General features: G+C 57.6%; 223 protein-coding genes, 5 tRNA genes, 1 pseudogene and 1 other annotated feature (1 of these 230 cut by a window edge). Of the genes and pseudogenes, 110 read left to right on the forward strand and 119 right to left on the reverse strand.

What is annotated here, in order from left to right:
- From ACN0TA_RS09275 to ACN0TA_RS09285, 3 genes are all read right to left on the reverse strand, one after another.
- A partial coding sequence (locus ACN0TA_RS09275; protein ID WP_417583046.1) for a GTP-binding protein occupies positions 1–132 on the reverse strand: 132 nt, incomplete at its 3' end.
- A 167-nt stretch (positions 133–299) separates the two neighbouring features.
- Positions 300–1,565, reverse strand: coding sequence for a pilus assembly protein TadG-related protein (locus ACN0TA_RS09280; RefSeq protein WP_417582125.1), 1,266 nt, complete (start codon positions 1,563–1,565; stop codon positions 300–302).
- 169 nt (positions 1,566–1,734) lie between these two features.
- Positions 1,735–2,709, reverse strand: coding sequence for a class 1 fructose-bisphosphatase (locus ACN0TA_RS09285; RefSeq protein WP_417582127.1), 975 nt, complete (start codon positions 2,707–2,709; stop codon positions 1,735–1,737).
- A 279-nt stretch (positions 2,710–2,988) separates the two neighbouring features.
- Between ACN0TA_RS09285 and ACN0TA_RS09290 the strand changes: the two genes are divergently transcribed.
- The 5 genes from ACN0TA_RS09290 (at position 2,989) to ACN0TA_RS09310 (ending at position 9,918) form a co-directional block, all read left to right on the forward strand.
- Positions 2,989–4,821, forward strand: a complete 1,833-nt coding sequence (locus ACN0TA_RS09290; RefSeq protein ID WP_417582129.1) for an ATP-binding protein — start codon at positions 2,989–2,991, stop codon at positions 4,819–4,821.
- On the forward strand, positions 4,814–6,175 hold the full coding sequence (locus tag ACN0TA_RS09295; protein ID WP_417582131.1) for a sigma-54-dependent transcriptional regulator: 1,362 nt from the start codon (positions 4,814–4,816) through the stop codon (positions 6,173–6,175). The genes ACN0TA_RS09290 and ACN0TA_RS09295 overlap by 8 nt, the downstream gene beginning before the upstream one ends.
- 248 nt (positions 6,176–6,423) lie before the next feature.
- On the forward strand, positions 6,424–7,386 hold the full coding sequence (locus tag ACN0TA_RS09300) for a TAXI family TRAP transporter solute-binding subunit (protein WP_417582133.1): 963 nt from the start codon (positions 6,424–6,426) through the stop codon (positions 7,384–7,386).
- Positions 7,373–7,885 (forward strand): DUF1850 domain-containing protein, encoded by a 513-nt coding sequence (locus tag ACN0TA_RS09305; RefSeq protein ID WP_417582135.1) that lies wholly within the window; start codon positions 7,373–7,375, stop codon positions 7,883–7,885. The genes ACN0TA_RS09300 and ACN0TA_RS09305 overlap by 14 nt, the downstream gene beginning before the upstream one ends.
- The gene (locus tag ACN0TA_RS09310; RefSeq protein ID WP_417582137.1) at positions 7,879–9,918 is read left to right on the forward strand and encodes a TRAP transporter permease; all 2,040 of its coding nucleotides are present in this window, start codon (positions 7,879–7,881) and stop codon (positions 9,916–9,918) included. The genes ACN0TA_RS09305 and ACN0TA_RS09310 overlap by 7 nt, the downstream gene beginning before the upstream one ends.
- A gap of 59 nt (positions 9,919–9,977) precedes the next feature.
- Here the strand turns inward: ACN0TA_RS09310 and acs (ACN0TA_RS09315) are convergent, their stop codons facing one another.
- The 6 genes from acs (ACN0TA_RS09315) to ACN0TA_RS09340 form a co-directional block, all read right to left on the reverse strand.
- A complete protein-coding gene (gene acs, locus ACN0TA_RS09315) occupies positions 9,978–11,906 on the reverse strand; it encodes an acetate--CoA ligase (protein WP_417582139.1) in 1,929 nt (642 codons plus the stop codon).
- Between the two features lie 10 nt (positions 11,907–11,916).
- Positions 11,917–12,651, reverse strand: a complete 735-nt coding sequence (locus ACN0TA_RS09320; protein WP_417583048.1) for an ABC transporter ATP-binding protein — start codon at positions 12,649–12,651, stop codon at positions 11,917–11,919.
- 20 nt (positions 12,652–12,671) lie between these two features.
- The gene (locus ACN0TA_RS09325) at positions 12,672–13,439 is read right to left on the reverse strand and encodes an ABC transporter ATP-binding protein (protein WP_417582141.1); all 768 of its coding nucleotides are present in this window, start codon (positions 13,437–13,439) and stop codon (positions 12,672–12,674) included.
- 10 nt (positions 13,440–13,449) lie between these two features.
- Positions 13,450–14,601, reverse strand: coding sequence for a branched-chain amino acid ABC transporter permease (locus tag ACN0TA_RS09330; RefSeq protein ID WP_417582143.1), 1,152 nt, complete (start codon positions 14,599–14,601; stop codon positions 13,450–13,452).
- A 1-nt stretch (position 14,602) separates the two neighbouring features.
- Positions 14,603–15,631 (reverse strand): branched-chain amino acid ABC transporter permease, encoded by a 1,029-nt coding sequence (locus tag ACN0TA_RS09335; RefSeq protein ID WP_417582145.1) that lies wholly within the window; start codon positions 15,629–15,631, stop codon positions 14,603–14,605.
- 72 nt (positions 15,632–15,703) lie between these two features.
- Positions 15,704–17,056: a substrate-binding protein gene (locus ACN0TA_RS09340; RefSeq protein ID WP_417582147.1), complete on the reverse strand. Its 1,353-nt coding sequence runs from the start codon at positions 17,054–17,056 to the stop codon at positions 15,704–15,706.
- A 174-nt stretch (positions 17,057–17,230) separates the two neighbouring features.
- On the opposite strand from ACN0TA_RS09340, the gene ACN0TA_RS09345 reads away from it, so the two are divergent.
- The 4 genes from ACN0TA_RS09345 (at position 17,231) to ACN0TA_RS09360 (ending at position 22,264) form a co-directional block, all read left to right on the forward strand.
- A complete protein-coding gene (locus ACN0TA_RS09345; protein WP_417582149.1) occupies positions 17,231–18,811 on the forward strand; it encodes a helix-turn-helix domain-containing protein in 1,581 nt (526 codons plus the stop codon).
- Between the two features lie 88 nt (positions 18,812–18,899).
- Positions 18,900–19,283, forward strand: a complete 384-nt coding sequence (locus ACN0TA_RS09350; RefSeq protein WP_417582151.1) for a response regulator transcription factor — start codon at positions 18,900–18,902, stop codon at positions 19,281–19,283.
- 21 nt (positions 19,284–19,304) lie between these two features.
- The gene (locus ACN0TA_RS09355; RefSeq protein ID WP_417582153.1) at positions 19,305–19,538 is read left to right on the forward strand and encodes a hypothetical protein; all 234 of its coding nucleotides are present in this window, start codon (positions 19,305–19,307) and stop codon (positions 19,536–19,538) included.
- Positions 19,535–22,264 (forward strand): ATP-binding protein, encoded by a 2,730-nt coding sequence (locus ACN0TA_RS09360; protein WP_417582155.1) that lies wholly within the window; start codon positions 19,535–19,537, stop codon positions 22,262–22,264. The genes ACN0TA_RS09355 and ACN0TA_RS09360 overlap by 4 nt, the downstream gene beginning before the upstream one ends.
- A 1-nt stretch (position 22,265) precedes the next feature.
- Here the strand turns inward: ACN0TA_RS09360 and panC are convergent, their stop codons facing one another.
- The 7 genes from panC to pcaD form a co-directional block, all read right to left on the reverse strand.
- Complete coding sequence (gene panC, locus ACN0TA_RS09365; protein ID WP_417582157.1) at positions 22,266–23,138, reverse strand: pantoate--beta-alanine ligase; 873 nt, start codon at positions 23,136–23,138, stop codon at positions 22,266–22,268.
- Entirely contained in the window at positions 23,135–23,980 is an 846-nt protein-coding gene (gene panB / locus ACN0TA_RS09370; RefSeq protein WP_417582159.1) for a 3-methyl-2-oxobutanoate hydroxymethyltransferase, read from the reverse strand. The genes panC and panB overlap by 4 nt, the downstream gene beginning before the upstream one ends.
- A 161-nt stretch (positions 23,981–24,141) precedes the next feature.
- Positions 24,142–25,203, reverse strand: coding sequence for a 3-carboxy-cis,cis-muconate cycloisomerase (locus ACN0TA_RS09375; protein ID WP_417582161.1), 1,062 nt, complete (start codon positions 25,201–25,203; stop codon positions 24,142–24,144).
- A complete protein-coding gene (gene pcaG, locus ACN0TA_RS09380; protein WP_417582163.1) occupies positions 25,203–25,811 on the reverse strand; it encodes a protocatechuate 3,4-dioxygenase subunit alpha in 609 nt (202 codons plus the stop codon). The genes ACN0TA_RS09375 and pcaG overlap by 1 nt, the downstream gene beginning before the upstream one ends.
- Positions 25,811–26,563: a protocatechuate 3,4-dioxygenase subunit beta gene (gene pcaH, locus ACN0TA_RS09385; protein WP_417582165.1), complete on the reverse strand. Its 753-nt coding sequence runs from the start codon at positions 26,561–26,563 to the stop codon at positions 25,811–25,813. Before pcaH ends, pcaG begins: the two co-directional genes overlap by 1 nt.
- Positions 26,556–26,960 carry a 4-carboxymuconolactone decarboxylase gene (gene pcaC, locus ACN0TA_RS09390; protein ID WP_417582167.1) on the reverse strand — a complete coding sequence of 135 codons (405 nt, stop codon included), beginning with the start codon at positions 26,958–26,960 and terminating at the stop codon, positions 26,556–26,558. Before pcaC ends, pcaH begins: the two co-directional genes overlap by 8 nt.
- A complete protein-coding gene (gene pcaD / locus ACN0TA_RS09395) occupies positions 26,957–27,766 on the reverse strand; it encodes a 3-oxoadipate enol-lactonase (RefSeq protein WP_417582169.1) in 810 nt (269 codons plus the stop codon). The genes pcaC and pcaD overlap by 4 nt, the downstream gene beginning before the upstream one ends.
- A gap of 96 nt (positions 27,767–27,862) precedes the next feature.
- Between pcaD and pcaQ the strand changes: the two genes are divergently transcribed.
- Positions 27,863–28,777: a pca operon transcription factor PcaQ gene (pcaQ, locus tag ACN0TA_RS09400; RefSeq protein ID WP_417582171.1), complete on the forward strand. Its 915-nt coding sequence runs from the start codon at positions 27,863–27,865 to the stop codon at positions 28,775–28,777.
- Here pcaQ and ACN0TA_RS09405 read toward each other — a convergent pair.
- Positions 28,755–29,675 (reverse strand): helix-turn-helix domain-containing protein, encoded by a 921-nt coding sequence (locus ACN0TA_RS09405; protein WP_417582173.1) that lies wholly within the window; start codon positions 29,673–29,675, stop codon positions 28,755–28,757. The two genes, pcaQ and ACN0TA_RS09405, sit on opposite strands and share 23 nt — an antisense overlap.
- A 73-nt stretch (positions 29,676–29,748) precedes the next feature.
- On the opposite strand from ACN0TA_RS09405, the gene pobA reads away from it, so the two are divergent.
- The 6 genes from pobA (at position 29,749) to ACN0TA_RS09435 (ending at position 35,818) form a co-directional block, all read left to right on the forward strand.
- Entirely contained in the window at positions 29,749–30,918 is a 1,170-nt protein-coding gene (pobA, locus tag ACN0TA_RS09410; RefSeq protein WP_417582175.1) for a 4-hydroxybenzoate 3-monooxygenase, read from the forward strand.
- A 111-nt stretch (positions 30,919–31,029) separates the two neighbouring features.
- The gene (locus ACN0TA_RS09415) at positions 31,030–31,779 is read left to right on the forward strand and encodes a cytochrome c oxidase assembly protein (RefSeq protein ID WP_417582177.1); all 750 of its coding nucleotides are present in this window, start codon (positions 31,030–31,032) and stop codon (positions 31,777–31,779) included.
- Positions 31,776–32,279, forward strand: a complete 504-nt coding sequence (locus tag ACN0TA_RS09420; protein ID WP_417582179.1) for a CopD family protein — start codon at positions 31,776–31,778, stop codon at positions 32,277–32,279. Before ACN0TA_RS09415 ends, ACN0TA_RS09420 begins: the two co-directional genes overlap by 4 nt.
- A complete protein-coding gene (coxB, locus tag ACN0TA_RS09425; RefSeq protein ID WP_417582181.1) occupies positions 32,276–32,959 on the forward strand; it encodes a cytochrome c oxidase subunit II in 684 nt (227 codons plus the stop codon). Before ACN0TA_RS09420 ends, coxB begins: the two co-directional genes overlap by 4 nt.
- Positions 32,952–35,477, forward strand: coding sequence for a cytochrome c oxidase subunit I (gene ctaD, locus ACN0TA_RS09430; RefSeq protein WP_417582183.1), 2,526 nt, complete (start codon positions 32,952–32,954; stop codon positions 35,475–35,477). The genes coxB and ctaD overlap by 8 nt, the downstream gene beginning before the upstream one ends.
- Positions 35,477–35,818 (forward strand): hypothetical protein, encoded by a 342-nt coding sequence (locus tag ACN0TA_RS09435; protein ID WP_417582185.1) that lies wholly within the window; start codon positions 35,477–35,479, stop codon positions 35,816–35,818. The genes ctaD and ACN0TA_RS09435 overlap by 1 nt, the downstream gene beginning before the upstream one ends.
- Here the strand turns inward: ACN0TA_RS09435 and ACN0TA_RS09440 are convergent, their stop codons facing one another.
- From ACN0TA_RS09440 to ACN0TA_RS09455, 4 genes are read right to left on the reverse strand one after another with little or no spacing between them, the layout of a single operon-like run.
- The gene (locus ACN0TA_RS09440; protein ID WP_417582187.1) at positions 35,819–36,337 is read right to left on the reverse strand and encodes a DUF2231 domain-containing protein; all 519 of its coding nucleotides are present in this window, start codon (positions 36,335–36,337) and stop codon (positions 35,819–35,821) included.
- A gap of 47 nt (positions 36,338–36,384) precedes the next feature.
- The gene (locus tag ACN0TA_RS09445; protein WP_417582189.1) at positions 36,385–37,800 is read right to left on the reverse strand and encodes a PAS domain S-box protein; all 1,416 of its coding nucleotides are present in this window, start codon (positions 37,798–37,800) and stop codon (positions 36,385–36,387) included.
- A gap of 18 nt (positions 37,801–37,818) precedes the next feature.
- Positions 37,819–38,325 carry a response regulator gene (locus tag ACN0TA_RS09450; protein WP_417582191.1) on the reverse strand — a complete coding sequence of 169 codons (507 nt, stop codon included), beginning with the start codon at positions 38,323–38,325 and terminating at the stop codon, positions 37,819–37,821.
- Complete coding sequence (locus ACN0TA_RS09455; protein ID WP_417582193.1) at positions 38,322–38,723, reverse strand: response regulator; 402 nt, start codon at positions 38,721–38,723, stop codon at positions 38,322–38,324. Before ACN0TA_RS09455 ends, ACN0TA_RS09450 begins: the two co-directional genes overlap by 4 nt.
- 228 nt (positions 38,724–38,951) lie before the next feature.
- Between ACN0TA_RS09455 and ACN0TA_RS09460 the strand changes: the two genes are divergently transcribed.
- On the forward strand, positions 38,952–39,572 hold the full coding sequence (locus tag ACN0TA_RS09460; RefSeq protein ID WP_417582195.1) for a flavodoxin family protein: 621 nt from the start codon (positions 38,952–38,954) through the stop codon (positions 39,570–39,572).
- 19 nt (positions 39,573–39,591) lie between these two features.
- Positions 39,592–40,329, forward strand: coding sequence for a Crp/Fnr family transcriptional regulator (locus ACN0TA_RS09465; protein WP_417582197.1), 738 nt, complete (start codon positions 39,592–39,594; stop codon positions 40,327–40,329).
- Position 40,330: 1 nt separating this feature from the next.
- On the opposite strand, the gene ligD is transcribed toward ACN0TA_RS09465, so the two are convergent.
- Both ligD and ACN0TA_RS09475 read right to left on the reverse strand, forming a co-directional pair.
- A complete protein-coding gene (gene ligD / locus ACN0TA_RS09470; protein ID WP_417582199.1) occupies positions 40,331–42,793 on the reverse strand; it encodes a DNA ligase D in 2,463 nt (820 codons plus the stop codon).
- Between the two features lie 2 nt (positions 42,794–42,795).
- Positions 42,796–43,653: a Ku protein gene (locus ACN0TA_RS09475; RefSeq protein ID WP_417582201.1), complete on the reverse strand. Its 858-nt coding sequence runs from the start codon at positions 43,651–43,653 to the stop codon at positions 42,796–42,798.
- A 142-nt stretch (positions 43,654–43,795) separates the two neighbouring features.
- Here ACN0TA_RS09475 and ACN0TA_RS09480 point away from each other — a divergent pair, with 142 nt between their 5' ends.
- A complete protein-coding gene (locus tag ACN0TA_RS09480; RefSeq protein WP_417582203.1) occupies positions 43,796–43,984 on the forward strand; it encodes a hypothetical protein in 189 nt (62 codons plus the stop codon).
- On the opposite strand, the gene ACN0TA_RS09485 is transcribed toward ACN0TA_RS09480, so the two are convergent.
- The 3 genes from ACN0TA_RS09485 to ACN0TA_RS09495 form a co-directional block, all read right to left on the reverse strand.
- Positions 43,981–45,021, reverse strand: coding sequence for a DNA topoisomerase IB (locus ACN0TA_RS09485; protein ID WP_417582205.1), 1,041 nt, complete (start codon positions 45,019–45,021; stop codon positions 43,981–43,983). The genes ACN0TA_RS09480 and ACN0TA_RS09485 overlap by 4 nt on opposite strands.
- A 6-nt stretch (positions 45,022–45,027) precedes the next feature.
- Positions 45,028–45,873, reverse strand: a complete 846-nt coding sequence (locus ACN0TA_RS09490) for an SDR family oxidoreductase (protein WP_417582207.1) — start codon at positions 45,871–45,873, stop codon at positions 45,028–45,030.
- Between the two features lie 130 nt (positions 45,874–46,003).
- Positions 46,004–46,681: a GntR family transcriptional regulator gene (locus ACN0TA_RS09495; protein ID WP_417582209.1), complete on the reverse strand. Its 678-nt coding sequence runs from the start codon at positions 46,679–46,681 to the stop codon at positions 46,004–46,006.
- 240 nt (positions 46,682–46,921) lie between these two features.
- Between ACN0TA_RS09495 and ACN0TA_RS09500 the strand changes: the two genes are divergently transcribed.
- The 15 genes from ACN0TA_RS09500 to ACN0TA_RS09570 all read left to right on the forward strand — a co-directional run bounded on the left by ACN0TA_RS09500 (position 46,922) and on the right by ACN0TA_RS09570 (position 60,658).
- Positions 46,922–47,743, forward strand: coding sequence for a transporter substrate-binding domain-containing protein (locus ACN0TA_RS09500; protein ID WP_417582211.1), 822 nt, complete (start codon positions 46,922–46,924; stop codon positions 47,741–47,743).
- A gap of 95 nt (positions 47,744–47,838) precedes the next feature.
- The gene (locus ACN0TA_RS09505; RefSeq protein ID WP_417582213.1) at positions 47,839–48,564 is read left to right on the forward strand and encodes an amino acid ABC transporter permease; all 726 of its coding nucleotides are present in this window, start codon (positions 47,839–47,841) and stop codon (positions 48,562–48,564) included.
- A 14-nt stretch (positions 48,565–48,578) separates the two neighbouring features.
- On the forward strand, positions 48,579–49,235 hold the full coding sequence (locus tag ACN0TA_RS09510; protein WP_417582215.1) for an amino acid ABC transporter permease: 657 nt from the start codon (positions 48,579–48,581) through the stop codon (positions 49,233–49,235).
- Positions 49,228–49,950, forward strand: a complete 723-nt coding sequence (locus tag ACN0TA_RS09515; RefSeq protein ID WP_417582217.1) for an amino acid ABC transporter ATP-binding protein — start codon at positions 49,228–49,230, stop codon at positions 49,948–49,950. The genes ACN0TA_RS09510 and ACN0TA_RS09515 overlap by 8 nt, the downstream gene beginning before the upstream one ends.
- A 102-nt stretch (positions 49,951–50,052) precedes the next feature.
- Positions 50,053–51,744 (forward strand): aconitase X, encoded by a 1,692-nt coding sequence (locus ACN0TA_RS09520; RefSeq protein ID WP_417582219.1) that lies wholly within the window; start codon positions 50,053–50,055, stop codon positions 51,742–51,744.
- A 1-nt stretch (position 51,745) separates the two neighbouring features.
- A complete protein-coding gene (locus ACN0TA_RS09525; RefSeq protein WP_417582221.1) occupies positions 51,746–52,780 on the forward strand; it encodes a trans-3-hydroxy-L-proline dehydratase in 1,035 nt (344 codons plus the stop codon).
- On the forward strand, positions 52,780–53,790 hold the full coding sequence (locus tag ACN0TA_RS09530) for an Ldh family oxidoreductase (protein WP_417582223.1): 1,011 nt from the start codon (positions 52,780–52,782) through the stop codon (positions 53,788–53,790). The genes ACN0TA_RS09525 and ACN0TA_RS09530 overlap by 1 nt, the downstream gene beginning before the upstream one ends.
- Before the next feature lie 185 nt (positions 53,791–53,975).
- Positions 53,976–55,001, forward strand: coding sequence for a LysR family transcriptional regulator (locus ACN0TA_RS09535; RefSeq protein WP_417582225.1), 1,026 nt, complete (start codon positions 53,976–53,978; stop codon positions 54,999–55,001).
- Positions 55,002–55,121: 120 nt separating this feature from the next.
- Positions 55,122–55,202, forward strand: a complete 81-nt coding sequence (gene pqqA / locus ACN0TA_RS09540; protein ID WP_041528725.1) for a pyrroloquinoline quinone precursor peptide PqqA — start codon at positions 55,122–55,124, stop codon at positions 55,200–55,202.
- 28 nt (positions 55,203–55,230) lie between these two features.
- Positions 55,231–56,139, forward strand: a complete 909-nt coding sequence (pqqB, locus tag ACN0TA_RS09545; protein ID WP_417582227.1) for a pyrroloquinoline quinone biosynthesis protein PqqB — start codon at positions 55,231–55,233, stop codon at positions 56,137–56,139.
- A complete protein-coding gene (gene pqqC, locus ACN0TA_RS09550; protein ID WP_417582229.1) occupies positions 56,136–56,900 on the forward strand; it encodes a pyrroloquinoline-quinone synthase PqqC in 765 nt (254 codons plus the stop codon). The genes pqqB and pqqC overlap by 4 nt, the downstream gene beginning before the upstream one ends.
- Positions 56,897–57,220 (forward strand): pyrroloquinoline quinone biosynthesis peptide chaperone PqqD, encoded by a 324-nt coding sequence (gene pqqD / locus ACN0TA_RS09555; RefSeq protein WP_417582231.1) that lies wholly within the window; start codon positions 56,897–56,899, stop codon positions 57,218–57,220. Before pqqC ends, pqqD begins: the two co-directional genes overlap by 4 nt.
- Positions 57,217–58,431, forward strand: a complete 1,215-nt coding sequence (pqqE, locus tag ACN0TA_RS09560) for a pyrroloquinoline quinone biosynthesis protein PqqE (protein WP_417582233.1) — start codon at positions 57,217–57,219, stop codon at positions 58,429–58,431. Before pqqD ends, pqqE begins: the two co-directional genes overlap by 4 nt.
- The gene (gene pip, locus ACN0TA_RS09565; RefSeq protein ID WP_417582235.1) at positions 58,421–59,392 is read left to right on the forward strand and encodes a prolyl aminopeptidase; all 972 of its coding nucleotides are present in this window, start codon (positions 58,421–58,423) and stop codon (positions 59,390–59,392) included. Before pqqE ends, pip begins: the two co-directional genes overlap by 11 nt.
- A 582-nt stretch (positions 59,393–59,974) precedes the next feature.
- Complete coding sequence (locus ACN0TA_RS09570) at positions 59,975–60,658, forward strand: hypothetical protein (protein ID WP_417582237.1); 684 nt, start codon at positions 59,975–59,977, stop codon at positions 60,656–60,658.
- 142 nt (positions 60,659–60,800) lie between these two features.
- On the opposite strand, the gene ACN0TA_RS09575 is transcribed toward ACN0TA_RS09570, so the two are convergent.
- Both ACN0TA_RS09575 and ACN0TA_RS09580 read right to left on the reverse strand, forming a co-directional pair.
- Positions 60,801–60,874, reverse strand: a tRNA-Gly gene (locus tag ACN0TA_RS09575).
- Positions 60,875–60,927: 53 nt separating this feature from the next.
- Positions 60,928–61,012 (reverse strand) — tRNA-Tyr (locus ACN0TA_RS09580).
- Positions 61,013–61,131: 119 nt separating this feature from the next.
- Between ACN0TA_RS09580 and rlmB the strand changes: the two genes are divergently transcribed.
- Positions 61,132–61,944, forward strand: coding sequence for a 23S rRNA (guanosine(2251)-2'-O)-methyltransferase RlmB (gene rlmB, locus ACN0TA_RS09585; protein WP_417582239.1), 813 nt, complete (start codon positions 61,132–61,134; stop codon positions 61,942–61,944).
- Here the strand turns inward: rlmB and ACN0TA_RS09590 are convergent.
- From ACN0TA_RS09590 to xylF, 6 genes are all read right to left on the reverse strand, one after another.
- On the reverse strand, positions 61,941–62,660 hold the full coding sequence (locus ACN0TA_RS09590) for a polysaccharide deacetylase family protein (RefSeq protein ID WP_417582241.1): 720 nt from the start codon (positions 62,658–62,660) through the stop codon (positions 61,941–61,943). The two genes, rlmB and ACN0TA_RS09590, sit on opposite strands and share 4 nt — an antisense overlap.
- A gap of 262 nt (positions 62,661–62,922) precedes the next feature.
- The gene (locus ACN0TA_RS09595; protein WP_417582243.1) at positions 62,923–63,384 is read right to left on the reverse strand and encodes a YaiI/YqxD family protein; all 462 of its coding nucleotides are present in this window, start codon (positions 63,382–63,384) and stop codon (positions 62,923–62,925) included.
- Between the two features lie 2 nt (positions 63,385–63,386).
- Positions 63,387–64,514 carry an S-(hydroxymethyl)glutathione dehydrogenase/class III alcohol dehydrogenase gene (locus ACN0TA_RS09600; protein ID WP_417582245.1) on the reverse strand — a complete coding sequence of 376 codons (1,128 nt, stop codon included), beginning with the start codon at positions 64,512–64,514 and terminating at the stop codon, positions 63,387–63,389.
- Positions 64,515–64,615: 101 nt separating this feature from the next.
- A complete protein-coding gene (locus ACN0TA_RS09605; protein ID WP_417582247.1) occupies positions 64,616–65,401 on the reverse strand; it encodes an ATP-binding cassette domain-containing protein in 786 nt (261 codons plus the stop codon).
- A gap of 12 nt (positions 65,402–65,413) precedes the next feature.
- A complete protein-coding gene (locus ACN0TA_RS09610) occupies positions 65,414–66,736 on the reverse strand; it encodes a sugar ABC transporter permease (protein ID WP_417582249.1) in 1,323 nt (440 codons plus the stop codon).
- 88 nt (positions 66,737–66,824) lie between these two features.
- Entirely contained in the window at positions 66,825–67,865 is a 1,041-nt protein-coding gene (gene xylF / locus ACN0TA_RS09615; protein WP_417582251.1) for a D-xylose ABC transporter substrate-binding protein, read from the reverse strand.
- Between the two features lie 252 nt (positions 67,866–68,117).
- On the opposite strand from xylF, the gene ACN0TA_RS09620 reads away from it, so the two are divergent.
- Positions 68,118–69,329 (forward strand): ROK family transcriptional regulator, encoded by a 1,212-nt coding sequence (locus ACN0TA_RS09620; protein WP_417582253.1) that lies wholly within the window; start codon positions 68,118–68,120, stop codon positions 69,327–69,329.
- A gap of 2 nt (positions 69,330–69,331) precedes the next feature.
- Here ACN0TA_RS09620 and ACN0TA_RS09625 read toward each other — a convergent pair whose 3' ends face one another.
- Positions 69,332–70,438: an NADH:flavin oxidoreductase/NADH oxidase gene (locus tag ACN0TA_RS09625; protein WP_417582255.1), complete on the reverse strand. Its 1,107-nt coding sequence runs from the start codon at positions 70,436–70,438 to the stop codon at positions 69,332–69,334.
- 134 nt (positions 70,439–70,572) lie between these two features.
- On the opposite strand from ACN0TA_RS09625, the gene ACN0TA_RS09630 reads away from it, so the two are divergent.
- The 3 genes from ACN0TA_RS09630 (at position 70,573) to ACN0TA_RS09640 (ending at position 72,410) form a co-directional block, all read left to right on the forward strand.
- Positions 70,573–70,648: transfer RNA gene (locus tag ACN0TA_RS09630), tRNA-Thr, on the forward strand.
- A 328-nt stretch (positions 70,649–70,976) separates the two neighbouring features.
- The gene (locus ACN0TA_RS09635; protein ID WP_417582257.1) at positions 70,977–71,573 is read left to right on the forward strand and encodes an HdeD family acid-resistance protein; all 597 of its coding nucleotides are present in this window, start codon (positions 70,977–70,979) and stop codon (positions 71,571–71,573) included.
- Positions 71,574–71,633: 60 nt separating this feature from the next.
- Positions 71,634–72,410, forward strand: a complete 777-nt coding sequence (locus ACN0TA_RS09640; protein WP_417582259.1) for an NAD kinase — start codon at positions 71,634–71,636, stop codon at positions 72,408–72,410.
- Positions 72,411–72,415: 5 nt separating this feature from the next.
- On the opposite strand, the gene ACN0TA_RS09645 is transcribed toward ACN0TA_RS09640, so the two are convergent.
- The 3 genes from ACN0TA_RS09645 to ACN0TA_RS09655 all read right to left on the reverse strand — a co-directional run bounded on the left by ACN0TA_RS09645 (position 72,416) and on the right by ACN0TA_RS09655 (position 75,156).
- A complete protein-coding gene (locus ACN0TA_RS09645) occupies positions 72,416–73,618 on the reverse strand; it encodes a DUF2336 domain-containing protein (protein WP_417582261.1) in 1,203 nt (400 codons plus the stop codon).
- Positions 73,619–73,704: 86 nt separating this feature from the next.
- Positions 73,705–74,520 carry a transglycosylase SLT domain-containing protein gene (locus tag ACN0TA_RS09650; protein WP_417582263.1) on the reverse strand — a complete coding sequence of 272 codons (816 nt, stop codon included), beginning with the start codon at positions 74,518–74,520 and terminating at the stop codon, positions 73,705–73,707.
- Between the two features lie 57 nt (positions 74,521–74,577).
- The gene (locus ACN0TA_RS09655) at positions 74,578–75,156 is read right to left on the reverse strand and encodes a nitroreductase (protein WP_417582265.1); all 579 of its coding nucleotides are present in this window, start codon (positions 75,154–75,156) and stop codon (positions 74,578–74,580) included.
- A gap of 114 nt (positions 75,157–75,270) precedes the next feature.
- Between ACN0TA_RS09655 and ACN0TA_RS09660 the strand changes: the two genes are divergently transcribed.
- Positions 75,271–76,254 carry a hypothetical protein gene (locus tag ACN0TA_RS09660; RefSeq protein ID WP_417582267.1) on the forward strand — a complete coding sequence of 328 codons (984 nt, stop codon included), beginning with the start codon at positions 75,271–75,273 and terminating at the stop codon, positions 76,252–76,254.
- A gap of 185 nt (positions 76,255–76,439) precedes the next feature.
- Here the strand turns inward: ACN0TA_RS09660 and thrS are convergent, their stop codons facing one another.
- The 4 genes from thrS to ACN0TA_RS09680 all read right to left on the reverse strand — a co-directional run bounded on the left by thrS (position 76,440) and on the right by ACN0TA_RS09680 (position 79,648).
- Positions 76,440–78,410 carry a threonine--tRNA ligase gene (gene thrS, locus ACN0TA_RS09665; protein ID WP_417582269.1) on the reverse strand — a complete coding sequence of 657 codons (1,971 nt, stop codon included), beginning with the start codon at positions 78,408–78,410 and terminating at the stop codon, positions 76,440–76,442.
- Between the two features lie 98 nt (positions 78,411–78,508).
- A complete protein-coding gene (locus ACN0TA_RS09670) occupies positions 78,509–78,937 on the reverse strand; it encodes a GFA family protein (RefSeq protein ID WP_417582271.1) in 429 nt (142 codons plus the stop codon).
- Positions 78,897–79,220, reverse strand: a complete 324-nt coding sequence (gene yidD, locus ACN0TA_RS09675; protein ID WP_417582273.1) for a membrane protein insertion efficiency factor YidD — start codon at positions 79,218–79,220, stop codon at positions 78,897–78,899. Before yidD ends, ACN0TA_RS09670 begins: the two co-directional genes overlap by 41 nt.
- Positions 79,220–79,648: an iron-sulfur cluster assembly scaffold protein gene (locus ACN0TA_RS09680; protein WP_417582275.1), complete on the reverse strand. Its 429-nt coding sequence runs from the start codon at positions 79,646–79,648 to the stop codon at positions 79,220–79,222. Before ACN0TA_RS09680 ends, yidD begins: the two co-directional genes overlap by 1 nt.
- 189 nt (positions 79,649–79,837) lie before the next feature.
- On the opposite strand from ACN0TA_RS09680, the gene folE reads away from it, so the two are divergent.
- Entirely contained in the window at positions 79,838–80,464 is a 627-nt protein-coding gene (folE, locus tag ACN0TA_RS09685; protein ID WP_417582277.1) for a GTP cyclohydrolase I FolE, read from the forward strand.
- A gap of 39 nt (positions 80,465–80,503) precedes the next feature.
- Positions 80,504–80,953 (forward strand): phosphoribosyl-AMP cyclohydrolase, encoded by a 450-nt coding sequence (gene hisI / locus ACN0TA_RS09690; RefSeq protein WP_417582279.1) that lies wholly within the window; start codon positions 80,504–80,506, stop codon positions 80,951–80,953.
- Here the strand turns inward: hisI and ACN0TA_RS09695 are convergent.
- Positions 80,941–81,684 (reverse strand): rhomboid family intramembrane serine protease, encoded by a 744-nt coding sequence (locus ACN0TA_RS09695; protein WP_417582281.1) that lies wholly within the window; start codon positions 81,682–81,684, stop codon positions 80,941–80,943. The two genes, hisI and ACN0TA_RS09695, sit on opposite strands and share 13 nt — an antisense overlap.
- Positions 81,685–81,842: 158 nt before the next feature.
- Between ACN0TA_RS09695 and ACN0TA_RS09700 the strand changes: the two genes are divergently transcribed.
- The 4 genes and pseudogenes from ACN0TA_RS09700 to ACN0TA_RS09715 all read left to right on the forward strand — a co-directional run bounded on the left by ACN0TA_RS09700 (position 81,843) and on the right by ACN0TA_RS09715 (position 84,706).
- On the forward strand, positions 81,843–82,520 hold the full coding sequence (locus ACN0TA_RS09700; protein ID WP_417582283.1) for a PAS domain-containing protein: 678 nt from the start codon (positions 81,843–81,845) through the stop codon (positions 82,518–82,520).
- 97 nt (positions 82,521–82,617) lie between these two features.
- A complete protein-coding gene (locus ACN0TA_RS09705) occupies positions 82,618–83,253 on the forward strand; it encodes a PilZ domain-containing protein (protein ID WP_417582285.1) in 636 nt (211 codons plus the stop codon).
- Positions 83,254–83,559: 306 nt separating this feature from the next.
- Positions 83,560–83,940, forward strand: a pseudogene (locus tag ACN0TA_RS09710) (cell wall hydrolase); the annotation flags it as partial.
- 136 nt (positions 83,941–84,076) lie between these two features.
- Positions 84,077–84,706: a transglutaminase-like cysteine peptidase gene (locus ACN0TA_RS09715; RefSeq protein ID WP_417582287.1), complete on the forward strand. Its 630-nt coding sequence runs from the start codon at positions 84,077–84,079 to the stop codon at positions 84,704–84,706.
- A 107-nt stretch (positions 84,707–84,813) separates the two neighbouring features.
- Here the strand turns inward: ACN0TA_RS09715 and ACN0TA_RS09720 are convergent, their stop codons facing one another.
- The 3 genes from ACN0TA_RS09720 to ACN0TA_RS09730 all read right to left on the reverse strand — a co-directional run bounded on the left by ACN0TA_RS09720 (position 84,814) and on the right by ACN0TA_RS09730 (position 87,691).
- Positions 84,814–85,665, reverse strand: coding sequence for a universal stress protein (locus tag ACN0TA_RS09720; protein WP_417582289.1), 852 nt, complete (start codon positions 85,663–85,665; stop codon positions 84,814–84,816).
- Positions 85,666–85,675: 10 nt separating this feature from the next.
- Positions 85,676–87,160 carry a SulP family inorganic anion transporter gene (locus ACN0TA_RS09725; protein WP_417582292.1) on the reverse strand — a complete coding sequence of 495 codons (1,485 nt, stop codon included), beginning with the start codon at positions 87,158–87,160 and terminating at the stop codon, positions 85,676–85,678.
- A 75-nt stretch (positions 87,161–87,235) separates the two neighbouring features.
- Positions 87,236–87,291: a sequence feature (sul1 is cis-regulatory element that is thought to sense ions involved in sulfur or methionine metabolism; They are found in Alphaproteobacteria), on the reverse strand.
- A 73-nt stretch (positions 87,292–87,364) separates the two neighbouring features.
- Complete coding sequence (locus ACN0TA_RS09730; RefSeq protein ID WP_417582294.1) at positions 87,365–87,691, reverse strand: DUF6949 family protein; 327 nt, start codon at positions 87,689–87,691, stop codon at positions 87,365–87,367.
- 102 nt (positions 87,692–87,793) lie between these two features.
- Between ACN0TA_RS09730 and ACN0TA_RS09735 the strand changes: the two genes are divergently transcribed.
- A complete protein-coding gene (locus ACN0TA_RS09735) occupies positions 87,794–88,480 on the forward strand; it encodes a hypothetical protein (protein WP_417582296.1) in 687 nt (228 codons plus the stop codon).
- 91 nt (positions 88,481–88,571) lie between these two features.
- On the opposite strand, the gene ACN0TA_RS09740 is transcribed toward ACN0TA_RS09735, so the two are convergent.
- The 3 genes from ACN0TA_RS09740 to ACN0TA_RS09750 form a co-directional block, all read right to left on the reverse strand.
- Positions 88,572–88,790, reverse strand: a complete 219-nt coding sequence (locus tag ACN0TA_RS09740; RefSeq protein ID WP_014130940.1) for a DUF3126 family protein — start codon at positions 88,788–88,790, stop codon at positions 88,572–88,574.
- A 151-nt stretch (positions 88,791–88,941) separates the two neighbouring features.
- A complete protein-coding gene (gene cysE, locus ACN0TA_RS09745) occupies positions 88,942–89,763 on the reverse strand; it encodes a serine O-acetyltransferase (protein ID WP_417582298.1) in 822 nt (273 codons plus the stop codon).
- A gap of 95 nt (positions 89,764–89,858) precedes the next feature.
- On the reverse strand, positions 89,859–90,617 hold the full coding sequence (locus ACN0TA_RS09750; protein WP_417582300.1) for an alpha/beta fold hydrolase: 759 nt from the start codon (positions 90,615–90,617) through the stop codon (positions 89,859–89,861).
- Positions 90,618–90,762: 145 nt separating this feature from the next.
- On the opposite strand from ACN0TA_RS09750, the gene ACN0TA_RS09755 reads away from it, so the two are divergent.
- From ACN0TA_RS09755 to ACN0TA_RS09765, 3 genes are all read left to right on the forward strand, one after another.
- Positions 90,763–91,008: a zinc-finger domain-containing protein gene (locus ACN0TA_RS09755; RefSeq protein ID WP_417582302.1), complete on the forward strand. Its 246-nt coding sequence runs from the start codon at positions 90,763–90,765 to the stop codon at positions 91,006–91,008.
- A gap of 15 nt (positions 91,009–91,023) precedes the next feature.
- A complete protein-coding gene (locus tag ACN0TA_RS09760) occupies positions 91,024–92,214 on the forward strand; it encodes an FAD-dependent monooxygenase (RefSeq protein WP_417582304.1) in 1,191 nt (396 codons plus the stop codon).
- A gap of 91 nt (positions 92,215–92,305) precedes the next feature.
- Positions 92,306–93,682, forward strand: a complete 1,377-nt coding sequence (locus tag ACN0TA_RS09765) for a TCR/Tet family MFS transporter (RefSeq protein WP_417582306.1) — start codon at positions 92,306–92,308, stop codon at positions 93,680–93,682.
- Positions 93,683–93,706: 24 nt separating this feature from the next.
- On the opposite strand, the gene gndA is transcribed toward ACN0TA_RS09765, so the two are convergent.
- Entirely contained in the window at positions 93,707–95,119 is a 1,413-nt protein-coding gene (gene gndA, locus ACN0TA_RS09770; protein WP_417582308.1) for an NADP-dependent phosphogluconate dehydrogenase, read from the reverse strand.
- Between the two features lie 196 nt (positions 95,120–95,315).
- On the opposite strand from gndA, the gene ACN0TA_RS09775 reads away from it, so the two are divergent.
- On the forward strand, positions 95,316–95,831 hold the full coding sequence (locus tag ACN0TA_RS09775; RefSeq protein WP_417582310.1) for a gluconokinase: 516 nt from the start codon (positions 95,316–95,318) through the stop codon (positions 95,829–95,831).
- Here the strand turns inward: ACN0TA_RS09775 and ACN0TA_RS09780 are convergent.
- Positions 95,824–96,717, reverse strand: a complete 894-nt coding sequence (locus ACN0TA_RS09780; protein ID WP_417582312.1) for a TraB/GumN family protein — start codon at positions 96,715–96,717, stop codon at positions 95,824–95,826. The genes ACN0TA_RS09775 and ACN0TA_RS09780 overlap by 8 nt on opposite strands.
- Before the next feature lie 133 nt (positions 96,718–96,850).
- Here ACN0TA_RS09780 and ACN0TA_RS09785 point away from each other — a divergent pair, with 133 nt between their 5' ends.
- The 4 genes from ACN0TA_RS09785 (at position 96,851) to ACN0TA_RS09800 (ending at position 103,557) form a co-directional block, all read left to right on the forward strand.
- Complete coding sequence (locus tag ACN0TA_RS09785; RefSeq protein WP_417583051.1) at positions 96,851–98,680, forward strand: sensor histidine kinase; 1,830 nt, start codon at positions 96,851–96,853, stop codon at positions 98,678–98,680.
- The gene (locus ACN0TA_RS09790; RefSeq protein ID WP_417582314.1) at positions 98,677–100,044 is read left to right on the forward strand and encodes a sigma-54-dependent transcriptional regulator; all 1,368 of its coding nucleotides are present in this window, start codon (positions 98,677–98,679) and stop codon (positions 100,042–100,044) included. The genes ACN0TA_RS09785 and ACN0TA_RS09790 overlap by 4 nt, the downstream gene beginning before the upstream one ends.
- A gap of 225 nt (positions 100,045–100,269) precedes the next feature.
- Complete coding sequence (locus tag ACN0TA_RS09795) at positions 100,270–101,247, forward strand: TAXI family TRAP transporter solute-binding subunit (protein ID WP_417582316.1); 978 nt, start codon at positions 100,270–100,272, stop codon at positions 101,245–101,247.
- Between the two features lie 129 nt (positions 101,248–101,376).
- The gene (locus ACN0TA_RS09800; protein ID WP_417582318.1) at positions 101,377–103,557 is read left to right on the forward strand and encodes a TRAP transporter permease; all 2,181 of its coding nucleotides are present in this window, start codon (positions 101,377–101,379) and stop codon (positions 103,555–103,557) included.
- A gap of 72 nt (positions 103,558–103,629) precedes the next feature.
- Here the strand turns inward: ACN0TA_RS09800 and ACN0TA_RS09805 are convergent, their stop codons facing one another.
- Complete coding sequence (locus ACN0TA_RS09805) at positions 103,630–103,803, reverse strand: CsbD family protein (protein WP_417582320.1); 174 nt, start codon at positions 103,801–103,803, stop codon at positions 103,630–103,632.
- Between the two features lie 230 nt (positions 103,804–104,033).
- Between ACN0TA_RS09805 and ACN0TA_RS09810 the strand changes: the two genes are divergently transcribed.
- The 4 genes from ACN0TA_RS09810 to ACN0TA_RS09825 all read left to right on the forward strand — a co-directional run bounded on the left by ACN0TA_RS09810 (position 104,034) and on the right by ACN0TA_RS09825 (position 105,889).
- The gene (locus ACN0TA_RS09810) at positions 104,034–104,345 is read left to right on the forward strand and encodes a hypothetical protein (RefSeq protein ID WP_417582322.1); all 312 of its coding nucleotides are present in this window, start codon (positions 104,034–104,036) and stop codon (positions 104,343–104,345) included.
- Between the two features lie 301 nt (positions 104,346–104,646).
- The gene (locus ACN0TA_RS09815; RefSeq protein WP_417582324.1) at positions 104,647–104,949 is read left to right on the forward strand and encodes a hypothetical protein; all 303 of its coding nucleotides are present in this window, start codon (positions 104,647–104,649) and stop codon (positions 104,947–104,949) included.
- Between the two features lie 158 nt (positions 104,950–105,107).
- Positions 105,108–105,530, forward strand: coding sequence for a hypothetical protein (locus ACN0TA_RS09820; RefSeq protein ID WP_417582326.1), 423 nt, complete (start codon positions 105,108–105,110; stop codon positions 105,528–105,530).
- Between the two features lie 221 nt (positions 105,531–105,751).
- Entirely contained in the window at positions 105,752–105,889 is a 138-nt protein-coding gene (locus ACN0TA_RS09825; RefSeq protein ID WP_417582328.1) for a hypothetical protein, read from the forward strand.
- 70 nt (positions 105,890–105,959) lie between these two features.
- Here the strand turns inward: ACN0TA_RS09825 and ACN0TA_RS09830 are convergent.
- The 4 genes from ACN0TA_RS09830 to ACN0TA_RS09845 all read right to left on the reverse strand — a co-directional run bounded on the left by ACN0TA_RS09830 (position 105,960) and on the right by ACN0TA_RS09845 (position 107,603).
- A tRNA-Leu gene (locus ACN0TA_RS09830) sits at positions 105,960–106,045 on the reverse strand.
- A 15-nt stretch (positions 106,046–106,060) separates the two neighbouring features.
- A complete protein-coding gene (locus ACN0TA_RS09835) occupies positions 106,061–106,339 on the reverse strand; it encodes a hypothetical protein (protein WP_417582330.1) in 279 nt (92 codons plus the stop codon).
- Positions 106,339–106,833: a xanthine phosphoribosyltransferase gene (gene gpt, locus ACN0TA_RS09840; RefSeq protein WP_417582332.1), complete on the reverse strand. Its 495-nt coding sequence runs from the start codon at positions 106,831–106,833 to the stop codon at positions 106,339–106,341. Before gpt ends, ACN0TA_RS09835 begins: the two co-directional genes overlap by 1 nt.
- The gene (locus tag ACN0TA_RS09845) at positions 106,830–107,603 is read right to left on the reverse strand and encodes a competence/damage-inducible protein A (RefSeq protein WP_417582334.1); all 774 of its coding nucleotides are present in this window, start codon (positions 107,601–107,603) and stop codon (positions 106,830–106,832) included. The genes gpt and ACN0TA_RS09845 overlap by 4 nt, the downstream gene beginning before the upstream one ends.
- A 170-nt stretch (positions 107,604–107,773) precedes the next feature.
- Here ACN0TA_RS09845 and ACN0TA_RS09850 point away from each other — a divergent pair, with 170 nt between their 5' ends.
- The 4 genes from ACN0TA_RS09850 to radC are packed head-to-tail and all read left to right on the forward strand — an operon-like array spanning position 107,774 to position 110,419.
- Positions 107,774–108,118, forward strand: a complete 345-nt coding sequence (locus ACN0TA_RS09850; RefSeq protein WP_417582336.1) for a DUF3088 domain-containing protein — start codon at positions 107,774–107,776, stop codon at positions 108,116–108,118.
- Between the two features lie 13 nt (positions 108,119–108,131).
- Complete coding sequence (sfsA, locus tag ACN0TA_RS09855) at positions 108,132–108,833, forward strand: DNA/RNA nuclease SfsA (protein WP_417582338.1); 702 nt, start codon at positions 108,132–108,134, stop codon at positions 108,831–108,833.
- A gap of 33 nt (positions 108,834–108,866) precedes the next feature.
- Positions 108,867–109,703: a type I methionyl aminopeptidase gene (gene map / locus ACN0TA_RS09860; RefSeq protein ID WP_417582342.1), complete on the forward strand. Its 837-nt coding sequence runs from the start codon at positions 108,867–108,869 to the stop codon at positions 109,701–109,703.
- Complete coding sequence (radC, locus tag ACN0TA_RS09865; protein WP_417582344.1) at positions 109,700–110,419, forward strand: RadC family protein; 720 nt, start codon at positions 109,700–109,702, stop codon at positions 110,417–110,419. The genes map and radC overlap by 4 nt, the downstream gene beginning before the upstream one ends.
- Positions 110,420–110,473: 54 nt before the next feature.
- Here the strand turns inward: radC and ACN0TA_RS09870 are convergent, their stop codons facing one another.
- The 3 genes from ACN0TA_RS09870 to ACN0TA_RS09880 form a co-directional block, all read right to left on the reverse strand.
- The gene (locus tag ACN0TA_RS09870; RefSeq protein ID WP_417582345.1) at positions 110,474–111,655 is read right to left on the reverse strand and encodes a GNAT family N-acetyltransferase; all 1,182 of its coding nucleotides are present in this window, start codon (positions 111,653–111,655) and stop codon (positions 110,474–110,476) included.
- 171 nt (positions 111,656–111,826) lie between these two features.
- Positions 111,827–112,564, reverse strand: coding sequence for a cytochrome c biogenesis CcdA family protein (locus ACN0TA_RS09875; RefSeq protein ID WP_417582347.1), 738 nt, complete (start codon positions 112,562–112,564; stop codon positions 111,827–111,829).
- A gap of 96 nt (positions 112,565–112,660) precedes the next feature.
- Positions 112,661–113,362, reverse strand: a complete 702-nt coding sequence (locus ACN0TA_RS09880; RefSeq protein ID WP_417582349.1) for a GAP family protein — start codon at positions 113,360–113,362, stop codon at positions 112,661–112,663.
- A 133-nt stretch (positions 113,363–113,495) separates the two neighbouring features.
- Here ACN0TA_RS09880 and rpe point away from each other — a divergent pair, with 133 nt between their 5' ends.
- The 4 genes from rpe to ACN0TA_RS09900 all read left to right on the forward strand — a co-directional run bounded on the left by rpe (position 113,496) and on the right by ACN0TA_RS09900 (position 117,782).
- Positions 113,496–114,170, forward strand: a complete 675-nt coding sequence (gene rpe / locus ACN0TA_RS09885; protein ID WP_417582351.1) for a ribulose-phosphate 3-epimerase — start codon at positions 113,496–113,498, stop codon at positions 114,168–114,170.
- Between the two features lie 34 nt (positions 114,171–114,204).
- On the forward strand, positions 114,205–115,509 hold the full coding sequence (gene purB, locus ACN0TA_RS09890; RefSeq protein ID WP_417582353.1) for an adenylosuccinate lyase: 1,305 nt from the start codon (positions 114,205–114,207) through the stop codon (positions 115,507–115,509).
- 349 nt (positions 115,510–115,858) lie between these two features.
- On the forward strand, positions 115,859–116,410 hold the full coding sequence (locus ACN0TA_RS09895; protein WP_417582355.1) for an RBBP9/YdeN family alpha/beta hydrolase: 552 nt from the start codon (positions 115,859–115,861) through the stop codon (positions 116,408–116,410).
- 70 nt (positions 116,411–116,480) lie between these two features.
- Positions 116,481–117,782 (forward strand): mechanosensitive ion channel family protein, encoded by a 1,302-nt coding sequence (locus tag ACN0TA_RS09900; protein ID WP_417583053.1) that lies wholly within the window; start codon positions 116,481–116,483, stop codon positions 117,780–117,782.
- An 87-nt stretch (positions 117,783–117,869) separates the two neighbouring features.
- On the opposite strand, the gene ACN0TA_RS09905 is transcribed toward ACN0TA_RS09900, so the two are convergent.
- Entirely contained in the window at positions 117,870–118,196 is a 327-nt protein-coding gene (locus ACN0TA_RS09905) for a DUF1476 domain-containing protein (RefSeq protein ID WP_417582357.1), read from the reverse strand.
- Positions 118,197–118,457: 261 nt separating this feature from the next.
- Here ACN0TA_RS09905 and purC point away from each other — a divergent pair, with 261 nt between their 5' ends.
- From purC to ACN0TA_RS09955, 10 genes are all read left to right on the forward strand, one after another.
- Positions 118,458–119,222, forward strand: coding sequence for a phosphoribosylaminoimidazolesuccinocarboxamide synthase (gene purC, locus ACN0TA_RS09910; protein ID WP_417582359.1), 765 nt, complete (start codon positions 118,458–118,460; stop codon positions 119,220–119,222).
- A 34-nt stretch (positions 119,223–119,256) separates the two neighbouring features.
- Positions 119,257–119,499, forward strand: a complete 243-nt coding sequence (gene purS, locus ACN0TA_RS09915; RefSeq protein WP_417582361.1) for a phosphoribosylformylglycinamidine synthase subunit PurS — start codon at positions 119,257–119,259, stop codon at positions 119,497–119,499.
- 323 nt (positions 119,500–119,822) lie between these two features.
- Complete coding sequence (locus ACN0TA_RS09920; RefSeq protein WP_417582363.1) at positions 119,823–120,911, forward strand: acyltransferase family protein; 1,089 nt, start codon at positions 119,823–119,825, stop codon at positions 120,909–120,911.
- A gap of 130 nt (positions 120,912–121,041) precedes the next feature.
- Positions 121,042–121,701: a phosphoribosylformylglycinamidine synthase subunit PurQ gene (gene purQ, locus ACN0TA_RS09925; protein ID WP_417582365.1), complete on the forward strand. Its 660-nt coding sequence runs from the start codon at positions 121,042–121,044 to the stop codon at positions 121,699–121,701.
- A 59-nt stretch (positions 121,702–121,760) separates the two neighbouring features.
- Positions 121,761–123,971: a phosphoribosylformylglycinamidine synthase subunit PurL gene (gene purL / locus ACN0TA_RS09930; protein ID WP_417582367.1), complete on the forward strand. Its 2,211-nt coding sequence runs from the start codon at positions 121,761–121,763 to the stop codon at positions 123,969–123,971.
- Positions 123,972–124,015: 44 nt separating this feature from the next.
- Positions 124,016–124,249 carry a BolA family protein gene (locus ACN0TA_RS09935; RefSeq protein ID WP_417582369.1) on the forward strand — a complete coding sequence of 78 codons (234 nt, stop codon included), beginning with the start codon at positions 124,016–124,018 and terminating at the stop codon, positions 124,247–124,249.
- A gap of 7 nt (positions 124,250–124,256) precedes the next feature.
- Positions 124,257–124,571: a DUF6665 family protein gene (locus ACN0TA_RS09940; protein WP_417582371.1), complete on the forward strand. Its 315-nt coding sequence runs from the start codon at positions 124,257–124,259 to the stop codon at positions 124,569–124,571.
- A gap of 102 nt (positions 124,572–124,673) precedes the next feature.
- The gene (gene grxD / locus ACN0TA_RS09945) at positions 124,674–125,009 is read left to right on the forward strand and encodes a Grx4 family monothiol glutaredoxin (RefSeq protein ID WP_417582373.1); all 336 of its coding nucleotides are present in this window, start codon (positions 124,674–124,676) and stop codon (positions 125,007–125,009) included.
- A gap of 166 nt (positions 125,010–125,175) precedes the next feature.
- Complete coding sequence (locus ACN0TA_RS09950; protein WP_417582375.1) at positions 125,176–126,405, forward strand: MFS transporter; 1,230 nt, start codon at positions 125,176–125,178, stop codon at positions 126,403–126,405.
- Positions 126,406–126,491: 86 nt separating this feature from the next.
- Complete coding sequence (locus ACN0TA_RS09955) at positions 126,492–127,748, forward strand: multidrug effflux MFS transporter (protein WP_417582377.1); 1,257 nt, start codon at positions 126,492–126,494, stop codon at positions 127,746–127,748.
- Between the two features lie 65 nt (positions 127,749–127,813).
- Here the strand turns inward: ACN0TA_RS09955 and ACN0TA_RS09960 are convergent, their stop codons facing one another.
- Together ACN0TA_RS09960 and ttcA are read right to left on the reverse strand one after the other, a co-directional pair.
- A complete protein-coding gene (locus ACN0TA_RS09960; RefSeq protein WP_417582379.1) occupies positions 127,814–128,626 on the reverse strand; it encodes an inositol monophosphatase family protein in 813 nt (270 codons plus the stop codon).
- Positions 128,623–129,474, reverse strand: coding sequence for a tRNA 2-thiocytidine(32) synthetase TtcA (ttcA, locus tag ACN0TA_RS09965; RefSeq protein WP_417582381.1), 852 nt, complete (start codon positions 129,472–129,474; stop codon positions 128,623–128,625). Before ttcA ends, ACN0TA_RS09960 begins: the two co-directional genes overlap by 4 nt.
- Positions 129,475–129,879: 405 nt before the next feature.
- Between ttcA and ACN0TA_RS09970 the strand changes: the two genes are divergently transcribed.
- Entirely contained in the window at positions 129,880–131,256 is a 1,377-nt protein-coding gene (locus tag ACN0TA_RS09970) for a peptide transporter (protein ID WP_417582384.1), read from the forward strand.
- Between the two features lie 109 nt (positions 131,257–131,365).
- On the opposite strand, the gene rpsD is transcribed toward ACN0TA_RS09970, so the two are convergent.
- The 4 genes from rpsD to ACN0TA_RS09990 form a co-directional block, all read right to left on the reverse strand.
- A complete protein-coding gene (rpsD, locus tag ACN0TA_RS09975; RefSeq protein ID WP_417582386.1) occupies positions 131,366–131,983 on the reverse strand; it encodes a 30S ribosomal protein S4 in 618 nt (205 codons plus the stop codon).
- Positions 131,984–132,186: 203 nt separating this feature from the next.
- A complete protein-coding gene (locus tag ACN0TA_RS09980; protein WP_417582388.1) occupies positions 132,187–133,128 on the reverse strand; it encodes a DMT family transporter in 942 nt (313 codons plus the stop codon).
- A 66-nt stretch (positions 133,129–133,194) separates the two neighbouring features.
- On the reverse strand, positions 133,195–133,992 hold the full coding sequence (locus ACN0TA_RS09985; protein ID WP_417582390.1) for an RNA methyltransferase: 798 nt from the start codon (positions 133,990–133,992) through the stop codon (positions 133,195–133,197).
- On the reverse strand, positions 133,992–134,555 hold the full coding sequence (locus tag ACN0TA_RS09990) for a GNAT family N-acetyltransferase (protein WP_417582392.1): 564 nt from the start codon (positions 134,553–134,555) through the stop codon (positions 133,992–133,994). Before ACN0TA_RS09990 ends, ACN0TA_RS09985 begins: the two co-directional genes overlap by 1 nt.
- 101 nt (positions 134,556–134,656) lie before the next feature.
- Here ACN0TA_RS09990 and ACN0TA_RS09995 point away from each other — a divergent pair, with 101 nt between their 5' ends.
- The 3 genes from ACN0TA_RS09995 to ACN0TA_RS10005 are packed head-to-tail and all read left to right on the forward strand — an operon-like array spanning position 134,657 to position 135,822.
- A complete protein-coding gene (locus ACN0TA_RS09995; RefSeq protein ID WP_417582394.1) occupies positions 134,657–135,088 on the forward strand; it encodes a GFA family protein in 432 nt (143 codons plus the stop codon).
- The gene (locus tag ACN0TA_RS10000) at positions 135,088–135,486 is read left to right on the forward strand and encodes a GFA family protein (RefSeq protein ID WP_417582396.1); all 399 of its coding nucleotides are present in this window, start codon (positions 135,088–135,090) and stop codon (positions 135,484–135,486) included. The genes ACN0TA_RS09995 and ACN0TA_RS10000 overlap by 1 nt, the downstream gene beginning before the upstream one ends.
- Positions 135,487–135,822, forward strand: coding sequence for a TfoX/Sxy family protein (locus ACN0TA_RS10005; protein ID WP_417582398.1), 336 nt, complete (start codon positions 135,487–135,489; stop codon positions 135,820–135,822).
- Position 135,823: 1 nt separating this feature from the next.
- Here ACN0TA_RS10005 and fabF read toward each other — a convergent pair whose 3' ends face one another.
- Positions 135,824–137,104, reverse strand: coding sequence for a beta-ketoacyl-ACP synthase II (gene fabF, locus ACN0TA_RS10010; protein ID WP_417582400.1), 1,281 nt, complete (start codon positions 137,102–137,104; stop codon positions 135,824–135,826).
- A gap of 69 nt (positions 137,105–137,173) precedes the next feature.
- Positions 137,174–137,593 carry a MarR family winged helix-turn-helix transcriptional regulator gene (locus ACN0TA_RS10015; protein WP_417582402.1) on the reverse strand — a complete coding sequence of 140 codons (420 nt, stop codon included), beginning with the start codon at positions 137,591–137,593 and terminating at the stop codon, positions 137,174–137,176.
- Positions 137,594–137,728: 135 nt separating this feature from the next.
- On the opposite strand from ACN0TA_RS10015, the gene ACN0TA_RS10020 reads away from it, so the two are divergent.
- A complete protein-coding gene (locus tag ACN0TA_RS10020; RefSeq protein WP_417582404.1) occupies positions 137,729–138,940 on the forward strand; it encodes an NADP-dependent isocitrate dehydrogenase in 1,212 nt (403 codons plus the stop codon).
- A gap of 242 nt (positions 138,941–139,182) precedes the next feature.
- The gene (locus ACN0TA_RS10025; RefSeq protein ID WP_417582406.1) at positions 139,183–140,292 is read left to right on the forward strand and encodes an OmpP1/FadL family transporter; all 1,110 of its coding nucleotides are present in this window, start codon (positions 139,183–139,185) and stop codon (positions 140,290–140,292) included.
- Positions 140,293–140,388: 96 nt separating this feature from the next.
- Here the strand turns inward: ACN0TA_RS10025 and alaS are convergent, their stop codons facing one another.
- Together alaS and recA are read right to left on the reverse strand one after the other, a co-directional pair.
- Positions 140,389–143,049 carry an alanine--tRNA ligase gene (gene alaS / locus ACN0TA_RS10030; protein ID WP_417582408.1) on the reverse strand — a complete coding sequence of 887 codons (2,661 nt, stop codon included), beginning with the start codon at positions 143,047–143,049 and terminating at the stop codon, positions 140,389–140,391.
- A 279-nt stretch (positions 143,050–143,328) separates the two neighbouring features.
- On the reverse strand, positions 143,329–144,402 hold the full coding sequence (recA, locus tag ACN0TA_RS10035) for a recombinase RecA (RefSeq protein ID WP_417582410.1): 1,074 nt from the start codon (positions 144,400–144,402) through the stop codon (positions 143,329–143,331).
- Between the two features lie 194 nt (positions 144,403–144,596).
- On the opposite strand from recA, the gene ACN0TA_RS10040 reads away from it, so the two are divergent.
- The gene (locus tag ACN0TA_RS10040; protein WP_417582412.1) at positions 144,597–144,755 is read left to right on the forward strand and encodes a hypothetical protein; all 159 of its coding nucleotides are present in this window, start codon (positions 144,597–144,599) and stop codon (positions 144,753–144,755) included.
- Here the strand turns inward: ACN0TA_RS10040 and cckA are convergent.
- The 7 genes from cckA to flgB form a co-directional block, all read right to left on the reverse strand.
- Entirely contained in the window at positions 144,752–147,298 is a 2,547-nt protein-coding gene (cckA, locus tag ACN0TA_RS10045; RefSeq protein WP_417582414.1) for a cell cycle histidine kinase CckA, read from the reverse strand. The two genes, ACN0TA_RS10040 and cckA, sit on opposite strands and share 4 nt — an antisense overlap.
- 116 nt (positions 147,299–147,414) lie before the next feature.
- On the reverse strand, positions 147,415–148,500 hold the full coding sequence (gene flhB, locus ACN0TA_RS10050) for a flagellar biosynthesis protein FlhB (protein ID WP_417582416.1): 1,086 nt from the start codon (positions 148,498–148,500) through the stop codon (positions 147,415–147,417).
- Positions 148,501–148,503: 3 nt separating this feature from the next.
- Complete coding sequence (gene fliR / locus ACN0TA_RS10055) at positions 148,504–149,265, reverse strand: flagellar biosynthetic protein FliR (RefSeq protein WP_417582418.1); 762 nt, start codon at positions 149,263–149,265, stop codon at positions 148,504–148,506.
- A gap of 6 nt (positions 149,266–149,271) precedes the next feature.
- A complete protein-coding gene (gene fliQ / locus ACN0TA_RS10060) occupies positions 149,272–149,538 on the reverse strand; it encodes a flagellar biosynthesis protein FliQ (protein WP_417582420.1) in 267 nt (88 codons plus the stop codon).
- A gap of 228 nt (positions 149,539–149,766) precedes the next feature.
- Positions 149,767–150,090 carry a flagellar hook-basal body complex protein FliE gene (fliE, locus tag ACN0TA_RS10065; RefSeq protein ID WP_417582422.1) on the reverse strand — a complete coding sequence of 108 codons (324 nt, stop codon included), beginning with the start codon at positions 150,088–150,090 and terminating at the stop codon, positions 149,767–149,769.
- A 69-nt stretch (positions 150,091–150,159) separates the two neighbouring features.
- Positions 150,160–150,573 (reverse strand): flagellar basal body rod protein FlgC, encoded by a 414-nt coding sequence (flgC, locus tag ACN0TA_RS10070; protein ID WP_417582424.1) that lies wholly within the window; start codon positions 150,571–150,573, stop codon positions 150,160–150,162.
- Positions 150,574–150,696: 123 nt separating this feature from the next.
- Positions 150,697–151,101, reverse strand: a complete 405-nt coding sequence (flgB, locus tag ACN0TA_RS10075) for a flagellar basal body rod protein FlgB (protein WP_417582426.1) — start codon at positions 151,099–151,101, stop codon at positions 150,697–150,699.
- 206 nt (positions 151,102–151,307) lie between these two features.
- Between flgB and ACN0TA_RS10080 the strand changes: the two genes are divergently transcribed.
- Positions 151,308–151,889: a hypothetical protein gene (locus ACN0TA_RS10080; RefSeq protein ID WP_417582428.1), complete on the forward strand. Its 582-nt coding sequence runs from the start codon at positions 151,308–151,310 to the stop codon at positions 151,887–151,889.
- Positions 151,846–152,649 carry a flagellar type III secretion system pore protein FliP gene (fliP, locus tag ACN0TA_RS10085; protein WP_417582430.1) on the forward strand — a complete coding sequence of 268 codons (804 nt, stop codon included), beginning with the start codon at positions 151,846–151,848 and terminating at the stop codon, positions 152,647–152,649. Before ACN0TA_RS10080 ends, fliP begins: the two co-directional genes overlap by 44 nt.
- Positions 152,650–152,737: 88 nt before the next feature.
- Here the strand turns inward: fliP and ACN0TA_RS10090 are convergent, their stop codons facing one another.
- The 5 genes from ACN0TA_RS10090 to ACN0TA_RS10110 all read right to left on the reverse strand — a co-directional run bounded on the left by ACN0TA_RS10090 (position 152,738) and on the right by ACN0TA_RS10110 (position 158,957).
- The gene (locus ACN0TA_RS10090) at positions 152,738–156,091 is read right to left on the reverse strand and encodes a hypothetical protein (protein ID WP_417582432.1); all 3,354 of its coding nucleotides are present in this window, start codon (positions 156,089–156,091) and stop codon (positions 152,738–152,740) included.
- 84 nt (positions 156,092–156,175) lie between these two features.
- Positions 156,176–156,937: a MotE family protein gene (locus ACN0TA_RS10095; protein WP_417582434.1), complete on the reverse strand. Its 762-nt coding sequence runs from the start codon at positions 156,935–156,937 to the stop codon at positions 156,176–156,178.
- Positions 156,934–157,356: a DUF6468 domain-containing protein gene (locus ACN0TA_RS10100; RefSeq protein ID WP_417582436.1), complete on the reverse strand. Its 423-nt coding sequence runs from the start codon at positions 157,354–157,356 to the stop codon at positions 156,934–156,936. The genes ACN0TA_RS10095 and ACN0TA_RS10100 overlap by 4 nt, the downstream gene beginning before the upstream one ends.
- Positions 157,356–158,450, reverse strand: coding sequence for a flagellar motor switch protein FliM (fliM, locus tag ACN0TA_RS10105; protein WP_417582438.1), 1,095 nt, complete (start codon positions 158,448–158,450; stop codon positions 157,356–157,358). Before fliM ends, ACN0TA_RS10100 begins: the two co-directional genes overlap by 1 nt.
- A gap of 9 nt (positions 158,451–158,459) precedes the next feature.
- Positions 158,460–158,957 carry a flagellar basal body-associated FliL family protein gene (locus ACN0TA_RS10110; RefSeq protein WP_417582440.1) on the reverse strand — a complete coding sequence of 166 codons (498 nt, stop codon included), beginning with the start codon at positions 158,955–158,957 and terminating at the stop codon, positions 158,460–158,462.
- A gap of 281 nt (positions 158,958–159,238) precedes the next feature.
- Here ACN0TA_RS10110 and flgF point away from each other — a divergent pair, with 281 nt between their 5' ends.
- The 5 genes from flgF to ACN0TA_RS10135 all read left to right on the forward strand — a co-directional run bounded on the left by flgF (position 159,239) and on the right by ACN0TA_RS10135 (position 164,348).
- Entirely contained in the window at positions 159,239–159,982 is a 744-nt protein-coding gene (gene flgF, locus ACN0TA_RS10115) for a flagellar basal-body rod protein FlgF (RefSeq protein WP_417582442.1), read from the forward strand.
- A 23-nt stretch (positions 159,983–160,005) separates the two neighbouring features.
- Complete coding sequence (gene flgG, locus ACN0TA_RS10120) at positions 160,006–160,791, forward strand: flagellar basal-body rod protein FlgG (RefSeq protein ID WP_417582444.1); 786 nt, start codon at positions 160,006–160,008, stop codon at positions 160,789–160,791.
- A gap of 25 nt (positions 160,792–160,816) precedes the next feature.
- Positions 160,817–161,770 carry a flagellar basal body P-ring formation chaperone FlgA gene (gene flgA / locus ACN0TA_RS10125; protein WP_417582446.1) on the forward strand — a complete coding sequence of 318 codons (954 nt, stop codon included), beginning with the start codon at positions 160,817–160,819 and terminating at the stop codon, positions 161,768–161,770.
- Between the two features lie 60 nt (positions 161,771–161,830).
- A complete protein-coding gene (gene flgH / locus ACN0TA_RS10130; RefSeq protein WP_417582448.1) occupies positions 161,831–162,571 on the forward strand; it encodes a flagellar basal body L-ring protein FlgH in 741 nt (246 codons plus the stop codon).
- A gap of 283 nt (positions 162,572–162,854) precedes the next feature.
- Positions 162,855–164,348 carry a carboxypeptidase M32 gene (locus tag ACN0TA_RS10135; protein ID WP_417582450.1) on the forward strand — a complete coding sequence of 498 codons (1,494 nt, stop codon included), beginning with the start codon at positions 162,855–162,857 and terminating at the stop codon, positions 164,346–164,348.
- Positions 164,349–164,387: 39 nt separating this feature from the next.
- Here ACN0TA_RS10135 and ACN0TA_RS10140 read toward each other — a convergent pair whose 3' ends face one another.
- Positions 164,388–165,320 (reverse strand): hypothetical protein, encoded by a 933-nt coding sequence (locus ACN0TA_RS10140; protein ID WP_417582452.1) that lies wholly within the window; start codon positions 165,318–165,320, stop codon positions 164,388–164,390.
- Between the two features lie 171 nt (positions 165,321–165,491).
- Here ACN0TA_RS10140 and ACN0TA_RS10145 point away from each other — a divergent pair, with 171 nt between their 5' ends.
- Complete coding sequence (locus ACN0TA_RS10145; RefSeq protein ID WP_417582454.1) at positions 165,492–167,075, forward strand: ABC-F family ATP-binding cassette domain-containing protein; 1,584 nt, start codon at positions 165,492–165,494, stop codon at positions 167,073–167,075.
- Positions 167,076–167,111: 36 nt separating this feature from the next.
- On the opposite strand, the gene ACN0TA_RS10150 is transcribed toward ACN0TA_RS10145, so the two are convergent.
- The 3 genes from ACN0TA_RS10150 to ACN0TA_RS10160 form a co-directional block, all read right to left on the reverse strand.
- Positions 167,112–167,897: a hypothetical protein gene (locus ACN0TA_RS10150; protein WP_417582456.1), complete on the reverse strand. Its 786-nt coding sequence runs from the start codon at positions 167,895–167,897 to the stop codon at positions 167,112–167,114.
- Positions 167,898–168,040: 143 nt separating this feature from the next.
- The gene (dksA, locus tag ACN0TA_RS10155; RefSeq protein WP_417582458.1) at positions 168,041–168,460 is read right to left on the reverse strand and encodes an RNA polymerase-binding protein DksA; all 420 of its coding nucleotides are present in this window, start codon (positions 168,458–168,460) and stop codon (positions 168,041–168,043) included.
- Positions 168,461–168,652: 192 nt separating this feature from the next.
- Positions 168,653–169,069 (reverse strand): flagellar assembly protein FliX, encoded by a 417-nt coding sequence (locus tag ACN0TA_RS10160; protein ID WP_417582460.1) that lies wholly within the window; start codon positions 169,067–169,069, stop codon positions 168,653–168,655.
- Positions 169,070–169,331: 262 nt separating this feature from the next.
- On the opposite strand from ACN0TA_RS10160, the gene ACN0TA_RS10165 reads away from it, so the two are divergent.
- The 8 genes from ACN0TA_RS10165 to flaF all read left to right on the forward strand — a co-directional run bounded on the left by ACN0TA_RS10165 (position 169,332) and on the right by flaF (position 175,916).
- Positions 169,332–170,456, forward strand: a complete 1,125-nt coding sequence (locus tag ACN0TA_RS10165) for a flagellar basal body P-ring protein FlgI (protein ID WP_417582462.1) — start codon at positions 169,332–169,334, stop codon at positions 170,454–170,456.
- Positions 170,456–170,779, forward strand: a complete 324-nt coding sequence (locus tag ACN0TA_RS10170; protein ID WP_417582464.1) for a rod-binding protein — start codon at positions 170,456–170,458, stop codon at positions 170,777–170,779. The genes ACN0TA_RS10165 and ACN0TA_RS10170 overlap by 1 nt, the downstream gene beginning before the upstream one ends.
- Positions 170,776–171,243, forward strand: coding sequence for a hypothetical protein (locus ACN0TA_RS10175; protein WP_417582466.1), 468 nt, complete (start codon positions 170,776–170,778; stop codon positions 171,241–171,243). Before ACN0TA_RS10170 ends, ACN0TA_RS10175 begins: the two co-directional genes overlap by 4 nt.
- Positions 171,244–171,377: 134 nt before the next feature.
- On the forward strand, positions 171,378–171,728 hold the full coding sequence (locus ACN0TA_RS10180; protein WP_417582468.1) for a hypothetical protein: 351 nt from the start codon (positions 171,378–171,380) through the stop codon (positions 171,726–171,728).
- A gap of 138 nt (positions 171,729–171,866) precedes the next feature.
- On the forward strand, positions 171,867–173,387 hold the full coding sequence (locus ACN0TA_RS10185; RefSeq protein ID WP_417582470.1) for a flagellin: 1,521 nt from the start codon (positions 171,867–171,869) through the stop codon (positions 173,385–173,387).
- A 175-nt stretch (positions 173,388–173,562) separates the two neighbouring features.
- Positions 173,563–175,056 carry a flagellin gene (locus ACN0TA_RS10190; protein ID WP_417582472.1) on the forward strand — a complete coding sequence of 498 codons (1,494 nt, stop codon included), beginning with the start codon at positions 173,563–173,565 and terminating at the stop codon, positions 175,054–175,056.
- A gap of 115 nt (positions 175,057–175,171) precedes the next feature.
- The gene (gene flbT / locus ACN0TA_RS10195; protein WP_417582474.1) at positions 175,172–175,615 is read left to right on the forward strand and encodes a flagellar biosynthesis repressor FlbT; all 444 of its coding nucleotides are present in this window, start codon (positions 175,172–175,174) and stop codon (positions 175,613–175,615) included.
- Positions 175,548–175,916, forward strand: a complete 369-nt coding sequence (gene flaF / locus ACN0TA_RS10200; protein WP_417582476.1) for a flagellar biosynthesis regulator FlaF — start codon at positions 175,548–175,550, stop codon at positions 175,914–175,916. Before flbT ends, flaF begins: the two co-directional genes overlap by 68 nt.
- Before the next feature lie 75 nt (positions 175,917–175,991).
- Here flaF and ACN0TA_RS10205 read toward each other — a convergent pair whose 3' ends face one another.
- From ACN0TA_RS10205 to ACN0TA_RS10215, 3 genes are all read right to left on the reverse strand, one after another.
- Positions 175,992–177,458 (reverse strand): hypothetical protein, encoded by a 1,467-nt coding sequence (locus ACN0TA_RS10205; RefSeq protein ID WP_417582478.1) that lies wholly within the window; start codon positions 177,456–177,458, stop codon positions 175,992–175,994.
- A gap of 6 nt (positions 177,459–177,464) precedes the next feature.
- Positions 177,465–179,294 carry a flagellar hook-associated protein FlgK gene (gene flgK / locus ACN0TA_RS10210; RefSeq protein ID WP_417582481.1) on the reverse strand — a complete coding sequence of 610 codons (1,830 nt, stop codon included), beginning with the start codon at positions 179,292–179,294 and terminating at the stop codon, positions 177,465–177,467.
- Positions 179,295–179,452: 158 nt separating this feature from the next.
- Positions 179,453–181,072, reverse strand: coding sequence for a flagellar hook-basal body complex protein (locus ACN0TA_RS10215; protein ID WP_417582483.1), 1,620 nt, complete (start codon positions 181,070–181,072; stop codon positions 179,453–179,455).
- Between the two features lie 390 nt (positions 181,073–181,462).
- On the opposite strand from ACN0TA_RS10215, the gene ACN0TA_RS10220 reads away from it, so the two are divergent.
- The 3 genes from ACN0TA_RS10220 to ACN0TA_RS10230 all read left to right on the forward strand — a co-directional run bounded on the left by ACN0TA_RS10220 (position 181,463) and on the right by ACN0TA_RS10230 (position 183,998).
- Positions 181,463–182,341, forward strand: coding sequence for an ATPase (locus tag ACN0TA_RS10220; protein WP_417582485.1), 879 nt, complete (start codon positions 181,463–181,465; stop codon positions 182,339–182,341).
- 102 nt (positions 182,342–182,443) lie between these two features.
- On the forward strand, positions 182,444–183,364 hold the full coding sequence (locus ACN0TA_RS10225) for a homoserine O-succinyltransferase (protein WP_417582487.1): 921 nt from the start codon (positions 182,444–182,446) through the stop codon (positions 183,362–183,364).
- Positions 183,365–183,371: 7 nt separating this feature from the next.
- Positions 183,372–183,998: an HAD-IA family hydrolase gene (locus ACN0TA_RS10230; RefSeq protein WP_417582489.1), complete on the forward strand. Its 627-nt coding sequence runs from the start codon at positions 183,372–183,374 to the stop codon at positions 183,996–183,998.
- Between the two features lie 80 nt (positions 183,999–184,078).
- Here the strand turns inward: ACN0TA_RS10230 and ACN0TA_RS10235 are convergent, their stop codons facing one another.
- Complete coding sequence (locus ACN0TA_RS10235) at positions 184,079–184,312, reverse strand: BrnA antitoxin family protein (RefSeq protein WP_417582491.1); 234 nt, start codon at positions 184,310–184,312, stop codon at positions 184,079–184,081.
- A gap of 241 nt (positions 184,313–184,553) precedes the next feature.
- On the opposite strand from ACN0TA_RS10235, the gene ACN0TA_RS10240 reads away from it, so the two are divergent.
- Both ACN0TA_RS10240 and ACN0TA_RS10245 read left to right on the forward strand, forming a co-directional pair.
- Positions 184,554–186,011 carry a YcjX family protein gene (locus ACN0TA_RS10240; RefSeq protein WP_417582493.1) on the forward strand — a complete coding sequence of 486 codons (1,458 nt, stop codon included), beginning with the start codon at positions 184,554–184,556 and terminating at the stop codon, positions 186,009–186,011.
- Positions 186,008–187,030 (forward strand): YcjF family protein, encoded by a 1,023-nt coding sequence (locus ACN0TA_RS10245; RefSeq protein WP_417582495.1) that lies wholly within the window; start codon positions 186,008–186,010, stop codon positions 187,028–187,030. The genes ACN0TA_RS10240 and ACN0TA_RS10245 overlap by 4 nt, the downstream gene beginning before the upstream one ends.
- 50 nt (positions 187,031–187,080) lie before the next feature.
- On the opposite strand, the gene ACN0TA_RS10250 is transcribed toward ACN0TA_RS10245, so the two are convergent.
- From ACN0TA_RS10250 to cysG, 9 genes are all read right to left on the reverse strand, one after another.
- Positions 187,081–187,440 (reverse strand): hypothetical protein, encoded by a 360-nt coding sequence (locus tag ACN0TA_RS10250; protein ID WP_417582497.1) that lies wholly within the window; start codon positions 187,438–187,440, stop codon positions 187,081–187,083.
- 256 nt (positions 187,441–187,696) lie between these two features.
- Positions 187,697–187,954 (reverse strand): hypothetical protein, encoded by a 258-nt coding sequence (locus ACN0TA_RS10255; RefSeq protein WP_417582499.1) that lies wholly within the window; start codon positions 187,952–187,954, stop codon positions 187,697–187,699.
- A gap of 214 nt (positions 187,955–188,168) precedes the next feature.
- A complete protein-coding gene (locus ACN0TA_RS10260; RefSeq protein WP_417582501.1) occupies positions 188,169–188,783 on the reverse strand; it encodes a LysE family translocator in 615 nt (204 codons plus the stop codon).
- Positions 188,784–188,870: 87 nt separating this feature from the next.
- Positions 188,871–189,200 (reverse strand): 2Fe-2S iron-sulfur cluster-binding protein, encoded by a 330-nt coding sequence (locus ACN0TA_RS10265; RefSeq protein ID WP_417582503.1) that lies wholly within the window; start codon positions 189,198–189,200, stop codon positions 188,871–188,873.
- 139 nt (positions 189,201–189,339) lie between these two features.
- The gene (locus tag ACN0TA_RS10270; RefSeq protein WP_417582505.1) at positions 189,340–190,371 is read right to left on the reverse strand and encodes an NAD(P)/FAD-dependent oxidoreductase; all 1,032 of its coding nucleotides are present in this window, start codon (positions 190,369–190,371) and stop codon (positions 189,340–189,342) included.
- Positions 190,372–190,448: 77 nt separating this feature from the next.
- Positions 190,449–191,729, reverse strand: coding sequence for a phosphoadenylyl-sulfate reductase (locus tag ACN0TA_RS10275; RefSeq protein WP_417582506.1), 1,281 nt, complete (start codon positions 191,727–191,729; stop codon positions 190,449–190,451).
- Positions 191,716–193,374 (reverse strand): nitrite/sulfite reductase, encoded by a 1,659-nt coding sequence (locus tag ACN0TA_RS10280; RefSeq protein WP_417582508.1) that lies wholly within the window; start codon positions 193,372–193,374, stop codon positions 191,716–191,718. Before ACN0TA_RS10280 ends, ACN0TA_RS10275 begins: the two co-directional genes overlap by 14 nt.
- Positions 193,361–193,666 carry a DUF2849 domain-containing protein gene (locus ACN0TA_RS10285; protein WP_417582510.1) on the reverse strand — a complete coding sequence of 102 codons (306 nt, stop codon included), beginning with the start codon at positions 193,664–193,666 and terminating at the stop codon, positions 193,361–193,363. The genes ACN0TA_RS10280 and ACN0TA_RS10285 overlap by 14 nt, the downstream gene beginning before the upstream one ends.
- A gap of 7 nt (positions 193,667–193,673) precedes the next feature.
- Positions 193,674–195,068, reverse strand: coding sequence for a siroheme synthase CysG (gene cysG, locus ACN0TA_RS10290; RefSeq protein ID WP_417582512.1), 1,395 nt, complete (start codon positions 195,066–195,068; stop codon positions 193,674–193,676).
- 449 nt (positions 195,069–195,517) lie between these two features.
- On the opposite strand from cysG, the gene ACN0TA_RS10295 reads away from it, so the two are divergent.
- Entirely contained in the window at positions 195,518–197,335 is a 1,818-nt protein-coding gene (locus tag ACN0TA_RS10295; protein WP_417582514.1) for a metallophosphoesterase, read from the forward strand.
- 64 nt (positions 197,336–197,399) lie between these two features.
- Here the strand turns inward: ACN0TA_RS10295 and ACN0TA_RS10300 are convergent, their stop codons facing one another.
- Both ACN0TA_RS10300 and ACN0TA_RS10305 read right to left on the reverse strand, forming a co-directional pair.
- Complete coding sequence (locus ACN0TA_RS10300) at positions 197,400–197,720, reverse strand: 2Fe-2S iron-sulfur cluster-binding protein (RefSeq protein ID WP_417582516.1); 321 nt, start codon at positions 197,718–197,720, stop codon at positions 197,400–197,402.
- Between the two features lie 144 nt (positions 197,721–197,864).
- Positions 197,865–198,245, reverse strand: coding sequence for an Hpt domain-containing protein (locus tag ACN0TA_RS10305; RefSeq protein ID WP_417582518.1), 381 nt, complete (start codon positions 198,243–198,245; stop codon positions 197,865–197,867).
- Positions 198,246–198,578: 333 nt separating this feature from the next.
- Here ACN0TA_RS10305 and ACN0TA_RS10310 point away from each other — a divergent pair, with 333 nt between their 5' ends.
- A complete protein-coding gene (locus ACN0TA_RS10310; RefSeq protein ID WP_417582520.1) occupies positions 198,579–204,035 on the forward strand; it encodes a hypothetical protein in 5,457 nt (1,818 codons plus the stop codon).
- A gap of 68 nt (positions 204,036–204,103) precedes the next feature.
- Here the strand turns inward: ACN0TA_RS10310 and ACN0TA_RS10315 are convergent, their stop codons facing one another.
- From ACN0TA_RS10315 to acs (ACN0TA_RS10350), 8 genes are all read right to left on the reverse strand, one after another.
- Positions 204,104–205,129 (reverse strand): glycosyltransferase family 4 protein, encoded by a 1,026-nt coding sequence (locus ACN0TA_RS10315; protein ID WP_417582522.1) that lies wholly within the window; start codon positions 205,127–205,129, stop codon positions 204,104–204,106.
- Entirely contained in the window at positions 205,126–205,929 is an 804-nt protein-coding gene (locus ACN0TA_RS10320) for a UDP-2,3-diacylglucosamine diphosphatase (protein WP_417582524.1), read from the reverse strand. The genes ACN0TA_RS10315 and ACN0TA_RS10320 overlap by 4 nt, the downstream gene beginning before the upstream one ends.
- Before the next feature lie 58 nt (positions 205,930–205,987).
- The gene (locus ACN0TA_RS10325; protein ID WP_417582526.1) at positions 205,988–207,208 is read right to left on the reverse strand and encodes an MFS transporter; all 1,221 of its coding nucleotides are present in this window, start codon (positions 207,206–207,208) and stop codon (positions 205,988–205,990) included.
- A 94-nt stretch (positions 207,209–207,302) separates the two neighbouring features.
- On the reverse strand, positions 207,303–208,127 hold the full coding sequence (locus tag ACN0TA_RS10330) for a UDP-2,3-diacylglucosamine diphosphatase (RefSeq protein ID WP_417582528.1): 825 nt from the start codon (positions 208,125–208,127) through the stop codon (positions 207,303–207,305).
- A 236-nt stretch (positions 208,128–208,363) separates the two neighbouring features.
- Complete coding sequence (locus ACN0TA_RS10335) at positions 208,364–208,897, reverse strand: DUF1697 domain-containing protein (RefSeq protein ID WP_417582530.1); 534 nt, start codon at positions 208,895–208,897, stop codon at positions 208,364–208,366.
- Positions 208,894–209,994 (reverse strand): glycoside hydrolase family 3 N-terminal domain-containing protein, encoded by a 1,101-nt coding sequence (locus tag ACN0TA_RS10340; RefSeq protein ID WP_417582533.1) that lies wholly within the window; start codon positions 209,992–209,994, stop codon positions 208,894–208,896. The genes ACN0TA_RS10335 and ACN0TA_RS10340 overlap by 4 nt, the downstream gene beginning before the upstream one ends.
- An 86-nt stretch (positions 209,995–210,080) precedes the next feature.
- Positions 210,081–212,840 (reverse strand): EAL domain-containing protein, encoded by a 2,760-nt coding sequence (locus ACN0TA_RS10345; protein ID WP_417582535.1) that lies wholly within the window; start codon positions 212,838–212,840, stop codon positions 210,081–210,083.
- A 137-nt stretch (positions 212,841–212,977) separates the two neighbouring features.
- Positions 212,978–214,927 carry an acetate--CoA ligase gene (gene acs / locus ACN0TA_RS10350; RefSeq protein ID WP_417582537.1) on the reverse strand — a complete coding sequence of 650 codons (1,950 nt, stop codon included), beginning with the start codon at positions 214,925–214,927 and terminating at the stop codon, positions 212,978–212,980.
- Positions 214,928–215,205: 278 nt separating this feature from the next.
- On the opposite strand from acs (ACN0TA_RS10350), the gene ACN0TA_RS10355 reads away from it, so the two are divergent.
- A complete protein-coding gene (locus tag ACN0TA_RS10355; protein WP_417582539.1) occupies positions 215,206–215,778 on the forward strand; it encodes a GNAT family N-acetyltransferase in 573 nt (190 codons plus the stop codon).
- Here ACN0TA_RS10355 and ACN0TA_RS10360 read toward each other — a convergent pair.
- The 9 genes from ACN0TA_RS10360 to ACN0TA_RS10400 all read right to left on the reverse strand — a co-directional run bounded on the left by ACN0TA_RS10360 (position 215,775) and on the right by ACN0TA_RS10400 (position 224,731).
- Positions 215,775–217,079, reverse strand: coding sequence for a lipopolysaccharide biosynthesis protein (locus ACN0TA_RS10360; protein WP_417582541.1), 1,305 nt, complete (start codon positions 217,077–217,079; stop codon positions 215,775–215,777). The genes ACN0TA_RS10355 and ACN0TA_RS10360 overlap by 4 nt on opposite strands.
- Positions 217,080–217,186: 107 nt before the next feature.
- Positions 217,187–218,365, reverse strand: coding sequence for a lipid II:glycine glycyltransferase FemX (locus tag ACN0TA_RS10365; protein ID WP_417582543.1), 1,179 nt, complete (start codon positions 218,363–218,365; stop codon positions 217,187–217,189).
- A gap of 165 nt (positions 218,366–218,530) precedes the next feature.
- Positions 218,531–218,878, reverse strand: coding sequence for a hypothetical protein (locus ACN0TA_RS10370; RefSeq protein WP_417582545.1), 348 nt, complete (start codon positions 218,876–218,878; stop codon positions 218,531–218,533).
- Positions 218,879–219,077: 199 nt separating this feature from the next.
- Positions 219,078–219,836, reverse strand: coding sequence for a beta-1,6-N-acetylglucosaminyltransferase (locus ACN0TA_RS10375; protein ID WP_417582547.1), 759 nt, complete (start codon positions 219,834–219,836; stop codon positions 219,078–219,080).
- Positions 219,837–219,965: 129 nt separating this feature from the next.
- Positions 219,966–220,041 (reverse strand) — tRNA-Lys (locus ACN0TA_RS10380).
- A 96-nt stretch (positions 220,042–220,137) separates the two neighbouring features.
- Positions 220,138–220,752 carry a peptide-methionine (S)-S-oxide reductase MsrA gene (gene msrA / locus ACN0TA_RS10385; protein WP_417582549.1) on the reverse strand — a complete coding sequence of 205 codons (615 nt, stop codon included), beginning with the start codon at positions 220,750–220,752 and terminating at the stop codon, positions 220,138–220,140.
- Between the two features lie 197 nt (positions 220,753–220,949).
- Entirely contained in the window at positions 220,950–221,954 is a 1,005-nt protein-coding gene (locus tag ACN0TA_RS10390; RefSeq protein WP_417582551.1) for an endonuclease/exonuclease/phosphatase family protein, read from the reverse strand.
- Positions 221,955–222,042: 88 nt separating this feature from the next.
- Positions 222,043–223,596: a 2-isopropylmalate synthase gene (locus ACN0TA_RS10395; RefSeq protein WP_417582553.1), complete on the reverse strand. Its 1,554-nt coding sequence runs from the start codon at positions 223,594–223,596 to the stop codon at positions 222,043–222,045.
- A 367-nt stretch (positions 223,597–223,963) separates the two neighbouring features.
- Entirely contained in the window at positions 223,964–224,731 is a 768-nt protein-coding gene (locus ACN0TA_RS10400; protein ID WP_417582555.1) for a DUF418 domain-containing protein, read from the reverse strand.
- Between ACN0TA_RS10400 and ACN0TA_RS10405 the strand changes: the two genes are divergently transcribed.
- Positions 224,696–225,097, forward strand: a complete 402-nt coding sequence (locus ACN0TA_RS10405) for a TetR family transcriptional regulator C-terminal domain-containing protein (protein ID WP_417582557.1) — start codon at positions 224,696–224,698, stop codon at positions 225,095–225,097. The two genes, ACN0TA_RS10400 and ACN0TA_RS10405, sit on opposite strands and share 36 nt — an antisense overlap.
- On the opposite strand, the gene ACN0TA_RS10410 is transcribed toward ACN0TA_RS10405, so the two are convergent.
- Positions 225,070–226,017, reverse strand: a complete 948-nt coding sequence (locus ACN0TA_RS10410) for a PhzF family phenazine biosynthesis protein (RefSeq protein ID WP_417582559.1) — start codon at positions 226,015–226,017, stop codon at positions 225,070–225,072. The two genes, ACN0TA_RS10405 and ACN0TA_RS10410, sit on opposite strands and share 28 nt — an antisense overlap.
- 126 nt (positions 226,018–226,143) lie before the next feature.
- On the opposite strand from ACN0TA_RS10410, the gene ACN0TA_RS10415 reads away from it, so the two are divergent.
- Positions 226,144–226,936: the 5' portion of an FAD-dependent oxidoreductase gene (locus ACN0TA_RS10415; protein ID WP_417582561.1), read on the forward strand. It continues 437 nt past the right edge of the window; 793 of the gene's 1,230 nt are visible here — the first part of the coding sequence; the start codon lies at positions 226,144–226,146; its stop codon lies beyond the right edge, outside the window.

Consider the following 226,936-nt stretch of genomic DNA (forward strand, 5'->3'; position numbering starts at 1 on the left):
GAACGTAGCACCGCCCGTCTCAGCCAGAACCTTCGTGATCGCTGCTGTCAACGACGTCTTCCCATGGTCAACGTGACCAATCGTGCCGATGTTGCAGTGCGGCTTGTTGCGCGAAAATTTTTCCTTGCCCATTGCTCACAACCGTTAATCAAGAGTTAGAACTGCGTGGGCGTTTATCCGTTTGCACGCGCAGAGACAAGTGATTTTTGTCGATCAGAGCCGGTTACATCCAGCTGCAGCCGTCAGTCAAAAAGAGAGGGCTGCTCACCGTCCTTTTTAAGTCGTCCATGACCATAATCTCACTCGACCAGCCGTGCGTTTCTTTCTCCGACGGTCTCGAAAGTCGGGCATTGGATGATTATCCGAATATCGTCATAGTCCCTGTCCGTCCAACCAATATGCTGCCAGTTGTTGGACGTGCCCGACAGTCCAGGCGGTCGATCTTCCCAGCCGTAATACATATATTTTCCAGGCTCACATTTCCCGGTCGCTCGCTGCGGCGACCGATTCACGCCCTCGGGAATTACTCCACCTTCACTTTGTGGTCGGCATTCATCAATGCTGTCACACAGTACAGTTTCCAGAATGTCCACTTTTTCGCCCGGCCGGACGAAGGGCTCCGGCCCTTGAAGCCCCGCATACTGCTCAGTATTATTGCCGGGCGTAAAGAACGTGTCGGTATAGTAGCTAAACCGCCCCGTTTTCCTGTCGCCACCGTTGTTGGCAACAGTGCCGCTATCCCAATACCGCTGTTGTGTTCTCGCAAACCGAACGTTTTCCAGTCTAAAACTCAGGAACGAGCCCTGGGCGCAGTCTGGCCACATATACTGGTATTCACGTCTATTGGTGTTCGCGCCCTTAGATATCAACCATGGTCCCTGTTCCACACCATCTAAGCCAAGAGGATGTGAAGTCAGAATACTGGTGTAGCGCGAGACAAGCCCTGGCATGGTTGGAGGCTCGCTGAAGTCAGGAAGAAAGACTGAGCCGCCGTTGTCAGCAACCGGAACCATTCGTGTCCTGCGCGGCAAGTCAGGATCGTTTTCCGGGCGATTGGGCCAAAAACAGTACATCCATATTCTGTTAAAATCACCGGCAACAGGATCGAGCAGCGAAGTGTCGGGCGGCCTCCGAACTTCCTTCACTTGGGAGAATTGTACCGTCGCAGAAACAGTTATGAGTTGCGTATCGGGAACGCCAGGCAGGATGTTCATGAAAGCCAGCGGCACTTGTGCCGATGCCGTAACCTTGAGGTCATTGTCATTGAACCGGTCAGGCGTGATGCTCACCCCTTGCGCCCAGGCCCCCTGATATTGGCGTGATATTTCCGCCAACGCTACCGATTCAACCAGCTCCCACTTTGTTGACCAGTTTTCACCTTCTTCAACAAACGCGCTTAAAGCGGCGGCATCAACCTGAGCTTGCAAAAACTCTTTTACGTGCTGGAGGCGCACATAGTCGACGGCCCAGCCGGCCATCGCAATAAACGGTATCGCCATCACCGCAAATATCACGGCCACGGCGCCGTCTTCGCGCCGGACCAAATCCCACAAGCTGCGTCCCATGCCTGTCTACCCATCTGCAGCGCTCACAGCGCCCATAACCGTACGATTGCGACCAGCGTCGCCGGTCTAAGTAAATCACACAGTACCTGAATGGATTTTCAGTAAACTTACGCTGGTTCGACAAAAATGCTCGAAATGCTTTACCAGCCGTTAAGGAGTGTAACCCGTTTTAATAGAAAGATTTTGCCCGCTCGACTTCTTCGCGCGAGCCGATGATGATCCCGATCCTTTGGTGCAGACTTTCCGGCTCAATATCGAGCAGGCGCTGGGTTCCTGTGCTTGAAGCGCCGCCGGCAGCTTCCACTATCATACTCATGGGATTGGCTTCGTAGAGCAAGCGCAGGCGACCACCCTTGGCCTTTGTGCCCTCATCTTCTGGATAAAGAAACACGCCGCCCCTGCACAATATCCTGTGCAGATCGGCGACCATGGCTGCGCACCAGCGCATATTATAGCTTTTGCCAAACGGTCCCGATTTACCCGCGACACAGGCGTCGATGAAAGACCGGGTCGGCGCGTACCAGCGCGTTTGCCTGGAGGCATTGATGGCAAATTCGGCTGCCTCGCTGGGTATCTCCACATTGTCTCTGACCACAACGAACTCGGCATTCGCCTCATCAAGACTGAACACTGCAACGCCCTGCCCTGTCGTCAAGACCAGAAGCGTAGCCGGTCCATAGAGCGCGTAGCCCGCAGCAACTTGTTTTTTGCCGGCCTGTAGCACATCCTGAGTTGTAATCCCTGAGCTCTTGCCCAGATCGAGCACAGAAAAAATAGATCCAACTGCGCCATTGATCTCCAGATTGGACGAACCGTCGAGCGGATCGAATATCAGGGCATGGCGTGCTTTGCCGGCATCGCGGACAATTTCGATGTCGTCAAGCTCTTCCGAAACCATCGCAGCGAGCACGCCACTGGCCCCTCCTCGGCGGAGAAAGATATCATTGGAAACGACGTCTAGCTTTTTCTGGACTTCCCCCTGGACGTTGACGGCCTGGGCAGCGCCGGTATCTCCTGCCGCCGATGCGACACGCAGAGCGACAGAGATTTCAAGCGCGCAATCGGCAACCATGCTGAAAATCGCCCCAATGGTTTCATCGAGGCCGCTGTCCGCGATCCAGGTTTCGAGTGTTTTACGCGCCACGTGCCGCCTCCAGTATGGATAATCCTCCTTGCTTATGTGGTCGCAGTCCAGGCGTCCAGACCAACCAAAGACCTAGCCCGAGCGAGGGCAATTCCATCTTGCCCGGCAACCGCAACTGCAGACAATTGGATCAAGCGACGTCTTTTGAGGCGCTGCCGCCCTTCCCAGGCTGCTTGCCTTCCCCGCTTATCTCCCTTCTCGCTAGTGAGTCCGTACCGCCCGCTGTCTGCGGTTTAGGGGCTATGCAGAACATCTGCCCACCGCTAACATTTAGGCGGGATGAGGAAACACAAGCTGCGCCAATATCTGCAGATCGCGCTGGCAGCGCTGGTGATCATTGCCAGCGCAATGACGACGCGCGTTATCTGGGAACAGTCGGCCCTGAATTCTGCCCGCACCACCGGCGAGACCCGCGCTGAACTTGTTGCTCAGACGTTAAGCGACACTATCGCGCAAAATGCTCACTTTCCCCTGGTACTCGCGCTGGATCCCGACGTGCAATCGATCCTTGGAGCACCAGCGGCTCCAGCGGCCATCGACGCCCTTAATCGCAAGCTCGCGTTAATCGAAGCCTCAGGAAATCCAGCCGCCCTCTATGTCATGAAGCCTGATGGCTACACACTGGCCGCAAGTAACTGGAATTCCGAGGGTAGTTTCGTCGGACAATACTATGGCTTCCGATCCTATTTCACCCAAGCCATTGCCGGTGGCGTCGGCACCTATTTCGGAATCGGCGTAACCACCGGTCGTGCGGGTTATTTCCTTGCGCAAGCCGTGGGCGACGATAGTCCCATCGGCGTCACTGTAGCCAAAATTGAATTTGGAGATCTCGAGGCAATCTGGGCCAGGTCCGCCGAGCACATCATGGTGACTGATGAAAATGATATCATCTTTCTGGCGAGCCTGCCCGAGTGGAAATACCGCTCTCTTGCCCCGGTAGACGCAAATGCAATCTCCCGCATTCAGAGCACTCAGCAATATGCGGGAACCGACATTAATCAGCTCGAAACCACTGAACTCTCCCCTAACGGCGAGCGGGTCTGGGTAGAAGGCTTACCGGAAAATCGGGACTTCCTGCGACAAACAGTTCATATCTCGGAGTTGGGCTGGACTGTGAACCAGTTCACTGACCTTTCCGGTGTGGCAGACGCAAGACGTGACGGCACAGTTATCGGCGCCATGAGCTCGGCACTTGTGATCGCCATTCTGTTTTACCTGGCCCAGCGGCAGCGGAGCTTTGCCTTGGAACGCGCCGCCCGGGCCGAACTGGAATTGCGCGTTGCCGAGCGAACAGCCGACTTGCGGCAGGTCAACCAAACATTGCATGTCGAAGTCGAGGAACGACGTCGAACCGAGCGCGAACTGCGCAACACCCAGCACGATCTGATACAAGCAGGAAAGATGGCTGCGCTGGGCCAGATGTCAGCGGCCATCGCACATGAAATCAACCAACCCCTCACCGCGATACGCACCTATATTGCAACCACACGAGTATTTGTGCCGCTTGGCGATCCGCGCGCAGTCCTCGACAATCTCGAAAAGGTCGACAATCTGGCCGTGCGCATGGGGCGAATTACCTCGCACCTCAAATCTTTTGCTCGCAAGGAGGGCATGGGACCCGCCGAGATAATCTCGGTTGACCGTGCAGTTCAGCGCGCTATCGATCTCGTAGACGTTCAATTGCAGGTAGAGGCAATTGCGGTCCGAACGTCGATAGTCCCAGCCTTTACAATGGGCAATGACGTGCGGCTCGAGCAGGTCGTCATCAATCTGGTTCGCAATGCCATCGATGCCGTTCAAAACACGCATGAGCCTTATGTAGAACTTTCCATGCACACGGCAGCGGGTCGCGTCTTCGTTGAGGTGCGCGACAATGGGCCAGGCTTCGATGCTCCACTTCTCGAGACATTGTTCGACCCATTTGTAACCACCAAACCTTCTGGTGCAGGTCTGGGACTGGGTTTAACCATCTCTTTCGAGATCATTCGCGAGTTTGGCGGCTCACTCAGGGCTGCCAACCACCCTGATGGCGGTGCCGTCCTAACGATTGAACTTGTTGCCGTGGATGACCCACTATCATCTCTAAAGAGCGAGGTGGCCAGCAATGGCTGAGCGCCAGTCAGTGATATTTGTTGATGATGAAGACGCCATGCGACACGCCGTGGAGCAATGGCTTAGTGTGGCTGGCCACGAAGCCCATAGCTTCGACTCCGGCCCATCGGCTCTCGAACACATTTCTGTCGGGCTTAATGGTATCGTACTCACCGACCTTCGCATGCCTGGCATGGATGGAATGGAGTTATTGCGGCGCATCCTCGCAATCGACCCCGACGTTCCGGTAATCCTCATGACCGGTCAGGGCGATATTGAAAGCGCAGTTGAGGCAATGCGCATCGGAGCCTACGATTTTATTGAGAAGCCGTTTGACCCTGAACGCTTAGCTCAAACCGTCAGACGCGCGACTGAAAAGCGTCGACTTGTTCTGGAAAATCGGCTCCTGGCAGCAGCAACGCCGCCCAACGCTTTGCGCACCAAGATTTTGGGGACATCGCGGGAAATCGAACGGCTGCGCGCAGCCGTTTCCGAGATCGCCGCAACCGATGTGAGTGTCGTGCTTTATGGCGAAACCGGATCCGGCAAAGACCTTGTCGCGAGGAGCCTTCACGAAACAAGCCGCCGCTCAAGCGGAAACTACGTTGCTGTAAATTGCGCCGCCATCCCCGAAACAATGGTGGAAACTGAAATGTTCGGTCACGAGGCCGGAGCATTCACAGGCGCCGCGGGTCGCCGGATTGGAAAAATCGAACATGCCAACGGGGGCACATTGCTGCTTGACGAAGTTGAATCGATGCCTTCGCCAATGCAGGCCAAGTTATTGAGAGCATTGCAGGAACGCAGCATCGAGCGCCTCGGATCCAACGCATCTCAACCTGTCGACTTTCGCACGATCGCGGCAACCAAGCGCGACCTGAAAGCCGACAGCAAAAACGGCGCCTTCCGCTCCGATCTTTATTTCCGCCTCTCAGTCGTTGAATTGACCATTCCCCCGCTCCGCGAACGTCGCGATGATATCCCGCTTCTGTTCGAGTATTTCGCAGCCGAAGCGGCGCGCAGTCACAACCGGGAGCCGCGCCCGCTGAAAGGTGCTACACTCGACGCACTGATGCAGCACGACTGGCCCGGAAACGTTCGGGAACTTAGAAACGTCGCTGAACGTCATGCATTGGGCTTAAGCAGTTTCGCCGTGTCGGATGACACGCGCATGGAAAGCTACACAAAATTCATGCCCCTCGCCCACCAACTCGAAACTTTCGAGCGCCGTGTGATCGAGCGCGCGCTGTCCGATAGCGGGGGACGCATGAGCGAAGTCATCGAAAAGCTTGGCCTGCCGCGCAGAACGCTCAACGAAAAAATGGCACGGCTAGGCATCAAGCGCAGAGCTACCAACCCTCGATATCAGCAATAAATTGCTCATAGAACATCGAAGATCGGCATGTTTTTGCCGCCCCCTTTGAATCGACACGACGACCGTTTAACCTAAACAATTGAAACGAAAGGAATTTGCTGCCAATCATATAACAAGCAGCTGTTGGCACAGCGATTGCTACAAGTGAGACACCGGCTATGCGGAGGAGCATGGCTCGTGCGGCGACCGGAAGCCCGGCGCCAGGGAAGAACCAAGCAGTCCCGCGCGACTGCTAATGGGAGGACAAAATGAAACTTTTGACAGCCTGCGCCTTGGTTGGCGCGCTGGCGGTGAGCGCACCAGCGTTCGCCCAGCAGCAACTTTCAATTGCTACCGGCGGCACCGGCGGCGCCTATTATCCCATCGGCGGTGGCCTTGCCGAACTGATTACCGACAATCTCGACGGCTACGGCGCCGTTGCCGAGGTGACTGGTGCATCGGTCGAAAATATGGCTCTTGTCCATCAAGGTGCAGCCGACTTCGCCATTGCCCTGGGCGACACTGTGGCCCAGGCTTACACCGGCACCGGCGCATTCGATGGACGCCAGGTCGACATTCTCTCTCTCGGCGCGCTTTACCCTAACGCCGTGCAGATTGTCGTTCCCGCCGATTCCGACATTCAGGGACTTTCCGACCTTGTCGGCAAACGCGTTTCGGTGGGCGCCCCTGGCTCGGGTACTGAACTCAATGCCCAGGCCATCCTCAATGCAAACGGCATCACTTATGAGGACCTGGCAGCTGCCCAGCGCCTCAATTTCAACGAAACTGCTGACGCCCTGCGCGATGGCGATATCGATGCCGGCATCTGGAGCGTGGGTCCACCGACTTCATCGATCATGTCGCTGGCCGTGGCCCGTGCAATTCGCATGATCCCGCTCAGTGCGGATGAAATTGCAGCGGCCAAGGGCGCAGAGCCCATCTTTGCCGACTATGTGCTTCCTGCCAACAGCTATGAGGGTGTCGATACCGAAACACCTACTGTGGGCATCCCCAACGCCTTGGTGGTCAGCGCCGGCATGGACGAAGAACTTGCTTATCAAGTGACAAAGCTTCTCCATGAGCAGATCGACTACCTGCGCGCGATCCACCCTGCAACCAACGACACAACTGTTGAGTTTGCAATTGGCGCCACTCCGATACCGCTGCATCCCGGCGCCATTCGTTACTACGAAGAGTCTGGAGCGGAAATTCCAGACAATGCCCGTCCGTAAGGGTAAATCCAAAATTTCTGGGGGGGCGAGCTTGTTGCTCGCCCTGTCCCTCTCGGGGGCGCCTCTCGCTAGTGAGAATTTGCGGCTGGACGTCGTTGATGAGGACGGCGCCACCGTCTTTCACGAACCTGTGACCGAAGGCGCACAATGGTGCGTTTTCTGGAATCACTCGGTTCAACATTTCCTTGTTCGCGACTGCTTTGCCGCACTTGACGGAAACATGGTGCTCGAAAGATCCCATCAGCCGGACTTTGCTGCAGGGCTCGGCCACATTCCCGGACGTGGAACGATGACTTCTGCGCCGGACGGTGGATACTGGATCGAAGGTATCAACGAGGCCGTGCCGAAAAATTGCCTTCGGTTAAGGGTCGGAGCACCTGGGGTGGATCACAGGATAGTGGTCAACGGACGCGACTTCAATTTGTCTGCCATAGCGCCACGCAAGGCCGTGCGCATCGTCTTGCGACCTGCAGGGCAGGAGGGAGAACAGTCATGCTGAGATCGATTTTCCGGCAGAAAGGTGTGCTGGCTGCAGACATTCCGCCACCAGCCAATACCGCTGTCGAGCGCCCTTGGCCCATTCGCCTTGCAGTAATCATTCTCTCGGTCGCACTCGTGCTGTTTCAGCTCTATACAGCCGGTATAAACCCGCTGGGCCTTTTCTATCAGCGCTCGATTCATCTCGGCTTTATCCTGATGATCGCATTTCTGGTATTTCCAGTCACAGGCTCCAATCGCAAGCAAGGCCCAATCGGCGCACTTATAGACACCGTTTTCTTTGCCCTTGCCGTCATCTCGGGCTTTTACATCGCCTTTTTCCTCAACGACATTATCGACCGCGCAGGCTTTTGGAGCTCAACGGACGTTACGGTTGGGGTGATTGCAGTCATTACCTTGCTTGAAGCAAGCCGCCGTGTGGTCGGCAAAGGCATCACAATCATCGGCATCGTCTTCATAATCTACGCGATGGCCGGATCAAATGGGCCGCTGCCCTGGCTTGGCGATTTAATGCCGGGAATCCTCAATCACAGAGGCTATCCAATCGATAGGCTCGCGGCCCAGCTCTATCTCGGTCAGGAAGGGATATTCGGCTTGCCGCTTGGCGTAGCCGCAACTTACGTTTTTATTTTCGTCCTGTTCGGCGCTGTGCTCGAAGTGACCGGCGCCGGTCACTTTTTCATCGAGCTCGCCTATGCGGCAACCGGTCGTCGTCGGGGCGGCCCAGCCAAGGCAGCGGTAGTGGCGTCGACGGCGATGGGCTCAATCTCTGGTTCGACAATTGCCAACGTCGTAACAACGGGCCCATTTACCATCCCGCTCATGAAACGGCTCGGTTACAAGCCTGCACAGGCTGGCGGCATCGAGGCAGCCGCGTCTACAGGGGGGCAGATCACCCCTCCTCTCATGGGCGCCGGCGCGTTTCTGATCGCCGAATACACCGGCGTTCCCTACCTGCACATCGTTCTGGTTTCGATCTTTCCAGCTTTTCTCTATTTTCTCACTGTCTATCTCTTCGTGCATATCATTGCCATCAAACAGAATATGAAAGGCATGTCAGCAAGCGAACTGCCTTCGGTGCGAGAGGTAATGAAGAACGGTTGGCACTTCATGGTGCCGCTGGCAGTACTTATGTACCTGCTTGTCCTAGGCATTTCACCAATGAGAGTTGGCTTCTGGGCAGTCGTCTCGGTTCTGATCGTTGCTGTCCTCAAAGGCAGCTACGACTGGCTGCGTTTCGCACCGCGCGCTGACGGCACAGCACGCCCCCCAATAGTGGAAGCTCTGAAGCTTGGTGGGCTAAAACTTGTGGAAGCCTGTGAAGTGGGCGCGCGCAACGCGCTCACAGTAACGATCGCCTGTGCCATTGGTGGCATCATCGTCGGTATCATTGGCCTGACCGGCCTGGGCCTGAAATTCACCTCGATGATGCTGGCTTTCTCGGGAGGGCACGTGCTGCTGGCGTTGCTGCTTGTGCTTGTCGCAAGCCTGATCCTAGGCTTCGGCCTGCCTGTAACCGCCGCCTATATAGTTCTTATCATTTTGGTTGGTCCCGCGCTCAATCAGGAGTTCGGCATCCCGCTGCTTATCGTGCATTTAGTCGTTTTCTGGTATTCGCAGGATTCCAACGTGACCCCGCCCGTCGCCCTCGCCGGCTTCGCGGCCGCGGCGATAGCGCGAAGCGGTCCCATGGAGACGAGCGTCCAAGCCTGGAAATTCGCCAAGGGTCTCTACATCATCCCAATGTTCATGGTGTTCAATCCCGAGATCATACTTGGCGGGCCGCTGCTTGTTGTACTCTGGAACGGTGCTCTGGCATTGGTTGGCACTGTCGCCTTTGTCGCCGTGCTCGAAGGTTTCTTCCAGACACGTATGCACATCATCCTGCGCATTTTGCTCTGCCTTGGGGGCATCGGTTGCCTATCTCCCTACCCTGTTGCAGAGATCGTCGGCTTTCTCGGTAGTATAGCCATCCTCGGTCACAATGCATGGATGGCACGGCGAGACGACCGAGCGGGGTTGCTCACAGCATAACAAAGCCCAGGCGAAAACCGCCTAGGCTTTTTGTTGCAGCTTTTCGCGAAACTAAGCGGTTATCGGTTCAAGCGGTTGTCTATAAGACTATCGACAACCGCAGGATCAGCGAGCGTTGATGTATCGCCCAACGCACCGAAGTCATTCTCAGCAATCTTGCGCAAAATACGTCGCATGATCTTTCCCGATCGCGTCTTGGGCAATCCCGGCGCGAACTGAATACAATCGGGCGAGGCGATTGGCCCAATACCTTTGCGGACCCAATTTCGGAGCTCGGCTTTGAGATCTTCGCTCTCGTTCTCGCCAGACATCAGCGTTACATAGCAATAGATGCCCTGACCTTTGATCTCATGAGGATAACCGACAACGGCTGCCTCCGAGACATGTGGATGTGCAACCAGTGCACTCTCGATCTCGGCTGTTCCCAAACGGTGCCCGGAAACGTTGAGTACATCGTCCACGCGCCCGGTGATCCAATAATATCCGTCCTCGTCGCGTCGCACCCCGTCACCCGTAAAATAAAGTCCCTTGTAAGTGGAAAAATAAGTTTCCACGAAACGGCAGTGATCGCCCCATATCGTTCGGGCTTGGCCGGGCCAGCTATCGGCAATGGCCAGAACGCCTTCCGCCTTGGTCCCTGCGATCACCTGCCCCTCGGGCGTGAGAACGAGTGGATCGACCCCAAAAAACGGTTTGGTGGCAGAACCCGGCTTTGTCGGGATGACGCCAGGAAGCGGCATGATCATCGAAGCGCCAGTTTCCGTCTGCCACCATGTATCGACAATTTCACATCGGCCTCGCCCGACGTTCTTGTGATACCACTGCCACGCTTCGGGATTGATCGGCTCCCCCACTGTGCCGATAAGACGAAGTGAAGACAGATCAGCTTTCTCGACATGCTCGAGACCAGCGCCCATAAGCGCACGGATTGCTGTAGGCGCTGTATAAAAAACATTGACCTTGTGCCGATCGACAGCCTGCCAGAACCGCGAGGGATCCGGCCAGTTGGGAACACCCTCAAACATCAGCGAAGTGACGCCATTGGCCAGCGGCCCATAAACGATATAGCTATGGCCAGTGACCCAGCCCACATCGGCCGAACACCAGTAGACATCGTCGGGTCTCGGGTCGAAGATCATTTCATGGGTAAGAGAAGCCCACACCAAATACCCTCCGGTTGTATGCAACACGCCCTTGGGCTTGCCCGTCGAACCTGAGGTATAGAGGATGAACAGTGGATCCTCGGCGTTCATGGGTTCTGGTGCGCAAAACGGCTCCACTCCATCGGCGGCTTCATGCCACCAGACATCCCTGTCGCCCACCATTGAAACGGTAGCGCCGGTGTTTTTAACCACAAGAACTCTTGCCACGCCGGGGCAATCTTCAAGCGCCTTATCGACATTGGCCTTGAGCGGCACCGCCTTGCCGCCGCGTCGCCCTTCATCGGCTGTAATGACCACGCTCGAATCCGCGTCATTGATGCGTCCGGCCAGCGCATCGGGTGAAAAGCCCGCAAATACAACGGAATGCGGCGCGCCAATGCGCGCACATGCCAACATCGCATAGCTGGCAGCGGGAATCATAGGCAAATAGATGGTGACGCGATCGCCTTTTTTTATGCCGAGCCCCTTCAGCACATTGGCAAATCGACAGACTTCGTCATGGAGCTGGCGGAAGGTTATGTGCTGGGCGCGATCTTTCGGGTTGTCCGGCTCCCAGATCAAGGCAGTCTTGTCACCGTGCGTGGCAAGATGCCTGTCGATGCAATTCGCTGAGACATTAAGCACCCCATCTTCGAACCATTTGATCGAGATATCGGGATAGGCAAAGCTGGTGTTTTTGACCTTGGTATAAGGCTCGATCCAGTCGAGCCTCTTGCCCTGCTCTGCCCAGAAGCCTTCAGGGTCGGACAGAGATGCCGAATATTGCTCTTTGAAACTTTCAGCGGTCAACCGCGTATGACGAGCCATTGGAGCCTGGCTGTTCATGTCCATCCTCCTAAATGGCGAGGTATTCGTGGCGCAACTCGGCATTGTCGAGCACTTCGCGCGCAGATCCCTGGAAGGCGACTTCGCCGGTATCGAGGATCACCGCCCGATCGGCCAGCTTAAGTGCCGCCACTGCGTTCTGCTCGACGATGATTGTGGTGATGCCCAATTCCTTGATTTCGTGCAGGATCGTTTCGATCTCTTGAACGATCACCGGGGCAAGGCCTTCATAAGGCTCATCGAGCAGCAGCAGTTTGAGATCACGAGCGAGCGCACGGGCAATAGCGAGCATCTGTTGTTCGCCTCCCGAAAGCGTTGTGCCGTCCTGGCGGCGGCGTTCGGCAAGACGAGGGAAGTGTCCATAGATCCGCTCAATGTCCCACCCTGAACCCGGCGCCACCTGAGCCAGCGCAAGGTTTTCTTCAACCGACAGACCTTGAATGATCCGTCGATCTTCCGGCACGAGCTGGATACCTGACCTGGCTGCTTCAAATGCCTTCATGCCGTGCACCGGATGGCCATCGAGCCAAATCTCACCCTTTTGCAGACTCGGATTATCGAGTCGTGCGATCGTGCGCAGAGTTGAAGTCTTACCAGCGCCGTTCCGCCCCAGAAGCGCTAAAATCTTGCCATGAGGCACATCGAAACCTACGCCCTGAACGATATAGCTCTCGCCGTAATAGGCGTGGACGTCCTTTACCGAGAGAAAAGGTGCGTCGGCGGCAGCAGCTTTTTCCGGCTGCATATTTGTCGAAACCGCATTCATCAATGTGCTCCTCCCAGATAGGCTTCCTGGACGCGCGGATCCCCACGCACCTCTTCGGGCAATCCCTCGGCGATGATCCTTCCGCCAGCTAGTACCGAGATCTTGTCGGCAAGGGAGAACACCACATGCATATCGTGTTCGATGATGACCTTGGTCATCCCGCGGCTCTTGATCTTTTTCAGCAGCTCTATCGTAGTGTTGGTATCATGACGGCTCATGCCAGCCGTCGGTTCATCGAGAAGCAACAGGCGCGGCTTCTGGATCAGGCACATCGCCAGCTCCAGCCGGCGCTTGTCGCCACGCGACAGTGACCCCGCGTGCACCCCACGCCGTTCCAACAGTCCAACATCCTCAAGCATCGCTTCAGCCTCCTCCCGTAGTGCAGTCTCCCGCTCAAGAGGTCTGGACAGGTTAATCTTGAAGGCTCCGTCGCGCTTGGCAAATCCAGGCGTCATCACGTTTTGCAGCACCGACAGGTCGGAAAATATCTCCGGCGTCTGAAAAACGCGGCTAACGCCGAGCTGATTGATTTCGTGAGGCTGTTTGCCCGTTAGTACGGTGCCATCGAACACAACAGCGCCGCTGGTGGGCGGGATACGTCCAATAATGACATTGAGCAGAGTGGATTTGCCCGCCCCATTTGGTCCGATGATTGCGTGCGTCTTGCCTTCTTCAACCTGGAGGTCGATATCGGCCAAGGCATGCAGCCCCCCAAAATTCTTATGTACATCGGCAACATGCAGGACGACGTTTTTATCGTTTTCCATATCCGATCCCCTATTCCGCAGCCGAAGTACTGAGTTTGGCCGGTTTTTCGTTGTGCTTGGAGCGATTGGTAACCATCGATCGGATGCGGCGAACGCCTTCCATAATCCCACCCGGCAAGAAGACAACGACGAGGACAAAGACGAGCCCTTCCGTCAGTTTCCAACCTTCGCCGACGAACTTGGACGCTACCGTTACAGCAAAGTCCTGAATTCCATCGGGCATCCAGTCGAAATAGAACTGGAGGATGCGATCATTGTAGGCAGAGAAAATGTTCTCCATGAACTTGATCAGCCAAGCCCCGATGACCGGACCGATAAGTGTGCCGACACCGCCGAGAATGGTCATCAACACAACTTCGCCGGAAGCAGTCCATTGCATACGCTCAGCGCCAGCCAATGGGTCGGTTACCGCCAGCAATCCACCAGCCAGGCCGGCATACATCCCTGAGATAACGAATGCAGCCAATGTGTAGGGGCGCGTATTCACACCGGTATATGACAATCGCGTCTGATTGGATTTGACGGCTCGCAGCATCATCCCGAACGGGGATGTGAAGATCTTCTGAGCGATAAAGAAAACAACCAGCAAGATCACAGCACAAAGATAAAAGCCGCCCATACCACCAAGTGTATTGCCAAGCAGACTCGGCGACGGGATCACCGATGAAGTTCCAACATTGAACAAGCCGTCAAGCACGCGAGGGTCCGAACCAGCCAGTTGCAACGCTGTTTCGCCATTGGTGATTGGCGTCAGCACGGAGTAGGCAAGGTTGTAGCTCATCTGAGCGAATGCCAGCGTAAGGATCGAGAAGTAGATGCCCGACCGACGTAGCGATACAAAGCCGATGATCAGTGCAAAGACACCAGCCATTATGATCGCAAAGATCAGCGCTGGAATTGCGTCCATAGAGAGCAGCTTGAAAGACCACACTGCCGTGTAGGAACCGACGCCGAGAAAGGCTGCGTGTCCAAAACTTAGATAACCGGTGAGGCCGAAGAGAATATTGAAGCCCACCGCAAAGATCGCAAAGATCGTGAACTGCTGCATGAGCCCAGGATAAGCAGCACCAAGTGGCTGTAGCCAGATTGGCATGGCGAGTACGACCAGCGCGAAGACCGCAAGCGTTATGTATTCGTTTTTGGGAAGTCGGAAGAAATTCATCTCAGGCCTCCATCACGCCGCGCCGCCCGAGCAGGCCACGGGGACGAACCAGTAGAATGATTACGGCGACCGCGTAGATGATGATCTGGTCGATACCGGGTACGATGGCCTTAATGGCCGTCATGGACGCAAACGACTGCAAAATGCCCAGCAGAAACCCTGCGGCAACCGCGCCGGGCAAGGATCCCATACCACCAACAACAACGACGACGAACGAGAGCACCAGGAAATCCATGCCGAGACTGTAGTTCGGCGGAAGCAAGGGCGTGTACATCGCACCCGCCAATCCAGCAACGACAGCGGCAAGGCCGAACATGATCGTGAAGCGTCGGTCGATATTGATCCCAAGCAATCCGACCGTTTCCCGATCGGCCATACCAGCCCGAACCACCATCCCAAAGGTAGTAAAGCGCAGAAAGGCAAATACCGCGCCCAGGACGGCAAGCGAAAAGCCCAGATAAACCAGCCGCCAAAGGGGATAAGTCACAGCGCCGGCCTGCATGCCGAACAGCGCACCAACATCAGTCGCGCCACGCAAATCCGATGGGATTGGCTGCGGCCATGGATTTGGGCCGAAAAACGCCTTAACCACTTCCTGAAGCACAATCGCCAGGCCAAACGTCACCAGGATCTGCTCGGCGTGCGGGCGCTTGTAAAAATGTTTGATAAGCCCCCGCTCCATGGCCACACCGACAATGAGCATGACCGGGATGGTAAGCAGGATCGAAAACGGCACTGAATAGTCGACGAGTATCGCGCCGAAATCGCCGAACCATGTTTCGGCCATCGGCGTCCGGATTTCCAGAGGCGAGCCCCATGGCGAAAGCTGTGTTTCGTCCACAGTAACACTCTCCATGGTGATCAGGGCACGGAACGTGACCGCGCAGAATGCGCCAAGCATGAAGAGTGCGCCGTGGGCGAAATTTACGACGCCCAGCGTGCCGAAAACCAGTGTGAGACCCAAGGCGATCAGGGCGTATGCGCCGCCCTTGTCCAGCCCATTGAGCAATTGCGCGAGAATCGCATCCATCGATTTGGCTCCAGATGTAGGTTTGTCCGGCCACCGCAGCGGCCGGACATGCAGTCAACCGTAAGAACGGAATCAGCACATTTGCGGGTCGGCAGAGCCCAGGTCACCGCCGAAGATCGACGGGTCGTAAGTCACGCTATCGCGCGATGCCGTGTTGACCACTTCGAGAAGATCGAACTCATTGGAGGGCTGTTCCTTGCCCTGAACGACGAGAACGTCCTTGAAACACTGGTGGTCGGCCCCCCGATAGAGCGTGGGGCCATTGCCCATGCCGTCGAACTCGAAATCTTCAAGTGCAGCAATAACTTCGGGCGGATAGAACGTTCCGGCCCGCTCCACGGCATCCGCATAGAGCAGCGTCTGCACATAGGCCGTGTGCGCAGCCTGGCTCGGGGGAGACCCATACTTCGCCCCGAACGATGCTGTGAAGCCCTTGGACGCGTCATCGCCCATGCTCCAATACCAGTTCGATGTGCCGTAAACGCCCTGCATTGCCGAACCGGCACCTGCAGCCATGAGATCGGAAACCAGCGGCAGAACAAGCTGGAAGTCGTTACCGTTGGCTTGACGGTCACGCAGACCAAATTGGGTCGCCTGTGTCAGCGAATTGACCCCGTCAAAACCATAGTGATTGAGGATCAGAACGTCAGCGCCGGAATTAAGAACCGGCGTAATGTACTGACTGAAATCGCCAGCGCCCACCGGGGTGCGGACCGTTTCGACTGTTTCCCAGCCAAGGGCTTCAGTCGCAGCAATCATCGACTCTTCTTGCGTCCAACCCCATGTGTAGTCAGCGGTCAGATGGTAGGCACGACGCTGATCGCCATAAGCTGCACCGAGCTGCGGGCCAAGCCCAACACCGGATTGATAGGCGTTGAAGAAGTGGCGGAAGCCGTATTTCCGCTTGTCCTTGCCGGTCGTGTCATTGGAGTGCGTCAGGGCTGCCATAAAAATAACGCCCATGTCCTGACAAAGGCTCTGGACAGCGATGGCAACACCCGATGATGAACCACCGGTAATCATCACTGCGCCATCGCGCTCAATCATGCGGCGCGCCGACTCACGAGCCGGATCAGACTGGGTTTGGGTGTCACCGGTCACGTACTCGACCTTCTTGCCCAAAATGCCGTTTCCGGTCAGCGTCTTGGACGAAAAGTGCGGGATGAGTCCGCCATCGCCTTCGCCATTGAGATGCTCTACTGCCAGCTGATACGCCCGAAGTTCATCAGCACCTTCGTCGGCGTAGGCACCGGTCTGCGGCACGTTGAACCCAAGGGTTACGGTGTCACCAGTTGGCGCGTTACAAAATTCCTGCGCCCAAGCCCCCTTGGACAATATAAGGGGAGAGACCCCGGTCGCTAGGATGCCTGCCATGCCGGTCTTTACGACGCGACGGCGGCTGATTCCGCGTTTAAAATCGCTCATTAATCTCCTCCTTTGATGCGGTGGGCCATACCTCCATATGGCTGAAATCCGCTGCGGGAGTATTGAGCGGCGTTAACACAAGAGCAATATGCTATTGTATTTAAACGGAAATCCTGTAAAGCTTTGACCAAATTTGGAAACTAGAGTGTCAATGCATTGACAAACGGGAATTCAATGCGCGCACCCATCGGGCTGAGAATAAGCACACGCCGCAAGGGTTTAGGGGTCTCTCAGGCCGCCCTTGCCCGAAGTGTGGAGATTTCACCCAGCTACCTCAATCTGATCGAAGCCAATAAGCGACAAGTGGGAGGCGCGCTCCTTCAGCGCATTGCATCCGAGCTTGATATCTCGATCGATGATCTGACGGGCGAAGCCGAGCACCGACTCATTCATGAGTTGGTGGAGGCATTTGCCGACCCTGCTCTGGCCGATGTCGGCCTCGGCATGGAGACCGCCCGCAGCCTTGTTGCAACGCAACCCGACATCGCCCGCGTTATTGCCACGCTCTACCGAGCCTATGCCGCTGCATCGGCCAGTGCCGACGCCTATGCAAACCGTCTGAGAGCCGACCCACTCCTCAGCCAGCTTCTGCATCAGGTGCTTTCCGGTATAACCGCGGTACGCTCCTCGGCCGAGATTCTTGAGGATTTTGATGATTTGAGCACCATCGACCGGGCACGCTTCGTCAACTCGATCTCACGCGAGACCCGTGGCCTCTCGGCGGTTGCGCAGAACCTGATTGGTCAGTTCGATCACGCCAGTACGGTGAGCAAATCGGCCTCCGTCCGCCGCGAGCTTGATGACATGATCTTTGCAGCGCGCAACTATTTCCCGGCGCTTGAGCAACGCGGAGTTGAAATTGTTCGGGACATGCAATCGTCAGGAGCCTTAAGCGAAGCAGCAATAGCCAATCTTCTGGAGACCGTCCACGGCGTTCGCATTGAACGGAATGCGCGCCCAAACTCCGGGCGCGCCTTTGGCCACGACAGGGAACGTGGAGTCCTGTGGTTTCGCAATACAGTGCCTCAGTCGACCCGACAATTTCAGATGGTTCGGCTGATCTCCGAACTGACCAGCGACGCTGTCCTTTCCGAAGCCGTCAAGGTGCCGCACCTCTCCTCCCCGACCGCTCGACATCTGGCGCGCAATTATCTCGCATCTTACATCGCGGGCGCCGCCCTGTTTCCCTATGAGCGCTTTCTCGAGGATGCAGAAACACTACGCTATGACGTCGAGGCGCTAAGCGAACGGTACAACGCAAGTTTCGAGCAGATCGCGCATCGACTCGTTACCCTGCGTGCAGAAGGCGCCGAAGGCGTGCCCTTCGGATTTCTTCGTTCCGACCCTGCAGGACGGCTCACCAAGCACTTTCCGTTGCCTGGCTTGCTCTTGCCGCACACTGGCCACGCCTGCCCGCTGTGGGCACTTTACGCCGCATTTCGTTCGTCAGGACAGCTCGTTCGGCAAGTGGTTCGTTTTTCGGATGATTCGCGTTTTCTGTTTGTGGCCAAAGCCGTGTCCCGCCGTGCATCTGGATTTGCCGATCAGGCCCTGCCCCATTCCATTTTGCTGGTCGCTGACATCTTGCACGCAGATCGGACTGTCTATGCCGACGGTCTGGACCTCGGCGATTCCGACGCCGACGTACCGGTTGGTCCGACCTGCCGGCTGTGCACACGCACGAACTGTGTCAGTCGTGAAGAAGCACCCTTTGCGCCTGGAGATGAGCCGACCCTGACCACTGCTCGCACCTGACCACCCATCACAGGGGACTTGGCGAATGGCAACAATTGCGGTTATGTGACTGCGAGTCTTGAGGAGGAAGAGGCTCTGAGGGGGAGTTTTGGCGATCGATATTCTCATTGCAGAAGACGAGCCGAGTATCCTTGAAGCACTTGATTTTGTTCTGAAGAGAGCAGGATGGACAATAAGTGCCGTCATGGATGGCGAGGCTGTTATGGATGCCGTCCGGCGTCACCGACCGCGTGTGCTCGTGCTCGACATAATGCTGCCAAAGCGCAGCGGATTTGAGGTGCTCAAACAAATTAGAGCCGATCCATTCACTGCTAACCTGCCTGTCCTGGTTCTGACAGCCAAGGGGCAACAGCAGGACAGGCGCATTGCTGAAGAGCTGGGGGCCAACAAATTTGTGACTAAGCCCTATTCCAACGCCGATGTCGTCGACGCTGTGCGCAATCTTCTCGTCGCTCCTGCGGACGACAGCTAACCTGGTTGATGTGGCCCACCAATGACACGGCGTAAGATCATCGGGGCTTCACTGTTTTTCACGCTATTTGGGGCAATGGCCAGCCTGCCGCCACTAATATTGCTGTTCAGGTTTGAAGGATTTGTTGCCGGGCTGCCAATCGCAACGGTCTTTCTATTCGGGCTTTGGGTGTTTCTGATATTGGGCGCCGCCTGGTTTGGATACACGCTACCGCGCGATGAACCGCATCAGCCTCACGGTGAGGAACAACGATGACGCTGACAGCTGACTTCGTCATTGCGACCGCAGTGGCTTATGTCGGACTGCTGTTTGTGATTGCCTATCTCGGCGACAGACATACCAGACATCGCAGCGGGGGATTTTTGCGATCTCCCTTTGTTTATACTCTATCTATTTCGGTCTATTGCACGAGTTGGACCTTTTACGGCGCAGTCGGAACTGCAGCTCGAAATGGCCTTGAATATCTGACCATTTATATCGGCCCCACCATCGTGTTCATCGGATGGTGGTTCATTTTGCGACGCCTGGTGCGGATCAGCCATGATCAGCGCATTACCTCGATTGCCGACCTGCTGTCGTCCCGCTTTGGAAAGTCGAGCAATCTGGCTGTGCTCATTACAGTGCTCGCTGTTATCGCCATTGCCCCGTACATCGCACTCCAGCTCAAGGCCATTACATCATCAATCGAGGCCATCGCAGGCTCATCCGAGTTCGGGCGCGGCAGCCTCGAGGGTTGGGATGAAGTCGGGCTGGCATTCGGCGTGGCCGCCGGAATGGCAGTGTTCACAATTCTTTTCGGCACCCGAAATGTCGACGCCAAAGAACAGCATCATGGCGTTGTGGCCGCGATTGCCTTCGAGGCTGTCGTCAAACTTACGGCGCTGCTCGCCGTCGGCATTTTTGTTGTCTACATCGGCGGCGGCATGGAGACCATATTTGCAAACGCGCAAGATGCAGGGTTGAACGTACACGCTAGCGAAACGTTCGGCGATCGATGGATATCCATGATGGTTTTGGCGGCCGCCGCGGTCATCTGCCTGCCACGCCAATTTCAGGTCACCGTTGTCGAAAATTCAGACGAAAAGCATCTGCGGACGGCAAGTTGGGCCTTTCCCGCCTACATGCTGGCCATGAGCCTGTTTACACTACCCATAGCTCTGTTCGGGCTCACTTTTCTGCCCGCGGGATCCAACCCGGATATGTTTGTTCTGACGCTGCCACTGGCAGAGGGCCAGGATGCTCTGGCGCTGTTTGCATTCATCGGCGGCTTTTCGTCGGCAACTTCGATGATCATCCTAGAATCCATTGCGTTATCGATTATGGTTTCAAACCACATCGTCGTGCCGATCATGCTGCGGCTGACTTCGGGGGATGGCATCGGGGATGGCCAAGGCGTCAGGCGCCTGATCCTCAATGCCCGCCGCCTTTCGATCGTCCTGATCCTGGTGCTGGGCTTTACATATTTCTATCTCACCCGAGGGTCTGACGCCTTGGCGCCGATTGGCCTCATCTCTTTTACAGGCGTTGCTCAATTTCTACCCGCCATCCTTGCAAGCCTTTTCTGGCGTGATGCATCAACAAAGGCCGCTATATGCGCCATTTCTGTTGGCTTTTTAGTTTGGCTTTGGTCGAGTTTCATGCCGTCTTTTGCATCATCCTCGCCCCTTGTCGCCCAGATCATGGCCAATGGCCCGTGGGGTATTGGATGGCTCCGACCCGAAGGCCTATTCGGTTTTGATGATCTCGACCCGCTCACGCACGCGGTATTTTGGAGCCTGTTTCTCAACACGACAGTTCTCATCCTCGGGTCGCTGATGACCAATCAGTCGGCCCTCGAGCATGTTCAGGCCGCCCTGTTCCTCAACGTCTTTCGGCGTACAAGCAATGAAGCCAACCCCCTGCGTGGATCGGCGACGGCCGACGATCTGTTTCTTGTCGCCCGGCGTGTCCTTGGCCATGAAAGGGCAGTTGCGCTGTTTTCGGAAGAGGCAAAGCAGGCGAGAATGCCTTGGACGACACTGGAGCCCAGTTCGTCATTCATTCGGAAGCTGGAAAGGGAAATGGCCGGCTCGATAGGGGCCGCCTCTGCACACGTCATGTTGTCCAAAGTCGTGTCCGGCGACTCGATTTCCCTCGAAGAAGTCATGCAAATGGCGGACGAAACACAACAGGCCATCGAGTATTCTCAGGAACTTGAAAAGACATCGACACAATTGCGGGCAACTGCCGAAAAGCTCGAGGAAGCCAACCGGCAGCTGCGAAAGGTCGATCTGCAAAAGGACGAATTTCTTAGTCAGGTCAGCCATGAGGTCCGCACGCCAATGACAGCGATACGCGCTTTCTCAGAAATCCTGCTCAGCGAGGGCGACCTGGATGACGGTTCGAAGACCAAGTTTGTGTCCACAATCCATAAGGAAAGTCTGCGACTGACCTCCCTGCTCGACGAAATTCTAGATCTCTCAGCGCTGGAAAGGGGCGAAAGGGCTTGGGAAAATCGCCCCATAGACGCAGAAGAATCACTCGATCAAGCGCTCAGAGTTTGCGATGCCCTCGCGCGCCAGAGCAATACGCGCGTGGAAATTGGAACGCGAGCATCTGCAGCCTATGTGCGCTCCGATCCCGATCGATTAAGCCAGGTACTAATCAACCTCATTCACAACGCCATAAAGTACAATGGCGCTATTGCCCCTGTTGTTGAAGTACGATCAAGGCTCAGAAAGGGAGCCTATATTATCGAAGTCGAAGATAACGGCATAGGAATCGCCGAGGAGGAAGCGCCTAGGATCTTTGACAAATTCTATCGCGGACGTCTGGGCGAGACTGGGCCGTATGCGGGCGCAGGGCTTGGCCTCCCCATCAGCCGGGAAATCATTTCACGCATGGATGGTGTGCTGGAGCTTGTATCCAAAACCGAGGATGGTGCCTGCTTTAGGATCACCCTACCCTTGATCACTCGAACCGAAGCCGGAGTGACACACTAGATCAGTGCTCTTGGTGTCGGGACATAGGTGGCAAAACGGCCATGTTGTCGATCAGCCGCACATTGTCGAGCCAGGCTGCAGCTAGCAGGCGAGCTGGCCGTTTTAGCGCAGTGACCGGCTCCAGTGTTTCTGCATCGCGCAACTCGAAATACTCTACTTCAGCGAACCCGGCTTTTAGCAGCGCTCCCTGCGCGGTCTCCAAAGAGGCCACGATTGAGTCACCAGCTTCAATAGACGCGCCGGCCCGAGCAAGGGCCTCCGCCAGCGCTGGGGCTTGTTCGCGAGCCATGGCACTGAGCCTGACATTGCGCGACGACATGGCCAGACCATCAGCTTCACGAACTGTCGAAACCCCGACAATATCCACAGGTATGTCGAGATCCAGCGCCAGGCGACGGATGATCGCAAGCTGCTGGTAGTCCTTTTCTCCAAAGAAGGCTGCATCGGCCTGCGTCTGCAGCAAGAGCTTGGTCACTACGGTTGCTACACCATCGAAATGGCCAGGCCGATGCGCGCCGCAAAGCCCCTCGCTCAATCGGGAAACCGTGACCTCTGTGGCAAACCCATCAGGATACATTTGGTCAATATCCGGCGCGAACAGCACATCCACATGCTCAGCTTCGAGCCTGCCAGCATCGGTGCTCTCGTCGCGCGGGTATGTTGCGAGATCTTCTGAGTTATTGAACTGGGTGGGATTGACGAAAAGCGTCACAATCACGCGCCCCGCTCTGCCTTTTGCCGCCCGAACAAGCGAAAGGTGCCCCTCGTGCAACGCGCCCATGGTCGGCACGACCGCTACGCTCTCACCATCGGCATGCCACTGGGAAACCTGCGACCGCATCTCAGTGACTGTACGAACAATCAGCATACTCATCCTGCGTCCGGCACGCTGGCCGGTACATCTCCAAAGACATGTTCCACAGCTGGAAAACGACGGGCGCGCACATCTGCTGCATAGGCTGCGATGGCTTTATTGGCACCATCGGCCAACTCGGCATAGCGTTTTACAAATTTGGGTTTAAAGTCGGCAAACATGCCTAGCATGTCATCGACCACCAATATCTGTCCGTCACAGGCCGCTGATGCACCGATCCCGATCGTGGGGATGTCAATGTCCAGAGTGATACGCCGCGCCAGAATATCGGGTACCTTTTCGACGACCACAGCGAAAGCCCCGGCCTCCGCAACGGCTTGTGCATCGCGCTGAACAGCCTGGGCGTCAGCGCCCCTGCCCTGTACCTTATAGCCACCAATCGTGTTCACCGCCTGCGGGGTCAGACCGATATGCGCCATAACCGGAATTGAGCGGCGTGTCAGAAACGCTATGGTTTCGGCCATATGCGCACCGCCTTCCAATTTCACTGCGTCGCAAGCTGTTTCACGCATCAAGCGCGTAGCGTTCCGGAATGCTTGTTCAGGACTCTCCTCATACGTGCCGAAGGGGAGGTCTACGACCATAAGAGCGGACTTTAAGCCACGCCTTACGGCCTTGCCGTGCATAACCATCATCTCGAGATCGACCCCGAGCGTGTTGGGCAAACCGTGAAGAACCATGCCGACACTATCGCCGACCAGCACCAGGTCACAATGAAGATCTACGAGCCGGGCAATGGGCGTCGTGTAGGCAGTAAGGCAAACAATTGGTTCGCTGCCTTTTCGCGCCCGAATGGCCGGTGGGCTCAGAGGGGGCATTTGGGCCGCCTTGCCATAAGTCATCGGAAATCTCCCACATGTGCCCGGCTTTGGGCTGGATCTTTCGTGTCCGCTATATGGCTGCTCTCTTATCCGATCTCAAGGCGCGCTCAAACCCAGACCTTGGACCCAATAATGAAAATATCGATCAAAGGCACCGAAAATGCCGATCAGACGATCGAAACTCAATCGCGTCCGACGGACTCGATCGAATCCAGCAATCGCGCACCAAGCAACAAGCTGCTGCCGGTAGCGAGCAGCATTTGGGGCATGACGAGCCATTCAAGTGGCCAGGCAGCGCCGGAGCGCTCCTGTTCGTGAACAAGGGCCTGTGCCATGGTACCGCTGTTACCAGCGACGTATCGAGCGAGCGTTACAAGCGTTTCGGCCGCGACAGGATTAGATTTGTGTGGCATGGCGGACGAACCGCCGCCCCCCGCCAAGGCGATATCGCCCATTGCATTTTGCGCCATCAGCGCAATGTCCTGTCCGATTTTGCCCAAACTGCCAGAGACCAAGCTCAGCCAACCTGCAAATTCGACTATACTATCGCGCTGATTGTGCCAGGATTTCTCGGTAACGCCGAGCCCTAGACGTCCCGCCAGCCCAATCGCAACGCGTGCGCCCTCGCCTCCAAGCTTATCAAGAACGCCAACCGCGCCTCCATATTGAACCACTAGAAGGCGCTTTTCGATCTCTTCCAACCGTTGCCGATGGCGGACGAAAGGAGCCGCCCAATCGGCGAGCCGATTTGCGGTCGTAATGACAATTGCGTCCTGCATTCGAGTCCGGGCCATGAGGGATCGGTCGCCAAAACGCATAGACAGCCGTTCAAGGGTCGTTTCAATTCCGGCAATTCGAGCAGCAAGTATCGCGGTTATCGATTTGAGGCGGAGCACTAGGCTGGTGTCGATAACGTCCTGGCTGGTGGCGCCGAAGTGAAGTGACGACGCCGCCTGCTCGCCCAACATCCTGCGCATTTGCCGGACCAGCTCAGGCGCGACGACGCCGTCCCTCGCCATACCCGAATTCAACATATCCCAGTCCGGAATATACGCTGTTTCCAGCCGGGCAATGGCTTCAGCATCGGCTGGTGGTATGACGTCGCAAGCGGCCTGTGCAGATGCCAGGGCGATCTCAAACGCCACCATTGCCTTCACATCGGCCTGGGCCGATAGCAGCCCGGCAAGTTCAGGATCGCCAAACAGGCCAGACAGGATCGGGTGATCGAAGGCAGACAATGACATCAGATATCCAGAAACACAGTTTCATTTTCGCCTTGAAGGTAGATGTCGAAAGTTACCGTATTGCCGTCACGGCGACCGATCATCGTGTTGTCACGTCCTAACATCCGCGCTTTGGAAAGGATCGGGTCCGTTGAATTGGCATCTTCCTCGTCGGAAAAATACATCCGGGTTTGCAGACCGATATTGATCCCGCGCGCAACGATCCAGAATGTGATATGCGGCGCCATCATGCCATTGGCGTAGGGCACCGACCCTGGCTTGATCGTTTCGAATGCAAATTCTCCATTGGCGTTTGCCGGCTGACGCCCCCATCCCGAGAAGTGGGAATCTCCTCCTGAACGATGCTCCATCGGGCTGTTATAAATGCCGTTGGCATCGGCCTGCCATATCTCGACGACGCAATCGATAACCGGGCTGCCAGCACCGTCGATAACTCGTCCGACAACGGAAATACGGTCGCCTTTGGCACCTTCTGATACCACCTGCAGGCCGAGGTCTTCCGGTATTACACCGGTGATTTCGCAATTGTTTGGCGTCATTCCGATATGAACATATGGGCCGGCAGTCTGAGACGGCGTTTCCTTGAGATATTCAAGCGGCTTAAACATCAATTGCCCTCCTTGCGGTTCTCAAAGAAAGTCGAGCGGCGTCCGCGCAGGACGATATCAAACCGATAGGCACGCAAATCCATCGGCATAGCATTGTTCATGTCTAGCCGCGCTACAAGCCTGTCGATGGCGTCATCGTCGCTAATTGTATTGACGATTGGGCAGATCTTAATCATCGGATCACCCTCGAAATACATTTGGCTGATGAGACGCTGCGCGAATCCAGTACCAAACAGCGAAAAATGGATGTGAGCCGGCCGCCAGTCATTGACTCCATTGGGCCACGGGTAGGCACCTGGCTTAATGGTACGGAACCAATAATAGCCATCCTCGTCAGTAATCGTACGGCCAAAACCACCGAAATTTGGGTCCAGCGGAGCACGATATCCTTCGCGCTTGTGCCGATAGCGTCCCCCCGCATTCGCCTGCCAGAATTCGACCAGCACATTTGGCACCGGCTTGGCGTTTTGATCGACCACCCGACCGTGTACCACGATGCGCTGGCCAATGGCCTCCTCGCCGGCCTTAGCATAATTGATGATGAGATCGTTATCGTATTCGCCCAACATATTGTGACCGAAGGCCGGGCCAGTCTTCTCACTCAGCGTACTGGCGAAACTGATAAGTGATTGCTTGGGCGCACGCAGCACCGACGATTTGTATCCCGGAGCAAATGCTGGGGGATGCTGGGAGTGATCGCGTTCCATGAAAGCGCCGACCTCGGCGCGCGAATTGATCAAACGTTCAGACATTCCTGCCTCCCTTCATTCGCTCCAGAGCCTGACGGGCAAGTTTTATCGCATGGTTCGCTGTGGGCACGCCCGCGTAAATTGCAACGTGAAGCATGATCTCGCGAATATCATCCTCTGTAGCGCCCGTTCGCACTGTGGCCTCGATATGCATCACCATTTCATCGTAATGACCAAGGCCCGCCAGAAGTGCGATTGTAACGATTGAGCGCTGACGTTTATCCCAGTTGTCGCGCGACCAGACATGCCCCCAGGCAGCTTCAGTGATAAGTTCTTGAAACGGTCGCTCAAACTCGGTTGTAGCAGCAACTCGTGCATCGACGTAATTTTCGCCGAGTACATTGCGGCGCGTCGCCATGCCTTCGTCATGGCGGGCCGATGGCCCCTCATGCTGCGTCATCGCACATTCTCCTTTTTCTCGACTCTTGCAACCAACCCGGCAATGGCTGTCGCAAACTGTTCAGGTGTTTCGATGCACGGCAGGTGACCTGCCCCCTGTATGATCTCGAAGGTGCTGTCAGCTATGGCCTCGCCAAAATCTCGAACAAGATCAGGCGACGTGGCGCCGTCTTCAGCTCCGACAATTACGGACGTCGGAACGGCAATCTTGCTCGTATCGCTGCGCCGGTCGAATCCGGCAATTGCTGCGCAAGTTGCCAGATAACCTTCAACCGGTTGCCGCTCGAACATGGCTTTCGAAAGCGCGTAGAGTGGCTCGCCGGATTTTCTGAAACGCTGCGTGAACCAACGTTCCATGATACCTTCTGCAGCCGATGGCAGCCCGGTCTTTGCTATTGCCTCAATTCGCTGGTTCCAAAACTCGGGTTCTCCGATCTTGGCCGCCGTATCGCAAAGCGCCAGCCCGGAAACCAGATCAGGACGGTCGAAATAAAGTTGCTGGGCAATCTGGCCACCAACAGACAACCCGCAAATTATCACTGCGCGTAGGTCCAGGGCGTCCAACAGTCCCGCAAGATCTTCACTATGATCGACGATCGAATATGGGGTGCTTCCCAGCGACGATAGGCCGTGACCACGCTTGTCGTAAACTACGATACCCAGATTTCCATCCAAAGCATCGATAACGGCATCCCAAATTCGGAAATCGGTACCCAGCGAGTTTATGAACACAAGCGTGAGAGCACCTTGAACCGCCGCACGCCTGCGATAGTGCAATACAACGTCACCGACCTGCATACAGTTCATGTGAACTCCTCCTTGACCACAGAATGTGATGGTCAATTGGTTTTGTAAAATGAAACTATTGCCGCTAAAGATAACCCATAGATTATGGATTTCCGAATGATCGACAGTCGCATCCGCTTCCGGCACCTGCGCACATTTATTGAAGTCGTCCGCCAGAACTCTGTCGGTCGCGCAGCACAAATCCTTGCCGTATCCCAACCTGCAGTCACCAAGACCATTCGTGAACTTGAAGAAATTCTGGACAAGAAGCTATTTGAAAAGGACGGACGTACCCTCAAGATCACGCGCTATGGCGAGGTGTTCCTGCGTCACGCCGGGGCGTCGGTAGCAGCGCTTCAGAACGGCATCGATAGTTTAAGCCGGGACACCTCGGGCCCGCCCTTGAGAATCGGCGCACTTCCAACGGTGTCGGCGCGCATAATGCCCCGCGCAATGGAGCGGTTTCTGGCCGAACGCACTGACAGTCCCCTCAAGATCGTTACTGGCGAAAATCAGGTCTTGCTCGACCAACTTCGTACCGGAACGCTCGATCTGGTTGTTGGCAGGCTGGCAGCACCCGAACAGATGGCCGGGCTGGTGTTTGAGTATCTCTATTCCGAACGGGTCAGGTTCGTTGTTCGCAAAGGTCACCCCTTGCTCGCCACTAAGCAGTTCGACTTCGAACGCATTCGCGATCATACGATCCTGATGCCCCCGGCAGGCTCGGTCATCCGCCCCTATGTCGACCGTTACCTTCTCGCACACGGGATGTCCGACTTGCCCCAAACAATCGAGACGGTTTCAGACTCTTTTGGACATGTCTTCGTAGCTGAAACCGATGCAGTCTGGGTCATTTCCGAAGGCGTCGTCATCCGAGAAATTGGTGCAGGACGACTGGCCTCGCTCCCAATCGATACGACTGAAACACAAGGAGCTGTTGGATTGACCACCCGCGAGCGTTCGCCTTCTAATGCCTCACTCGACATCCTTAGCAATACAATAAGGGATACTACCCGTGATCTCGGCGCATAAATCCGTCGCGTACCGCCTGCGGCCCTCGGCCCAAGCGTCTCGTCATGAAGCGACTAAAATAAGCGGGGTCGGCATACCCAAGCACGATGCCAATTTCCTTGATGCTCAGATTTGAGAATTGAAGATATCGACGCGCCTCAAGCAGAATGCGCCGTTCGATGATTGTCAGCGCTGAAAGCCCTAGCACCTGCCGACAAACACGGTTGAGATGCGTCGGGGTTATACCCAATCGGCCCGCGTAATATCCGACTTTTCTCGTATCGCGAAAATGCATGTCGACTAGCCCCAAAAATGCTTGAGCGTGACGATCGGCTGGCCCGCTACCCCCGTTTTCGCTTTGAGCAGCAGCCAGATCGAGCCTGTGAGCCGCGACCAGCAGAAGACTGAGCCGCGCATGGAGCGCGGCGAGTTGCCCCGGCGCACTGTGATCAGCTTCGGCGATCAGTCGCCCAACTGCATGGTCGAGCTCGCTGGCATCCACTATGCCGCTGACCGGCCTCAGTATTGATGGCTGCATCAGCCCGTCTAGCGCGGTTCCAATATCTGCAAGCGCGTTCCGGACGTCCTGGATGTAGAACGTTAAGACAAATCCGTCGACGCCTTCTGAAAAAACAAAACTATGCACGGTAAGCGGCGGTACAATCACCAGCGCGGGCGGCGTGATCTCGAGAGTATCTCCATCGAGCATGACACTGGCCACCCCGTCCCTGATGTAGAGGATCTGGTAAAGTTGGTCGTGACGATGTGGGGATATGCGAAAGCCATGCAGCCGGGACCGGGACGTGATCGTCTCCCAGTGAAGCCAGCTCTCGCCACTGTCTTCGTTTTCACCGTAAAGTGCATAAGTGGGAATGGCATCCATGTTGCTATAATCCAACTCTTTGTCGCGCCTGTCCATTGGCATTTCCGTCACCACTCCGCACCCTGCAACGATTAAAGGCATCAAAGCCGAGAGGTGGGGAGAGGATTTCATGCGCACTCAAGTTGCAATCATTGGTGCAGGACCCGCAGGCCTTTCCCTTGGAAGGCTGCTCGAAGCCGCTGGCATCGATGCGATCATTATCGAACAGCGGAGTTCCGATTACGTGCTTGGTCGCATTCGGGCTGGAGTGCTTGAACAAAGTTCGGTTGATCTGCTGCGCCAGATGGGCGTCAGCCAGCGCATGGATTCCGAGGGCATTTTCCACGACGGCGTGGAGCTTTCATTCGATGGCGATATGTTGCGCATCGACTTCAATGAGCTGATTGGGCGTAAGGTCATGGTGTACGGCCAGACCGAGGTGACGCGGGATCTGATGGATTCGCGCGCTGCTTCCGGCGCCAAGACCGTTTACGAAGCGAGCGACGTTCAAATCCACGACTTCGATAGAGACTGCCCGCGCGTCACCTACACCAAGGATGGGACCAGCCACGAGATTGAATGTGATTTCATCGCCGGATGCGATGGTTTTCACGGCGTTTCTCGCGCCAGCGTTCCTAAACATGCCATATCTATCTTCGAACGCGTCTATCCGTTCGGATGGCTTGGCGTACTGGTCGATCAGCCGCCCGTTGCCGAAGAGCTGATCTATGCCCACCATGAACGTGGTTTCGCACTGTGCTCGATGCGCTCTCTGATGCGATCGCGCTACTATGTGCAGGTGGACTCGTCGGAAAGGACTGAAAACTGGTCAGACGACAGATTCTGGGATGAGCTCCGCGCTCGCCTCAATCCAGACATTGCCGAGAGTCTAAAAACGGGCCCCACAATTGAGAAGTCCATAGCGCCGCTTCGTAGCTTCGTTGCTGAGCCGCTGCGTTTTGGGCGGCTGTTCCTCACTGGCGATGCAGCCCATATCGTACCGCCTACCGGCGCGAAGGGTCTGAATATGGCTATCCACGACGTCATGGAACTCGCCGGCGCGCTGCGCGAGTATTACGAGGAGCGTTCGAATGCGGGGATCGACGCCTATTCAGGTTGCGTCCTTGCAAACACTTGGCGTACCGAACGGTTTTCCTGGTGGATGACCCAGCTTCTGCACACGTTTCCCGAGAGTGGCAATTTCGGCCGCCGCATACAGCGAGCCGATTTTGACTATCTTGGCGCCTCGCGCATCGCACGTAAGTCGCTTGCAGAAAATTACACCGGCTTTCGGCCCTGAACCCTCCTAGACTTCAGAACTCGCTGGTTTCAAGGGAACAAATTTTCATCCGCGGCATTGGAAAATCCATACGGCGCATATTGCGCGCCTCGGTTTCGGGGGACCGACTGGATGGATATTGCCAATGCCTATTGTGGGCCACCGCCACTGCCGGGAGACCTTTGGTTTCGTTGGTCGTTTGATCCGTTTGCTATGGTACTCGTTCTCGGCCTGCTGGGGATCTGGCTCTGTTGGGGGCGAAAGGACAATGCCGGGCGTGGTGCGATCGCCAGCGCCATCGCTCTGATATCAATCGCGTTCTTTTCCCCACTCTGCGATTTGACGACAGCGCTGTTTTCCGCGCGCGTTGCCCATCATGTCATTCTGATCGGCATCGTCGCACCGTTACTTGCCATTGCTATGCCTTGGCGCAACCGCCCGCTTCTTCCGCTCTCCGCCCTTACCCTGCTCAACGGGCTGACTGTCTGGATATGGCATGCGCCAAGCGCATATGAATGGGCAATTTATGATACAGCCCCGTATTGGCTGATGCAGCTTTCATTACTGACGACGTCATGGCTGTTCTGGCGTGAGGTGCTCTCTCCACTCGCGAGAACGGGCGGAGCTTTAATCGCTCTTGTGGCATTCATTGCCCAGATGGGATTGCTGGGCGCATTGCTCGTTTTTGCTCCATTTCCTGTCTACGTTCCGCACCTCACCACAACCTTTCCCTTTGGCCTTTCGGCGCTGGCTGACCAGCAGTTGGCGGGGCTATTAATGTGGGTACCGGCGATGCTGCCGTACCTCCTAGCAGGCATTTGGCTGATATTGCGCATGACCAATGCGATTGCCTCTGAGCAGACATCGGGGAGTGCCCGATGATCACGGCACTAAAATTTCTCCATATCGCGACGATCTCGATCTGGGCAGCAGGACTTGTATGCCTGCCTTTTCTGTTTGCGCAGCGAAAAGACGTTGAGATGCCCGAGGCCGTTGATCGGCTACACGGCATGGTGCGATTTTTCTATGTGGTTATTCTCTCCCCCTCCGCATTCGTTGCTGTAGGCAGCGGCACCGGCCTGATCTTTCTGCGCTCCACCTTCGAACCCTGGTTTGCCCTTAAACTGATGTTCGTCGGGATCATGGTCATGATCCATATTCTCGCGGGGTTATTGATCCTCAAATTGTTTGACGAGACCACGCGATATTCCAAATTGCGGTTCTTTGTCGTGACGGGCGGCACATTGGCTGTAGTCTCCATGATCCTCGCCATCGTATCGGGAAAACCTGATATCGATGTGTCCCGTCTCACACCGGACTGGATGGCACCCGGCCAGCTCTCTGAAATCGCCGGCAATTTGCTGGGGTGGGATTTCCGGTGAGTTTGAGACCAGTTCTTTTCGCTATTGCAATTTTGCCATTATTGAACGGTTGCACGGGGGCGCTGTCCACGCTTGACCCTGCCGGACCCGCCGCAGCGTCCATAGCGACGCTATGGTGGTTGATGTTCTGGGCATCGGTCGCGCTTTTTTTGCTCATTGCAGGTCTTTTATGGGCCGTCTGGCGTCGCCCCGGTTTCGGCAAAGCCCTTGCCCCCATGCGCTGGATAATTTGGGGCGGGCTTGCGATGCCTGGCGTATTGCTTACCGCACTTGTCGGATACGCCCTTGTCACCGGCGAGCGGCTTCTGCCCCATACCCTGGACCAGCCCCCGACGCGCGTCGTCGCTCATGGGGTGATGTGGCAATGGCATTTTTCCTATCCCGATAACCAGGAAACACTCGTCACCTCGGTACTCCATATACCGGCCGGGGAACCTGTGGATGTGATCGTAACGAGCGGCGACGTTATCCATTCTTTCTGGGTGCCACGCCTTGCTGGAAAAATCGACGCCATACCGGGCCACGAGAATACCATCCGCATCCAGGCCGACCGCCCAGGAACCTATCGTGGGGTATGTGCCGAGTTCTGCGGCGATGGCCACACCGAGATGCGCTTTACCATTGAGGCTCACGAACGGGCGTCATTTGAAACCCTCATGGCGGAGCTTGCCGATGTCTGAATCTGCATCACCTGACAAGCTTTCACCGATCCGGTTGCACAAATCCCTGGAGAGGGTCTGGCGGACCGGGCCGGGATGGCAACGCCTTTCCGCGGTCAATCATACAGTGCTCGGCAAGCGGTTCATGCTGACCGCATTCGTGTTCTTCGCAATCGGCGGTGTACTGGCCATGCTGATCCGCGCGCAACTGGCAACGCCAGATGCGGCATTTGTCGGGCCGGAGATCTACAATCAGCTGTTTTCCATGCACGGCACGGTGATGATGTTCCTTTTCGCCATTCCTATGCTTGAAGGATTGGCCATCTACCTGCTGCCCAAAATGCTCGGCGCACGCGATCTGGCATTTCCGCGGCTAACTGCATACGGCTATTGGTGCTACCTGTTTGGCGGAACGATCATTGTCGCTTCCATGCTGTTCGGCGTTGCGCCCAATAGCGGCTGGTTCATGTACACTCCGCTGTCCTCGCAACCGTATACGCCGGGAATTAACGCCGACATTTGGCTGCTCGGCGTTACATTCGTTGAAATTTCGGCGGTTTCAGCAGCCGTCGAAATCACTGTATCGATCCTCAAACTTCGCGCACCCGGAATGTCTCTCGACCGCATGCCTCTGTTTGCCTGGTACATGCTGGTCACGGCGCTGATGATGGTGTTTGGCTTCCCGCCACTCATTCTCGGCTCGATCCTGCTCGAGCTTGAACGGGCATTCAATCTGCCTTTTTTCGATCCCACGCGGGGGGGCGATCCCTTGCTGTGGCAGCATCTTTTCTGGCTATTCGGCCACCCAGAGGTTTACATAATATTTCTCCCGGCCGCGGGGGCGCTCTCGACAATCATACCGGTTTTCGCCCAGCGCCAGATCGTTGGTTATCATGCAATTATAGCAGCCATAGTCGCCCTAGCCTTCCTGTCGTTCGGCCTGTGGGTACACCACATGTTTACGGTCGGCATCCCCCATCTGGCACTCGCGTTCTTTTCTGCCGCCAGTGCTCTGGTGGCGATACCGACGGCTGTTCAAATATTTGCCTGGCTGGCAACACTGGCACATGGCAAGCCTCGGTTCGACATTCCAATGCTGTATGTGGCCGGCTTCTTTCTTGTCTTCGTCATTGGCGGGCTGACGGGAGTGATGCTTGCAATGGTGCCCTTCGACCAGCAAGCGCATGACAGCTACTTTGTCGTTGCCCACCTTCACTATGTGCTGGTTGGTGGTTTCGTTTTTCCGATGCTGGCCGCAGTCTATTATTGGCTACCGCACATTACCGGTCGCGAGACCATGCACAGGATTTCGGTCCCTGCATTCTGGCTCATTTTTGTCGGGTTCAACCTGACATTCTTCATGATGCACCTGACCGGCCTGATGGGAATGCCACGCCGCGTGTACACCTATCCTTCCAATTTCGGATGGGACTGGCTGAACCTGCTCTCAAGCATCGGAGGCTTCATCCTGACTATGGGCTTTGCGCTGTTCGCTGTTGATATGATTCTGCAATTTAGGTTCGGACGAGGTTTTCGACGCAACATTTGGAAAGCATCGACACTCGATTGGGCAATGCCCACCCGCCCAACGTCTTACGGCTTTGCATCCCTCCCACGTATAGATAAACGCGCCGACACCATCGATCCCGACACACTGGGGCCAAAGCTGGCCGCAGGATCGGGATATTTGGGGTTTGTGCGCCACAACCGCATGGAAACCTTGGGGGTGGACATGACGACAGGCCGGCTCGAACACGTCGTCGTTTTGCCAAATGCGACCTATCTTCCACTGATATCGGCGATCCTTACGGGCTCAATGGTGTTGAGCCTGCTGTTCAAAATCTACCCAATTGCTGTTGTATTTGCGCTTGCGACACTTGTGAGTTTTTTCTTCTGGTCAGCGCGCACCGGCTCAACGTCAGATGAGGGCCCCATTGATGTTGGGCATGGCGAGAAAGCCCTCCCCGATACAGAAATCGATGGGCCAACGCCCTGGTGGGCCATGGTGTTTGCTCTTTCAGCCAACGGCACCCTGTTTGCCTCACTCGTGTTCGGTGCACTGTATCTCTGGCTGGTTGCACCAGCATGGCCACCAACAGAAATCATCACGCCCAATTTCTGGCTCGCTATCGCCGCGTTAGGCCTTCTCGCTGCGGCGGGTGTCCTGCGTCGGGCAACTCGCCTTAACAGCGCAGGAGCGCCCTTCCAGCCGGCACTCCTGGCAGGGTTGGCGCTTGACCTTGTCGTTCTTGCGGCGCTGTCGGCAGCACTACTCGGTCTGCCGGACCTCACTGGCCATGCGCACGTTGCAACAATTGCGGCCGTGCTCGGCTACGGATGGCTGCATGCTTTCGGCGGTTTTGCGTTTGGGCTCAATGCCGTGCTCAAGTCACGCAATGGGTTCGTATCGCCTCGCCGCAGTCTGAACCTGAAGTTAGCGCGACTCTGGCATGATTACACGGCCATTACGGGCTTGATCGGCTTGGCACTGGTCGTACTGATGCCCTCGCTTATCGGCATGCTTGAAGGTGTACGCTAGTGACCTCAACGATTGTTCCGCCCCGATTCATCCTGGTCATTGTACTTGGCTTCGCGGTATGGGGCGCAGCGTTCATTGGCCTCTATGCTGTCAACGCAATCGGCTGCGCATTTTCCTGGCCATCAGCACTCCAGCGCCTAACGATGATCGGGCTGGCATTGGCAGCCTCAGGCGCGATGGTATTGGTTGCGGGATGGAACCTCGGTCATTGGCGCCGAGCCAGGAAAGTGGCTCGCCCTGCCCCAAGCTTGGCCTTGATCGGAGCAATCGCGGGTATCGCAGCGCTGGCGGCAACTGTGTTCGTCTTCGCGCCAAGCTTGTTCGTTTCAATGTGCATATAGCTATTCGTTCGGGTCCACGATCATGCCGACGCCATGATCGAACACCAGCTTGCCGCCATGCCATCCTGCGAGGCCGGCAAAAATTCCCGAAAGAACCGAAAGCGCCAATCCCAATGGAAGCACCAAATCCGGATTATGGAGCCTTACGCCCCAATTTGTTCCTGCAATGGCGATCAGGGTCATAGCGGCTATTCCATGCGTCCAGCTGCCCACACGCCCGCGAATGCCTCGTACGAGGATAAGCTCGGCTGTCCCGGCAATGGCAGCCGCAATCCCGAGCCAAAAGGCAAACCCCGACGCCCAAAGGCCAGCTCGGACCCAGAAAACATCTGCCGTCCACCAATAAAAGATATCCGAGCCCAAAGTGGCAAACACCAACGCAATGGGAAAATGAACCATCATGGCGTGGATCGGATGGCCAGCGACGGCCACTGCAGATCTGACGTCGTGCTCCATAACGTCGGCGATCACCGGATTGTCCCGCCTCCCAGTCCTGTCTTCACTCATTGTTGCGCCCATTGTGATGATCCTTAGGCTCAATGCTGTGGGGAACGGCTGGGTTCCCGCTATTCCTCCTGAGGGTCCAATGGGAGGCTGAGAACGCAATGAAGTCCGGTTTCTTCAAGTACGAAACGTGTCGAGGCGCCGAGCTGATAGGGAATGGCTTCTTCGATCAATTGTCGCCCGAAGCCACGGGGCGCGGCTGGAACAGGCCTGCGAGACGAAAACCTCTCGCGCCATTCGATAACCAGGTGGCCAGCATCGTCGTCTTTCGGGTCATGCCTGAACCATTCAATGACCAGTCGCCCTTCGGGATCTGACAATGCGCCGTGCCTCGCAGCATTGGTGCTCAGCTCATGCATAACCAAAGTCAAAGTCTGCAGGGTCCCGTCCGCGACCAACACCCGCGGCCCTGTGATCTCGATACGGCTCCATTCTTCCGTGACGGCATCGAGTTCCATACGGAGAAGGGATTCTACGGTCACGGCCTCGTGTTCGGCGCGCGAAAGCAATCCTTGTACCCGTGAAAGTGCACCGAGCCTATGGTCGAAAGCCGCCTGGAATTCCTGCAAGGACCCCACTGTAGATACCGTCTGCGAAGCAATTGATCTTACAACAGCGAGCAGATTGCGCGTTCGATGCTGCAGTTCCCCAACAAGGATGCCCTGGCGTTCCTGCAATTGTCGCATGTCATGAATATCGGATGCCGACCCCACCCACTCATTGGGACCATCCATCGAAGATCGAATGGGAACCGCGCGAGTTTGGTGCCAGCGGTATACGCCGTCACGCTGGCGCCGAATACGATGCTCGCCGTAATAGATCTCCCCATCCTCTCCGGCCTCATCCCATTTGACGAGAGCAAGCTCGCGATCGTCAGGATGGATAGCCTCGAGCCAACCATAGCCCTCCGATTGTTCATCACTCATACCGGTATAGGACGTCCACTGCGGGCTGGCCCATGTCCTACGTCCCTCGGTCGTGGATCTAAAAACCAGATGCGGAACTGTGGTTGCCAGCAATCGAAAACGCTCCTCGCTTTCCATAAGGGCAATTTCATGCTGACGCCGCAACGTCATGTCCTGGCCGATCTTGAGAAACCCTTTGGGCGCCCCATCAGCGTCTTTTAGCGGCCAGACGCTGCCTTCGATGTAAACCCGGGACCCGGAACGATGCTGATGCCAACGAACGTCTGGCGCATGTCCTCGGGACAGCGCTGTGTCAAACTCCTGTCGGGGCGCTCCACTCTCCCGATCCTCCGGCGTAAAGAGCATTGCGGCAGGCTTGCCGAGAATCTCATCGCTGGACCAACCAAAAACGTTTGCAGCCCCGGGCGGCCAGCTATCGACATTGCCTTCGCTATCGGTCGTAAAAATCGCGTAGTCGCGGGCATTTTCGACGATCAGACGTAATCCCTCGCCACCGTCCATAGAGAACATGGACCCGCCCCGGCGATGGGTCTTACCGCTGTCGTCAATCATATGGCCTCCGAAGCTGGATCAAGCGTTGTCCTGCATTGCGCCGAACAATAGTCTAGCCCATTGGTCTTGAACGGTTTCTGGACCTCTGCCTTCACGCGGAACAACCATCGGCTCATGCGAAACAACCGGCGCTGAAGCCTGTTGCGGGCGGAACGCGGCAACTTTGCGCCTGAGAGACCCTAAATCCAAAGGTTTATGGAGCGTTTCGACAGAGCGATAGCGAGCATCGATGTGATCTTTTTGATAGGCTGTCGCAAAGATGATCGGAACGCCTCGTGCCATCAGAACATCGACCAGTTCATAAACCTCTTGCCCGAACAGCTTTATGTCAAGGATGGCTCCGTCCAAGCGGCGCCGCCCGACGATCAAGCTTGCGTAATGAACTGTGGGCGCTGGGCCAAGCACGTTTACACCATGGCTTTTGAGATCGTTGCACACCTCACGCGCCAGAACATAATCATCCTCGACGACCAAGACGCATTTGCCGGCAATCGAATCAGGAACCGATTTTTCAAAAGCACTCATGCTGCACCCGATTCATCACGCGCAACGAACTGATTGGTCAGTGCGCGCAGTAGCCTAACGGGGTCGGTCGGCTTTTCAAAACGCTGCACATGTTCGAGGTGACTGGGAATTGTCCAGTTGTCATATCCGGTCGCGAACACAAATGGCACTTTACGTTCTTGCAGGCGCTCGGCCACCGGAAAGACGTGCCGTCCGCGTACGTTGATGTCGAGAATTGCTGCATCGGGCATGCCGTTACTGGCCTTGAGCGCGGACAGGGCGTCCTCGACTTGAGAGAAGGGCCCCATCACGCTCGCGCCTTGGTCGAGGACAGCCATCTCGATATTGAGAGCAATAAGATACTCGTCTTCAACGACCATAATGACCTTCCCGAACAATGTTGGGTACGCCGCGTCCATAAAGTCCTCCGCCTCATCTGCCGCTCCGAAAGCAAAAGCGACGAGACCAAACTTCGTTGCACATGCCCAGCATATTAAGGCGGTCAGCGAACACGTCCAGTTGGAACGCCTTTGTGGATGCGTCGTTGTCAACGAGAGGGTGGTGGGAGGCCAGCTTTTTCCAAGAGCAGACGCCACACTCCAATTAACATAAATCAACAACAGCTCGGATTGCCGAAATCGCTCACAATGAAAAAGACTCTCAAGGTACTTGCCCTCAATGGCACGCTCAAAACATCTCAACGTGATGAAACGTCCTCGACCAACAGAATGATAGACCTGCTATTGGCCGGTTTTGCTGGCCATGGCATCGTCGGCGAAACGATAAGGCTGGCAGACCATAACATTCTGCCCGGCGTGACTTCCGACGAAGGACCTGGCGACGACTGGCCGAAAATTCGTGAGAAGATCTTGGCAGCGGACATTCTGATCGCCGGGACCCCAATCTGGATGGGGCAACCCTCAAGTGTCATAAAGCGAGCTCTAGAACGCATGGACGCCTTCATTTCGGAAAAGGACGATAAGGGCCGCATGCCCTCCTACGGCAAAGTTGCGGCGGTTGCTGTTGTGGGAAACGAGGATGGTGCCCATCATGTGTCTGCCGAGTTGTTTCAGGCGCTCAACGACGTTGGATTTTCCATTGCGCCCAATGCCGTAGGCTACTGGGTCGGTGAGGCGATGAGTTCGACCGACTTCCGAGATCTCGACGAGGTTCCCGAAACGGTCGACGGCGCGGCAAAGATGCTCGTGGAAAGCACAACTCATCTCGCGCGTCTGCTTGCCGATGCTCCCTATCCGAGTGTCAAGTGAAGCGGGAGATATGTAGCACGTGACAGAGTTGCTCGTTGCCCGGCTTGAAAGCCACATGCCTTTGGAACAGGCCGATCGTGCCGCATTGCTTGCCCTCCCCGCACAGACACGCCAGTTCTCGGCAAGAAGTTCAGCGATTGCAGGAAAATTGCTGGACAACCATGTTCACGTCATCGAAAACGGCTTTGCCTGCCGCTACCGCGATCTGCCCGACGGGCGCCGTCAAATACTCTCGATTCTGGTGCCTGGAGACATCATAGATCTGCGCCAGTTTGTGCTCGGCGGCACACAGCCTTTTCTCGCCTCTATTTCTCCGCTCTCTATGCGGGCGATCCCCAATGATCACCTTTTCAGACTGTTGGAAACCTCACCTCGCGCCACGAGAGCTCTGTGGAGCACGACGCTGGTTGAGGAGTCGATTTCCCGAGAATGGCTCGTCAGTATAGGCAAACGTTCGGCGCTCGAGCGCGTGGCTCATTTGCTGTGCGAGATCTACCTTCGCCTGGATGCCGTCGGGCACAGTTCCGGCCCGCGCTTTCCCTTGCCACTGACACAGAGCGAACTTGCAGACGTACTTGGTCTGTCAACGGTTCACGTCAACCGCACACTACAAGAACTGCGTAAGTCGGGCCTGATTTCGTTTCAATCGGGGATAGTTGAAATTTTCGACTTTAGCGCGCTGGCAACGCTGGGCCTTTTTTCATCGGGCTATCTACATTTACGCGCGCGTTCCAAACCGCAGCCAATATCCGCATGATCTATTTTGGCAGCTTTGGAAGCGACTGCCGCAATTTCCCATATCCGGGCCAAGGATCGACTTGCGCTCGTTCGATAGCCTCCGCAAGAGAAAAGCCATTGGCAGCGTTCAGCGTCTCCAACTCGTCCCACCCCACAGGAACAGCCACAGGTGCGCCTTCGCGAGCACGCGTCGAATAGGGCGCTATGGCGGTTGAGCCCCGCTCATTCCGGAGATAGTCGATGAACAGTTTGCCCTTGCGAGCCTTTTTCGACAACGTCGCGGTAAACCTCTCAGGCTCATCCTCCACCATCTGTTTGGCAAAACCCGAAGCAAATGCCTTTACATCCGGCCACTGCCACCGGCGGATTATCGGCGCGATCACATGAACGCCTTTGCCGCCGGTCGCCATCGCAAAGCTCTCCAGCCCAAAATCGGCTAGCTTGGCTCGAATGTCGCGTGCTGCCGACCTGACATCATCAAAGCCCAAGCTCTCATCGGGATCTATATCGAAAACCAACCTGTCGGGCTTCTCAATTGAATCGCGACGTGCGCCCCAAATGTGGAACTCGAGCACCCCCATCTGCACACCCGCCAGCACGCCATCCAATTCATTCAGGGTGAAATAGCTGTCTGTCTTTCCGTCCTTTTCCTTGATTTCAATTGTATCCATGCCCTGCGAAAACCCTCCGGTATCGTGCTTCTGAAAAAAGCACTGCTTGGCCCGGCCCGCTGGGCAACGCACCAGACTAAGGGGGCGATCGGCGATATAGGGCATCATTGCCTCGGCCACCGCCGCATAGTAGGCCGCCAGCTTACCCTTGGTGACCCCCTGCCCCGGATAGAGCACCTTATCTGGGCTTGAGAGCTTGATTCCGGCATTTTCCGCAGCCGACACCCCGAGCGTATCAGTTAGTGTCACGGCGCTGCTCCTGTTTATCTCGGTGGGCTTGTCGAGCCCAATGACCTTGGCTGGCTTATCGTCCCGTAATCCGACAAAAGAGGGATGCCGAAGTATGCCGTCCGGCGTCAGCTCGGCATAGGCGATTTCGGCGAGATGGCGAGGAGAAACCCAACGTGCGCCACGCGCCATCGCCCGCGGAACACCGCTCAATGGCGCCGTTTTCCGAGCATCACCGTCGAGCATGGATTGGATTTCATCGCGTGATCTATCGGAAAACCCTGTACCCACGCGACCGCGATAGACAAGCTTTCCATCTTCCTGGGTCGCCAGAAGAAGTGACGCGAACACACCGCGACGCTTTTCCGATGGCGACCAACCGACAACTACGAATTCCTGCCGCAGCGTACACTTGACCTTCAGCCAGGATTTGGTTCTGCCGGAGCGGTACTTCGAAGGGCCATGCTTGGCAATTATGCCCTCATGGCCAGCGCTGCATACTGCGGAGAACACCTCCTTGCCCTTGCCCGCGATGTCTGGCGAAAACTGGACGGGGTCGTAGCGCGACCGTCGCCCCAGTATATTCTCAAGTGCTGCTTTGCGTTCCGACAATGACTTGTTGCAAATTGATTTTCCGTCGACTTCAAGAAGATCGAAGGCAAAAAACACAAGCGGACCACCCTCCGACAGATGACGCTTCAATGTCGAAAAACTGGTCTTACCGTTCGCGTCGAAAGCGCAAATTTCACCATCAATCACCGCGCTGGATTTTGTAAGCTGGGACATTGGCGCAACCAGCGATGAAAACTTGTCGGTCCAGTCATGCCCATTTCGAGTGTAAAGTTTGACATTTTCTCCGGAAATGGCGGCTATGCAGCGATAGCCATCATACTTCATCTCGAAAAACCAATCGTCACCGGACGGTGGGCCATCGGCGAGGGTCGCAAGCTGAGGCGCGGTGAACTTAGGCAGCGCCTTTGCTCGCTTTCCCGCACGTTTGGCAGGTGGCTCGCTGTTTTCGATAGCGTTCATTGTGCGGCCGGTCGAAATGCTGGTGCTCTGGTCTAGCAGTTGCGAGCCATCATCACTCGCATGATCGTCATGTTCTTTGATCAGCAGCCAGTTTTCGCTCTTCTCACCAGGCTTGGGCTTCATGCGGATCAAAGCCCAACTACCCTGCATGCGATCGCCTCTAAGACGTATCTTGAGCTTCCCCGACTTGAACCCCTTCTTTACATCTCCAATCGGCTCCCAAGTCCCAAAATCCCAAAGCATGACGGTCCCCCCGCCGTACTGCCCCTTGGGTATTGTGCCCTCAAATGTTGCGTACGCAAGCGGATGATCCTCCGTTCGTACGGCAAGCCGTTTGTCATTGGGATCAGTGCTGGGGCCGCGTGTTATCGCCCAACTCTTGAGTACCCCTTCATATTCGAGGCGGAAATCATAATGCAGCCGGGTAGCATCGTGCTTATGAACAACAAAAATGTTGCCAGAAGTACCGGATTTGGTTCCCTCAGGCTCACTGGTCTTGGAGAAGTCCCGTTTGGCTCGGTACTCCTCAAGGAGATCTCGGGCCCGAGCCATCACTAGCTTGCTTTCTTACGGGGTGATTTCGTGGGTTTTGCCGAAGTCTTTCGACGCTTCCCAGTGCCTTCGAGACTCGATTTCAAAGCGTCCATGAGATCGATCACATTGCCCTTTGAATCGGCTGCAGTCGGTTCGTCGGTATCAGCGGCGACCTTTTTCTTGCCTTTTGATTTCAATTTCTTGTCGACCAGCGCACGAAGCGCCTCAGTATAATGATCCTTGAATTTCCCAGCTTCGAATGGCGCGGTCTTGCGTTCGATAAGTTGCGTGGCAACGTCTAGAAGGTCTTTCTCCGCTTTGGTCTTGGAAATCCCAGAGAAAAACGGATCGGACTTTCTGATCTCATCCTCATAGTGAAGTGTCTCCAACAGAAGTCCTGTTCCACATGGCTTTAGGGCGCAGATGTATTCGCGCCCGCGCATGGCTATCTGGCCCAACCCAACTTTTTCGGCGGACCGAAGCGCATCACGGATAACCCGAAAGGCGTCTTCAGCCAGTTCATCCTGCGGCACGACATAATAGGATTTATCGAAGTAGAGCGGGTCGATCTCACATCCACCGACAAATTGGACCAGCTCGAGCGTCTTGCGTGTTTCGAGCTTAACTGCATCGATTTCGTCGTCTTCAAGCAGCACGAAATCGTTCTTCTCATACTCAAAGCCCTTGAGAATTTCATCAGCATCGACAGGACCAATGCCCGGCACGATTTTCTCGTATTTTACGGGCTTACCCGATGGCTCATGGATTTGCCTAAATGAGAGGCGTGCTCCGGTTTTTGACGCCGAATAGAGCTCAACCGGAATCGCCACGAGTGACAATCTGATCTGACCTTTCCAGATGGGACGCGCAGATGGCATGGGACTGTCCTGACAAATGAACCGATATTTTTGATTCAATTCGCAAGCCCGGACCGGGTTCCAAGTGGCACTGCTGTGCACCTAACGACCAAATTAACTTATGTTAGTGCAGTAAGCATAAGTTGCTGTAAGATCATGTCCTATGATGGGATCGCAAAAAACCGTTGCGCAGTCAGTTCGTGAAGAAATCGCTCAGCACAAGCGGCGACTACTTAAGCTCGAAGAGAGTGCAGTACGGATTGCCAATACGCACAACTGCCCAGATCACAGCCTGATCCGGCTTGCATTGCTGAGCCAGAGCGCTGCAGCAGGCACTGTTGTCAAGCTCTAGCGGCGACCAGCATATTTCTCCAGCCAAACTGCTGCCACGCACTCTTGGGTATCCAACCCGGAGCGTCGCGGGCGCTTGGCACTAATTCCGGAAAGATCCTTGCTGAGCAGCCCTCGCTCCCACCGTTCAATAACTGTGGGATGAACGTAGCAGGATCGGCACACGGCTCTGGTGTTGCCAAGATATTGAGAAACGGTATCGATAACACAATTGAGTGCTCGCGCCTTCGCGCTTGTCGTATCAGGCACCTCGGTTTCGGCAAGCATCGTCAGCGCCCGCAGCGTTCCACCCCAGGTACGAAAATCCTTTGAGCTGAACCGCTCGCCGATCGCGTTCCGGATATAGTCATTGACGTCATGAGACGCGACATCGTGAAGCCCATCCTCGTCGCGATAACGGAACAACCGCTGGCCGGGCAAGTGCTCTATGGCGCGAAGAACCCGCGCCATACGCCGGTCGGAAAGCCCGACGATCCATTCCTTTCCCGACTTCCCCTTAAAACGGAACTGCAGTTTGGTGCCGGTAATCTCGACATGTCGCGACCTCAAGGTTGTAAGCCCAAAACTCTTGTTGTCGCGGGCATAGCTTTCATTACCGACCCTGATCATGGTGTGGTCCATTAGCCAAACGACGCTGGCGATGACCTTTTCTCGCGGCAGTCCGTGGCGACGCAAATCGGCGTCTATAGCTTTGCGCAATTTGGCAAGGTTTCTGGCAAATTCAGCTAACAGCGCGTATTTCGCTGACCCGCGATCGGCGTGCCACTGGTCGTGATACCGATATTGCTTGCGCCCCTTCTCATCGCGTCCTGTCGCCTGAATATGACCGTCAGGATCTAGACATATCCAGACGTCCGTCCATGCAGGAGGAATAGCCAAGGCCCTGATCCTGGCAACGTCACCCGACCGACAAACGGCGCGCCCCGAGGCCGTGGTGTACGAAAATCCCTTACCCCGTCGACGGCGTGTTATGCCCGGCTCGTCATCATTGACGTAACGCAGGCGTCCTGCAGAAAACCTCGGGTCGAGCGTCGCCATCGACTGTCAACTGCTTGGAAAGTCGCCGCCATCAACATGGATGGTCTGTCCGGTCATGTATCGCCCATCCTTGCACGCCAGCAAGAGATAAGCAGGAGCCACTTCATTTGGCTGGCCGGGTCGACCGAGCGGTGTGTCGGTGCCAAATTTAGCCACCTTATCGGCCGAAAAACTCGCAGGTATCAGCGGTGTCCAAATTGGGCCAGGCGCCACTGCGTTGACTAAAATTCCTTTGTCGGCGAACCGGGCGGCAAGTGACCGCGTGAGTGCTACAATGGCGCCTTTCGTCATTGCATAATCAACAAGCTGTGGATGACCGCGATACGCAACGATGGATGCCGTATTGATGATGCGCGCGCCGGAATCAAGATGGTCAATAACGGCCTGAACCATATGAAAACAACTGTAGATATTTGTTTCAAAGACCGCCTTCATGGCATTAGCATCTAAAGCTGCAAGGTCTTCACGCACATGCTGCTCAGCAGCGTTGTTGATCAAGATATCGATCCGCCCGAACTTTGCGATCGTACGTTCAGCCACCGCACCGCAAAACTCGGGGTCTCCAACGTCTCCCGCGATGAGTAGCGCCTCGCTACCCTCGGCCTCCACCAGCCTACGCGTTCGTTCAGCGTCATCGTGCTCATCGAGGTACACAACGACAATACGTGCGCCCTCCCGTGCAAACAGAACGCTTACGGCGCGGCCAATCCCTGAATCCCCGCCAGTGATGATAACAATTTTCCCCTCCAAGCGACCGCTGCCGGGATAGAACGGGGCAAAGTCAGGTTCTGGATGCATGGCACTCTCGTGCCCTGGCTGTACACTTTGATGCTGGGCTGCCTGGCCGGCCATAACACATGTCTCCGCAGAAAAAATCTGCGCGATGAATGCTCCTGAAGCTGCTTCGTTCCGCAACTTGCGTTAGGTCAATGTTGGGAACACCGGGCGCAAAGCGGCAGCATCGTTTTGCCAGAAAGGTTTGCTAGCGATGGTGTTCGCGCAGATAGCCTACAAGCGCCTTTCCAGCCTGATCGATGTGTTGACGCGTTAATTCGGCTGCGAGTTTCGGCTTGCGCGCCTTGCATGCATCCAGGATGGCCTGGTGCTCCTCGACAGCAGAGCGCATGCCCTGCGTAAGGTAGAGCACCAACCGCACATAACGCTCCACGAGATCGTTGGTCTTGTCGATCATCGACAAAAAGAACTTTTTGTCAGAGTCCTTATAAAGCGCAGTGTGGAAATCCCTATTGAGGTCCCCCCAACGCAGCGGGTCTGCTTCTGCAGCAAAAGCATCGCAATAGCGCTGTGCGGCCTCCAAAGACGATTCGCTCATCATGGGAACCGCCAACTCGATTACGGTAGGCTCCACCAAAGCCCGAAATTGGAAAATCTCCGTAATCTGGTCATGACTTAGCGAAGCGACGACAACGCCCTTATAACGTTCGGATACGACAAGTCCCTGCGCCTCGAGCCGCTGCATAGCCTCACGAACCGGAATTCGCGATACGTTGAACATTTGGGCGATTGAATCCTGGCGAAGAGGCTCCCCCTCCTCAATCTCGCCGCGAATGATCGCATCACGCAGGGCATCGTAGATCACGTCCCCGGCCGAAGCCTGCCTGCCAAGATCAAACGCCTTTACTTTCAGTGCAGTAGCCAATTTTTGGCCTCACTATCTTCCGTCATCCACCCTCGCATCACGCCAATACGGCATCAATACGACCCGGCGAAGCTCCCTACAATTAGTATATTGTAGATTGGATACAATTATGCAAACATATTGTGAAGCCGGTGAGCAGTTGGCCGGATGAGGGAATGGCGCACGTCAATAAAAGACCACGCGCAATGGAGTGGCGTGCGACCAGCGACATTAAAACTGCACCAAAAGAGAGGGATCAACATGAAATTTCCTGCCTTGATTGCCGCGGCGTCTGTAGCGCTCGGCCTTGCTGCGGCAACTCCGGCTTTTGCCGACAAACTCGATGATATCATTGCTTCGGGTACATTGCGCTGCGCCGTCACGCTCGACTTCCCCCCGATGGGTTCGCGCGACGACAATAACGAACCTGTCGGCTTCGACGTCGATACATGTAACGATCTGGCCGCCGCACTCGGCGTTACTGCAGAAATCGTTGAAACACCCTTCCCCGATCGTATTCCTGCGCTCGTTTCGGGCCGTGCCGATGTCGGTGTAGCCTCCACTTCAGATACACTCGAGCGCGCGAAGACAATCGGCGTCTCCGTGCCCTACTTTGCATTCATCAACGTCGTTCTGACGCGTGAAGATACCGGCATCGAGAGTTACGAAGACTTGGCCGGCAAGAATCTTGGTTCGGTCGCTGGCGTGTTTGAAGCCATTGCTCTCGAAGAAGACTTCAACGAGTGGGATGCTGGCGGTTCTTTCCGTACATTCCAGAGCCAGGCCGATGTGTTCCTTGCCCTCAATCAGGGGCAAATCGACGCGACTGTAGTGACCGGCACCGTCGCCGCGTCGACAGTTAACGAAGGCAACTTCGATGGTTTCGTGATCAAAGGCGATGCACCATACCTCGTCGATTACGTCAGCTTGATCGCGCTTCGCCAAGAATACGGCCTGCTGAACTACCTCAATCTCTTCGTCAATCAGCAGGTCCGCACCGGACGCTATGACGAGTTGTTTGAGAAATGGGTCGGCGGCGGCGCTGCAGCACCTGACCTGACCGTTCCCGGCGTTTACTACTAGCGCCATCCCGGTTCGCAGGCGCTCTTGGGGCGCCTGCGGTCTTGCTTTCGCGGCGCGCCCTGAGCGGGCCAGATCGAAACCGGGGAACCGTTGAAATGTTTGACATCAACTATACCTTTCACTGGGGACAGGCATTTCGCGCGCTGCCCCAGATGATTGACGGCGCACTGATCACGCTGCAAATTGCTGTTCTCTCGATGATTATCGGCATATTGATCGGGGTCCCGTTGGCGCTGGCCAAAGGGTCCCATAGTGCGCCACTGCGAGCGTTTGCGAGCACATGGATCGAAATTGCCCGGAATACGCCCGCCCTGTTCCAAGTCTATATGATTTATTTCGGTGTCCCCGCTGTACTTCAGGGCGTGGCATCACTGTTCGGGGTCGATTTCCGGGCTCTGGGCATCAATATCTTCTATCTGGACTCCTATTGGGCGGTCCTGGTCGGCATAGCGTTCAATAACGCGGGCTATCTCGCCGAAACGTTCCGCGGTGGTCTTCGTGCCGTACCGGCAACCCAAACCCGCGCGGCTCGGTCTTTAGGCTTTGGCGCCTTCGATGCCTTCAGGCTCATCGTGCTGCCGCAAATGTTCCGCGCGGTTTTCCACCCCATGACCAACCAGATGGTTTGGGCAATCCTAATGACATCGATCGGGATCTTCGTTGGGCTGAACACCGACCTGACAGGCGTCACCCAGGAGCTCAATGCGCGCACTTTCCGAACATTTGAGTTCTTCGCGCTCGCTGCTGCCATTTATTACGTCATCGCCAAGATCGTCACTGGCGGCGCCCGGCTCGTGGCCTGGCGACTGTTCAGGTATTAGGGGAGGACCGGACAATGCTTGGAACTTCCATCACCATCGGCGATCTGACCTTCATGATGACGGGCGCGGGCCTTACCCTCGCCATCACATTCTGGGCGATGCTCGGCGGCACCCTACTGGGGATCTTCTTCGGGGTAGTCCGCGCACAATCGCCTTGGTTTGTGAACTATCCGATGGGCGCCGTACTCGATATTTTGCGGTCTGTACCGCTCCTCATCCAGTTCATCTTGTTCAATTCATTCCAGTCCATTGCCGGCTGGGGCATGAACCCGTTTGTCGTAGGCTGTGTTGTGTTGGCCGCCTACACTTCGGCATTTTGTACCGAGATCGTTCGTGGCGGCATCCAATCGGTACCCACCACCACACGGCGCGCTGCACGATCGCTCGGCATGAGCTGGACCCAGGATATGCGCTACATCGTATTGCCCCTGGGCACACGCGTCATGCTGCCCTCCTGGATCGGTCTGACCCTCGGCGTCATGAAAGACACAGCCCTCGTTTACGCCATAGGCGTTATCGAGCTGCTGCGCTCGAGCCAGATCATCATCACCCGTAAACCCCACGAGGCGCTGCTTATCCTGGCGATCGCGGGTCTGATCTACTTCATCGTGAGCTTCCCGGTCTCTCGCCTCGGCGCTCACCTCGAAAAGAAATGGCGCGAAAATGATTGAAATCGAAAACGTCAGAAAATCGTTCGACAGCTTCGAGGTCCTAAAGGGCGTTTCGATGACCGTCGATAAGGGCGAAGTGGTCTCGGTGATCGGCGGCTCGGGATCCGGCAAGTCGACAATGCTGATGTGTATCAACGGGCTGGAACCCATTGATGCTGGAAAGATCACAGTTGATGGCACAGAAGTCCACGCCAAGGACACCGACCTCAATAAGCTCCGCCGTAACATCGGCATCGTCTTCCAGCAATGGAACGCGTTTCCCCATCTCACGGTGCTGGAAAATACGACCCTGGCGCTACGCAAGGTGCTCGGAAAATCCAAGGCAGAGGCAGATGAAATCGCCATCAAGCAACTCAACCATGTGGGTTTGGGCGATAAGCTGAAGGTCTATCCGGGCAAATTGTCCGGCGGACAGCAGCAACGCATGGCCATCGCCCGCGCGCTGGCCATGGAACCCCAATACATGCTGTTTGACGAAGTCACTTCGGCACTTGATCCCCAGCTCGTGGGAGAAGTGCTCGATACCATGCGACTTCTCGCCAACGAGGGCATGACGATGATTGTGGTTACACACGAGATGGCATTCGCGCGTGAGGTTTCAAATCGGGTGGCGTTTTTCAAGGACGGTCTGATCCACGAAATCGGATCACCCAGCCAGCTATTTGAGAATCCCGAACGGCCCGAAACCGCGGAATTCCTCAAGTCCGTTCTTTGACACGAGCACATAGTGAGAGGCAGTCTTTGTGGGCTGCCTCTCAATCCCGCCACGGAGCCAATCAATGGCGCAGCCTCACCCCAATTCTACCGGCAAGTTGAAATGAAGGAACATTGTACGGCCCGCACAATATTGGGCGGTGCGGCAGAGGGCCTGGTTCTTGCCAGCTCCGAGGCTTTGAGTTTCTGGGGTGGGGTCGACCCGGCGACTGGCAACATTATCGACATCCATCACCCGCTCCATGGGGAGAACGTCACCGGCAAAATTCTCCTCATGCCGTCTTCGCGTGGATCATGTACCGGGTCGGGGGTTTTGCTTGACCTCGCATTGAATAACCGTGCGCCGGCCGCGCTGATATTTTCAGAGCCCGAGGACGTCCTGACGCTGGGCGCCTTGGTTGCGGAGATATTTGGTCATGCGATTCCTGTGTTGCGCGCCGACACTCTGGCATTCGCTGTTTTAGCCTCGGCACAACGCATAACCATCACTGAAACTGAAATCGTCGCCGATAGACAACCGATCCAACTTCTTCCCGCCCAGGTCTCGGCTTTGGAGCTGAGCGAGAGCGATACCGCAATGCTAGAGGGGCACAGTGGCCCAGCAGCGGCGCAAGCCATGCGCATCCTCTGCGCCATGGCTGCCCAGCAGGGCGCTCACCAGCTCATCGACGTTACCCAGGCACATATCGATGGCTGCATCTATGCCAGCCCCGCCAATCTCACATTCGCGCAAACCATGGCGGACATGGACGGAAAAGTCGTTATCCCGACATCGATGAATGCCATCTCCGTTGATCACGAGCACTGGCAGTCTCAAGGCGTCCCCGATCATTTCGGTACGCCCGCCGCCAAGCTGGCAGACGCCTATGTACGCATGGGATGCTCGCCAACTTTCACCTGCGCACCGTATCTGCTTGATACCGCGCCCAGCTCCGGCGAAGCCGTTGGTTGGTCCGAATCGAACGCTGTGATCTTTGCCAATTCGGTGCTGGGTGCCCGGACTGCAAAACACCCTGATTTTCTCGATTTGTGTATAGCGCTGACCGGTCGTGCGCCGCTCTCGGGCGTGTATCTCGATGCACACCGCCGGGCGCGCCTCGTCATCGATGTGGATCGTCCCGATGAGCCTGACGGCGCTTTCTGGCCATTGATCGGCTACATTGCCGGGCTGTTGGCTCCTGACCGCATTCCTTTGCTCCGTGGACTCGCTTCTGCCCGGCCGAGCCGTGACGACCTTAAAGCGTTGTGTGCCGCGTTCGGAACAACATCGGCTGCGCCGATGCTCCATATAGAAGGCGTCACACCAGAGGCCGGAAACGCTGACGTCCAGGATACGCCCCACACTATTATCGACACCGCACTGATGACGTCGACATGGCAACGCCTTAACGCCGGCCCCGAACAGATCGATCTTGTAGCGATTGGCAGCCCGCATGCTTCACTATCTGAATGTCATGGACTTGCCGACGCCCTCGACGGTCGACCTATCCACCCTGCGGTAAGCGTCATTCTTACAGTTGGCCGGGAAACCAAGTCGCGCATGGCAAACGATGGCACGCTGTCTCGCCTTGTTGCCAGTGGTGTAACAACGGTTTCGGACCTCTGTTGGTGCTCAATTTCCGAACCTGTATTCCCCCCCACGGCCAAGACGGTGCTCACCGACTCAGGCAAATACGCTCATTACGGCCCCGGACTCTCCGGTCGCTCCGTTCGCTTGGGTAGCCTGGCGGACTGCGTCGAGGCCGCTCTTGACGGAAATGCCCCCCAACGCCTGCCAAAATGGCTGGAGACTTAATATGCGCACATCGAAAATCATCCATGTTGTCGGCTGCCATGCCGAGGGCGAGGTTGGTGACGTAATCGTAGGCGGCGTTGCTCCGCCGCCCGGCAATACGATCTGGGATCAAGCGCGCTGGATCGCCAAGGATGACGCGCTGCGAAACTTCGTCCTCAACGAGCCCCGGGGCGGCGTATTCCGCCACGTCAATCTACTTGTGCCGCCTATGGACCCCAAAGCTGCGATGGGTTGGATCATTATGGAGCCGGTCCACACGCCGCCCATGTCGGGTTCGAACTCAATCTGCGTGTCCACAGTGTTGCTCGACACCGGCATCATCGCGATGGAGGAACCTTACACGTACTTCACTCTCGAAGCCCCTGGCGGGCTTGTCGACGTCGTCGCCACTTGCAAGGACGGCAAGGCAGTATCGATCCGCGTCACCAATCATCCAAGCTTCGCGCAGCACCTCGACGCGACCATCGAGGTTGAAGGCTTAGGTACATTGACAGTCGATACCGCTTACGGTGGCGACAGTTTCGTTATTGTCGACGCAAAATCGGCCGGTTTCGTTCTCTCTCCCGACGAAGCAAAGGATCTGGCGGACGCCGGCATGAAGATAACCCGAGCAGCGACCGAGCAGTTGGGCTTTTCCCATCCAACAAATCCCGATTGGTCCCACATATCATTTTGCCAGTTCACAGCGCCTGTCGAGACAGTGGACGGCGTCAAAACCGGCCGCAACACGGTGGCAATTGAACCGGGCAAGCTTGACCGCTCGCCAACCGGCACCGGTTGCTCTGCCCGCATGGCGGTCCTGCACGCCAAGGGCCAGCTTGCCGTCGGAGAAGATTTTGCGGGTGTCTCGATCATCGGGAGCCAGTTCAACTGTCGCATAGAAAGCACCACCGAACTCGCTGGAACGCCAGCAATCATCCCATCGATTGCGGGCCGTGGCTGGGTCACTGAGACCAAACAGCTGATGCTCGATCCGTCTGATCCCTGGCCGGGCGGTTACAGGGTTGGAGACACCTGGCCGTCCAGGAGTGCGTGATGACTGATCTGCGCGTGTCGTTTGCCGAACTCGTTACGCTTCTCGAAACGATATTTCTCCGCTTCGGGACAAGCGAGCAGACCGCATCCATCCTTGCCGACAATTGCGCACGGTGTGAACGCGACGGTGCCAAAAGTCACGGAATATTCCGTATGCAGGGCTACACTGACAGCCTTGCCACGCGATGGGTCGATGGCATGGCAATCCCCACGATCGAAGACGCAGCTGCCGGATTCCTACGCGTCGACGCCCGTAATGGCTTTGCGCAACCAGCGCTGGCTTTGGCGCGCGAAGCCTTGATCGACAGAACCCGGACCAATGGAATTGCCCTTCTCGCGATCCGCAATTCTCACCACTTAAGCGCGCTTTGGCCGGATCTCGAGCCCTTCGCCGAACAGGGTTTTATTGCGCTCTCAACTGTGAACTCGTTTGCCTGTACAGTGCCACATGGGGGCCATAGCGCCGTGTTCGGCACCAATCCCGTAGCGTTTGCGGCCCCGACCCAAACCGGAACGCCAATCGTTTTCGACATGGCAACGTCGTCGATGGCAAATGGCGATGTCCAGATAGCTGCTCGCAACGGCCAGGCCCTCCCCCCCGGATCGGGTGTCGACACGAATGGCAACCCGACCATCGATCCCAACGAAGTTCTCAATGGCGGCGCGCTACTTCCATTCGGCGGCCATAAGGGTTCGTCGATCTCAATGATGATCGAACTGATGTCAGCGGCTTTGACGGGCGGACACTATTCGTTCGAGTTTGATTGGTCCGGCCATCCCGGCGCCGCGACACCTTACACTGGCCAATTGATTATCCTTATCAATGCAGCCCTCGCCGGCGGCGCGCCTTTCGGGGTTCGCGCCGAAACCTTGATTGACCAGATGCAATCAGCGGGCGTTTCTCGCTTTCCTGGGCAACATCGATTTGCGAACCGCAAATCATCGGACGATCTGGGCATTGCACTAACCACCCAAGAGCTGAACTGGCTAGAAACACTGGCCACCAGATAGCGGACCTCTTCCCGCCTCATGTCTGTCGACCCGGAAGGGCGCTCCATCACCGTAGTAACAGCCAAGTGGGCACTTTTCTGCCGTTCGCACACCCGGCAATTGCGCTACTGTGGCCCCGCCGGTAGGGATACGGCGCGTCGGGGGCGTTGGCCAAAGTCCGCGAACGACCACGACCGGCTGCGCGCATGAGATTGAGCATCGTAACCATGAACTCCCAATCAACAAAATCTCACCTCGATATTTCACTGCACCAACTCAAAATATTCACAGCAGTTGTCCACGCGGCCACATTAACGGAAGCTGCCAAGCAGTTGGGGATTGCCCAGCCTTCCCTATCCCAGCAACTCTCACGGCTTGAAACGCTCGTCGGAACGCGCCTGTTCAATCGCCGGCCAGGAGAAATGGAACTCACCGAGGCCGGACTGTATCTCCTGCCCAAGGCGGAACACGTCCTGCGCGGCATGCGAGATCTCGAAGACGGACTGCTGGAGTTTACCTCAGGCCGCCGAATGACGGTCAGGTTGGCCGGCATCACCTCGGTGTTACGCGTTCTTCTGCCCCCGGCTCTGCGCCGCCTACAGGGGATATTTCCCGATATCGATTTTGATATTCAGGATATGGCCCCATCCGACATTCTCGAACTGCTCTATGACCGCCGCATTGCCGTAGGACTGCTTGCAGACAATTCACTGGCGGCCTCGGGCGGCGGGTTTGCCCAAATACCCCTGCTAACCGATTCCCACGTTCTGGCCGTACCCGCCCATCTCGACCTCGCAAAAGTCAAAAAACCGGAACATGAACTACCCGCGGAAGCCTTTGCCGTTCTCAATCAGTCGATACAGTTCGCGTTTGGCACTCAACACACCAAACGCGTCCAAAACTGGTATGAACGCTTGTTCCCGAGTCACACAGTCGTCGCCCAATGTCGTAGCTTCGAGGTAGCAGCCGAATTGGTTCGGGCAGGCACGGGGGTCTGTCTGGTTCCCGCTCTCTCTCTGTTGCACGGCGCGGAAACGCTCAAAGGCATTCGCCTTTACGCTGTAAACGCTGGACCCAGGCAAATCATGGCGGTTATTCCTACGCAGTATCAGCATGCCGAACCCTATCGAACCTTCCTCGAAACATTAAGAGACGCTGCTAAAGCCATCGTTCTCCCAGAAGTCTTGCCCATTCCTCCCTTTCTCGATGGCGGGCCAAAGGCCAAGTTTTAGAGCCCATGAAGCTGCGGCCATATGCGCGCAGTTATGGGTTCGATAGATTGCGTGCGGCGCGCTCTCTTCCCACGATGAACAATACGGCGACGATGCCGTGTTCAAATGAGGAGAAAGACAATGGCCTGGAACAAGCCCAAGCTCACTGAAATTCCTGTCAGCATGGAAATCAACATGTACGCTTGCGCAAAGCGCAAATAGTCGATTTTGCCTGCCGCGGTCTCCCGTTATGATTAAAATCCTCGTACTCGGTGCTGCGGCAGGCGGCGGAGTGCCGCAATGGAATTGCGGCTGCGACAATTGCCGTGATGCGCGCTCAGGCACGCTCGATATCGGCGGCAACCAGGCATCGATCGCCATCAGTTCCGATGGCGAGCACTGGTTTTTGATCAACGCCTCGCCCGATCTGCGCCAGCAAATTGCCAACACTCCGTCGCTGTGGCCCAACCCCGGGTTAAAGCGCCATTCGCCCATAGCGGGCGTAATTCTGACCAATGGTGAAATCGACGCGATAACCGGACTTCTGACGCTGCGCGAAGGTTCGCCATTCACATTATACGCCCATGAGCGCGTGCTTTCGATCCTCGGCGCCAATTCGATTTTCAATGCACTAAAGCCCGAAAACGTAACACGCCGGTCCATTACGACCGGCGAAAGGTTTGCGCCAGCACTGCCAGACGGATCACCCTCAGGGCTGGAGATTTTTGCCTTCGCGGCACCGGGCAAAACCGCGCTGTTTCTCGAGGGCCATGATGAAAATGCCGAAGGCGACACGCTCGGCCTCGTCATCACTGACCGCTCGAGCGGCGCGCGCATGGTGTTTCTGGCCGCCTGTGCCGCGGTCACCGAAGAAATTATGAGCCTGATCGAAGGGGCCGAAGCCGTGTTTTTCGATGGCACGCTGTGGCGCGATGACGAGATGATTGCGCAGGGCCTCAGTTCAAAGACCGGCCAGCGCATGGGCCACATTGCCATGAGTGACGCCATTCCGGCGCTCGCGGAAACCGCGATTGGCAAGAAATTCTTCCTGCACATCAACAATTCCAATCCGGCGCTGCATCCGGAGTCCGATGAACGAAAAGCCCTGGAAGCGGCTGGGTGGTCCATACCCGCCGAACGGATGGAGATTGAGTTATGAACCAGATAACAGCACTTTCGGTCGCCTCCGACCTGGAGCTCGCTTCCCCCGACGCTCTTGAAGCCCAGCTTCGCCATATCGGCGCGACGCGCTACCACAATCTGCACCCGTTCCACGGCCTGCTGCACGGAGGCAAGCTCAATAAGGGGCAGGTGCAGGCCTGGGCGCTCAACCGTTATTTCTACCAGTCGACCATTCCCTTGAAGGATGCCGTTGTGATTTCGCGGTTCCGCGACCGAGCTACCCGCATCGAATGGCGCCACCGCATTTCCGATCATGATGGCGATATCGGCAGCGAAGGCGGCATTGAGCGCTGGCTCAAGCTCACCACCGGGCTTGGACTTGACCCTGACTATGTGGAATCGACCGAAGGCATATTGCCCGCCACCCGGTTTGCCGTTGAAGCCTATGTGCATTTCGTGCGCGACCGGTCTCCGCTCGAAGCTATCGCCTCATCGCTCACCGAACTGTTTGCGCCCAATCTTCATCAGGAGCGCATCGCCGGGATGCTTGAGCATTACGACTTCATCTCGCCCGAGGTGATGACCTATTTTTCGCGCCGACTCGACCAGGCGACCCGCGACGCCGATTACGCTCTCGACTATGTCAAAACCCATGCGCGCACCCCCCAGGAGCGGCGGCTGGTGTGCAACGCTTTGATCTTCAAGACCAACGTGCTCTGGGCACAGCTCGACGCGCTTCACCACGCCTATGTCGGCGGACACATTCCGCCTGGCGCATTTGTCCCGGACGCACCATGATCCAGGCAGCGCCAGCCTCACGCCGCCGCATGGTGGCAACACCGCAAAGCGCCCCGCGCCTCGCCCGCGGGGTCAAGCTGCGCCACGACGACACCCGCGGCCGCTGGGTGCTTCTCGTGCCCGAACGGGTGATGGCACCCGACGATATCGCCGTTGAGATTCTGCATTTGTGCGATGGCGAGCGCACCATTGCGGCCATGGCCCAAACGCTGGCCGAAAAATACGCAGCGCCCACCGACCAGATCGAGGCCGACGTGATCGAAATGATTCAGGATCTGGCCAATTCCGGATTTCTGATCGATGGAGGAGGAAAACCATGAGCCCGACACTCGACCGACACCATCCTCCGATCGAAGCCGATCCCAATGACGGACTGGCCCTGCTCGAAGGCAGGGGCAAACCGGTCACCGCAAAATACGGCATTCCGCTGGCCGTTTTGATCGAGTTGACCCACAAATGCCCGCTGCAATGCCCATACTGCTCCAATCCTTTGGAAATGGAACGGGCGCGCAACGAATTGACCACTGAGGAATGGAAGCGCGTTCTTGATGAGCTTGCCGAAATCGGCGTGCTTCAGGTCCATTTTTCCGGTGGCGAACCGACGGCCCGCAAGGACATCGTCGAGCTGGTTCAGCACGCGAACGACCGCGATCTCTACACCAACCTCATCACATCGGCAGTTCTTTTGAACCGCGAAAAGCTTAAGGAACTGGCCGACGCTGGCCTGTCCCATATCCAGATCAGCTTTCAGGGCAGCAACGCTATAAAGGCCGACCGGGTGGCCGGCTTTCGCAACGCGCACGCAAAAAAGCATGAAGTGGCGCGCTGGGCGCGCGAACTCGATCTGCCATTGACGGTCAACGCCGTCATGCACAGGCAGAACCTCGACCAGCTCGAAGAGATCATCGCCATGGCGGTCGATATGGATGCCGACCGCATCGAGATCGCCAATGTCCAGTATTACGGCTGGGCACTCAAGAACCGCGCCGCGCTGATGCCCACCATCGCCCAGATCGACCACGCAACCGAAGTGGTCGAGGATGCCCGCCAACAGCTCAAGGGCATTCTCGATATCGATTTCGTCATCCCCGATTATTACGCCGAGCGCCCCAAGAAATGCATGGGAGGCTGGGGTCGGCAGTTCTTCAACATCACACCCTCGGGTAAGGTGCTGCCCTGCCATGCTGCCGAAACCATCACCGACCTCGATTTTCTATCGGTGCGATCCAACCACTCCATCGCCTGGATCTGGCAGAACTCGGACGCCTTCAACCGCTATCGCGGCACCGGCTGGATGCCCGAGCCGTGCCAGAGCTGCGCCTTCAAGGAGGTCGATTTCGGGGGATGCCGCTGCCAGGCCTTTGCACTGACCGGAAGCGCCGACAACACCGACCCGGCCTGCGCCCTGTCTCCGCATCACAACGAAATTTTCCGGACGGCCGAAGCCGAGGCCGAAACCGGCACAACGCGGTTCATCTACCGCAATTTCGCCGGCGGCACGCTCGAAGCGGATCCGGTCGATGGTACGTGAGGCGGCGGTCGATACCGAACTGTACGCCCCGCTCACGACGCAAATGCTGCCGGTCGGCGAAGGCCACGCGCTTTACGTCGAGACCGTGGGCAATCCTGACGGCGTCCCGGCGCTATTCCTGCATGGCGGGCCGGGCAGCGGATGCCAGCCCGGCCACCGCCGCCTGTTCGATCCGGACCGCTTCCACGCGGTACTGTTCGACCAGCGCGGCGCCGGGCGCAGCACGCCTGCCGGGGAGCGATCGGCCAATTCCACGGACCGGCTGATCGCCGATATCGAGGTCATCCGCACAACATTGGGGATAGATCGGTGGCTGGTTGTGGGCGGTTCGTGGGGCGCGACGCTTGCGATCGCCTATGCGCAAAGCCATCCGGACCGCGTTACCGGCATGGTCCTGCGCGCTACCTTTTTGGGTACACGCGGTGAACTCGAGCGGGCATTCTTGACGGCCATGCCACATTTCTACCCGCGTCTTTATGCTGAATTCCTGGACCTGCTTACGCCTGCTGAACGTGCCGACCCGCTTGGGGCCTACTGGCACCGCATCCTCGATCCCGATCCTCAAACACATCGGCCAGCGGCCTTTGCCTGGTATCAGACCGAGCGCATTCTGTCCCAGATTGCGCCGCCAGCCGACAGGCTGGATTTCTCCCAGCTTCCAGCTGCTGGAGCGCGGCTTCCCGCCTCTCCGTTCATGGAAGCTCACTATTTTTCTAATGGCTGCTTTCTTGAACCCGACCAGCTGCTGGTTGGAGCTGCGAAACTGACGGGCATTCCGGGGCACATTATTCAGGGCCGATACGACCTTCTGTGCCCCCCCGCCACGTCCTACGCCGTAGCGAAAGTATGGCCCGATGTAAGTGTACGAATTGTCGGCGCGGCAGGGCATGGACAGGGCGAACCGGGCGTGGAAACGGCCATGGGCAAGGCCCTGTCTGACCTGTATCCCGCCGTCATGTGAGTCTCTACGCCAGCTTCCGGCGTAATACACAAATCATCATCTGGCCTAAAATCGACGCTGGCGAATGCGTCATGCCAGCCAGCAATACGGGCATGCCCGTGGTCTATCGATTATGGTCAATCATCAGGGCGATATTCCGGTGGCCATACGCCTGTTCCGCGCCCGCCGCGAGCACCCACGCTTTAGCACGGCGGCCTGCCCAACCAGAAGCAACCGCACCGCATATTCCTGCAACCGGAATCAACCTCGGGGACGGCGATAGCCACCGCATCACGCTAATCTGGGACAGCTTGTCCGGGAACCGAAAACTGTATGACAACGGCGGTCTTGGTCTGATCATGCCGAACTACCACAGGCACGAGGTCTTGCCGGACGATCTTTACTAAATTGTCGGGGAAAAGCTTCACGCGGGAAACCCGGCGAACAATCAATTCTATCAGGGTAAGCACTGCGAAGGCGACGTATTCAATGTCGCCATGGCCAGTCGCATGCTAAACGATGACCAGATCGCGACAGGACCGCTGGCGTCGCAGGTCGGGCGGTCCACGGGGTTATTGGTGGACGTGCGCAGCGTCGACGGGCATGCAGCTAGACCCCACCAGCCCAATGCCGAGCGCAATCGCGGCGCCGGCTCCCGCCTCTGCCATCGACCACTTTGATGACGACGTCGATTCGACTGGGGCCCTGGGTGTGCTCTTCGATCACGAAACGGCAGGGATGGAGGATCCAGGCTCGGACGACGATGAAACGGAGCCGGGTGGGCCAATCGACGAGGACGCCGCAGAGTCGCGGGTCAGGCAAGCGACGCTCTCTCGCCCTATCTCGATGCAGTTGGCGGTGGTGGGCAAGAGGCGACGGAGTGATTCTGCGTCTGCCGGAGTAGCGCCCCTAGCAGAGGCACTCGGACTGGACCCGGTCGACCTGAGCGTCGCCGACCCATCGCAGATGGCAGAGCTTCTTTCCGCGGAAGCCGATGCGATAGAAGGCAACGACGATTCCGACATCACGCCGCCGCTTGAGAACGACCCCTCTTCCGATGTCGACACGCTTCCATCAGATCCGGATCCTGACGACAATGGAACCGGCACCCGAGGAAAAGTAACTCACGCCACCACGCAGTTCTGGTTTTTAGCTTTAGCGGGAGTTCTGGGCTTGTATAGGAGAGCAAGTTCCAGAATGACGACGAATCCACGAAGACGGAGAAGCTGGCCGCGCAGGTTGATCAGGAAACAGCAATGTCCACTTCAAGGGCTCGTCCCATCCTGAAGGACGCGATCGAGAAAGTGAAGTCGGCAATCGGCTTGCTCAAGAAGCCGGAAGTCTTGAGCAACTTGCGAACCAAGGGTGCGTGGGGTCCAAATCGGAGAGCGTTCAGGGAACGCACCTCACATATCCAGCACGGAGAGAATGGAGCGGGTGAAGGGAATCGAACCCTCGTCGTAAGCTTGGAAGGCTTCTGCTCTACCATTGAGCTACACCCGCTCGAGGGCGTTTCGCCACTGTGTCTGGTTCATGCCCAAGGGGCAAGAACGATTTGGTGGAGGGGGCTGGATTCGAACCAGCGTACGCTAAGCGGTCAGATTTACAGTCTGATGGATTTAACCACTCTCCCACCCCTCCACAATCGCGACTTCAGCGAAGCGAGGCAGTTGCAACAGTGAACATTTCGAACACCATCACGGGGCGGTTTATGGTGGTAGCAACCTTTTCTGTCAACTGCCATCGCAAGGAAATTTCATATGTTTCACATATCGGCTTACCGCTTGCCCAGTTCGCGGCAAAGCGATACGCCATTCTCCATGAGCAAGAACAAGTTTCCGCCGAAAAGACGCCCCCCCACCCTTCCTGACGATGGGCCGGTCTATCTCTATGGTCTGCACACGGTACGTGCTGCGCTGGACAATCCACGCCGCGCCAAGCGCAGGCTGCTGGCGACGCCAAACGGGCTGAACAGATTGTTCGAAGGCGGCGACCTGCCCAAGCTGAAAGTCGAAGAGACGACGCCACGTGATCTCGACAAGCTGCTCGGCGCAGACGCGGTTCATCAGGGCGTCGCCTTGGAGGTCGATCCAGTTGATCGTTTCGGACTGGACGACGTTGAGAAACTCGATCTCGTTATCGTTCTCGATCAGGTAACCGATCCACACAATGTGGGTGCCATCCTACGCACCGCATGTGCATTTGGGGCAGATGCGGTCATTACAACAGCCCGTTATGCACCTCGCGAAACCGGCGTCCTCGCAAAATCGGCATCGGGGGCGCTTGACCTTATTCCAATGGTCTCTGTCCGCAATCTCGGCGACACACTGGAAACCCTCAAGGGCCAGGGTCTTGTGTGCCTCGGGTTTGATTCTGAGGCGCGAGGATTGTTGCGTCCTCGGCCAGCTGGCGGAAAGCTCGCAATCATCCTCGGCGCCGAAGGAAAGGGCCTACGACAAAAAACCCGCTCGCTATGCGACGAGATGGTTCGGCTGGACATGCCAGGACCCATCAAATCGCTCAATGTCTCCAATGCTGCAGCTATAGCGTTGTTCGCGGCTACGACCGGCTAGTTCTCAGGGATCCCGCGAGAGGCGTCGGCAGTGATGACGGGTGTATCGAATACCCCACCGCCAGACGATCTTAGTGCAACGACCTGATAGCCGCGTTCCTGCAGTGCTTTGAGAAAGTCGGGTAGCAGTGCGGCCGTGCGTAAGTGGATGTCATGAAACAGTACAACGCCGGCCCCCCTCTCATCGAGTCGGTCCAGCGTACGCTCCAGCACTTGTTGCGGCGTCTCGGCGTAGTAGTCCTTGGAATCGATATCGACATCGAGAACTATGAAACGGCTCTCAACTGCACTGGTGCGAATTAAGCCGTTTTGCGCCAGATAGGGAAAACGAAAAAAGCGCGACGGTGCCAGATTGTCCGGAGCGAGCGCAGCCGCCACGGCCTGTTGCCCGGCATAAATCTCGGCAATCGCCTCTTGGTTGCTCAGACTGGAAAGATCGACGTGGTCATAGGTGTGCGTGCCGATCGTATGTCCGCGAGCCGCCACTTCGCGGGCAAGAGATGGATACCGTTCTGCAGAAGAGCCCAGCATCAGAAACGTCGCCTTGACCCCGAATTGATCCAGCGTGTCGAGGATCGAATCCGTCGTTCCGGCTCGCGGGCCGTCGTCAAACGTCAATATGACTTCGCCCTGTTCGAGACCCAGTGGTCCCGATTCCGAAACCGTAACGGTTCGCCCCGGCAGTTTTCCAAATTGTGTCGACTGTAGTGTTGGCATCGGCTGATAGGCCCGTCTGGGACTCATGGCGACTGGATTGAAAGACGATGTATGAATCGTGTCCGGACCGAAGGTCCCGCCAAACGAGGGTCTTGCTTCGGGCGGCTTGGCACAGCCTGAAATGAGCCCGGCCAATGCCGCCAATAAACATGCTGTGCGCAACACCGCAACCACCCAACGAAAGCTTGTATTCGCGGGTCAAGCTGCACGTTCCATGGTTAACAAGGTGTTCAAACGGCGACATTTTATACTTAACAAACAGTTACTTGGCGGGCCGCTCACGCTTGAGCCGAACCGCCAGCTCATCAAGAGCCTGGAGAAAAGCGGATCTATCGCGAGCGCTAAACTCTCGGTTATAACCCTTGCTCTCGCCCGTTTCCCGTAGGTGCTGGTTGAGCTCACGCATCGCCAACGCCATTCCGATCGATGCCGTTGTGAACGGCTTGCCTGTCGGTCCGAGAACATGCGCGCCATTTTCCAGAGCGCGAGACGCCAGAGGGATATCGGATGTAATTACGATGTCTCCAGCCTGGGCATGTTCGACGATCCAATCATCGGCAACATCGGCGCCCTGAGGCACCATGACGTTGCGTACCATTGGATCTCGCGAAGGCCGCAGGCCGAAATTTGCGACAAAAGTCAGGACAAGGCCATGCCGCTCGGCAACGCGAGTGACTTCGGCCTTGACCGGACATGCATCAGCATCAACGTAAATTTGCGTCACGCCTAGAAAAGCACCACCGAGCGGATGGATTCGCCAGAACGCATAAGTTCGAATCCTTTATTGATGTCATCGAGGCGCAGGGTGTGGGTGATCATCGGGTCGATATCGATCTTGCCGTCCATGTACCAATCGACAATCTTTGGCACGTCAGTACGGCCCCTTGCGCCACCGAACGCGGTTCCCATCCACGTGCGGCCCGTAACCAACTGGAATGGGCGCGTCGATATCTCCTGGCCGGCGCCGGCCACACCGATAATAACGGATTTTCCCCAGCCTCTGTGGCTGGCCTCAAGGGCCTGGCGCATCACCATCACGTTGCCGGTGCAATCGAATGTGTAATCCGCGCCCCCGATCTGATCGGCACCGCGTTTCGTCATGTTGACCAGATGACTGACGATATCGCCTTCGATTTCACGGGGGTTGACGAAATGCGTCATCCCGAAGCGCTCACCCCAGCTCTTCTTGTCATTGTTGAGATCGACACCAATGATCATGTCCGCGCCCGCCATACGCAGGCCCTGGATTACGTTCAATCCGATACCTCCAAGACCGAACACTACAGCGGTGGCACCCTGTTCGACTTTGGCAGTGTTAAGCACGGCCCCCACGCCGGTCGTCACGCCGCAACCGACATAGCAAACCTTGTCGAACGGAGCGCTGGAGTCGATCTTGGCAACAGCAATTTCGGGCATCACTGTGTAGTTTGAAAAGGTCGAACAGCCCATGTAGTGGAACACTGGCTGGCCCTTGTAAGAGAAACGCGATGTGCCATCAGGCATGAGCCCCTGCCCCTGCGTCGAGCGGATTGCAGTGCACAAATTGGTTTTGCGCGACAGGCAGGACGGACATTCACGACACTCGGGCGTGTAGAGCGGAATGACGTGATCACCGGGTTTGACTGAAGTCACGCCAGCGCCGACTTCGACGACAACGCCAGCACCTTCATGGCCAAGAACGGCAGGAAAAAGACCTTCTGGATCTGCGCCCGAGAGGGTAAAATCGTCGGTATGGCAGATGCCTGTTGCCTTGATTTCAACAAGCACTTCACCTGCCTTCGGACCCTCGAGGTCAAGCTCGACGATTTCAAGAGGCTTCCCGGCTTCAAAGGCAACTGCCGCGCGTGTTTTCATTGCTCGCATCCTTGATTCTGTGTTGCAACGAAAATGACATAGCCTCGACGCAAAGGGCAACGTTTGAAAATGTCTGCGGGCGCCGAAGCGCCCGCCAATTTCTACTCCCTCATCGCCCCCGGCCCTGGCGTCGCACCGGGCGGGCACTTGCCCAGAATGATCATTCCGAGCACCTCGTCCTTGGTCACCTCGGCCGTTTTGGCGGTGCCCACAACCTGGCCGTTTTTCATCACGCAAACCCGGTCGGCAAGATCGAAAACGTCATGGATATCGTGGCTGATCAGGAAAATCCCGATTCCTTCAGACTTCAGTTGTTTGATGAGATCACCAACCTGCGTGGTCTCTTGCGGACCTAACGCCGCCGTCGGCTCGTCCATGATCAAAATGCGTGCATTGAAAAGGATCGCCCGTGCGATCGCTACTGATTGTCGCTGCCCGCCCGAAAGGGCCTTTACCGGCTCCTTGAAACGCCTGAAGTTCGGATTGAGCCGCCCCATCACCTCGCGGGCCTTGGCCTCCATGGCAACATCGTCGAGCGTACCAATCGCCGTGGTCAGTTCTCGACCAAGAAACAAATTGGCGGCAGCATCGACGTTATCGGCCACGGCAAGTGTCTGATAGATCGTCTCGATGCCATATCCTTTGGCATCACGCGGATTGTTAATCGTTGCACTTTGCCCATCGATGCGAATGGCGCCTGAGTCACGTTTATAAGCGCCAGACAAAATCTTTATGAGCGTCGATTTTCCCGCACCATTGTGCCCCAGCAATCCCACCACTTCGCCCGGGTAGAGATCGATGGAGGCACCATCGACGGCGCGAATGCCACCAAACGCAATGGAGATATCTTCGAGCTCGACGAGCGGAGTTGTCACGTGTTGGTTCATCGATTCAAATCCTTACTGCCCGCGATTGCGGTATAGCGTGTCGAGCCAGACAGCGACCACGAGGACGATGCCGACCACAATCGACTGAAGGGGGCTATCGAGCCCCATCAGCACCATGCCGGACTGAAGCGACTGCATAACGAGTGCACCAATCATAGCGCCGACAATTGTGCCGACACCGCCAGAGAGCGACGTCCCACCGATCACCGCCGCGGCAATGACATAGAGCTCGTCGAGCGTACCCATGGCGTTAGTTGCGGCATTGAGCCGAGCCGATGAGATAGAGGCTGCTATTGCGCAGAGCGCGCCCATCAGCATGAAGATCTTGACGGTGACCCACCGCGTATTGATCCCAGCCAGCTCGGCAGCCTCTGGGCTACCGCCCATGGCAAACACATAGCGTCCAAACCGGGTGCGCGTCGCGATAAAGGTCATAACCACGCCGGCGCCCACAGCTATAAGCACTGGAATTGCAATGCCGTGCGCAATGAACAGGCCCCCTTCCGGCACAGCAATGTTATTGGCGTTGGCAAAGTTCTCGGCAATCCGGATTGGCCAGGGATAGGCATTGAAGACCAGCACTGCTCCAATCACTGCGCCGCATCCCAGTAATGCAAGGACGCCCTCGGCCCATACCGGACGCTGCGGAAAGTTGAATCGCCGCCGCTGCTGGCGCGCATAGATCAGATATGCCCCTATGGCGAGACAGGCAACGATCGCCAGAACCCAGCTCGTTGTATACCCCACAGCGCCTTCTGGCCCCCCGCCCATCAGACGGAACTTTGTATCGAGCGGCGCAACCGTGCGCCCAGATGTCACCCACCAGGCTGCACCACGCCAGACAAGGTACCCCCCTAGCGTCACGATAAACGCCGGCACCTTCAGATAGGCAATTATCGCTCCCTGCAAGGCGCCGATGGCCAGCCCACATGCAATCCCTACGGCAAGCGTAATAGCCCAGATCAGCGGGTGACCGAAGCCGAGAAGTGCAGGGAGATACTCCGTCTGGGTGACCCCCATGACCATAGCGATAACACCAAGCAGCGACCCCACCGAGAGATCGATATTTCGCGTTACGATGACGAGCACCATGCCTGTCGCCATGATCGATATTGAGGCTGTTTGAACCGACAGGTTCCACAGATTGCGGGGCGTCATGAACAGACCGCCCGACATGAAGTGAAAGCCGATCCAAATCAGCAGCAAGGCGCCGATCATGCCCAGAAGGCGCGTATCGATTTCGGTCGCGCTCATGAAACGCTGGATAGGATTGCCCAACACAAGACCGGACGATGATGTTTTCGACGAAGATGACATGGCGTTCTGGTCTGCCATTCTTTCCCCCAAAAGGCTGGTTCCGGAAGGAACGGGTCGCGGCGCCTCAACAGCGCCGCGACCGCGGATCAAAATTCAATGATGCCGATCAATCGCAAGCTGCGACCGAACCCGCGGCGACACCTTGACAGACAACATCCTTGCTCACCCAACCCGCATCGATAACGACATTGAGGTTGTCCTGAGTGATGGCAACAGGAGCGAGGAACAGGGAAGTCATCTCGACGCTGTTCGGGCCACCATCAAACATGACCGAGCCTTCGATGTCGGTAAGGGCAGCGCCGCCCGCAAGCTCAACCGCAATCTCGGCCGCTTTCGCACCAAGTTCGCGACTATCCTTCCAGACCGAAACGGTCTGCGTGCCCAGCGCAATACGATTTAGCGCAGCATGATCGCCATCCTGTCCAGAAACAGGCACTGCGCCATCAAGTCCCTGTGCAGAAAGCGCAGCAATGGCACCGCCAGCAGTACCGTCATTGGATGCCACAACCGCGTCGACTTCGTTGTTATTGGCGGTCAGGAACTGCTCCATGTTTGCCTGGGCATTTTCTGGAAGCCAGCCATCTGTGTAGGCCTCGCCGACATTTACGATATCACCGGCATCCAGCGCATCCTGAAGGACTTCCAACTGCCCTTCATGAAGGAAGTCTGCATTGGGATCGGTGCTTGACCCTTTGATGAAAACATAGTTCCCGGTCGGCTGAACGGCAAAGACCGATTCAGCCTGCAGACGACCTACGCCCTTATTGTCGAAGGTAATGTAAAATGCATCGCTATTTTCTATCAGGCGGTCATAGCCGATAACCGGAATGCCTTCGGCCACAGCCGCAGCGATAGCAGGCTGAATGGCGTCGGTATCCTGAGCAAGGACGATTAGCGCATCGGCGCCCTGCGCGATGAGGCTTTCGATATCGGTAAGCTGCTTTGATGCAGAAGACTGGGCATCGGCGGAAATATAGCTCGCACCCATCTCGTCAAGCTGGGCTTGAATAGCCGCCTCGTCAGTTTTCCAGCGCTCTTCCTGAAAATTTGACCACGAAACGCCGACTGTAATGTCCTGCGCAAACGCGCCCCCAGCCAGCCCAAAAAGAACCGTCGTGCCCAAAAGGGCAGCTGCGAATGTTTTCATGATTTTCCTCCTACGGACAGTTGTCCGCCCAACCACATTGAAAGGGATATACCTCCAGCGGCGCACCTCCTCAGGCGTCCGCTCCAGATATTTTTCAATACCCGAAAAAATAATTGGCACGCGGGTATTGCTGTGTCAACTTCGTTTTGCTGGCTTGGGAAAATGCGTGCAACCGCGCACACCACCTCATAGAAGACCCTTTGGCGGCATATATGGGAGGCCCCTTTGGCGCAGGGCGTTGCGGACACAGAAATGATCCGGCGGCAGAATCGGTTGCTGGTACTGGACACATTGCGGCGTCATGGTCCGGTGTCGCGTTCGCAGGTTGCCGTGTTGACCGGGCTGTCCAACGCCACTCTCACAGCCATTGCCGCAGATCTCGTCGGCGATGGAATCGTCACAGAGCTCGCAGAGCCTCAGACTGGCACAAAGGCACGCGGACGCCCGGCAGTTCAACTTGTGCACAATCGTTGTGCGGGTTTCGTGTTGCTCATCGAGCTCGACGTCAATCGTTGCCGCACTTCGCTTCTGGACTATGGCGGCGTGCTGATCGATCGTGTTGAGACAAGGGTCGGCCCTGCCCTGTTCTCCGAAACTGCTCCAGCCACATGGTTCATCGAGCGCATTGGGCAAATGATCGAGCGCAACCCCGACATCGCCAGTGCTCTTCATGGGGTATCTATTTCAGTTCAGGGCATTCTGGACAATGCTGGCAATGGACTGACTTGGTCGCCCATCTCCCATCTGGGCGGCCATGACATCGTTTCTGCAGTCCACGATCGCCTCGGATTGACAGCCCGGCTGTTCAAGCGGGGCCGGTTGATGGCAGATGGCATGCAATGGCTGGACCCTGCCCTTTCCCAATCAAGCATTGCAACGATCTATCTGGGATCGACGATTGGGATGGGGCTGACCATGCCAACTGCTTCAAGCCCTAATGCTGGTCTTGCAACCGAGTTCGGCCACATGATCCATATGCCTGGTGGCGCCCTTTGCCGTTGCGGTGCGCGAGGCTGCGTAGAGGCCTATGCCGCTGACTACGCAATATTGCGCGCCGCATATTCTGTGCCCGAGCACGCAGCGCCCGCCAACGCCGTTCCGCCTTCCGATTTTCAAAGGATCATCTCCCGTGCCCGGCAAGGCGACCGCGGCGCCCAGCGTGCCTTTGCTGCCGCAGGCAATGCAATCGGTCACGGAATCAGTGGCCTGATATCCATCGTTGACATCGACAAGGTGATCCTGCTGGGTCCGGGCACGGCAGCCTATGATCTGATGGCGCCAGCTATAGCCGATGGGGCAGCAGCGTCACTGATGGGACGGATGCGTGGCATACCGCCGATCGAGCGCATCGCAGACGCTGGCGAGCCGATCTATCGTGGCCTGATGATGAAAACTCTAACCGAAATTGACAGGACGTTTGCAAACCGCGCGTCGCTGCCGCTGGCGCGCCGTTCGTCCGGGTAGACTCACTCCGTAAGAAAGAGATCAGAATATTGGCGAGGCTGCGATCGTAGGTACTGAGGCGGTGCTTTGACCTGGCCGCCCAGGGTCGCAGCAACGTGCCAGGGCCAGTGCGGGTCGTAAAGCACAGCACGCGCTACGGCGATCATGTCCGCATCGCCGGTTGAAACGATGGCTTCGGCCTGCTCAGCCTCAGTAATCAGACCGACGGCCACAACGGGCATGGACACAGCCTGTTTGACCAGTCTGGCCAAAGGCACTTGATAGTTCGGGCCTACGGGAATCTTTTGTTCCGTGCTCACCCCGCCACTCGATATATGGATGGCCGAGCACCCACTTGCCTCGAGAGCCTTCGCAAAGGCAACTGTCTGCTCGCCATCCCAGCCACCATCCACCCAATCGGTTCCCGAAACGCGAACGGTGACCGGCTTATCCGCCGAAAAAGCAGCACGCACTGCATGGAAGACTTCAAGTGGAAACCGCATGCGATTTTCCAACGATCCGCCATACTTGTCGTCCCGTCGGTTAGAAATCGGCGAGAGAAACTCATGCAGTAGGTAGCCATGGGCGGCGTGAATCTGAATTGCATTTAGCCCTAATCGGTCTGACCGTCGCGCCGCATCGGCGAAAGCATCGCGAATTCGCGCAAGCCCTGTTTCATCGAGAGCAATAGGATCGTTGTCGCTTTCGAGAAAGCCAACCGCTGATGGTGCTTCAGTCTGCCAGCCATTAGCGTGATTTGGCGGAAGCTGCCCCCCGCCCTTCCATGGCACTTCGCAGCTCGCCTTTCGGCCGGCATGGGCCAATTGAACCGAAATTGGCATATCGGACCACCGCCGGATGCCGTCCAAAACGCGCTTCATTGCGGCTTCTGTTGCGTCATCATAAAGGCCAACATCGCCATATGTGATCCGGCCCTCAGGTTTGACGGCGGTTGCCTCGATCGTCAGCAATGCCGCTCCCGACATCGCCAGTTGACCAAGATGTATAAGGTGCCAGTCGTTCATCTCGCCATTTTCAGCCGAGTACTGGCACATCGGTGCAATGACGATCCTGTTCGCCAGAGTGGTTTTGCCGATTGTAATCGGCTCAAACAGTTTGGGCTTGGCCATGTGCGGAGAGGTCCTCAATATGCGTTGATTGTACTGGGTAACGCCGCGACGGAGGATAAAGCAACAAATCTCATGGAAAGAGCGCACCTTGATCCTTGCATCTGCGCAAAACTGGTGCTAGCAACCGCTCCGTTGCCGGTATAGCTCAGTTGGTAGAGCATCTGATTTGTAATCAGAGGGTCGCGGGTTCAAGTCCTGCTGCCGGCACCATTTCATAGCCGTCGTGCGCTCCGCGCCATTGGCTGCGTTTCCCAGAAATTCCATCCTGATCCGGCTGTGAGACTCGTTCGCATTTATTGTGCAACGGGCCCGGGAAATTGCCAAAGTTCACAATCTGACAGTCCGCCCTGGCGCGACTGTCATTGTTTCGCCTCCAGGCCGCATAAGAGTAATCTTCAGCTCGCCCGCCAACTCTGGCTGACAACGCTTCGTACGCGGCGCGCTAACTCAGTGGTCGCCGAGTTTAGCCGGCACAATCAATTTCCCTTTTGTCCTGAATGAGATAGTCTCTACCCAGTAGTCGGAGGGAGCAGTTGAAATGACCATATCGATGGACGCTGCGGCAGAGTTGTATCGCCAGGCAATGCGCGACGGCGTTCGACGGTTTTCCCTGCTCTACCTCGCGCAGTCCGGCCTGCTTGTTCTGGCAGGATTCCTCTCGATCATATCTCCAGTTTTTTCGGATGAAGCGGTGGTCGGAGCAATCGGATGGCTGCTGATTGCAAGCGGTGTTCTCCAGGCCATCGGCCTGATTCCTGCCCGCCAGACACCTTATGTCTGGCTTCAGCTTATTTCAGCGGTGCTTGCGTTATTGATCGGCTTCCTGATCCTGCGCAATCCGGGCCAGTCGCTTATGACATTTGGTGTATTGCTCGTGGTGTTTTTCATGATCGAGGGCGTTTCCAAGGTTGTCTGGGCCTTGACCATCCGCCCCATTATTGGCTGGCTCTGGGTCTTGCTTAGTGGGGTGCTTGGCGTCGTGCTCTCGATTATTCTTATTATTAATCTCGAGACTGCCGCCCCATGGCTGATCGCCATATTTGTTGGTTTGCAACTGATCGCCATCGGTGCGGCAATCGGCTATTTGGCATGGTCAATTCGGCAGATTGGCAATCGATCCAATCCGATTGGCTGACCGGGCCCGTCATGCTAGGTCCAGGCAAGACTTAAGAATACTTTTCTGCGGAGGATAACCTTGGCGCTCTACACCGATGGCAAGGTTGCCTTTGTCTCTTCAGACACACCCGAGGCGAACGCTGCACGAAAAGAGCTGATAGACCGCCACGGCGACGCTGGCATAGAAAACGCTTCAATTGTCGTTGCCTTGGGCGGCGATGGATTAATGCTCGAAACCCTGCATAGGGTCATGGACCGCAATTTGCCGGTCTATGGCATGAATTTCGGGACGATCGGCTTCTTGATGAACGAATACAGTGCCGAAGCGCTGGACGTTCGTCTACGAGCGGCAATGCCGACACGCATCCACCCCCTAACCATGCGGGTCACAGATGCCGACGGCAAGGTTTCCGAGGCCCTCGCTTTGAACGAAGTTTCGCTCTATCGGTCATCCTATCAGGCAGCCAAGATCCGCATTGCCATAGATGGCGAAGTTCGGTTGGAAGAGTTGATCTGCGACGGCATTATCGTCGCAACGCCTGCCGGGTCGACAGCATACAATCTTTCAGCACATGGCCCGATCCTGCCAATCACGGCGCCCCTGTTAGCACTGACACCGATTTCCCCATTTCGACCTCGCCGATGGCGCGGCGCGATCCTGTCGAACCGCGCAAACATAACGTTCAGGACACAGGAAAACGGCAAACGTCCAGTAAGCGCAGTCGCTGACAACGTAGAATTCGACAACGTCGTCGAAGTGCAGGTCCATGAAGATCGCCGCCACTCGGCAACCCTGCTTTTCGATCCAGGCCACAGCCTTGACGAGCGGGTTCTCATCGAACAGTTTCGATACTGACCCGATCAGGCCGCCGGCAGCGCCAGTCGTTCCTCGCGCAAATCTGGCATCATAATTTCGTCGGGCGCCTCTGCAGCAAAGGCAGGCATCACGCCGCGCGCAGCGCTGCGAGCCAAAGCGATGTTCTGCTCGTTGAGATAGGCAAACGACTCTTCCAGCGCTGGCGGAATGACGCCGTCATTCTCGGCGATCAATTCTTCGATCAGCAGCGATACAACGTAGTGCCGCGCCGCGACATCATCGGCCAGGTCTGCCTGCCGCGCATGAGCCACCAAGCGGGCCAATAGATTGCGCACAGCCGGTGTAAACCCGCATCGGCTGAACACAGCATGCAGGGCCGCTCGGCTGCCGCTGTCGAGAATAGTGAAAACCTTCGCGCGAGGGGTTGCAGAAAGATGCGACAGCGCGTCTGCAAAAAACAAGACATGCCCATGAACCATTGCATGAAGCATAAGCCGGGCATTGATCTTTTCGCCGTCGGACATAGCGGCGACATAGCCCCTGGCTCCCCGCCCCGCTTCACGTTCACCGATCGCCGTGGTTGCGCTATCGCATGCGTCGCGCATCAACCGCTCAAGACGACGCGGCTGAACTGCGCCCTTCACGACCCGCAGACCGATAAGTGCCTGCCGCACACATTCGACAAGACGCAACCTTGCAATGCCCGGCAGATCGCGTCGCTTGAGCAGCGCGCCACGAACTTTTGCATCTTCACCCCATTTTTCCGCCAGCATAATGAGGTCATCTTCAGGTAGCGCAATGTCGGTGCGCAACAGCACGCGGATGCACAAGTCGGGATCCCCCAGACGCGTCAAAGCCAACGCTACGCGTTGACTCAGCGTATCGCGCGCCGTCATCACAGCCAGCATTTCTGGTTCTCCCGAGCGAATGACGCCCATGAGATCGGCATCAAGCAGCACCGGTGAAAATTGTACAACTGCGCGCGAAATAACAGGAGCATCCTGCGCCAGAGACAACATGATCGGGCGCGGCGCATGTTCTGAATGCAACAAACCATAAGCCAGTGCGGCGCGCACCTTGACCGATGGATCATCAAGAAAGTTCATCAGCGCAGCATAAAGCGCTGCCTGCTCGTCCGCCGGCCCACGATGCCCCAAATAGGCCATGGCAGCCAAATGAGCCGCCTGCCCTCGCTCCTCGCTGTTGTGCGATTGCGAAAGTTGCACATAACGCTGATAGGCGACCATACGCATCCCCAAAACATTCTTGTGGCCCAAACTAGCCGGCAAGGTTTAAGTTTTGGTTCACCATAAGCGGCCAATGGCCATTGGGATTATTCTCCTGAATAAAAGCCGCTGAACAGCGCCCTGCCAGGAACCGCTGTCGGTGTCTGGACGGGAGCCGACACCGAGGATTGCGCTTCTGTGGCGAAAAGCGAGGTAAAGGACACTCCCGGCGGGATCTGTGGGGCAGAGTCGATTTCGACCCGCGACGGCAAGGGCTGTTGGCTTGCCATTTGTTGCGCGGCGAATGCGGCATTGCCAGTACCTGAATGCCGCGCCACCAAGGCCTCATAAACCTCCCGTACACTGCGCGGGCGACCATTTTCATAAAAGATGGAAGGGTTCGCAGCAGCAGGACGCGGAAAGGCGGCAGCAGCGTCAGCGTTGGGGTCTTGCAACCCGAGCTCAAAGAAACGCTCGGCGCCGCTCGGCCCGAGAAAGTGAGCGATGTAAAGTTCACCTGGGCTCGGCATGCGTCCGAACTTACCCATAAGAAAATCGCCGTTGCGGCGGGTAAACGCCGCAGCCATATCCGAAGCGACCTGGGGATCATTGCGCAGCTCGAGAATCTGTTCGCGCACCGCAGGGTTCGCCACAAAGAACTCGCCCTGTTGCTCCTGGATGTGGTCGGAGAAATCCTGGTAACCCAGACGCGGCCCTTCATCTTTCATCACCTCGAGCCATGTGCTCTCGATGAATTGGAAAAGGCCGGTAGCAGAAGACGTTTGTGCCTTGGCGCTGGGATTAAGGCTGCTTTCCCGGATCGCCGTCTGCAGCAGGTAATCGAAATCCACGCCATTGCGCGCGCCCGCCCGATCAAGAGCATAGGCAATAGGTTGCGGCACGTTGGAAATCGGGGAAGCCATAAAATCCGACTCAAGACATCTCGAAGTTAATGAAACCCTACAGCGGTTAACCGTCGGTTAACCATGCCAATATGTCGTCAATGCTTCAGGATCTGGCCGATCCCGATCATCGAGCCGGGTTTGTGCAGTGCCGATATGAACGAACGCGACGAAACGCTCACCCGCCTGCGCGCCTAGCGCGGCCGAGGCTTGATCATCATAGGCAAACCAGCGCGTCACCCAATGGGCGCCATAGCCGAGCGCGTTGGCGGCATGGCAGAGATTGAAAGCAGCATTACCGGCGGCGAGCAGCTGCTCGAACTCGGGGATTTTGAAATGCGGCACTGCTGTTGAAATCACGCCGATCGTAATCGGAGCCGGCAGGAAGTGCTTGCGCTCGATTTCAAGCTGCTCCTCCCCGCGCTCCGGCCATTTGGCCTTGGCAATCTCGTAGAGCCGGTCGCCGGCCATTCGACGCGCTTCCCCCTCATAGACAATAAACCGCCAGGGTGCGAGTTTACCATGATCGGGGACGCGACATGCGATTGTCAGCATCTCTTCGAGATGTTCAGGCGAAGGTGCCGGTTCGGACAGGAAAGGTGCGGTCACTGTACGGCGGGTCAACAGATAGTCGCGCAGGGCGGTATTCACAGTCATGATAGATAGTCAGCTCCCAACTTGCTCATCGCGCTCCCTTATGACACAGCTTTTCCCCAATCCAAGCCTATCGGAGTGATCGCTGGCGAGGAGTATTCGGTAAAGAGTGGTTTGATGCGCCTTCGATCTCTGCTTTTGGTTTTTGTTCTGGCACTGTGCGCCATGCCGGCCCTAGGTCAGGAAATCGACGAATCGCTTGTCGCGCCAACACCGCCACCGCGCCCCCAAGCATTCGGCGGCGAAGAGCGGCCCGGCGATTCGAACGAAGAAGTCGGACCGGACACCACGATTGACGGCGCGGATACCGGCCCGGATCGACCCGATTTCTCGGGGATAACCGATCCTCAACCAGTTACCCTCTCAGCACGACTGACAGATGATGGCCCCTTCATTCCCGATGGGCTGGTTTGGCGCATATTCGATACGCGCACTGATGAAACCGGCGAATTGGTGCTGGTTGCCAAATCCGAAGAGGCGACTGCAACGCTGAGCCTTCCGCCCGGTGAATACATAATGCACGTTGCCTATGGCCGCGCGCAGGCCAGCGACACAATGTTTGTCGAGCCTGGCCCCAACACCCATACCATTGTGTTCGAGGTCGGCGGGTTAAGACTTTCTGCCATGATCTCGGGCGACGTACCGATTCCGAGTGATCTGTTGCGCTTCGACATTTTCACAAATGGTCCTAACGGACGCGTGACGGTTGCCGAAAACGTGCCCCCTGATGAACTCATCCACCTCAATGCCGGCATTTATTCCATCACTTCGCGTTTTGGGTCGATAAATGCCGTCGTGCGCTCCGAGCTACGAGTAGAACCGGGCCAGATCACCGAAGCAACACTTTATCAGAAGGCAGCCCAAGTGGCCTTGCGCCTTGTCTCCGAAGAGGGCGGAGAAGCCATCGCCGATGTCGAATGGACGATCAAGACCCCGCAGGGCGAGACGATATTCGCCGATATCGGGGCATTTCCGGCCACTGTGCTGGCCGAGGGCGACTACTTGGCTTTGGCCAAGCTTGGCGAGAATGTCTATAATCGCGAATTCGAAGTTACGGCGGGCAGCCCGCGTGAAGTCGAGATCCTGACAACTGTATATTGATCATCGCGACTTGCTCCAATTGGAGCGAAAGCTATTCCCTGACGCACTTCCGCGTATTTGAACCGTGCCCAAACTTCGTCGCTTGGGTCCCTTGCGTCCATGCAAGCTAGCCGTTCCCGACTGTATGACGCCATATTGAGCATGGAGATATAGAAAGGGCCGCGCGATGCGCGGCCCAAACAGGATCAGACGACTTTGCGCTTAAGATCAGGGGGCGTTACCTGCCCGACCAGGTCGGCAATAGCCTCTGCGACCGGAGTAACAGTCTGGCCCTGGCTGCCCAATTGCCGGATCGAAACCGTCTTTTCCTCGGCCTCCCGGCGACCGGCCACAAAGATAAAGGGCACCCGGCCCACCGAGTGCTCACGCACCTTGTAATTGATCGATTCGTTGCGCGTATCGATTTCGGCACGGATGCCTTGAGCCCGCAGATCTGCAACGACCTCGCGAGCATAGTCATCAGCATCGGAAACGATGGTTGCGACCACGACCTGAACTGGTGCCAACCAGAGCGGCATACGCCCCGCATAGCTTTCGATCATCATGCCCAGGAACCTCTCAAGCGACCCAAGGATCGCCCTATGCAACATGACCGGGCGCTGGCGTCCGCCATCTTCGGCTACATAGGAAGCGTCCAGACGCTCGGGCATCACGAAATCAAGCTGTAAAGTGCCACACTGCCACGAACGGCCAATAGCGTCCTTGAGATGGAATTCGAGCTTGGGACCATAAAAGGCCCCCTCGCCTTCGGCGATCTCGAAACCACGTCCGGTCGCCTTGAGCGCATCGCCCAGGCTCTTCTCAGCAAGATCCCAGACACTGTCATCACCCGCACGGGTTTCTGGACGCGTGGCAAGCAGAATCTTGACCTCGGTAAAGCCCATATCCTCATAGACCGAATCCAGCAGCGCACAGAAATTCTCGGTTTCTGCCTGAATCTGATCAACCCTGCAGAAGACGTGCGCATCGTCTTGGGTCATCTGTCGCACGCGCATCAGTCCATGAAGGGCTCCATGCGCTTCATTACGATGGCAACAGCCAAATTCAGCAAGCCGCAAAGGCAGATCACGGTAAGACTTGATACCTTGGTTGAAGACCTGGACGTGGGCCGGGCAATTCATCGGCTTGAGCGCCAGAAGATTAGCATCGGCTGAAATTTCAGGCTGATCGCCCTCTGTCGAAGGCGTCTCGTCAGGCACTACGAACATGTTCTCACGGAACTTGCCCCAGTGACCTGATTTTTCCCAGAGCTTGTTGTCGAGCAGCTGTGGCGTCTTGATTTCCTTGTAGCCGGAGGCATTCAGACGGCGGCGAATATATTCCTCCATCTGATTGTACATGACAAAACCCTTGGGGTGCCAGAACACCGAGCCCTGCGCCTCATGCTGGAAATGATAAAGATCCATTTCCTGGCCGATCTTGCGGTGATCGCGCTTTTCGGCCTCCTCAATCATGTGCAGATGAGCTTCGAGCTGATCCTTGGACGCCCAGGCAGTGCCATAAATGCGGCTCAGCACTTCCCGATTGGAATCGCCACGCCAATACGCGCCGGCCACCTTGGTCAGCTTGAAGGCCTTACCGACATCCTTGGTGGTGCGCATATGCGGACCACGGCAGAGATCGAACCACTGCCCCTGCTTGTATATTTTGACCTGTTGGTCCGCAGGAATGGCATCGATCAGCTCGACCTTGAACTGCTCGCCCTTGGCGCCGAACACCTTCTTGGCCTCGTCGCGATCCCACACCTCGCGGGTAAACTCTGCGCCGCGATCGATGATTTCTTCCATCTTTTTCTCGATGGACCGCAGATCATCCTCCGAAAACGGCTCGGCACGATAGAAGTCGTAATAGAACCCGTTCTCGATAACCGGGCCGATCGTGACCTGGGTGTCGGGCCAGAGTTCCTGCACCGCTTCGGCCAAAACGTGGGCAGCGTCGTGACGGATCAATTCGAGTGCAGCGTCGTCGTCACGCAGGACAAACTCGATACGACCATCAGCCTCAAGCACGCTCGAAAGGTCAGCCAGCTCGCCGTTCCAGCGCATAGCGACGGTTTTCTTAGCAAGCGATTTGGAGATGCCTTCGACGATGGTGGTCCCGGTGGTGCCCAATGCGTAATCACGCACTGCACCATCGGGGAACGTCACCTTAATCATCGTAAGTCTCCATGAAATCATTAAATGATTGCGCGCGACAGCCGCACGCAAGGCGGTTTGATTAGCACGATTGAGCATCAATTCCAGCCCTTATCGGCTCAGGACGGAAACGCTTCAAACTGCGGAAGGTCGTCGGTGATCTCGTGCCAGGGGGCTTTGGAGCCCACGAACATATGAAACATCGGACGAATGGACGGCTTATCGATGAGCGTGCCCATCGCCACATGCCCGTTGCCGTTTTCAGCGATGAACGAATAGAGGAAGGACCCGCAATGGCGGCAATGGATGTCGTGTGAACCAGGCGGCGTGCCGTAGATCAGCAGGCTGACGGCTTCGCTGGTCAGCGTTATCTTATCGAATGCTATGGCCGCCATCGGCTTGAATGCAGCACCAGTTGCCCTGCGACAGCGCGAACAATGGCAGTTGAATGCGGCGTGAAACGCATCGTCCACCTGATAGCCCACGGCTCCACACAGACAAGATCCCCTAAGTATGGCCACCGAGGTCACCCCCTCTCCAGCGCGCATACCGCCACGGCAGGTACCAGCGCGCCCTTTCCGGCCTAGCTTTGGGCACGGGATCGTATCCGTGCGTGCCACCTGGCCGGCAGCGCCAGATGCGCCCTGCCCCCATCCACCCGCCCGGCCAGAAACCATGCTTTAGAATTGCGTCGCGCGTGAATTCGGAACAGCTCGGCGCATGCCGGCAATTACGGCCCACTATTGCCGACAGTGTGTATCGGTAAGCCTGAATAAGCACATAGGCCGTCCATTTGAAGGGCCAATCGATAATAGCCAATAGCCGGCCCATCACACCCCGGCCTTGTCCAGAGCCTCGACCACAGCATCAAAAACCAGCAGCGTTGACGCCTGCCGGGCTGGAAAGGCGCGCACAGGTTCGAGATATTTCAGATCATCCCATTTACCCTGCGGCGGCGCCCCCTCTGCTCGCAACATGGCCGTCATGCGATGACGAAGGGCGCGCAGCTCGTCCGGGGTCGAGCCCACAATCTGCTCGGCGACGATGGCAGCGCTGGTCTGCCCAAGCGCACAGGCATTTATCGTCGCGCCATAGGCCGTTACGCGCCCGTCATTGAGCCCGATATCGATTTCCACCGAAGATCCGCACACGCGAGAGACTTTTCGTGCAGTTGCATCGGGGTTTTCGAGTCGCGGCATTTGCCTCGCCGCGCCGGCAATTTCCAGAATCCGTGCACTGTAAAGATCGGAAAATTCCATTATCTGGTCCGATTGTGGGTGGTCAGACCCTGTTGTTCACTCAAAATTGCCAATCTGTTTTCTTGTCGACTGACATGCTCCGCCTATATAAGGAGCGACGTCGTGGGCTGCAAATCCAATTGGTCCAAACCCAATCCATCGACGTAACAGAGGCACTAGCGCCCGTCGATTATCAAGGGGACACCCTTTATGGACATGAACGTCAAGCCCAAGCCTGTTCAGACTGCACTGGATCGGGTGATCGAGCGCCCCTCCCGCGAGGAAGCAGAGGCTGCCGTGCGCACTCTGATTGCCTGGGCTGGAGATAACCCAGAGCGCGAAGGACTCATCGATACGCCGCGCCGCGTTGCCGATGCCTATCGTGAGTTCTACGCGGGATATGAGGAAGACGCCAAAGCTGTACTTGAAACGACTTTTACCGAGGTCGGTGGCTATGACGACATCGTGCTGGTTCGCGACATCCCGTTCAATTCCCACTGCGAACACCACATGGTCCCCTTCATGGGCAAGGCCCATATTGCGTATCTGCCCCATGATGGTGTTGTGGGCCTGTCCAAGCTGGCGCGCGTCACCGACGTCTTTGCCAAGCGGTTGCAGACTCAGGAAAACCTGACGGCCCAGATCATCGAAGCGATAAACGAGGCGATTAATCCGCGCGGCGCCGCCGTGATGCTCGAAGCCGAGCACATGTGCATGTCCATGCGCGGCATCAAAAAGCACGGCTCGTCCACCGTGACCCATCGGTTCACCGGGGTTTTTGCCGAGGATCGGCAGGAACAAGACAGATTTTTCGCCCTGATCCGCGCCGGGCGGTGAAGTCTTCCCCAAGGCGCGGGCTTGGTTTAAGACCGCGCCATGACACAATTTCCCGACCCAAGCGCCCTTTCAAAATCCGATCTCGAAACAGGTCCGATTTTCGCCCCTAGATTCGACGCCAATGGACTAGTCACTGCCGTGACTGTCGAGGCGGGCACCAATCAAGTGCTCATGGTTGCGCACATGAACGCCGATGCCATCACCGAAACCCTGCGATCAGGTCACGCGACCTATTGGTCGCGTTCGCGTGGCAAACTCTGGAAAAAAGGTGAAACGTCAGGCGAGCTTCAGGAACTCGTGGAACTGCGCACCGATTGCGACCAGGACGCGCTTCTTGTTGTTGTAAGGCAAACCGGGCACGGCGCTGCTTGTCATACCGGCCGCAAAACCTGCTTTTACCGTCGCGTCGAAATGACCGGCGTCGACGTCAAACTCTCCGATACGGGCGAAGCGCAGCTGTTCGACCCAAAGGCGGTCTATAGGCGCTGATGCTGGCGTGAAAAACGGTCCAGCACCGAAGGCAGGAGCAGTCCAGCGACAAAACCGCCGACATGCGCCTCCCAGGCAATTGCGACATTGGTGCCAAGGATGAGCGGCGCAAACCCGATCAAAAGGTTTAGTCCTAACCAAAACAGCACGAATGCACGGCTACGTGGATTGCGGAACACGCCTGCCAGCGAAGCCGTACGGCGCCCTAGGGCCACAGGTTCGCCGTTTTCAGGATTTCGGCCAACCACAATCGGCTCGAAGATAAATCGCATTGCCGCTCCGGTCAGCGCTGACACTCCGCCCGACGCCCCGAGCAGAATCGCAAACTGGTTGATCGAGACCGTCAGCGCAACGGTCTGAACGACCGCTCCTGCCAATGCGCCGAGCAAAAACACGACCAGCACGCCAAACGCGCCATAGCGCCGCCCTACAGGGGTCGCAAAGACCATCAGCCAGGCTGTATTTACCAGCAGATGCATGTAGTCGACATGGAGGAAAGCGTGCGTAAAGCCCGTCCAGAGCAAGGGGAGCGCCCCGCCCGGCCACTGAGCACTGTTGGTGAGTCGGTCGGGAATGTAGGCCAGCCAGATTCGCAGATTGCCAAGGCCATATTCATCAAGGCCGATATCGGCGGCGATATGGATCGCCCACATCAGCCCGATCAACACCACGACGACGCGCGGAACGTTAAAAATGGGCTCGCGCGGTGTCTGTTGCGGCGTATCGGCCATCGGGATTTCCCTTGTTTTGCAGCGGGTTTGTAACGGCTTGGCAGCTTATCCACACCAACGCGGTGGAAATTAACCTTAATGATTGTTTAAGAGCGCTTTTGAGCAGCCGATTTGGCAATATGGCGTTGTCTTGGCGGGAGCTCATCAAGAGCCACCGCATGGTATTGTTAAGGTCTGCCGGCATGCAACAGCGCTCAACAAAAACGCTATACTCCTATTGGAACGAAATCCGCGGCGCACGCTCTACCCCCGAGCGCCGGGACATCGATCCTACACGGATTCGCGATGCGCTGGCCCATACCTTCATTCTCGAATCGGGCGACGGAATGGATTTCAATTTCCGCCTCGCAGGGTCTCACATTTGCGCCTCTTACTGCCGCGAACTCAAATCCCGCCCCTTCTCTGCCCTTTGGTCAGTACGCGATCACGATGCGCTCGAGACATTGATGCGTGCCGTAACCGAGGATCATGCTGTCGCCTTGGTCACCTTTGAAGGCAATACCGAACGCGGCGAAAAACTCTCATTCGAGCTCGCTTTGTTTCCGCTGCGGCACAATGGCGTCACGACATCGCGCATACTTGGCGGTCTCTCGGCACTCGACGCCCCCTATTGGCTGGGTATCCATCCCATTGTGGACCAGCGCATCACCGGGCTGCGGCTGATCTGGCCAGACGACAAGGACACAGTGACCTCCGAAGGCTTCCGTAGTGCCATGCTTGACGACATCGCCGCAGCAATGAACGATGGTCCATCCGCCCCCTTGCCAGCCACCGTCGCCGGCTACTCGGCCCGACGCTATGCCCACCTGTCCGTAATCGACGGTGGAAAGAACTGACAAGCTCTCAGCTTCCTGCCCATATTCTTACCGTCCGTTAACGCTATCGCGGATAGACTCGTCCGATAGACTGACAGATAGCAGGGCGACGGACGACATGTTCATCGAAGACACGAACCTTCGGGCGTCGATGACGACCAATCCATTGTCGCGCGATGATGACGACCGCTTTCAACGCGTCCAGGTTTCGGTACTCGGGCGCTACATGCTGGCGGACCGACGCGAATTTCCCTGTCAGATCATAGAAATGTCCCCCGGCGACGCGATGGTCATCGCTCCGGTCTCCGGTGTTGTCGGGGAGAAGGTCATTATCTATGTCGATCACCTAGGCCGCGTTGAAGGAACAATTCTCGCGCTGATCGACGGTGGATTTCACATGAATGTCGTCGCCTCGCCCCGGCGACGCGACAAGATGGCCGCCCAGCTGACCTGGCTGGCTAACAAAGATATCCTCAACCTTCCCGAAGACCGCCGCCATGAGCGTGTGGTTCCCGATATACGCCACTCCTCGATCGTTCTCGAAGATGGCCGAAGGTACAATTGCAAGATTACCGACATTTCGCTTTCTGGTGCCGCTGTCGAAATCGAAGTGCGCCCGGCCCTTGGAACGCCGATATCGCTTGGTCGCATGCGCGCCCGCGTCGTGCGACACTTCTCCGATGGCATCGCCGTGGAGTTTGCTTCGGTCCAGGAAATGCTCACTGTCATACAACAAAACCTGCGCCTTAATTGATATCGGTCCAGGCGATATCGGGTTCAGTTTGTCCGTATGACGGCGCGTTACATCCATCTCCTCGACTATGAAGATCCGGCATCTGCCTTAGTCTGATTATCAATCAGGAAATTTTCGTAGTGAACCGATCCTTAACCCAGCTGCTCTAATCTTGTCCCATATGCGCAAGACCGGTCGCGGGGGGCGGGGTCGGAAAGCGCAACCACCCGCGTATTCTGGATGGTCTTAGTTATGCGTATCGTAAAAAAGGTGGCGGCCGTTGCCGTCAGCCTTGCCGCCCTCACATCACTTTCCGGCTGTGTTTCGCTGTTCGGATTGTTTGGTTCCAAAACGCCACATGAGTGCATGACGCGCGTTATGTATTTCGAATCCAATCGCTCGAGCCCCGACGGAATGCTCGCCGTGGGCACGGTTGTGATGAACCGTGCGGACTCCAACCAATTCCCAAGCGACGTCTGCGGCGTCGTCGGACAGAAGAACCAGTTTGCCGATGGCGTGCTGTCGCGCCAGATGACAGAGCAACGCAGCCTCAACCTCGCATCTCAGATGGCCACCCGCGTCCTGCGCGGCGAACGGCATCCTGGTGTGCAGGACGCCAAGTACTTCCACACGGCCGGACTGAGCTTTCCCTATCGCAACATGCATTACGTGCTCGTGGCTGGCGGCAATGCCTTCTACGCCAGACGCTGAATCAATCTCGATAAATCTATGCCTAACAGCGTGTAAAATAAGCCGATAAAACACGCTTAAAATCTGCGCGGCAATTTTTCTATCAGCGAAATAGCGCCCCCTTATCGTGGTCTCCGTCGGGGAGATCACGATAATGAAAAACAAATCGATCCTTATTTCGGGCCTAGTTGCCCTCATCGCTTCCGCCGGAGCCGTAGCTCCTGTCACGGCTCAGGATGCGCGTCTTGAACTGGCATATGCCGAAGTTTCTGCAGGCACGACGTCCATTCCGGTCGGACACATGGAATTCTGCCAGAAACGCCCTTATGAGTGCCAGCCTCTCGCGGTTGCAGCACCCACAGTGCTCAGCGACGATCTTTGGCGTCAGCTGCAGGACATCAACAACCACTACAACACCACAATCACTGCCGTCAGCGACTATGATCTGTACGGCGTCGAGGAATTCTGGACCTACCCAACATCAGGCTATGGCGATTGCGAGGACTTCGTTCTCGCCAAGCGCGCTGCTCTGATCGAAGGCGGTTGGAATCCTGCAAATCTTCTGATTTCCGTTGTTATGCAGCCCGACGGTGAAGGCCACGCCGTACTTATGGTCCGGACCGATCGCGGCGACCTGGTTCTCGACAACCAGGAGGGGCTTATCAAGCTCTGGACCGATACACCTTACACGTATCTCAAGCGCCAGTCGCAGGCCCATTCCGGCCAGTGGGTCGACATATTCGACGGTCGCGATGCCGTCGTAACCGCAACTGCAGGCTACTGACAATTCGGCCCCGGCGCTGCCGCCGGGGCTACCTCCTCACTCCCCGACAGGAGTGTTTACTAAGCCGGCATTCCACCCCGAATGCCGGCATTTTTTTGTTCCCAGACCTACCTGAACAGCAGCACAGGAATCTTGCACGAACGGACCATTTCCGATGTGGTCGAGCCGATGAACAGGCTCCGAATCCGCGAGTGGCCATAGGCCCCCATGACCAGAAGATCGATACCGCCCGATTCAACGATCTGCGAGATTACCGCTTCGGGCTGACCAGGTTTAATCTCACTGGTTGCGGTAATCCCGGCCGCAGCCAGTTTTGCTCTCGCGCTCTCGAGCTTCGCCCTTGTCTCACCGCTATCGCCGCCAACCGTCAGCAAATGGACGGACAAGCCTTCAAAGACAGGGCTCGTGGCAATGTAATCGAGCGCCTTCATGGCACTCTGTCCACCGTCAAACGCGACAAGCACGGCCTTTATCTCCGCGAAGCTGCGCGCTGCCACAAATACGGGACGCTTGGATGAACGAACAACACGTTCAAGATTGGAGCCCAGATGCATTTTGGCAAAATCGGCTGCCTCACCGCGTTTGCCAATGACAACGATCTCAGCATCGCCTTCGACATCACCTATCGTATCGACGATATCCCCGGTCATCAGGCGCGTTGTAACGTTCGCGACGCCACCATCAACAAGGATGGTTTTTGCGTCTTCGAGTATGGCCCTGCCCTTCTGTTGTGCCAGCTTGGCCCGGCGCTCATCGAGTTCGGCAAGATCGGCGAGAAGGGCCGAACGCGCGCCCAGCGCAATCGATCCGCTTAGATCGGTCGCCGGCGTATCCCTACGGCCAATGACATGCAGGATTTCCACCGGCTTGCCCGCACGTCTGGCCAGCCAGGATGCATTTTCGCACACACTCTTGGAATAAATCGAGCCGTCAACTAGCGCGATAAGTTTGTTAGCCATTGTTGCCTCCCTAATGCGCCATCAGCTTGTCGGTAGAGCCTGGCTTGTCATGCTCGGCCAGTTGATCGACGATTGTTTCACTCGCCGCATTCAAGCCGATGATCTCGACTGTCGCACCCTCCCGGCGGAACTTGAGCACTGCCATATCCAATGCCGCGACGCTGGAAATGTCCCATATATGGGCTTGGCTGACATCGATGGTAACGGTTTCAAGCACCTCTTTGAAATTGAAGGCTGCCATGAAATCGTCAGCCGAAGCAAAGAACAACTGCCCCTCCACTATATAGGTGCGGTGCCGCCCATCTTCGGAAATTTCCGAGCGCACGTGAAAGAGCTGTGCAATCTTCCAGGCAAAGAAAATGCCCGAAAGCAGCACGCCGACCAGAACGCCGATGGCCAAATTGTGGGTGTAGACCACGCTTACGACAGTCGCCAGCATGACAATCGAGGATGAGCGCGGGTGCGTACGCAAATTCAGGATCGATGACCATGAGAACGTCCCGATGGACACCATGATCATAATGGCCACAAGTGCTGGCATTGGAATGCGCGCCACGAGGTCGCCGAGAACGACGATCATGAACAGCAACAGCACACCGGCAGCAAAGCATGATAGCCGCCCGCGTCCGCCCGATTTCACGTTGATCACCGATTGCCCGATCATGGCGCAGCCCGCCATGCCGCCCAAAAACCCTGTGACCGTGTTGGCCAGCCCCTGCCCTATACACTCCTGATTCTTGTCCGATGGCGTGTCGGTAAGCTCATCGACGATCTGCGCCGTCATCAGGGATTCGAGTAGCCCAACGACAGCAACCGCAGCCGAATAGGGCAGAATTATCATAAGCGTGTCGAGGTTTAGCGGAATATTTGGAATCAAGAACACAGGCAGCGTCGAGGGCAGTTCGCCCATATCGCCAACGGTCCGCACATCGAACCCGAACGCCAAGCTTACAACAGTCAGGACCACAATGCACACCAGAGGCGACGGCACCGCCCGCGTGAGGCGGGGAAACAGGTAGATGATGGCGAGCCCCGCGGCCACCATGACATAGGTCAGTCCCGAGACACCGATGAGTTCAGGCAATTGGGCCATAAAGATCAGGATGGCCAATGCGTTGACGAAACCAGTCATGACCGAACGCGATACGAACCGCATGAGATTACCCAGCTTGAGCATCCCCATGCCGATCTGCAGCAAACCGGCCAGAACAGTGGCAGCGAGCAAATACTCCAGCCCGTGCTCGCGCACCAGGGTCACCATCAGAACGGCCGTCGCGGCGGTGGCCGCCGAGATCATACCCGGACGCCCTCCGGCGATGGCGGTAATCACTGCAATGGAAAACGATGCATACAGTCCGATCTTCGGGTCGACACCCGCAATGATCGAGAACGCGATGGCTTCAGGAATAAGCGCGAGAGCAACGACTAGGCCGGCAAGAAGATCGCCGCGCACATTGTCGAACCACTGCGCGCGATAGGCGGTCAATGAAATCATGTATTTTCCGATTGTTTTGAGAACCAAACCCGCGGAGCAAGGCGCTCCGGTCCAGAAGTGCTGGAATCTTGATTTAGTTGTCCGGCGGATCGGCGGCCGGAAGAGCCACCCGGATTTGCACCGGGTCCAGGGTTTATGAGAACCGTATGACCGAAAACGGCGTCCGAGCGCAAGCCATTACTGCCATGCGCAGGGTGCACACCGTTAGGCAGCGACCTTAAGAACGGAAATATAGGTGCCCACGACCATCATCCCCGTAACGAAGCTCCAGCCAAACGCAATCACTGCAGCCAGTAGCACGTTTACGGTCGACGCCCTCCCGTCGGCATCCGCCCGCAATCCCATGCGCAGCATCATGTAGGGCCCGCAAACAAACATCACGAACAGATTGATCAGGCTGTCCATCGCATTGGCGCCCTCGACCCGAAACTCGGCAACCTTGCGCGCAAGCTGCTGATAGAGATGCGTGCCTGTCCCGGCAACACTCATCCCCACGGCGATTAGAAACAACGCCAGAATTAGATGCGTCACGCTTTCCTCCACTTCCGAACAGCGCAATGCCGAATTTTACTATTTGTTAAGCATAAGTGGCCTCAAACTCGATGTCATCGCTCACACGCATCTATGGTTAATGTGAACAGCCTGCCCGCCACACCCCACAAAGCCCATTCTGGCCGCACTGCGGGGTCGGCAATCTATGCTGTCGCGATCTTGGGATTATTCGTGGCCATTGCCGGACTTGGGGCCGCATACGGGTTGCGTAGCTGGTTTGAAGCGCAAGCCCATAATCATGCGACGCCGGAGCTGACGACCAGTCACATCATCACGATCGGCGCCCAGCGCTATGTCATGCCCGCCGCGCTTCTCTCCGAATCCAGCCAGCGCCGTGACGGGTTTTCAGATCGGATGGATTTTACCATCGCTCTTCCGCTCGGCACAGGCGATACCCTGAGCGAAGTTGCCATTACCATTATGCCGCGCGGCCGCATGCGCACCAGCGCTGCCCTGCTTGATAGTGTTTATCTGCACCAATTCTCCGGCACACAGCTTTCAGGCGTTCAGGGCCTTGTGGGGAAACCTCTCGATAGCGACGCTGGAACCGCAGGAGAGACTGTCTGGTACGACCCTCTCAATGCCAACCCCTTCGTTGCCAAATGCATGACCCCTATCGCCATGACGATCGGCGACAAGACCTGCATGCGCGTTCTATCGCTTGCCGATCGCAACACTGCCATCGTTACCTTCAATCCTGTAGTCTTGGACAACTGGCGCCGTTTCGATACCCATATCGAAGCTGCCCTTGCGCCTCTGCGCAAATAGCTGGCCGCAAGCGCGATAACCTCAGGGTGGAATGCAAAAAGGCTCCCCCGCAGGAGAGCCTTTCCAAAAGACTGAACTCGATTTTGGCGTATTAGCTGACTTCGTCCAAGTCGATATCGAGAATCGAAATCTGGACCATGTATGAGCGCTCCCCCTCGTCTTCATCGAGATAGATCAGCCCGATGAACTCATCGCCCAGATAAAGTTCAACCGAATCGTCCTGCTTGGGGCGGGGACGCACATCGATCGAGCGGTTGCCGAACTTGTGTTGCAGGTATTTCTGCAGCTTGATGATTTCTTCGTGCTTCACAAAAAGTCTCCATTGCGCGCTGTCGCACGGCCAAACCATTGTCGGCCGCCGAGGGCGCTATCGATTACAATCGTTTCGAGGTCGGCGCGACTTTAGTCATCATGCGCCGGAACGCAACAACGGGGATGATTTTTCCCCGTTGGGCACGCTGTTAGTCGCGGGATACCATGACGATCTGGTCCATGCGTGTCGCCGGTTGGGTGCAACCGGCCTCGCCGACCACCTTGGCTGGCACACCGGCGACGGTGGTGCGCGCTGGCACTTCCTTGAGAACAACGGACCCAGCCGCAATACGCGAGCATTCGCCAATCTTGATGTTACCCAAAATTTTGGCGCCAGCCCCGATCAGCACACCATTGCCGATTTTGGGATGCCGGTCCTGATCGGCCTTTCCCGTACCGCCGAGCGTGACAGAGTGCAGGATCGAAACGTGATCGCCGATGACAGCGGTTTCGCCGACAACAAATCCAGTAGCGTGATCGAGCATGATGCCCTTGCCGATGCGCGCAGCGGGGTTGATGTCCGTCTGGAATACCTGGCTCGACCGGCTTTGGAGATAAAGCGCGAAATCGCGTCTGCCCGTGTTCCAAAGCGCATGAGCAAAGCGATGGGTCTGGATAGATTGAAAGCCCTTGAAAAACAGGAACGGCTCGACCGCACGATGGCAGGCCGGATCGCGTTCGAGCGTCGCGGCCAGATCGGCGCGCGCTGAAGCCGGGATCTCGGGATGAGCTTCCAGAATTTCTTCAAATGCCTGTCGGATAAGATCGGCAGGAACATCGGAATGATCGAGGCGCGCTGCAAGCCTGTGGGCGAGCGCTGATTCAAAGCTCGAATGATTCAGAACACTCGAAATCGCCAATTGCGTAAGAAAAGGCTCGTCGACGCAAATGCGTTCAGCCTCTGCCGTCATCGCATCCCATATGGGATCGACGGCCTTGATATTGCCGGGCTTCTTGACGCTCGAAGACATGATCTTCTCCGCATTGGCTTTATTCAGGCTGCCACATATAGGCGACCCGATTGTCTCAAACAAAAGGTTCTGAGGCAAATTCGTTCACTTTTGCCTTATGCGCTGTAGACTCGCGCCAGAAAATCGACAGCCCCGCGCTTGAATTGCGGGTCTCCGGTAGCCCGCATGTGATCGCGCCGCTCGATGGTCAAAGCTTCACCTTGCGGCATGAGATCGGCCAACGCCGCGGGATCGCCACCGACATCGTCATCGCTGCCAACTGCCACCAGAACCGGCACATCGATAGTGGCCACCAGATCCTCGGATAACGGTGTGCGTGAACCCGCCATACAGGCCGAAAGCGCTTTGAGATCACTTTTTGTGTGTTCGGCAAAGATGCGAAACTGTCTGCCCGTCTTGTGGGTCACTTCGGCCAAGGTTGGCGCGTTGAGGCCGGCGATGATCTCGTCGCTGTCGAGCATGGGCCTGACCATGTTGCCACCAAGCCCCCCGAAAATCGCGCAGGCCACTTTTTGCGGGTTCTGGATACATACGAACGCGCTGATCCGAGCGCCCATCGAATATCCAATGAGCGCCGCCTCTTCAAATCCGAGATGGTCGATGAGATTGGCAACATCCCGAGCCATGTCCGGCGCGCCGTAAACCGAAGGATCGTAGATTTTTTCCGAGGCACCATGGCCGCGATTGTCGAGCGTGATGACCTGATAACCTGCCTCGGTCAAAACATCGACCCAGCCGGTCGCCACCCAATTTACATTGCCATTCGAGGCAAAGCCGTGAACAGCGATTATGGGCCGCCCTTCGCCATGCACCTGGTAGGCAAGAGCAAAACCTTCGGATTGAAAAACCGGCATAAGGGATTCTTTCGACTCGTCGATTTGCTCACTCTTAGCAAGCCACGCGGGGCCCGCCAACCGCACCAACATCGCTCTGGCCATCACCGGCCCAAATCGGTATGTTCCGCCGAAATCGAAACAAGCCCAGCCGGATGGTCGTCTCATGGCACAGCACGGAACCCCTCACTTTCACAATTCCGAAGGCCTTGACCGGATCGAGATCGGCGCCAAGGAATTCCAGTGCGTCGGCGCAAATCCGCCTTTCGATCACCCTCACGTCTTTCTTGATATGGGCCACGATGTCGAGATCGTCTGCCCCTACTGCTCGACGCTTTACGCCTTCAGCCCAACCCTGCCCCATGGCGCTGCCAACCCGCCAGGAGCGGTTTTCGAGGTAGAGCGCGCCTGACCCGCGTTCGGCTCGGTGAACGCCCCTCGGACAATCTATATCGCCGGCGCAGGCATTGCGGGGCTGACACTCGCCTTGGGCCTGGCAAAGTTCGGACTGCGGGTTGTCGTACTTGAGCGCAACGCGTCGGTCTCCGAGTATGGCGCTGGCTTGCAGATCAGTGCCAACGCCCGAAAAGTGCTCGACAATCTCGGGCTTTCACAAGCAATTGCTGCGCGCAGCTTTGCCCCAGAAGGCATAGACATCTTCCCCGACGCTCGCCCAGCCCCGCTACAAACGCTAACGCTGGGCCGGGCGATCAAGTCCCGCTTCGGCGCGCCATATGCCGTGATGCACCGCGCAGATCTTGTTGAGATACTTCACGGTGCAGCCCGACGCTTCGCCAACATCGACATTGTCTTTTCCGTTGCCGATTTCACGCTCGACAGATCGGGCAGCACGCTTGAAGTCAGCGCTAAGGAGCCTGACGGGAAAACGCGCAAGGCACGCCCCTTCGCCTTTGTCGGTGCCGATGGCGTGCGCTCGGTGACCCGGACGCATCATCTCGACGGCCCCGATGCACGTTATACCGGAAAGGTCGCTTGGCGCGCCCTTGTGCCACCCGAAGCGCTATCCGGTGTACTTAACCTCAATCGCACCACTCTGCTGCTCAATCCCAATTTTCACCTTGTGGCCTACCCGTTACCGTATCGGAATACTGTCAATCTCGCCTTATTCACGCACGAAAGCGAGAGCGACCTTTCTGTCCTCGACCAGCGCGCTCCGCGCATAAAGTCGCGCAATGACAAGCGCTTGGCCAGTATTCTGGACTCAGTTGGCGAGGCCTGGACCCCGTGGGTATTATCAGGCGTCCAGACACCTGTCTGGCACCAGGGCGCTGTCGGATTGATCGGCGACGCCGCTCACGCGATGGTGCCGTTTCAGGCGCAAGGGGCCGCAATGGCAATAGAGGACGCCGCTGTGCTTGCGCCGCTGCTCGCCGCCTCCCCAAGTGCCGAACATGCATTTTCGCGTTTTGCCGCTCTGCGCCAGGCTCGGATCAAGCGGGTCCAGGATGTTTCAGCCAGCAACGGAAAGATATTTCACATGCGTTGGCCGTTTTCGATGGCTCGCAACACAGTCATAAGGGTTGAAGGTCCAGAAGGCCATTTCAAGCGCTTGGCCTGGATCTATGGTTACGATGCCATTCAAACCGGGGAGAGTTGATCGCATAAAGGGGAACTGACCCGTTGGTTCTTGCCTTTCCCCCCGCCGATATGCCAACTGATCCCTTGTCCAAAGGTCGCAGCAGAATCTTATGCGCGTTAATCCCCAGTCCAAGCTGACACTCGTTTTCATCCTTCTCACAGTGTTTCTCGACATCGTGGGCCTGGGCATAATTCTACCGGTACTTCCGGGACTGATCGTCGAGCTCTCACACGAGGGGATGACCGATGCCGCCAAGATCGGCGGCTATCTGATCTTCGTTTACGCGTCGATGCAGTTCATTTTCTCGCCCATTTTGGGCAATTTGTCGGACCGCTGGGGACGACGACCCATCCTATTGCTTTCTCTGGTCGGCCTTTCGATCGACTACCTGATCATGGCCTGGGCACCCACGCTGGTCTGGTTGTTTGTCGGTCGCGTGCTCTCGGGCATTTGCGGAGCGGCCATGGGGACAGCAACTGCCTATGTCGCCGACATTACACCGAGGGAAAAGCGGTCGCAGCGCTTCGGCCTTATCGGCGCGGCCTTTGGGCTTGGCTTTATCGTTGGCCCTGTCATCGGTGGCGAGCTTGGCGAGTTCGGTCCCCGCGCGCCGTTCTACCTCGCTTCGGCTCTGGCAGCGGCAAACGTGGTGTTCGGCTTTTTCGTTCTGCCGGAAAGCCTGTCCAAATTTCGCCGTCGTCGCTTCAACTGGAAGCGCGCAAATCCCTTCGGGGCGCTCTGGGCCTTCCGCAACACACCGGTGATCTTTGTATTGCTCGGAGCGGTGTTCCTGTTCTCGCTGGCCGGGCAAACCTACCCTAATGTCTGGAACTTCTTTACAATCGAAGAATTCGATTGGGGGCCGTCACAGGTTGGTCGCTCACTGGCAGTTTTCGGTATCCTGTTCGCGCTCAGCCAAGCGCTGCTTGTAGGATTTTCGACCCGCCATCTGGGTGTCACCGCGACTGTCATTATCGGCCTGTCGCTGGCCATAGTCGCCTTTATTGGCGTGTCGATGATCCACACTGAACTTGGCCTTTGGACATTCCTGGTTATCGGCGCTTTTTCGGGCATAGCGGCGCCTGCCCTTACCGGACTGTTGGCGAACAATGCGCGGTCCAATCAGCAAGGTGAGTTGCAAGGGGCCGTCAACGCCTCCAATTCGCTGACCGCGATCATAGCGCCTCTGGCTGCTACGCAAATGTTTTCGTTTTTCACGACCAATGAATTACGCCCGGTTACCTTTCCTGGCGCGCCATTCTTTGCAGCCGGATTCATTGTCGCTGGCGCGATGGCGCTGTTCATCTATGCCGCCATCAAATTCGACCTTTCGCACCGTCCCTACGACGAAGCCCGCGAAAAACCTCGCTATCCGCAGCCGAGCGGTCAGGCGGTCAACCCGCCCGACACCGAAGTGCCTGAGGATGAAGATGGAAACGATGAGGACGGTAGCGAGGCAGGCGCGTCCCAAACCGCAAACAAGTAAGGCCGGGTTGCCCCGGCCTCTTGTCTACTTGCCGATCAGGCTCGGCCATTTGTGATGAAAATCACCGTCTTGGCCCAACCGCTTGAACCCGTGGGCACCGAAGAAATCCCGCTGGCCCTGGGTAAGGTTTGTGGTGCCCCTCGCCTGCCGGTAGGCATCGAAATAGGCAAGAGCCGATGACAGGCAAGGTGCAGGCAGTTCGTTTATTGCACAGGTGGCAACCACCGCACGCAGAGCGCCATTGCTGTCTTTCATCAAGTCGACGAAAGCAGGCTGGGTGAGAAGATTGGCTGCCCCGCCGCTATCGAATGCCTGGGAAATCTGATCGAGAAAACGCGAACGAATGATACAGCCGGCCCGCCAGATCTTGGCGATGGTGGCCAAAGGCAGGTTCCACCCGTTCTCCTCTGACGCCTTTGCCATAACGGCAAAGCCCTGCGCGTAGGCAGCGATCTTGCCTGCAAGGAGCGCTTTTTCCAGAGCTTCGAGCGAAATCGTGGCGTTGCCCTTCACCCCCGCACCATAGATTTCCTCACCGCGGACACGCTCGTCTTTCATTGCAGAAATTGAACGGGCCGCCACAGCACCTTCAATGGTCGTCGCCGATATGCCCAGATTGAGCGCCTCGATCGCCGACCAGCGGCCAGTGCCTTTCTGTCCCGCGGCATCGAGGATCACCTCAACCAGCGGTTTGCCGGAGACGTCATCGGCTGCGCTGAGCACGTGACCGGTAATTTCGATCAGATAGCTGTCGAGCGGTCCGTCATTCCATGTCTTGAAGACATCCGCGCATTCCTGCGGGGTCATGCCCAAGCCATCGCGCATGATGCCATAGACTTCGGCAATCATCTGCATGTCGGCATATTCGATGCCATTATGGATGGTCTTGACGAAATGACCGGCGCCACCGGTTCCCAGATAGGCGCAGCACGCCTCGCCGTTGAACTTGGCAGAAATCGCAGTGAGCACGGCCTCGGCATTGTCCCACTGGGCTTCCGAACCGCCGACCATGATCGAAGGACCATGGCGCGCCCCCTCTTCACCGCCCGACACCCCGATACCCAAAAACCCGATCCCCGTGCCATCGAGCTCTGAAAAACGCCGCACGGTATCGTGGTAATTGGCGTTGCCGGCGTCGATGATAACGTCACCCTCGTTCAGCAACGGCTTGAGTTCAGCGATTACCTGATCGACCGGATCGCCGGCCTTGACCATGATGATGACTGAGCGTGGCCGCTTGAGCATGGAGATAAAGGTCGCGAGTTCACCACTACCCATGACGTTGGACTTGAGGTCTCCGGCATTGTCCAGAAACGCATCCACCTTGTCTGCCGTGCGATTGTAAACGGCGATCTTGTAGCCGTTGTCGGCAATATTGAGGGCGAGATTCTCACCCATCACCCCGAGCCCGACCAGACCGATATCTGCCTCTTCCATGCACAAAGCCTCTCAACTTTAGTTTTATGGCCTTTGTCTCTAGCCCCCGATGCGTGTTGGGGCAAGTTATGCTGGTAGCCTCAGATGCAACGATTGCCTCTATTGTCACCCCTATGCATCAATTCAGGCGCCCGATTGCAGCGCAGGCCGGACCGTGGCAGTTAAGAGAGCCAAAGCCATCAGCCCACGGATCGCCATGACTTTACCAGCCCAGTCCCGTCTCATTGTCGTCATGGGTGTGTCGGGATCCGGCAAATCCACGATTGGCGAACAACTTGCTGACCGGCTCGAAATCCCGTTTATCGATGCCGATAACCTTCATCCCAGGACAAATGTCGAAAAGATGCGCGGCGGCACGCCGCTGCAGGATAGCGACCGCTGGCCGTGGCTCGAAATCGTCGCCGATGCGATGCGCAACACGGCAGACACAAACGGACGCGTGGTGTGCGCCTGTTCAGCTCTGCGCAAATCATATCGCGATTGCCTGAGAGACCGCGCGCAAGAGCCGATCGTTTTTGTTCTCCTTCATGGAGAAAAGGCGATCATTGCCGAACGCCAGGCCAACCGGCCCGGCCATTTCATGCCCGCCGCGCTGCTCGATAGCCAGTTCGCCACCCTCGAGCCCTTCGAAGATGACGAGAATGGCATTACAATCGACGTCGCGCTGTCGATTGAAGACATCGTAGAGAAAGCCGTATTGGCCCTCAGCTAGGCTCCTCACCTAGCCTTTCGACAGCATAGCCGCGCGACTCAAGGATTTCGGGGATGGAATCTGGACCGACGTAGTGGCCTAGCCCAACTGCAACAAGAGCAGTACCCTTGCCGGCTAGAATCTCCTCAATGCCGTCGACGAAACCGTGATTGCGTTCGACAAACAGCACCTCGTAGAACCCTTCAAGTTCTTCAGCGATCTGAGCGGTTTCCGATTCCAGCGTCGCCAGATCGCCGTCGATCCAGCTTTCAAGTTCACCGACAAGCTCGGATTTGGCGTCTTCATATTCGATGATGGTCTGACGCAACACATCAAGCTGCACCTCCTCTTCCATCCCCGACAGGGTCTCAAACTGCGCCTCAAATGTCTCAAACCCCATGACGGGAGTTCCCATCTCGTCGGCGCGTTCCTTGATGTGCATGTCGATCCCGCCTTGGGGGTCGAAACCCGCCTCGACAAGCATCAACGACGATATTTGGAGATAGGCATACCAGGGCCGCACCTCATCAAAAATGTCGAAGGGCACGCCGTGATCGTCAAGAATGGTTTCCAGTCCCGCCAACTCCTCTTGGTTGAGCAGGGATGAGAGGGGACGGTCGGGCGACATACCCGATTCCATAATGAGGCTAAACAGGTTCTCCGGAGGTTCGAAGCTGTCGAGTTCGAGCCAGACCTCATCGGCCAGCGACAAAATTTCGGTCAGTTCCGGGCTTTCCCATTCAACACCATCGCGCATCATGTGCACGGTGCCGATCATGTAGATCTTCGAATTCTCGTCTTCGACGACCCAGATCGGCGGTTCGGGTGTCTGGGCGGCAAGCGGGGCGGCCACCGTTCCAACCAGCACTCCGGCAGCGAGCCTCAATGTCCAATGCCCAAACGCCATTTTCATTCCTTCCAATCTGAAAACAGAATGGAGAGAACCCCCATCCCAAGAAATTGTTTCGAAAACCTCATGTCACCACTATTATGGCTCCATGACCCTCGCTCAAACCATTAGCGCACCGCTCCACCGGCCCATGCAGCGGCGCTGGATCGTCGCTGCGGGTTTTGCATTGGCCGCTATGGCCGCAGTCGCCTTGTGGGGTAGCGGATACGCCAATCGGTTCTACTTTGATGAAGCCCATGCACGCGGCAACAATACCCTGCGTCTCGCCGTCGCCGTATTGCGCGGCCACATGGAGCGGTACGAGAGTCTGCCCAAGGTCATAGCTGATTTTGATGACATCAAGGCCGTAATCGACAATCCCGGTGATGAAGCACTTGTCGAAGACGTCAACGCCTACCTCAAGCAGATCAATGCACAGTTTGAATCGTCCGACATCTACGTGATGGGAGAGGATGGGACGACCATCGTAGCGTCCAATTATGACAGCGAAGCGCCCTTCATTGGCGAGAATTTTCGCTATCGTCCCTATTTCTATGACGCGATCGATGGTGGCGAGGGACGGTTCTTCGGTCTGGGCACGACCTCGTTCAAGCGTGGCTATTATTTCGGCGCGCCCGTCCTGGTCAATGGCGTTTTCAAGGGGGTCGTCGCGGTCAAGGTCGATGTCGATTCGATCGAAGAAACATGGAAGGGCGGCGATTACCTGATCGTTGTGACCGATCCCGAAGGCATAATCTTCATGTCGAGCCGACCCGATCTCCTTTACAATTCCATGCTCCCGCTCACCGCAGCCAGACTGGCTCGCACCGATGAAACGCGCCGCTATGCAAATGCCGAGCTTGCCGAAATGCCGTTCAGTGAGACCGGCGACTCGCGCCATCGCCTTATCAGCATCAAGCGCGAGGCGACTGCCAGCGAATACCTGGTGGTCTCTGAATCCATGCCCGAGGCTGATTGGACTGTAAGTGTCATGCTCGACACAGCGTCAGCCCGTGCGCAGGCATTGACCACAACGATCATCGCGCTGCTCGCCATTGCACTGGGAACTCTGGCCGGCGCCGTATACGCCCAACGCCGGGCACGCCTGCGCGAACGCATGCATCTTCAGCGCGAAGCCAAGGAAATGCTGGAGCGCCGTGTCGCAGAGCGCACCACCGAGTTGGCCAGCCTCAACATAAAGCTTGAAGAGGAAGTGGCCGAACGTCGGGTGACCGAGCAGATGCTGCGCAAAACCCAGTCCGACCTCGTCCAGGCCGGAAAGCTTGCCGCCCTTGGGCAGATGTCCGCTGCCTTATCGCACGAATTCAACCAACCCTTGTCCGCGGCGCGCAATTACGCCGATAACGCCCTTGTCCTGATTGAGCGTGGACGGATCGAAGATGCGCGCGCCAATGTGGGACGCATATCGGGCCTTATTGACCGTATGAATTCCATATCGCGCCATCTGCGCAATTTCGCGCGCAAGCCCAATCAGAAACTAACCAACGTGCCGCTCGACATGGTCATTGGCGATACCGTCGAACTGATCAATTGGCGGGTCAAATCGGCAGGTGTGGACCTTACGATCGACATTGAGGATGGTCCGCTTGCTGTCATTGGCGGCCCGGTCCGACTCCAGCAGGTTCTGGTCAATATCCTCACCAACGCCATTGATGCCGCCGAGACCGGCTCTGACCGTCGCATCGAACTCAGTGCGCGGCGTACGGCCAAGCGCGTCACAATCACTGTCCGCGATCAGGGGCCCGGCATCGCACCTGGCCTGGCCCGACGAATTTTCGATCCTTTCTTTTCCACCAAAGGCGTCGGCAAGGGACTCGGCCTGGGTCTGTCGATCTCCTACAATATCATCAAGGATTTCGGCGGCGAGCTGCGCGTGGAAAATCATCCGGACGGCGGCGCACTTTTCACCATAGAATTACAGCACGTCGAATCCGAAACCACCACGGAAGCTGCGCAATGAGCGGCGAGAAAATCATTCTTGTCGATGACGAGAACGAACTGCGCCATTCGACAGCCCAGGCTCTCGAACTGGCCGGATTTGAAGTCATCGATTTCGCATCGGCAGAACAGGCTACCCATTTCGCCGGCTTCGGGTTTAAGGGCATTGTCATAACTGACATTCGCATGCCCGGTCTCGACGGCCTGACCTTGATGAACAAGCTTCACGACCTAGACCGTGACATCCCCGTCATATTGATTACCGGCCATGGTGACGTCCAGTTGGCGGTTCGCGCCATGCGCGAAGGCGCCTATGACTTTATCGAAAAGCCATTCGTCACCAGCCAACTTGCCGAAATTGCCGCCCGCGCCCTCGAATACCGCAAACTTGTACTCGAAAACCGCGTTTTGCGCGCCGCGGCGGGACAGAGCGACGATCTCGAACAGCGACTTCTAGGTCGCTCTAACGCCATGATCGAGTTGCGACGCAAATTGCGCACCATCGGTCCGACCGATACTGATGTGCTGATCGTCGGCGATACGGGTTCAGGCAAAGAGGTCACTGCCCGCGCATTGCACGATTTGTCCCACCGGTCGAACAAGCCTTACATTGCCATCAATTGCGCGGCGCTTCCGGCCAATCTCATTGAGAGTGAGCTGTTTGGCCATGAGATCGGCGCATTCCCCGGCGCTATGCGCGCCCGCTTCGGCAAGTTCGAGCTTGCGCAAGGCGGCACCATACTTCTCGACGAAATCGGCTCGATGCCGATGGATGTCCAGGGCAAGCTCTTGCGGGTTATTCAGGACCGCACGATAACGCGGCTCGGATCCAACGACAGTTTGCCGCTCGATGTCCGCTTTGTCGCGACATCAAAAACCCCGCTCGAAGCCAACGTGGCGCAGGGCAGCTTTAGGGCTGATCTGCTGTACAGGCTAAACGTGATAACGCTCGAAATACCACCGCTTTCCGAACGCCGCGAGGATATCCCCCTGCTGTTCATGCAGCTTCTGACCGAAGCTGCTGCACGGTATAGGCGAGACCCGGCATCGGTCTCACCCCAGGTACTGACGGCGCTCAGTGAACGGCATTGGCCAGGAAATGTGCGCGAATTGCGCAACGCCGCTGACCGCTACATTCTCGATCTGGGGCTGCCATTTATCGAAACAACTGCAGAAGCCGAGGCCGAGGACGGCGATTCCAGGCTTGCCGATAGGGTTGCAGATTTCGAGCGCAGCGTAATCGAGAGTGCGCTCATCGCCTACGCCGGCAGCCTAAAGCCCGTCTATGAAACGCTCGGGCTGTCGCGCAAGTCACTCTACGAAAAGATGCAGAAATATGGATTGGAGCGCAGCCGCTACCTGCCCAGCGAGGCCGAAGCAGACTGATACGGCTGGGATATGTGGGGGATTCCACACACCGGACGAGCCTAATGTTACCGTTTCCACCCATCCACTTGCGAAAATATGAAAAAACTATGACCGGCGCCTGATGGACGCTTGCGCAGCGGCGGCCGTTACGTCCCTCATGGCAGGACCGCCGGGCGATGCGGAGGACGTTACGCGCCCGGTGAGGAAACGACCCAACGAGGTAAACCCCACGGGAGGAACGCAATGCGTTTTACCACTCTTGCCGCTTTCGCGGCAGCGACTCTGCTTGCCGCATCACCGGCCATCGCACAGGATGACCGCGCTGATTGGCCCGCAAGCATGACAATCGGCACTGCCAGCCAGGGCGGTACCTACTTCATATATGGCACAGGGCTTGGTGGTCTGATCACTCAGGAACTCGGCATCAACGCTTCAGGCGAAGTGACCGGTGGCCCCGTCCAGAACTCGACATTGATCGAAACTGGCGATCACATCATGGGCCTTGTCACCATGGGCCCCGCCTATGAAGCCTGGACCGGTGTTTCCGAGCTTGCACCCGGCGTCGAACACAAGAGCCTGCGCGCTCTGTTCCCGATGTACCAGACACCGTTCCAAGTCGTCACACTGGCGTCGTCGGGCATTGAATCGGTTGCCGATTTTGACGGCAAACGCGTTTCGGTCGGCCCCGCTGGCGGCACTGCGGCCACCTATTGGCCGCGCTATTTCGAAATCCTCGGCGTCTCGCCGGAGATCAGCTATTCGGGCGCCAATGATGCTGTCAGCCAGGTCAAGGACGGCCTGATCGACGCCTTCGCATTTGCCGCCGGCGTGCCGATTGCAGCCTTCGCCCAGATCGCTGCTGAGAATGACGTCAAGATCTTCGGCTTCACCGAAGAACAGCGGGGCCTGATCCTGACGGAAATGCCCGAAATGGCTGCGTTCGATGCACCGGGCGGTCTCTATGAAGGCTTCCCTGATGAAAGCCCGACGGTTGCGATGTGGAACTTCGCCATCGCAAGCGACACCATGCCTGAAAGCTTGGCCTATGAAATCACCAAGCTGGTGATGGAGAACACTGAGCGCATGGTGCAAATCCACTCAGCAGCTGCTGAAACGACCCTCGAAAACATCGACAAGAACACGTTCATGCCGTTCCATCCTGGCGCTGTTCGTTACTACGACGAAGTCGGTATCGAGATCCCCGACGAGCTGCGCGGCTAACGCCAGCCGTCTGAAAGGCAATCGTGGCGGATGACGGTATTTACCGCCGTCCGCCTGTTTGCAGGAAACCCAATTCAAGCGCATACGCGCGCTGTCCGGGGCTCGAGCGGCCCTCGGGAGGAAAATACAATGTCTCAGGACAATTCCGCCCCGGCAAACGATGCCGGTCCGATGATCGCACAGGGCACCGATGAGGAGCCCCTCGCCACCAACCAGCGCAGCCTTGCAGGCAAGATTGGTCTGGCGGTCACGATAATGGCTATCGCCTACACGGTCTTCCACATCTACGTGATGAACGTTTCTCCGCTTGAACCATGGACCTATCGCATGGTTCACGTGACGGGTGGTCTGTTCATCGGCTTCCTCACCTATTCGGCACTGACCCTCAATCCTGACGCACCCATCGTGGCCGGCAACCGCAGTCCGCTCGAGTGGGCATTGGTTGCCGTTGCCGCAGTCGGCATCCTCTACGGCGCGGCCATGGTCGCCTACGCTTGGGCCGGTCGTTGGTTCGACTTCGCACCCTTGCCCGACGCATTTGTGTTCAGCACTTACGGTCTACCGCTATTGATCGGCACGATTGCCGCGGTCGCCGCGGGCTGGCTGTTTTCCGATCGCAACCGCGAGCGAGTTCATCCTGCCGATTGGCTGCTGGGCATCGCTGCAATTGCGATGTTCGGATACATCATTTTCAACGTCGGCGCCCTGCGCTTGCGCGCCGGAACGGGCATGGCCCAAACTGCCGATTTCTATGCAGCCCTTGTCGGCGTAATCCTGATTCTTGAATTGACCCGCCGTGTCGCTGGTCTCGCGCTGGTCATCATTGCCGGCGTATTCATCGCATACTCATTCGTTGGCCCATGGCTTCCAGGCTTTCTGACCCATCGCGGCTACACAGCTGAACGCTTCTTCACCTACATCTTCACCGATCAGGGCATTCTGGGCGATCCGATTGCGGTTTCCTCGACTTACATCATCCTGTTCATCGTCTTCGCCGCTTTTCTGCAGGCTTCCCGCGTCGGCGATTACTTCGTCAACTTCGCCTTTGCCGCAGCCGGCAATCTGCGTGGTGGGCCGGCCAAAGTTGCGGTTTTCGCCTCGGGCCTGATGGGTATGATCAACGGCACCTCAGCAGGCAATGTCGTGGCGACCGGCTCGCTGACGATCCCGCTGATGAAAAAGGTGGGATATCCGGCAAAGAGCGCAGCGGCAATTGAAGCTACAGCGTCCTCGGGTGGCCAGATCCTGCCCCCGATCATGGGCGCCGGCGCCTTCATCATGGCCGAAGTAACCGGCATTCCCTACACCGAAATCGTTGTCGCCGCGATTATCCCTGCCCTGCTCTATTTTGTGTCGGTCTATTTCATGATCGATCTGCAGGCCACGAAGCTCGGCATGAAGGGCCTGTCTAAATCCGAACTCCCCAAATTCAGGGTACTCGCCAAACAGGCATTTTTGTTCCTGCCAATAATTATCCTGATCTACACCCTGTTCGCCGGCTATTCGGTGATCCGCGCCGGCACAGTGGCCATGGCCTCAGCAGCCGTCGTGTCCTGGCTCACTCCCTATCGCATGGGCCCGGTTGCCGTTCTCAAGGCGCTCGAACTCGGGGCCAAAATGAGCATCCAGCTCGTGGCGGTCTGTGCTGCGGCCGGCATCATCGTGGGCGTTATTGCGCTCACCGGCGTTGGTGCACGCTTCTCCTCGCTGCTGCTGGGAATTGCTGAACAGAACCAGCTTGTCGCTTTGTTCTTTGCGATGTGCATCTCGATCATCCTGGGCATGGGCATGCCCACCACAGCGGCTTACGCTGTCGCTGCCGCGGTTGTCGCTCCGGGTCTGATCCAACTCGGCATACCGGTCCTCGTCGCTCACTTCTTTGTCTTCTACTATGCTGTGATGTCGGCGATCACCCCGCCAGTGGCGCTTGCCGCCTATGCTGGCGCGGGACTTTCCGGATCCGACCCGATGAAGACATCGGTAGAAGCCTTCAAGATCGGGCTTGCTGCCTTCATTGTGCCGTTCATGTTCTTTTACAGCCACGAACTGCTCATGCAGGGCGAGTGGATCGACATTGCCCGCGTTGTGGCAACTGCCTTGCTTGGCATGTACCTGCTCTCGGCTTCGGTTCAGGGATACTACTTCGGACATATCGGCATCATTTTGCGGACTGTTCTGCTTATAGCAGCGCTCTCGATGATCGAAGGTACCTGGTACACCGATCTCTTCGGCCTTGCCGTCGCCATCGGCCTGTTCTTCTACCAGAAGCGCTTCGTGACACCCCGAACTTTGGCCAAAGGCGCCGATTGACCGCTGCCAGGCGCAAAAAACATAAGGGCCGCCCCCAACCGGGGCGGCCCTTTCTATACACGTCGATGTCAATCAGCCTTTGCTGACTGCATCCTTCACCTTGCCGGACCTTTGCTGGATATTGCCTTTAGCCTTATCCATCTTGCCTTCGGCCTGAAGCTTCTTGTTATCGGTGCCCTTGCCCACCGCGTCCTTGATTGCTCCTTTAGCCTTGTTGCCAGCCCCTTTGATTTCATCCTTGTGCATTTCACACCTTGGTCAAGCGCCAGCATGATTGCTGCGTGCCTGTAAATACGGTGCACTCCGCCTGGTTCCGCCCGCCCGATCACAAGTATCATTCGACACAATTTTATCGATCCTCGAAGCCGAGCATTTACCGCGTTTCCAATCCGAGCGCAGATGACGACTGTTGTTTACCGTCTGGGCGCTCGGCAGGTGTAGCGTGGCCCGATTACGGCACTACTGGGGGACCGATCATGAAAATGCTGACCCGAAACGAACTGGCACTCATGCTCGTCTGGGCCTTCCGCGATCAGAAAGTAGAGTCCGCGCCAAACCCGCACGCCGATGCCCTGACGCTCTATTGCAATGTCATGGCACTACCCGTTGCGGAGGCGGCAACACTGGTGTCCCATGCGCGCGAGGGTCAAGTACCATCCTCCGATCCCATAGCACTGGCGCGCTGGACACGCGGTCTTATGCTGCTGCGTGAAATGCTCGCGCAACCCATGTGCTCACTGACCATATCTGAGCCTCAAGTGGTGACCCGGACGGACGTCGCAGCATAACCAGTAAGGCAAGCCGACACTGGCATGCCCAAATTGATCGACTGGAAAAGGACCGGACCTCCCGAATCTCGGCGGCTATGGCTCCAATTTCGTGATCGTGATCTCGCCATAGTCCGCACGTGCGGACACAAAATATTCTCATAAATTCCGCGGCGTGGCCTTTTCGACGTCCAATCCTCGCCACCCCTACCGCTCACATTGTGTTCACGGTTTCGCGATCAGCGAGATCGGCGATCGGCCTCCGCCGTTCGATCTTGAAAGAAGGGTACTCAACGTACCAAACCACATGGAGCACAACCCCATGAACAAGACAGTTCTTTCCCTTGCCGCCCTTATTGGCCTTTCAGCTACAGGCGGTGCATTCGCACAAACTCTCGACTTTGGATCCCTCGATGCGAATGGGGACGGCGTCATCAGCATGGAAGAGTTGCAGGCTGCAATTCCCGACCTTACTCCGGAAAGCTTCGCCATGCTCGACACTGACACGGATGGCGCGTTGTCGGCTGAAGAATTCGCCGCCTTGATGCCAGCGACCGAAGCGCCGGCCAATACTATGGAAGCCCCGGCCACCGATAGCCCAATGGCCGCGCCTGCGGCCCAATAGACCAGGAGCTTTCCGGAGTGCTCCCCCCTGGCAATCCGGTATCTCCATAAAGACCTCCTCCGGGTCGACCGTTCCGCTCTCGCGGGACGGTCGATTTTGTGTAAGAGGGAGAACAACCCAAGCCACGAGGCGTTGGGCGAGTTAAGACGAGGTCGATTATGAAACGCAATCTGTTTGCAATCTGTGCTTTGACACTAACAGCCTCACTCGCCGCATGTGCCGATAGCGATGGCTCCGGGGCTGGCGAAGACGCAAACTCACCATCGGTACAGACTGCCCCATCTCCCGAGCCTGCCCCCTTCTATGTCGGCCAATGGGCTGCCGATCGGACATGGTGCAGTGACCAGAGCGAAGGGTTCCCTGTCACCATCACCGAAACCGCCTTCGAGGGCAGAGAACATATCTGCGAAATGACGGACATCGAGGCGACGCCCGAAGGCGGCGCAACGGCGCAACTCTCATGCCAGTTCGAAGGCATGACCTCGCTCGAACCGATTGTTTTCGCTCAGGCAGGGGACCAGATTGCGATAGTTTGGCCAGATCGCGACGAGGAGGCGACAGTGTTCTCGCGCTGCGAATAGGGGCATGGAAACCCAAGCGAAAGCGATCTGATCGAAGCGCTTGAGAACGCCACTGCTCTCACAAGGCGCTGACGGGCCGCGATACATCTTGCCTTGCGTGATCGGCTGCTCTAACTGTTTCCATTCCTTCGATCTTCGCCGATCGAGGGCTTGGCCCGGTCGGAGATACCACCTCCTGGCCCGGTCATTCATTTCGGCGATATTGCACAAGAGCACGCCAAATGAATTTCAAACTCCCCGACCATGCTGACCGTCGCAAAACCTCGATCGAGGCAAAACGCGCCCTGCTCGATAAGATCAAGACCAATCAGAAGGCCCACACGGCAACGCAATCTGCCGATAAGAAGACAGCAAAATAGTCTCTCTGCCAACGCCCGAACACTTCGCCACGCTCAACCAGCGCGGCGAATTATCGTTAGTGAAAATTATTGGTGCGGGCGGCGGGACTCGAACCCGCACGGAGATACCTCCTCAGGATTTTAAGTCCTGTGTGTCTACCATTCCACCACGCCCGCAAGGCGCTGATCGGCCTATTCTCCCTTGTAGCCGATTTCTATCCGGTCCAGTTCTCCCGGCTTCATTGTGTCGAGCCAGGCTAGAAAATCGGGAACGTCCCTGAAGCCCGCGCGGTGTGCGTCGGCCTCGGAAACGTCTTCCGCTCTTATCGGTGTGATCGCGCCGATCTGCAAGATGCCAACTTTGGTCTTGAGCGTGCCCCCCGTCTTCACCGTCCGCCGCCGCCAGCGACGGAACTGAAGCGTGATCTCGCCCGATTTTATCTTCTCGAGAACCTCGAGCTTGATCAGCATCAGTCTGTGCCACCGGCGATGGGTGCCGCATAGGTGAAGTCCAGATCCCACGGAAAAAAGATCCACGTATCCTGGCTGACCTCGGTGATAAAAGTATCGACCATTTCGCGGCCCTGAGGCTTGGCATAGACAGTCGCGAAATGCGCGTTTGGCAGCATGTCGCGCACAGCACGCGCCGTTGCACCAGTATCGACGAGATCGTCGATAATGAGCAGCTTTTCGCCTGAAGCATCGGCGGCGATCAAATCGGCATTTATCGATTTTAGGACTGTAATCTTGCCCTGGCTCTGGTGGTCATAGGATTTGACCGAAACGCTCTCGATCACCCTGATGTTAAGTTCTCGCGCGATGATCGCCGCCGGGACCAGCCCACCGCGGGTAATCGCCACGATCGAATGAAACGGCCCTTCGCTGGTCAGCCGCCATGCAAGCGCGCGCGAGTCACGGTGAAACTGATCCCATGAGACCGGGAATGATTTGTTCTGCGGGATCATGCGTAAGGTTCCTTGGGCAAAACGATGTTCTTTTCGGCGTGAAGACGATCGACCAGCGCCTGCACGTCGGCTGTCGCTTGTTCAAGACGTTTAATATCGTGGCTGCGCAGTACGAGATAGGTCATAACATGGGTATTCCCCATCTGTGGGTATGAGCCGATCTTGACGTCATCGTAGCGCGATTGAATTTCGCCAAGGGGATCGCCAACGGCGCCCTCCCCCACGGCGGCCGGAACCGTGCGACTCTCCACCTTGCGGCCCCCCTCAAGGGTCGGCGCTATGGATTCGAGCATGGCCTGCATGATTTTGGGCACGCCCGCCATGACATGCACATTCTCGATGCGGAACCCCGGCGCTGCCGACACAGCATTCACAATCAGATCGGCCCCTACCGGAATACGCGCCATGCGCAATCGCGCCGGCGTTGCCTCCGTGCCGCTTTCCGACCAACGCGCCTCAAGCATTGCCCGCGCTTCAGGATTGATCGGCAAGTCCACTCCGAACGCCTTCGCTATCGCATCGGCGGTAATATCGTCATGGGTGGGGCCGATTCCCCCGGTCGTGAACACATAGGTTAGCCTTGCCCGCAGCGCGTTGACCGCCTCGACGATCGCATCGGTATCGTCCGAAACAACCCGCACTTCGCGCAGTTCAATTCCCAGATCGGTACAAAACTGCGCAGTGGCTGCAATATTGACGTCCTTAGTCCGTCCCGAGAGGATTTCATCCCCGATAACGATGAGACCGGCAGTAACGAGCGATGAAGACATTGGGCCGCCTGGAAAAAAACAAGCGCCATGGATGCCCTTGCCAGCCTGAAAAATCAAGCGTGACGCCATTTCCACAGTCCTGCATCCCCAATCGTGTGACACCACTGCTTGCGGCTGGATCGATTCATGGGGTATCGGGAGCGCGTCAGCAGGAACGCGGGGAGCCCGCAATGACCCGAGACAAGCTTTTCCGCCGACCGGATTTCTTGGATCCGGCCTTTCCCGGCAAGTGGAGTTACTGCTGGCGCTGCGCCCTGATCGAAGGCGTGCTCACTTCGTTGCCCAAGCTGGCGAGGAATCTCGACATCGAGCGCGTCAAATGGTCCAGACCGCGCCAACCGGCAATGGAGATGGTCGGCGAGGCAAACCAATCGCTCCCGCTGCTCGTCCTCGCTGATGGCAGAACTTCGAACCATCAATCCGGTAAACTAGAGGGCCAGGCGTTCATCAACGACAAGGACCACATATTATCCACATTGTCCAAGCGCCACGTCTTTCCACTTCCGCACCCTTAACCCCCGTTTCGTCATGCTTTTCCCTTCACCGCTCGTTCGCGGAACGCTCATCAAGCGATACAAGCGCTTTCTGGCCGATGTGACTCTGGAAACAGGAGAAATCCTGACTGCCCATTGCGCCGATCCTGGTGCCATGACCGGGTTGGCCATGCCCGGCCTACCGGTCTGGCTCTCGAAATCGAATGATCCCAAACGCAAGCTTGCCTATTCACTTGAGCTTGTCGAACTGCCCACAGGCATTGTGGGCATCAACACTGCCCACCCCAACCGAATTGTCGGCGAGGCGTTGCGGGCAGGCGCAATTCCCCAATTGGCGGCCTATAATTCCATCCGGCCCGAAGTCAGATATGCCGAAAAGAGCCGCGTTGACTTCCTTCTGACCGCCGAAGGGCTGCCCGACTGCTATGTGGAAGTCAAAAACGTCCACCTGGTACGCGATGCCGGATTGGCCGAATTCCCTGATTCGGTTACGGCCCGTGGCGCACGCCATTTGGCGGACCTGGCACGGATGGTTGCGCAAGGCCACCGGGCAGCGATGCTATATCTGGTACAGCGCAGCGATTGCATTGAGTTCACCCTCGCCTCCGACATCGACACAGCCTATGCAAAAGCCTTCGCCAGCGCCCGCTCAGCGGGGGTTGAGGCCCTCTGCTACGCCACGAACATCACGCCTCACGCCATCACACTCGGAGACCCCCTTCCCATCCGCGAGTGACCCGATTACCCTTGCCTCCAACAGGAGACGATAATGACCACCTACGTCGAAGCGGCGGCCAAAAAGAAGCGCATGCCCGGTGTCATCCCGCTGCACGGCGAAGAAGGCTTTGCCGGGATGCGCAAAGCCAGTGAACTGACCGCCGAAGTGCTTGATCTGATTACACCAATGGTTGAACCCGGTGTGCCGACTGCCAAGCTTGATCGCTTTGTCTATGAGTTCGCCCGCGACAATGGCGCCACACCGGCTACGCTCAATTATCGCGGCTATCGCTATTCGACCTGCACCTCGATCAACCATGTCGTGTGCCACGGCATGCCCAGCGACAAGCCGCTGCGCGAGGGCGATATTGTCAATATCGACGTCACACTGATCATGGACGGCTGGCACGGCGATTCGAGCCGGATGTACCCGGTCGGCGAAATTTCCCGCAAGGCAGAGCGGTTGATAGAAATTACCTATGAGAGCCTGCGGCTTGGCATCGAAGCAGCCCGTCCAGGCAACACTACAGGAGATATCGGCGCGGCCATCCAGCGCTACGCCGAAGGCGAACGCGCCAGCGTCGTACGCGATTTTGTCGGCCACGGATTGGGTCGCCTGTTCCATGACGAACCCAACATCATGCATTTCGGCAATCCAGGCACCGGTGTTGAACTCAAGCCTGGCATGATCTTCACCATCGAACCGATGATCAATCTTGGCCGGCCCCAGGTCAAAATTCTCAACGATGGCTGGACCGCTGTCACTCGGGATAGAACTCTGTCCGCACAATGCGAACATTCCATCGGGATCACTGAGACCGGGGCCGAGATTTTCACGCTGTCACCGCGCGGACTGTTCAATCCACTGGAGGCCCGCAAAACTCCATGACGTCGAAATCGGGGGGAGGCGACACGAATGGATTGGCCGAGGCGGCGCCCGATTATCACGGGCACCGCGACCGGCTGCGCGAACGGTTCAAAAAAGCTGGCGCTGTGGCTTTGGAGGACTATGAGCTCCTTGAGCTGCTCTTGTTCCGCATTTTACCGCGACGCGACACCAAGCCAATCGCCAAGGCAATGCTCAAGCGCTTCGGAAGCTTTTCCGAGGCGATCGGCGCACCACCGCATCTGCTTGAGGAAATCGACGGCCTTGGCCCGACTGCCATAACAGACTTAAAAGTCGTCCTCGCTGCTGCCCAGCGGATAGGCAAGGACGCCGTCCACAAGCGCCATGTTCTAGGCTCCTGGGCCGAGGTGATCGACTATTGCAAGACATCCATGGCTTACGAAACCGTCGAGCAGTTCCGCATCCTTTTTCTCGACAAGAAGAACAAGCTGATCGCTGACGAAGTTCAACAGATGGGAACCGTAGACCACACTCCGGTCTATCCGCGTGAAGTCATCAAGCGCACGCTCGAACTCTCCGCCACCGCACTGATCCTGGTGCATAACCACCCTTCGGGTGATCCAGCGCCGTCATCTGCGGACGTTCAGATGACGCGCCAGATCGCCGACATCGCTAAACCGCTCGGCATTACTGTGCACGATCACATCATCGTCGGCAAATCCACGCATACGTCGCTTCGCGGCATGAAACTCTTTTAAAGACAATCCGTTAGCTCACGTTTCGGAATCAAAATACCATGCACAATCGGCCCGTCAGGTCTTGGCGTTGCGCGTCCAACCACCAACACGGCTGCGCAGCGTTCGGTACATGTCAAACAACGCCGGGCGACTTTTGATAGCGCCCTTCGCCCGATCTCCTGCCGCCATGCCCGCCGAAGCGAGTTGGCCGGTCGGCGTCAAAGCTTGAGTGAACGCCATAAGCGCCTGCTTTTCATTGCACCAGAGCCGCTTCTCCTCGCTCATACCTTTGCCCATGTCGACAAATTGATGACCGTCGTCAAAGCTGGCCTGCATGGCGCGCAGCAAATTCTGTTTTCCCGGTGAACCAGACTGCATATCCGGGCAAGGATGCATCGAGGTGATGAGAGAATAGAGGCCACCGCCTGCCTCGATATTGTAGCGAACGGCGATCACGGCGTCATCCAGCCGCAGCACATGCAGCACGCCGCCGGCGCTGGCCATGGCGAGCTTGTAGAAATCCTTGATCGCACTATCGCGAAATGGATCGCGGATACCCTGTACCTTGAAACGCTCGGCCCGATGCGCAAACATCGTATCGATGACAGCGTCGGCTTGGGGACCGGCCCTTAGCACATCAAAACTGACCGCCCCGCGCCCAGCGAGCTTGTTGCCTTGCTGGCGATCCACTTTGCGCCGATGCTTGTCGCGACGATCCGCGTCGCAACTCGCCCAGTCGCTGTAGCGTGAAACATGCACGCTATCGGCAAGCGGCCGACTATTCAGCGCAGCGCTCAGCCCGCTGTCCTGCGCGAGCGCCAAAGGCATATCCGGCAGATGGACGAGATCACAGTCGGCGACAAGAAAAAATGTCCGCTGCCACAATGCCATACGTCCGGCGCTCGAAACACTTGCCCACAATTTTCGATCGAACAGCGGCGCGTACGCACCCAAATGCTCACCGGTAAACCATGTAGCAACACGCAAGCCATAGACACGCTTGCGCATCAACGGCAGTAGCGCAGCCGGTTTTCCGTCCAGCGAAATCAAGACAAATGCGCAGTTTTGGGCCGGCACGGTGTTTGCCTTGATCCATGCCATCACGAGCGCAAACTTTTGGGATGGCAGAATGCAGTGCGATTGCTCAAGCGACAGCCAGTGCGCAGCCACAGCATCGATCTCTTGCTCAATCCTGATCGACACCCCGGCCAGACCCGGACTAGGCACCATTTCAGAAGTGGCCAAACTTGCCGACATCGCCACCAATCCCCCATTTGATCCGGGTACACCCTGGACCCAATGGGTAAACTCGCGGTTTCGTGATCGCGTCGTGTTGCTTGAAAATTCCCCTCAGACAAATTTGTCTAAGATTATGGTTAACCAGACGCAAGAGCAGCATTCTCTTGGGCGGCATCTCAACTGGCCAGACTAGCCGAACTGATTGAGCACTTCGAAATTGGCCTGCATCCAGAAGGCTAGCCGGGTGAAATTGCCGGTGAGAAAGAGGATGCCGACGATGATCAACAATCCGCCCATGACCTTCTCGACCGTTCCGAGGTGTTTTTTGAAGCCGTCGAAAAATGTCAGGAACGGCCCTAATGCCAACGCCGCCAGAATGAACGGCACGCCCAGCCCTGCCGAATATACAGCCAGCAAGCCGGCGCCCTCCCAGGCCGTTTGCTGATTGGCGGCCACAGTCAGTATCGCAGCCAGAATTGGCCCGATACATGGCGTCCAGCCAATGGCGAAGGCCAGGCCGAGCAAAAAACCACCCAACGGGCCGCTGGCCATCTTGGGGCCCTCAAGCTTGAACTGACGATAGAGCCAGGAAATCCGGAAAACGCCTAAAAAATGCAGCCCCATGAGAATGATAACGATTCCGGCGATCGGCATCAGGATTGGCAGCGCGCGACGTAGCGCCTGCCCGAAAAAGGTTGCTGTCGCCCCGAACGCGATAAAAATAATCGAGAACCCAAGAACAAAAGCCAGTGCAGTAATGAGCGTACGGCCATAGAGCTTGCCGCCCGCCACACCTTCTTCGCGCAACCGCTCGAAGGTGGCGCCCGACATATAGCTGAGATAGGCCGGCACCAGCGGCAACACGCACGGGCTGAGGAAACTCAAAATTCCTGCGCCGAAAACGACTGGCAACTCAAATCCGAACATATCCGCTCCCGCGCTGATCCGGGCGCTGTTCTATCGATTGACCACAAATACGCAATGTGTTGCCGGGTCGCATCGCGGCTTAGTGATGATGCTACCCTACAACTCGAAAAGACGCTGTCCGGCGAATCCGGCAAGCACAAAGCCTGCGATTCCGACAACCCACATAGCCATCTCGTTTCCGACCTTGTCCAACCGCGAATTGAGCCCAACAAGGACCGGATCTGCCCGGTCGCGCAGCAAGATGCGCATGAAGATCAGAAAAAGTGCCGGCAGAATCATCACGAAACAATAAAATGCCAGCCACCCAACCCGCAGAGCCCAGTTCATGTCCTGCGCTGCGAGATATCCGACCGCACCAAGATATGGCAACATGGTGAAAACCTCGAGCCCGGCTGCAATAGCAGCAAGGAGAACCAGCCCCCGCATCGAGTGCGTCGATAGGGTCTTCTCTCGCCAGCGCGTAACGCGGGATGGACCTGCCTGAGGTTTGGATTTACGAAAGCTGATCGCCAAAAGAGCAAGGCCGATGGCAAACAGCGCGCCGTTAACTGGAGGGGTGTCGAGGAGACCTCCCTCTCCAAAGGCAGCCTGAATCCATCCAAGGGCCACATCGGCTCCGAGCATGAGTGCGATACCAATCGCGAAATAAATGCCCGCTATGCCCGCCAGGAAAATGCCGACCCGCCCTACTCGCAGCATACCGGGCGCAAGAAGCAGCCAGAGCGGAATGAACAGCGTGCCGATTGACGTGCTGTCGAGGAGTGCGAGACCACCAAGAATTGCGAAATTTGCGACCAACGCCCTTCCCCCGAAAGACCATTTTTTTGAATTAATTATCCCTTCGTTGCCAGTAGGCAAGGGCTTTTAGGACTGGGCATCGCGGCGGCAGCGTACTATGAAGCCGCGACAAAGCCGACCATTGGAGCGCTTCATGACCCGTAGCCCCATTAAAATTGCGCCCTCGATTCTTTCCGCCGACTTCTCCCGTCTGGGCGAGGAAGTGCGCGCCATCGACGAAGCTGGCTGCGATTGGGTGCACGTCGATGTGATGGACGGCCATTTTGTGCCCAACATCTCCATCGGCCCGCTGATCGTCGATGCGATCCGCCCGGTGACCGACAAGGTTCTCGATGTCCATCTGATGATTGCCCCTGTCGATCCCTATATCGAGGCTTTCGCCAAAGCGGGCGCCGATATCATCACCATTCACGCCGAAGCGGGCGCCCATCTCGACCGCTCGCTGCAGGCCATCAAGGCGCTGGGCAAAAAGGCCGGTGTGGCGCTCAATCCGGCAACTCCGGTTTCCGCCATCCAGCACGTCATTGATAAGCTCGACCTTATATTGATAATGAGCGTCAATCCCGGTTTTGGCGGTCAGGCCTTCATTCCCGAAGCCATCACCAAGGTCGAACAGGCCAAAGCCCTGATCGGCGACCGTGCCATCGAAATAGAAGTTGACGGCGGCGTGGACCCATCCAATGCCGGGGCGCTCGCCAAGGCTGGTGCCAGCGCTTTGGTGGCCGGCTCGGCTGTTTACAAAGGCAATGACGCCAAAACTTACGCCCCCCGCATCAAGGCCATACGCAACGCCGCGATGGCCGGCTAATTTGAACCAATCTTAGAACGACGGACCTAAACCCATGATCCCGCGCTATTCCCGCCAGCAGATGGTCGACATCTGGTCACCCGAGACCAAGTTCAAAATCTGGTTCGAAATCGAAGCGCATGCCACCACCGCGCAGGCCAAACTCGGCGTCGTGCCGCAGGCCTCAGCCGACGAGATCTGGGCCAAGGGCAAGGACGCAGAATTTAACGTCGACCGCATCGACGAGATCGAGCGTGAAGTCAAACACGACGTCATAGCGTTCCTGACCCATCTGGCGGAAATCGTTGGCCCGGAATCCCGCTTCGTCCATCAGGGCATGACCTCTTCTGACGTTCTGGACACGACGCTTTCGGTCCAGCTCGCCCGTGCCGCCGACCTAATGCTGGCCGATCTCGACGCGCTGCTCGCCGCGCTCAAAAAGCGCGCCTACGAGCACAAGAACACAATCACCATCGGCCGCAGCCACGGCATTCATGCCGAGCCCACCACGTTCGGCGTCAAGCTGGCTCAAGCCTATGCCGAATTTGCCCGCTGCCGCGAACGGCTGGTCAACGCCCGTGTCGAAATCGCCACTTGCGCAATTTCCGGGGCCGTGGGGTCGTTCGCCAATATCGATCCTTCGGTTGAAGAATATGTCGCCGAGCAGATGGGCCTTGCCGTCGAACCCGTCTCCACTCAGGTCATCCCGCGCGACCGCCATGCGATGTATTTCGCGACGCTCGGCGTTATCGCCTCGTCGATTGAGCGCCTTGCTACCGAAATCCGCCACCTGCAGCGTACCGAAGTGCTCGAAGCCGAGGAGTTCTTCTCCAAGGGCCAGAAGGGCTCATCGGCCATGCCGCACAAGCGCAATCCCGTGCTGACAGAAAACCTCACCGGCCTCGCTCGCCTGGTCCGCGGCATGGTCACCCCGGCGCTCGAGAACGTCGCCCTCTGGCACGAGCGCGATATCTCGCACTCCTCGGTCGAGCGCATGATCGGCCCCGACGCCACGGTGACCCTCGATTTCGCGCTGGCGCGCCTGACCGGCGTCATCGAAAACCTCGTGGTCTATCCCGAGACCATGAAGGCCAACATGGACAAGCTCGGCGGCCTGCACAATTCGCAGCGCTTCCTGCTCGCTCTGACGCAGGCCGGGATGAGCCGCGAGGAAAGCTATTCGGCCGTGCAGCGCAACGCCATGAAGGTGTGGCGCGGCGAGGGCAAGTTCCCGGACTTTTTGAAGGCCGATCCTGACGTCTCGGCAAAGCTTTCCGACGAACAGATCGACGCAAGCTTTGACGACGCCTACCACCTCAAGCATGTGGACACGATTTTCCGCCGGGTGTTCGGTGAATAGACATCACCGATAGTACCGCCAGTACCGGCCGTTTCCCTTCGGTTTCAATCCCACATCTTTCCGCAGAGCGTCGGGCACACTTTGTGTCCGGCCCCTGCCCCGTCGCTCACCGGAAACACTAGCTCCCCTGAATACGCTTAGGATGCTCCCGATCCAGTTTTCGCCGGCTCCATCGATACGGCCCATTTTCAATTCAGTCATGTTTTCGATCTCCGCTGAATTGAGAACATAACGGAAACACACTGACAGCTTGTGTCAGTAGCGTGCCCAACATCGCCGGCGCCCCACCCTATTGTTCGCCTAATGCGCCTCTTGCGCTACGGCCGGAAATCCACCAAGTAATCGTGTCATGAAAACTGCAGACGCCGACATTCTCATTGTTCCCGGCCTTGGCCATTCCGGCCCAGGACACTGGCAGCACCGTTGGGTCGAAAAGATCCGCAACGCCAAATTCGTCGAGCAGGACGAATGGGAAGCACCGACCCTTGCCGGTTGGCTCGAAACCCTCGAACGCGAGATCATGATGGCCACGCGCCCTGTCATTCTCGTCGGGCATTCACTGGGTGTGCAGGCCATCGTCGCTGCCAGCCAGACGCAGGCGGACACCAAGGTCAAGGCAGCTTTCCTCGTCGCTCCCCCCGATGTCGACGAGCACCCTGATGTACCCGCGGAAACCTCTCCATTCCGGGGGCTTTCGTCCGATCCGCTGCGTTTTCCCTCGATGCTTGTCGCGTCCTCGAACGATCCCTATTGCAGCGTCGAGCGCGCCGCTGAATTTGCGGCCCGCTGGGGGTCCGATTTTCACATCGCTGGCGATGCCGGCCACATCAATATCGAATCCGGTCACGGCCCATGGCCCGAGGGCCTGTTGATGTTCACCCGGTTGATGAGTCGCATCTAAAGCTTGTACGCCCCCTCCTGCTCGTGGCTTAATCAAGCCATCAGGTGATGCGGGGGAGAGCCGCGTGAACATACAGCTCGATAGTCTGAGGTTCACAGCCGGTCGGCTTTCGACTGGCTTCATTGAGACTTACTGGAATCTGGCAACCTTGCTTCAACTCGGCATGGTTGCGCTTGCAGCGCTGGGCGCTGTGCTACTCGGCTCACGGCTGGAGGCCGCGCTCGAGCGGCGCGCCCATGGAATCAAAGGTAACGCCGACCTCTTGCGGCTTGTCATCGCGCTGATCCGCCGGTCAGATCTTCTGGTTTTCGTGCTCTTGCTGTTCGGTTGCCGGCTCATGTTGCTCGTAGCCGGCGTTTCAACAGCAACTCTCGATATCGTTCTGCTGCTGGCGTCCGCCTGGCTCGGACTTGCTGTCGTTGCGCGCATCGTCCGCAACCGAACCCTTGCACGCATTATCGCCGTCGTTGCCTGGATCTACATCGCAATTGTGGTGCTTGGCCTGTCAGACGCAACAACGACAGCGCTGGAACAGACTGCCATCAACATCGGTGAAATTCGGATCACAGCGCTCGGTGTACTGCGCACGCTGGTGGTAACAGCCATCGTCATCTGGGGCGTCACATTCGTCAGCCGAGTCATAGAGGGCCGTCTTGAGCATGCAGAAGACGTATCCGCGTCGGTTCGGGTATTGGCGTCGAAACTTGTCAGGATCGGGCTGTTGGTGGCCGGGGGCGCCTTCGCATTGACGGCCACTGGGGTCGATCTGACAACCCTCACGCTGGTATCGGGAGCGATTGGCGTTGGTATCGGCTTCGGACTCCAAAAGGTGGTTTCCAATTTCATTTCGGGCATCATCATCCTGCTCGACCGGTCCATCAAACCCGGAGACACAATCGAACTCGGCGAGACCTTCGGCTCGATCAAGGAGTTGCGGGCGCGGTTCGTATCAGTGATGACGAGGGACGGTCGCAAATACCTCATCCCCAACGAAGATTTCATTACCCAGCAGGTTATCAACTGGTCCTATTCGGATCACAATGTGCGCATCGATGTCGAGTTCGGCGTCGGCTACGATAGCAATCCTCATCAAGTCGGTGTGCTTGCCATCAAAGCCACCAAGTCGATTCAGCGGGTGAGCGCCTACAAGGAACCGGTATGCTGGCTCGTTGCGTTTGGCGCCTCATCGCTCGATTTCAAGCTGCGCTTCTGGATTACCGACCCAGAAAATGGCCTTACGAATGTCCGCGGCCAGGTCCTGCTCGCGCTTTGGGACGCATTCAACGAGGCTGGCATTTCCATCCCGTTCCCCCAGAACGATATCAGCTTCAGTACCCCGCTCGAGGTGCGATCAGTTCGCACCGACGACTGAACGCGCATTTGCTTGCTGCGAGAAGGCTCACAAAAAAGTCCCCGATGCAGCCATCGGGGACCCAAATCACTGTGATCGCGTCGGACCTCAAATCTCGGAAAGGACTTCTGAGCGGGCCTGAATATCGTACTCAGCCACTTTGGCCTCAATGGTCCTTTCCTCGATTGCGACGCCTCTGGCATCGAAATCGTCCTTGATCTTGCGCAGGACGTCCGCCGGGCCGGCTTCTGTCATGTCGGCGGCGATCACCTCGGCTACGTAGTTGGCGATGTCATCGGCGCTTTCCACACCCATCTGGGCACATGCCCAATGGGCAAGATGTTTATTGCGGCGCGCTTCGGCTCGGAACCGCAGGGATGCGTCGTGGGCAAATTTGGCTTCCTCGCCCTTCTCGCGTTCGTCGAATGAAGACATATCCAGCTCCTCGCCTTTTTGCGTTCGATTTCTATTGGAGATAGGATGTCGCGCGTTTGAAATCAACGTGCAACGCACCGACGCGCGCAGCGTAAACCCTTTTCACTGTTTTTCCGCACCACAAAGGCGGAATCGCTGTATGGAGAGCTCCACAGGGTTCGGTCCCGCCCATGAAAGGGCTTGCAATGGCCACCCAAAAAGGCGCATGAGTGCGCCCAAATTCCGACCGCATTCAGGCGCAATTTACGGGACACCGAATTAATGAACCGTCGTCGCAAGATTTACGAAGGCAAAGCCAAGGTGCTCTACGAAGGCCCCGAGCCGGGCACGCTGATTCAGCACTTCAAGGACGACGCCACTGCCGGCAACGGCGCCAAGCACGAGATCATCGACGGCAAGGGCGTCCTCAACAACCGGATTTCCGAATATATATTTACCAAGCTCAATACGCTTGGCATCCCGACCCATTTCGTGCGCCGCATCAATATGCGCGAACAGTTGATCCGCGAAGTCGAGATCATCCCCATCGAAGTGGTCGTGCGCAACGTCGCCGCTGGATCGCTGTGCAAGCGTTTGGGCCTTGAATCGGGCACCCAGCTGCCCCGCTCGATCATCGAATTTTATTACAAAGACGATGCGCTCAACGATCCCATGGTATCCGAAGAGCATATCACGGCGTTCGGCTGGGCCAACCCGCAGGAGCTCGATGACATCATGGCGCTTGCCGTGCGCGTCAACGATTTCCTGACCGGCCTGTTCATGGGTGTTGGCATCCAGCTCGTCGATTTCAAGATCGAATGCGGGCGCCTGTTTGAAGGTGACCTCATGCGCATCGTTCTGGCCGACGAGATTTCGCCGGACAATTGCCGCTTGTGGGACATCAAAACCCGCAACAAGCTCGATAAGGACCGCTTCCGCGAAGATCTTGGCGGCCTGGTCGATGCATACCGCGAAGTTGCCCAACGTCTGGGTATCCTCGTTGAAGCAGACAATGCACTGACAACCGGCCCCCGGCTGGTTCAATAACCTTCCGCCCAACCAAAAGGCCAAACGGATCGCTATGAAAGCCCGCGTTATCGTTACATTGAAGACTGGTGTTCTCGACCCTCAAGGTCAGGCCATCGAAGGTTCACTCGAAGGACTGGGTTTTTCCGGCGTCCAATCTGTGCGTCAGGGCAAGGTGTTCGATCTGGAACTTTCCGCCACCGATCCCGTTAGTGCAAAAGCGGAAATCGAGAGAATGTGCGAAAAATTGCTCGCCAACACCGTGATTGAAAACTACGCAGTAGAGATCATCGGTTAACCTCTCCCATTTAAATTAAACGTTGCGCAGTTTGTCGCGTCCGCGCGCCATGGAGTATGCCTGAAATGCTGAAAACCGTTTCCCTTTCGGCCCTGTTCTTTCTCGCCCTTGGCGTGATGGTTGCCGCCTACGGCACAGTGCCGGTGGTCTGAAGCCGAAATAGATTATGTCCTGTCTAACGGCAGGACCAATCGGAAAAGGGCCGGAGCTCGACTTCGGTCTTTTCGCATTTTTAACCACGCTCTCAATTGCAAGCCCTCGCGCAAGGCCACGTTTAGTCTGCTCGACTAGGCTCCCCTCAAATCTTGCTGTGGGGACGCAAAATGACTGAAACTTCTGAACAACGCCATGCTTGGGTCGATGTGGCCAAGGGCATTTCCATCATCCTCGTTGTGATGATGCACTCGACATATGGTGTGGGTGAAGCGACTGAACGGGTCGGCTTCATGCACTATGTGCTGGGCTTTGCCACACCGTTTCGCATGCCCGAATTCTTTCTGGTATCTGGCTTGTTTCTATCGGCGGTCATTGCCCGTCCCTGGCGCAATTACGCCGACAGGCGGGTTGTTCATTACCTCTATTTCTATGCCCTTTGGGCAATAATTCTTATTGCCTTCAAGCACCTCGTGGTCGAACGAGACCCGGTCGGAACGTTGAGCCTTATGGTCAGCGCCATCTATGAGCCCTATTCGATCCTGTGGTTCATCTATGCGCTCGCCATCTTCAGCCTCCTGGCCAAAGTGTTTCACGGCCTGCGCATTCCTCATGTCGCTGTAGTGGTCATTGCCGCCGCCGCATCCATAGCACCGGTTGCGACATCAATTTCCATCGTCAACTACACTGCCGAGTACTTCGTCTATTTCTATGCCGGCTATGCTCTGGCTCCTGTCATCTTCAAACTGGCTGCGTGGATCGATACACACCCTGGTCCGGCTCTTGCCGGGCTCGCGGTCTGGGCTCTGGTCAATGCCATTTTGGTATTTTCACCGGGCCATGCCGTAACCTACGGGGTTGTGACAAGTGGCGTAGCGGGCGTTCCGGGCGCCAATTTTGCAATGGCCTTGGCCGGTGCCACCGCAGTCTGTGCGGCCTCTGTGCTGCTGGCCCGACTTGCAGCAATGGAGTGGCTGCGCTGGATCGGAGCCCATTCAATCGTCATCTATCTGAGCTTCGTCATCCCGATGGGCAGCTTCCGTACAGTGCTGCTGCGTTTTGTGCCCGAGATCGATGCAGGAATTGCGAGCCTTGCTTCGCTGGTCGTAGCGATCGTCTGCCCGCTCATCCTCTATTGGCTTATCGGCAAGATCGGTTTCGGCAAGTTCTTGTTCGAACGTCCATCATGGGCACACCTGCCCGGCGCACCCGGCAGCCGCTGGGGCACACCGCGCCCGGCGACAGTTCCAGCCGAATAGTCGCTTGCTGGCTTCAGCTTTGGGGATTCGTACGTAAACGCGTACGAATCCCCTTGCTTTTTGTGGCCAGAATTCCGACAAGGCGGCCATCCGGTTCAGCCCCCAAATTCCAGAAGCGAGACGTAGCGCGATGAAGTCCGCAGTCGTTGTCTTTCCAGGCCTCAACCGCGAACGCGATATGATCGCGGCGCTGACAAAGATCGGGGGCACGCCGCCTGCCGTCGTCTGGCACAAGGATGCCGAGTTGCCCGATGTTGACCTTATCGTCATTCCGGGCGGTTTTTCCTACGGCGATTACCTGCGTTGCGGTGCCATTGCCGCCCGTTCGCCCATGATGGATGTGATCCGTGAGCGCGCCGAGAAGGGCGTGCACGTCCTTGGCGTTTGCAATGGGTTTCAAATTCTCACTGAGGCGGGCCTTCTGCCTGGCGCTCTTATGCGCAACGCTTCGCTCAAATTCGTTTGCCGCGAGGTCAACTTGGAAGTGGCCAACGCAAAAACCCCATTTTCGCGCACGTATCAGCAAGGTCAGGTGTTTAGATGCCCGGTCGCCCATCATGACGGCAATTACTTCGCCGACAATGATACGATCGCAGCGCTTGAGGACAACGCCCAGGTAGTGTTCCGCTACACCAGCGAAACCAATCCAAACGGCTCGATCAACAACATCGCAGGCATTACCAACGCCCGCGGCAATGTTCTCGGAATGATGCCTCACCCGGAAAACCTTATCGAAGCCGCTCATGGCGGCGAGGACGGCAAGGGTATTTTCGCCGGCCTCCTTAACTAGAGCGCCCCTGATCCAGTGGACATGCTCCGCCCCCGGTTCCACATTGACGACTGGCTAAAATGACTCTTCGCAACGACATCGAAATAACCCCCGAACTCGTCGCCAATCACGGTCTCAAGCCCGACGAATACCAGAAGATACTCGACCTGATCGGTCGCGAGCCAACATTTACCGAGCTCGGTATCTTCTCGGCCATGTGGAACGAGCATTGCTCGTACAAGAGTTCGAAAAAATGGCTCAAGACGCTGCCGACCGCTGGTCCGCGCGTGCTGCAAGGGCCGGGCGAAAATGCCGGCGTCGTCGATATCGGCGATGGTCAGGCCGTCGTCTTCAAGATGGAGTCCCACAACCACCCCTCGTTCATCGAGCCCTATCAGGGCGCGGCGACCGGCGTTGGCGGCATCCTGCGCGATGTTTTCACAATGGGCGCACGCCCCATCGCTGCCATGAACGCCCTGCGCTTTGGCGAGCCTGATCACGAAAAGACCAAGCACCTGGTTTCCGGTGTTGTCGCTGGTGTCGGCGGATACGGCAATTCCTTCGGCGTGCCGACGGTGGGTGGCGAAGTCCAGTTCGATGCCCGCTACAATGGCAACATTCTGGTCAACGCCTTTGCAGCCGGCCTTGCCGATGCTGACAAGATCTTTCTTTCCGAAGCCAAGGGCGTCGGGCTGCCCGTCGTCTATCTCGGTGCCAAGACCGGCCGTGACGGCGTCGGCGGTGCCACGATGGCCTCGGCCGAATTTGGCGACGATATCGAAGAAAAGCGTCCCACAGTTCAGGTCGGCGATCCCTTCACCGAAAAGCGCCTGCTCGAAGCCTGTCTCGAGCTCATGAAGACTGGCGCCGTCATTGCCATTCAGGACATGGGCGCCGCGGGGCTGACCTGTTCTGCTGTCGAAATGGGTGCCAAGGGCGATCTGGGTATCGAACTCGATCTCGATGCCGTCCCGGTGCGCGAAGAGCGCATGACGCCCTATGAAATGATGCTTTCGGAATCCCAGGAGCGCATGCTCATGGTGCTGCATCCCGAAAAAGAAGCCGAGGCGCGTGCCGTTTTCGAGAAATGGGAACTCGATTTCGCAACGGTCGGCAAGACCACCGACGATCTGCGCTTCCGTGTGCTGTTCCAGGGCGACGAAGTTGCTAATCTTCCTATCAAGGATCTGGGTGACGAAGCGCCGGAATATGACCGCCCCTGGGTTGTCCCCACATTGCCCGAACCGCTCGATTCCGCGACAGTTCCGGACGCCGATATTGCCGATGCGCTCACTGACCTGCTCGGTTCTGCCAATCATTCGTCGCGCCGTTGGGTTTACGAACAGTACGACACGCTTATTCAAGGCAACTCGCTCCAGACACCCGGCGGAGACGGCGGTGTCGTGCGCGTTGAGGGCCACCCCACCAAAGCGCTGGCCTTTGCCTCGGACGTCAACCCGCGCTATTGCGAAGCAGATCCTTTTGAAGGCGGAAAACAGGCAGTCGCCGAGTGCTGGCGAAATCTGATCGCCACTGGCGCCGAGCCTTTGGCTGCCACCGACAACCTCAATTTCGGCAATCCGGAACGTCCAGAAATTATGGGCCAGATCGTTCATGCCATCAAAGGTATCGGCGAAGCCTGCACCGCGCTCGATTTCCCCATAGTTTCGGGCAATGTCTCGCTCTACAATGAAACCAACGGTCGCGGCATCCTGCCGACCCCGACAATCGCTGGCGTGGGCTTGATCGAAGATCATGCCAAGATGGCACGCTCCGGCTTTGCGCGGGCCAATGACGTGATTGTGCTCATCGGCGCCCCTGAGAACTGGGGCAGTCATCTTGGCCAGACGGCCTATTTACGTGATGTTCTCGGACGGCGTGAAGGCACCGCCCCTTTTGTCGATCTCGACCATGAGAAGAAAGCGGGCCACTTCGTGCTCTCGCTGATCCAGGACGGCAAAGTGCACTCAGCCCACGACCTTTCCGATGGTGGCCTTGCGCTTGCACTGGCTGAATCGGCAATCAAATCGGGCATTGGCGCCGAAGTGTCGGCGCCTGAAAACGCAGGCCTTGCCACCTGGTTTGGCGAAGATCAGGGGCGTTACATTGTGACGACTTCGGCGGATCAGGCCGAAGAGATCGTGGCAGCGGCGCCTGTGTCTGCGGTCATAATTGGATCGACCGGCGGCGACACCTTGAAGCTCGGCGCAACGCGCGCCATATCCATCACAGAGCTTGGCGCCGCTTACGAAGGCTGGTTTCCTGCTTTCATGGGCGCTACAATCAACTAGGTTCAGCCGCGCTTCAACACCCGATAAAAAAGAGAGTGCCTCACATGCCAATGGATGCAGCCGAGATCGAAACTCTGATCAAACAGGCGCTTCCCGATGCACAGATCGACATTCGCGATCTGGCCGGCGATGGCGACCATTATGCAGCCACCGTCACGTCCGAAGAATTTCGTGGCAAGTCCCGCGTGCAGCAGCATCAACTCGTTTATAAGGCCTTGAAAGGCAACATGGGCGGCGAGTTGCACGCACTGGCTCTGACCACAAGCGCGCCTGATTGAGTTTGAAATGAGCTTGCGCGACAGCCTCGATCTCATCAAGGCCGTCAATCCCGAAGGCGGCCATGCCGTTCTCGAGCACGAAATCATGGGTGAACGTGCAGCCTCGCTTGGCGCCGCAGAACAGCGCGTAGCCAAGGCCGTCGCTGCCTACAACACCGGCACGCCGGGCGAGCGAGCCAGGGAACTGGTCGCCGCTCAGAATGCAGTATGGGCCTATTTTGTCCAGCGCGAGCTTTGCGGGTTCAAACGTCATCAGGACGTGATTGCCGCCTTCGCCATTCCCCCTGCCGTACTCAACGGACTCGGGGCGGTACAAAGGTGACATGCGGGCGCTGACCTCGACATGGCCCCCATCATCCCCTATCTATCGGGAAACGCCGATCAACGCCCACCCCCTCCCCAGCGGGCCGAAAGGATATCTTTGATGAGCGACATCAACGCAATTATCGACGAACAGGTTAAGTCAAACGACGTCTTTTTATTCATGAAAGGGACGCCTGATTTCCCCCAGTGCGGGTTTTCGGGCCAGGTCGTCCAGATTCTGAGCTATCTTGGCGTCGACTATAAATCCGCCAACGTCCTCGAAACCGACGAACTGCGTCAGGGCATAAAGGATTATTCCAACTGGCCAACGATCCCTCAGCTCTATGTGAAGGGCGAGTTTGTAGGCGGTTGCGACATTATCCGCGAGATGTTCCAGGCTGGCGAACTGCAAACCCATTTCGAAAACGCCGGCATCCCGGTCAAGCAAACCGCCTGATTGCTTCTACTATCCGATCGCCGAACGGCCCCAAGCAAAGCCTGGGGCCGTTTTTGCGTCTGACACTTTCAAATCAATCATGGTGATGAGACCCATCGCACATTTTGGTTTGTGATGAGCCCGGAAGTCTTTATCGTTTCCTGACGATTAATGTGGAAACTTGACGATGTCCGCTCAGACGTCTCGCCATGCTCTGCCGGTTCCCTTGCCGGTCATCATCGTTGCCGGCTGCTTTATTGCCATGGTCACCTTCGGTGCCCGGTCCACCTCCGGCATTTTCCTTCTGCCCATGACCGAAGATCTCGGCTGGTCGCGTGAAGGCTTTGCCATGGCACTGGCTATTCAAAATCTTGTCTGGGGCATCACGCAGCCCTTCGCTGGCGGCTTTGCCGACAAGTTCGGCACCGGGCGTGTTCTCGCGGGCGGCGCTCTGGTCTATGCGCTCGGCCTCATCCTGTGGTCGATTACGCCCACCGAAGGCATGTTCATGCTGACCGGCGGTGTCCTTATGGGCGTGGGAATCGGCACGGCATCGTTCGGAGTGGTGATGGCAGCCTTTGGTCGTGCTGTACCGCCTGAAAAACGCTCTTTCATTTTCGGCATAGCCACCGCGGCCTCGTCGATGGGCCAGTTCGTTTTCGCCCCGCTCGGCCAGGCTTTTATCTCGAATTTCGGCTGGCAGACGGCGCTGGTGTATCTCGGGCTCATCATCTTGATGGTCGTCCCGCTATCGACAATGCTGCGCGGTCAGACCAACAGCACTCCGGGCGATGCCGATATGCCCTTCATGCAGGCACTCTCGAAGGCTCTGGGCCACGGCTCCTATCGCCTGCTGGTCATCGGTTTTTTCGTGTGCGGCTTCCATTTGGCGTTCATCACTGTTCACTTCCCCGCATTTCTCGTCCAATGCGGTCTGACCCCGGAGGCCAGTTCCTGGGCGCTCGGTCTGATCGGCTTGTTCAACGTCGCAGGTTCTCTTTTGGCCGGATGGTTGGGTGACAGACTGCCCAAGCAGATCATGCTTTCGGTGATCTATCTTCTGCGCGCCGTGGGCACGGCCGCGTTCCTGCTGTTGCCCATCACGGAGATCAGCGCTTACATCTACGCCGCAACACTTGGCATGCTATGGCTGGCCACAGTGCCACTGACCGCCGGATTGGTCAGCCTGTTCTTTGGCCCGCGTTATATGGGCATGCTGTACGGTGTGGCCTTTCTTTCTCACCAGATAGGATCGTTCTTTGGCGTCTGGCTCGGTGGTCTGTCCTATGACATGACCGGCGATTACTACGCTGTTTGGTACCTGGGCATCATTATCGGCCTGCTATCCGCGGCGATCCACATTCCGATCAAGGAAGGCAAGGCGCCGGCCTTCGTCGCACCTCAACCGGTGATTTAGGGTTGCCAAACCCAACCGAGGGGTTCAAACTTTTCTAACAAGGCCGGGCCGACGAGTCCCGGCCTTGCCATTTCCAGGGTATCCCCATGACGACGACAACGACTGCAACCCGGGAAGTCTCCCGGCCAGAATTCATCGCTCTTATCGCAGGGCTTATGGCGCTCAATGCGTTGGCCATCGACGTGATGCTGCCTGCCCTGCCCTATATGGGCGAAGCGCTGGGCGTCATGAACGAGAACGATCGCCATTATGTGCTGACAGCCTATATGCTCGGCTTCGGTATTGCTCAATTGGCTTTCGGCCCGCTTTCCGACAGATTCGGCCGACGCGCCCCTTTGTTTGCCGGTCTCGCCGTTTACGTCATCGCTGCGTTTGCTGCAGTGTTCTCGCCAAATTTCGCAACGCTGCTGGTCTTGCGCTTCGTTCAGGGCATGGGCGCTGCGGGCACCCGCGTTATCGCCACATCGGTAGTGAGAGACCGCTTCGGCGGTCGCGCCATGGCCGAAGTGATGTCGCTGGTCTTCATGGTCTTCATGATCATTCCTGTCATCGCGCCGGCCATTGGCCAGGTCATCTTGCTTACCGGCCCATGGGAGTACATTTTCCTCTTCATGGCGGGTCTGGGCCTGGTCATCTCGATCTGGACTTTCTCGCGACTGCCCGAGACGCTGGCACCCGAACATCGCCGCCCTCTGCGCCCCAAGGTGGTAATCGAGGGCTTCCGCATCGTTTTGTCCAACCGCATGGCCATCATGTATGGGCTGGCAGGCACGTTCATTTTCGGTGCCCTGTTCGGGTTCATCAACACGTCCCAGCAGATCTATGTCGGGGTATATGACCTGGGGGCGCTGTTCCCTCTGGCCTTCGCCTTCCAGGCGTCGTTGATGTCGGTCTCGTCTTACACCAATTCGCGCATGGTACGCCGTATCGGCATGCGCCGTCTCAGCCACGGCGCTATCCTGGTGTTCACAGGAATGAGCGCGATATGGCTCATCCTTTCGCTCACCGTGCCCATGCCGCTCTGGCTGTTCATGACACTGCTGTGCATCATCATGTTCATGTTCGGCTGGACAGCATCGAACATGAACTCGCTCTCGATGGAACCGCTCGGCGCCGTCGCCGGCACCGCGTCGTCCGTTTTCGGATTCATCCAGACAGTTGGTGGTGCTATCCTTGGCACCATCACCGGCAGCTTCTTTAATGGGACTGTGACCCCGATTGCCGCCGGCTATTTCGTTATGGGCCTTATGGCCATCGGGTGTGTGCTCATCGCCGAAAAGGGCAAGCTTTTTGGTGTCGGCGAAGAATACAAAGACGAGCCAGTGGGCGTTGAGGCGCACTGAGTAGCCCCTGAATTGATCGGGGTGGCGCCCACAGCGGCACCCCGACTGCAATTTACGCCGCCCCCCTACAGAGTGAACACTTCGCGACGAAGCTCGTCCCAGCTGTCTTTGCTGCCAGCAACCAGCAACCCGCCCTCCATATGGGCGGGCCTGTAAGCCGTCCCATCGAAATGAGCGACATGGGCGCCAGCTTCAATCATCATCAGCGACCCCGCCGCGTGATCCCAGGGTGTCAGCTTGTTGTACATCATGAAATTGAGGTTGCCCCCCGCACCAAGCCGGTATTCATGGCCCGCGCAGCGATAAGCCCCAAGCGTGTGAATTTTTGCAAGGTTGCCCAAAATCTCCGCCCGCTTGTCCACCGCCAAATATGAGGCCGAAGCGGTGCCCGCCATTTGGTCCAGCGGCACGGGATCGGCAAATTTCTGCCGCAGCATGCGTCCGTCGGGAAACACCTGAAAACAACCGCACCCGCGCTCGGTCATCACCCAATCATCGCCCAGCGGGTCATAGATCACACCGGCGACCACTTCGCCCTTTTGCACTACAGCCGCCATAACGGCGAACAACGGCAACCCGGCAGCGAAATTCCACGTTCCGTCGACAGGATCGACATAAACCACTGTCTGGTTCTCGAAATGTGTGTCGAGCAGCTTGGGATCGGCAGCGACTGCCTCTTCGCCGATCACGACCGTCTGGGGCGATGCCGCCTTGATCGCCTCGGTAATGTACCGTTCCGACGCCTCGTCGGCTTCAGTGACCAGATCATGCGCGTGCGATTTGGTACGCACCGTGCCCTCATCGAGCCTGCGGAACCGCGGCATGATTTCCTTGGCCGCAGCCTCACGCAGGATTGCCGTCAGGCGCTCGATATTCATTGTGTCCCCTTGGCCGCCAATGCGGCGAAATCGAAAAGTTTCGGGTCCAGCATATGGCTGGGATTGATATTTCCAAGCGCCCGGATCATCACATCCTTGCGCCCCGGCATCTTTCGCTCGAAATCATCGAGCATTGCTTTCATCGCATTGCGCTGGAGCCCATCCTGAGAACCGCACAAATCGCAAGGAATAATCGGAAATTCGAGCGCCTCGGCAAACCGGGCCAAATCGGACTCGGCGCAAAAGGCCAGCGGACGTAGCACTTCGACGTCGCCATCGTCGTTAAGCAGCTTCGGCGGCATGGCAGCGAGTTTGCCGCCATGGAAGAAATTCATGAAGAACGTCTCGAGGATATCTTCGCGATGATGCCCAAGAACAAGCGCCGAGCACCCCTCCTCGCGCGCAACGCGATAAAGATGCCCACGCCGCAACCGCGAACACAATGAGCAATAGGTCGCCCCCTGTGGCAGCTTATCGGTGACAATCGAATACGTGTCCTGATACTCGATCCGATGTGCAATATTGTTGCGCTCCAGGAACTCAGGCAGAATATGCTTGGGAAAATTCGGCTGCCCCTGATCGAGATTGCATGCCAGAAGCTCGACAGGCAGCAAACCCCGCCATTTCAGATCCAGCAGCACCGCAAGCAACCCATAGCTGTCCTTGCCGCCAGACAGAGCGACCAGCCATTTGGTGCCCGGCCGCACCATTCCATAGGTATCGAGCGTCTCGCGAACCTGCCGGATAAGCCGCTTGCGCAGCTTGTTGAATTCAACGCCGGCCGGCGCGTCCCGAAAAAGCGCTGGGCAGGATTCATCGATGTCCGCAATCGGTTCGGCAGTATTCATTCTGGTTCCTTTTTGCGCGGTCACGACAACAGAACGCAATGCCTGCGTTTGATACATGCCGCCAGCGCAAGGGAAAAGGGGGAGCGGCCCATTTGGTCGACAGGCCGGGCGAATCCCGCAAATGCGGCTCACCCGGCCCGGTGACGCAGAACAAGGCTGCTTTCGACCCGTTCAAACCGAACCTGTCAGGAACCATCTGCGATCCGGCTTGATCCCTCATACAGGCTCGGCCTTGCGCTTGCCTCAACGCGCTGATGCGCATTCGCGTCAAAAACCGGTCAATTGCCGTCGATCAGCCCACTTCCTGCCCGCTCATGCTCTTGCATGTGCCAAATTCCCGGACTTAGATCATGGTTCGCGGCCTGCAGAGGAATGGCATGGTCGCCGTCCCATGTGGAGCGCCTTATGTTTCGATCCTTTTTTCCGGTGCCAAAGCTCTTTTTCTCATCCCTGCTGGGTATGATGCTTCTGGCCATCGTCGCCTGGTCCACACTGGGCCCGACACTGCAACCCTATGTCAGTATCGACCGATTTATTCTGCCACCGCCTTGCGCACCGACCGAGACAGTGACCCCGCCCGGCGTGGCCGATACCGCTCAGGCCGTACCTGGCGCCGAACTGACAGACCCCGATCTCCCCGACTCATCGGTGACCCAGTCGGACGCCCCCTCGGCCACTCAAGCCCGTTGCCTTCCGGAAGGCTCATTCCTCACTGGAGAGCGTATTTGGTTCTACCAATATCTGCTCATTCTCGCCTTGGCCTTCTGTGTGTTCTGGTACAATTACAAGCGCAACGAATGGTATTGGTGGTCAGTGGTCAGCACTGTGGCCATCATGCTGCTGGTCTACTTCAACGTTCAGGTCGATGCGTTTATCAACAACTGGCAAGGCCGGTTCTTCAACACGATGCAATTGGCCCTCACCGAGCCTGGGTCCGTCACACCTGAAGAATTTTATGGGCAGATCGGCGAAGCGTTCATTGTCCTGATGCCGCGCATCGTCGTGGCAGTCATCGTCGCCTTCTACTCAGCCCATTATGTCTTTCGCTGGCGCAAGGCGATGAACTCTTACTACATGGCCTGGTGGCCCTCGATCCGCACAACGGAAGGCGCAGCGCAGCGCGTTCAGGAAGATACTATGCGATTCGCCTCGATCACCGAGGATTTGGGCGTGGCGTTCCTGGATTCGCTGATTACACTCGTCGTGTTCATCCCTCTTCTGTGGACGCTATCCCAGAACGTGACGTCTCTGCCCCTGATCGGCGACGTTCCGGGCAGTCTTGTCTGGGTGGCATTGTTGTCGGCCGCATTCGGCACAGTGCTATTGGCAATTGTCGGCGTTAAGCTACCGGGCCTCAACTTCGAGAATCAGAAGGTCGAAGCCGCTTACCGCAAGGAGCTGGTGTATGGCGAAGACCACGAAGAATATGCCCAGCCGGCAACATGGCGGGAGCTGTTTGCCAATGTGCAGAAGAACTACTTCCGCCTTTATTGGCATTACACCTACTTCAATCTCGCCCGTTACGGCTATCTCAACCTAGCAGGGTATATCCCGCTGCTTGCCCTATCGCCGTCCATTCTTGCAGGTGCGCTGACGCTGGGGTTGTATCAGCAGGTGCAGCAAGCTTTCGGTCAGGTAGCATCTTCATTCCAGTTTCTTGCGCGCGCCTGGTCCACGGTCATCGAACTGCTCTCTGTCCACAAGCGCCTTATGCACTTTGAAAGTCACATCCCGCGCGATCAGGAGCCGATCAAGGAATCGGTGAGTCAGTATGCCGATTAGAGCGCGCTGGCCCGAACCAGTCCCCTTCCCGGGGCGCAGATTACACAACGATCAAACAAAAAGGGCCGCCCAGTTGGGCGGCCCTTCGATTTGAAACTTTTGACTTCGCTTAGCGCGAATAGAATTCGACGACCAGGTTCGGTTCCATCTGGACCGGATAGGGCACATCGCCCAGGGTCGGAACGCGCACGAAGGTTGCGGTCATCTTGGAGTGATCGGCATCGACATAGTCCGGCACGTCGCGCTCAGCGAGCTGGACGGCTTCCAGGACGATGGTGAGCTGCTTGGAGCGCTCGCGGATCGAGATCACGTCGCCCGGCTGCACATTGTAGCTCGGGATGTTGACGCGCTTGCCATTGACCTGAACGTGGCCATGGTTGACGAACTGACGGGCAGCAAACACTGTCGGCACGAACTTGGCGCGATAAACGATGGCGTCCAGGCGGCTTTCGAGAATGCCGATCAGGTTTTCACCGGTATCACCGCGACGACGGGCAGCTTCAGCGTAAACGCGCTTAAAGGCCTTTTCGGTGATCGAGCCATAATAGCCCTTCAGCTTCTGCTTTGCGCGCAGCTGAATACCAAAATCCGAAAGCTTGCTCTTGCGGCGCTGGCCGTGCTGACCTGGGCCATAGGCACGGGAATTGAGCGGGGACTTCGGGCGACCCCAGATATTTTCGCCAAGACGGCGGTCGATCTTGTGCTTCTGCGAATGACGTTTTGACATCGCATGTCCTTTCAAAAAACAACAAAAGACAGCGCCCCTCCTCTGCCCCGCTCTAAAGAACAGGGCCGACAGACCGTGCGAAAAACGTGATTTCAGGCCCGACTTGAAAGTCGAACCCGAAGCACAAACCGACGGTCCCGGGTGCTTCCCGATGGACAAAGCCAATCAGGATGGGCGGTTTCTATGGGGCAAAGCACGCAAAGTCAAGCGCCGTGAGGGCCCGAGCCAGTGACCGCCGCCTGCCCCGCGCTGCGCTCGCGGTGAAAGACGTAAAGTCCGGACGCCAGAATGATCCCTGCACCAACCCAGGTCCAGAAATCCGGGAAATCGCCAAAGACGACATATCCGAGAATCGTCGCGCCAATAATCTCAAGATACTGGAACGGCGCCAGCGTGCTGGCCGACGTCCTGCGGAACGCTTCGGAAAACAGAAAGAATGTGAAGCCTGAGAACATACCCATGAAAACAAGCAGCGCCCAAGGGCCGGACCAATCAATGCCCTGTGCGCTCACAAGATCGAAACCGCCAAACACCAACAGCCCGAAGCCCAGGATCGCCATGCCGACCATGGAAAACCAGAACTGCATCGAAAGCCCATCCATCTCACGCGAGAGCTTGCGAATGACTATGGCATTGAGCGCAAAGCCCGACGCCGCGACCAGCGGCAACAGCGACGCCCATCCAAACACGTCCCAACTCGGCCGAATGACAATCAACGCGCCAACCAATCCCACAGCCACAGCAACATAGCGCCGCCAGCCGGTTTTCTCGCCCAACAGCCAGGCCGACAGCAAAGTCAGGATCAACGGTTCAACAAAAAAGATGGCGATTGCCGTCGCAATGGGCATCGTGACGAAAGCAGCGATCAGTGAGGACAACACCACGGCGATCGTCGCGCCGCCCAGTAGCAACAGCGGCCAGGGTCCACGCGCAATCCGACGCCGCAACAAGATAATGGCCAAGCCGAGCATAAGCATCTGAAACAGGAAGCGCCAGAATGCGATCTCAAATGGGTTCAAGATGCTCGTCAGGCTCTTGGACATGGCATCGCTGATCGGCACCAGCAGCACCGCGGCGATCATGAACGGCATGCCGCCGGTCGAATCTGCCAATTGGGCCGGAGCCTGCGGTTTTGTGGTTGTCATGATGATGCGCCAGGAACTATGCAAAAGCGATACCCTAGGCCGGGGTCCTGAACGCTGCAACCTTTGCTAGTCGCTACCGTCCTTCTCGCGCTGCAGATTGGGGCGCTCGTGCCGACGGTCGAGTGCAGCAACGATGCCGCGCAACGTCCGCACCTCCTGCGCGTTGAACCCGCCGCGGGCAAACATGGCGCGAATATTGTTCATCATTCCGGGGCGCTTGGCCGCCGTTTTAAAGAAGCCGGCCCGGTCCAGCGCCTCTCCCAATTGTTCGGTCATCGCCTCCAATTGCCCCCGCGGTGCCGGCTCGCCTTCGTCAGTCGCAAATGGCAAAGGCTCGTCTTTGAGCGCGGCGCGGCGCCACTCATAGGCCAAAACCAGCACCGCCTGCGCGATATTCAGCGACGCAAAAGCCGGCTCAACCGGCAGCGTTACGATAGCATCGGCAAGTGCGACCTCGTCATTGTTGAGCCCCCAGCGTTCGCGCCCAAACAGAATTCCGGCCTTCTGCCCGCCACCGATATGGGCCGAAAGCCGATCTGCCGCGGCATCGGGCCCGATCACTGGCTTGAACATTTCGCGGTTACGCGCCGTTGTGGCAAGCACCAGATTGAGGTCGGCCATCGCCTCGGCCAAGGTCTTAAACACCTGCACCCTCTCGATTACCGGCAGCGCCTTAGCAGCGGACGCAGTCGCTTTTTCGTTCGGCCATCCGTCGCGCGGATTGACCAATCGCAAATCCCAAAGCCCGAAATTGGCCATGGCGCGCGCCGCGCCGCCGATATTCTCGCCAAGCTGCGGCTCGACGAGGATGATCGCCGGCGTTGGCCGCAATGCAAATTCCTTGCTGCTGTCGGTCCCTGCCATCACTGGTTCTCCAGGCTGCTGCGCCATTCATCTTCGCAAATGGCGTAGACCATTTCATCGCCCCATTCGCCCTTGATGATTGCGTGATCGCGGAAATGAGCCTCCCGCCGCATGCCCAGTTTTTCCATCACCCGCCAGGACGCCGTGTTTCGGCCATCGCATCGTGCTGAAATCCGATGCATGCCCGCCACCTCGAAGCCAACGCCGAGCATGGCTCGCGCCGCCTCGGTCGCAAAACCCCGACCATGAAACCGTGGGTCGATCAGATACCCGATTTCGCCCTGCCGGGCCTCCCGATCGCCATACATCAGCATGCAATCGCCCACGATTTCACCGCTGGACTTGTCCACAACGACATACTGAACGCCTTCGCTGGCCTCTCCCTCGCCATTCATCGCTATCCAGCGCGAAATCAGTTCCTCGACGCGCTGACGCGTCCGCGGCTGCCAGGACACATACTGCGCCACATCCTCGCGTCCCTGATAGGCAGCAATCGCCTTCGCGTCCTCGGGGACCACGGCCCGAAGGATCACACGGTCAGTCTCAATGGGAAAAAACGACATTCATGCCTCTGCGAAAATTCCGTCCGACGCACTAAGCCCTTGCCAGCCCGAACACAAGTTTTCCTCTGGCACAATCGGCGAGCCCGTGCCAGCTTGACGCTATGCGCAAACACGTCGTTACAGAAACCCTATCCTGCGCCTGCGGATCTGTCGCACTCACCGTCGACGGCCCCGTTCTATCGATGCTTATCTGTTCGTGCCGCGATTGCCGCAAGGCCACAGGTACGGGCCATTCTGCGGTTGCGCTTATGCCAGGCGTTGCAGTCGCCATCTCGGGCGACACCCAATCTCACACCCGCCTTGCCGAGTCGGGCTCGGAGATCGCCCGCCATTTCTGCCCGCGATGCGGAACGCCGCTTTTTGCAAGAACAGCGCGCGCGCCCGATCTCTTGCTGCTGCCTGTAGGTCTGTTTGACGAGCCCGATTGGTTCTCCCCAAACCAGGCGATATTTTCGCGCTCCCATCTCGATTGGGACGCTCTGGATCCGACGCTGCCCCAATACGATACCTATCGCGATAATGGAGGTTTCTAATGTTTGCCACAGGTCACTGCCTATGCGGCGCCATCAGCTTCACCGCCAAGGCACCCCCCATCCGCATGGCGCAATGCCATTGCGAGGACTGCCGCCGCATGACGGGTACTGGCCATCACGTCCAGGCATTTTTCAAATCCGAAGACCTCGCAATCAATGGCCAGCCCGCAGTGTTCGAGAACGTGGCCGATAGCGGCAGTGAACGTCGCCGTTCGTTTTGCGCAGCGTGCGGTTCTACCCTTTTCTCTGAGCGCAATACGGCGCCCGGCGTCATGGGTATCGCCGCCGGTGCCTTCGACAATTCGGACTGGTTTACGCCGGGTGTAGTGCTCTACGCCAGCCAGCGTCCCCAGTGGGATCCTGAGCTTCCTGGCATCCAGGCAAACGAAAAAATGTAGATGGACCACGCAGCAGAAGCGCTTTCCGACCGCATTCGCGACCGCCTTGCCCCCATACAGGGGATCACCGAGCAAAAAATGTTCGGTGGTCGCTGCTTCATGCTAGACGGCAATATGGTTTGCGGCATCTTGAAAGGTGGCGGACTGCTCGCCCGCGTCGGCAAGGACGGCTATGATGCCGCCCTCACCATGCCGGGTTGCCAGCCGATGACAATGGGCGCCAAAACCATGTCAGGCTTTGTTGAAGTGGATGGCGATGTGCTTGACGACAACACCGGCCTTGCCCATTGGGTCGACCGCTGCCTCGCCTTCGCTGCAAGCTTACCCGCAAAGTGATTTATAACCGGCCGAACACCAGCGCCGCATTGACCCCACCAAACCCGAACGAGTTCGAGAGCACATAATCGACAGATCGAGCGATCGGTGTGTGGGGCACCAATTCAAATTCCTGGCCCTCCGGCATCGGATCCTCGAGATTGATCGTTGCCGGCAATGTGCCCTCAGTGATCGCCAGAACCGAGAACATCGCCTCGATGGCTCCAGCAGCGCCAAGAAGATGTCCAGTGGCAGATTTTGTCGACGATATGGCCAGGGTCTTGCCACGCGCCCCGAACACCGCGGTGATACCTGCCAGCTCTGCCGCATCCCCCACCGGCGTGGCTGTCGCATGCGCGTTGATGTAACCAACGGCGTCGGGCGATATATCCGCCATTGCCAAAGCCTTGCGCATGGCGATCTGGGCACCGGCACCATCGGGTGACCCTGCGGTCAGGTGGTAGGCATCAGCCGATGTGCCATATCCGGCTACAACAGCCAGCGGCACCGCCCCGCGTGCCTTTGCATGGCTGAGCTTTTCGATAACCAGCACCGCAGCGCCTTCGGCAAGCACGAACCCCGAATGCCCGGAATCGAAGGGGCGGGACGCCTTGTGGGGCTCATCATTATACGCTGAGGTAAGCGCCCTTGATGCGCCAAATCCTCCAACCGAAATTGGGTCGACCGAACCTTCCGCACCGCCGACTACCGCCACTTCAGCCTCACCGGTCAGGATCAAGCGCATCCCATCGCCGATGGCCTGTGCCGATGCTGCACATGCCGTCACCGGCGTGCCGATCGGGCCGCGAAAGCCATGAACTATGGAAATCCAACCGGCAGCCATATTGGCAAGAAACGAGGGCACTGTGAAAGGCGACAGGCGACGCGGCCCCTTTTCGGCAATCGTGCGCGCCGCCTGCGCCATGACAGGTTCTCCTCCCACCCCTGATGCGATAATCGTCGCCGTGGCAAGCCGTCCCTCATCGTCTTTCGGATGCCATCCCGCCTGATCAAGCGCCTGCGCAGCAGCGGCCAACCCATACTGAATGAACAAATCCATCTTCTTGATGTCTTTGGGTTCAATCCACTCGGTTGCATCAAAACCCTCGGAATCGCTATCCTTGTCAGGCACGAGTCCGGCGATATGCGAAGCAAAGCCAGTGGTGTCGAACCGCGTATTGCGCACCACGCCACTTTGGCCCGCCATCAAGCGCGCCCAATTGGTCTTGCTTCCAACGCCCAGCGGGGAAACCGCCCCCATTCCAGTGATGACGATAGGATCGTTGGGTTCGGGCCTGAGCATTATGAATTTTCCTTGTGTATATACACGCTAACGTGTGAATAAGAAACAATTGCGCTTAAACTCGGGCATCTATTGAACCTGTGCGAGTTGGCGCAAAGCGGTCAGGGACGTTTCAAAGTCTGGAGCATCGAGGCTCGCTTTAAGTTCAGTTTGAAACTGCCGCCATTCCGGCCGCAGCTTCTCGATTAAAGCCAGCCCCGCCTCGGTCAGCCTGCACGCCCTGAAATTGGCCCTTGCGCTAACCCTTTCGCTCACCAAACCCTTTTTCTCTAGCAGGTCGAGATTGCGCGACAGCGTACTGCGCTCCATCGCCAGTCGCGTTGCCAACTCAGTCACCGAGCGGTCTGCATGAACAAGCAAACTGGCGAGAATATTGAATTGCGCCCCGGTAATCCCGTAGGGCCGCAACTTTCCATCGGCCAGCCGCGTCAACGTGCGGGCCGCCATGCGCGCATTCAAAAGAAGGCAGGTGGAAAAGTCGTCGTTCATGCCAGCTTATTACAGCGTGCATATACACGGTGTCAATCGATCCCGCGCTCCGTCCATTCAGCTTTGCGCACGCGCTTGCCAATGCTATAGGGGCGCCGACTATTTCATCCTATCCAATCTCATCGCGGAGGACTTATGAGCAAGATCAAAGTCGCAAATCCCGTTGTCGAGCTCGACGGCGACGAAATGACCCGGATCATCTGGCAGGCCATCAAGGACAAGCTGATCCACCCCTATCTCGACGTCGATCTTGAATATTACGACCTCAGCGTCGAAAACCGCGATGCGACCGACGATCAGGTGACTATCGATTCCGCCAATGCCATCAAAAAGCACGGCGTCGGTGTCAAATGCGCGACGATCACGCCCGATGAAGGCCGCGTTGAAGAATTTGGCCTCAAGAAGATGTGGCGTTCGCCCAACGGCACGATCCGTAACATTCTCGGCGGCGTGATTTTCCGTGAGCCAATCATCTGCAAAAACGTACCGCGCCTTGTTCCCGGCTGGACGCAGCCGATCATCGTCGGCCGTCACGCCTTCGGCGATCAGTACCGCGCAACAGATTTCAAGTTCCCCGGCAAAGGCAAGCTGACGATGAAATTCGTCGGCGAAGACGGTACGGAAATCGAGCACGAAGTGTTCGACGCACCCGCAGCGGGCGTTGCCATGGGCATGTACAACCTCGACGAGTCGATCCGCGATTTTGCCCGCGCTTCGCTCAACTACGCCCTGCAGCGCGGCGTGCCGTGCTACCTGTCGACCAAGAACACAATTTTGAAGGTCTATGATGGCCGCTTCAAGGACATCTTCGAGGAAATCTTTCAGACTGAGTTCAAAGACCAGTACGAAGCCAAGAAGATCTGGTACGAGCACCGCCTGATCGACGACATGGTCGCGGCAGCGCTGAAATGGTCCGGCGGATACGTCTGGGCCTGCAAGAATTATGATGGCGACGTACAGTCCGACATCGTTGCTCAGGGCTTCGGTTCGCTTGGCCTGATGACCTCGGTTCTCATGACCCCCGATGGACAGACCGTCGAGGCCGAAGCTGCCCACGGCACAGTGACCCGTCACTATCGCCAGCACCAGCAGGGCAAGGAAACCTCGACCAATTCCACAGCTTCGATCTTTGCCTGGACACGTGGTCTGGCCCATCGCGCCAAGCTCGATGGCAATGACGCGCTGGCGAAATTCTCCGCCACGCTCGAAAAGGTCACCATCGACACGATCGAAGAAGGCAAGATGACCAAGGATCTGGCCCTTCTGGTTGGCCCCGATCAGCCTTGGCTCACCACAATGGGCTTCCTCGACGCCATCGATGCCAACCTCCAGAAGGCCATGGCGTAAGTTTCCGGCCATTTCTTGATCATCCAAGCCGCCCCATGGGGCGGCTTTTCTTTTGCCTGTCCGCGCCAAACTGGGTGTGCATTTATGCCACATGTCCGACGGGATGTGCCGGGGACGGATTGACGCAAAACGTGAACGCGGCAATGTTTACGTAAGCGTCACAAATCTACCGATAACGGCATGACTTGAGGCGACGGTGCGTTGGAGGAGCGTGCCGGAGAACCAAGGAGGAGAACCTGTAAATGCGCGCACCACGCAAGCGTGTCCACATCCTGGCCCTTGGCGGCCTTTTGGCGGCCAGTTCGGCACAGGCCGGCGGCCTCGAAGCCAATGGCTACAATTGGGACATGATTTTCGACCCGGCCACCTACGCAGCCAAGGCCACGATAACCCATGTCGACATCGATCAACCAATAGCCAATCAGCTGGCAGCGCCGGGCGCCACGGTGTCCAATACATCCAACCGCGTTCACTACAACGCCGCCATCAGGGGCGACCTCATCGAAAATGCGTCCTGCCTTGTATCGGCACAGAACCCCTTTGGTTCTGGCACTGAGCGCAATTTCGCCTATGCTGCCGGCACGCGTCAGGCCGTCTCCGAAAAAATAAATTCGACCGATCTCGGCCTGACGTGCGCCTATGGCGTCGATGTCGGCGGCGGCGTCGTCAGCGTCATCGGCGGCCTGTCGGCGCAGTCCCTTACCTATGACGCCGTTCTTCCAGTTGCTGCACCCAATGTGACGGCGCCGATTGCAATCGATGGTCAGGCAATGGGTTGGCGCGTTGGCGTTGCCTATGAAATGGAAGAAATCGCTCTGCGGGTTGCGGCGATCTACAACGCCCCCATCAACTACAACCTTTCCGGCACCGCCTTTGGTGCACCGGCCACTGCCAGTGTAACCACTCCGCAATCGATCGAACTCAAGGCCCAATCCGGCATCGCGCCAGGCTGGCTGGTTCTCGGTTCGATCAAGTGGGTGGATTGGTCGGTTATCGACACGCTCACGGTCAACAACCCAGTACGCACAGTTGGCACAACCTTGAACTATCGTGATGGCTGGACGGTTACCGGCGGCGTCGGGCATGCTCTCACCGCCGACCTGACGGTTCTGGGCACGCTCACTTGGGACCGCGGAACGTCCTCGGTAAACGCTGCAGGCGTATTGGAAAACGGCCACCAAACCGACCGCTGGGGCGTGACCTTGGGCGCAGCCTATGACCTCGCCGAGAATGTGGAGTTTTCAGGCGGCGTGTCCTACTCCACAATCGCTGCCGGAAGCAATCTGCAAAACGAAACATGGGATCGCGGCTCGGTTCTTGCCATCAGCGCCAGCCTCAAAGCTTCGTTTTAGGCGCGGGCAAGACAGCGACACACGCGCCCAAAGAACACGAAATGGCCCCTCGCGGGGCCATTTTTATGCGTATCACTGCGCGTGTTGAACCTGGTGCTACGCGCCAATCTGCGACTTGATCGCGTCAACCGCCGCCTGAGCCTGCGAAGCGTCGGGGCCGCCGGCTTGCGCCATATCGGGGCGCCCACCACCGCCCTGCCCGCCCAGCGTCGTCGACCCAACCCGAACCAGATCCACAGCACTGAAGCGCGACACAAGATCCTCGCTCACACCGACTGAAATCCCGGCCTTGCCGTCCTCGGTCGTGCCCACGATGACGACGATACCGGACCCGATCTGTTTTTTGCCCTGATCGACAAGTCCGCGCAAATCCTTGGGCTGCAAGCCTTCGACGACACGGCCCATGAATGTAACGCCATTGATCGTCTCGCTGGCCGCGCCGTCCGAAGCACCGCCGCCCATCGCCAGTTTCTGGCGCAAATCCGCAACCTGGCGTTCGAGCGCCCGGCGTTCTTCGACAAGCGCTTCGACACGGGATACGGCATCGCGTGGTGAAACTTTCAGCGTTGCGGCAACCGACTTGAGCTGGTCTTCCTGTTCGTTGAGGTGGGCGCGCGCGCCATCTGCAGTCAGCGCCTCCACCCGCCGGACGCCTGCTGCAACCGAGCTTTCCTGGACGATCTTGACCAGCCCGATGTCACCGGTGCGCCGCACATGCGTGCCGCCACACAATTCCATCGAGTAGATCTTGCCAGCCTTGTCACCCTCGAGCGCTGTGCCCATCGAGACGACGCGTACCTCATCGCCGTATTTTTCACCGAACAGTGCCATAGCACCTGCCTCGACGGCGTCATCGACAGCCATCAGCCGTGTTTCCACCGGGGCGTTCTGTAGGACGATTGCATTTGCCATGCGCTCGACCTCGGCAAGCTCGGCTTCGCTCATCGGTTTGGTATGAGAATAGTCGAACCGCAGGCGATCGGGTGAAACCATCGACCCTTTCTGCGCAACATGAGTGCCAAGCACCTCGCGCAACGCTTCGTGTAGCAAATGAGTTGCAGAGTGGTTGGCGCGAATAGCGGTACGTCGTGAATGATCGACCTTCAGGGTCAATGCCGCATTGACCTCGACCGTACCGCTTTCGATCCGCACACGATGGGCAAAAACACCACCGGCCTGCTTGGTCGTGTCGAGAACGACGATTTTTGCACCGTCCTCGCCTTCCATTGTGCCGGCATCGCCTACCTGCCCACCGCTTTCCCCGTAGAACGGGGTCTGGTTGAGAACAATGAACCCCTCGTCGCCGACCTTAAGCGCATCGACACTGCTGCCGTCCTTGACCAGCGCCTGGACCGCACCGTCGCTGTCTTCGGTTTCATACCCGAGAAACTCGGTGGGACCTGCGGCATCTGCAATAGCGAACCAGACAGCGCTGGTTGCAGCATCGCCGGACCCGGACCAGTTTTTGCGAGCTTCGGCCTTCTGGCGCGCCATTGCAGCGTCAAACCCGGCCTGATCGACAACTACACCACGAAGGCGCAGCGCATCCTGGGTCAGATCGAGCGGAAAACCGTACGTATCATAAAGCTTGAAGGCGGTCTCTCCGGCCAGTGTATCGCCCTTGTCCAGACCGGCACTTTCGTCCTCGAGAATCTGCAGGCCACGGCTCAGGGTCTTGAGGAAGCGCTCTTCCTCAAGCCTGATGGTCTCCGAAATCATGGCTTCGCCGGCGACAAGGTCAGGATAGGCCTGCCCCATCTCACGCACCAGAGTCGGAACGAGCTTGAAGATCGTTGGATTGTTGGTGCCCAACAGGGTCGCATGGCGCATCGCACGACGCATGATACGACGCAAGACGTAGCCGCGTCCTTCATTGGCCGGCAGAACGCCGTCGGCAATCAAAAACGACATTGACCGCAAATGATCGGCGATAACCCGGTACGACGCCACGGTCTCAGGCGTCGGCGCCCGCCGCACAACGGAAGCCGCCGCATCAATCACATGCTTGAACATGTCGGTTTCAAAAACGCTTTCGACCCCTTGCAGGATGGACGCCATGCGCTCCAATCCCATGCCGGTATCGATCGATGGGCGCGGCAAAGGCTCCTGGTTACCGTCACCCGTCTGCTCATACTGCATGAAAACGAGGTTCCAGAATTCCAGGAACCTGTCGCCATCCTCCTCAGGCGTGCCCGGAGGTCCGCCCCAGATGTGGTCGCCACGATCGATGAAGATTTCAGAGCAAGGGCCACACGGGCCGGTATCGCCCATCGTCCAGAAATTGTCCGACGTTGGGATACGGATGATCTTGTCGTCCGAAAGCCCTGCGATCTTCTTCCAGAAATCGGCAGCTTCGTCATCTGTGTGATAGACAGTGACCAGCAGCTTGTCCTTGTTGAGGCCAAACTCCTTGGTGACCAGCGTCCAGGCCATCTCGATGGCCTGCTCCTTGAAGTAATCGCCGAACGAAAAATTGCCCAGCATCTCGAAGAAGGTCAGGTGGCGGGCGGTAAAGCCGACATTATCGAGATCATTGTGCTTGCCACCTGCTCGAACGCATTTCTGCGAGGACGTCGCGCGCGAATAGGGACGCTTCTCAAGCCCGGTGAACACATTTTTGAACTGCACCATCCCCGCATTTGTAAACATCAGGGTGGGATCGTTGCGCGGCACCAGGGGGCTGGATGCGACTTTTTCATGACCGTTCTTTGCGAAAAAATCGAGGAAGGTCGAACGGATGTCATTTACGCTTGTCATGATCGAGCCAAAAACCCTGCTTGCGGCAAAAGCGCCGCGCCCTGTCTTGTCGTTATGGATACGCCGGGCACGCGACTGAATACGCCCCGTTTCCCCGGCTAAAACCTGAGAACGCCTTCTAGCGTGTGCATTGGTCGAGTGCAATGCGAAGGCTGCGCGCCCAACCATTAAGTGAGCGACAAACAAAGTCTTCGACAAAAAGAAAGGCGCCGGTTACCCGGCGCCATGAGGTCATGGACCAATCATGCTTGAAAAAATGCGATGATCGACAGGATCTACCTAGTCTTCACTGTCGTCGCCACTGCCTTCGCCCGCAGTAATCAGTTCAGCTGCAATCAGCCCTGCACTCTCGCGCACACCGCTCTCGATCTGATGAGCGATCTCGGGATTGTCCTTGAGAAACTGACGGGAGTTTTCACGCCCCTGCCCCAGTCGCTGACTGTCATAAGAGAACCAGGCGCCGGATTTTTCGACAATGCCGGCCTTGACGCCAAGGTCGAGCAGTTCACCGGTCTTGGAAACACCTTCGCCATACATGATGTCGAATTCGACTTGGCGGAACGGCGGTGCCATCTTGTTCTTGACCACTTTGACGCGGGTCTGGTTGCCGACAACTTCCTCACGATCCTTGATCGCGCCGATACGGCGAATGTCGAGGCGAACCGAAGAGTAAAATTTCAGCGCATTACCACCGGTTGTTGTTTCAGGTGAACCGAACATCACACCGATCTTCATGCGGATCTGGTTGATGAAGATCACCATGGCTTTCGACTTGGAAATCGAAGCCGTCAGCTTTCGCATGGCCTGGCTCATCAGGCGCGCCTGAAGACCAGGCAGGGAATCGCCCATTTCGCCTTCAAGTTCGGCGCGTGGCGTCAGCGCTGCAACCGAGTCAACAACAAGAACATCGATTGCACCGGACCGCACGAGCGTATCGGCAATTTCAAGCGCCTGCTCACCCGCGTCGGGCTGCGAAATCAGCAGCTCGTCGATATTGACGCCAAGCTTGCGGGCATATGTTGGGTCCAGCGCGTGTTCGGCGTCGATGAACGCACAGATCCCGCCACCCTTCTGTGCCTCCGCCAGCACATGCAGGGCCAAAGTGGTTTTGCCCGAGCTTTCAGGCCCGAAAATTTCGATGATGCGGCCACGTGGCAGGCCACCAATGCCCAGCGCGATATCGAGACCGAGCGAGCCCGTGGAGATCGATTCGACATTAACTGAGGTGTTTTCCCCCAGCTTCATGATCGAACCCTTGCCGAAATTGCGCTCGATCTGGCCCAGTGCCGCCTCGAGCGCCTTGTTCTTGTCCATCGAACCCCCGTCAACCACGCGAAGCTGTGAAACTGCCATTGTTAGCTCTCCTTATTTCACCAAATGCCCTGCGCACGCAACGCGATCAGCCGGCCCTCAACGCCTATTTCTAGGTTTCATATTTGTTCTCATTTTGTTTTCGTTATGTCAAGAGACAAAATATGAACATTCGCCATAGTTTGGAACTTGGCCCGCGTCGCGGCGTTTAAATCCACAGTCGAAAGGAAACCGCAATGAACATGGGCACGGGAATCGCCATAGGAATCGCAATCGGCGCGGGCGTTGGCGTCGCTATAGATAATATCGCCATGGGCGTCGGGATCGGCATCGCCATAGGCGCAGGGCTCGGAGCCGCATTTATCGCCCGCTCTGACACGCCTGATAGAGATTAGTCCTCGTTTGACGCCGGCCCGCCCGACAGCACTTCCTTGACCTTGGAATTGATCTGGTCGAGCGTGTAAGGCTTGGGCAGGAATTCAACGCTGCGATCGTCTTCAAGTCCCTGGCGGACGCTTTCCTCGGCATAGCCGGACACGAAAATCACCTTCAGGCCCGGATAGAGCCTGCGCACATGAGTGAGCAGTGTTGGACCATCCATCTCCGGCATAACGACGTCCGAAATGATCAAATCAACCTTGCCCTCGATGTCCTCGAGAACTTCGAGCGCTTCTTCGCCTGACCCTGCCTCGAACACCTCATAGCCGGTTGTCGAAAGAGCCCGCGCCGAAAACATGCGCACGCTTTCCTCGTCCTCGACGAGAAGAATGCGCTCATTGCCTGTCAGATCCCTGACCGGCGCGGCAACCGCTTTCACCACTTCCTCTTTTTCCACCGGCACGTGCCGGGGCAGCAAGAGCCTGAACGTCGTGCCTTTGCCGACTTCGGATTCTGGATAGATATAGCCACCAGTCTGCTTGATGATCCCATACACCATCGACAATCCCAGCCCGGTGCCCTTGCCCAGCTCCTTGGTCGAAAAGAACGGCTCGAATATCTTTTCCATGACCTCTTGGGTCATGCCGGTTCCCGTATCGCCAACCTCGATCGAAACAAAATCGGCCGGCACCAGCCCTGGATAGGTGAAGGTTTCCGCTTCCGCCTGTTCGACATTGCGTGTCCGCAGTGTGATCTGCCCGCCGTCGGGCATGGCGTCGCGCGCATTGACCGCCAGATTGATGATCACCTGCTCGAGCTGCACAAGATCGGCACGGATCGGCCACACGTCTCGCCCATGCTCGACATCGAGCGTAACATGCTCGCCAATCAGGCGTTTGAGCAGCACAGTGAGATCGTCGATATGCTGGGGCACCTCAAGCACCTGCGGTCGCAGGGTCTGGCGTCGAGAAAAGGCGAGAAGCTGCCGCACCAGCCCCGCAGCGCGATTAGCGCTCTGCTTGATCGACATGATGTCACCAAACGAAGGGTCCGACGGCTTGTGCTTGAGCAGCAACAGATCCGAGAACCCGATGATAGCCGTCAGCACGTTGTTGAAATCATGCGCAACGCCGCCGGCGAGCTGGCCTACGGCCTGCATCTTCATGCCTTGGGCGAACTGTTCTTCGAGTTGGCGCTGCTCGGTCATATCGAGCGCATAAAGAATGGCCGCTTCGTCGTTTTCCCCACCCTGCTCAACGCCGGAAATAAACATGCGCACACTGCGCGGTTTCTCGCCTGGGATCGTCGCGTCGACTGGCGCTATTTCCGATTTGTGTCCCTTTGCATCGATAAGGGCATCCGCCAGCTTTTCGCGGCTTTCCGGATCGATTAGCGATGAAACGTCAAGGCCCTCAATGCCGCGTTCGCCTGAAGTCAGCCCGAAAATGCGGGTAAAGGGCGCGTTGGTCCGCACCACTTTGCCGCCCGAATCGAGCGCGGCGATAGCAATTGGCGTGTGATTGAAAAAGCGCGAGAACCGCACTTCGGCGGCGCGCAGCGCTTCTTCGCCCTCAATGCCGCGTGAGCGGTCGAGCACCAGAGTGCGCGTTTCGCCGAGTTCGCCCTCGGCCAGCCGTGCAGCGCGGTGCAGCAGCCGCACAGGCAGATTGGTGCCATCATGGCGGACCAGATCGAGATCGATCACCTCGGTACGCACGGCGCCATCCTGCCCGCCGCCCATCAACAGCCCTGCCCCGTCACCCTGAACGATTTCACCCAGATCGAGATCGCCGGCCTCGAACGCCGCAAGGTCATAGCCCAGCCAATCGGCCAGCGTTGAGTTGATGTATTGAATCCGTCCGCGCGCATTAGCCGAAAAGAACCCGGCTGGCGCATGGTCGAGATAGTCGATGGCCTTTTGCAACTCGACGTAAAAGTTCTCCTGACTCTCACGGTCACGCGTGATGTCCTCGACAGTCCAGATCACCGATTTGCCCGGAGCCCCGTCATAATCGGGAAGACTGCGCGCGCCGATGCGGAACCATTGTGCAGCGCTCTTGCCGCGCGATATCCGCACATCCTCGACAATAGCGCGCCCGTCCCGAGCCGCACGCGAAAGCCGATAGACCGCCTCGCTCGCTTCGGGCTGGCTGGCGAACAATCGCGGCACGCCGACCGGAACGCCCTTGGAGACCGACTTGGACAGCTCGGAATATTGCGCATTGGCATATGAGATCTTGCCATCCCGGTCCGTTACCACCGCCCCGTAAGGCAGACTGTCAACAATGGCACGGGCCAGCGTACGTTTCTGGGTGCCCCCCACAAAACGGAACAAACCGGCCGCCAGCGCGAACAGCGAGAAAACCCCGATAACCGACAAAACGCCGAGAAACAGTACGATCATCTCGGGCGAAATGGCGTCGCCTAACAGCGAGAACGCAACTGCCACGGCGACAAAAGCCAGCGACAGGATCACCACCCGCCACAGGGCGGCATTGGAGGATGGGCGCGCCACCATGGGTTCGGGATAGCTGTCCTCGTCCATCGGGGCCACCGCCATCGCTTTTCGTTCCTTAATACGAGATCTAAAATCCCGATCCGAATCGGGCTTCCTATTCGTAGCAAAACCGGGTTTGCCTTGGGTAGTGCGGATTAACCTCTCGTTAACAGCCTCGGTTAATTTCCACTGCTCCAGCTCGATCGGTTTTTGAGCCGCATGACATAGCCGATGATCTGCGCCACGGCCTTGAAATGCTCAGCAGGGATGGTCTCGCCGATCTCTGCGCCCGCATACAGCGCCCGCGCCAACGGTGGATTCTCGACAATCGGAATATCATGATCATTGGCCAGCCCGCGAATCCTAAGCGCAACAGCATCCACGCCCTTGGCCAGAACCTGAGGTGCCGCCATGTCCTTGTCGTACTTCAACGCCACGGCAAAATGGGTGGGGTTTGTGACGACAACCGTGGCGTCGGGCACCGCCGCCATCATGCGCTTGCGGCTGCGCTCCATACGAATCTGGCGGATGCGGCCCTTTACATGCGGGTCGCCCTCCATCTGCTTGTATTCGTCACGGACTTCCTTGACCGTCATCATTTGCCGCTGCCACCATTTGTGGCGCATGTAGAGATAGTCGAGCAGCGCAACGATCGTGATCGCGATCAGCGTCGCGATGAAAATCTTGATGCCGATTTCCTGGAACAACGCCAGCGACATGATCGGATCGGCGGTCATTATGGTCGCGAGCCGATCCCTGTCCGGCCACACCACAAGCACCATAATCGTGGAAAACACGACGAGCTTGAATAGGCCCTTGCCGAAATTGACCAGCGCCTCGCTGGAAAATAGCCGCTTGGCGCCGGCCAGCGGCGACACCTTGGAAAATTTTGGCTTGAGATTTTCCGCCGAAAACACCATGCGGTGCTGCACCATATTTCCGGCGATGCCGCATAAAGCCAGAAGGATCATAGGCACCAACAGCGCACTCAACAGACTCGTTGTGGCGCCATAGACGAACTGATTGAACCCGGGCCCACCAACTTCATAAAGATCGGCCCGGCCCAGGTAGTCGCCAAGCGTAGTCATGATTTGCGCACCGGTGAACGGCGCCACGAATGCAAAGATCAGCGCTGAGCCAAGGATCATGAACCAGGTCGTCACCTCCTGGCTCTTGACCACGTCACCTTTCTTGTGCGCGTCTTCGAGCCGCTTTAGGGAGGGGTCCTCTGTCTTTTCGCTCTGTTCGGGTTTGTCGTCGCTCATGACCTATCCGAGAAACTGCGAGAAATGACTTTCGAGGTAGCTCATATAGAGCCCCATCGTGACGCTGAGCAGCAATGCGAACAGCACGAGACCGATGATGATGTTGGCCGGCATGGCCATGAAGAACACCTGGATTTGCGGCATCAGCCGCCCCAATATCCCCAGTCCAAGGTAAAAAACCAGGCCAAAGACCAGAAACGGCGCCGACATTTGCGTGCCGATCAGGAACGCCTGCGCGACGATTTCGACCGCCATTTCAGCGGCATCGCCGAGCATCAGCGGCGCATCGGGAGGAAAATAACTGTAGCTCGCATAGATTCCGGCCAGCAAGACGTGATGGAGGTCGGTGGCAAAAATCAACGTCACGCCGAGCATCGCCAGAAAATTGCCGACGATCGCGCCCTGCACCCCGGGCTGTGTGGGGTCTGACGTCTGGGCCATCGAAAGCCCCATCTGGAAAGCAATGACCGCCCCCGCAACCTGGGCCGCAGTAACAATCAGCCGTGTAAGGCCGCCAAGGATAAAGCCAACGGCAAGCTCGTGGCCCAGCGCTGTCAGAAGCCCACCCAGCGTCTGCGGAACCGCCCCAAGATTGGGCAGGATTAGCGGATAGAGGATCAACGAGAAGGCCAGTGCAAACGTAAGGCGCAGCCGCATGGGAATCGTGTTTTCCCCAAGCGCTGGCAGCAGCATGAGGATCGTGCCGAGACGCGCGAAGATCAGGAAGAAATAATAGGCGACATCGGGACCCCAGCTGACCGTCATCGCCCGCTAACCACCCGCGATGATCATATCGACGATCTGGTTCATATAGGCGCTCATGGTTGCCCCCATGAACGGCAACGTCAAAAGCATCGTAACAAAGATCGCGATGATCTTGGGCACGAACACCAAAGTCATTTCTTGGATCTGGGTCAGCGCCTGAAAAAGCGCGATGATCACACCGATCACCAGCCCAACGATCATCATCGGCCCTGAAACAATGATCAGGGTCCAGATACCTGATGTGGCGATGTCGAGAGTTTCTGCCCCGCTCATGTCGGTCCTGCGCGATTCGTTAACGCCACCTTACATCAAACACCAACTATTGCGGGGTACGAGTTTGATTCAAACCGATCCTACGATGGAATTGGCCCAGAACCGGAGCGGAGCGTACATTCGGAGTGCTGCTGGAAAAAACGGTTCGGCAGCACGACAACAGGCGGTCATACATCAGCACCCGAACCCCGCTGGGCAATACCATTTGCGGTCCGGAATTCGCCCAAACTAGATCGGCATGCGCATGATTTCTTCGTAGGCCGAAATCACCCTGTCACGCACGGTTACCATGGTCTCCATAGCCGACTCGGTTTCGGCAAGCGCGGTAACAACGTCAACGACGTTGGCCTTGCCGTTGATCATGTCGACGGCCACCTGGTCCGAACGCTGCCCGGTTTCCGCGATCCCGCTGAGCTGGTCGGCCAGCATCTGACCAAAATCGGCGCCCGAGGGAGTGGCGGCCGGCGCGGTCAGCTTGCCCCCGGCCTGATCGGAAATCAGGCGGGAAACATTACCATAGGCCGCTGTGGCTGCATTGAATGGCGTGCTCATCTATCTAAAACCTCTGGTTGCCGCGCCTTTGGGCCGCAAGACTGAACCGCTTCTGGAAAACGGGCCGTCCTAGCCGCGCAGAATATCGAGTGTACGGCCCAGCATCTGGCGCGATACCGTGACGACGTTGAGATTGGCCTCATAGGTGCGCTGGGCTTCACGCATGTCCATGGATTCGATGAGCGTATTGACGTTGGGGTATTTGACATACCCATCCTCGTCGGCTGCCGGGTGGCCCGGCTCGAAACGCGAGGAAAAATCGCTCATGTCGGAAGCGAGGGGCCCCACATTGACTTCGAACGCGCCAAGCTCGCGATTGAGCATGGCATGGAAGGTCGGCACCTTGCGCCGGTACGGATCTTCCTCGGGCGTATGCCCTGCAGAGTCGGCATTGGCCATGTTTTCGGCGATCACCCGCATACGCGCCGTTTGAGCATTGAGCCCCGACCCGGCGATCTTGATCGATGTCATAAAGTCGTTCATCGCTTAGCCTTCGAATGTATTGCGTTTCAGGTTGGCGCAGGACCAACCCCGTATCTGGCGCGTATCGAAAACGCGGCCTGACGTGTCTTGCAGCCAGTGAACATTTGAATTTCGAACCATCCGCTAGCCTTGCTTTCCCAGAGCAATCTTCATCAGTCTCAGGGAGCGCGTGTAGAGGGTTGTCGCGGCCTGATAGTCCATCTGGTTCGTCGTGACCTTCATCATCTCTTCTTCAAGCGTCACCCCGTTACCTTCGGGCATGACTTCAAAACTGTTCATGGCCCGCGCGCCCATGGCCCGGCTCGGATCGCCTCCGACAGAATAATGGCTGCGGTTCGTGGCCGTCGTCGTTACGAGAGCGCCAGAACGGCGCGAAGTCGCCTCGATTGAAAATGGAGCGAGATCACGCCCGCGATAGCCGGGCGTCTCCGCATTGGCGACGTTTTCGGCCAGCAACGTCTGGCGCGTCTGGTGCCATTGCATCTTGTTCTTGAGCGCGGCAAAAATGGGCAGGTCGCCAATGGCCATGTCGGGTCGCCGAATCCGGTTGCAGTACGTTCACTCGGCAAACTTTGCCCACTGCATGGTTAACGACGCGTTAACCGATCCGACATGAAGTCGCGGAAATGTCCCAATTTTGGCCGGATCGCATTCTATGCTAGGCAAGTCTTGCCCGTTGCGATGCGTACGGATATGTGTCGCGACTTTAAGGGCCCATTTCCAGGAGCGTGCCAGTGGGATTTTTGAACAGCCTTTTCGGCGGTGAAAACGGCTACCTGACAATGATCGTGGCGCTGGCCATAGTGATCGTTCTCATCGTGCTTGCAGTTTGGCTCATCAAGTTGATTGGCGATGCCTCTGCGAGCGTAGGTCGCGGCCGCAACCGGCGTCTCATGGTCATCGACTCCATCGCCATCGACAACAAGCGCCAGGCCGTCATAATTCGTCGTGACGAGACCGAACATCTGATCGTTATCGGTGGCCCCAACGACCTGGTCGTCGAAAGTGGCTTTGACGCACCGCCCGCCCAGCAAACCCAGCGCCCTCGCCGCAAGGCAGCTGAACCCACTCCAGCACCAATTCCAGAGCCCGTTGCCCCTGCCCGGCGGACAGGCACCTCCCTGCGCCACACGGGCCTGCTGCGCCCTGTCGAAGACAACGAACCCAAACTCGATGGGGGAAAGCCCGACAAACAAGGCCGCGCCTCCTCCGACTCAGCTACAAGCGTTGCCATGTCGGCAACCACGACAGTGGAACCCGAGCCGCTGCTTGATGCGAGGGAAAAAGATTACGAGGACACGGCAACCAGGTCCTGACACATCGCCGCGCCGGGCCATTTGGCTCCGCGCGGCAATTGCCGTTGTTCTGGGGTTTACTGCAATCCTCGTGCTGCCCGCCACCGGGTTTGCTCAAGATATCTCAATTGATTTCGGCGACGAAACCACGCTGACCGAGCGTGCGATCCAGATGATCGCGCTCATCACGGTTTTGGCGTTGGCGCCATCGATTCTCGTCATGGTGACGAGCTTTACGCGAATTGTTGTCGTGCTTTCGCTATTGCGGACCGCCATCGGCCTGCAAACAGCCCCCCCCAATTCGGTGATGATCTCGCTGGCGCTGTTCCTGACGGCCTTCATCATGGCGCCGACCCTGCAGGAAAGCTACGAACGCGGTATCCAGCCTTTGGTTGCAGGTGACGTGGAGATTGTCGAGGCGATCGAACTGAGCTCCGGCCCGCTCCACGAGTTCATGCGCACCCATGTTCGTCCCCAGGACGTGATGCTGTTTATGGATCTCACCGAAACCCCTGCGCCGGAAAACCCCGAAGATCTCGAACTGCGCATCCTGATTCCTGCTTTCATGATCTCCGAGTTGCGACGGGCCTTCGAAATCGGCTTCCTGTTGTTCCTGCCGTTCGTGGTCATCGACATGGTCGTGGCCTCGGTGCTGATGAGCATGGGCATGATGATGCTGCCCCCCGTCATAATTTCACTACCCTTCAAGCTGATCTTTTTCGTCCTCGTCGACGGCTGGCACCTTGTAGCAGGCTCGCTGATCCGCAGCTTTACGGGGTAGGACACAGTCCGCCAAACGGACCGGGGCAACGAAACGTCTGAGCACAGGCAAAAAATGAGTCAGCGCTCCACCTTGGAGCGCAAGGCAGCTAAAGGCTTGCCACCGCTCCGGTCTCTGGCGCCGCACGGAGCGGAGTCACCGCATTCTGCCCGGAATAGATCTCGCGATAGGCGTTCAGGAACGCGTTGATGGCCTGAGTATCGGCAACCTGCCGGGCAATCTCTCGGAAATTGACGCCTGCCGGATCGACATTTTCCACGACAAAGGCAAAGACCGGCCACTCAGGTGTTCTCGACATTGCCTCGGAGAACCTGCTGCGCAAGCGCGCAAGCCCGATCTGATCGTTCGACAGCACATAGCCAACAGCCGCCTTGACGACATTGGTGCGCGCCATGGGGCTCAGATCGCCTGCACCCAGATCGCCAGAATACAACCGCTCGATCAATTCGGCCGCAGCCGAAAACCGGCTCGCCTGCCACAGCGCATCGATTCGCAGCAACTCGGTATCGCGGCCAGTCAGGCTCGAAAGCAGATCAAGCGCCAGATCGTGACGATGGGCATGGATAAGCGCACTGGCCTCAAGCACCCGCCGCTGCCGCTCGAGCCCTGGCGGCAACCCGGCAAGACGCGTATCGTAAAGCACGCGCAACGCGGAATTGGGATCGCGATTGGCGATGTAGACAATCGCCAGATCGGCAGCAACTTGCGCGCGCGCCGCGCCATCGAGGCGATTGTCGACCTGGTAGCGCAACAATTCGGAAGCCTGAGCAAGCAGGTCCACTTCGATAAGCCGCTGCGCAAGATTGCGGATCATCATGTCGCCATCGGCGCCCGGCGGGGTCAGGTGCCGGTAGTCGTAGTAGATCGACAGCGCCGTCACGGGATCGAGCGCATCGGCCTGACCATCAAGAAAAAGTCCTGAAAACTCGCTTCTCGCCCGCGCCAGCATCATATCGAGTGAACGATTGTCAGCAAATCCCGTTGCCATCTCGCGCGTCAGAACGAAAGCATCGCGATAGTCGCCATGGCGATATTGCAGATCGGTGAGCTTGGTGACGATATCGATCTCGAGCTGATCGCCCCGCCACAGCGCTGACTGAACGGCCAGCGTATGAATTGCCTTGGCGAGATCGAGATCACCATTGTCATCGAGAATTTCGATGGTGAGCAACACCGCCTCGGTCGACGAACCGCGCCGGTCGGCTGCGATAACCCGCCCATACCCCTCGAGCGCTTCATCCTCGAGCCCGTTGAGATGATCGAGGCGCGCGGACAACAGTTGGTATTCAGCGACTTGATCCGGGGTCAGCGCGGCAAGATCGACGGCGCGAATGACATCGGCAGCCATAGTGGAATCGCTCTGCTCAATCGCTGCACGAATTGCAGCCATGTGAAACCGCGCACGGATCCAGTTTGGATAATTGTCGACCACATGGTCGCCACCGAAAGCGTCGAGCCGTGCACCGTCAAAGTCACCGGCATCGACCTTTGCGATCGTACGCCAGATCATTGCATCGGCGTCGTTGAGCATGAGATCGGTGTTGAGCAGGGCCAACGCATCGTCATGCCGTCCCGACAACGCATTGGCGGCCGCAAGGGTCGCATTGACCTGATGCTCCAGGCTCACCTGCCGCAGATCGTTACTAAGAACGCTCACCACCCCGATGGCTTCATAAGCAAAATTGTTGGCAAGGTAGAACTGGGCGAGATCGAGCCGCGCCCTGTCGAGTTCCCTGCCCTCGGCCAAGGCCGCGCGCGCTTGATACTCGTCGCGCCGCAGCACAAACTCATCGGGGTTCGGCGTCATCATCGCGTTGAGATCCAGCGCGCTGACGCTGGTCGAGGCCGGCGCATAAAGGCGCCGCCCTTCGGTCGTCGAAACGGTCAGGCCCGTGTCGGAGGAGATCACCGCAAATCTGTCCTCGATTGAAACGCTGACCCCTTCGTGAAGCGGCTTGACCACAAGGCCATGGATCGAGCGCGGTGCCTGAAAATCGACGAAACCAAGATCCCGTACGACTCCGCGCGCCGGCGGATAGCTCGTTACGACATCCAGAATATCGCCGACATCGGGATCGCGAAGCTGATGAACATTGGCCGGCCGTTCGAGATCTGCAACCATTTCGTAAAGCCCCGAGGGCGACCGGCGGCGTTCGAGTGTAATCGGTTGAACAGCCGACAGCAAAATATCACCGAATGAAAGCACCCATGTGCGCCCTTCGGATGCCATTGTGGCCAGGCGATCTTCGTTGAGCACGATACGCACGACATAGGCGTCGCCGGTGCTCTCGACTGTCAGGCCATGAGCGAGCCCGTCGAGAATTTCGCCGGACCGTTCATCCGGGCTCACCATTTTCGTTTGCGTATCGAACAGCATCCACACCACATTGCCGCGCCGGAACACGGCAGCGGGCGTATCCTCTACGAACGGAAAAACGACACGCACTGTTTGGCCGACAGTACTGACATAGGGTTGAATGGCTCCGGGCTCGTCAGTTGCGCTCGACGAAGGCGTTTCCGACTGTCCGGCCGTTTCGGCGGCATTCTCGGGGTCGTCAAGCGTCGCGGCAATTGCGTCCAGGTTCAGCCCTTCCGCATTTGCGCCCGGCACGTCGATATCGAGAATGAACTCAGTGCTCGACTGCTCGTAAAAACGAACCGAAACGTCTTCCGGAATGGCCAGAATGACCTCGGTGTCCCCGCCATGCACGATGTTGGTCACTTCACCAAGCTGAACGGGCCGGTCGGAAAGAACTTCGTAAAGATCGATGGGCACCGGCCAATCGAACCGGATCGAAGTGCTTTCCCCATCGCGCGCAAACTCTGCCTTTGTGCCAACATTCCAGTTGAACTCGATGCGCGAAAATGTCGGGTGCCGCCCGACCCGGATCGTGGGCGTCGGATCGTACTCAAGCACCAGTTCCGCACGCCGCCGCTCTTCGGCAAGCCGAGCTGCCTCTTCGGCGCGCTCTTCGAGTTTGGTAATGACTTCAGGCGGCAATGCGGGAGGCAAACCAACCCAGTCGGTCGGCAAAAGGTCAATGTAAAGCTGTTCGCCGGCAGCAATCGTATTGACCTGGAACTGCTCGCGCATGCCCATGCGAATACCCGTCCGGTCCGGATCAAACCGTGCAACCGCGAGATATTCGCCAAGGATTGTCCCGACATCGGGCAAGACACCGCTCATCGGCGTGTCGGGCATCGCAATGACCAGAACGCCATTATCGCTGGTCACGGTGTTTTCGGGCAGGTTTATCCGATTGGGAAACGTTACGATCAGGCGGCCATAATTTTCATGGCGCTGCGCCTCGAAAGTTATGGCTTCCTGGGCAAAACCAGCCCCTGCACATCCGACAAACAACAAGAGCGCCAGCAAGGCAAGCCTTGCAGCGTCCACATATCCATAAGTCTGGCGCCCACTTTTTCTTGTGGTCGAAAGCATTCTGCCTACCGCCCTAATTCAAGGGCACACTAGGCAGCAGCGCTTAAGATGGGATTACCAGCCGGGGCGAATCCGGCGCCAAAATTATTGACCGACGATCTGGGGCAAATTCGCAAACTCCTGCGCCGCCGGTTGAACCGGGCCGCTTGGTCCTGTCTGAGCGAGGAGAACCGTCAGTTGTTGCGCATTGGCAGGGATCATCTTTGCCATGATCGGGCCGAGCTTGCGCGGGTTCATCGCTTGACCAACGCGCACCAGAACGGTTTCGTCGAGATCGTTGAAGATTGTGGCTGCGTCACTGGCCCGCATGTTCTCATACATGGCGACGATGGCCGCAAATTGCTCTGCTTCCGCATTTTCCTGGGCATCGACCAATGCATTGATCTGCGTTTCCATGGCGCTCAGTTCGCTCATGCGCTCCTCGATCCGCATTTCGGCAGCCTCGACAACCGCCAAACGCGTCTGCAGTTCCGTTGCGAAGCTCTCGAGCTCTGTACGGCGTTCAGCAAGCCGCTGAAGAATGATTGCCTCTGTCGAGCCAGGCGCTGCTTCGGGTGCATCCTCGAGCGCATCCAGGTCCGCGTCGTCAGCGGGAAAGGTCTCGAACAGCGCTTGCGCTGCCGCGTCTGCGGCCGAAAGCTCGGTCTGAGGCTCCTCCCCGTCCGCTTCGGCCTCCGCAGCCGGATCGGTTACCGCCTGCTCTGCCACCTGCCCACCGCCGGCTGCCTGTGCAACGCTCATCCCGCCAAGGATATACCCCTGCCCGGAGACAATACCGAAAGTCTTGAGCAACAGCAGAGCAGACGCCGCAACAACGACGACAGGCAGAAGGCGAACCTGTTTCACGCAGCGTGCTCCCGGCGTTTTTGGTGGTCCTGAAGTGTCTTGAGCGCGGAACCGGCCCGACTTCCGTCCCCACCGCCGCCGCCACCGCCGCCCGGCAAACGCGCGGCCTGGGTGATCTTTGCGATCCGGTCCATGACGGCCTGCCCGGCATTGACGTGGTTGGCCAGCTCGATTGCAAACCGCTCGGCTTCGTTGAGCCGCGTGTTGAGCTTCTCATCAGCTTCAACGGCAGTCTCGCGCAACCCCTTGATGGCGCCGTTGGCCATTGTAGTGGCCTGCACAAGGTCGGCGATCATCTGCTGAAGCGCTGCACGGTCTGCCTGCAAATTCCGGATTCGGTTGTTGAGCACAATGCAGTAACCGATTGTCGTTGCGAGAAGAACGGCAACGGCAATTTCTATCATCAGTCCAAGAGGCATTACTTGCCCTCCGCCTTTTCTTCCATCGCTTCGAAGGCCGCCATGGTCACTTTTGGCGGGTTGAGCGGCCGGGTAACCCGGACCGAAACATTCTTTCCAATATGCCCCATCACTGCCCGCGTCAGGTCGACGTCGCCGCACCGCAGCGTAACGGGATCCGACGGGGTCATGTCGAACATAATCGTGTCGCCCTCAGCCAGATTGAGCGCCTTGGACAACGGCAGATGCAATTCGTGCAGTACTGCCGAAACCTCGGTGTCGGCAGCGTGAATTTCGGTGGCAAGGTGCCCCTCCCAAATCGGGTCGCGGCCGAATTTCTCGCCCATATACATCTGGAGCAACTGCTCGCGGATCGGCTCGATTGTTGCATAGGGCAACATGATTTCGATCTTGCCGCCGCGATCGTCCATATCGATGCGCAACTCGACAAGGATCGCCGCGTTTCCCGGCCGGGAAATGGCGGCAAACCGCGGATTTGTCTCCATGCGGTCGAGTTTGAAATTGACCGGCGCCAGTGGCTCGAACGCCTTATGCATATCGTCGAGAATATGTTCAATCATCCGGCGCGCCAGTGCCAGCTCGATTGTCGTGTAGGGCCGACCTTCGACACGAATGACGCTCGATCCGCGCCGGCCGCCCAACAGGACATCGATCATCGAATAGATCAGCGCGCTATCGACTGTCAGCAGCCCAAAATTGTCCCACTCTTCGGCTTTGATAACCGAGAGGATGGCCGGAAGCGGAATGGAATTGAGATAATCCCCGAAACGAACCGACGTGATCGACTCCAGAGTGACCTCGACATTGTCCGAAGTGAAATTGCGCAGCGTGGTTGTCGCCAGCCGCACAAGACGGTCAAAGGCGATTTCAAGCATCGGCAGGCGTTCATAGGACACCAGCGCGGAATTGATGAGTGCGCGAACCCCTGTCAGCTCGACATTGGACGCAGCGCTGGAATCGAATCCGAGAAGGGAATCAATTTCGTCCTGGTTGAGAACGCGATCGACGTCATCCCCGCCGCCGGCCTCGGCTTCGAGCATGGCTGCCCAATCGTCCCCGAGCGCCCCTTCTGATTTTCCTGTCTCGTTGGCCATGATCGCCCGCTACTGAACCAGTACTTCCTTGAACAAGATGTTGTCCACGCTCGCCGGATAGACGGCGAGGTTGACGCGACGCAGCAACTCTTCCTTGAGCCGATAGAGCCCTGCGGAGCCTTCGAGGTCCGATGAGCGCAGCTCGCGCAGATACACCTGAAAGGTATCGAGTACGCGAGGCATGCGCGGCTCGATCGCCGAGATCATCGACTCGTCGCGCACTTCGAGTGCGATGCGCAGCCGCAGGAATTCAGCCCCGTCGCTCGCATTGTTAAGGTTGACCATAATGTCGGGCAGATCAAAGAACGCGGTTTCGGCAGCAACTTCTGCATCGCCGCCACGCTCTCCACCACCATCGCCCGATTGGGTAAGAAACCACCCGCCAGCGGCTGCAACCAGAAGCAGAACAGCAACACCGCCGCCGATCAGGACGAGCTTGGGAACCCCCTTCTTGACGGGTGCCGCATCCGATGTGGCGTTAACATCTGTTTCAGTCACATCACTCATGCCAGTCTTCCGAATCCCCCGGTTTTCAAGCGCTTTTGCTGCACGTCCAGCTAATCCCGACAGGGTTAATGAATGGTTACGATTTGACTACGGGCGGCAGTTATTGCCGGGTAGATTTTTCCCAGCCACCAAGCTCTTGCCGGGCGCTCCGCACCGCACTCCCAATCTAACACTTTGTTTTATATAGATTTATCGAGTTGGCACGCCTCCTGCATTACTATCTGCGAGAGACCCGGCCTGGGGAGGCAGGGGCACTCAAAGGTTTTAACGGGGAAACGCGCATGATCGAGAACGCGCAACTGATCGGACTGTCGCGCCAGATGGCGCTGCAACGGCAGATGGATGTCGTGGCCAACAATCTGGCCAACATCAACTCGACCGGTTTCAAGGCCGAGGCGATCCTGTTCGAGGAATACGTAATGCCGGTCGCCGCCGACCGCAGCTTCCCGAATGGCAGCCAGCAACTGTCCTACGTCCAGGACTGGGCAACGATGCACGACCTGACGTCAGGTGTGATGACCCAGACGGGCAACCCGCTCGATGTCGCGCTCTCAGGCGACGGCTTTCTGACCGTCGATGCGCCCGAAGGCACCCGCTACACACGCAATGGCGCGCTCGAAATCAACGCAGCCGGCATCCTTGTTACCCAGAACGGGTTTCCCGTCCTCGCTGATGGCGGCAATCAGATAGTGTTTGGCGCTGACGAAACCGACATCGCCATCACTGCCGGCGGCGAAATCACATCGAGCGCCGGCAACAAGGGCAAGCTGGCCGTCGTCGAATTTGAAAACCCACAGGCCCTGACCCGGACCGGCGACACAATGTTTGCCGGCGGCACACCGCTCGCCAACGGTTCGACCCGCGTAATTCAGGGCGCGCTTGAGCGCTCCAACGTGTCGGGCGTGTCGGAGATGAGCGAGATGATCCGCGTCACCCGCGCTTACTCGTCGCTCGCCGACCTCATCAACAAGCAAGACGAACTGCGCCGCTCCGCCATCCAGCGGCTTGGCGACACCCAAGCCTGAGCCAGCCAGCAAGGACAAGACCGATGAAAGCACTTTATATCGCATCGACCGGCATGGCCGCCCAGGAGCGCAATGTCGAAGTTATCTCCAACAACATCGCCAACATGCGGACCACCGGGTTCAAGCGTCAGCGCGCCGAGTTCCAGGATCTGCTCTATCAAACCCACCGCCGCGCCGGCTCGTCGACATCGGAAACCGGAACACAGGTTCCTGTCGGTATCGAAATCGGCTCGGGCGTCCGCGTTGCGGCCACGGCCCGCATCATGAGCCAGGGCAATGTGGCGCCCACGGAAAAAGAACTCGATCTCGCCATTCGCGGTGAAGGCTATTTCATCGTCAACATGCCGGATGGACGCACAGCCTACACCCGTGACGGCACATTCGAGCGCGATTCGACCGGCATGCTGGTCACGGTCGATGGGTACGAAATAGAACCCGGCATCATCATCCCAGCCGATGCGACGTCGGTTTCCATCAGCCGCGATGGCGTTGTCGAAGGCTTCTTCAACGGCGGCACCGAGCCCGTTCAGCTCGGCCAGCTCCAAATGGCACGCTTCGTCAACAAGGCTGGCCTGGAATCGATGGGGGACAATCTGTTCCTTGAAACTGCCGCTTCAGGCGAAGCCCAGATCGGGGTGCCCGGTGTCGAAGGCATGGGCAGCTTGCTCCAGGGCTATCTCGAAAGCGCCAACGTCAATGCCGTTACCGAAATGGCCGACCTCATAGCAGCCCAGCGCGCCTACGAAATGAACGCAAGGGTGATTTCTGGCGCCGACCAGATGCTTCAGGCCACTGCCCAGCTTCGCTGATTTCTCAAACTAGGGGGTTCCAACAATGATCGTTTCGCTTCTCAAACGCACAGGCATTGCAATCGCCCTTTGCACTCTTGCCGGCGCGGCCCAGGCCGAGCCCATGCTGCGCGGCGACGTGACCGTAAGCGCTGCAATCGTAACCGTTGGCGATTTGTTCGACGGCGCAGGCCTTTCGGCCGAAACCGCTGTATTTCGTGCGCCGGCACCGGGCACCTCGGGCATACTCTCGCTTGAAGACATCGCCTCGGCGGTTCAGGCGGCGGGAATTGAAGACTTCGAGCCTGCCGGCTTCGACCGTATTCGCGTCGCGCGCACGGGTGTGGAAGTGGGCAGCGACCTGCTCTCCGGTCTCATCGCCGACGATCTGCGCTCGAAGGGCATCCTGACAGCCGACATGGAAATGGACATCGCACTCGATACGCCGCTGCCCGGCATGATTGCCGCGGACACCGTCAACCCGGCAGCGCTTACCATCTTGCGCTACATGCCCGGCTCCTCGAGCTTTTCGGCCCGATTCCAGGTCTCAGGCATCGAGCGCCCGCTCGACATCTCGGGTCAGATCCAGCTTATGATCGCTGCACCGCATCTCACGCGCACTTTGCCTCAGGGCACCATTCTGGGTGCCAACGATATCGAAATGCGCATGATCCCGCTCGCCTACGCCGAATCCATCGGCCTTGTCGCTGTTGACGAAATAATGGGTATGGCCCTCCAGCGCCAGACGCGCGAAGGCGTCATGCTCAAGCCATCCGACATCGCGGCGCCGGAAATCATTTCGCGCAACGACAACGTCACGGTCGTCTTCCAGCAGGGTGCGCTAACGCTCACCACAACGGGCAAGGCGCTCAACGCCGCCAGCCTGTCGCAGCCGGTATCGGTACTCAACACAATGACCAACAAGGTTCTGCAGGGCGTCGCCACGCAGAACGGAACTGTCACAGTCTATTCGGGCCCCCAGCAAATCGCCGGGCTCTGATCTTTCGGTCTGTCGCGCTTGGGGAAGCGCGACACCTTAAAACCAACGGGGAATATTGAAATGAACACACTGATCAAGATCGCGACGGGCCTGCTGCTCGTTTCAGCGCTCGGCGCATGCGCCACCACCGATCGACTGGCGAATGTGGGCCAGGCGCCCGCATTGACGCCAATCGTCGACCCTACGGTGACTGCCGGTTATCGCCCGGTGACCATGCCCATGCCCGCTGCCGAACCGGCCACCTATCAGCCCAACTCGCTTTTCTCGTCCGATGCCCGCGGCTTTTTTAAGGACCAGCGTGCAGCAAAGATCGGCGACATCCTCACAGTGGTCGTCACCATCGACGATCGCGCCCAGATCGGCAACACCACCTCGGCAACTCGGCAATCGTCCAACACCACAGGTCTGAACGGCGCCTTGGGCTCCATCTTCAATTCAGTTGCTCCTGCCGACGTATCGGCCGATGCAGCACTCGGCACGACATCGGGCATTGCCAATGCCGGCAATGGCTCGGTCAACCGTTCCGAGCGCGTCACCACCCAGGTCGCTGCTGTGGTCACTCAGGTTCTGCCCAACGGCAACCTTGTCATCGAAGGCCGTCAGGAAGTGCGCGTCAATTTTGAAGTCCGCGATCTGATTGTTGCCGGCATTGTACGGCCCGAAGACATCGGCTCGGACAACACGATTTCCTCGACCAAGATCGCAGAAGCCCGCATCGCATACGGTGGGCGCGGCCAGATCACTGACGTCCAGCAGCCCCGCTACGGCCAGCAGATCCTCGACGCCATCCTGCCGTTCTGACACGGCACCAAAGTCCCCAACCGGCTGCCGTTCCCCAAATTTGCGGCAATCCGGTTCCCGGCCCGTCTCCCCGTCGGGCCGGACCTGGAGCGCCCCCAGAAAAAGCGGAAACCGGTTTTTCGCTTCGGGGACGCGACCAGAAAAGAAGAAGGGCGCAGCCTCCCCGCTGCGCCCTTTCTTTTTCAGCAAGCCTCAATTCCCGTTTGGATTGATTTTGGCGCTCTTCCCGAACCCCGCCCAAATACTCTACAACCGCCTCAACACCCCCGTTCTGGAGCGCTCCATGTCTTACGCCGACCTCGAAACCCTCGGAAAAAAGCTCGAATCCATCGAGCACGCAATTTCCATCCTCTCGGCAGACGAGGCAACCAATATGCCGGTTGGCGGCGGGGAAAAGCGCGCTGAGTCGGTGTCGTACCTTTACGGCCTACGCCACGAAACCGCGACGGCCCCAGAAATTGCTGACTGGATTGCCAAAGCCGAAAGCGAAGATCTCTCCGATGATCAAAAGCTGGCCGTCAGCGAGTTTCAGCGCACATACACGAACGCCACATGCCTGCCGACCGACTTCGTACGCCGCAAATCCCAGGCCGAAATGCGATCTGAACAGCTCTGGCGTGATCTGCGCGCCAAAAACGACTGGGCCAATTTCGCCCCTGCTCTCGAAGGCGTCGTTGCACTTGCCCGCGAAGAAGCGCAGATGCGCGCAGATCGCCTTGGCCTTGCGCCTTATGACGCACTGATGGAGCAGTTCGACCCCGGAAACCGCATGGCGGACGTTGCCCCTGTTCTCGAAAAGCTCAAGACATTTCTTGTCGACTTCGTACCCGAAGCCCTCGATGCGCAAGAGCGGCGCTATGCCAAGCGCCCGGCAAAAACGGTCGAAGGCCCCTTCCCCATCGAAAAACAACGCGAGCTTGGTCTGTCGATGATGCAGGCGCTGGGCTTTGATTTCACCCATGGTCGGCTCGACGTTTCCCATCATCCTTTCTGCGGCGGCGTGCCCACCGACGTGCGCATGACCACGCGCTACAGAACCGACGAGTTTCTCACCGCCCTGATGGGCGTTCTGCATGAAACCGGTCACGCGCTGTACGAGCAGGGCCTCCCAAAAGACCTCTCTCACATGGCAATCGGCCAGGCGCGCGGCATGGCAATGCACGAAAGCCAGTCGCTTTTTGTCGAGCAGCAACTCGCTCACGCGCCCCAGTTCTGGCACTGGGCAATGCCCATTGTCGCCCGTCACCTTGGCGAGGACGCCCTCAAGGGCTGGGAGATCGAGGACGTTGTAGCCGAGGTCAACAAAGTCCAGCGGGGCTTCATTCGCGTCGACGCCGATGAGGTGACCTATCCCCTCCACGTCATCTTGCGGTTCGAACTCGAACAGGCACTGATTTCAGGCGCACTTGAGGTCGTTGATCTGCCTGAAGCATGGGACGCCAAAATGACCGAATATCTTGGGCTTTCGACCATCGACAACCCCAAGGACGGCCCGATGCAGGACGTCCATTGGTCTGGCGGTGCGTTTGGTTATTTCCCCTCCTACACGCTGGGCGCCATGCTGGCCGCTCAACAATGGCAAGCCATCGAAAAGGCGCGCCCCAGCGTTCTCGACGAAATCTCGAATGGCGATTTCTCCGGCGTCAACGCGTGGCGGAGCGAAAACGTCTGGTCGCAGGGATCGCGCTACTCTACCCCCGATCTGATCAAACGGGCCACCGGTTCAACGCTCGACCCGGACATCTTCATAGCGCATCTGAAAAAACGGTACGGATAAAGGGGTTGCTGGGAAAGCAACGCTGGCGGTGTTTGTCACCTAAAACGGCACGCTCGCACCCACGGTAACGCCCGCATGCCCCGCCACGGACCAGGCCCATAGTGGCCCGGTCTGTGGCCCGTCCTCACTGCCGAACGTCACGCCACCAAGACCCAGTTGTCCTCCGGCGAAAACGCTGGCCGAAAGCTCGGCGCCATTCTCGGTCTCATAGCGATAGGCCGTTTCGGCCAGCCCGCCCACTGTGGCCAGGTCGTAAAAGACATTCGGCACGGTTCCCAGATCAGGACGCAGATAATGGCTGTCTGTAACGCCGAGATAGCCACCATTGATCTCGAACCGCAAATCGACGGTTTCAGTCACGGAAATCTCGTTTTCCAGCCATACGCCAAGTCCCGCCGACGCCGAGAGCTGGTCATGGCCAATCACCGTCACGCTCGACGCAATTGGGCCGCTCGGACATGCACCGCCACACCGCAACCCATCCATGCCATAGCGCTCAAGTCCCAGCGCACCCGTCACATAAGGGCGCACAGTCACGTCGTTCCAGACGAGCGGTTCATCGCTTGGCAAACCATAGCGTAGAGCGACACTGCCACCATTGCCCAGCGTGATGTCGCTAAATGTCTCCGAATATAGCGCCTGTCCGGCTTCGTAATCCCTGTCCCCAAAAGTGCCGCCTGCAGCGATGGGGAAACCGGCCACGAGATCGAACCAGCCCTCCTCGCCGCGCCCGGTCAGCACAAATTCGATATCGGCGCTGTAGAGCGGCTCATAGCTCAAGATCGATGTTGGATTACCGTAGCTCTCAAACCCTGAGCGCGATGGTGGCGTCATGGTCGAAGCGTCGTGGTTGAGCGTGAGATAGCCCGCGCTCAGCCGCACTTGCGAGCCAAGCGAAATATCCATTGCGGCGGCGCCGGTCGCAAATGATCCGGTCAAAGCGATCGCCGTAATAGTCAAAATGGATTTCATGCCCATGCCAACAACAAGCCCGAAGCCACAAGGCGTGTCAATCGCTCCGCCTTGACTTGCGCGGCCTCGTGACTATTTTGAAGCCGAACTGCAACACCAACAGGATGTGTGCCCAAATGGATTTCTCTCCGACAGCAACCCTTTATTGCCTCGGAACGGATTCCATAACTCATGCCCGCACACATCACGCTTTCAGCCCTCGGCTTTTCAACGCCTGACGGCACGCAGCTTTTTTCCCAGCTCGACCTCGCCTTTTCCGACCAGCGTACCGGCCTTGTGGGCCGTAATGGCGTGGGAAAATCAACGCTGTTCAGGCTCATAACCGGCGCGACCTCGCCCCAATCGGGCAGCGTCACCATAGACGGCACGATCGGCCTGCTACGGCAATCGCTCAAGGCAGAGCCAGGTGAAACCATTGCCGATCTGTTCGGCGCCACCGACCAGCTTGCCATTCTCGCCCGCGCCGCAGCCGGAACCGCCAGCGCCGACGAACTTGTCGACGTCGACTGGACATTAGAGGCGCGGTTGGACGATGCGCTTGCCCGCTTTGCGCTTCCCGCAACGGCCGATACTCTGCTCGAAACCCTATCGGGCGGCCAGCGTACGCGCGCCATGCTTGCGGCACTGGTGTTTGCCGATCCCGACTTCCTCTTGCTCGATGAACCGACCAACAATCTCGACAGGGATGGGCGCCAAGCTGTCATTGACCTCCTCGCCTCCTGGCGCGGCGGTGCAGTCGTCGTTAGTCACGACCGCGAACTGCTCGAAACCATGGATGCCATAGTCGAATTGACCAGCTTGGGCGCTACCGCCTACGGCGGCAATTACACATTCTTTCGCGAACGCAAAGCCATTGAGCTTGCAGCAGCCCGACATGACCTCGCCAGCGCAGAACGCCGCACTGCGCAAATCGACAAAAAGGCTCAACAGACCCGTGAGAAACAGCAGAAATCGGACGCTGCTGGCAAGCGCAAGCGCGCAAGAGGCGACATGCCGAAAATCCTGCTCAACGGGCGAAAGAACGCAGCTGAAAACTCGGCCGGCGATAATGCCCGTCTTGCCAGTCGCTTACGCGAACAGGCGGATTCAGATGCTCAAGCTGCGCGCGAGAAAATCGAAGTGCTCCAGCACGTTACGATCTCATTGCCCCCCACGAACCTGCCCGCCGGCAAGAAGGTTCTGACTCTCCATGCTGTATCGGCAGGATACGACTACGACACGCCAATCTTGCACCAGTTTTCCCTCGCTATCACCGGCCCGGAACGCGTTGCACTGGTCGGCCCGAACGGTTCGGGCAAGACCACGCTGCTCCGTCTCATCACCGGCGCAATCAAACCGCTTTCCGGTTCTGTCGACGTTCATGTCTCCCACGCATTTTTGGACCAGCAAGTCTCCATTCTCGACCCGCAAAAGACCGTGCGCGAGAACTTTCTCGCCCTTAATCCCGGGGCCAGCGAAAACGCCTGCCGTTCTGCGTTGGCCCGCTTCCGGTTCAAGGCGGATGAAGCCCTGAAGCCGACCGTCGCCCTGTCGGGTGGCGAAACGCTACGCGCAGGGCTGGCTTCAATACTCGGCAGCACCACCCCGCCTCAAATGCTCGTGCTCGACGAACCTACAAACCACCTCGACCTCGACTCCATTGAAGCCGTAGAGGCCGGGTTGCGGGGCTATGATGGCGCACTGCTTGTAGTGAGCCACGACCGCCCGTTCCTCGACGCCATAGCCATCACACGGGAAGTCGCACTTGGCGGATGATCAGTTGAGTTCGACTGGAGCGGCATTGGCCAAACTTTAGCGCGCACCCGTGTCGGCTCGCTCCAGTGCCCTGACAAAGCCGACCCTCTCCTGAGCCGTAAAATCGAGCTGGGTCAAATCCGCATCAAGAAGGATCGGCTGATCGACTCCGTCCATTTGCGCGCCCAGAGCATAGCACGTTCCATCGTTGCCATAGCGCTGGATCGGCGCGCTCGTGATGCGCAAGCGTGCTGTCGCGGTGAAGCGCTTCTTTGGATCAGGCAGAACTGGCACATACGATATGAATGTCCCGCCAAACAGTGTCCTGGTTTGCCTGATCTCCAGCGGGACCGGACGAACGAGGCCGCCGCGCCGCGCCGCAGCGTTGTTCCGCACGATACGGCGCAGGAGGATGAGACAGAGTGCGGCCATTCCAACAAAAACCGTTATGAACACGCTGGCCACTACAATCCGTTTCCATAATCCGTCCAGCGCAAGATCGATCGTCACCAGTTCTGGCCGGTCGGCCGATATCACGAGGCGAACCGAATAATCGGGCGTCACAGGATCTACGAAGGCAAAGGACGAATGGGTTTTGATCGCTCTGCCTTCATAGGCATAGAACAGATCGAGGTCGCAGTGTTTTAAAGAGCCCCTCTTGGGACTGCACTCGCCGCCCACGATACTGAATTCGGTCAACACCACAGGATTTCGGACGATCTGAATGTCGCGCCAGACATCGGGCATCAGCCATAGGAGGTAAACGATGGCAAAAGCAGCAAAAAATACTATGGCCGTCACTGTCGAAACAGTGCCGGCAAACACCGATCGCGTGGTTTTCATTTGCCGGAGAGGGAAGAGGTCGGCGGGGAAATTAACCATCGAAAATCTTCAGACCGGCTGGCAATACCATTTGCAGTGAAATAAAAACCCCACCGGCAAAGAAACCGATGGGGCAAAGACGCATAAATCAACAGCGCTGGAAATCAATCGTCGCGATAGACTTTTTCACGCCGCTCGTGCATTTCCTGGGCTTCAAGGCTCAGGGTCGCAATCGGGCGGGCGTCAAGACGAGCAAGGCCGATTGGTTCGCCGGTTTCTTCGCAAAAACCATAGGATCCATCTTCGATCCGCTTGAGCGCCGCATCGATCTTGGCGATCAATTTGCGTTGCCGATCGCGGGTGCGCAGTTCGAGCGCCCTGTCGCTTTCCGAGGATGCTCGGTCAGCCATATCGGGATGATTGGTATTTTCTTCCTGGAGGTTCTCAAGAGTTTCGCGGCTCTCGCGAAGTATCTCGTCTTTCCAGGTGTTTAGCTTCTTACGGAAATATTCACGCTGACGCGCGTTCATAAATTCTTCGTCCGCGGAAGGACGGTAATCGTCTGCAAGGGCCTCGACCGACATCGTAAGACTCACTCCCCCTTTGCATCAGGTCGCCGCCTGTATAGTGGCGTCAATCTTTTCGAGCAAATGGAAAGTTGATGTCCCGTTAACAAGATCGTGAGGTGCCGCAATCAGGACACAGGCTGCAACACAATCAAAAACGCCATCAGGTTTTGGGCGGCCCCGACCCCCCGCTCCATGGCGCCGTTGTCTCTAGATCCGGGGAAATTGCCCCAGCTTGGCCAGTTCGACGCGCACACGCAATTCGATATCGGCGACAATTTCGTCGAGAGCGGGTTCGATATGCGCCTTTGCCTGCTGCAACAGGGCCACTGCGCGGTTCAGGCGCCCTTCCCCCACTTGCCCCACAAGAAGATCGGCACGGATGTCTTCGAGCAGATCGAGAAGCGAATTGGCTCTTTTGACAGCCTTGCGGCGACCGGTCGTTGCATCGTCGGCGGCCTGAAGCGCCAAGAGTGCATCAATCCCCCCGGCGGCGATGGGCGCAGATGCTTGCGCACTGCGCGCCGTGCCTTGCCCCGTCTCGATCTGGAACGCCGGCCCCGACGATTTCGCAGCGGTGCCTGGCCGGTTCGTTGAAATGATCCGCCCTGTTCCGTCGATCCGCATATCTGGCCCAGTTGGCTCGTGGTTAATGGACTGCTAACCGGCAGATTTTGCCTAAGGGTGTTAATTTACTCTTAACAACCCGGCAACCCTTGCCCACTCCACGCACATGCCATCTTCGATCTGCCAGATTTAGCGCAATAAATTCAATTGGTTAAAAGCCAACAACCTTGTTTGGCACGGTTTTCGCTCTATTGCCTGTGAATAGCGACGCACCATCGTGGGGACGATAGGCGTCGCCCGGAAACGGGGAATCGGATTGAAAATGAGACCAGGACTGTTTCGCACGACATTGGCCGTTATCGCCGCCGCAGCGATCGGACTGACATCGGTAGCGCCCACCATTGCTGCGCCGGCGCGCATCAAGGATATCGTGCAGATCGAAGGCATTCGCGACAACCAGTTGATCGGTTATGGTCTGGTTGTCGGTCTCAACGGTACTGGCGACAGCCTCAACAATTCGCCATTCACCCGCCAGTCACTGATCGCCATGCTCGAGCGCATGGGCGTAAACACCCGCGGCGAAACACTGCGCACGGCAAATGTTGCCGCCGTGATGGTCACTGCAAATCTCCCTCCCTTCTCCACCCAGGGATCGCGCATCGACATTTCGGTTGCCGCCATGGGTGATGCCTCGTCATTGCAGGGCGGCACGCTTCTGGTTACCCCGCTGCTCGGCGCCGACGGCGAAGCCTATGCCATCGCGCAGGGCCCGGTGCTTATCAACGGCTTTACTGCCCAGGGCGACGCTGCAACTGTCGTTTCGGGCGTGCCCACAACCGGCATGGTATCTTCGGGCGCACTGATCGAGCGCGAAATAAACTTCGCACTGGGCGCCCAGCACTCTGTCCGCCTTTCGTTGCGCAACCCCGATCTCACGACCTCGCGCCGCATCGCTCTGGCCATCAATGATCTCATCGGCATGCCGGTCGCCATCCCAACCGACCCCGCAAATGTTCGGTTGTCCCTTCCCAACAATTTCAACGGCAACATCGTCGACCTGCTCACCGACATCGAACAGCTGGTCATCCAGACCGATCAGGCGGCACGCATCGTCATAAACGAAAATTCCGGCATCATTGTCATCGGCCGCGATGTCCGTGTGTCTTCTGTAGCCATCGCTCACGCCAATCTGACGATTTCCATCGCCGAGAACCCCAACATCGTTCAACCCGAACCTTTTACTGACGGCGTGACTGCCGTTGAGCCACGCACCCAGATCGATGTCACCGAAGACGCCACACAGCTCGCAGTAGTCCCCGAGTCGATCTCGCTGCAACAGCTTGTGGATGGCCTCAACACACTGGGCATCTCCCCGCGCGATCTCATAGCGATCTTGCAGGCCATCAAGGCGTCCGGGGCGCTGCAGGCTGAAATCGAGGTCATCTGATGAATCTCAATCCCGCCTTTACCGCACTGCCAAATTCCGCGTCCGCACTCTCCAATCTGCGCAAGCAGGCAACCGAACTGGAAGGTGTGTTTCTCAACACCCTGGTTTCGGAAATGTTCAAGGGCCTTGAGACCGACTCAATGTTCGGTGGCGGCTATGCCGAAGAAACCTGGCGCGGAATGATGTCCGAACAGTACGCTGCCGAAATGGCCAAGGCCGGCGGCATCGGCATCGCCGACCAGATGGTCGCCGCCCTTATCGAAACGCAGGCAGCCCAAACCAGCGCGCCTCAAATCTCATCCATGGGAGCTTATACGAAATGACCGCCGCCGAACGCCTCATCGCGCTTGAATCCCTGGATGCGGACTCTCTTTGCGCCCGCGCCGAAACAGCACTTGGTGCACTTGTCGAGGTTATGAACCGCGAAACCACCTATCTGCGCGCCGGACATATGCGCGATGCGACTGCACTTACGGCAGAAAAGACCCAGCTTGCCCAGGATTACGTGACGTTAGCCCGCGCCATCCAGCGCGCCGCCCCCCGGCTCAAGGCAGAAGCGCCCACGCGCATCGACACGCTGCGCCGCGGCCACGAAGCCCTGGCCACGCAAATGGCCGAAAATCTTCGCGTTTTGGCCACCGCCCGCACTGTAACCGAGACCCTGCTTTCGGACGTAGCGCGTTCCGCTGGCAATAACGCCAAGCCAAAAACCTATGGCGCTGCCGGTCAGCCTCCCCAACCGGCAAAAGAGTCCATGAAGGGCATATCCATCAACCGGGCGCTCTAACGCCCGGACTTACCCGCTCCCGATTTGATACAACTTTCTTAAAATTCGACGACCCAACCTAACCCGCCTGTCAGCCTTTGCGGCACAATCTGCCCGGCAGTTTTTGCCGCATCGGCCAGAGGAATGGTTAACAGGTGACGGGGTTCATTCCACCGCAGCAGGGCCCGCTGGGGATCTCTGCAGCCATGGCGCGGCCGGTCGAACGACCGGCGGCACCGCCGCCTCATCGTATCCGCGATTCCGCCGGGGCCAGCCTCGGCCAGCCGCTTCCCAAGCGCCCGAACGCAAAACACCGGAAACATCCCGCCCCCCAGGAAGACCAGGGATTTGAAGGCTCTGTTTCCTCGGCCACCCTGCTCGATGCAAGCCTTATAGCCTCGACGCTGTCCAACGCCGAAACACCAGCCAGCGCGACCCTGCTTCTGCGCAGCGCTCCCTGGCAGCCGCCCCTCTCCAGCCTGACACTTCGCGACCGCTCGGTGTGAGGCCAAAAGGTAAATTTACCCCTGCTCGATCAGACTTTGTTAACCATTCAGTAGCACTTGGCGAAGCACTGTATAGTTAACGCGCTCCTAATGAGGGAGTGATTCTGTTTATGCCAATAAAGGACGGGGGTTTTGGCCATGTCTGATGTGACGCTATCGAAAGCGGTTCGCTCCAACCTTCTGCACCTCCAGAACACCGCCAAGATGATGGACGCGACCCAGGAGCGTCTGGCCACGGGCAAGAAGGTCAATTCGGCCCTCGACAATCCCACAAATTTTTTCACCGCTGCGTCCCTCAACGGCCGCGCCGCTGACATCGGCACTCTGCTCGACGCCATGAGCAACGGCATCCGCACCATCGAAGCTGCCGACAACGGTCTGACCTCGATCACCAAGTCGATCGAATCGATGCAGTCGACGCTGCGCCAGGCCCGGCAGGACAATTCGTTCAAGACACAGAGCTACAACCTGAACGTGGCGGCCACGCCCACTGGCACAGAGGCGCTCAACTTTGCAGGCGGCGCCCTGCCCGATGGGACCGATTTCGATGTCGACCTCACGGCCTCCCGCTCTGCGCTCGCTGCCGGCACCTTCACCCCTGCCGGCATAGATCTTTCAGGCGCGGGCGATGGCCTCAGCTTCGACGTTGCCGTGCATGGTGGCGACCCCGTCACCATCGCCGTCACCAACGCCGACATTACATCGCCCGGCGCTGTCGCCGATGCCACGGCTGTCACCGCTGATGAGCTCGCGGCCATCATCAACGCCAAACTCGACAATGCCGGCGTTGCCGCCACGGCCAGCGTCAATGGTGGCGATATGGTACTGACCACCGACGCTTTCGCGGGCAGCAGTGCTGCATCCATAGAGGTTTCCAACTTCGCCGAAACTGCTACGGCAGGTACAACAGGTATCGCCGATGGCACTGGATTGTCGACCGGCACGCGTGCCCGTACTGTCGACGATATGGTGTCGGCCATTAATGCCAATGCCGATCTCAAGGGCCATGTGCGCGCCTCAAACGACAACGGTAAACTACGGGTCGAGAACAGATCCACCACCCCGCTTACGATGACCGGCCTGACCAACAACGATATGACCGGTGGCATCGGCCAGTCCGAAATCGAGGGCAATGATGTTCGCGCCAGCCTGGCCCGCCAGTTCAACGAACTGCGCACCGAACTCGATCGACTGTCCGAGGATGCGTCCTACAATGGCGTGAATCTGCTGCGGGGCGACCAGCTCAAGATCGTTTTCAACGAATCCGGCAGCTCGACAATCGAAATTCAGGCCAAGAATTCGAAGGGCGAACCACGCGCGATCAACGTCGCCAATCTTGGGCTGCTCGAACTCAACCCTGAAGATCTTGACCTTAACGCCGACATCGACGGCCTGCTGTCCAACCTGCAGAACGCCCTCAATGAAGTACGGGCGCAGGCATCCGATCTGGGATCCACGCTGTCCGTTGTTCAGAACCGCGAAGATTTCACCAAGCGCATGATCAATACGCTCGAGACCGGCGCCGCCAACCTGACTTTGGCCGACACCAACGAGGAAGGCGCCAATCTTCTCGCCCTTCAGACTCGCCAGCAGCTTTCGCAGACCGCATTGAGCATGGCCAGCCAGGCCGATCAGGCGGTGTTGCGCCTGTTCGGCTAAGCCGGCCGAATTCGAAATCGAAAAGGCGGGCTTCGGCCCGCCTTTTTTATTGCGCGATATTTCAGATCACCACCGACGCTTTAACCGTTCTTTTAGAAGATGTCGCACAGTGTCGGGTCAGCCGTCTCAGGAAGAGGCGCTTGAAATTGCATAAATCCTAGAAGGGGATTTCTATATGTCTGATGTAACGCTCTCGAAGGCGGTTCGCTCGAACCTTATGTCCCTTCAGAACACCGCCGATATGATGTCGGCGACCCAGACCAAGCTTGCCACTGGCAAGAAAGTCAACTCGGCTCTCGACAACCCGACAAACTTCTTCACTGCTTCCTCGCTGAACAGCCGCGCTGGCGACATGAACGCCCTTCTGGACGGCATGGCAAACGGCATCCAGACCCTGGAAGCTGCCGACAACGGTCTTACTGCGATCACCAAGACCCTCGAATCCATGCAGTCCACGCTGCGTCAGGCACGTCAGGACAAGTCCTTCCAGACAGCGTCTTACGACGTTGCCGAAGGTCTCTCTGACACCGATACGCTGTCGTTCTCCGGTGGTGCAATTGGTGACACTGCGGTCGATATCGCGCTCGGCTCGGCTCCAGTAACCGTAACGCCTGCAACTCTTACAGGCGCGGCCGGCACTGACCTGACCACCGGCACCGGCACCGACCTGCAGGCTCTGGACGGTGAATCCGTCACCGTGACAGGTGACGACGGCAGCACGGCGTCCTTTACGTTCAACGGCACCGACGACAACGCCACGCAGATCGCTGCAATGAACACAGCTTTCGCAGCAGCCGGCGTTACGGCAACAGCTACTGCCGCAGGTCTCGATATGGCCAACGCTGATGGCGTGAACTTCACAGTCACCACTTCGGATTCAGCTGTGGATGGAGACATCGGTATCGCAAGCGCCACGGCATCGACCGACGGCGTCGAAGCTGTCGCCAGCGAATCCAAGACTGTCGACCAACTGGTCAGCGAGATCAACAACTCGTCGGCACTCGAAGGCAAAATCCGCGCTTCCAACGACAACGGTAAGCTCCGTGTCGAAAACCTTTCGACCGACGATCTCACTGTTGACGGTGCATCCAGCGCCGGCCAGATTGACGGAACGTCTTCGGGCGCCAACTCCATCGAGGGCAACACCGTCCGCGCTGGTCTTGCCGATCAGTTCCGCGAACTGCGCGATCAGCTCGACAAACTTGCCGATGACGCTTCGTTCAACGGTGTGAACCTGCTCCGCGGCGATAATCTGCAGATCACGTTCAACGAAACTGGTACATCCGAACTCAACATCCAGACCAAGATTGACGGCGAACAAGGCGCTTCGGTCAACTCGACCACGCTGGGTATTGAAACCAATCTGCAGGCAGCTGATCTCGATTCTGATGAAAACATCGACACCCTGCTTTCCGATGTGAAGGGCGCGATCAACACCGTTCGTTCGCAGTCTTCGGCATTCGGTTCTTCGCTCTCCATCGTTGAAAATCGTCAGAACTTCTCCAACAACATGATCAACACGCTGGAGACCGGTGCGTCCAACCTCACCCTGGCCGATGCCAATGAGGAAGCCGCCAACCTTCTGGCTCTGCAGACACGCCAGCAGCTGTCCTCGACAGCTCTGTCGATGGCTTCGCAGGCTGATCAGGCGGTCCTGCGTCTGTTCTAAGATTGAAGTTCCCAGAACGGGAATAACCTATGCGGAAAAGGGCGGGCCAGAAGGCCCGCCCTTTTCTTTTTTTCCCGCAGCACCCATAGTTCGCAAAACCACAGGGAAAAGAATCATGGCGCTCAAGGTCGAGTTGAAACCTGGTGAAAAGCTGATCGTGGGCAGCTGCGTTATCACCAATTCGGACCAGCGCACCCGTCTGTTTATCGAGGGCAAGGCGCCGATCCTGCGCGAAAAAGACATTCTGTCCGCAACGACGGCTGATACGCCCGCCAAGGCCATCTATCTGGCGATCCAGATCATGTATGTGGAAGGCAATGTCGATAAGCTTACAACGAGTTATTTCGAACTCATCAACGCTATGGTACGGGCCGCGCCGTCCACATTGTCGTATGTCGATACTATCAATAATGAGATATTAACCGGCGACCTCTACAAAGCTCTCAGGGCTGCAAAAAAGCTTATCGAATACGAAGGGGAGTTGCTGGCAAATGCAACATCAGGGGGCACTCGCTTATCAGAGGACCGCACAACAGACGGCGAGTCCGAGAGATCTTGAGGCCAACCTGCTTGCTCGCCTCGCTTCCCGCCTGCAAAATATCCGCGATACTTGGCCCGAGCATTACGACCAGCTCGAAGAAACGCTGAACAAGAACCGCAAGGTCTGGTCAATTTTCGTCCAGGCAGTGACCAAGGACGACAGCCCCCTGCCCGACCCCGTTCGTCAGAACATTGCCAATCTCGGCATCTTTGTCATGGGGCAAACCTATGAGCTGCTCAGCGGCGCCGAACCGGCCAAGCTCGATGCGCTCATCAACATCAATCGACAGATTTCAGCCGGCCTTCGCGGCAACGGCTAAGGACCTCACGTCAATCTCGATACAAAAAAGCCCCGGCCAATACCGGGGCTTTTTCTTTTGAAAACAGCGCAGAGCTTACAGGAAATTGACCAAAGTGAGCTGGCTCGCCATCGCAGTGGCCTGATAGCTGGCCTGAAGCTGGGTCTGCAGCGTGAGCAGCATCATGGCAACTTCCTCGCGTGGCGCTGAAGCGATCTCGGCCAGCATCGTCTCCAGTTGAGCGCCGTACTGGGAGTGACGCTCCTTGACTGTATTGACCGTAGAGGACGCGATACCCAGCTCCATGGTGATGACTTCGATGGCACCCGGTTGTGCGTTGTTATCTTCGGACAGACGCGAGCGCTGAATGGAAACCAGCGCATCATAGCGCCCCGCATTTTCGGCATCGAGCGGAGAAAGCTCTGACACCGAGAATACTGCAAGTCCCTTGATAAGTTCGACGAACCCCTTCTCGTTGGCCTGCACGCCATATTGAGTTTTGGTGTTCTCATCGATGTTGGCTGATACCGTCTGGCGCGGATTATTGCTATCCTGCCCGCGATACCATGCTGATGCCGCAGGGTCTTGCGCTTCGCCTATGCCATTGAAAAAGCCGTCAGCCGCCGCATAGGTCGATGACGATCGCATATCGGTCTTTGTCAGCGATTCCAGCTTGCCGGCGATCACAGCGTTGAGGTTGGCCGCAGTTTCATCGGCGTCGGCTCCCACGGCAAAGCCATTGGCAGGCACCGGGTCGGTGTCGGTCGCGGTAAATGTGAAATAGCGCACGGTGTCGCGATCATGTGGGAACGTGACGCCGACAGTGACCGTGTCGCCCACGGCAGCCACCGATCCGGCGGTAATCGTCATTTCCTGTTCGGCATCGGGAAACGCCGGGTCGATTGGACCGGACGCAGCGCTGATTGCAGTCCCCGTCGCGGTCACCGACGCGATCTTGAATCCGAAATCATGATCGCCATCCTCGGTCAGCGAGATTGTGCTGCCCGCAAGTGCCTGGTTGAGACGGCCCGAATTGCCCGCTGCGGTTCCCATATCCTCGGAATTGCGGTTTTGCGTGTAGCGCACGAACCCGTTGGGACCGTTCATGATTTCGTCGAAACTGGCAACCGGCTTTGTATCTGACTTATTGCCACCAAAGATGAACTGACCAGTGATGTCAGTGTTGAGAATATCGATGGTTTCCTTGAGCAGATTGGTCGCCTGATTGCGCGCGTTCGTGAGGTTGATACCGTCGGTGCCATAAGCGTTCGGAACGGCCAGCGCCCGTGCATCGCCCTCGATATCGTCAAGCCGCTGAAGGCCGTTTGTGTAAAAGCTCAGACGATTCTCAACGGTCAGAATGTTGGATTGATACCCCTCGATCCGCGACAGGCGGCCACGCAGATTGATATCATGAACCCGGTCGCTACCCATTTCCGACAATGTGTTGTAGCGGTTGCCGGTTGCCAGTTGCAGCTGCAAATTCTCGAGCTTCTTGTGCATCGAGGTGATAGTCGAAAGCGTCGAGGAAACCGGATACAGCGATTTGTTGATGATCGTCATGAGACCTCACATGGCCAGCAGGGCATCGATCAGTTCCTGAACTGTCGAGACCACACGGGCGCTTGCCGAATAGGCGTTCTGGAGTTGCATAAGCCGCGACATCTCCTCATCAACGTTCACGCCGTATTCGGCGCTCATGCGCGTGGTGATCGATTGCAGCGTATAGCCGACCGAAGCGGTAGCAGACTGGGCTTTGGAAACCACATTGCCCTGATGATTGATCATCTGGCCGATAAGATCGGTCACCTTGCCCGAAAGGCGCACGCCTCCATCGGAAAGCGCGGTCATTTTGTCGGAAACGAACTGCATCGACTTGAGATTGTCGAGCAGAAATTGCGGACGTGTCGCATCGCCCAGCGAAACCCCGCTCGCAAACTGGACAAGTTGCGCGGGGTCGGAGATCAACGCGCTGTTGATGGAGATCCGCCCGGCAAAGCCCTGCTTTTGCCCATTGCCGTCCAGAGCATTGGTAAAGGGCTCGCCGCGGGAGTCCACGAACAGATTGAGCGCGCCGGTTCCGTCCTGCGTCCCGCTCACGCTGATCTGGGACGACATGGCCCGCATTGCAGTGCCATCGATCGAGAGCTCGCCACCGGCGTTGCTGATCACTGCGGAGACCGGCAATTCACCGGCCAGCGCCGCTGCGATTGCCGCCGCAGGATCGCCGCCCGAGATATCGACGCCCAACACCTTTTCGCCTTTGGCGTTGGGCGATGCGAGCGGCAAGTTTGATGAATCGCCCATCGCCACCACACGGATGGAACGATCGCGGATCCCGTCATTATAGGTCAGGGAAACAGTATTGCCCGTCGTCATGCCCGACAGATCGAGTGTATAGAGATCTGGCGTCGCCTCGTCGGGCGCAGCAACGGTATTGACGCTGTTCATAGCCTGGGCCAGCCCGGCAGCGATCTCGTCGAGCTGGTCCTGCATATTGACCAACGTCGTGTCACGCAGCTCGAGAAGCCCGGCAATCCGCCCCGATGACAGCAGGTTCTGGCTGGCCAGGTCGACCTCGAGCCCGGACGGTGTCCGCAGCGTCAACTCACCAACACCGCTCTTGGTCGGATCGGAGTCAAAAAGCGAGCTTGAGTTGAGACCGCCCCCGGAGCGAAATCCGAACTGGGAGGCTTCGACGTCGAGAATGCCTACCCCACTCTCGGTCATTAACGCGACGGTTCCGTCGGGACGATAAGTGGAGCGTACATCGACAAGCTCGGAAATCGACCCGACCAGCCGGTCGCGTTCGTCCATCAGCGACAGCCGTGCCTGTTGGTCCTGCGAAATATCAAGGATACGCACGTTGATGTCGGCCAACGCCGTAAGCTGGCGATTGAGCTCGGAAACCCCGTTGGAAATCTGCTGCTCGGCCTCGCGGCGCATTTCCTGCACGGCACCGGTCAGCGTGTTGAGCTGCTCGACCAGCTGCTGGGCGGTATTGAGAACACCGGCGCGTGTCGTTACGTCATTGGGATTGGTCACCAGCGCCTGCAGCGCATTCTCAAAACCCCCATACAGGGTATCGAGGGAGTTGGCGTCGCCCGGCTTGCCCAGATGCATCTGCATCCGCTCGAGAAAATTGCTGCGCACATCATGGTAGCTGGCCGAAGACACCGCCACCAGATGCTGCTTTTCCAATGCTTCGTTAAAAGCTCGGCTCAGGGCCGAAGAGCGCACCTGCGCACTCGTCCCATAAGCAGTTTCTTCAATGACAATGGACTGCCGATGATAGCCCGGCGTGCCCTGATTGGCGATGTTGCGCGAAACGACATCGATGCCACGCTGGCTGGCATTCATGCCGCCCAGTGCATTCGATAACGTCGAACTCAATCCCATCGCATCAACTCCATAAAAGTCTTGCCGCAGCCTTTGCCGGGCGGATCAGGGTGGAGCGAGAAAGGTGGCTTTCGAGAACCGGAGCACAGCGTACTTTTAAGTACGTGCGCACCGGCAACGCATAAAGCCACAATTGGCAGCCCACCCTCACCGGCCCACTATCTGATCATGTTGAGGGCTTCTTGGAGCATCTCATCCGCCGTCGAAACGATACGGGTTCCGGCAGAATAGGCCTGCTGGGTCACGATCAACTTAGTGAACTCTTCCGAAATGTCGGTGTTTGACGATTCCAGCGCGCCACCGGTGATCCCACCATCTGTGGAAAGGATAGCCTCGCCCGATGCCGCAGTGGCGGAATAGACACCGCCATCGAGCCGCTTGAGCTGATTTTCGGCGTTGAAGTTTGCTGTCACCAGCTGGAAAATTTCGATTTGCTCGCCATTGGAATACGTGGCCACGACGCGGCCGCTATCGTTGATGGCAACCGACATGAACGATCCAGCCGGATACCCGTTTTGGTTCAATGTCGAAACGGCAGCCCGCCCATTGGCATTGTCGAACTGGGTCAACCCGCCGGCGCCCAGATCAAGCTCGACGTCACCGACCTCGGTACCGTTGATGGTCAGACCAGGCAGGTTGAGCCTTAGCGGCTCGGTCAGCGAGACTGAAGCGCCACCTTGTGACTGCAGAACACCCTCATCGAAGGTGAACTCGCCATCTGGCACCTCGGACCATGTCTGAGGTGTGCTTTCGCTCATGTAATACAGCCGCCAGGTGTCCGGTTCGTTTGAGACCTTGCCCCAACGCATCTGCACGTTCACCGAAGCGCCATTGGGCGCATAAACAGTGATCGCGCCGCCCTCGACGGAACGCGCAACGAAATCGCTATTGGCTTCTGGCGATGCTGGCACTGGCTGGGAAGCAACGCCGGCAATAGCGCCAGTACCCCCGATAGTGAGGGCGTGGGTGGTATTGTTTGCAGTGATCTGCAGGCGACCCTCTGAATCCAGCGCAGCCTTTGCCCCCGGAACCGACGAATTAACCCAATCCACGAGATCTTGAAGCGACGTTCCGTCAACGCCTTCCTGGAAGGTTTCGGTCGCTCCGCCGCCAACTGCGATGGTAAAGGTGTCGCCGGCTGTCCAGCCGAGGCCCGGAGCGGCCCCCTGTAGCGTTTCTGTGCCATCGAGATCACCGGTAGTCGAAAGCGTCGTGGCAAAATCGGCTGCCAGTCCCACTGCGGGCGTATCGGGCAGATTGACTTCATAAACGATGCGCTGGGTGGCCTTGGCGGGGATCAAGCCGTTGGAAACACGAACCATCTCGGGCACCGAGCCTGCAACGTTGCCGGTCGTGGTGTCTATAGGCACGCCTTTGAGGAAGTAACCGGCACCATTGCGCAGATAGCCTTCACGATCCATCTCGAAGTCGCCGCGGCGCGTGTAATAGCTGGCATCGCCAAACACCGAGCTGCCGTCGGACGTGCCGGTCTTTTCAGCAACAACGAAAAACCCCGAACCGTTCAATGCGACGTGGGTTCCAGTGGGCGAGGTAATGATATCGCCGCGCACGTCATTGGTCGACCGCGAGTATCCGAGCACCGCGCCGGGCTTCTGCCGACCTACAGCTGCATCGGGGATCAGATCGATAAATCCGGTCTCCATGCGCTTGTAGCCGGTGGTCTGCGAATTGGCGATGTTGCCCGAAATATTCTCGAGCGCGAAAGACTGCGCCGCCATGCCCGTAACGGCCGTCGACAATGCCCCATAGATACCCATTTTACTCTCCGTCACACGAGCGACCCCGACCAAAACTGGCCACCAGCCTTGCGGCACGGGATCACGACAGCCCAAACTCCTGCACGCTGAGGACGCGCATTCGCATCAAGCAATGCAAACGCAGTGCCAGATTCACGAGCCATTGTTTTTGTTGACTTTTATGACTTGGAACGCGCCCATAGCGGCGTGTCGTCAGGAAATTTCCGCCGACCACCCGGCAATTTTTTCCCTCCCCGGCGTCTTGGCAGGTGGTCGCGCGCACGCTCTCTTGCGTGTGCTGTACTTGCCGCCGCGAGCTTGGTGCCCTCCAGCGAATGACTGGACGGCTGCGCCATATGAATCTAAGCAGTCAGCACATTCGGATTTTCCAAATTTGCCCGGACTCGCCCCATGCTGTTTGCCTCCGCCGACCAATTCCGCGCCCTGCCCCTCAAGGCCGTTACGGTGTTTGGCATGGCTGGCGTCGGCAAGACGCGGCTGGGCAATAGCCTTCGCCGCGCGGGCTGGTTTCACTTCTCGGTCGATTTCCGCATCGGCACCCGGCATATGGGCGAGTTCATAGTCGACAATTTCAAGCGCGAGGCGATGAAGGTACCTTTTCTGGCCGAACTGCTGCGCTCGGACTCGATCTCCATCCAGTCCAACATCTCGTTCGACAATCTCGATCCGCTCTCAAGCTATCTCGGCAGGCCCGGCAATCCGGCTAAGGGCGGCCTGCCCCTCGCCGAATATCAGCGCCGGCAGGAACAGCACAGGGTCGCCGAAATTTATGCTCTCCTCGATGTTCCCTACTTCATCGAACGTGCCAAAACACTCTACGGCTACGACAACTTCATGTGCGACACCGGCGGCTCGCTGATCGAAGTTCTCGATCCACACAATTGCGAGGATCCGGTGGTCAAGGCGCTGACCGAAACCACTGCTTTGCTGTATCTGCGCGGCACTGATGATGACGCTCAGCGCCTCATCGACAGATACAGGGCCAACCCTAAGCCAATATATTATCCGCCCCAATTCCTCGTGACCAAATGGGAAGAGTTCAAGCGATTGAACGGCGTTACCAACGATAACGACGTCGATCCCGACGCTTTCGGTGTCTGGGGCTTTGAGGCGCTGATGCGTGACCGGCTGCCCCGCTATCAGGCACTTGCCGACAATTTCGGCTACCAGGTGGATGCGTCCGAGATTTCGGACGTCCGCGACGAAAACGACTTCATGGAGCTCATGTGCAGGGCCATCGCCAATCGTCCGGCGGTGGCCGCATCCTAGAGCGTTTCCTGAGCAGGTGGACACCACCAGTTCGGCTCGAAACGCTACAGAGCACGCTTGATAACCCTGCGCTTATATTAGCCTTCACTGAAGGATATTCAGATGCCCATTCGTATTCCCGATCAGCTTCCAGCCCGAGTCACGCTCGAAAACGAGGGTGTTGTGGTCATGGATCAGTCCCGATCCGCACGTCAGGATATCCGCCCTCTACAATTCGGCCTGCTCAATCTGATGCCAAACAAGCAGCGCACTGAAACACAGTTTGCGCGCCTGATCGCATCGACACCGCTCCAGATCGACCTGACGCTGGTTCGCGTTGCCGATCCGCTCTCGAAAAGCACGCCCGAGGATTATCTCCAGAACTTCTATTCAACCTGGGAAGATGTCCGCTCGAAAAAGTTCGACGGCTTTGTTGTGACTGGCGCGCCCATCGCCAACATGGCTTTCGAGGATGTGCGCTACTGGCCGGAGATGCTCGAAATCATGGATTGGACGCAGACTCACGTCCACCATACGATGTTCATCTGCTGGGGCGCACAGGCCGCCCTGCACCATCTGCACGGCGTCAAGCGCTACCGCATGGACAATAAGGCTTTCGGCGTTTTTCGCCATAAGGTACTCGATACCCGTCACCCCTTCCTGCGCGGCTTTTCCGACGATCTGGCAGTGCCGGTCTCGCGCTATAACGACATCGACCGCGCAAGCCTGACCGACGATCTCGATATCCTCATCGACAGCGATGAGGTGGGCATCTGCATGCTCGACGACCGTAAATACCGCGCCGCCTACATGCTCAACCACCTTGAATACGACAACACCTCGCTGGCCGACGAATATCATCGCGACGTGGAATCCGGGCTGGAAACACCGATGCCGGTCAACCTGTTCCCCAACGACGACCCATCAAAAATGCCGGAAAACCGCTGGCGTAGTCATGCCCATCTGCTTTTCCAGAACTGGATCAACGAGATCTATCAGACCACCCCATACGATCTGAACAAGGTCGGTTCGGGTGCGTGGTGAGGTTTAGATGATAAAAGCCCTGCTGATCGATGTTGACGGCGTCCTGATCGACGGCCGTCCCCTCGATGGCTTGAACTGGGCTCATGACCTTGAAAAAGATCTCGGTATCCGCAGGGATGATCTCGTCGCATCCTTTTTCGCCCCGTATTGGGACGACATCGTGTGCGGACGGGATGGTATCCTCGGCCCCTTGACTTCTACTTTAGGCGAAATAGCCCCTCATGCGGATGCACAAGCCCTGCTCGACTATTGGTTTTCCCATGACGCCCGTATTAACGGGGCCCTTCTCGACCAATTGTCTCTCTTCCGCCAAAAAAACGGCTTGCCTTGCTATCTGGCGACTAACCAGGAGCATCTGCGCGCCGCCTATATCATGAACGATCTTGCCCTTGGCGCGCATACCGATGGCATTTTTTATTCCGCGGCCATGGGCTGTCGAAAGCCCGATCTAGACTTTTACAAATCCATCCAGTCGGCCTTGAATCTCGCCCCCGAAAATCTGCTTTTAATCGATGACACGAAAGAAAATCTCGAAGCGGCATCCCGCCTTGGCTGGCAGAGCCTGCATTGGACAAAAGGATCGTCGGTCGGAGATATCTCAAGTCTGATCGCCTCAGCAACCCAGCGCGCTTGAATAGGCCCCATCTCTTCCCTTCTCCCCTCGGGGGAGAGGTGCCGGTGAGGGGGCTGCTGTATCAGCCCAACCCTCAAATCTCACTCCAGCCCGGCAGCCGCCCGCAGGGCTGCGTTGATGCGCTCCTGCCAGCCGGGCCCATCATCCTGAAAATGGGCAAGCACATCGCGATCGATGCGGATCGAGACGAGTTCCTTGCCAGTGGGAATGATATTGGCTTTCGCCTTGGGCGCTTCCGGCTTGGTGGTTGCCGCCTTGAACAGCGCCTCGGCGCGTTCCTTGCCGCTGGTGGGTCGGCGCGGGGAATAGGCCATCATGGTCACCATGGTCTGAAAAATGAATGACCCGGCCAGGAGGTGGAATCTCCGACCGGGCCAAAGCCTTCAATCGGCGAAGATCAAAGACGCTGCATCGATAGTCCACCAATGCGTTGTGAGCAAGCGATATCGCGCAATCACGACCAAAGTTCTGCCTCCCCGCGCTCCCGGTTAAGGCTTCACTTGCAATCTGGCGTTCTCCGCCTACCTTGATCGTGCTTAATTGGAGTTCGTGTTCTTGCCCAGTCTGCCCACCACCATCACCGACGAACTGGGTATCGCCCTTGGCAACCTTGCCGATGCAGCGACGGGAACCGTCATTCCCACTTTGCGGCTCGGCGTCACCGGCCTGTCAAGGGCTGGCAAGACCATCTTCATCACCGCACTGATCCACAATCTGTTGACCGGTGCCCGCCTCCCCGGCTTCGCCCCCATGGCCGAAGGGCGCTTGATCGGCGCGCGTATTGCAGAGCATCCCGACAACGCCACACCCCGCTTTGCTTATGAAAATCACCTTGCTGCCCTGATGGGCACGCCCCCGGTCTGGCCCGAAAGCACCAGGCGGATTTCCCAGCTTCGTCTCACCCTGCGCTATCAATCGGCAAACTGGCTCAAATCACAGTTCGGCACCTCGACGCTCAATCTCGACATCGTCGATTATCCCGGCGAATGGCTGCTCGATCTTCCGCTGCTCACCAAATCCTTTGCCCAATGGAGCGAGGAAGCTCTGGCGCTCGCCCGGCGTCCTGCTCGCAATGCAGAGGCCAAGCCTTTCCTCGACGCGCTAAGCTCTCTCGATCCAGCGCGCGAAGCCGACGACGCCACCGCTGAAACCCTCGCCACCGCTTTCACAGCGTATTTACGCGCATCCAAGGGCGATGCACGAGCGCTTTCTACGCTTCCACCTGGCCGTTTCCTCATGCCCGGAGATCTCGAGGGTTCTCCCGCTCTCACCTTTGCGCCCTTGCCAGCTCCAACAGCAACGCCGCGCCACGCCAGTCTCTACGCAATGCTCGAACGCCGTTACGAAGCATACAAATCGGTTGTGGTGCGCCCCTTCTTCCGCGATCACTTTGCCCGGCTCGATCGCCAGATCGTGCTCGTCGACGCACTGCGCGCTCTGAATGCCGGGCCCGAAGCCGTTGCCGATCTTGAAACAGCACTCACTTCTGTTCTGTCCTGCTTTCGCCAGGGGACTTCCAACCCGATTTCGCGGCTGTTCACCCGCAAGATCGACCGCATCCTGTTTGCCGCCACCAAGGCCGACCTCCTGCACCACACCTCCCATGCGCGGCTGGAAACCATCCTCAACCGGCTGGTGGCCAACGCGTCGCGCCGCGCCAAATTTCACGGCGCAGAATCCCGGTCGCTGGCAATCGCCGCCATCCGTGCCACCCATGAAGGTAGCGTGAAACACGGCGGCGACACACTGCCCACCATCATCGGCACGCCGGAGAACGGCCAGAAGCTCGGCGAAACCACTTATGATGGCAAAACCGAAATTGCTTTGTTTCCCGGAGACTTACCCGAAAGTCCGGATTCACTTTTCCAATCGGCTGAATCAACGCCTCAACTCAAATTCCTCCGGTTTCTACCGCCCAGCACGCTATCCCCGAGCCAGACCGGTGACCCGGTCTTCCCACACATTCGGCTCGATCGCGCGTTGGACTTCTTGATCGGGGACAAACTGCAATGAGACAACCGCGCGCAATCCCCACGCAAACCCGCACCGACACCCCCTCGTCGCGTTCGCCGCGCGCCTTTGAAACGACAATGGCTGAACCGGCTCGCGACGTATTCGAAGCCAGCCCGAGCGATCTTGCCGATACTGATGTCGCACCACCTCCAAAACGGCGGAGCCGCTTCTGGCGCAATCTGGCGTTCGGGTCCGGCGGCGCGCTGATCTCTCTCGGGCTGGGACTCGCCGCCGATCGGCTGGTCCGCGATTTGTTCGCAGCTTACGATTGGCTGGGCTGGGTTGGATTGGGTGTAGTGGGTGTATTCATTGTCGCGCTGGCCGTGCTTACGGTGCGTGAACTGATGGGCCTCGCCCGCCTTCGCACCATGGACCGACTGCGCGACAAGGCCGCTGCCGCGCTCCTTGCCGATGATCTGTCCGCAGCGCAAAAAATCGTCGCGGACTTGAACGGGCTCTACGCAAACCGGCCAGACCTGGCGCGCGTCCGGGAAGGACTGCAAACCGACGCAGCCTCGATCCTTGATGGTGCGGAACTGATAATGACTGCCGAACGCGCGCTGATGGCTCCACTTGATGCACGCGCCCGCGCGCTTACAGCCTCGAGCGCACGTCGCGTCGCTCTTGTCACTGCAGTGGCGCCGCGCGCGCTGATCGATATCGCTTTCGTTGTCTTTGAGAGTATTCGCCTCGCCCGCAATCTCGCCGATCTCTACGGCGCACGTCCCGGTTTTTTCGGCTTCATTCGTCTGATGGGCGCAATTATCGCCCATCTCGCCGTCACCGGTGGACTGGTCCTTACGGACGGGGTCGTCGAACAACTGGTGGGCCACGGGGTCGCCGCCAAGCTCTCGGCACGCCTGGGGGAAGGCGTCCTCAACGGACTGATGACGGTCAGGGTGGGGATTGCGGCCATCAAGCTGGTTCGCCCCCTGCCCTTTGCGGCACGCACCTCACCCGTCGTGTCCGATTTCATTGCCGATCTTGGCAAGGTCGCCACCGACGCCAAGACGCAATAAAGGGCAGCGCCTTGGCGCTGCCCTCGATAATTTCTCAGTGACGCGCCTTATTAAGCGTCGTCGCCTGCATCGTCACCTTCGGTCACACCATTGTCCATTTCACCGCCGTCCGAACCGCCGGGTACAGGACCGTCGACCAGACCGGCCTCAACGCAGTCATCGCGTGTAAGGCTGGAGAGTTCGATGGATGAAGTGGACAGCTCTTCAACCGAGCTGGGCGACTCATCAGCGGAGTCGGCCTGGGTTTCTTCACCAAGTGTCATGCAATATTCTTCGACATAAACCCAGTCTTCAGCGCTAACAGTAATGCCGCCGATCTCCTGGTCCATGGCAGGTGTATCCTGTGCCATTGCAGGTGCAGCAAGGCCAGCAGCAAGAGCGATCGAAGCAAAAAGAGCAGTGCGTTTCATGGTTTTCTCCATTATTTATTTGAGAGATTGCATAGGGTGCAATCTTCTATTCAACGCGTTGCCAGCCGTTAGTCCGATTTCCGAAGCCGGCAAGCGAGCGTTGCTGACACAATGCACTTGCTCGCGATAAGGTTGCGAACGCAAGTGTGTCCATTTCAAGTTTTTTTCGAGGCAACTAGGTTGCAAACACATGCGCAGCAAAAAGGGCGGCTCGTGAGAGCCGCCCTGACTATGCAATTTGCAATGCAGATATCGATCAGATCAGACCGGCTTTTTGGCAGTCGTTCTTGCTGATCGAGCTCAACTGAACGCCCGAGGTGGACAGTTCAGCGGTTGCCGATGGGGAGAAATCAAAAACATCGTCAACCGAAAGGCCGTCAAGCGCGTCGCAATAATCGGTCACGAACGACCATTCCTGGTCTGATACAGTGATTGTACCGATCGAATTGGCCATTGCAGGAGCGGCGAGGCCAGCGACAATTACGGCCGAGGCGAGAAGGGCATGGAGCTTCATTTTTTAAGTATCCTTTTTATGCTGTCCCCAATGGGACAGCACAAGAGATAGGTCTTCCCGAGCCGAATTCCAGATTAATGTTGTTAGATTTTCGTCACAAAATGACGCAGCTGTTCTGCTGCCCAGGGTCGCCGTATGCGCCGTCGCAGCGCAAGGCTTGAAAGCGACATCGCCCTGCCACTTAACATGACTGAATATCAGGCATTACATGCGTTTAGGGCTTGAGCACTATGTACGCAGCCGCCCCTGCCATTGCGCCGGCGGCGCCGCGATTTAGCGCCTTGAGCGCACGGGGGTTACGCAGAAAGTCTCGTGCCTTGGCTGCCAGCGCGACATAGGGCACGACGACCAGATAAAGCACTACAATCGTCGTGACGACCAAGCCCAGGAACCGCTCCAGCGTCACCGCCTGCAGGTCGACCACAGTGGGCAGCAGCGCCATATAAAAGATTATTGTCTTGGGATTGCCCAGCGTAACCGAATATCCGCCGAGCACAGACGCCCATGCGCCACTGCCCTTCCCGCTCTTGACCTTTTCAGGATCGATGCCGGCGCGCCAGAAACTCCATGCAAGATAGGCAAGATAGGCGGCACCAAGGACTTTGACGATGATGAATATGCCGGAGAACGCCGCAGCCACCGCAGCCAGCCCCAGTACAGCCAGTGTCAGATAAGTAAGATCGCCCAGAACCAACCCGGTGCCAAACCACAGCGCAGGACGAAATCCCGAGCCGAGCGCCTTGCCCACCGCAGCAGCGATACCTGGGCCAGGGATGGCCGCGGCAATAGCCAATGCTATGGCATAGGGAACAAAATCAATTGGACTCATGGTATCCGCTGGGCAAGCATTTGGTCTGTTACGACACTGCTCATACACCCGGTCAGATGAACATCAAAGCACCAGTTGATGCAGATTTCAGGCGGCTGCATCCTGCTTGGCGGAGTCCGCCAGCCGCACCTTCAGGCCGTCCAGTTCCGCACGCATCAAAATCTGGCAGGACAGGCGCGAATTGGCCTCGTAGTCGGGCACTGAATCCAGCATGTCCTCTTCCTCGTCGGTCGGCGGGTTCAACTTCGCCTGCCATTCAGGATCGACAAAGACATGACAGGTCGCACAGCTGCACGCCCCGCCACATTCCGCTTTGATGTTAAGGCCCCAGTCCCGGATCACTTCCATCACCCGCCAACCTTCGAGGGCTTCGAGCTCGTGTTCGGTCCCATCCTGATCGGTGACGTAGATCTGCATGTGTGGCTCCTGACGGGTGGAGTGCATTGACTTGGTCTAAATAAGTCGGAAATGGTGACGACCGAGATCCGGAGCGGGGCGTATTTGAAATAGTTTAGCCCCGGAACCGCCGGTCATTGCCATTTGCAGGCTACCCCGGTCAAGCCACGCCGAGCTTCTTTTGAAGCTGGGTAGACGAGGTGGTGTACTGGAAAATCACCTTCTGGTCGGGGTGTACGATCCTTTTGGCGGCCTGAGCCATAAGGGCGCCCTCGTGGAAGCCCGAAAGGATCAGCTTGAGCTTGCCCGGATACCAGTTGATATCCCCGATGGCGAAAATACCCTTCTCACTGGTTTCGAACTTCTCGGTATCGACTTTGACCAGCGCGTTGTCATGGAGGTCCAGCCCCCAATCGGCAACGGGGCCGAGCTTCATGGTCAGCCCGAAGAACGGCAGCAGCCGCGTGGCCGGAACGCCAAGTTCACCACCGGCGGTCTTGAGATAGACTTCGGACAATTGCCCGTTTTCGCCCTCAAGCCGGCCGAGCTGGCCGGTGATGAAATTGATGCGCCCTTCTTCGACCAGCGCCCGCATCTTGTTCACGCTGTCAGCGTGGCCACGGAACTGATCGCGGCGATGAACAAGGGTAAGCGAGCGTGCCAGTGGTTCGAGGTTGAGCGTCCAGTCCAGTGCCGAATCCCCGCCACCCACAATGACGATGTCCTGATCGCGGAAATCGTCCATCTTGCGCACAGCGTAAAATACCGATTTGCCCTCGTAGGCCTCGACATTTTCGACAGGGGGACGCTTGGGCTGAAACGAGCCGCCGCCGGCGGCGATCACGACCACTTTGGTCAAAAACACTTCATCGGCATCGGTCGTCAGGCGGAATGAGCCGTCATCAAGCTTTTCTACGGACTTTACCATCTGGGAAAAATGAAACTCGGCACCGAACGGCGCGATCTGCTTCATAAGATTGTCCGTCAGCCCCTGGCCCGAAATCTCCGGGAACGCGGGAATGTCGTAGATCGGCTTCTCGGGATAAAGCTCGGCACACTGTCCACCCGCGCGATCGAGAATATCGATGACGTGGCATTTGAGATCGACCAGACCCAGCTCGAACACGGCAAACAGCCCCACCGGGCCAGCGCCGATAATCACAACATCGGTGACGATTTCATTTCCGCTCATAGAAAAGGAGTCCTGGTCGTTTGAATTAGCAAGTTCACGCTTGGAATATATATGTGACGCGAACTGTCAAGTATGGATCAATTCGGGTTTCGCCGCAGGAAGGGGCGCGTACCCGCAGGAATTTCGGCCCGCGAGCCGACGGGTTGGTAATAGCGGGAAACTTCGGCCAACGCATCCTTTTCCAACGCGGCGCGCGTCGGAGCGCTGGACACGACAAATGCATCGATGCCGCAGCGGCGCATGAACGGGATCTGATCGGTCAACACGTCGCCCACGGCACGCAACTCGCCCTCATAGCCATACCGCTCCCGCAACAGCCGCGCGCTCGAATAGCCGCGCCCGTCGGTAAAGGCCGGAAAATTGATGGCGATCGACGAGAACCTGCCCAGATCCTGTGCGATGTCCTCAACCTTCTCGCCGGGATTGACCAGCAACCCGACAGGATGCGGGCTGGCGAGGAACCCATCGCGGTTCTCGACGAAAACGCTGAGCGGCACATGCGCATAGCGCACATTCGCCACAACATCGTCGTCGGCCCAGACGCGCCACGGATCGGCCTTGAACGCACCGTCCTTGAACAGGGTCAGAGAGGATTGGCTCACCGGTTTCGCGATGCTCCCGTTGAAGTCGAAATGGATGCCGCACTCGCGCTTGTCGCGCCCGCGCCAGCGGCCTGCCCGGGGATCTTCCCCTTCCGCCACGGCGCTGGTGCACGGAGCGCAGCCGATGGACTTGTACCCGCGCTCATAGAGCGGATGGTCCGGAAGTCCATGCGCGACCTTGTACGCGTCAATGTCCGCGTGGGTAAAGTAGGCCAATGGATTGACCTTGATGCGATCATCGCTCGTCAATTCGAAATGCGGCAACACGCCCCGCTCCGCCGTCTGAAACCGCTTGCGCCCCGTCACCCAGCCGCCGAATCCTTCCAGTACCTGTTCAAGCGGTTCGGTCTTGCGGATGTGGCAGCACGAATCCGGATCATTCTCCCAGAGCGTCCCTTCGGGATCGAACCGCTTGAGATCCGTGCTGTCGGGGTGGAGCGCGATCACATTTGTCAGTCCCAACTGGGATTTGAGCATTTCGACATATTCGAGCGTCTCGGGAAAATGCTTGCCAGTCTCCAGGAAGTAGACCGGCACGCTCGGATCGACCCGCGACACGACATGCAAGAGCACTGCCGAATCCGCGCCAAACGACGACACCATGGCAATATCGCCCGGCAGCAGATCTTCGACGGCCTGGCGCAGCACACCCTCTGCGTCCATCTCGTCGAACATGCCGTTGAGCGAGATGATACCGAGTTGGCGCAGCTTGTCGTGTTTTGACGCCGTTGCGATGATTGGGTTAGCCGTTGCCATAAAGCGCCTCCTTGAACGGGGCATCGCCGAGCCGCCGATACGCTGAAATGAATGTTTCATCTTCGGTCGCGCGTTGGGCAATATAGGCATCGACCAGTCGCTCGATAGCGCTCGGCACCTCTTCAGCGACGAACCCGGGCCCCAAGATCTTGCCAACCGATGCTTCTTCTGTACCGTCGCCACCAACAGTGATCTGGTAGAGCTCGGTGCCCTTCTTCTCGACACCGAGAATGCCGATATGGCCGACATGGTGATGTCCGCAGGCGTTGATGCAGCCTGAAATCTTGATCTTGAGCTTGCCGATTTCCTTCTGCCGGTCGGGCGCTGCGAAGCGGCGCGAAATGTCCTGCGCGATCGGGATCGAGCGTGCATTGGCCAACGCGCAGAAATCCAGGCCCGGACAGGTGATCATGTCGGTGATTTCGCCGGAATTGGCATCAGCAAGGCCAGCTTCGGCCAGACCATCATAAACGGCGCGCAGGTCTTTCAGCCCAACATGGGGCAGGACAAGGTTCTGCTCATGAGTCACCCGCAACTCGTCGAACGAGTAGCGTTCGGCCAGATCGGCTATCGCTTCCATCTGCTCGGCGGTCGCATCGCCGGGCGCCCCGCCGATCGGCTTGAGCGAAATGGTCACCGATGTATATCCGGGCCGCGCATGGGGAAACGTGTTATTCTCAAGGAACCGCCCAAAGGCCGGATCGAGAATTTTCTCACGCTCCACATCCATCGAAACCACGCCATGATCGTGATAGGCGGGCTGCGCGAAATAGGCGTCGATCCGATCCAGCTCGGCTTCCGGCAGCGTCAGCACACCACCGCGCACCTCGGAGAACTCGTCCTCGACCTGCGCCTTGATGGTCTCAAGCCCTTCCTCGTGCACGAGGATCTTGATGCGCGCCTTGTACTTGTTGTCGCGCCGTCCATAGCGGTTATAGACCCGCAAAATCGATTCCAGATACGCCAGAAGATGCTCGTGCGGCACAAACCCGTTGATGAGCTTCCCGATCATCGGGGTACGACCCAGCCCGCCCCCGACATAGACCGCCCAGCCCACATCGCCCGATCCGTTGGTCTGTGCCATCAGGCCGATATCGTGGAATTTCACTGCCGCCCGGTCGTTGGGCGCGCCGGTAATGGCGATCTTGAACTTCCGCGGCAAAAAGGTGAACTCGGGATGCAGGCTGGACCACTGCCGGATGATCTCGGCCACTGGCCGCGGATCGATGATCTCGTCGGCTGCGGCGCCGGCAAACTGGTCTGTGGTCACATTGCGTATGCAATTGCCCGATGTCTGGATGGCGTGCATTTCCACGCTCGCCAGATCGGCGAGGATTTCAGGAATATCGCGCAGCTTGGGCCAGTTGAACTGAATGTTCTGCCGCGTTGTGAAATGCCCATAGCCACGGTCGTATTTGCGCGCAATATGGCCGAGCATACGCATCTGCGTTCCGTTCAGCGTACCGTAGGGCACGGCGACCCGCAGCATGTAGGCGTGCAATTGCAGATAGAGCCCGTTCATTAGCCGCAAGGGCCGAAACTGGTCTTCGGTCAGCTCGCCGGAAATGCGCCGCCGCACCTGGTCTGAAAACTGCTCGACGCGTTCGGAGACAAACGCAGCGTCAAATTCGTCATATCGATACATGTTCGTCCTCTCCCAGATGCTGGCGGTCAAAACGCGGGGCTGTCGGCCCTTCGGACCGGATGCGTTCGCGGATACGTTTGGCGTGAATGACGCCGTTGATGATTTCGACATCCTCGGCTTCAAGACTGATGATGCGCCCTGTTGCCTTTGATGCCGCCACCGCGACCTCCAGCGCCTCAGCCTCATCCTTGCTGAAAGTCCGGGCGGCCTGGATCTGTTCGACCCATTGGCCATCGGCGTCGAAATAGACCGCAGCTCCGGAGAGCAATTCGTTTCCAGTGAGGATTTTCATTTGTGCCTTACGCTACCTTGAACTTTTCCACGGCGATCGTTTCCGCCTGTGCCCAATCGCCTTCGGCCACGGTCTCGCCGATAAAGATGATGGCGGGGCCATCGGCAAAATCGATTTCTCCCGCTGCAAGCCCGCCAATTGTGCCCGCATAAAGGGCCTTTTCGCTGCGCCCGGCATTGACGACGATCCCGACCGGAACGGCTCTGGACACCCCTTGCCCGATGAGGTCGCCGGCAATCTGTCGGGCAATCGACTTGCCCATGTAAAGCCCAAGCGTCAGGCCCGATTGGGCAAGCGAAGCCCAATGGGCAAGATCGGTGTTGTCAGCACCATGTGCCGTGGCAAACACAAACCCGGACGAAACTTTACGCAGTGTCACCGGCGTTGCTGTATCTGCAGCAGCCGCCAGTGCTGAAGTGACGCCGGGTACGATCGAATAGGCAAGCCCGGCCTTGCGCAGTGCGGCAATTTCTTCGCCAGCGCGTCCAAACACCATCGGATCGCCCGATTTCAGCCGCGCCACTTTCTTACCTTCGCTGGCCAGCCGCACAATCAGCGTGTTGATTTGGGCCTGGCTGAAGGAATGATGGCCCTTGGCCTTTCCGACTGAAATCCGGTCGGCGTCGCGCCGCCCCATCTCGACGACGGCCGCAGGGACCAATTGGTCGTGTACGATAACATCGGCTTCCTGCAATAGGCGTTGAGCACGAAGGGTCAACAGATCCTCTGCACCCGGTCCCGCTCCGATAAGCCAAACCACGCCTTCGTCTGAAATGCGGCCTGCATGTTGAGCAAGCAGAGCATCGGCCTTTGCCTCGCCCTGACCAGCGGCAAGTGCTGTCTCGATGCCCGGTGCGGTCACGAGCGCCTCATAATAGCGCCGCCGCGCAACTCCATCGCTGAGCAGCGCTGAAACCTTTTCACGCATCGCTCCTGCCAGCCGCGCAATCTCACCAAGCCGCGGCGAGAACATCGCCTCAATTTTTGCCCGGACCAGTCGCGCCAGCACAGGCGCGTCACCTTCCGAGGAGATCGCTATGGAAAGCGGCGCCCGATCCACGATGGCCGGGGTAAAGAAATCGCAGTTTTCGGGAACATCCACCTCGTTGACCGGCACTCCGGCACCTCGTGCCAGTTTCAGTGCCCGCGCGCCCGCGGGTCCGTGATCCGCTACAAAGGCCAACGCCGCGTTCACGAAATCGCCAGCTTCGACGGCCCGCGAAACCAGTGTCACGTCCAACCCGGAAAAATCGGCTTCGAACGCTTCTGCGAACACCACGATTTCAGCACTCGTCTTGGCCGCGAGTCGGGCCTTGGCCAGCGCTTCATCGTCACCGCCCACAATGACGATGCGCCGCCCTTTGACAGCCACCGAAACCGGGAATGTGTTTAACCGTGCCAAAGGTGAGGTCTCCTGGCCGCAAGCGAATTTAGGTGCGTCTGTTGGAACTGGCAGCCGGGACCGAGAGGGCTCGCGCACCGCCGAACACAAGCAAAACTAGGGGTTTCCAGCCCTACCAGCAAGCGCGCCAGCGGCTATCGGAGACTTATTTCCCATCCTCGCGAGCCCTTGGAACACCGCGCGCGGGCAAGGTCGCAAAGCGCGAATTATTTTCCCTCACCGTGCCAAGCCGAAAAACACGACTCGTTAAATAGAGAATAAAAATTCACCCTGCCCTCCCAGCACAGCTCGCCTTTCCCCCGGCTTGCAAAGCAATTGCGGCACCGCATGGTTGGGAACGCCGTCCGGGTCGGTGCAATGTCAACCTGCTGACACCGTACCGTCATGCCCTTGTAAAATAGCAACCGTACAGGCACCGCGTTCCCCCTCTCTAACCACGACAGGACGCGATGACCTCCGCCCCAAAAACCCTGCTTGTTGCCGGCCTTTTGGCCGCCACGGCCCTTATTGTCTCCGCCCCGGCTTTTGCCCAGGCCAGCCAGGCCGATGAGCGCCTTCTGACTGATCCATTTTTGCAGCTGCCAACCGAGGACGGCATCCACGTTGTCTGGTTCACCGAATTTGAAGGCGAGAACCACACGGTCGTCGTCGGCGAGCGTGAGTTTGCCGCCCAGACCATGAAGATGAGCCGTCTCGCCGAAGACAACCAATCATGGGTCGGGACCCAGAACGGCGACGGCTCGACTTACGCGGCCACCGCTGCCCGCGACGTCTGGCGCCATGAAGCCTATATTGACGGCCTCAACCCGGGCGAGCGGGAAACCTATTTCGTCCGCTCGGTCGATGCGAATGGCGAAGCCGTCGAAAGCCGCGAATTCTCCCTCGCCGCCTTGCCGGCTGAAGGTCAGCCCCTGCGCATTCTGCTGACCTCCGATCACCAGCTCAAGCCGATGACGCCGACAAACATGCAAAAGATCGCCGAGAATGTTGGCGAACTCGATGCTGTGTTCTTTGCAGGCGACCTACAGAACATCCCGGACCGCGCTTCGGAATGGTTCGATGACAATCGTGGCTTCGCCTTCTTCCCCGGTCTTCAGGGGCACGCCGCCTATGCGCTGGCCCAGTCACGCACCGAGGGCGAGACGACGTTTGACACGACCACGACCTATCACGGTGGCGAAATCATTCAGAACGCACCCCTGTTTCCGGTCATTGGCAACCATGAGGTCATGGGCCGCTACAACCCTGCGACGACATTGGGCAGCCAGTTCAACGACCCGCGCCCGCGCGCCGTGGCCGAAGCGCTCTATGAAGCAAATGCCGACCTCTACAACCCGTCAGGCGATGCGGAAATCCGCGAACAGTGGATTGCCGACAACTCCTTCAATACGACCACCTATCAGGAAATATTCACCCTGCCGGCCGATGGTCCGGGCGGCGAAACCTATTATGCCATCCGCTATGGCGATGTGTTCCTGATCGGGCTTTATGGCACCAGAATCTGGCGTTCGCCCTCTCAAGCCGAAGGCACGCGCGGCAAATATCGCGAAGCGGCCGCCGATCTCAACACCCCGGACAATTGGGGCTGGGGCGAGTTTATCTTCGAGGACATGGCCGAAGGCACTGAACAATATGATTGGCTCGTCTCGGTACTGGAAAGCGAGGCGTTCACGTCGGCGCCGGTCAAGCTTGCCCTGATGCACCATCCGGCACACGGCATGGGCGACAATTCAATTCCCGCCTATGCTCATCCCGAGCAGATCCTCGACTATGACGATGAGGGCCGCTTGACCGGCGTGCGTTATGACTATCCGGTGGATGCCGATATTTTCGTCAATGACATCGAGCCCCTGCTCTCGGATGCTGGCGTGCAGCTTGTCCACACCGGCCATTCCCATGTCTGGTATCGCTTCGAAAACCCGATGGGCATGAACATTCTCGAGACATCGAACGTCGGCAACAATTACGGCTGCTACGTCGAAGGTCATCAGGCCCGCGGCAACGCACCGTCTGGCTTTGACTATGATCCTGCCGATTATGCAGTGACCGGCGATCCGCACGGCTATGAGCCAATCATGCCGACCGAATTCTCGCCGATGACCAATGCCGCGTCCGGCGAAGACCTGCCCTGCATAGCAAGCAACGAAATGACAGCCTTCTCGGTGCTCGAAACCGGCCCCGACGGAACCACCGTCAGCTCGTACGTCTTTGACACCACCGACCCTGAAGGCGAAGTCGAACTCTTCGACCGGTTCACACTGAACTGATCGTCCTTCGCGACAAAACAAAGCCCCGCTTCGGCGGGGCTTTTCCGCTTCGTTCGAGCCGGGGTTACCCCTGACGACTGGGCACGTTTACGACCAGCCCGTCCAGCTCGTCGCGGATTTTGATCTGGCACGAGAGCCGGCTCGTGTCTTTGACGTCGAATGCAAAGTCGAGCATATCCTCTTCCATCGAGGATGGTCCACCGGTCACTCCAAACCATTCAGTCTCGACATAGACATGGCATGTTGCGCATGTGCAGGCCCCGCCGCATTCGGCAACGATGCCGCGCACGCCATTCCGAATCGCCGTCTCCATCAGCGTCGCGCCGTTTTCCGCTTCGACTTCGCGGCGCGCACCGTCGGGTTCAACGAACGTAATCATAGGCATGGCAAATTGCTCCGGGGATAAATCTGTGAGGTGGCCCGGATATAGGAAAACGTCGGCGCGCGCACAAGCACGTCAACGATCGCCAACCCTGCGGCAAATGTCGCTCAAGTCCACAGCTTTTAGGGACAATGTTGCGCGAAAATTTCAGTCAGTGACGATCGAACAAATGTAGCCGCACACCTCGGAAACGGCCATGCCAAGGTCGGCTATAGTTTCCTCATCCAGCCTGCCGACCGCGCCGAACTCGACTTCCGCTGCCCGCGCCTGCGCGGCCAGAGCGGTCGCACCGATGCCCTGCGCCGCCCCCTTAAGAGTATGAAGTCCAAGGGTTATTTCATGCGGATCGGTCGCGGCGGCAATGCGATCAAAATAGATCGACACCTGCTTTTCAAACATCCGCAATACCTCGCATTCCAGCGCCCTGTCTCCCAAAGTCTGGCGCGCCAGATACACAAGATCGATCGGCCGGCTGGTCCTGTCGACTTTCAAAGAATCGAGGCTCACCCCCGAGCGCGGCTGCATCATCTCTCACACCATTCGGCACTGTCACAATCACTACCGGCAGCTTAACCCTGATTGGATAAAAAGACCCTTAATCGCTGATATCTGTTATATTTTCATCTCTCGAGGTCACACGAAAAAAGTCGTTAACGGTCTTTTAATAAAGATTTCAGCAATGGCCCCAAACCGTGTATAACTCGAGATAGAGAATTGGCTGTTGGGATCACTGCGGGGCATATTTCCGTGCGTTAGGTGTCCTGGCCGGTGAAGGATCCAAGGCGGAGAGCTCCCGCCAAGGTATTGCCGCAAAAGCCGTTTTTCTAAAAATGCGGCGCATGAGTAAAGAGTATTTAGAGTATGGCGAACAAGTCGACCCCCAAGGACGATCCGGCAGCGCTTGCGTTTTCCGCTGTCGAAAACGCACTCAAGGACTCCGTCTTCTCGATGAATGACAAGCCCGCCCGCAAGGTTGAAAGCCAGCCTGCCAACCGCGAACCCAAGCGCGAACAGCGCCGCGAGGGCCCCACAAATACCGAACGTCTGCGCGCTGCTGACAAGATCGCAGCTCAGGCATCCTCTGTCGCCAATGACGACCGCTCGACGGCGGCTTCGGCACTTTACGCCCTTCAATCGCGCGCATCGAATACGCCGATCTGGTTTGCCATAACGGCATCGCTTCTCTGGCTTGCCGGGGTTGGCCTGATTGCAGTGCTGCGCTATGGCCCGCGCTTCACCGAAGGCCTCACGATAGCGGATTTTGTTCAAAGTCTTGATTTCGCTGCGCTTGCTGCCATCGTTGCTCTGCCCATTCTGGCGATGATCTCGATTGCGTTCCTTGTCCGTCGTGCCCAGGATCTGCGTCTTGCAGCTGCCTCGATGACCCAAGCCGCAATGCGGCTGACCGAGCCGGAATCCTCTGCAGCTCACAAGATTGCCACGGTCGGCCAGGCCGTTCGCCGGGAAGTGAACGCCATAGGCGATGGTCTCGAGCGCGCCCTGTCGCGGGCTGGCGAGCTCGAAGTCATGGTTCACAACGAAGTCACTGCACTTGAGCGCACCTATTCCGACAACGAGACGCGCATGCGTCAGTTGATCGAGGAGCTGGCCAGCCAGCGCGATTCCGTCATCACCAACTCCGAGCGCATGCGCGAAGCGATCGCCGCAGTGCACGGCAACGTCACAACCGATCTCAACGAAATCGGCACATCGATTACCGATCGCCTGAAGACCACCGGGAATGAAGTCACACAGGCAATTTCTGATCGGGCAACTGCCATGGCTGAGTCAATTGAGTCGGCCGGAACAACGATCGAAACGACCTTCGAGCGGCGATCTCACAGTTTTACAGAAACCATCGAGGGGCGCACCGCCGACCTTATTTCGGCTCTCGATAGCAGTGCCGGCCGTCTTGACGGCACATTGACCGATAAGGCCGAAGCGCTAGCGACCGCTATCGATACGTCGACAGATCGCCTCGATACCGTCCTGACTTCCAGTGCCAGCAGCGTACAGATCGCACTCGAAGGCCATTCTAGCATGGTGGAAACCGCGCTTGGTGAAACAACCGATCGCCTCGACACATTGTTTGACGCCCGCACATCGGATCTGACAAACGCTCTCGATAGCCGCAGCCAGATCCTTGAAGACACGCTGGGCACTGGCGTTGGCCGCATTGAAACCGCGTTCAACGGCAAGACAGAAGCCATTACGACCGCTCTATCCGAGGGCATGGATCGCATCGAAACCAGCTTTGAGGGCCGGGCTGAGGCGATTGCCGCGGTTCTTGGGACTGGGGTAGAGGACGTACAGGCAGCTTTTGCAGGGCGTGCCGAAGCACTTGCCGAAACACTTGGCACTGGCGTCGCTGAAGTCAAAGCCGCATTCGAAGGTCGCAGCGACGCGCTTGCAGATGCGCTTGGAGTCGGTGTCGAGAACATCGAAACTGCCTTTGGCCGCCGAACGGAAGCCCTCACGGACGCACTCGACCAACGCGCCCGCGAAGTCTCCGAAACCGTCGATGCTCGCATCAATTCGCTGGTCAATTCTCTCGACTCGCACACGATCTCCATCTCGGCAGCGATTGAAGAGAAGTCGGCCACCATTGGTGATGTCCTCAAGGGTTCGACTGAATCGATCCTTGTCGATTTTTCACGCCGCTCCGAAGTACTGGGCTCCACTTTTGCCTCGCTCGGCGAAAGGGTTTCGCACGACATCGCAAATCGTGCCGAAGAAGCAGAGGCGACGCTGAGCCGTATTACCAATCGTCTCGACGAAACCTTCTCGATCCAGTCGAACGCGCTGCAAAGCCAGATTGAATCCATGAGCCTGCGTATCGACGGCGCTTTGGAGGAATCGACCGAACGTACCCGCGACGCTCTCACGCGTGCCGGGACCGATACGCTGTCCCAGCTCAATGCGCGTGTTGATGAAATCTCGGTCATACTCGATAGCCGCATCGGTCAGGTCGATACTATCGTGGGCGAAAAGGGCGAAAAGCTCATTTCCTCCCTCGACGTTCACACCTCAGAAATCGCAGAGCGCTCCAATCGTCTCGAAACGCTTCTCGACGATAAGGGCCGCGCCCTCAGCAATGCTCTGGAGACCGGCGGTGAGAGCTTTGGCGCCATGGCGGACGCCAAGACCACTGCGCTTACTGAAGCGCTCGACGCTCGGGCCGAAGCCATCACCTCGGCTGTCGATTTGCGGACGGAAGCTCTCTCATCGGCTCTGGATAGCCGAGCCGATGCACTCAATTCGAGCCTCGACATTCGGACCGAGGCCCTCACATCGGCTTTCGATGGTCGTGCCGAGCAAATTGGCGCGGCGCTTGATGGTCGCGCTGAAGAGATAGCATCGGTCATTGAAAGCCGTACCGGAAATCTGACGTCCGCGATCGACACCCGCGCCGAGCAATTGGCATCGACTCTCGACGGGCGGACCGAACAGCTGACATCGGCTCTCGACAGTCGCACAGAGCAGTTCAACACAGCGCTCGACGCTCGAACCGAGACGTTTACATCCAGCTTGGATGGACGCGCAGATCAGTTCACTTCGGCACTCGACAACCGCAGCGAGCAGCTCACATCTGCGCTCGATTCGCGCACGGCCCAGCTCGATACGACGCTGGCAGCCCGCACGACTCAGCTCGACGACACGCTGGCTGAGCGCTCCAACGCAATGAACTCAATGCTCGACATCACATCGAGCCAGCTCTCGGAAACACTCACTGAGCGCACCCGTTACATGGGCGGCGTCATAGACGAGTCTGCAGAACGTCTTGAACGCTCAATCTCCGACCGGGCCAGAAACCTTGAAGAATCCCTGGACGAAAAGTCCCGTCACATAGCGGAAACGATTTCCGGTCGGACAACCGAGTTGACGAGCGCTGTCGACGCATCAGGTGAGCGCATGCGCTCCAGCATCGATAGCAGCCTTGCCAATGTCACCGACACAATGGAGAGCCGTTCAAACCAGGTATCTGAACTTATCGACACCAAGGTTGCCGAGCTCAACACCAATATCGGCCGTGAGATCGACGTTGCCGTCGACAAACTCAGCGGCGCCGAAACAGGCGTCACAGTCCGCATCGGCGAAGCCGCTTCATCGGTTAGCCAAAGCGCCCGCGACGCCGCCGACCTGGTTGAATCGCGCCTGACTGAAGCGCGCAGCGCCATCACTGAAATGGTGGATGACCGCCTGGGTACCCTGCCCGAAGCAATCACCACCCGTGCGGAAATCACTGCCGAACGGCTTGCCGGTCTGAATGAAGCAATCCACGGTACGATCACAGATTCCATGCGCGATCTCGAGAGTGGAGCCGACCGTATCGAGTCCACACTCACAGGCTCGATCCACAGCGCAATCGGACAATCGATGGCTGATCTCGAATCCGGAGCAAGCCGCATTGAGGACGTGCTCAACGACAAGCTGGCAAACGTCACCGCCAATATCTCCGCTGACGTCGAGCAAACGGCAATGCGCATGGACGCTGTTGTTCGCAAGGCGATGGAAGAGCTTAAAGTGGCTTCGGTTCACATCGAGGATCTTGTCGAAGTCCGAGCCGTTCACACTGCGGACGAGTTGGGCCGCAAGGCGTCTGAGATCAACCGCATCGTCTCTGAGCACACCGACAAGTTTGCAGAGCTGATCGACACCAAGCAGAACCAGCTCACCAACGCACTGGGCGGTCAAACAAATCTGCTGCGTGCCGCGCTCGAATCCAATGCCCGCGACGCCGAAGACATCATGTCGGAATCGTCGAACCGCATTCAGCACGAAATCACCGACTCGTTGCGCAAACTCAACGACGCAAACCTGCTGCTTCAGAGGGTACTCGAAGCTTCGACGGGCAATCTCGCCCGCCTGCAGGGCAATGTTGGAGAACAGACTCAGGCGTACACAACAGCAGTGCGCGATGCGATGACGGGCACCGAACAGGCCGGCACGATGATGAGCCAGCATGTCGAAGCGTTGCAGAACACAATGACCGCAATGCTCGATCAGTTTGGCCAGCTTTCGGGCAAACTGGGTTCGGAAACCGAGGGTTTTACAAGCGCTGCGGCCAATCTCGCGGAAGTCTCCAATTCCACAATGGACACGCTCGAAAATCGTCGTGGCGCCATGGAATCGCTTGCCGAAGGTTTTGCCGTGCGGACCGACGAGATCGACAATCGTCTGCGCGGATTTGCACAGACCATCGCCGAAACGGTCAACCAGACCGAGCGCCGCCTGATCACTGCCCGCAAGGCGATGGAAGAAGCCCTGACCTCCACTTCGGATGCTGTCACCGGTCAGATTTCCACAATCGGCGATCTTGCGTCAGGCGAGGGCCAACGCGCCAGCGAAGCTCTCCGCCAGAACCAGGCAGATCTTCTCGCAGACATCGAAAGAGCTTATGCCGACGCGACGCGGCGGTTCGGCGATACCGCCGATGCAATGCGCATGACAGCATCGCAGCTTGGCCAGGAACTCGAAGCAACCCGCAACGAGTTGCAGCGTTCGGTGCTCGATTTGCCGGAAGAAACGCGCGCCAGTGCCGCAGCAATGCGCCGGGTGGTCGCCGAGCAGATTGAAGCGCTGTCCGAGCTCAATGCCATCGTCCGCGCGCAGCCGGGCACGCACGAAGTCTCCTCACGTTCGACACCGCGGACGCCTTCGGCACGTCTTGCCGCCACCGAACCTGCACAGCAGCCAACCCGTCCAGCACCGGCTCGGCAGCAGGAGGCTGTTCGTCAGCCAGAGCCTGCCCGCCAACCCGAGCCGGCACGCCAGCAAGCCGCAGTGATGACGCAAGCACGCCCAGCTGCACCGCAGAAATCACCGTCCGAACGCCTCAATGAAGCGCTCACTCAGTCGCGCGGTTCCCAACCTCAGCCCGCCGCTGCACCCACCGATGCCCCGGCGGCGCCGCAGGAAGGCGGATGGCTCCGTGACGTCCTGCGCAACGCTTCGGCTAGCCAGGCCGGAAACCAGCGGCCGCTGAACCTGTCGAGCCTTACCGAGGACATCGCCCGCGCTGTGGATGATGATGCTCTGACGGCAGCATGGAACCGCTATCAGGATGGGGAGTCAGGCGCTTTTAATCGTCGGCTCTACACCATTACCGGCCAGGCGACGTTCGACGAAGTCCGCCGCAAGCTTCAGCGCGATCCCGAATTCTCCCGTACGGCAACTGCCTATATGAGCGAGTTCGAACAGCTCCTTGGCGAAGCTGCCAATGGGCCCAACGGTATGCAGCAGACCTTCAGCCAACTCGTTAGCAATCGGGGCAAGGTCTATACAATGCTCGCCCATGCCAGCGGCCGGCTGAACTAGCGCCTCCAACCACTGAGCTAGAAACGCACCCTCAAGGGTGCGTTTTTGTTTGCCCTGCAGATTAGCCGCTAGGCGGCAATCTCTGCTCGTCTTTTTATGTGCGCCAGCCGACCAACAAACTGATCTGCGGCCACATCCCATGTGAAGTCTTTCGACCTCTTTAATGCTTCGGATCGGCTAATACCGAGTGCCAGCTCGACGGCAACTGCCAGATCTTCGTGGAGCGCCCCACCTCTTGTCCCGCCAATGACGTCTATTGGCCCCATGACCGGATATGCAGCCACTGGCGTACCGCAGGCCATCGCTTCCAACATCACATTTCCAAATGTGTCGGTACGCGATGGAAATACAAATACGTCTGCACTGCGATATGCGTCGCGCAGCCTCGAACCTGTCAGCTGACCAGTGAAAACCACATTGGGAAAGCGGTGCATGAGTGCACTGCGTTCAGGACCATCTCCAACCACGATTTTGGTGCCCCGATGGCGCATCGAAAGAAAGGCTTCAATGTTTTTCTCGATGGACACCCGGCCCACATAGAGAAGATGTGGCCCCGGCAAACCCGCAAACATAGCCTTGGGTCCAGGGCTGAAGGCAGAAAGGTCGACGCCGCGCGACCAGAGCGCAAGATGACGAAAAAACCTTCGCCGCAAATGTTTGAGCACCGAGGGCGTGGGCACCAAAGTTGCCGATGCTGCAGAGTGAAACCAACGCAAGTACCCGTAACTCCAGGTGATCGGCACCGGAAGGCGCGCAGCCAGGTACTCGGGAAAGCGTGTGTGATAGCTGGTCGTAAAGGCAATTCCCCGCGTGACGCACAACGTCCGGGCAGCCAGACCCAGCGGACCTTCGGTGGCAACATGGATGTGATCGGGAGCAAAGCCGACAATTGTGTCCTGGATCACGCGCATCGAAGGTAGCGGCACGCGAATGTCGGGATAGGTCGGCAACGGCAGCGTCCAGAACGGCTCCGGCGTCAGATAGCGCACGTCGAACCCGCGCCCCGCCAGTGTCTTGCCCAAATTCTCCAGCGACCGAACAACGCCGTTGACCTGCGGATGCCAAGCGTCTGAAACAATCAGCAACCGTGTCATGACGCAACCTCCCGCAAACCGGGAATTGTTGGTTGATCGCCTTGTACCGGGTGCTCAACCCAACGGATCAAGTCGAACCGGCCCTCCCCGGTCTCGACGATTGCTGTGCAGTTTTCGACCCAGTCACCGCAGTTGAAATAGGCAACACGCCCATGATGCGCGATGGCAGCTGCGTGGATATGACCGCACACAACACCGTCATATCCCTGATCGGCAGCTTCGCGGACCAATGCGGTTTCAAACCGCGAAACCAGCGCCGCAGCATGTCCCACATTATTCCGCGCCCACGCCGAAAGCGACCATAGTGGATGCCCCAGTTTCTGACGAACCCTGTTGACCAGCACGGCGGCCCGCAGCGCAAGGTTGTAAGAAAAATTGCCGAGCCAAGAGACCCACCGCGCATGGCGAACGACAACGTCGAATTGATCCCCGTGAATGACAAGATAGCGCCGTCCATCCAGACCGACATGGACTGCCCGCTCGCGCACATCGATAGCTCCGAACCGTAACAACTCGAATTGACGCAAGAAGGCATCGTGATTGCCCGGAACATAGACTATGCGCGCACCATTGCGTGTACAGTCGAGTAGGTGTTGGATGACCCGATTACAGGCTGGCGGCCAGTGCCAACTTTTCTTGAGCTTCCACCCGTCGACAAAATCGCCGACAAGATAGATGCACTCGGCATCAACCGATTTCAGAAAGTCCAGCAGTGCGCCTGCCTGGGCGCCGCGCATGCCCAGATGCGTATCGCTGATGAACAGCGCGCGTACTTTGGATGGTGTTCGTGCGAAGTGCATTTGACCGTACCGCAAAGCTGTTGGCTCGCGATCGTCCGAATGCCTGATTTGCGCAAATCTATTGTGACAGGGGCCGCGCTTCGTTCTGTGCCTTAGTGGACCAGATAGTGAGCGATATCAGGATCATTCCCGCCCCTATCGCGGAAAGCAGACCCGCCGCCCAGAAACTTTGAAGTCCGAACCGCGCCACGAGCGCGCCGAAAAACAGCAAAGCAATCACCGAACAGATTTGCTTGAGCACGACATAGAAGCTCTGGGCCTGTGCAGCAATGTCCTCGCTCGTCCAGTTGGCGATGAACGTGACGATGCCCATATACGCTAGGCCGAACGTCATCATGTGAAACGCCTGCAACACGGCTAGCTGCCAGATATCGGTGGCATACGCCATCCCGATCCAGCGAAGTACACCGCTAACACAGGCGGCAAAGAGCAGGTGCCTGGCTGAAAACCGCCGCGCGAAATGGGCAAAGAACAGCATCGTGACGATCTCGCAGAGCGGGGCGACGATCCACAATATGCCCACTGCCGCCTCAGGCACCCCTGCTCTCAGCCACAACAAAGCACCGAAACTGATCAACAACATATGGCTCGCCTGAAGCAGCGCCGTACCAAGGAGCGTCAGCACAAACCACGGTCGTGCAACCTGCCGCAGCGTCTGTCCGGCGCCAGGAGCACCTACCAGCGGCGCGCCCGCCTGCCCGCTATCGCTCTGCGCGCGAAAATAGGGGAGCGGCAACGCCGACAGCCCCCGCAGCAATGCCGTGGCAATCAGCAAAGGTACAAACACGGCAATGCCCAACCAGCCGAACGTCCAGCCAGCCAGCGCGGTGGAGCCGATATAACCGAAAGTGCCCCAGATTCTGACGCGCGCGAAATCGGTGCCCCGCCGTCGCGTCATCCTGATGGTTGCAGCATCGATCACCGGCTCGATGGCCATTATGGGTATCACAAGCAGCGTGTTGAACAGCAGGATGCCCCAAAACGCGTCGACGAACACGAATCCCAGCGAAACGACGGCACTCACCAGTGACCCGGCGACAATGACACTGCGCCAGTCGCCAGCCTTATCGGCCACGCGCCCGACAAGCAGGTTCAGAACGATCATTATGAAGATCGGCGTCGCACTGATAATGCCGATTTCTTCTTCGCCAATCCCCCTGCCATCGAGCCACACGGGCAGGAGCAGCGTCGAGATGCCGATCGGCAGGTACATCGCGCCATAAAACAGACCCGTGCGTATTTCAGGCGTGGTCAGCCGTTCGGGCAGGCTCGGCAACATTGAAGAAGGGTCCGGCAGGCAGGAAAGAATATCCCGACCATGCGCTGTACCGGCCGCACTGGCAAGCTCCAAACACCGTAAATTTCGTAAGAACTCAGCTGGCCCGTAACCGGCCCAATCCGCGCCGCTTGCGCGGAGGCGCCGAAACATCCTTCCAGCGGATCAGCTCAAACCCACCATCATGCTCTTCGACAATTGCCGTACAGCTTTCCACCCAATCGCCAGAATTGATGTAATGAATGCCAAACTTATGGTGCATCGCAGCCTGGTGGATATGGCCGCAGATCACGCCTTCGACCTTGGAATTGCGCGCCTCAAGCGAAAGCGCTTCCTCGAACCGCCCCATAACCGAAACAGCGCTTTTTACTTTCTGTTTCGCCCAGGCCGAAAGCGACCAGTATGAAAGCCCCATGCGACGCCGTACCCAGTTGATCGGCGAATTGATGGTCAGCGCGAAATTGTAGGCCCAGTCACCGATATGGGCGAGCCATTTTGCATTGGCGACAACGACGTCGAACTGGTCGCCATGGATCACCAGATACCGCTTGCCGTCCGCGGTGATATGGATCATGCGATCGACGATTTCCACACCGCCGAAATAAGTCCCCAAATAGTCGCGCAGGAACTCGTCGTGATTGCCGGCAAGATAGACAATGCGCGCGCCTGCGCGGGCCTTAGCCAACAACGCATTGGCCAACGCGTCATACTCGGATGGCCAGTTCCATTCTTTCTGCAACCGCCAGCCGTCGATCAGGTCGCCAACAATATAGATCGTGTCGGCGTCATGAACCGCCAGAAACTTGAGAAGTTCCTCGACTTGAATTGCCTGCATCCCCAAATGGACATCGCTGAAAAAGAGCGCCCTCACGTGCCGGACGCCCCCGTCTTCTTTTATGCCTGCAGCATCCATTTCGGCCATTCTGATTCCCGTTCAGCGCCAGCCACTTTAGACGAGCAGACCTCGATGACAAAACCGTTTCGGTTCGCTTTTGTGTCCCATGAGAGACACAATAACTGCGCAAGTCGCATGGCCCAAAAAGATCGAAAATTTTCGGAGCGCCAAAGTCCAACTTCGGAGCTTAGGGAGGCAGGCTGGCGAATGCCACGTTCAGCAAAGAAACAGGCAACCGTTCAACGCACAGCTCGCCAAACCCTCTAAAGCACGTCAGCAATCTTTTTGACTGTATTCCAGTTCCGCGCAGTTCCAACGCCTGTGCGTTTGGGCGTCAACACCGCGGCCAGTTTTGACCTGCCGATGCCGTCTCCGAAATAGATCCAGGGATCGCCGTCGACAAAACGCACGATTTCAGCATTGCCAGCCCGCTCGACAATCAACGTCTGCGCTGCTGAAGTTACCGATGCGCGCATTACACGGACCGCCACACGCGATCCTTCGGACTTTGACTGCTCGGGAAAGGGATTGCCCTGGACCAGGGCCTGCCAACGGTCACCCTCGCGAACTATAAAGTCGATATGACGGCCAAACATTTCGGCAAAGGCAGGCTCGATCGTCTTTTCAAGGGCCCGAGCGTCGGTGTCCTTAGCGTCGAAAACAACATTGCCTGTAGCCAGCAGCGTTCTAACGTTCCGATAGCCCAGCGTTTCCAGGAGCGTACGCAAGGGCTCATTGAGAACCCGCTTACCCTGAGGCAACGAAATCGAATAGAGCAGACCTACGAACCGAGTCACGACACAATGCCGATATTGCGCTTGAGCGCGATGATACGCCCATAGCTTTGCGCAATCCGGTCAGCAAACGCGGGGTCGGCACGCCCTTTTTCGATAAGAATTTGATGGATTTCGGTCCCAAGTGCCGGATCGTAAGCAGCGGTGTTTGAAAACAGCAAGATATCCATTCCCGCCTCGACCGACGCCACCACAGTATCATGCAGATCGAAGCGCGAGCGAATAGCCCCCATTTCAAGATCATCGCTGATTGCGACGCCATTAAAGCCAAGTTGGTCGCGCAGCACGCCCTCAATCCAGGTGCGCGACAGCGAAGCGGGAAGCTGGCGCGCGTCCCCTCCCTGCACGTCAGAATTATAAAGATGGGCAACCATCACCATGTCGGCGAGACCCGCGCCGATCATGGCCTGGTAAGGTTCAAGTTCGACCGGCTGCCAGAGCCCGGTGATATCGACAAATCCATCGTGGGAATCGTCGGCACTCGATCCGTGACCCGGGAAATGTTTCAGCGAAGTGGCAATGCCTGCATCATGATGGGCCTCCACAAACGCCGATGCACGCGCAACGACCTGAACGGGGTCAGCACCATAGGCGCGGCCATAGCGCGCGATGATCGGGTTGTCCGGGTTAAGATCAAGGTCGACAACCGGACCAAAATTGACGTTGAACCCCAACTGCGCCAAATCATCGGCCAGCCCTGCATAAATGGCCCGTGCACGGTCAGGGGTCTGCGCAGCGATGGTTCGGGCTGCGGGAATTTCATCGAACCCCACAGCAGACGTTAGCCGTTCGATCTGCCCCCCTTCCTGATCCAGCGCAATGAATGGCGGCAACCACGGTCGCGCTGCAATTAAACTCCTGTTGATCCCACGCACCGCCGAGAGGCTGGCAACATTTGTGCGCAAGAACATGACGCCACCGATTTCTCCGCGTGCAATTTGCTCACGCACGGCCCGCACCCCGGCTGCGTCCGCACCATCGCCATTAAAGCCCAGCATCACCATCTGCCCGGCCATATCTTCAAGGCTTTGCGCCGTAGCGGACAATGGCCCGGACATGATGAGCCCGAGTGCGATACTGATCGATAGAAAAATGCGCATGGCCTGCTTTCAGTTGGCGGCGGGAATGGCAAATGTGCACGATTCCTCACCCTGCGCGCCAATCTTTCGCAACTTTAGGGCACAAATCAGCCCGAGCGCATCACCTTTGCGAGCTTGTCGTGTTCGTTTGAAAGCAATTTGGCCAGCACGTCTTCGGCAGGCCCAGGTCGGGAAAAGAAGTAGCCCTGACCCGTTTCGCATCCGGCCAACCGCAGCAGCCACGCCTGATCCTGGTTTTCGATCCCTTCGGCGACAACCCGTTTGCCAAGCGATTCAGAGATCATCAACACCGCCCGGATAATGGCAGAAGCCTCGGCATCTCCAGGTAGGCCGCGTACGAAGCACTGGTCGATCTTGATCGTATCAACCGGCAACCGGCCCAGATAGCCGAGCGACGAATAACCTGTGCCGAAATCATCAAGCGCGATCCCGACGCCATAGGCACGCAGCACCTCCAGCTTCTCGGTGACCGGCGACGTCTCTGTTACCATAAGACTTTCGGTGATCTCTATGTTCAGCCGATCGGCGGGCAGCCCCGATTGCGCAAGAGCCGAGCGCACATCGGCGACAATATCGCCATGTTCAAACTGAAGCGGCGAAACGTTGACCGACAAGCTCAAGGGACGCGGCCAACTTGCCACTTCTTTCGTCGCGGCGTGTAATATCCAGCGGCCCAGCTCGATGATAAGCCCGGTTTCCTCGGCGGCTGGAATGAATTTTGCGGGCGAAACCGATCCCAATTCGGGATGGGTCCAGCGCGCCAGAGCCTCGACACCGATAATTTCACCGGTCTCCAGATCGACCTGTGTCTGGTAGTGAACCGAAAATTCGTCACGCGCCAATGCGGCACGCAAAGCGATTTCCATGTCCTGTTTGGACCGGATACGCGTGTCCATCTCTTTTGAGAAGGCCAGCGCGCGATTGCCTGCTTCGTCCGAAGCAATTGAAAGGGCCACTCCGGCATGGCTCACCAAAGCATCGGGGGCGCTGCCTGACAGATCGGAATCGGTCATGCCGACCCGTGCACCGACAAGCGCCCTATGCCCGTCGAGTGTATAGGGTCGGACCACTTCAGCAATGAGCTTTTCGGCAAACGCCCTGCCCTGGTCATCGCCGAGAAGCCCTTCACGCAACACTGCAAATCCGTTGCCTTCAAGGCGCGCTACGCTGACTGGCCCCAACAACTGCAGCCGTGCCACGACCTGTTTGAGCAGAATATCGCCATAGACATGCCCGAGTGTGTCATTGACCTTTTTGAGCCTTGAAAGGCCGACAAGAAACACGCTGGCCCCGCGAAACCGGCCAGACGGGGTGGCGAGCAATTCACCTATGGTTTCGACGAACTTGACCCGAGAGGCGGCTCCGGTCAGCGGGTCGTGCTGCGCGAGATAGGTGAGCCTGTGCTCAACCTCCCTGCGATCGGTAACATCTCTGAACGTGAGGCAGGCGACGCGACCAGCCGCTTCAAGGCTAACCTCACCCGCGTCGACGTCCGACAGCGTGACCACGAATTCGACAGTCCTGCTTCGACCCTCGCAAGAAATTTCGACTTCGGAAACCGTCTCCAGCACCTGCCCGTCATCGAGTGCCGCATCGAGCGCGGCGCGGAAGGGCGCAGGAAGAACATCGGTGATTTTTGCGCCGCGCAGTCCGGGTGCGATAAGTTCTTCGGCCAATCTGCTGGCAGCACGTATGGATTTGTTATGATCGACAACCACGACCCCATCGAAATTGTCGGCAACAACGCGCGCCAGGATGCCGCGCATGGAGTCGCGCTCATGGGCCGTATTGGAGAGCGAGCGACCGCGTGCTTCAAGTTCATGCCAGAATGCCGTTGCCAAAAATCCGATCTGGGCAAAATGGATGCCAGCGGTGTCCAGCAGCAAGCCTGAGTGAACCTGCAAAGCCAGTGCCATGAACTCGAGGATTCCCGCGTAAGCGAGCGAGCCGGCAATGGCAGAGCCAAGCGTCATGCGCGGCCGAAGGCAGGCAAACAACACCCCCATGCACAAGATGATGACGATCGCAGGCAACCGGCCCATATCGACCAGCGCCCGATCCAGTTGCAAGGTTTCTGCGGCCAATATCTGAAGCGATGGCGTTGACAGCATTTCGTAACGTGGGACGGCATGGCTGGACTGTTGTGAATAGCCTGCCTGCCCCATGACAACCTGTCGGCCCTGGAAAAGTCCTGGCTGCACATTGCCGCCGATCACATCCGACAAGGTCACACGCGGCACTGTTGTAAGGTCGATCGAAAAATCGATGAGAAACCCGGGGCCGTTAAAGGATCGGGTGTGGGCAAGTGTCGTCGCCAGGGACTCCATGACCCAGCCATCATTGACGATCCGGCTGCGATAAAAGGCGGAAAACCGGCTGTAGCCAACAGCGTCGACATAGACCGGTGGCGCAATGGCCGCGAACCTGTCGCTTGGCATCGACAAAGCCCTGCTGCCATCGGACAAACGCGTTTCGACAGCGACAGTGTGTACTTTTCCTGCCGCGCGGGTAATCGCATCGGCAAGAGCGTTGTCGTCGAAATATCCCAGTGATTTCTGCAGCCCGACGTCGAGAACGACAGTGCTTGCACCAGCGTCGATCAGATAGTCCAGCGCAACAGCGTATGACGACCGTGCGCGCGACTGGCTGCCCGCCTGTACCAGGGCAGCGGCATCTGTTTCCACAAACACGATATCGCCGCTGGCCGGGCGCGACGTTAAGGAGAATCGCAGATCACGGAGCGCGAAGTCGACTGCTGCAAACCAGCCCACTGCAACAGCGACGAGCACGACCACGCAGACAATCGCCGTAACAATGAGATGCCGAGCCCGCGCCACCTTGAACATAGCCCCCTGATTGCACCCCCAGTTCACTTCCGGGGGCGCTTACTTCCTTTATCTCCCAACCAATTGAACAACCGGTAAATGCAAGGACGCCGGGCTCTGCAAAAGCGGAGCCCGGCGTCAAAAACAAGCATCAATGCTTATCGATTTTTGCGGTTGGCAATCAGATCGTCGACCACCCCCGGATCCGCGAGCGTCGAGGTATCGCCAAGCGCGCCATAATCGTTCTCGGCCACCTTGCGCAGAATGCGGCGCATGATCTTACCAGACCGCGTCTTCGGAAGACCCGGCGCGAACTGGATATGGTCAGGGGAAGCAATGGGTCCGATTTCCTTGCGAACCCAATTGCGCAATTCGGTCGCGAGATCGTCAGAAGCCGCGTCGCCCGCCATAAGGGTCACGTAGCAATAAATGCCTTGGCCCTTGACGTCATGGGGAAACCCGACAACTGCGGCTTCGGAGACTTTGGGATGGGCGACCAGAGCGCTTTCCACTTCAGCGGTGCCCAGCCGGTGACCAGAAACGTTGAGCACATCGTCCACACGGCCAGTGATCCAGTAGTAGCCGTCTTCGTCCCGTCGGCAGCCATCCCCTGAGAAGTAATAGCCTTTGTACTGCTGGAAATAGGTTTCCTTGAACCGCTGATGGTCACCATAGACGGTCCGCATCTGGCCTGGCCAGCTATCGGCGATTGCCAGAACACCAGACGCCGCGGTATCCTCGATCACCTTGCCACTTTCCGGTTCAAGCACAACGGGCTTCACCCCGAAAAAGGGTTTGGTCGCCGAACCGGGCTTGGTCGGAATGGCGCCAGGCAGCGGGGTAATCATGAACCCGCCGGTTTCGGTCTGCCACCACGTATCGACAACGATGCAACGCTCCCGTCCCACTTGGCGATAATACCACATCCAGGCTTCGGGATTGATCGGCTCACCCACCGAGCCTAGCAGCCGCAGGCTCGACAGGTTCGCCCGTTCAACAAACTGGTTGCCCGCGCCCATCAAGGCGCGGATCGCTGTCGGTGCTGTATAAAAAATGTTGACCTTATGCTTGTCGACAACATCCCAGAACCGCCCGGCATCGGGATAGTTCGGCACACCTTCAAACATCAGCGTGGTCGCACCATTGGCCAACGGCCCATAGACGATATAGCTATGCCCGGTAACCCAACCCACGTCGGCAGTACACCAGAACACTTCGCCCTGCTTGTAGTCGAACGTCAATTCATGGGTCAGCGATGCATAAACGAGGTAGCCCCCAGTGGTATGCAACACGCCCTTTGGCTTGCCCGTCGAACCCGAAGTATACAGGATAAACAGCGGGTCTTCGGCGTTCATCGCTTCAGGTTCGCACACCGGTTCGACAGCGGCCGCCGCTTCATGGAGCCAGACGTCGCGACCGTCCTTCATTGCAATGTCGCCGCCGGTGTTTTTGGCGACCAAAACCTTTTCAACGCCCGGACACTCCTCGAGCGCCTTATCGACATTGACCTTGAGCGGCACCTTCTTGCCACCGCGACAGCCTTCATCGGCGGTGATGATGACGCGAGAGTCGCAGTCATTGACTCGACCAGCCAGTGCATCGGGAGAAAATCCCCCAAACACCACTGAATGGACAGCCCCGATCCGCGCACAGGCCAGCATCGCGTAGGACGCTTCGGGGATCATCGGCATATAGATGGTCACCCGCTCGCCCTTTTGAACGCCGAGATCTTTAAGCACATTGGCGAAACGGCAAACTTCTTCATGGAGCTCGCGATAGGTGATGCGGCGAGCGCCGGCGTTGGGGTCGTCGGGTTCAAAGATGATGGCGACAGTGTCACCGCGTTCGGCAAGGTGCCTGTCGATGCAATTGGCAGCAACGTTCAGCTGGCCGTCCTCGAACCATTTGATCGAAATCTCAGGCCATTCAAAGCTTGTGTTTTTGACCTTTGTGAAGGGCTTGATCCAGTCGATACGCTTCGCCTGTTCGCCCCAGAAGCCATCTGGGTCGGAAATCGAGCGTTTATACATCTGTTCGTACTGCTCGGCAGTGACCCTGGTCTTTGCAACCACATCTTCCGACGGCGCAAACACAACCTCCGAACTCATAGTCTTCCTCCACTTGAGTGCGGTCGGAAAAGTCTTGGGCTTTTCGGTCGGACCGCAGGATAAACAGGGCATTAGAGCACCGGTCCAATGCAAGCAGATCGGATTGAGCTCTAGTGGATTGTTGTCTCTGTCTTAACCCGCGGTTTCTGCAAACTGCAAGGCAGTCCAAGTGCCAATCCCCGCAAGTGTCGAAATAATCGATTTTACCGCATCGACCCACTCACGCTTTTTTAGCAGACCTCAAACTAGGCTTGCTCTGTAATGCAGGGGAAAAGACGATGATCGACGCAAAGATGACTTCGCGTGCGGCGTCCCACGCCGACATAGCAGATGTCCACCGCGAGCTGATGGATCTGATCGATTCAATGCCCTATTACGGCGAGCGTTTCAAAACATTCGAAAAGAGCCGCTTCAGCCGCACTTTCTTGCGCACCCTGCTTGAAATCGACCCCTGGCATGTCCTTTTGCTTGAAATGGACGGCAAAACCGGCGGCTTCCTGATCTCAGGTCCGGCCAACGGAACGATCTTTCAGTTCTGGTCGTCAATCTATCCCGATTTCCGCGGCACACCATTGGGAAGGTTCGGGATGGAGGCCTTCATTTCCCATTGGGACAATTCCCGCTTTCACAAAGCTTCAACCTACACGCGCCCGGACAACCGGCCCGCACTGGTTCTGCTCAAGCGCTTTGGATACAGCCAGGTCGCCCATCTCGAAGATCACATCTTCGGTGAGGACTATTTTGTCATGGAGCGCAAGTTCACCAAAGCTGTCGAAGGCTATGACAACGGCATCTCCCTGCCCCTGTCCAAGCGCCTCAAGCTCAAGGCAAAGGCCCTGTTCGATCGCTAGGCGGCAGCCGCCCTGAACCGCCCGAAGATCGAAACATCGATTTTAGCCCGATGAAGCGCAGTCGCCCAAAGCGACACGGACCAAAGCGAAATCGCGATAAAGGCCGACACTGCAGCGCCCATCAGCCCATAGGATGGCACGAGCGTCAGATTGCCCACAATGAGAGCCGAAAGTCCCAGTCCGACAGACGGCAGGCTGGCCCAGGGCCGATCATGCATCGAGAGCACAAGCGAGGCCGGCCCGAATGCAGCGCGCACGACAAGCCCGAGGCAAAGAACCGCGACAGGCAATGCTCCGTTGGCAAATTCATCGCCGAACAGCATCAGCGCATACCGCCCGACCAAAAGCACCCCGAAGAACAACACCAGCGCCAATCCCGTGGCCACGAGATTGGCTTCACCAACCCGTTTCCCGAACGCACCGCTATCGGCATCACGCTCCGCGTCGAACATATTGGGCAATGTGAGTGCATAAACAGCAACCACACCAAATGACGCCAATGCGAAAATGCGTGTGCTCACGCCGAAGATCGCAAGTTCGGTCCGATCGAGCAGACCAGCCAGCAAGAGCAGGTTGATATCGAAGAAATAGTCGGAAGCGAGCGTGATGAGCACCCAGGGCGTTGCAAAGCGCCACCAGCGCTTGCGTTCGCTTGCCCGCACCGTATCGGCTGCTGGCACAGCAATCACCGCTTGACGCACCCATAGTCCCTGAACCGCAAACAGCGCAAGAAGGGCGAAGGCAAGCAGCCACAACATCAGTCCGAGGTCGGCAACAGGACTTAACAATGCCACGACGCCGAACGCGGCCAAAGTTAGCGCCGGGCGAAAAATCATGTCGGGCAGATACCCAGCCATTGGCCGTTTCAGGCCCACCAGCGTCGTGGTTCCCATGTAAGTGACCGCCGTTGCAATGCCGATCAGCGCGGTCTGTGCCCAGAGTGGACGCAGATGCGCCCCCGCCTCGCCCAGAACAAAGGTCAACGGCCAGCCGAGCGCCAGAATTGCACACCCCATAATTGCCATCTGGACATAACCGAGGCCAACAAAACGCCGCAGATGATTGCCCTCACCGCGCGAGCCGTACTCGGCAGAAAAATAGGTCGCCACTGCCTGAAAGCCCAACGGCAGCATGACCGCAATCAGATTGGCGGCCGCGATCACCAGTAGGAAGTCGCCCAGCGACGCCGCGCCCCAAACCCGGGATATGGCCGCCTGAACAAGAAATATGAACCCCGCGCCAAAAATGCGCAGACCAAAAATCATCACCGATTTCGACGCGAGCCTTCCGGCTATGGACATTGCAGGAATCTCCCGGGCGTCAGCCCCTTGCACCCCGACATCACTATGACCGTCCCATTCGGGCCGGCCTGATCAGTTCGGGCATGCGATAAATCAATGCGTCACGATTACGATTTGGAATCAATCCGAACCAGAGTGCGCAGCCGTTTTTGCAATTCAAGTCGTCCCGCCAGAGCCGCATCGCGGCTGCGCGTCAACATCTCTCGCGCCTTGTAGGCAGCAGTGCCCGCAGCATAGGCGGGCCAATGGGACGCATAATTCATGGTCGGAGCCAACGGACTGATGTGGCCAGCCTCTCCCACCATCCCGCTCTTGAATTGGTGCAGGCCGGCAAACCCGTCCGTACCGCCCAGATCGTAGAGCTCGGCTCTTGTGTTATCGCGCAACCAGCGGATGATATGCCAGTGCAGCAGATAGCCTGCCCGTAAATCCAGCGCAGCATCGTCGGTGGCGCCATAAAGATAGCACGCTGTATTTCCGGCAGTGAAAATAGCCGCCCCAGCGACAGTTCGATCGCCTTGCGAGACGAAAAACAATTCAGGACGCGCCGTGCCGTCAGGCATGTTCATCAGCCCATTCAGCGTATCGATTCCCGAATAGTCAGGGAAAAGCTTGCGTACGCTCATGGCTCGGTAAAGCGTCATGAACCGCGCGATATCGTCAGGTCCGCCAACGGTAAACTCAAGCCCGGCCTTCATGGCCTTGCGCAGGTTGTAGCGCCATTTCTGATTGAACGCGGCAAGTCGTGTCTCGTCGTCGGGCGTGACATCAACAACATATCGCATTGGATGCTTCACACGGACGCCGGGCTTAAAGCCCCGCTCGCTGAGCATTTGAGCCACAGGATCAACAGCGCCAGCCGCAACGGGCGGCATGATCGACAGCATCATCTTGCGTTTACGGGCGTATTCTGCAACCAGCTTATCGGCCATGCGCGCCATGAGAGCGGCATTGTCGCCCCCGGCGTTCCGCGCCAGAAACGGTCCCCATTTGACCAGTGCGACTGTCGCCACGCCCAACGGCAGGCGCTGCAACATCACCAGCGCCCCACCCACCGGTTCTCCGCCATCGGAAAACAGCACAGGCTCAAGTGTTACGCCCGGCCAACGCCGGCGCGCATAGGCATAAAGCTGCTCCTGACAAACGCCATAGAAGCCCGAGACCAGCCTGTCCCAGCTCTCTCCCTCAAGCACGTCGAACGCAAGAAGCGGCGCTTTAGACCGCGAAACACCCGAAGTGGCGGCAGCAAGCGTTGTCAAAACTGGCGAATGGCTGGTCAAGGACATTGGCGTCACCCAGGATGTTCAATTTCAACCCACCCTAGCCGCTTCCCCCTATGGAATGCTTTCATCGCGACGAGAAATGCGACGAACTGCATCAATGGTAAACCAAGGCTTGCCACGGCAGTTCGGAGGGCACATTGCGGGCCGATGAAAACGCTCTTTACAATCTCAAGCGTCCGATCGGCCGTAATAGGCAATTGCGCGTGCATATTCGCGCTCATGGAAGTCTCGTGCGTCTTGGCCATCGGGGCTGCCGGAAAACAAACCTAACGCTTTGGCAGCAATGAAAAACCCGCGCGCAGGCGTCGTCATCGGCTGGCGTCTAACGCAAAGCGCTGCTAGCAACGGCCTTCCAGCCATGGCATCTTCGACCATAAGGTCTTCAAGGGCGCGAGCGACCCTTTGGATAGTGCGCGGCGGCACCAGTTCAAGTTGATCGGCAAGGGCCTTGTACGTGATCGGCGTGGACGCTTTGGCCAGATTAATAAGAACCTGACGTACTCGATCCTCAAGCATCCATTCTCGCCTTGTTTGCACCTACCATCGGCGACTGGCTCTTTACTCAATGGCCATGCGCACCGTCGCGGCCTTCGCCTATTGGCATAATGCCCTGCGAGTGCAATCAATTTCGCAAAGGCTGCATCGTTTCGCTTGGAATACGAAGGCATTTTCAATATTTGAGCCGGCAAGCGATAGGTGTGATCTGCCGACGATTTCAATCGACGTTCGAGCAGCGACAATATGTGAGTGTCTTTTTCGGCATCGACTGCGTGCCGAAAAAGAGTGTGTCGCCAGCCAAATAGGGGCGGGCTATGCCTGTCGCGATCACACTTCCACGATCTTCAACGAGCAGATGGTTGATCCGGTTTAGGGTGTCTGGACGCTCATTGCGCTGGTCAAGCGTGCGGATGAACTGCTTGCCCGGATTGGCGGCGAAAAACTCGCGCATGTATTTCCGGCTCTTGAGTGGAAAATCTTGTCCGGACAAATTGATGTAGTGCGTCCAGCTTCTATCCATTTCAAGCAACCGCTGCATGCCGCGCAGTTCTGCGTCAACGCGACTGTATCCGCCCCAAAGCGCATCCTGCGGCTCCATGAGTTCAACATCCTGATAGCAGCAAGCAGTCCACGCCAGCGGAGAAAAAGGCTTTTTGTTCGGTATCGAAGGGCCTCCCCTACCACACAGCACGCTGTCGGCTCGCCGGCATTTGATTGAAGCGCCTCCCCCGGAAACACATCGATATCCCCCGTCCACAAGAGAGGGCGGACATGGTGTAAAGAGTACTGCAAGCGTCCGGCCAGTGTTTAGGGGTAGAGGGACGTTGATGTCCGTCGGCCAAATGCCACCGTTCGTCAATGCCGCACAAGGTGGTATTTTCGAACTTGATGCGCGCGGGGACTGAAGCCCTGCGGGGATTACAAATTCACAGCGAGCCCGCACCTGACAGACCGAGCCGCTGAGTTCGGTTGGCACGACAGTCGTGATGAATTTGGGAATAGCGCACTACATCCATCGCAGCGGCAAAGAGTCGAAAATGCACAGCGTCGATAGCCACCTCATCAAGCCCCGAAGGGCTAAAGCTCTGCTTTACATTGAGGATTTTGGTGGGTGTACGAGGGCTCGAACCTCGGACCCGCTGATTAAGAGTCAGCTGCTCTACCAACTGAGCTATACACCCGAACCATCGGGCAGCGCGTCTCCGCACCGCCAGAGTGGCGTTTCTCTAGCAAACGCTATGAAGGCTGTCTACCCACAACAATGGATTTCCCGATCTTTAGGGAAAAGGATTTTCGCTGGTACCGAGAAAGGCCTGATCGCCCCACAAATCCCGTATCACCACATCCCGTCCACACCCGATCCGGTAGCGCTCATAGTGAGCCGGATTGGTCTTGTAAAAATCCTGATGTTCCGGCCCGGCGGGATAGAAATTCGCAGCCGGTTTGATCTCGGTGACGATGGTATATCCACTCGATTGAGCAATCGCTGCCTTGCTCGCTTCGGCAATGGCGGCCTGTTCTTCATTGAGCGCAAAGATCGCTGGCTTGTACATTGGCCCCTGGTCGCAGAACTGCCCGGCGGCATCTGTCGGATCGGTGGTGTGCCAATACACTGTCAATAGGTCTTCATAGCTGACTACGTTCGGGTCGAAGGTTATTTCCACCGTTTCGTAGTGCCCGGTGTCGCCGCCATAAGCGACCTCGTTATAGGTCGGGTTCTCGACGTGCCCGCCGGCAAAGCCCGACACGGCCTCCGAAACACCCTCGACCTTTTCGAAATTGGATTCAACGCTCCAAAAACACCCGCCGGCGAAAAGCGCGGTATCGGCAAATGCAGGCGTGGCGGCAAGCGCGCCAGTGGCGGTTGCCAAAGCAATCAATGTGCGATGCATGGTGCACCTCCTCGTTTGCGCCAGTTGGAACGCACCGGGCTTCAACAACAAGTCAAAGCTGCGTGAGTGGGCGCAGTTCTTCTGATTTTAGGAAGATACGGCAAATTGCCAACAATGGTTTCGGGCCAACACGACAATCTGCTTCGCCTGTGTCACGCCGGAAGTTTTCTTCCGACACCCACAAGACCCAACCGGATCTACTGCGCCACCAGTTGAAGTCGGGCAAAAAGACCAAGATGGTTCGACCCCATCGGATCGGCTAGTGCTTCGATGTCCTCGATAACGATTGGCGCACGCGAAAAGATATGATCGATGGGTACGCCCAGCGGACCAAATTCGGTCGGCCAGGTCGCGTTGTAGCGCGGCGGCGGCAACAAATCGGCCCTTTGAATAAGCATGTCGATGGCGTCTGACCAAGGCGCCGAGTTGAAATCGCCAGCCAGAACGAGCGGCCCATCGATTTCCGACAGATGTTCGGTCAGCCGCCAGACTTCATGCAGCCCTGCCCCATCGAAATAGGGTTTTGTCAGATGGGCCGCAACCAACGTCACCGGCTCCTCTGCAATCTCGGTCCGCGCGACGATCATCCTGTTGGGATATGTTGTGCCCAGCGAGCGGAGCTCCGTATCGGAGAGCGCCAGCTTTGATAGCATCATCAAATCGCATGTGGCGGCCGACACACACCCGGCACGATATGGGTAGACGGTTTCCAGCTTGGGCAAATGCTGCCGCATCCGCGCGGCTTCCATGATCACGACGATATCGGCCCCCGAACCCGCGATAAAGTCGGCGATTTCGGCGTGCCTGTCGTTGGATTCGAGAACGTTGAAGCTGAGCACTCTGAATTCTGCAAGGCGCTCGCTATCCTGCAATGCGCTGCGGCCTTCATATTGGTCGGCGACCCGCCACATGACATGTCCACCGGCAAAGACAGCCAGCGCCGCAATGAACCCAGCCCGCCATCGCGCGCCGGCCAGTGCAAGAAAAATCGCCAACCCGACGAGGCTCGCCGCGATATGGAGTTGCAAGGATTGCAAGATGACCTGCCCGGGCAAGCCGAGATCAACCTGCGTTAGCGCAACGATAACGCCTGCAATGAGGCCAAAGCCGGTGAGCACACCGCGAATTTCGGCCCGAATTGCCACGTCCTTGTCGTCCTTCAAAGCGAGCCCGGACCCATGGAGAACCACGGGTCCGGTCAATAACCGCCATCAAATAATCACCGAGGACCTATGTCGTCCAAAAAGAACGAACACCCTCAAGACCCGCCCGCTCCAGGGCCGCAAAAAATCAGCCCGCCAAGGCACCCTGCGCTGGCGCGCCGCGCTCGACCAACAAGCGATTGTAAGCGTTGAGATAGGCACGGGCGGAAGCGACCAACGTATCGGGTTCGGTAGCGTTGCCCGAGGCGATACGGCCATTCATTTCAAGACGCACATGAGCATTGGCCTGGGCGTCGGTGCCACCGGTTACCCCGTCAACTGCGTAGAGCACCAGATGTGGCTCGGCTTCCACGGCAGCCTTGATTGCCGAAAAGATCGCATCGACCGATCCGGTGCCATCGAAAGACACGTCCACCGGCGCGCCATCGACTGCAACTTTGAGCTCGCACCGATGCACGCCGCCTGTTTTCGACGTCACGCTCATATCGACCAGTTTTATGCGGTCAGCGCCCGAGCCCATTTCGTCGTCAACCAACGCGATGATGTCATCATCGTAGACGTGTTTCTTGCGGTCAGCCAGATCCTTGAAGCGCTGAAACGCTTCCTGAAACTGGTTGTCGGCCAAATCATACCCCAGATCCTTGAGCTTTTCCTTGAACGCGTGACGCCCCGAATGCTTACCCATGACCAACGAAGTCGATTTGATACCCACGCTTTCGGGCGTCATGATTTCATAGGTCGAGGCATTCTTGAGCATGCCGTCCTGGTGGATGCCGCTCTCATGGGCAAAGGCGTTCTTGCCTACGATGGCCTTGTTGTATTGAACGGGAAAATTGGCGGCGGCCGACACGACGCGCGAAGCGCGCGAGAGATGGGTCGATTCAATAGCGGTGTGATACGGCATCGCATCGGCGCGAGTGCGCAGCGCCATAACGATCTCTTCAAGCGCAGCGTTGCCCGCTCGTTCGCCGATACCATTGATCGTACATTCGACCTGCCGCGCACCGGCGCGAACACCAGCCAACGTATTGGCGACGGCCAGGCCCAGATCATTGTGGCAATGTGTCGAAAAAATCGCCTTGTCCGAATTGGGCACCATGGTGATCAGATCGTTGATCAGCTGGTAATAGTCCTCAGGCGTCGAATAGCCGACGGTGTCGGGAATGTTAATCGTGGTCGCCCCGGCCTTGATTGCAGCCTCGGTGCAGCGCGCCAGAAATTCGAGTGGCGTGCGGGTGGCATCCATGCCCGACCACTCAACATCATCGACAAGGTTGCGGGCCTGCGCCACAGTCTTGGTAACGATTTCGAGCACCTCATCCTCGGTCTTTCTCATCTGGTGAGCCAGATGGATGGGTGATGTCGAAACGAATGTATGAATTCGTCCGCGCTTGGCAAAACGCACAGCTTCTGCCGCCCTGTCGATATCAGCGGGAATAGCGCGGGCCAGTCCACAGATCACAGCATTCTTAGCCCGTTTTGCAATGGTCGCCACGGCCTCGAAATCGCCATTGGACGCAATGGGGAAGCCCGCCTCGATGATATCGACCCCCATCGTGTCGAGAATCTCGGCAACCTGGAGTTTTTCCTCCAGCGTCATTGTCGCGCCGGGACTCTGCTCGCCGTCACGCAGCGTGGTGTCAAAAATATAGACGCGGTCGGTGTTGGATTGGCTGGTCATCTTGGTCTTCCTTGATCGGCCCCTGCGCTTGGTCGCTTTGCGCATGCAGCAGGTTATGGCCGGACGTTAACGTTCGGCATTATGGCGATACCCCCTGACGACCCGTCCGCGCTTGAAGCGAACTGCCGGTTATCAGGGGCTGATAAGGAGGAGTAGAAGTGCAGTGGAAAGCAGAAGCGCCGAACCCACGAGGATTCGGGCCTGCAAGGCTTTCTGCCTGCTGGCGGCTATGGCTACGGCGGCGCTTTTTCTCAAAGGACGCATCAAACTAGCAATTGGCCTGTAAATTGTTTCCACCGGGAAGATGCGTCAGATGTCTGCCCAAGGCAACCCTTTCGGGCAAAAAAAGCGTCACAAAGCCGCTCGATCAGCCCGCGACGCGGCGCATGAGCGCTTCCAGTGGCCCGCGCTGGGCCACCCTTTGCCACAAAGCCGCATAAATACAGGCCGCCGCGCAGAAGACCAGGGCCGCAATCGCGGCGCTTGTTGCAGACTGCCCACCGAGCAACCCGAGGCCTTCGAGCACCCCCATGCCGATAATGATATGGGCCAGGTAGAGCGTTAAACTTTGGCGCCCCGCTGCAACCAGGACGCCAGCCACGCCGCGCGTCCCGATCCTGTCTATGGTCCAGAGTCCCAACCCGACCAGCACGCAAGCCGCACCAACCCCGACGATCGTGAAAAGAGGACCGGGCGGTATAGGCAGCGTTGCAATCAGCGGCGCGAGCTCGGGATCGACAAGTCCTGTCAACGAACTGCTTATGACGCTGGTCCCGACAAGCACCATCGCACCGATGCCAGCCAACGACATCTGTACCCTGCCCGCGCCCAGCTCCATACGGCTCAAAATGATCCCGAACAGGAAAAATCCCAACCACGGAACAACCGGATGCCAGCCGTTGAAGATCAAATTGCGCACGAACCCCGCAGGGGTCCAGAAATCGTCATAGGTATAGTCCTGCCAGTTCCATCCCGTATCGTAGTTGAGGGTAAAAACCAGGACCAAAAAGCAGACATTGAGCAGCACGATGAGCGCAATGAGCACCCTCGTGTTTTGCGAAAGCAGGACGACGCCGAAAAGGAAATAAACGGCGTAATAGTGCAGGATGTCGGCAGGGAAGATCAGCGTGTTCAAAAGTCCCAGGACAAGGAGAAACATCGCCCGCTTGGCCACGATCGCCAGCGTATCGAAAACGCCCTGCTCACCCTCGAACTGACCGCGGAAGCCTTTCGCAATCCTTCGATCGCCGACCTGTTCAAGAGCAATCGCGCCGGTCTCACCGCCGCCGTGGCCAAAACCTTGGGCGACGGCAAGTCAGCGCCATTGCGAGCCGAAATGATTCTTGATCTCGTCGAAGGCTTGGCGCTGCGCGCAACGGCTGAAGAGCGCCGCCCAACAACTGCAGAACGCACCGCCCTGCACGAGTTTGCTAGAGTTGCAATCGGCCAGGCATTCCCCAGCGCGGAAAACGGTCAGTCGTCGAAATCTAAAACGCCCTGAGCCACCACCACGGCAGCGCCACCGATGCCCGAATGCCTGAGCTGACCGCCTTCGATGTTGAACTGCAGGTCGATCAGGCTTGGCCGCCCGATTTCCCGTCCCTGCCGAATAGCTATGGCATGGTGGCCATCGCCATACCCGCCATGCTCGGCCAACATGCCGATCAGGGCCGCAGCCGCCGATCCAGTAGCAGCATCCTCACCGGCCCCGTGAGAAACCTGAAACATGCGCGCCGCATAGTCGTTGGCGCGTTCATTGGGCGTCTTGGTGAAAACATAAACTGAGTTCCGCTCGCCCTTAAAGGTATCGGCCCATCCGCGACGCTCCAAAGCGATAGCTTCAAGCGCCCGCGTATCGCGCACTGGCACCAAATAGAAGGGTAGTCCGGCCGAATACTGCGCAGGTATCATGCCATCGCATCCGATATCGCTGTCTTGGAGGCCCAAACGCTTGGCAACACTGGCAATTTCGACAGCTTTGCCGGTTGCCGCGGGAAGCTGTGGCAGCGCAAATTTGGCTTCGCCTGTGCGCTTGTCGATCCGCTCCATGATGGCCGTCACATTGCCCACACCCAGTTCCAGCCGCACTGCGCTTTGCTTGTGTTGAAGGCCCAGCAGCACAGCCGCGCCGATTGTTGGATGACCGGCAAAAGGCAGCTCGCTTGTCGGTGTGAAAATCCGCAGCGCGGCAGTATGGCGTTCGCCCTTCGCCGCATTGACAAAAACCGTCTCGGAAAGATTGAACTCACGCGCTATCGCCTGCATGCGCGTGCTTGAAAGCTCATCGGCCTTGAGCACCACGGCCAAAGGATTTCCGCTCAAACGGTCGCGCGTAAAAACATCGAGAACGAAATAGGTCAGCTTCATCTTTCGGCCAGTCCTTGCAGCGTGGTCGGCGAAATCCAGATATGTGCGCAACACGCGCTATGCCTATCGTCGCAATCGTTACCACACGCATAACCGGTGATCCGGACAGGGACCACGCCCGTAATTTCTCCAGCGACATGTCGTCCCAGTTTTGGCACAATGGCTGATTGGAGAGGTCGCATGAAACGCGCGATGTGCCTCATTGCCGGAGGGGGCCCTGCCGGCATAATGCTGGGCCTGCTGCTGGCACGCGGTGGGGTAGAAACGATTGTGTGCGAAAAGCACGCCGACTTCTTGCGCGATTTCCGTGGCGACACCGTGCATGCCTCGACAATCCGACTACTCGACGAGCTTGGGCTCGGCGCCGAATTTTCTGAACTGCCGCAAAGCAGGCTGCAAAGCTTACGGCTGCCGACGCCTGATGGCGAGAGCATCGATTTTAGCGATTTTTCCGCCCTGGCCCCACCCTACAATTACATCGCCATGATCCCGCAATGGGATTTTCTGGAGTTTCTTGCAGGCCACGCTCGCCGCGAACCGACCTTTACCCTGTCGATGCAGACCGAAGTCACACAACTGCTCTGGCGGGACGGCCGGGTTATGGGCGCCATGGTCCGATCCGAAGACGGCGAAGAGCCGATCGAAGCCGACCTCGTCGTTGCCTGCGATGGCCGTAGCTCGATGCTGCGCGCCGAGGCCGAACTTACGCCCAGGGCTTTTGATGTTCCCTTCGATGTCTGGTGGTTCCGTCTGCCACGACATGCAGACGAACAGGCCGAACCTGCCAATCTTGTCCCCAGTTTTGCGGGTAGTGAAATCATGCTTTCAATAGCGCGCGAGGGGTTTTTCCAGATCGCAGTTTTCATACCCAAAGGCACCGACGCCGCGCGCCGCGCGCAAGGGGTCGAGCCGTTGCGCACTATGATTTCCAGGCTGCGGCCGGATTTCGCCGATCGCGTTAATACCCTTGAAT

This window comes from Pelagibacterium sp. (assembly GCF_048264985.1).
Lineage (GTDB): Bacteria > Pseudomonadota > Alphaproteobacteria > Rhizobiales > Devosiaceae > Pelagibacterium.

Excerpts from the sequence above, each read along its gene's own strand:
- ACN0TA_RS09920 (WP_417582363.1), top strand. The coding sequence starts at position 119,823 with ATGACTGAAACTTCTGAACAACGCCATGCTTGGGTCGATGTGGCCAAG.
- ttcA (WP_417582381.1), bottom strand. The coding sequence starts at position 129,474 with ATGAATACTGCCGAACCGATTGCGGACATCGATGAATCCTGCCCAGCG.
- ACN0TA_RS09995 (WP_417582394.1), top strand. The coding sequence starts at position 134,657 with ATGCGCAAACACGTCGTTACAGAAACCCTATCCTGCGCCTGCGGATCT.
- ACN0TA_RS09670 (WP_417582271.1), bottom strand. The coding sequence starts at position 78,937 with ATGCGCGCTGGAGAGGGGGTGACCTCGGTGGCCATACTTAGGGGATCT.
- ACN0TA_RS09480 (WP_417582203.1), top strand. The coding sequence starts at position 43,796 with ATGATGGGATCGCAAAAAACCGTTGCGCAGTCAGTTCGTGAAGAAATC.
- ACN0TA_RS10255 (WP_417582499.1), bottom strand. The coding sequence starts at position 187,954 with ATGAAGCTCCATGCCCTTCTCGCCTCGGCCGTAATTGTCGCTGGCCTC.
- ACN0TA_RS10040 (WP_417582412.1), top strand. The coding sequence starts at position 144,597 with ATGAACATGGGCACGGGAATCGCCATAGGAATCGCAATCGGCGCGGGC.
- pcaC (WP_417582167.1), bottom strand. The coding sequence starts at position 26,960 with ATGACGCAGCATGAGGGGCCATCGGCCCGCCATGACGAAGGCATGGCG.
- ACN0TA_RS09895 (WP_417582355.1), top strand. The coding sequence starts at position 115,859 with ATGAAAACTGCAGACGCCGACATTCTCATTGTTCCCGGCCTTGGCCAT.
- ACN0TA_RS10265 (WP_417582503.1), bottom strand. The coding sequence starts at position 189,200 with ATGCAGATCTACGTCACCGATCAGGATGGGACCGAACACGAGCTCGAA.
- pcaH (WP_417582165.1), bottom strand. The coding sequence starts at position 26,563 with ATGTCTGAACGTTTGATCAATTCGCGCGCCGAGGTCGGCGCTTTCATG.
- pqqC (WP_417582229.1), top strand. The coding sequence starts at position 56,136 with ATGAACCAGATAACAGCACTTTCGGTCGCCTCCGACCTGGAGCTCGCT.
- ACN0TA_RS10320 (WP_417582524.1), bottom strand. The coding sequence starts at position 205,929 with ATGCACTTCGCACGAACACCATCCAAAGTACGCGCGCTGTTCATCAGC.
- ACN0TA_RS09970 (WP_417582384.1), top strand. The coding sequence starts at position 129,880 with ATGTTTCGATCCTTTTTTCCGGTGCCAAAGCTCTTTTTCTCATCCCTG.
- xylF (WP_417582251.1), bottom strand. The coding sequence starts at position 67,865 with ATGAAAACATTCGCAGCTGCCCTTTTGGGCACGACGGTTCTTTTTGGG.
- grxD (WP_417582373.1), top strand. The coding sequence starts at position 124,674 with ATGAGCGACATCAACGCAATTATCGACGAACAGGTTAAGTCAAACGAC.
- ACN0TA_RS10295 (WP_417582514.1), top strand. The coding sequence starts at position 195,518 with ATGACCTCCGCCCCAAAAACCCTGCTTGTTGCCGGCCTTTTGGCCGCC.
- ACN0TA_RS10270 (WP_417582505.1), bottom strand. The coding sequence starts at position 190,371 with ATGAGCGGAAATGAAATCGTCACCGATGTTGTGATTATCGGCGCTGGC.
- ACN0TA_RS09705 (WP_417582285.1), top strand. The coding sequence starts at position 82,618 with ATGTTCATCGAAGACACGAACCTTCGGGCGTCGATGACGACCAATCCA.
- msrA (WP_417582549.1), bottom strand. The coding sequence starts at position 220,752 with ATGCATCGCACATTGATTGCTTTGGCAACCGCCACTGGCGCGCTTGCC.
- fabF (WP_417582400.1), bottom strand. The coding sequence starts at position 137,104 with ATGCTCAGGCCCGAACCCAACGATCCTATCGTCATCACTGGAATGGGG.
- ACN0TA_RS09955 (WP_417582377.1), top strand. The coding sequence starts at position 126,492 with ATGACGACGACAACGACTGCAACCCGGGAAGTCTCCCGGCCAGAATTC.
- flgC (WP_417582424.1), bottom strand. The coding sequence starts at position 150,573 with ATGAACGACTTTATGACATCGATCAAGATCGCCGGGTCGGGGCTCAAT.
- ACN0TA_RS10190 (WP_417582472.1), top strand. The coding sequence starts at position 173,563 with ATGTCTGATGTAACGCTCTCGAAGGCGGTTCGCTCGAACCTTATGTCC.
- flaF (WP_417582476.1), top strand. The coding sequence starts at position 175,548 with ATGCAACATCAGGGGGCACTCGCTTATCAGAGGACCGCACAACAGACG.
- ACN0TA_RS10000 (WP_417582396.1), top strand. The coding sequence starts at position 135,088 with ATGTTTGCCACAGGTCACTGCCTATGCGGCGCCATCAGCTTCACCGCC.
- yidD (WP_417582273.1), bottom strand. The coding sequence starts at position 79,220 with ATGGGCCGGCTATTGGCTATTATCGATTGGCCCTTCAAATGGACGGCC.
- ACN0TA_RS09515 (WP_417582217.1), top strand. The coding sequence starts at position 49,228 with ATGATTGAAATCGAAAACGTCAGAAAATCGTTCGACAGCTTCGAGGTC.
- ACN0TA_RS09490 (WP_417582207.1), bottom strand. The coding sequence starts at position 45,873 with ATGGCCGGCCAGGCAGCCCAGCATCAAAGTGTACAGCCAGGGCACGAG.
- ACN0TA_RS10260 (WP_417582501.1), bottom strand. The coding sequence starts at position 188,783 with ATGAGTCCAATTGATTTTGTTCCCTATGCCATAGCATTGGCTATTGCC.
- ACN0TA_RS09680 (WP_417582275.1), bottom strand. The coding sequence starts at position 79,648 with ATGGAATTTTCCGATCTTTACAGTGCACGGATTCTGGAAATTGCCGGC.
- ACN0TA_RS10215 (WP_417582483.1), bottom strand. The coding sequence starts at position 181,072 with ATGGGTATCTATGGGGCATTGTCGACGGCCGTTACGGGCATGGCGGCG.
- ACN0TA_RS10395 (WP_417582553.1), bottom strand. The coding sequence starts at position 223,596 with ATGACCAGCCAATCCAACACCGACCGCGTCTATATTTTTGACACCACG.
- ACN0TA_RS09935 (WP_417582369.1), top strand. The coding sequence starts at position 124,016 with ATGCCAATGGATGCAGCCGAGATCGAAACTCTGATCAAACAGGCGCTT.
- ACN0TA_RS09570 (WP_417582237.1), top strand. The coding sequence starts at position 59,975 with ATGCAGCTAGACCCCACCAGCCCAATGCCGAGCGCAATCGCGGCGCCG.
- ACN0TA_RS09325 (WP_417582141.1), bottom strand. The coding sequence starts at position 13,439 with ATGGAAAACGATAAAAACGTCGTCCTGCATGTTGCCGATGTACATAAG.
- ACN0TA_RS10330 (WP_417582528.1), bottom strand. The coding sequence starts at position 208,127 with ATGGCCGAAATGGATGCTGCAGGCATAAAAGAAGACGGGGGCGTCCGG.
- ACN0TA_RS09305 (WP_417582135.1), top strand. The coding sequence starts at position 7,373 with ATGCCCGTCCGTAAGGGTAAATCCAAAATTTCTGGGGGGGCGAGCTTG.
- ACN0TA_RS09355 (WP_417582153.1), top strand. The coding sequence starts at position 19,305 with ATGACACGGCGTAAGATCATCGGGGCTTCACTGTTTTTCACGCTATTT.
- ACN0TA_RS09650 (WP_417582263.1), bottom strand. The coding sequence starts at position 74,520 with ATGGCTTCCCCGATTTCCAACGTGCCGCAACCTATTGCCTATGCTCTT.
- flgK (WP_417582481.1), bottom strand. The coding sequence starts at position 179,294 with ATGGGATTGAGTTCGACGTTATCGAATGCACTGGGCGGCATGAATGCC.
- ACN0TA_RS09475 (WP_417582201.1), bottom strand. The coding sequence starts at position 43,653 with ATGCCATCTGCGCGTCCCATCTGGAAAGGTCAGATCAGATTGTCACTC.
- fliM (WP_417582438.1), bottom strand. The coding sequence starts at position 158,450 with ATGGCCAACGAGACAGGAAAATCAGAAGGGGCGCTCGGGGACGATTGG.
- pobA (WP_417582175.1), top strand. The coding sequence starts at position 29,749 with ATGCGCACTCAAGTTGCAATCATTGGTGCAGGACCCGCAGGCCTTTCC.
- ACN0TA_RS09700 (WP_417582283.1), top strand. The coding sequence starts at position 81,843 with ATGGTATTGTTAAGGTCTGCCGGCATGCAACAGCGCTCAACAAAAACG.
- pqqA (WP_041528725.1), top strand. The coding sequence starts at position 55,122 with ATGGCCTGGAACAAGCCCAAGCTCACTGAAATTCCTGTCAGCATGGAA.
- ACN0TA_RS09635 (WP_417582257.1), top strand. The coding sequence starts at position 70,977 with ATGACCATATCGATGGACGCTGCGGCAGAGTTGTATCGCCAGGCAATG.
- ACN0TA_RS10110 (WP_417582440.1), bottom strand. The coding sequence starts at position 158,957 with ATGAGTGATGTGACTGAAACAGATGTTAACGCCACATCGGATGCGGCA.
- ACN0TA_RS09810 (WP_417582322.1), top strand. The coding sequence starts at position 104,034 with ATGAAAATGCTGACCCGAAACGAACTGGCACTCATGCTCGTCTGGGCC.
- ACN0TA_RS09660 (WP_417582267.1), top strand. The coding sequence starts at position 75,271 with ATGCGCCTTCGATCTCTGCTTTTGGTTTTTGTTCTGGCACTGTGCGCC.
- ACN0TA_RS10020 (WP_417582404.1), top strand. The coding sequence starts at position 137,729 with ATGAGCAAGATCAAAGTCGCAAATCCCGTTGTCGAGCTCGACGGCGAC.
- fliQ (WP_417582420.1), bottom strand. The coding sequence starts at position 149,538 with ATGAGCGGGGCAGAAACTCTCGACATCGCCACATCAGGTATCTGGACC.
- purB (WP_417582353.1), top strand. The coding sequence starts at position 114,205 with ATGATCCCGCGCTATTCCCGCCAGCAGATGGTCGACATCTGGTCACCC.
- flbT (WP_417582474.1), top strand. The coding sequence starts at position 175,172 with ATGGCGCTCAAGGTCGAGTTGAAACCTGGTGAAAAGCTGATCGTGGGC.
- ACN0TA_RS10165 (WP_417582462.1), top strand. The coding sequence starts at position 169,332 with ATGAGACCAGGACTGTTTCGCACGACATTGGCCGTTATCGCCGCCGCA.
- ctaD (WP_417582183.1), top strand. The coding sequence starts at position 32,952 with ATGTCTGAATCTGCATCACCTGACAAGCTTTCACCGATCCGGTTGCAC.
- ACN0TA_RS10345 (WP_417582535.1), bottom strand. The coding sequence starts at position 212,840 with ATGTTCAAGGTGGCGCGGGCTCGGCATCTCATTGTTACGGCGATTGTC.
- ACN0TA_RS10315 (WP_417582522.1), bottom strand. The coding sequence starts at position 205,129 with ATGACACGGTTGCTGATTGTTTCAGACGCTTGGCATCCGCAGGTCAAC.
- ACN0TA_RS09790 (WP_417582314.1), top strand. The coding sequence starts at position 98,677 with ATGAGCGGCGAGAAAATCATTCTTGTCGATGACGAGAACGAACTGCGC.
- pcaD (WP_417582169.1), bottom strand. The coding sequence starts at position 27,766 with ATGAACTGTATGCAGGTCGGTGACGTTGTATTGCACTATCGCAGGCGT.
- pqqB (WP_417582227.1), top strand. The coding sequence starts at position 55,231 with ATGATTAAAATCCTCGTACTCGGTGCTGCGGCAGGCGGCGGAGTGCCG.
- ACN0TA_RS09775 (WP_417582310.1), top strand. The coding sequence starts at position 95,316 with ATGACTTTACCAGCCCAGTCCCGTCTCATTGTCGTCATGGGTGTGTCG.
- ACN0TA_RS09610 (WP_417582249.1), bottom strand. The coding sequence starts at position 66,736 with ATGGCAGACCAGAACGCCATGTCATCTTCGTCGAAAACATCATCGTCC.
- ACN0TA_RS10250 (WP_417582497.1), bottom strand. The coding sequence starts at position 187,440 with ATGAAACGCACTGCTCTTTTTGCTTCGATCGCTCTTGCTGCTGGCCTT.
- ACN0TA_RS09605 (WP_417582247.1), bottom strand. The coding sequence starts at position 65,401 with ATGAACCAACACGTGACAACTCCGCTCGTCGAGCTCGAAGATATCTCC.
- ACN0TA_RS10005 (WP_417582398.1), top strand. The coding sequence starts at position 135,487 with ATGGACCACGCAGCAGAAGCGCTTTCCGACCGCATTCGCGACCGCCTT.
- ACN0TA_RS10205 (WP_417582478.1), bottom strand. The coding sequence starts at position 177,458 with ATGACGATCATCAACAAATCGCTGTATCCGGTTTCCTCGACGCTTTCG.
- ACN0TA_RS09360 (WP_417582155.1), top strand. The coding sequence starts at position 19,535 with ATGACGCTGACAGCTGACTTCGTCATTGCGACCGCAGTGGCTTATGTC.
- ACN0TA_RS09695 (WP_417582281.1), bottom strand. The coding sequence starts at position 81,684 with ATGGCCGATACGCCGCAACAGACACCGCGCGAGCCCATTTTTAACGTT.
- ACN0TA_RS09950 (WP_417582375.1), top strand. The coding sequence starts at position 125,176 with ATGTCCGCTCAGACGTCTCGCCATGCTCTGCCGGTTCCCTTGCCGGTC.
- ACN0TA_RS10135 (WP_417582450.1), top strand. The coding sequence starts at position 162,855 with ATGTCTTACGCCGACCTCGAAACCCTCGGAAAAAAGCTCGAATCCATC.
- cckA (WP_417582414.1), bottom strand. The coding sequence starts at position 147,298 with ATGGCGGTGGCCCCGATGGACGAGGACAGCTATCCCGAACCCATGGTG.
- ACN0TA_RS09815 (WP_417582324.1), top strand. The coding sequence starts at position 104,647 with ATGAACAAGACAGTTCTTTCCCTTGCCGCCCTTATTGGCCTTTCAGCT.
- ACN0TA_RS10170 (WP_417582464.1), top strand. The coding sequence starts at position 170,456 with ATGAATCTCAATCCCGCCTTTACCGCACTGCCAAATTCCGCGTCCGCA.
- ACN0TA_RS09785 (WP_417583051.1), top strand. The coding sequence starts at position 96,851 with ATGCAGCGGCGCTGGATCGTCGCTGCGGGTTTTGCATTGGCCGCTATG.
- ACN0TA_RS10280 (WP_417582508.1), bottom strand. The coding sequence starts at position 193,374 with ATGTATCGATATGACGAATTTGACGCTGCGTTTGTCTCCGAACGCGTC.
- ACN0TA_RS09280 (WP_417582125.1), bottom strand. The coding sequence starts at position 1,565 with ATGGGACGCAGCTTGTGGGATTTGGTCCGGCGCGAAGACGGCGCCGTG.
- ACN0TA_RS10230 (WP_417582489.1), top strand. The coding sequence starts at position 183,372 with ATGATAAAAGCCCTGCTGATCGATGTTGACGGCGTCCTGATCGACGGC.
- ACN0TA_RS09800 (WP_417582318.1), top strand. The coding sequence starts at position 101,377 with ATGTCTCAGGACAATTCCGCCCCGGCAAACGATGCCGGTCCGATGATC.
- cysE (WP_417582298.1), bottom strand. The coding sequence starts at position 89,763 with ATGTCTTCGAGCGTCAAGAAGCCCGGCAATATCAAGGCCGTCGATCCC.
- ACN0TA_RS09345 (WP_417582149.1), top strand. The coding sequence starts at position 17,231 with ATGCGCGCACCCATCGGGCTGAGAATAAGCACACGCCGCAAGGGTTTA.
- dksA (WP_417582458.1), bottom strand. The coding sequence starts at position 168,460 with ATGTCGGTCGAGGCCCTTGCAGACGATTACCGTCCTTCCGCGGACGAA.
- ACN0TA_RS09845 (WP_417582334.1), bottom strand. The coding sequence starts at position 107,603 with ATGTCTTCATCGCTCGTTACTGCCGGTCTCATCGTTATCGGGGATGAA.
- ACN0TA_RS10145 (WP_417582454.1), top strand. The coding sequence starts at position 165,492 with ATGCCCGCACACATCACGCTTTCAGCCCTCGGCTTTTCAACGCCTGAC.
- ACN0TA_RS09460 (WP_417582195.1), top strand. The coding sequence starts at position 38,952 with ATGAAAAAGACTCTCAAGGTACTTGCCCTCAATGGCACGCTCAAAACA.
- ACN0TA_RS09450 (WP_417582191.1), bottom strand. The coding sequence starts at position 38,325 with ATGAGTGCTTTTGAAAAATCGGTTCCTGATTCGATTGCCGGCAAATGC.
- ACN0TA_RS09510 (WP_417582215.1), top strand. The coding sequence starts at position 48,579 with ATGCTTGGAACTTCCATCACCATCGGCGATCTGACCTTCATGATGACG.
- panC (WP_417582157.1), bottom strand. The coding sequence starts at position 23,138 with ATGAGTATGCTGATTGTTCGTACAGTCACTGAGATGCGGTCGCAGGTT.
- ACN0TA_RS10225 (WP_417582487.1), top strand. The coding sequence starts at position 182,444 with ATGCCCATTCGTATTCCCGATCAGCTTCCAGCCCGAGTCACGCTCGAA.
- ligD (WP_417582199.1), bottom strand. The coding sequence starts at position 42,793 with ATGGCTCGGGCCCGAGATCTCCTTGAGGAGTACCGAGCCAAACGGGAC.
- ACN0TA_RS10025 (WP_417582406.1), top strand. The coding sequence starts at position 139,183 with ATGCGCGCACCACGCAAGCGTGTCCACATCCTGGCCCTTGGCGGCCTT.
- ACN0TA_RS09525 (WP_417582221.1), top strand. The coding sequence starts at position 51,746 with ATGCGCACATCGAAAATCATCCATGTTGTCGGCTGCCATGCCGAGGGC.
- ACN0TA_RS10305 (WP_417582518.1), bottom strand. The coding sequence starts at position 198,245 with ATGATGCAGCCGCGCTCGGGGGTGAGCCTCGATTCTTTGAAAGTCGAC.
- ACN0TA_RS10220 (WP_417582485.1), top strand. The coding sequence starts at position 181,463 with ATGCTGTTTGCCTCCGCCGACCAATTCCGCGCCCTGCCCCTCAAGGCC.
- ACN0TA_RS10310 (WP_417582520.1), top strand. The coding sequence starts at position 198,579 with ATGGCGAACAAGTCGACCCCCAAGGACGATCCGGCAGCGCTTGCGTTT.
- acs (WP_417582537.1), bottom strand. The coding sequence starts at position 214,927 with ATGAGTTCGGAGGTTGTGTTTGCGCCGTCGGAAGATGTGGTTGCAAAG.
- ACN0TA_RS09795 (WP_417582316.1), top strand. The coding sequence starts at position 100,270 with ATGCGTTTTACCACTCTTGCCGCTTTCGCGGCAGCGACTCTGCTTGCC.
- rpe (WP_417582351.1), top strand. The coding sequence starts at position 113,496 with ATGACCCGTAGCCCCATTAAAATTGCGCCCTCGATTCTTTCCGCCGAC.
- ACN0TA_RS10100 (WP_417582436.1), bottom strand. The coding sequence starts at position 157,356 with ATGCCTCTTGGACTGATGATAGAAATTGCCGTTGCCGTTCTTCTCGCA.
- ACN0TA_RS09765 (WP_417582306.1), top strand. The coding sequence starts at position 92,306 with ATGCGCGTTAATCCCCAGTCCAAGCTGACACTCGTTTTCATCCTTCTC.
- ACN0TA_RS10015 (WP_417582402.1), bottom strand. The coding sequence starts at position 137,593 with ATGAACGACGACTTTTCCACCTGCCTTCTTTTGAATGCGCGCATGGCG.
- ACN0TA_RS09330 (WP_417582143.1), bottom strand. The coding sequence starts at position 14,601 with ATGAATTTCTTCCGACTTCCCAAAAACGAATACATAACGCTTGCGGTC.
- flhB (WP_417582416.1), bottom strand. The coding sequence starts at position 148,500 with ATGAGCGACGACAAACCCGAACAGAGCGAAAAGACAGAGGACCCCTCC.
- ACN0TA_RS10365 (WP_417582543.1), bottom strand. The coding sequence starts at position 218,365 with ATGTCCTTGACCAGCCATTCGCCAGTTTTGACAACGCTTGCTGCCGCC.
- ACN0TA_RS10160 (WP_417582460.1), bottom strand. The coding sequence starts at position 169,069 with ATGCGGATCGACGGAACAGGGCGGATCATTTCAACGAACCGGCCAGGC.
- recA (WP_417582410.1), bottom strand. The coding sequence starts at position 144,402 with ATGGCAGTTTCACAGCTTCGCGTGGTTGACGGGGGTTCGATGGACAAG.
- alaS (WP_417582408.1), bottom strand. The coding sequence starts at position 143,049 with ATGACAAGCGTAAATGACATCCGTTCGACCTTCCTCGATTTTTTCGCA.
- ACN0TA_RS09835 (WP_417582330.1), bottom strand. The coding sequence starts at position 106,339 with ATGCTGATCAAGCTCGAGGTTCTCGAGAAGATAAAATCGGGCGAGATC.
- ACN0TA_RS09295 (WP_417582131.1), top strand. The coding sequence starts at position 4,814 with ATGGCTGAGCGCCAGTCAGTGATATTTGTTGATGATGAAGACGCCATG.
- ACN0TA_RS09780 (WP_417582312.1), bottom strand. The coding sequence starts at position 96,717 with ATGGCGTTTGGGCATTGGACATTGAGGCTCGCTGCCGGAGTGCTGGTT.
- radC (WP_417582344.1), top strand. The coding sequence starts at position 109,700 with ATGACGTCGAAATCGGGGGGAGGCGACACGAATGGATTGGCCGAGGCG.
- ACN0TA_RS09990 (WP_417582392.1), bottom strand. The coding sequence starts at position 134,555 with ATGTCGTTTTTTCCCATTGAGACTGACCGTGTGATCCTTCGGGCCGTG.
- ACN0TA_RS09600 (WP_417582245.1), bottom strand. The coding sequence starts at position 64,514 with ATGAAAACACGCGCGGCAGTTGCCTTTGAAGCCGGGAAGCCTCTTGAA.
- ACN0TA_RS09850 (WP_417582336.1), top strand. The coding sequence starts at position 107,774 with ATGACCCGAGACAAGCTTTTCCGCCGACCGGATTTCTTGGATCCGGCC.
- ACN0TA_RS09625 (WP_417582255.1), bottom strand. The coding sequence starts at position 70,438 with ATGGCCAAGCCCAAACTGTTTGAGCCGATTACAATCGGCAAAACCACT.
- ACN0TA_RS10185 (WP_417582470.1), top strand. The coding sequence starts at position 171,867 with ATGTCTGATGTGACGCTATCGAAAGCGGTTCGCTCCAACCTTCTGCAC.
- pqqD (WP_417582231.1), top strand. The coding sequence starts at position 56,897 with ATGATCCAGGCAGCGCCAGCCTCACGCCGCCGCATGGTGGCAACACCG.
- ACN0TA_RS09715 (WP_417582287.1), top strand. The coding sequence starts at position 84,077 with ATGAAAAACAAATCGATCCTTATTTCGGGCCTAGTTGCCCTCATCGCT.
- ACN0TA_RS09820 (WP_417582326.1), top strand. The coding sequence starts at position 105,108 with ATGAAACGCAATCTGTTTGCAATCTGTGCTTTGACACTAACAGCCTCA.
- ACN0TA_RS09485 (WP_417582205.1), bottom strand. The coding sequence starts at position 45,021 with ATGGCGACGCTCGACCCGAGGTTTTCTGCAGGACGCCTGCGTTACGTC.
- gpt (WP_417582332.1), bottom strand. The coding sequence starts at position 106,833 with ATGATCCCGCAGAACAAATCATTCCCGGTCTCATGGGATCAGTTTCAC.
- ACN0TA_RS09720 (WP_417582289.1), bottom strand. The coding sequence starts at position 85,665 with ATGGCTAACAAACTTATCGCGCTAGTTGACGGCTCGATTTATTCCAAG.
- ACN0TA_RS09655 (WP_417582265.1), bottom strand. The coding sequence starts at position 75,156 with ATGACTGTGAATACCGCCCTGCGCGACTATCTGTTGACCCGCCGTACA.
- ACN0TA_RS10275 (WP_417582506.1), bottom strand. The coding sequence starts at position 191,729 with ATGGCAACGGCTAACCCAATCATCGCAACGGCGTCAAAACACGACAAG.
- ACN0TA_RS09825 (WP_417582328.1), top strand. The coding sequence starts at position 105,752 with ATGAATTTCAAACTCCCCGACCATGCTGACCGTCGCAAAACCTCGATC.
- panB (WP_417582159.1), bottom strand. The coding sequence starts at position 23,980 with ATGACTTATGGCAAGGCGGCCCAAATGCCCCCTCTGAGCCCACCGGCC.
- ACN0TA_RS09405 (WP_417582173.1), bottom strand. The coding sequence starts at position 29,675 with ATGGACAGGCGCGACAAAGAGTTGGATTATAGCAACATGGATGCCATT.
- ACN0TA_RS09875 (WP_417582347.1), bottom strand. The coding sequence starts at position 112,564 with ATGTTCGGATTTGAGTTGCCAGTCGTTTTCGGCGCAGGAATTTTGAGT.
- ACN0TA_RS09620 (WP_417582253.1), top strand. The coding sequence starts at position 68,118 with ATGATCCGGCGGCAGAATCGGTTGCTGGTACTGGACACATTGCGGCGT.
- ACN0TA_RS09420 (WP_417582179.1), top strand. The coding sequence starts at position 31,776 with ATGATCACGGCACTAAAATTTCTCCATATCGCGACGATCTCGATCTGG.
- flgG (WP_417582444.1), top strand. The coding sequence starts at position 160,006 with ATGAAAGCACTTTATATCGCATCGACCGGCATGGCCGCCCAGGAGCGC.
- ACN0TA_RS09960 (WP_417582379.1), bottom strand. The coding sequence starts at position 128,626 with ATGAATATCGAGCGCCTGACGGCAATCCTGCGTGAGGCTGCGGCCAAG.
- flgB (WP_417582426.1), bottom strand. The coding sequence starts at position 151,101 with ATGGCCATTGGCGACCTGCCCATTTTTGCCGCGCTCAAGAACAAGATG.
- ACN0TA_RS09985 (WP_417582390.1), bottom strand. The coding sequence starts at position 133,992 with ATGGCAGGGACCGACAGCAGCAAGGAATTTGCATTGCGGCCAACGCCG.
- flgF (WP_417582442.1), top strand. The coding sequence starts at position 159,239 with ATGATCGAGAACGCGCAACTGATCGGACTGTCGCGCCAGATGGCGCTG.
- ACN0TA_RS09340 (WP_417582147.1), bottom strand. The coding sequence starts at position 17,056 with ATGAGCGATTTTAAACGCGGAATCAGCCGCCGTCGCGTCGTAAAGACC.
- ACN0TA_RS09750 (WP_417582300.1), bottom strand. The coding sequence starts at position 90,617 with ATGCCGGTTTTTCAATCCGAAGGTTTTGCTCTTGCCTACCAGGTGCAT.
- ACN0TA_RS09870 (WP_417582345.1), bottom strand. The coding sequence starts at position 111,655 with ATGTCGGCAAGTTTGGCCACTTCTGAAATGGTGCCTAGTCCGGGTCTG.
- ACN0TA_RS09505 (WP_417582213.1), top strand. The coding sequence starts at position 47,839 with ATGTTTGACATCAACTATACCTTTCACTGGGGACAGGCATTTCGCGCG.
- ACN0TA_RS09440 (WP_417582187.1), bottom strand. The coding sequence starts at position 36,337 with ATGGGCGCAACAATGAGTGAAGACAGGACTGGGAGGCGGGACAATCCG.
- map (WP_417582342.1), top strand. The coding sequence starts at position 108,867 with ATGACCACCTACGTCGAAGCGGCGGCCAAAAAGAAGCGCATGCCCGGT.
- ACN0TA_RS10150 (WP_417582456.1), bottom strand. The coding sequence starts at position 167,897 with ATGAAAACCACGCGATCGGTGTTTGCCGGCACTGTTTCGACAGTGACG.
- ACN0TA_RS09980 (WP_417582388.1), bottom strand. The coding sequence starts at position 133,128 with ATGACAACCACAAAACCGCAGGCTCCGGCCCAATTGGCAGATTCGACC.
- ACN0TA_RS09320 (WP_417583048.1), bottom strand. The coding sequence starts at position 12,651 with ATGCAGCCGGAAAAAGCTGCTGCCGCCGACGCACCTTTTCTCTCGGTA.
- ACN0TA_RS09725 (WP_417582292.1), bottom strand. The coding sequence starts at position 87,160 with ATGATTTCATTGACCGCCTATCGCGCGCAGTGGTTCGACAATGTGCGC.
- purC (WP_417582359.1), top strand. The coding sequence starts at position 118,458 with ATGAACCGTCGTCGCAAGATTTACGAAGGCAAAGCCAAGGTGCTCTAC.
- ACN0TA_RS09520 (WP_417582219.1), top strand. The coding sequence starts at position 50,053 with ATGAAGGAACATTGTACGGCCCGCACAATATTGGGCGGTGCGGCAGAG.
- ACN0TA_RS10355 (WP_417582539.1), top strand. The coding sequence starts at position 215,206 with ATGATCGACGCAAAGATGACTTCGCGTGCGGCGTCCCACGCCGACATA.
- ACN0TA_RS09805 (WP_417582320.1), bottom strand. The coding sequence starts at position 103,803 with ATGCACAAGGATGAAATCAAAGGGGCTGGCAACAAGGCTAAAGGAGCA.
- purL (WP_417582367.1), top strand. The coding sequence starts at position 121,761 with ATGACTCTTCGCAACGACATCGAAATAACCCCCGAACTCGTCGCCAAT.
- ACN0TA_RS09335 (WP_417582145.1), bottom strand. The coding sequence starts at position 15,631 with ATGGATGCGATTCTCGCGCAATTGCTCAATGGGCTGGACAAGGGCGGC.
- thrS (WP_417582269.1), bottom strand. The coding sequence starts at position 78,410 with ATGATTAAGGTGACGTTCCCCGATGGTGCAGTGCGTGATTACGCATTG.
- ACN0TA_RS09940 (WP_417582371.1), top strand. The coding sequence starts at position 124,257 with ATGAGCTTGCGCGACAGCCTCGATCTCATCAAGGCCGTCAATCCCGAA.
- ACN0TA_RS09290 (WP_417582129.1), top strand. The coding sequence starts at position 2,989 with ATGAGGAAACACAAGCTGCGCCAATATCTGCAGATCGCGCTGGCAGCG.
- pcaG (WP_417582163.1), bottom strand. The coding sequence starts at position 25,811 with ATGTTTAAGCCGCTTGAATATCTCAAGGAAACGCCGTCTCAGACTGCC.
- pqqE (WP_417582233.1), top strand. The coding sequence starts at position 57,217 with ATGAGCCCGACACTCGACCGACACCATCCTCCGATCGAAGCCGATCCC.
- ACN0TA_RS10245 (WP_417582495.1), top strand. The coding sequence starts at position 186,008 with ATGAGACAACCGCGCGCAATCCCCACGCAAACCCGCACCGACACCCCC.
- ACN0TA_RS09590 (WP_417582241.1), bottom strand. The coding sequence starts at position 62,660 with ATGCCAACACTACAGTCGACACAATTTGGAAAACTGCCGGGGCGAACC.
- folE (WP_417582277.1), top strand. The coding sequence starts at position 79,838 with ATGGACATGAACGTCAAGCCCAAGCCTGTTCAGACTGCACTGGATCGG.
- purQ (WP_417582365.1), top strand. The coding sequence starts at position 121,042 with ATGAAGTCCGCAGTCGTTGTCTTTCCAGGCCTCAACCGCGAACGCGAT.
- ACN0TA_RS10300 (WP_417582516.1), bottom strand. The coding sequence starts at position 197,720 with ATGCCTATGATTACGTTCGTTGAACCCGACGGTGCGCGCCGCGAAGTC.
- ACN0TA_RS10325 (WP_417582526.1), bottom strand. The coding sequence starts at position 207,208 with ATGTTGCCGAGCCTGCCCGAACGGCTGACCACGCCTGAAATACGCACG.
- rlmB (WP_417582239.1), top strand. The coding sequence starts at position 61,132 with ATGTTTCACATATCGGCTTACCGCTTGCCCAGTTCGCGGCAAAGCGAT.
- pip (WP_417582235.1), top strand. The coding sequence starts at position 58,421 with ATGGTACGTGAGGCGGCGGTCGATACCGAACTGTACGCCCCGCTCACG.
- rpsD (WP_417582386.1), bottom strand. The coding sequence starts at position 131,983 with ATGTCAAAACGTCATTCGCAGAAGCACAAGATCGACCGCCGTCTTGGC.
- gndA (WP_417582308.1), bottom strand. The coding sequence starts at position 95,119 with ATGGAAGAGGCAGATATCGGTCTGGTCGGGCTCGGGGTGATGGGTGAG.
- ACN0TA_RS09645 (WP_417582261.1), bottom strand. The coding sequence starts at position 73,618 with ATGGTCGCCTATCAGCGTTATGTGCAACTTTCGCAATCGCACAACAGC.
- ACN0TA_RS10360 (WP_417582541.1), bottom strand. The coding sequence starts at position 217,079 with ATGTCCATAGCCGGAAGGCTCGCGTCGAAATCGGTGATGATTTTTGGT.
- purS (WP_417582361.1), top strand. The coding sequence starts at position 119,257 with ATGAAAGCCCGCGTTATCGTTACATTGAAGACTGGTGTTCTCGACCCT.
- ACN0TA_RS09905 (WP_417582357.1), bottom strand. The coding sequence starts at position 118,196 with ATGTCTTCATTCGACGAACGCGAGAAGGGCGAGGAAGCCAAATTTGCC.
- ACN0TA_RS09310 (WP_417582137.1), top strand. The coding sequence starts at position 7,879 with ATGCTGAGATCGATTTTCCGGCAGAAAGGTGTGCTGGCTGCAGACATT.
- fliP (WP_417582430.1), top strand. The coding sequence starts at position 151,846 with ATGCGAGGGAAAAAGATTACGAGGACACGGCAACCAGGTCCTGACACA.
- flgA (WP_417582446.1), top strand. The coding sequence starts at position 160,817 with ATGATCGTTTCGCTTCTCAAACGCACAGGCATTGCAATCGCCCTTTGC.
- ACN0TA_RS10370 (WP_417582545.1), bottom strand. The coding sequence starts at position 218,878 with ATGCTTGAGGATCGAGTACGTCAGGTTCTTATTAATCTGGCCAAAGCG.
- ACN0TA_RS09455 (WP_417582193.1), bottom strand. The coding sequence starts at position 38,723 with ATGGACGCGGCGTACCCAACATTGTTCGGGAAGGTCATTATGGTCGTT.
- ACN0TA_RS09755 (WP_417582302.1), top strand. The coding sequence starts at position 90,763 with ATGGCACAGCACGGAACCCCTCACTTTCACAATTCCGAAGGCCTTGAC.
- sfsA (WP_417582338.1), top strand. The coding sequence starts at position 108,132 with ATGCTTTTCCCTTCACCGCTCGTTCGCGGAACGCTCATCAAGCGATAC.
- ACN0TA_RS09535 (WP_417582225.1), top strand. The coding sequence starts at position 53,976 with ATGAGATTGAGCATCGTAACCATGAACTCCCAATCAACAAAATCTCAC.
- hisI (WP_417582279.1), top strand. The coding sequence starts at position 80,504 with ATGACACAATTTCCCGACCCAAGCGCCCTTTCAAAATCCGATCTCGAA.
- ACN0TA_RS10090 (WP_417582432.1), bottom strand. The coding sequence starts at position 156,091 with ATGCTTTCGACCACAAGAAAAAGTGGGCGCCAGACTTATGGATATGTG.
- pcaQ (WP_417582171.1), top strand. The coding sequence starts at position 27,863 with ATGATCGACAGTCGCATCCGCTTCCGGCACCTGCGCACATTTATTGAA.
- ACN0TA_RS09500 (WP_417582211.1), top strand. The coding sequence starts at position 46,922 with ATGAAATTTCCTGCCTTGATTGCCGCGGCGTCTGTAGCGCTCGGCCTT.
- ACN0TA_RS09375 (WP_417582161.1), bottom strand. The coding sequence starts at position 25,203 with ATGTCATTGTCTGCCTTCGATCACCCGATCCTGTCTGGCCTGTTTGGC.
- ACN0TA_RS10140 (WP_417582452.1), bottom strand. The coding sequence starts at position 165,320 with ATGAAATCCATTTTGACTATTACGGCGATCGCTTTGACCGGATCATTT.
- ACN0TA_RS10235 (WP_417582491.1), bottom strand. The coding sequence starts at position 184,312 with ATGGCCTATTCCCCGCGCCGACCCACCAGCGGCAAGGAACGCGCCGAG.
- fliE (WP_417582422.1), bottom strand. The coding sequence starts at position 150,090 with ATGAGCACGCCATTCAATGCAGCCACAGCGGCCTATGGTAATGTTTCC.
- ACN0TA_RS09445 (WP_417582189.1), bottom strand. The coding sequence starts at position 37,800 with ATGATTGACGACAGCGGTAAGACCCATCGCCGGGGCGGGTCCATGTTC.
- ACN0TA_RS09415 (WP_417582177.1), top strand. The coding sequence starts at position 31,030 with ATGGATATTGCCAATGCCTATTGTGGGCCACCGCCACTGCCGGGAGAC.
- flgH (WP_417582448.1), top strand. The coding sequence starts at position 161,831 with ATGAACACACTGATCAAGATCGCGACGGGCCTGCTGCTCGTTTCAGCG.
- ACN0TA_RS09300 (WP_417582133.1), top strand. The coding sequence starts at position 6,424 with ATGAAACTTTTGACAGCCTGCGCCTTGGTTGGCGCGCTGGCGGTGAGC.
- ACN0TA_RS10285 (WP_417582510.1), bottom strand. The coding sequence starts at position 193,666 with ATGAAAATCCTCACTGGAAACGAATTGCTCTCCGGAGCTGCGGTCTAT.
- ACN0TA_RS10340 (WP_417582533.1), bottom strand. The coding sequence starts at position 209,994 with ATGCGCATTTTTCTATCGATCAGTATCGCACTCGGGCTCATCATGTCC.
- ACN0TA_RS09530 (WP_417582223.1), top strand. The coding sequence starts at position 52,780 with ATGACTGATCTGCGCGTGTCGTTTGCCGAACTCGTTACGCTTCTCGAA.
- fliR (WP_417582418.1), bottom strand. The coding sequence starts at position 149,265 with ATGACGGTCAGCTGGGGTCCCGATGTCGCCTATTATTTCTTCCTGATC.
- ACN0TA_RS10175 (WP_417582466.1), top strand. The coding sequence starts at position 170,776 with ATGACCGCCGCCGAACGCCTCATCGCGCTTGAATCCCTGGATGCGGAC.
- acs (WP_417582139.1), bottom strand. The coding sequence starts at position 11,906 with ATGAACAGCCAGGCTCCAATGGCTCGTCATACGCGGTTGACCGCTGAA.